The organism is Streptomyces sp. NPDC104307 (assembly GCF_055584045.1).
The window spans coordinates 67,225-249,842 of record NZ_JBVJMU010000011.1 but is presented as its reverse complement, the minus strand read 5'-3'; the positions used below and the strand labels follow the sequence as shown (position 1 = coordinate 249,842).

Annotated in this window: 182 protein-coding genes and 2 pseudogenes; 96 read left to right on the top strand and 88 right to left on the bottom strand. The window is 71.5% G+C overall.

Features of this window, described 5'->3' with window-relative positions; genetic code table 11:
- Positions 1-375 precede the first annotated feature (375 nt).
- The 11 genes from tgmC to ACZ601_RS26155 form a co-directional block, all read right to left on the bottom strand.
- A complete protein-coding gene (gene tgmC / locus ACZ601_RS26205; RefSeq protein WP_469542204.1) occupies positions 376-1,518 on the bottom strand; it encodes an ATP-grasp peptide maturase system methyltransferase in 1,143 nt (380 codons plus the stop codon).
- The gene (tgmB, locus tag ACZ601_RS26200; protein ID WP_469542201.1) at positions 1,515-2,477 is read right to left on the bottom strand and encodes an ATP-grasp ribosomal peptide maturase; all 963 of its coding nucleotides are present in this window, start codon (positions 2,475-2,477) and stop codon (positions 1,515-1,517) included. Before tgmB ends, tgmC begins: the two co-directional genes overlap by 4 nt.
- Complete coding sequence (locus ACZ601_RS26195; RefSeq protein ID WP_469542239.1) at positions 2,477-2,713, bottom strand: putative ATP-grasp-modified RiPP; 237 nt, start codon at positions 2,711-2,713, stop codon at positions 2,477-2,479. Before ACZ601_RS26195 ends, tgmB begins: the two co-directional genes overlap by 1 nt.
- A gap of 104 nt (positions 2,714-2,817) precedes the next feature.
- The gene (locus ACZ601_RS26190) at positions 2,818-3,660 is read right to left on the bottom strand and encodes a helix-turn-helix domain-containing protein (protein ID WP_469542199.1); all 843 of its coding nucleotides are present in this window, start codon (positions 3,658-3,660) and stop codon (positions 2,818-2,820) included.
- On the bottom strand, positions 3,650-4,174 hold the full coding sequence (locus ACZ601_RS26185) for a DUF6879 family protein (protein WP_469542197.1): 525 nt from the start codon (positions 4,172-4,174) through the stop codon (positions 3,650-3,652). Before ACZ601_RS26185 ends, ACZ601_RS26190 begins: the two co-directional genes overlap by 11 nt.
- The gene (locus tag ACZ601_RS26180) at positions 4,158-4,370 is read right to left on the bottom strand and encodes a hypothetical protein (RefSeq protein WP_469542194.1); all 213 of its coding nucleotides are present in this window, start codon (positions 4,368-4,370) and stop codon (positions 4,158-4,160) included. Before ACZ601_RS26180 ends, ACZ601_RS26185 begins: the two co-directional genes overlap by 17 nt.
- A gap of 200 nt (positions 4,371-4,570) precedes the next feature.
- Positions 4,571-4,972 (bottom strand): DUF3592 domain-containing protein, encoded by a 402-nt coding sequence (locus ACZ601_RS26175; RefSeq protein ID WP_469542191.1) that lies wholly within the window; start codon positions 4,970-4,972, stop codon positions 4,571-4,573.
- 272 nt (positions 4,973-5,244) lie between these two features.
- Positions 5,245-5,967 carry a dienelactone hydrolase family protein gene (locus ACZ601_RS26170; protein ID WP_469542188.1) on the bottom strand — a complete coding sequence of 241 codons (723 nt, stop codon included), beginning with the start codon at positions 5,965-5,967 and terminating at the stop codon, positions 5,245-5,247.
- Positions 5,968-6,195: 228 nt separating this feature from the next.
- Positions 6,196-6,891 carry a phosphotransferase gene (locus ACZ601_RS26165; protein ID WP_469542186.1) on the bottom strand — a complete coding sequence of 232 codons (696 nt, stop codon included), beginning with the start codon at positions 6,889-6,891 and terminating at the stop codon, positions 6,196-6,198.
- 68 nt (positions 6,892-6,959) lie between these two features.
- A complete protein-coding gene (locus ACZ601_RS26160) occupies positions 6,960-7,673 on the bottom strand; it encodes a TetR/AcrR family transcriptional regulator (protein ID WP_469542184.1) in 714 nt (237 codons plus the stop codon).
- A 99-nt stretch (positions 7,674-7,772) separates the two neighbouring features.
- Positions 7,773-8,135, bottom strand: coding sequence for a VOC family protein (locus ACZ601_RS26155; RefSeq protein WP_469542181.1), 363 nt, complete (start codon positions 8,133-8,135; stop codon positions 7,773-7,775).
- 86 nt (positions 8,136-8,221) lie between these two features.
- On the opposite strand from ACZ601_RS26155, the gene ACZ601_RS26150 reads away from it, so the two are divergent.
- A complete protein-coding gene (locus ACZ601_RS26150; protein WP_469542177.1) occupies positions 8,222-8,962 on the top strand; it encodes a hypothetical protein in 741 nt (246 codons plus the stop codon).
- 80 nt (positions 8,963-9,042) lie between these two features.
- Positions 9,043-9,432 (top strand): VOC family protein, encoded by a 390-nt coding sequence (locus tag ACZ601_RS26145; RefSeq protein WP_469542174.1) that lies wholly within the window; start codon positions 9,043-9,045, stop codon positions 9,430-9,432.
- Here the strand turns inward: ACZ601_RS26145 and ACZ601_RS26140 are convergent.
- Complete coding sequence (locus ACZ601_RS26140) at positions 9,429-10,208, bottom strand: NAD(P)H-dependent oxidoreductase (RefSeq protein WP_469542171.1); 780 nt, start codon at positions 10,206-10,208, stop codon at positions 9,429-9,431. The two genes, ACZ601_RS26145 and ACZ601_RS26140, sit on opposite strands and share 4 nt — an antisense overlap.
- 140 nt (positions 10,209-10,348) lie before the next feature.
- On the opposite strand from ACZ601_RS26140, the gene ACZ601_RS26135 reads away from it, so the two are divergent.
- Positions 10,349-11,206, top strand: a complete 858-nt coding sequence (locus ACZ601_RS26135; protein WP_469542170.1) for a helix-turn-helix transcriptional regulator — start codon at positions 10,349-10,351, stop codon at positions 11,204-11,206.
- Position 11,207: 1 nt separating this feature from the next.
- Here the strand turns inward: ACZ601_RS26135 and ACZ601_RS26130 are convergent.
- Positions 11,208-11,318: pseudogene (locus ACZ601_RS26130) on the bottom strand (DUF397 domain-containing protein); the annotation flags it as partial.
- Between the two features lie 132 nt (positions 11,319-11,450).
- On the opposite strand from ACZ601_RS26130, the gene ACZ601_RS26125 reads away from it, so the two are divergent.
- Entirely contained in the window at positions 11,451-12,953 is a 1,503-nt protein-coding gene (locus tag ACZ601_RS26125; RefSeq protein WP_469542167.1) for an alpha/beta hydrolase, read from the top strand.
- Here ACZ601_RS26125 and ACZ601_RS26120 read toward each other — a convergent pair.
- Positions 12,940-13,263: a DUF397 domain-containing protein gene (locus ACZ601_RS26120; protein WP_469542164.1), complete on the bottom strand. Its 324-nt coding sequence runs from the start codon at positions 13,261-13,263 to the stop codon at positions 12,940-12,942. The genes ACZ601_RS26125 and ACZ601_RS26120 overlap by 14 nt on opposite strands.
- Entirely contained in the window at positions 13,244-14,086 is an 843-nt protein-coding gene (locus ACZ601_RS26115) for a helix-turn-helix domain-containing protein (protein ID WP_469542161.1), read from the bottom strand. Before ACZ601_RS26115 ends, ACZ601_RS26120 begins: the two co-directional genes overlap by 20 nt.
- A gap of 113 nt (positions 14,087-14,199) precedes the next feature.
- Here ACZ601_RS26115 and ACZ601_RS26110 point away from each other — a divergent pair, with 113 nt between their 5' ends.
- Genes ACZ601_RS26110 through ACZ601_RS26100 form a run of 3 tightly spaced genes read left to right on the top strand, consistent with a single transcriptional unit; the run spans position 14,200 to position 15,548 of the window.
- Positions 14,200-14,442, top strand: coding sequence for a hypothetical protein (locus tag ACZ601_RS26110; protein WP_469542158.1), 243 nt, complete (start codon positions 14,200-14,202; stop codon positions 14,440-14,442).
- Complete coding sequence (locus ACZ601_RS26105) at positions 14,432-14,674, top strand: hypothetical protein (protein ID WP_469542156.1); 243 nt, start codon at positions 14,432-14,434, stop codon at positions 14,672-14,674. Before ACZ601_RS26110 ends, ACZ601_RS26105 begins: the two co-directional genes overlap by 11 nt.
- Before the next feature lie 55 nt (positions 14,675-14,729).
- Positions 14,730-15,548: an inositol monophosphatase family protein gene (locus ACZ601_RS26100; protein WP_469542153.1), complete on the top strand. Its 819-nt coding sequence runs from the start codon at positions 14,730-14,732 to the stop codon at positions 15,546-15,548.
- Positions 15,549-15,575: 27 nt separating this feature from the next.
- Here the strand turns inward: ACZ601_RS26100 and ACZ601_RS26095 are convergent, their stop codons facing one another.
- Positions 15,576-16,367 carry a helix-turn-helix domain-containing protein gene (locus ACZ601_RS26095; RefSeq protein ID WP_469542150.1) on the bottom strand — a complete coding sequence of 264 codons (792 nt, stop codon included), beginning with the start codon at positions 16,365-16,367 and terminating at the stop codon, positions 15,576-15,578.
- A 161-nt stretch (positions 16,368-16,528) separates the two neighbouring features.
- Between ACZ601_RS26095 and ACZ601_RS26090 the strand changes: the two genes are divergently transcribed.
- The gene (locus tag ACZ601_RS26090) at positions 16,529-17,983 is read left to right on the top strand and encodes an MFS transporter (RefSeq protein WP_469542147.1); all 1,455 of its coding nucleotides are present in this window, start codon (positions 16,529-16,531) and stop codon (positions 17,981-17,983) included.
- A gap of 69 nt (positions 17,984-18,052) precedes the next feature.
- Here ACZ601_RS26090 and ACZ601_RS26085 read toward each other — a convergent pair whose 3' ends face one another.
- On the bottom strand, positions 18,053-19,195 hold the full coding sequence (locus tag ACZ601_RS26085) for an ROK family transcriptional regulator (protein ID WP_469542144.1): 1,143 nt from the start codon (positions 19,193-19,195) through the stop codon (positions 18,053-18,055).
- 118 nt (positions 19,196-19,313) lie between these two features.
- On the opposite strand from ACZ601_RS26085, the gene ACZ601_RS26080 reads away from it, so the two are divergent.
- From ACZ601_RS26080 to ACZ601_RS26050, 7 genes are all read left to right on the top strand, one after another.
- Positions 19,314-20,612: an ABC transporter substrate-binding protein gene (locus tag ACZ601_RS26080; protein WP_469542141.1), complete on the top strand. Its 1,299-nt coding sequence runs from the start codon at positions 19,314-19,316 to the stop codon at positions 20,610-20,612.
- Positions 20,609-21,601 carry a carbohydrate ABC transporter permease gene (locus ACZ601_RS26075; RefSeq protein WP_469542138.1) on the top strand — a complete coding sequence of 331 codons (993 nt, stop codon included), beginning with the start codon at positions 20,609-20,611 and terminating at the stop codon, positions 21,599-21,601. Before ACZ601_RS26080 ends, ACZ601_RS26075 begins: the two co-directional genes overlap by 4 nt.
- Positions 21,601-22,434: a carbohydrate ABC transporter permease gene (locus tag ACZ601_RS26070; RefSeq protein ID WP_469542135.1), complete on the top strand. Its 834-nt coding sequence runs from the start codon at positions 21,601-21,603 to the stop codon at positions 22,432-22,434. Before ACZ601_RS26075 ends, ACZ601_RS26070 begins: the two co-directional genes overlap by 1 nt.
- Entirely contained in the window at positions 22,431-23,756 is a 1,326-nt protein-coding gene (locus tag ACZ601_RS26065) for a Gfo/Idh/MocA family protein (protein ID WP_469542132.1), read from the top strand. The genes ACZ601_RS26070 and ACZ601_RS26065 overlap by 4 nt, the downstream gene beginning before the upstream one ends.
- Before the next feature lie 79 nt (positions 23,757-23,835).
- Positions 23,836-26,238, top strand: a complete 2,403-nt coding sequence (locus ACZ601_RS26060; RefSeq protein ID WP_469542130.1) for an Ig domain-containing protein — start codon at positions 23,836-23,838, stop codon at positions 26,236-26,238.
- Between the two features lie 78 nt (positions 26,239-26,316).
- Positions 26,317-27,198, top strand: a complete 882-nt coding sequence (locus ACZ601_RS26055; RefSeq protein ID WP_469542127.1) for an EamA family transporter — start codon at positions 26,317-26,319, stop codon at positions 27,196-27,198.
- Between the two features lie 120 nt (positions 27,199-27,318).
- Positions 27,319-27,924: a Uma2 family endonuclease gene (locus ACZ601_RS26050; RefSeq protein WP_469542124.1), complete on the top strand. Its 606-nt coding sequence runs from the start codon at positions 27,319-27,321 to the stop codon at positions 27,922-27,924.
- 55 nt (positions 27,925-27,979) lie between these two features.
- Here the strand turns inward: ACZ601_RS26050 and ACZ601_RS26045 are convergent, their stop codons facing one another.
- From ACZ601_RS26045 to ACZ601_RS26035, 3 genes are all read right to left on the bottom strand, one after another.
- A complete protein-coding gene (locus ACZ601_RS26045) occupies positions 27,980-29,509 on the bottom strand; it encodes a PTS transporter subunit EIIC (protein WP_469542123.1) in 1,530 nt (509 codons plus the stop codon).
- A 47-nt stretch (positions 29,510-29,556) separates the two neighbouring features.
- Entirely contained in the window at positions 29,557-30,522 is a 966-nt protein-coding gene (gene murQ / locus ACZ601_RS26040; protein WP_469542120.1) for an N-acetylmuramic acid 6-phosphate etherase, read from the bottom strand.
- A 93-nt stretch (positions 30,523-30,615) separates the two neighbouring features.
- Positions 30,616-31,533: a MurR/RpiR family transcriptional regulator gene (locus tag ACZ601_RS26035; RefSeq protein ID WP_440577257.1), complete on the bottom strand. Its 918-nt coding sequence runs from the start codon at positions 31,531-31,533 to the stop codon at positions 30,616-30,618.
- Between the two features lie 102 nt (positions 31,534-31,635).
- Between ACZ601_RS26035 and ACZ601_RS26030 the strand changes: the two genes are divergently transcribed.
- The gene (locus ACZ601_RS26030) at positions 31,636-32,004 is read left to right on the top strand and encodes a hypothetical protein (protein WP_469542117.1); all 369 of its coding nucleotides are present in this window, start codon (positions 31,636-31,638) and stop codon (positions 32,002-32,004) included.
- On the top strand, positions 32,001-32,261 hold the full coding sequence (locus ACZ601_RS26025; RefSeq protein ID WP_440577255.1) for a DUF4031 domain-containing protein: 261 nt from the start codon (positions 32,001-32,003) through the stop codon (positions 32,259-32,261). The genes ACZ601_RS26030 and ACZ601_RS26025 overlap by 4 nt, the downstream gene beginning before the upstream one ends.
- 218 nt (positions 32,262-32,479) lie before the next feature.
- Here the strand turns inward: ACZ601_RS26025 and ACZ601_RS26020 are convergent, their stop codons facing one another.
- Positions 32,480-33,721 (bottom strand): Cmx/CmrA family chloramphenicol efflux MFS transporter, encoded by a 1,242-nt coding sequence (locus tag ACZ601_RS26020; protein WP_469542114.1) that lies wholly within the window; start codon positions 33,719-33,721, stop codon positions 32,480-32,482.
- A gap of 97 nt (positions 33,722-33,818) precedes the next feature.
- A complete protein-coding gene (locus ACZ601_RS26015; RefSeq protein ID WP_469542111.1) occupies positions 33,819-34,499 on the bottom strand; it encodes an HD domain-containing protein in 681 nt (226 codons plus the stop codon).
- 139 nt (positions 34,500-34,638) lie between these two features.
- Here ACZ601_RS26015 and ACZ601_RS26010 point away from each other — a divergent pair, with 139 nt between their 5' ends.
- From ACZ601_RS26010 to ACZ601_RS25995, 4 genes are all read left to right on the top strand, one after another.
- Positions 34,639-35,292, top strand: coding sequence for a maleylpyruvate isomerase family mycothiol-dependent enzyme (locus ACZ601_RS26010; protein WP_469542108.1), 654 nt, complete (start codon positions 34,639-34,641; stop codon positions 35,290-35,292).
- Between the two features lie 96 nt (positions 35,293-35,388).
- The gene (locus tag ACZ601_RS26005) at positions 35,389-36,138 is read left to right on the top strand and encodes a LamB/YcsF family protein (protein ID WP_469542237.1); all 750 of its coding nucleotides are present in this window, start codon (positions 35,389-35,391) and stop codon (positions 36,136-36,138) included.
- The gene (pxpB, locus tag ACZ601_RS26000) at positions 36,135-36,869 is read left to right on the top strand and encodes a 5-oxoprolinase subunit PxpB (RefSeq protein WP_469542105.1); all 735 of its coding nucleotides are present in this window, start codon (positions 36,135-36,137) and stop codon (positions 36,867-36,869) included. Before ACZ601_RS26005 ends, pxpB begins: the two co-directional genes overlap by 4 nt.
- Positions 36,866-37,732: a 5-oxoprolinase subunit C family protein gene (locus tag ACZ601_RS25995; RefSeq protein ID WP_469542102.1), complete on the top strand. Its 867-nt coding sequence runs from the start codon at positions 36,866-36,868 to the stop codon at positions 37,730-37,732. The genes pxpB and ACZ601_RS25995 overlap by 4 nt, the downstream gene beginning before the upstream one ends.
- A 15-nt stretch (positions 37,733-37,747) precedes the next feature.
- Here the strand turns inward: ACZ601_RS25995 and ACZ601_RS25990 are convergent, their stop codons facing one another.
- The 3 genes from ACZ601_RS25990 to ACZ601_RS25980 all read right to left on the bottom strand — a co-directional run bounded on the left by ACZ601_RS25990 (position 37,748) and on the right by ACZ601_RS25980 (position 41,366).
- Positions 37,748-38,290, bottom strand: coding sequence for a hypothetical protein (locus ACZ601_RS25990; RefSeq protein ID WP_469542100.1), 543 nt, complete (start codon positions 38,288-38,290; stop codon positions 37,748-37,750).
- Positions 38,287-38,835 carry a hypothetical protein gene (locus ACZ601_RS25985; protein ID WP_469542097.1) on the bottom strand — a complete coding sequence of 183 codons (549 nt, stop codon included), beginning with the start codon at positions 38,833-38,835 and terminating at the stop codon, positions 38,287-38,289. Before ACZ601_RS25985 ends, ACZ601_RS25990 begins: the two co-directional genes overlap by 4 nt.
- 254 nt (positions 38,836-39,089) lie before the next feature.
- Positions 39,090-41,366 (bottom strand): heavy metal translocating P-type ATPase, encoded by a 2,277-nt coding sequence (locus ACZ601_RS25980; protein WP_469542094.1) that lies wholly within the window; start codon positions 41,364-41,366, stop codon positions 39,090-39,092.
- A gap of 277 nt (positions 41,367-41,643) precedes the next feature.
- Here ACZ601_RS25980 and ACZ601_RS25975 point away from each other — a divergent pair, with 277 nt between their 5' ends.
- Both ACZ601_RS25975 and ACZ601_RS25970 read left to right on the top strand, forming a co-directional pair.
- Positions 41,644-42,333, top strand: coding sequence for a copper homeostasis protein CutC (locus ACZ601_RS25975; RefSeq protein WP_469542091.1), 690 nt, complete (start codon positions 41,644-41,646; stop codon positions 42,331-42,333).
- Positions 42,334-42,694: 361 nt separating this feature from the next.
- On the top strand, positions 42,695-45,343 hold the full coding sequence (locus tag ACZ601_RS25970) for a glycoside hydrolase family 9 protein (RefSeq protein ID WP_469542089.1): 2,649 nt from the start codon (positions 42,695-42,697) through the stop codon (positions 45,341-45,343).
- Between the two features lie 92 nt (positions 45,344-45,435).
- Here ACZ601_RS25970 and ACZ601_RS25965 read toward each other — a convergent pair whose 3' ends face one another.
- Entirely contained in the window at positions 45,436-47,523 is a 2,088-nt protein-coding gene (locus ACZ601_RS25965) for a HelD family protein (protein WP_469542085.1), read from the bottom strand.
- A 397-nt stretch (positions 47,524-47,920) separates the two neighbouring features.
- Here ACZ601_RS25965 and ACZ601_RS25960 point away from each other — a divergent pair, with 397 nt between their 5' ends.
- On the top strand, positions 47,921-48,109 hold the full coding sequence (locus ACZ601_RS25960) for a hypothetical protein (RefSeq protein WP_469542082.1): 189 nt from the start codon (positions 47,921-47,923) through the stop codon (positions 48,107-48,109).
- Between the two features lie 21 nt (positions 48,110-48,130).
- Here ACZ601_RS25960 and ACZ601_RS25955 read toward each other — a convergent pair whose 3' ends face one another.
- Positions 48,131-49,783 (bottom strand): DNA repair helicase XPB, encoded by a 1,653-nt coding sequence (locus ACZ601_RS25955; protein ID WP_469542079.1) that lies wholly within the window; start codon positions 49,781-49,783, stop codon positions 48,131-48,133.
- Positions 49,784-50,031: 248 nt separating this feature from the next.
- On the opposite strand from ACZ601_RS25955, the gene ACZ601_RS25950 reads away from it, so the two are divergent.
- Together ACZ601_RS25950 and ACZ601_RS25945 are read left to right on the top strand one after the other, a co-directional pair.
- A complete protein-coding gene (locus tag ACZ601_RS25950; RefSeq protein ID WP_469542076.1) occupies positions 50,032-50,457 on the top strand; it encodes a hypothetical protein in 426 nt (141 codons plus the stop codon).
- Between the two features lie 4 nt (positions 50,458-50,461).
- On the top strand, positions 50,462-51,403 hold the full coding sequence (locus tag ACZ601_RS25945; RefSeq protein ID WP_469542073.1) for a hypothetical protein: 942 nt from the start codon (positions 50,462-50,464) through the stop codon (positions 51,401-51,403).
- A gap of 15 nt (positions 51,404-51,418) precedes the next feature.
- On the opposite strand, the gene ACZ601_RS25940 is transcribed toward ACZ601_RS25945, so the two are convergent.
- Positions 51,419-53,872, bottom strand: a complete 2,454-nt coding sequence (locus tag ACZ601_RS25940) for a helicase-associated domain-containing protein (protein WP_469542070.1) — start codon at positions 53,870-53,872, stop codon at positions 51,419-51,421.
- Between the two features lie 76 nt (positions 53,873-53,948).
- Between ACZ601_RS25940 and ACZ601_RS25935 the strand changes: the two genes are divergently transcribed.
- Positions 53,949-55,058, top strand: a complete 1,110-nt coding sequence (locus ACZ601_RS25935; protein WP_469542067.1) for a hypothetical protein — start codon at positions 53,949-53,951, stop codon at positions 55,056-55,058.
- A gap of 421 nt (positions 55,059-55,479) precedes the next feature.
- Here ACZ601_RS25935 and ACZ601_RS25930 read toward each other — a convergent pair whose 3' ends face one another.
- Genes ACZ601_RS25930 through ACZ601_RS25915 form a run of 4 tightly spaced genes read right to left on the bottom strand, consistent with a single transcriptional unit; the run spans position 55,480 to position 59,426 of the window.
- The gene (locus ACZ601_RS25930; protein ID WP_469542064.1) at positions 55,480-56,469 is read right to left on the bottom strand and encodes an ABC transporter substrate-binding protein; all 990 of its coding nucleotides are present in this window, start codon (positions 56,467-56,469) and stop codon (positions 55,480-55,482) included.
- Between the two features lie 40 nt (positions 56,470-56,509).
- Positions 56,510-57,352, bottom strand: coding sequence for an ABC transporter ATP-binding protein (locus ACZ601_RS25925; protein WP_469542061.1), 843 nt, complete (start codon positions 57,350-57,352; stop codon positions 56,510-56,512).
- On the bottom strand, positions 57,349-58,419 hold the full coding sequence (locus tag ACZ601_RS25920) for a FecCD family ABC transporter permease (protein WP_469542058.1): 1,071 nt from the start codon (positions 58,417-58,419) through the stop codon (positions 57,349-57,351). Before ACZ601_RS25920 ends, ACZ601_RS25925 begins: the two co-directional genes overlap by 4 nt.
- Positions 58,416-59,426, bottom strand: coding sequence for a FecCD family ABC transporter permease (locus ACZ601_RS25915; RefSeq protein WP_440577677.1), 1,011 nt, complete (start codon positions 59,424-59,426; stop codon positions 58,416-58,418). Before ACZ601_RS25915 ends, ACZ601_RS25920 begins: the two co-directional genes overlap by 4 nt.
- Before the next feature lie 105 nt (positions 59,427-59,531).
- On the opposite strand from ACZ601_RS25915, the gene ACZ601_RS25910 reads away from it, so the two are divergent.
- The gene (locus ACZ601_RS25910) at positions 59,532-60,170 is read left to right on the top strand and encodes an HAD family hydrolase (protein ID WP_469542055.1); all 639 of its coding nucleotides are present in this window, start codon (positions 59,532-59,534) and stop codon (positions 60,168-60,170) included.
- Between the two features lie 6 nt (positions 60,171-60,176).
- Here the strand turns inward: ACZ601_RS25910 and ACZ601_RS25905 are convergent, their stop codons facing one another.
- Positions 60,177-60,401 (bottom strand): hypothetical protein, encoded by a 225-nt coding sequence (locus ACZ601_RS25905; RefSeq protein WP_469542053.1) that lies wholly within the window; start codon positions 60,399-60,401, stop codon positions 60,177-60,179.
- A 161-nt stretch (positions 60,402-60,562) separates the two neighbouring features.
- On the opposite strand from ACZ601_RS25905, the gene ACZ601_RS25900 reads away from it, so the two are divergent.
- Positions 60,563-60,946 (top strand): cold-shock protein, encoded by a 384-nt coding sequence (locus ACZ601_RS25900; protein ID WP_073732911.1) that lies wholly within the window; start codon positions 60,563-60,565, stop codon positions 60,944-60,946.
- Between the two features lie 16 nt (positions 60,947-60,962).
- On the opposite strand, the gene ACZ601_RS25895 is transcribed toward ACZ601_RS25900, so the two are convergent.
- Genes ACZ601_RS25895 through ACZ601_RS25880 form a run of 4 tightly spaced genes read right to left on the bottom strand, consistent with a single transcriptional unit; the run spans position 60,963 to position 64,489 of the window.
- Positions 60,963-61,820 (bottom strand): 1,4-dihydroxy-6-naphthoate synthase, encoded by an 858-nt coding sequence (locus ACZ601_RS25895; RefSeq protein ID WP_469542049.1) that lies wholly within the window; start codon positions 61,818-61,820, stop codon positions 60,963-60,965.
- Positions 61,801-62,508: a futalosine hydrolase gene (locus ACZ601_RS25890; protein WP_469542045.1), complete on the bottom strand. Its 708-nt coding sequence runs from the start codon at positions 62,506-62,508 to the stop codon at positions 61,801-61,803. The genes ACZ601_RS25895 and ACZ601_RS25890 overlap by 20 nt, the downstream gene beginning before the upstream one ends.
- A gap of 37 nt (positions 62,509-62,545) precedes the next feature.
- Entirely contained in the window at positions 62,546-63,028 is a 483-nt protein-coding gene (locus ACZ601_RS25885; protein WP_440577672.1) for a DUF2771 domain-containing protein, read from the bottom strand.
- 27 nt (positions 63,029-63,055) lie between these two features.
- Positions 63,056-64,489 (bottom strand): MFS transporter, encoded by a 1,434-nt coding sequence (locus tag ACZ601_RS25880; RefSeq protein WP_469542042.1) that lies wholly within the window; start codon positions 64,487-64,489, stop codon positions 63,056-63,058.
- A gap of 420 nt (positions 64,490-64,909) precedes the next feature.
- On the opposite strand from ACZ601_RS25880, the gene ACZ601_RS25875 reads away from it, so the two are divergent.
- The 3 genes from ACZ601_RS25875 (at position 64,910) to ACZ601_RS25865 (ending at position 70,527) form a co-directional block, all read left to right on the top strand.
- Positions 64,910-65,842 carry a DUF3027 domain-containing protein gene (locus tag ACZ601_RS25875; protein ID WP_469542040.1) on the top strand — a complete coding sequence of 311 codons (933 nt, stop codon included), beginning with the start codon at positions 64,910-64,912 and terminating at the stop codon, positions 65,840-65,842.
- A gap of 568 nt (positions 65,843-66,410) precedes the next feature.
- Positions 66,411-69,617 (top strand): sacsin N-terminal ATP-binding-like domain-containing protein, encoded by a 3,207-nt coding sequence (locus ACZ601_RS25870; protein WP_469542234.1) that lies wholly within the window; start codon positions 66,411-66,413, stop codon positions 69,615-69,617.
- A gap of 211 nt (positions 69,618-69,828) precedes the next feature.
- A complete protein-coding gene (locus tag ACZ601_RS25865) occupies positions 69,829-70,527 on the top strand; it encodes a calcium-binding protein (protein WP_469542231.1) in 699 nt (232 codons plus the stop codon).
- A gap of 25 nt (positions 70,528-70,552) precedes the next feature.
- Here the strand turns inward: ACZ601_RS25865 and ACZ601_RS25860 are convergent, their stop codons facing one another.
- The gene (locus tag ACZ601_RS25860) at positions 70,553-73,036 is read right to left on the bottom strand and encodes an HAD-IC family P-type ATPase (RefSeq protein ID WP_469542038.1); all 2,484 of its coding nucleotides are present in this window, start codon (positions 73,034-73,036) and stop codon (positions 70,553-70,555) included.
- Between the two features lie 95 nt (positions 73,037-73,131).
- Positions 73,132-73,410, bottom strand: a complete 279-nt coding sequence (locus ACZ601_RS25855) for a DUF2530 domain-containing protein (RefSeq protein ID WP_440578427.1) — start codon at positions 73,408-73,410, stop codon at positions 73,132-73,134.
- A gap of 185 nt (positions 73,411-73,595) precedes the next feature.
- Here ACZ601_RS25855 and ACZ601_RS25850 point away from each other — a divergent pair, with 185 nt between their 5' ends.
- Positions 73,596-75,050, top strand: a complete 1,455-nt coding sequence (locus tag ACZ601_RS25850) for an NCS2 family permease (RefSeq protein ID WP_469542034.1) — start codon at positions 73,596-73,598, stop codon at positions 75,048-75,050.
- Positions 75,051-75,077: 27 nt separating this feature from the next.
- On the opposite strand, the gene ACZ601_RS25845 is transcribed toward ACZ601_RS25850, so the two are convergent.
- Positions 75,078-75,284 carry a ribbon-helix-helix protein, CopG family gene (locus ACZ601_RS25845; protein ID WP_390085815.1) on the bottom strand — a complete coding sequence of 69 codons (207 nt, stop codon included), beginning with the start codon at positions 75,282-75,284 and terminating at the stop codon, positions 75,078-75,080.
- Between the two features lie 144 nt (positions 75,285-75,428).
- Here ACZ601_RS25845 and ACZ601_RS25840 point away from each other — a divergent pair, with 144 nt between their 5' ends.
- Both ACZ601_RS25840 and ACZ601_RS25835 read left to right on the top strand, forming a co-directional pair.
- A complete protein-coding gene (locus ACZ601_RS25840) occupies positions 75,429-75,869 on the top strand; it encodes a MarR family winged helix-turn-helix transcriptional regulator (protein WP_330827500.1) in 441 nt (146 codons plus the stop codon).
- 97 nt (positions 75,870-75,966) lie between these two features.
- Positions 75,967-77,301, top strand: a complete 1,335-nt coding sequence (locus tag ACZ601_RS25835; RefSeq protein WP_469542032.1) for an MFS transporter — start codon at positions 75,967-75,969, stop codon at positions 77,299-77,301.
- A gap of 101 nt (positions 77,302-77,402) precedes the next feature.
- On the opposite strand, the gene ACZ601_RS25830 is transcribed toward ACZ601_RS25835, so the two are convergent.
- From ACZ601_RS25830 to pip, 3 genes are all read right to left on the bottom strand, one after another.
- Positions 77,403-77,987 carry a Uma2 family endonuclease gene (locus tag ACZ601_RS25830; protein ID WP_469542030.1) on the bottom strand — a complete coding sequence of 195 codons (585 nt, stop codon included), beginning with the start codon at positions 77,985-77,987 and terminating at the stop codon, positions 77,403-77,405.
- Between the two features lie 268 nt (positions 77,988-78,255).
- Positions 78,256-79,251, bottom strand: coding sequence for an aldo/keto reductase (locus tag ACZ601_RS25825; protein ID WP_440574857.1), 996 nt, complete (start codon positions 79,249-79,251; stop codon positions 78,256-78,258).
- A gap of 83 nt (positions 79,252-79,334) precedes the next feature.
- Entirely contained in the window at positions 79,335-80,312 is a 978-nt protein-coding gene (gene pip / locus ACZ601_RS25820; RefSeq protein WP_469542027.1) for a prolyl aminopeptidase, read from the bottom strand.
- A gap of 343 nt (positions 80,313-80,655) precedes the next feature.
- Between pip and ACZ601_RS25815 the strand changes: the two genes are divergently transcribed.
- On the top strand, positions 80,656-80,991 hold the full coding sequence (locus ACZ601_RS25815; protein ID WP_469542024.1) for a hypothetical protein: 336 nt from the start codon (positions 80,656-80,658) through the stop codon (positions 80,989-80,991).
- A gap of 31 nt (positions 80,992-81,022) precedes the next feature.
- On the opposite strand, the gene ACZ601_RS25810 is transcribed toward ACZ601_RS25815, so the two are convergent.
- Entirely contained in the window at positions 81,023-82,012 is a 990-nt protein-coding gene (locus ACZ601_RS25810) for a helix-turn-helix transcriptional regulator (protein ID WP_469542021.1), read from the bottom strand.
- Positions 82,013-82,157: 145 nt separating this feature from the next.
- On the opposite strand from ACZ601_RS25810, the gene ACZ601_RS25805 reads away from it, so the two are divergent.
- Together ACZ601_RS25805 and ACZ601_RS25800 are read left to right on the top strand one after the other, a co-directional pair.
- The gene (locus ACZ601_RS25805; RefSeq protein WP_469542018.1) at positions 82,158-82,664 is read left to right on the top strand and encodes an SDR family NAD(P)-dependent oxidoreductase; all 507 of its coding nucleotides are present in this window, start codon (positions 82,158-82,160) and stop codon (positions 82,662-82,664) included.
- A 45-nt stretch (positions 82,665-82,709) separates the two neighbouring features.
- Positions 82,710-83,315 (top strand): response regulator transcription factor, encoded by a 606-nt coding sequence (locus tag ACZ601_RS25800; RefSeq protein ID WP_440574852.1) that lies wholly within the window; start codon positions 82,710-82,712, stop codon positions 83,313-83,315.
- A gap of 104 nt (positions 83,316-83,419) precedes the next feature.
- Here the strand turns inward: ACZ601_RS25800 and ACZ601_RS25795 are convergent, their stop codons facing one another.
- The 4 genes from ACZ601_RS25795 to ACZ601_RS25780 form a co-directional block, all read right to left on the bottom strand.
- Positions 83,420-84,535, bottom strand: a complete 1,116-nt coding sequence (locus ACZ601_RS25795) for a 3-dehydroquinate synthase II family protein (RefSeq protein ID WP_469542015.1) — start codon at positions 84,533-84,535, stop codon at positions 83,420-83,422.
- Positions 84,507-85,460: a 2-amino-3,7-dideoxy-D-threo-hept-6-ulosonate synthase gene (locus ACZ601_RS25790; protein WP_469542012.1), complete on the bottom strand. Its 954-nt coding sequence runs from the start codon at positions 85,458-85,460 to the stop codon at positions 84,507-84,509. The genes ACZ601_RS25795 and ACZ601_RS25790 overlap by 29 nt, the downstream gene beginning before the upstream one ends.
- Positions 85,457-87,139, bottom strand: coding sequence for a class I adenylate-forming enzyme family protein (locus ACZ601_RS25785; protein WP_469542009.1), 1,683 nt, complete (start codon positions 87,137-87,139; stop codon positions 85,457-85,459). Before ACZ601_RS25785 ends, ACZ601_RS25790 begins: the two co-directional genes overlap by 4 nt.
- Before the next feature lie 70 nt (positions 87,140-87,209).
- Positions 87,210-88,694, bottom strand: a complete 1,485-nt coding sequence (locus ACZ601_RS25780; RefSeq protein ID WP_440574848.1) for a multicopper oxidase family protein — start codon at positions 88,692-88,694, stop codon at positions 87,210-87,212.
- A gap of 338 nt (positions 88,695-89,032) precedes the next feature.
- Between ACZ601_RS25780 and ACZ601_RS25775 the strand changes: the two genes are divergently transcribed.
- The 3 genes from ACZ601_RS25775 (at position 89,033) to ACZ601_RS25765 (ending at position 91,150) form a co-directional block, all read left to right on the top strand.
- Complete coding sequence (locus ACZ601_RS25775; RefSeq protein WP_469542005.1) at positions 89,033-90,571, top strand: SagB/ThcOx family dehydrogenase; 1,539 nt, start codon at positions 89,033-89,035, stop codon at positions 90,569-90,571.
- Between the two features lie 193 nt (positions 90,572-90,764).
- Entirely contained in the window at positions 90,765-90,932 is a 168-nt protein-coding gene (locus tag ACZ601_RS25770) for a thiazolylpeptide-type bacteriocin (RefSeq protein WP_123460838.1), read from the top strand.
- A 50-nt stretch (positions 90,933-90,982) separates the two neighbouring features.
- Positions 90,983-91,150 carry a thiazolylpeptide-type bacteriocin gene (locus ACZ601_RS25765; protein ID WP_363027874.1) on the top strand — a complete coding sequence of 56 codons (168 nt, stop codon included), beginning with the start codon at positions 90,983-90,985 and terminating at the stop codon, positions 91,148-91,150.
- Between the two features lie 141 nt (positions 91,151-91,291).
- Here the strand turns inward: ACZ601_RS25765 and ACZ601_RS25760 are convergent, their stop codons facing one another.
- A complete protein-coding gene (locus ACZ601_RS25760) occupies positions 91,292-91,882 on the bottom strand; it encodes a hypothetical protein (protein ID WP_469542001.1) in 591 nt (196 codons plus the stop codon).
- 315 nt (positions 91,883-92,197) lie between these two features.
- Here ACZ601_RS25760 and ACZ601_RS25755 point away from each other — a divergent pair, with 315 nt between their 5' ends.
- From ACZ601_RS25755 to ACZ601_RS25730, 6 genes are read left to right on the top strand one after another with little or no spacing between them, the layout of a single operon-like run.
- Entirely contained in the window at positions 92,198-93,304 is a 1,107-nt protein-coding gene (locus ACZ601_RS25755) for a hypothetical protein (protein ID WP_469541998.1), read from the top strand.
- On the top strand, positions 93,301-95,910 hold the full coding sequence (locus tag ACZ601_RS25750; RefSeq protein ID WP_469541993.1) for a lantibiotic dehydratase: 2,610 nt from the start codon (positions 93,301-93,303) through the stop codon (positions 95,908-95,910). Before ACZ601_RS25755 ends, ACZ601_RS25750 begins: the two co-directional genes overlap by 4 nt.
- A complete protein-coding gene (locus tag ACZ601_RS25745; protein WP_469541990.1) occupies positions 95,907-97,826 on the top strand; it encodes a hypothetical protein in 1,920 nt (639 codons plus the stop codon). Before ACZ601_RS25750 ends, ACZ601_RS25745 begins: the two co-directional genes overlap by 4 nt.
- Positions 97,816-99,768, top strand: coding sequence for a TOMM precursor leader peptide-binding protein (locus ACZ601_RS25740; protein WP_469541987.1), 1,953 nt, complete (start codon positions 97,816-97,818; stop codon positions 99,766-99,768). The genes ACZ601_RS25745 and ACZ601_RS25740 overlap by 11 nt, the downstream gene beginning before the upstream one ends.
- Positions 99,765-101,438 carry a nitroreductase family protein gene (locus ACZ601_RS25735; protein ID WP_469541984.1) on the top strand — a complete coding sequence of 558 codons (1,674 nt, stop codon included), beginning with the start codon at positions 99,765-99,767 and terminating at the stop codon, positions 101,436-101,438. The genes ACZ601_RS25740 and ACZ601_RS25735 overlap by 4 nt, the downstream gene beginning before the upstream one ends.
- Positions 101,439-101,472: 34 nt before the next feature.
- Positions 101,473-102,492 carry a thiopeptide-type bacteriocin biosynthesis protein gene (locus tag ACZ601_RS25730; protein WP_469541981.1) on the top strand — a complete coding sequence of 340 codons (1,020 nt, stop codon included), beginning with the start codon at positions 101,473-101,475 and terminating at the stop codon, positions 102,490-102,492.
- Between the two features lie 95 nt (positions 102,493-102,587).
- Here the strand turns inward: ACZ601_RS25730 and ACZ601_RS25725 are convergent, their stop codons facing one another.
- The 3 genes from ACZ601_RS25725 to ACZ601_RS25715 form a co-directional block, all read right to left on the bottom strand.
- Positions 102,588-103,130 carry a YceI family protein gene (locus ACZ601_RS25725; protein ID WP_469541978.1) on the bottom strand — a complete coding sequence of 181 codons (543 nt, stop codon included), beginning with the start codon at positions 103,128-103,130 and terminating at the stop codon, positions 102,588-102,590.
- Between the two features lie 137 nt (positions 103,131-103,267).
- Entirely contained in the window at positions 103,268-104,098 is an 831-nt protein-coding gene (locus ACZ601_RS25720; protein ID WP_440577146.1) for an ABC transporter permease, read from the bottom strand.
- Positions 104,095-105,084: an ABC transporter ATP-binding protein gene (locus ACZ601_RS25715; protein WP_469541974.1), complete on the bottom strand. Its 990-nt coding sequence runs from the start codon at positions 105,082-105,084 to the stop codon at positions 104,095-104,097. The genes ACZ601_RS25720 and ACZ601_RS25715 overlap by 4 nt, the downstream gene beginning before the upstream one ends.
- A 254-nt stretch (positions 105,085-105,338) precedes the next feature.
- Between ACZ601_RS25715 and ACZ601_RS25710 the strand changes: the two genes are divergently transcribed.
- The 3 genes from ACZ601_RS25710 to ACZ601_RS25700 all read left to right on the top strand — a co-directional run bounded on the left by ACZ601_RS25710 (position 105,339) and on the right by ACZ601_RS25700 (position 107,813).
- Positions 105,339-106,610 (top strand): FAD-dependent monooxygenase, encoded by a 1,272-nt coding sequence (locus ACZ601_RS25710; protein ID WP_469541972.1) that lies wholly within the window; start codon positions 105,339-105,341, stop codon positions 106,608-106,610.
- Positions 106,611-106,653: 43 nt separating this feature from the next.
- Positions 106,654-107,145 (top strand): hypothetical protein, encoded by a 492-nt coding sequence (locus ACZ601_RS25705; RefSeq protein WP_469541969.1) that lies wholly within the window; start codon positions 106,654-106,656, stop codon positions 107,143-107,145.
- A gap of 134 nt (positions 107,146-107,279) precedes the next feature.
- On the top strand, positions 107,280-107,813 hold the full coding sequence (locus tag ACZ601_RS25700; protein ID WP_440577142.1) for a GNAT family N-acetyltransferase: 534 nt from the start codon (positions 107,280-107,282) through the stop codon (positions 107,811-107,813).
- Between the two features lie 74 nt (positions 107,814-107,887).
- Here the strand turns inward: ACZ601_RS25700 and ACZ601_RS25695 are convergent, their stop codons facing one another.
- Positions 107,888-108,844 carry an aldo/keto reductase gene (locus ACZ601_RS25695; RefSeq protein WP_469541966.1) on the bottom strand — a complete coding sequence of 319 codons (957 nt, stop codon included), beginning with the start codon at positions 108,842-108,844 and terminating at the stop codon, positions 107,888-107,890.
- 95 nt (positions 108,845-108,939) lie between these two features.
- Between ACZ601_RS25695 and ACZ601_RS25690 the strand changes: the two genes are divergently transcribed.
- Positions 108,940-109,632: a TetR/AcrR family transcriptional regulator gene (locus ACZ601_RS25690; protein ID WP_469541963.1), complete on the top strand. Its 693-nt coding sequence runs from the start codon at positions 108,940-108,942 to the stop codon at positions 109,630-109,632.
- A 16-nt stretch (positions 109,633-109,648) separates the two neighbouring features.
- On the opposite strand, the gene ACZ601_RS25685 is transcribed toward ACZ601_RS25690, so the two are convergent.
- On the bottom strand, positions 109,649-110,719 hold the full coding sequence (locus tag ACZ601_RS25685; protein WP_469541961.1) for an aldo/keto reductase: 1,071 nt from the start codon (positions 110,717-110,719) through the stop codon (positions 109,649-109,651).
- A 155-nt stretch (positions 110,720-110,874) separates the two neighbouring features.
- Here ACZ601_RS25685 and ACZ601_RS25680 point away from each other — a divergent pair, with 155 nt between their 5' ends.
- The 3 genes from ACZ601_RS25680 to ACZ601_RS25670 all read left to right on the top strand — a co-directional run bounded on the left by ACZ601_RS25680 (position 110,875) and on the right by ACZ601_RS25670 (position 114,193).
- A complete protein-coding gene (locus ACZ601_RS25680) occupies positions 110,875-111,534 on the top strand; it encodes an ABATE domain-containing protein (RefSeq protein WP_469541958.1) in 660 nt (219 codons plus the stop codon).
- A gap of 123 nt (positions 111,535-111,657) precedes the next feature.
- Positions 111,658-112,875 carry a hypothetical protein gene (locus ACZ601_RS25675; protein WP_469541956.1) on the top strand — a complete coding sequence of 406 codons (1,218 nt, stop codon included), beginning with the start codon at positions 111,658-111,660 and terminating at the stop codon, positions 112,873-112,875.
- Positions 112,876-113,047: 172 nt separating this feature from the next.
- Complete coding sequence (locus ACZ601_RS25670) at positions 113,048-114,193, top strand: alpha/beta hydrolase (protein WP_469541953.1); 1,146 nt, start codon at positions 113,048-113,050, stop codon at positions 114,191-114,193.
- 50 nt (positions 114,194-114,243) lie between these two features.
- On the opposite strand, the gene ACZ601_RS25665 is transcribed toward ACZ601_RS25670, so the two are convergent.
- The gene (locus ACZ601_RS25665) at positions 114,244-114,627 is read right to left on the bottom strand and encodes a HEAT repeat domain-containing protein (protein ID WP_469541951.1); all 384 of its coding nucleotides are present in this window, start codon (positions 114,625-114,627) and stop codon (positions 114,244-114,246) included.
- A gap of 79 nt (positions 114,628-114,706) precedes the next feature.
- On the opposite strand from ACZ601_RS25665, the gene ACZ601_RS25660 reads away from it, so the two are divergent.
- The 3 genes from ACZ601_RS25660 to ACZ601_RS25650 all read left to right on the top strand — a co-directional run bounded on the left by ACZ601_RS25660 (position 114,707) and on the right by ACZ601_RS25650 (position 117,205).
- Positions 114,707-115,705, top strand: a complete 999-nt coding sequence (locus ACZ601_RS25660) for an endonuclease/exonuclease/phosphatase family protein (RefSeq protein WP_469541950.1) — start codon at positions 114,707-114,709, stop codon at positions 115,703-115,705.
- 74 nt (positions 115,706-115,779) lie between these two features.
- Entirely contained in the window at positions 115,780-116,424 is a 645-nt protein-coding gene (locus tag ACZ601_RS25655; protein WP_469542229.1) for a LysE family translocator, read from the top strand.
- A gap of 109 nt (positions 116,425-116,533) precedes the next feature.
- Positions 116,534-117,205, top strand: a complete 672-nt coding sequence (locus ACZ601_RS25650; protein ID WP_469541948.1) for an alpha/beta hydrolase — start codon at positions 116,534-116,536, stop codon at positions 117,203-117,205.
- A gap of 141 nt (positions 117,206-117,346) precedes the next feature.
- On the opposite strand, the gene ACZ601_RS25645 is transcribed toward ACZ601_RS25650, so the two are convergent.
- From ACZ601_RS25645 to ACZ601_RS25635, 3 genes are read right to left on the bottom strand one after another with little or no spacing between them, the layout of a single operon-like run.
- Positions 117,347-117,964, bottom strand: a complete 618-nt coding sequence (locus ACZ601_RS25645; protein ID WP_469541946.1) for a hypothetical protein — start codon at positions 117,962-117,964, stop codon at positions 117,347-117,349.
- Between the two features lie 4 nt (positions 117,965-117,968).
- Entirely contained in the window at positions 117,969-118,148 is a 180-nt protein-coding gene (locus ACZ601_RS25640; RefSeq protein WP_469541944.1) for a DUF397 domain-containing protein, read from the bottom strand.
- Positions 118,145-118,957 carry a helix-turn-helix domain-containing protein gene (locus ACZ601_RS25635; RefSeq protein ID WP_469541941.1) on the bottom strand — a complete coding sequence of 271 codons (813 nt, stop codon included), beginning with the start codon at positions 118,955-118,957 and terminating at the stop codon, positions 118,145-118,147. Before ACZ601_RS25635 ends, ACZ601_RS25640 begins: the two co-directional genes overlap by 4 nt.
- Before the next feature lie 81 nt (positions 118,958-119,038).
- Here ACZ601_RS25635 and ACZ601_RS25630 point away from each other — a divergent pair, with 81 nt between their 5' ends.
- The 4 genes from ACZ601_RS25630 (at position 119,039) to ACZ601_RS25615 (ending at position 122,197) form a co-directional block, all read left to right on the top strand.
- On the top strand, positions 119,039-119,464 hold the full coding sequence (locus tag ACZ601_RS25630; protein WP_469541939.1) for a hypothetical protein: 426 nt from the start codon (positions 119,039-119,041) through the stop codon (positions 119,462-119,464).
- A 108-nt stretch (positions 119,465-119,572) separates the two neighbouring features.
- The gene (locus ACZ601_RS25625; RefSeq protein WP_469541936.1) at positions 119,573-120,667 is read left to right on the top strand and encodes a hypothetical protein; all 1,095 of its coding nucleotides are present in this window, start codon (positions 119,573-119,575) and stop codon (positions 120,665-120,667) included.
- A gap of 94 nt (positions 120,668-120,761) precedes the next feature.
- Positions 120,762-121,418, top strand: coding sequence for a TetR/AcrR family transcriptional regulator (locus tag ACZ601_RS25620; RefSeq protein ID WP_469541934.1), 657 nt, complete (start codon positions 120,762-120,764; stop codon positions 121,416-121,418).
- Positions 121,419-121,510: 92 nt separating this feature from the next.
- Complete coding sequence (locus ACZ601_RS25615) at positions 121,511-122,197, top strand: helix-turn-helix domain-containing protein (RefSeq protein ID WP_469541932.1); 687 nt, start codon at positions 121,511-121,513, stop codon at positions 122,195-122,197.
- A gap of 84 nt (positions 122,198-122,281) precedes the next feature.
- On the opposite strand, the gene ACZ601_RS25610 is transcribed toward ACZ601_RS25615, so the two are convergent.
- Positions 122,282-123,055 (bottom strand): hypothetical protein, encoded by a 774-nt coding sequence (locus ACZ601_RS25610; RefSeq protein ID WP_469541929.1) that lies wholly within the window; start codon positions 123,053-123,055, stop codon positions 122,282-122,284.
- Positions 123,056-123,352: 297 nt separating this feature from the next.
- On the opposite strand from ACZ601_RS25610, the gene ACZ601_RS25605 reads away from it, so the two are divergent.
- Positions 123,353-123,568: a type II toxin-antitoxin system HicB family antitoxin gene (locus ACZ601_RS25605; protein ID WP_440577858.1), complete on the top strand. Its 216-nt coding sequence runs from the start codon at positions 123,353-123,355 to the stop codon at positions 123,566-123,568.
- Positions 123,565-123,789 carry a type II toxin-antitoxin system HicA family toxin gene (locus tag ACZ601_RS25600; protein WP_469541926.1) on the top strand — a complete coding sequence of 75 codons (225 nt, stop codon included), beginning with the start codon at positions 123,565-123,567 and terminating at the stop codon, positions 123,787-123,789. Before ACZ601_RS25605 ends, ACZ601_RS25600 begins: the two co-directional genes overlap by 4 nt.
- Here the strand turns inward: ACZ601_RS25600 and ACZ601_RS25595 are convergent.
- Positions 123,782-124,495 (bottom strand): GDSL-type esterase/lipase family protein, encoded by a 714-nt coding sequence (locus tag ACZ601_RS25595; protein WP_469542226.1) that lies wholly within the window; start codon positions 124,493-124,495, stop codon positions 123,782-123,784. The genes ACZ601_RS25600 and ACZ601_RS25595 overlap by 8 nt on opposite strands.
- A gap of 58 nt (positions 124,496-124,553) precedes the next feature.
- Between ACZ601_RS25595 and ACZ601_RS25590 the strand changes: the two genes are divergently transcribed.
- Positions 124,554-125,546, top strand: coding sequence for a YncE family protein (locus ACZ601_RS25590; RefSeq protein WP_469541924.1), 993 nt, complete (start codon positions 124,554-124,556; stop codon positions 125,544-125,546).
- A 13-nt stretch (positions 125,547-125,559) separates the two neighbouring features.
- Here ACZ601_RS25590 and ACZ601_RS25585 read toward each other — a convergent pair whose 3' ends face one another.
- Positions 125,560-125,955: a PPOX class F420-dependent oxidoreductase gene (locus ACZ601_RS25585; RefSeq protein WP_469541922.1), complete on the bottom strand. Its 396-nt coding sequence runs from the start codon at positions 125,953-125,955 to the stop codon at positions 125,560-125,562.
- A gap of 101 nt (positions 125,956-126,056) precedes the next feature.
- Here ACZ601_RS25585 and ACZ601_RS25580 point away from each other — a divergent pair, with 101 nt between their 5' ends.
- Positions 126,057-126,572: a GNAT family N-acetyltransferase gene (locus ACZ601_RS25580; RefSeq protein WP_469541919.1), complete on the top strand. Its 516-nt coding sequence runs from the start codon at positions 126,057-126,059 to the stop codon at positions 126,570-126,572.
- Positions 126,573-126,630: 58 nt separating this feature from the next.
- On the opposite strand, the gene ACZ601_RS25575 is transcribed toward ACZ601_RS25580, so the two are convergent.
- The 3 genes from ACZ601_RS25575 to ACZ601_RS25565 form a co-directional block, all read right to left on the bottom strand.
- Positions 126,631-127,317 carry a Uma2 family endonuclease gene (locus tag ACZ601_RS25575; protein ID WP_469541916.1) on the bottom strand — a complete coding sequence of 229 codons (687 nt, stop codon included), beginning with the start codon at positions 127,315-127,317 and terminating at the stop codon, positions 126,631-126,633.
- Positions 127,318-127,472: 155 nt separating this feature from the next.
- Positions 127,473-128,591, bottom strand: a complete 1,119-nt coding sequence (serC, locus tag ACZ601_RS25570; RefSeq protein ID WP_440578298.1) for a phosphoserine transaminase — start codon at positions 128,589-128,591, stop codon at positions 127,473-127,475.
- A gap of 135 nt (positions 128,592-128,726) precedes the next feature.
- The gene (locus ACZ601_RS25565) at positions 128,727-129,173 is read right to left on the bottom strand and encodes an anthrone oxygenase family protein (RefSeq protein ID WP_469541914.1); all 447 of its coding nucleotides are present in this window, start codon (positions 129,171-129,173) and stop codon (positions 128,727-128,729) included.
- A gap of 92 nt (positions 129,174-129,265) precedes the next feature.
- Here ACZ601_RS25565 and ACZ601_RS25560 point away from each other — a divergent pair, with 92 nt between their 5' ends.
- Complete coding sequence (locus tag ACZ601_RS25560; protein WP_440578300.1) at positions 129,266-129,844, top strand: TetR/AcrR family transcriptional regulator; 579 nt, start codon at positions 129,266-129,268, stop codon at positions 129,842-129,844.
- Between the two features lie 79 nt (positions 129,845-129,923).
- On the opposite strand, the gene ACZ601_RS25555 is transcribed toward ACZ601_RS25560, so the two are convergent.
- The 8 genes from ACZ601_RS25555 to ACZ601_RS25520 are packed head-to-tail and all read right to left on the bottom strand — an operon-like array spanning position 129,924 to position 137,753.
- Positions 129,924-131,750 carry a caspase, EACC1-associated type gene (locus ACZ601_RS25555; RefSeq protein ID WP_469541911.1) on the bottom strand — a complete coding sequence of 609 codons (1,827 nt, stop codon included), beginning with the start codon at positions 131,748-131,750 and terminating at the stop codon, positions 129,924-129,926.
- Positions 131,747-132,103 carry an effector-associated constant component EACC1 gene (locus ACZ601_RS25550; RefSeq protein ID WP_469541908.1) on the bottom strand — a complete coding sequence of 119 codons (357 nt, stop codon included), beginning with the start codon at positions 132,101-132,103 and terminating at the stop codon, positions 131,747-131,749. Before ACZ601_RS25550 ends, ACZ601_RS25555 begins: the two co-directional genes overlap by 4 nt.
- Before the next feature lie 55 nt (positions 132,104-132,158).
- Positions 132,159-133,409: a cytochrome P450 family protein gene (locus ACZ601_RS25545; protein WP_469541906.1), complete on the bottom strand. Its 1,251-nt coding sequence runs from the start codon at positions 133,407-133,409 to the stop codon at positions 132,159-132,161.
- Positions 133,406-134,665, bottom strand: coding sequence for a cytochrome P450 (locus tag ACZ601_RS25540; RefSeq protein WP_469541903.1), 1,260 nt, complete (start codon positions 134,663-134,665; stop codon positions 133,406-133,408). Before ACZ601_RS25540 ends, ACZ601_RS25545 begins: the two co-directional genes overlap by 4 nt.
- On the bottom strand, positions 134,662-135,333 hold the full coding sequence (locus ACZ601_RS25535; protein ID WP_469541900.1) for a GTP-binding protein: 672 nt from the start codon (positions 135,331-135,333) through the stop codon (positions 134,662-134,664). Before ACZ601_RS25535 ends, ACZ601_RS25540 begins: the two co-directional genes overlap by 4 nt.
- Positions 135,314-135,679: a DUF742 domain-containing protein gene (locus ACZ601_RS25530; protein ID WP_073732868.1), complete on the bottom strand. Its 366-nt coding sequence runs from the start codon at positions 135,677-135,679 to the stop codon at positions 135,314-135,316. The genes ACZ601_RS25535 and ACZ601_RS25530 overlap by 20 nt, the downstream gene beginning before the upstream one ends.
- Positions 135,676-136,122 (bottom strand): roadblock/LC7 domain-containing protein, encoded by a 447-nt coding sequence (locus ACZ601_RS25525; RefSeq protein WP_440578793.1) that lies wholly within the window; start codon positions 136,120-136,122, stop codon positions 135,676-135,678. Before ACZ601_RS25525 ends, ACZ601_RS25530 begins: the two co-directional genes overlap by 4 nt.
- On the bottom strand, positions 136,119-137,753 hold the full coding sequence (locus ACZ601_RS25520) for a sensor histidine kinase (RefSeq protein WP_469541897.1): 1,635 nt from the start codon (positions 137,751-137,753) through the stop codon (positions 136,119-136,121). Before ACZ601_RS25520 ends, ACZ601_RS25525 begins: the two co-directional genes overlap by 4 nt.
- A gap of 283 nt (positions 137,754-138,036) precedes the next feature.
- Between ACZ601_RS25520 and ACZ601_RS25515 the strand changes: the two genes are divergently transcribed.
- Positions 138,037-140,922, top strand: a complete 2,886-nt coding sequence (locus ACZ601_RS25515) for an FAD-binding and (Fe-S)-binding domain-containing protein (protein WP_469541894.1) — start codon at positions 138,037-138,039, stop codon at positions 140,920-140,922.
- A 130-nt stretch (positions 140,923-141,052) separates the two neighbouring features.
- Here the strand turns inward: ACZ601_RS25515 and ACZ601_RS25510 are convergent, their stop codons facing one another.
- Positions 141,053-142,054, bottom strand: coding sequence for a LysR family transcriptional regulator (locus tag ACZ601_RS25510; protein WP_469541892.1), 1,002 nt, complete (start codon positions 142,052-142,054; stop codon positions 141,053-141,055).
- A gap of 163 nt (positions 142,055-142,217) precedes the next feature.
- On the opposite strand from ACZ601_RS25510, the gene ACZ601_RS25505 reads away from it, so the two are divergent.
- A complete protein-coding gene (locus tag ACZ601_RS25505; RefSeq protein ID WP_469541889.1) occupies positions 142,218-143,204 on the top strand; it encodes an EamA family transporter in 987 nt (328 codons plus the stop codon).
- A gap of 38 nt (positions 143,205-143,242) precedes the next feature.
- On the opposite strand, the gene ACZ601_RS25500 is transcribed toward ACZ601_RS25505, so the two are convergent.
- On the bottom strand, positions 143,243-143,581 hold the full coding sequence (locus tag ACZ601_RS25500) for a winged helix-turn-helix transcriptional regulator (RefSeq protein ID WP_469541887.1): 339 nt from the start codon (positions 143,579-143,581) through the stop codon (positions 143,243-143,245).
- A 128-nt stretch (positions 143,582-143,709) separates the two neighbouring features.
- Between ACZ601_RS25500 and ACZ601_RS25495 the strand changes: the two genes are divergently transcribed.
- The gene (locus ACZ601_RS25495) at positions 143,710-144,483 is read left to right on the top strand and encodes an SDR family oxidoreductase (RefSeq protein WP_440577179.1); all 774 of its coding nucleotides are present in this window, start codon (positions 143,710-143,712) and stop codon (positions 144,481-144,483) included.
- Between the two features lie 251 nt (positions 144,484-144,734).
- Entirely contained in the window at positions 144,735-145,694 is a 960-nt protein-coding gene (locus tag ACZ601_RS25490) for an alpha/beta fold hydrolase (RefSeq protein WP_469541884.1), read from the top strand.
- 80 nt (positions 145,695-145,774) lie between these two features.
- On the opposite strand, the gene ACZ601_RS25485 is transcribed toward ACZ601_RS25490, so the two are convergent.
- The 3 genes from ACZ601_RS25485 to ACZ601_RS25475 all read right to left on the bottom strand — a co-directional run bounded on the left by ACZ601_RS25485 (position 145,775) and on the right by ACZ601_RS25475 (position 148,286).
- On the bottom strand, positions 145,775-146,440 hold the full coding sequence (locus ACZ601_RS25485; protein ID WP_469541881.1) for a response regulator: 666 nt from the start codon (positions 146,438-146,440) through the stop codon (positions 145,775-145,777).
- Positions 146,437-147,630: a sensor histidine kinase gene (locus ACZ601_RS25480; RefSeq protein ID WP_469542224.1), complete on the bottom strand. Its 1,194-nt coding sequence runs from the start codon at positions 147,628-147,630 to the stop codon at positions 146,437-146,439. Before ACZ601_RS25480 ends, ACZ601_RS25485 begins: the two co-directional genes overlap by 4 nt.
- Before the next feature lie 110 nt (positions 147,631-147,740).
- Complete coding sequence (locus ACZ601_RS25475) at positions 147,741-148,286, bottom strand: hypothetical protein (protein ID WP_469541878.1); 546 nt, start codon at positions 148,284-148,286, stop codon at positions 147,741-147,743.
- Between the two features lie 182 nt (positions 148,287-148,468).
- Here ACZ601_RS25475 and ACZ601_RS25470 point away from each other — a divergent pair, with 182 nt between their 5' ends.
- The 14 genes from ACZ601_RS25470 to ACZ601_RS25405 all read left to right on the top strand — a co-directional run bounded on the left by ACZ601_RS25470 (position 148,469) and on the right by ACZ601_RS25405 (position 163,330).
- Positions 148,469-149,263, top strand: a complete 795-nt coding sequence (locus ACZ601_RS25470) for a TIGR03084 family metal-binding protein (RefSeq protein WP_469541877.1) — start codon at positions 148,469-148,471, stop codon at positions 149,261-149,263.
- Entirely contained in the window at positions 149,260-150,996 is a 1,737-nt protein-coding gene (locus tag ACZ601_RS25465; protein WP_469541874.1) for an acyclic terpene utilization AtuA family protein, read from the top strand. Before ACZ601_RS25470 ends, ACZ601_RS25465 begins: the two co-directional genes overlap by 4 nt.
- Positions 150,993-152,591, top strand: coding sequence for an acyl-CoA carboxylase subunit beta (locus tag ACZ601_RS25460; RefSeq protein WP_469541872.1), 1,599 nt, complete (start codon positions 150,993-150,995; stop codon positions 152,589-152,591). Before ACZ601_RS25465 ends, ACZ601_RS25460 begins: the two co-directional genes overlap by 4 nt.
- A gap of 8 nt (positions 152,592-152,599) precedes the next feature.
- The gene (locus tag ACZ601_RS25455; protein WP_469541870.1) at positions 152,600-154,633 is read left to right on the top strand and encodes an acetyl/propionyl/methylcrotonyl-CoA carboxylase subunit alpha; all 2,034 of its coding nucleotides are present in this window, start codon (positions 152,600-152,602) and stop codon (positions 154,631-154,633) included.
- Positions 154,630-155,790, top strand: a complete 1,161-nt coding sequence (locus ACZ601_RS25450; RefSeq protein WP_469541868.1) for an acyl-CoA dehydrogenase family protein — start codon at positions 154,630-154,632, stop codon at positions 155,788-155,790. The genes ACZ601_RS25455 and ACZ601_RS25450 overlap by 4 nt, the downstream gene beginning before the upstream one ends.
- Positions 155,791-155,947: 157 nt before the next feature.
- Positions 155,948-157,576 carry a 4-coumarate--CoA ligase family protein gene (locus ACZ601_RS25445; protein ID WP_469541865.1) on the top strand — a complete coding sequence of 543 codons (1,629 nt, stop codon included), beginning with the start codon at positions 155,948-155,950 and terminating at the stop codon, positions 157,574-157,576.
- Between the two features lie 36 nt (positions 157,577-157,612).
- Positions 157,613-158,350, top strand: a complete 738-nt coding sequence (locus tag ACZ601_RS25440) for an enoyl-CoA hydratase family protein (RefSeq protein WP_469541864.1) — start codon at positions 157,613-157,615, stop codon at positions 158,348-158,350.
- Positions 158,338-158,931, top strand: coding sequence for a TetR/AcrR family transcriptional regulator (locus ACZ601_RS25435; RefSeq protein ID WP_469541861.1), 594 nt, complete (start codon positions 158,338-158,340; stop codon positions 158,929-158,931). Before ACZ601_RS25440 ends, ACZ601_RS25435 begins: the two co-directional genes overlap by 13 nt.
- A gap of 152 nt (positions 158,932-159,083) precedes the next feature.
- On the top strand, positions 159,084-159,440 hold the full coding sequence (locus tag ACZ601_RS25430) for a DoxX family protein (protein ID WP_440576804.1): 357 nt from the start codon (positions 159,084-159,086) through the stop codon (positions 159,438-159,440).
- A 94-nt stretch (positions 159,441-159,534) separates the two neighbouring features.
- Positions 159,535-160,077, top strand: a complete 543-nt coding sequence (locus ACZ601_RS25425; RefSeq protein WP_469541856.1) for a GNAT family N-acetyltransferase — start codon at positions 159,535-159,537, stop codon at positions 160,075-160,077.
- A 53-nt stretch (positions 160,078-160,130) separates the two neighbouring features.
- Entirely contained in the window at positions 160,131-161,294 is a 1,164-nt protein-coding gene (locus ACZ601_RS25420; protein WP_469541853.1) for a pentapeptide repeat-containing protein, read from the top strand.
- Between the two features lie 93 nt (positions 161,295-161,387).
- The gene (locus tag ACZ601_RS25415; RefSeq protein ID WP_469541851.1) at positions 161,388-162,332 is read left to right on the top strand and encodes a hypothetical protein; all 945 of its coding nucleotides are present in this window, start codon (positions 161,388-161,390) and stop codon (positions 162,330-162,332) included.
- 41 nt (positions 162,333-162,373) lie between these two features.
- Complete coding sequence (locus tag ACZ601_RS25410; RefSeq protein ID WP_469542221.1) at positions 162,374-162,793, top strand: DUF3592 domain-containing protein; 420 nt, start codon at positions 162,374-162,376, stop codon at positions 162,791-162,793.
- A gap of 75 nt (positions 162,794-162,868) precedes the next feature.
- Positions 162,869-163,330, top strand: a complete 462-nt coding sequence (locus tag ACZ601_RS25405) for an IMP cyclohydrolase (RefSeq protein WP_469541849.1) — start codon at positions 162,869-162,871, stop codon at positions 163,328-163,330.
- 206 nt (positions 163,331-163,536) lie between these two features.
- Here the strand turns inward: ACZ601_RS25405 and ACZ601_RS25400 are convergent, their stop codons facing one another.
- Both ACZ601_RS25400 and ACZ601_RS25395 read right to left on the bottom strand, forming a co-directional pair.
- Positions 163,537-163,827 (bottom strand): DUF6087 family protein, encoded by a 291-nt coding sequence (locus ACZ601_RS25400; protein ID WP_440578669.1) that lies wholly within the window; start codon positions 163,825-163,827, stop codon positions 163,537-163,539.
- Positions 163,828-163,840: 13 nt separating this feature from the next.
- On the bottom strand, positions 163,841-164,293 hold the full coding sequence (locus ACZ601_RS25395) for a hypothetical protein (protein ID WP_469542242.1): 453 nt from the start codon (positions 164,291-164,293) through the stop codon (positions 163,841-163,843).
- Between ACZ601_RS25395 and ACZ601_RS25390 the strand changes: the two are divergent.
- A pseudogene (locus ACZ601_RS25390) lies at positions 164,261-165,181 on the top strand (methyltransferase domain-containing protein); the annotation flags it as partial. The gene ACZ601_RS25395 and the pseudogene ACZ601_RS25390 overlap by 33 nt on opposite strands.
- A gap of 47 nt (positions 165,182-165,228) precedes the next feature.
- Here the strand turns inward: ACZ601_RS25390 and ACZ601_RS25385 are convergent.
- The 3 genes from ACZ601_RS25385 to ACZ601_RS25375 all read right to left on the bottom strand — a co-directional run bounded on the left by ACZ601_RS25385 (position 165,229) and on the right by ACZ601_RS25375 (position 167,686).
- The gene (locus ACZ601_RS25385) at positions 165,229-166,191 is read right to left on the bottom strand and encodes a MarR family transcriptional regulator (RefSeq protein WP_469541847.1); all 963 of its coding nucleotides are present in this window, start codon (positions 166,189-166,191) and stop codon (positions 165,229-165,231) included.
- Positions 166,192-166,726: 535 nt separating this feature from the next.
- Positions 166,727-167,404, bottom strand: a complete 678-nt coding sequence (locus ACZ601_RS25380) for a class I SAM-dependent methyltransferase (RefSeq protein WP_469541844.1) — start codon at positions 167,402-167,404, stop codon at positions 166,727-166,729.
- 72 nt (positions 167,405-167,476) lie between these two features.
- Positions 167,477-167,686, bottom strand: coding sequence for a hypothetical protein (locus tag ACZ601_RS25375; protein WP_469541841.1), 210 nt, complete (start codon positions 167,684-167,686; stop codon positions 167,477-167,479).
- Positions 167,687-167,902: 216 nt separating this feature from the next.
- On the opposite strand from ACZ601_RS25375, the gene ACZ601_RS25370 reads away from it, so the two are divergent.
- Together ACZ601_RS25370 and ACZ601_RS25365 are read left to right on the top strand one after the other, a co-directional pair.
- Entirely contained in the window at positions 167,903-168,697 is a 795-nt protein-coding gene (locus tag ACZ601_RS25370) for a helix-turn-helix domain-containing protein (protein WP_469541839.1), read from the top strand.
- On the top strand, positions 168,694-168,993 hold the full coding sequence (locus tag ACZ601_RS25365; RefSeq protein WP_469541836.1) for a DUF397 domain-containing protein: 300 nt from the start codon (positions 168,694-168,696) through the stop codon (positions 168,991-168,993). The genes ACZ601_RS25370 and ACZ601_RS25365 overlap by 4 nt, the downstream gene beginning before the upstream one ends.
- Here the strand turns inward: ACZ601_RS25365 and ACZ601_RS25360 are convergent.
- Positions 168,971-170,263, bottom strand: a complete 1,293-nt coding sequence (locus ACZ601_RS25360) for an MFS transporter (RefSeq protein WP_469541834.1) — start codon at positions 170,261-170,263, stop codon at positions 168,971-168,973. The two genes, ACZ601_RS25365 and ACZ601_RS25360, sit on opposite strands and share 23 nt — an antisense overlap.
- Positions 170,264-170,318: 55 nt before the next feature.
- Here ACZ601_RS25360 and ACZ601_RS25355 point away from each other — a divergent pair, with 55 nt between their 5' ends.
- Positions 170,319-170,681, top strand: a complete 363-nt coding sequence (locus ACZ601_RS25355; RefSeq protein ID WP_469541831.1) for a winged helix-turn-helix transcriptional regulator — start codon at positions 170,319-170,321, stop codon at positions 170,679-170,681.
- Positions 170,682-170,748: 67 nt separating this feature from the next.
- Here the strand turns inward: ACZ601_RS25355 and ACZ601_RS25350 are convergent, their stop codons facing one another.
- Entirely contained in the window at positions 170,749-171,333 is a 585-nt protein-coding gene (locus ACZ601_RS25350) for an ArsR/SmtB family transcription factor (RefSeq protein ID WP_469541828.1), read from the bottom strand.
- A 57-nt stretch (positions 171,334-171,390) separates the two neighbouring features.
- On the opposite strand from ACZ601_RS25350, the gene ACZ601_RS25345 reads away from it, so the two are divergent.
- The 3 genes from ACZ601_RS25345 to ACZ601_RS25335 all read left to right on the top strand — a co-directional run bounded on the left by ACZ601_RS25345 (position 171,391) and on the right by ACZ601_RS25335 (position 174,307).
- Complete coding sequence (locus ACZ601_RS25345; RefSeq protein WP_469541827.1) at positions 171,391-172,296, top strand: S41 family peptidase; 906 nt, start codon at positions 171,391-171,393, stop codon at positions 172,294-172,296.
- Positions 172,297-172,516: 220 nt separating this feature from the next.
- Positions 172,517-173,593: a lytic polysaccharide monooxygenase auxiliary activity family 9 protein gene (locus ACZ601_RS25340; protein ID WP_469541825.1), complete on the top strand. Its 1,077-nt coding sequence runs from the start codon at positions 172,517-172,519 to the stop codon at positions 173,591-173,593.
- Between the two features lie 186 nt (positions 173,594-173,779).
- Positions 173,780-174,307 (top strand): cupin domain-containing protein, encoded by a 528-nt coding sequence (locus tag ACZ601_RS25335; RefSeq protein WP_469541822.1) that lies wholly within the window; start codon positions 173,780-173,782, stop codon positions 174,305-174,307.
- Positions 174,308-174,410: 103 nt separating this feature from the next.
- Here the strand turns inward: ACZ601_RS25335 and ACZ601_RS25330 are convergent, their stop codons facing one another.
- A complete protein-coding gene (locus ACZ601_RS25330; protein WP_469541820.1) occupies positions 174,411-174,839 on the bottom strand; it encodes a hypothetical protein in 429 nt (142 codons plus the stop codon).
- Between the two features lie 78 nt (positions 174,840-174,917).
- Here ACZ601_RS25330 and ACZ601_RS25325 point away from each other — a divergent pair, with 78 nt between their 5' ends.
- Together ACZ601_RS25325 and ACZ601_RS25320 are read left to right on the top strand one after the other, a co-directional pair.
- Complete coding sequence (locus ACZ601_RS25325; RefSeq protein WP_469541817.1) at positions 174,918-175,328, top strand: VOC family protein; 411 nt, start codon at positions 174,918-174,920, stop codon at positions 175,326-175,328.
- Positions 175,329-175,580: 252 nt separating this feature from the next.
- The gene (locus ACZ601_RS25320; protein WP_328695986.1) at positions 175,581-175,934 is read left to right on the top strand and encodes a beta/gamma crystallin domain-containing protein; all 354 of its coding nucleotides are present in this window, start codon (positions 175,581-175,583) and stop codon (positions 175,932-175,934) included.
- Positions 175,935-176,074: 140 nt separating this feature from the next.
- Here ACZ601_RS25320 and ACZ601_RS25315 read toward each other — a convergent pair whose 3' ends face one another.
- Together ACZ601_RS25315 and ACZ601_RS25310 are read right to left on the bottom strand one after the other, a co-directional pair.
- Positions 176,075-176,740 carry a hypothetical protein gene (locus ACZ601_RS25315; protein WP_440578994.1) on the bottom strand — a complete coding sequence of 222 codons (666 nt, stop codon included), beginning with the start codon at positions 176,738-176,740 and terminating at the stop codon, positions 176,075-176,077.
- 183 nt (positions 176,741-176,923) lie between these two features.
- Positions 176,924-178,033 (bottom strand): citrate synthase 2, encoded by a 1,110-nt coding sequence (locus ACZ601_RS25310; protein ID WP_469541814.1) that lies wholly within the window; start codon positions 178,031-178,033, stop codon positions 176,924-176,926.
- A 225-nt stretch (positions 178,034-178,258) separates the two neighbouring features.
- Between ACZ601_RS25310 and pdxH the strand changes: the two genes are divergently transcribed.
- Both pdxH and ACZ601_RS25300 read left to right on the top strand, forming a co-directional pair.
- A complete protein-coding gene (gene pdxH, locus ACZ601_RS25305; RefSeq protein WP_469542219.1) occupies positions 178,259-178,915 on the top strand; it encodes a pyridoxamine 5'-phosphate oxidase in 657 nt (218 codons plus the stop codon).
- Positions 178,916-179,274: 359 nt separating this feature from the next.
- The gene (locus ACZ601_RS25300) at positions 179,275-180,699 is read left to right on the top strand and encodes a PAS domain-containing protein (protein WP_469541811.1); all 1,425 of its coding nucleotides are present in this window, start codon (positions 179,275-179,277) and stop codon (positions 180,697-180,699) included.
- A gap of 124 nt (positions 180,700-180,823) precedes the next feature.
- Here ACZ601_RS25300 and ACZ601_RS25295 read toward each other — a convergent pair whose 3' ends face one another.
- A complete protein-coding gene (locus tag ACZ601_RS25295; RefSeq protein ID WP_469541809.1) occupies positions 180,824-181,579 on the bottom strand; it encodes an SIS domain-containing protein in 756 nt (251 codons plus the stop codon).
- 208 nt (positions 181,580-181,787) lie between these two features.
- Between ACZ601_RS25295 and ACZ601_RS25290 the strand changes: the two genes are divergently transcribed.
- Positions 181,788-182,480, top strand: coding sequence for a metal-dependent transcriptional regulator (locus ACZ601_RS25290; RefSeq protein WP_440579375.1), 693 nt, complete (start codon positions 181,788-181,790; stop codon positions 182,478-182,480).
- Positions 182,481-182,618: the final 138 nt, after the last annotated feature.

Genomic DNA, 182,618 nt, shown 5'->3' with positions numbered 1-182,618 from the left:
CCCCAGCTCACGCGCTGCCACGGTCACGTTCTCCACGACATCCAGCCGCGCAAGGAAACACTCCCGCAAACCCGCAAGATCACCACGCTCAACGCCCACGGTCCTCGCAACTCCCACAGATCATGGGTGTTGCGAGGACCGTTAGAACCCAAGGGTGTTTGCGCACCGGCGGGGGCCGACTTGGTTCCGCTGACGCTAGAGCGTCGCTACGGTCCGTCGCAAGTCGGTCACAAATGGTCAAGTTGCCGGTCAGGGTGGGTGGGTGGGTATGCAGACCCACCCACCATTCCGCTGAAAGAGCGCTCGGAGCTCGACGCTTGAGCTCCGGGGGATGGTGGGCCGAAGTGAACGGAGATTGCCCGGGGGCGCTGTGCCTCAGACCGGCAGGTCCCAGCCGGGTCCGTCCTCGGTGCCGAGCCACACCCGCTGACCGGCGGCCGAGACCGTGATGCCGAATTCCTGCTGGTGGGGCTCGCCGACGTCCTGCCAGTGCTGTACCGCTCGCTCGACCCGATCCCATAGGCGTACGGGCCCACGCTGCACGACGTCCCAACCTCCTTTGGCGTCGGGCACCGTCCGGGCCTGCGAACCGGTAGACACGTCCCAGAGGATCTGCTCCGCTCCTGCCCCCATGCGCTCGGCCGAGGGCGCGGCGAGCTGTGCGACCCAACCGCCGGTCCAGTCGTCGAGCTTCGCGGGGGCGATCCGGCTCGGGCGCTCCTCCCCGGGTAGCAGGGCCAGTGTCGGGCGGGGCGGTCGGTCGTGGGGTCGGGCGATCATGAAGCTGGTGTACCCGGGAAGGAACCGGCCCCTGGCCTGTCCGGGGCCGGTGACATCGAGCAGCGCGAGGGCGTTGGCATAGCTCCACCCGGACAGCGTGACCAGGATCTTTCCGCCCGGCCTGACCTGGTGCAGCCAGGGGAGCGGAATGTACCGGACCGAACAGGTGGCGATGATTCGGTCATAGTGTCCGCCGTCCGGGTCGCCGCGCAGCCCGTCACCGATGATCAGCCGGGGCGCGAAACCGGCCGCCTTGAGCGCCGAAGCCGCAGCCCTGCCCACTACTGGGTCGTACTCGATGCTGGTGAGGTTGGCGTCCCCGAGGCGATGCGCGCCGAGGGCGGTCGAGTAGCCCGTGCCCGTGCCGATCTCCAGCACCTGGTGTCCGGCCAGGGCGCCGAGCTGCTGCCACATGCGCAGCACGAGCGACGGCAGGGTGGACGACGACGAGGGGGACCCGGTCACGGTCCCATCGGCCATATCACCGGGCCTGGTTCGCCCGTCGAGTTGAGTGACCAGAGTCTTGTCGGAGTAGACCCCCTCCAGCCACTCGGTCCGTCCCTCGCGGACGGGGCGGTAGGCGGTCGGGACACTGCCGGCGACCGCCAGAAAGTAGGAACTCGTGAAGAACTCGCGGGGCACCGCCCTGACCGCGCTGCTCCACTCGGGCTCCGTGAGGGTGCCGTTCTCGGTGAGTCTGTCCGCGAGAGCGGCGCGGAGCTGAATCGCTGTGTTCACGTGCAGGGCCCCTTCTCCAGTTGGTCCGCGATGGCGACGGCGACAGCTGCGGTGGTTTCGGCCGGCTGCCATGCCCATTGGCCGTTCGGGTTGCACTCAAAGAAGTACCAGTCACCGGAGGCGGTTACGGCGAAATCGAACGCGCCGTAGATCAAACGGAGTTCAGCGAGATACGCCGCGACCGCACGCGCGACAGACTTCGGCACCTCGACCGGCGCGCACGTCATCAGATCTTGACGGTGACGCCAGTCGAGATCCGGGCTGTCGATCCGGACCCCGAACAGTCGGTCGGCCACGGCGGTCACCCGCACATCGAAAGCCTTGTCCACCTTGGTCTGGAACATGTGGGGGCACACGGACACGGCATCGGTGATCTCGGCCCCGTGCACCTCCCGGACCCAGATGCTGTGCGGCTGGTCGTCGACGCGGTACGGCGTGTTCCACAGCGGCTTGTAGACCACTCCGCCGTGGTACGAAGTGATGAACTCCCTTGCCTCTTTCGGGTCGTTGGTGATCACCGTGTCGGGAACCAGGAATCCGCAGCGTTGCGCGGTGGAAAGCTGCGACGGCTTGAACTCGGCAGCCCGGTTGTTCCAGGGGTGGTTGACGTAGCGCGCTCCGGACAGGGAAGCGAGGATGCCCCCCGCGCCCCAGAGTGCTTGATCTGCCGCGAACCGGTGGACTTGGTCGCTCAACCAGGGTGGCGGCCCATAGGGCGAGGGCCTGCGTACCCAGACCGACCGAACCCGGGTGGTATCGAGTTCGCGGCTTGCCGTGCGCAGGGTGCCACGCTGCTCACCCGTGCGGTACGTGGCGGTCAGCGCGGCACCCGCGTGCAGGTCGGCACCGGGGTCGAGGCGGACTACGGGGATCCGGCGTTCGCAGAGAATCCGCAGCACCACGTCCGCTGTGACGTCGTAGGGATTGGTCAGCACCAGTACGGACCGGCTGTCATCCATCAGCCGGAGCTCTGGTCCTGGTCATAGGACTCGGTGCTGTCCGCGTCGGTCGCGCCGCCTGGACCAGCCCCGTCACCAGGTGTGGTCGACGTGGGCGTCAGCCCGCTCGTGCTGGTGCCGTGGCTCCCCAGTTCGATCGTCCGGCCCTGCTCGTCCACGATCACCGCGATCTGTGTTTCGGGGTCGATCATGGGCGTGAACTGTGTGGCCGCGCTGGTGGCCGCATACGGGCCCATTCGCTGCGTGCCCCATGGTGCGGGTGTCTGCGTCATCTACTCTGCGCCTCCGTTGCCAGGTGGTGCTGACACATGATTCCTCCCCCTGGCACCGACTTGACCTTTTATTGCCGCTGTCGGTTAAAAATCATGGACCATTCGGTCAGCAAACGCCGACAGTCTTCACTCCAAACCGCGTATCCCTCGTACCTGTCGAAGTCATCTCGGTACGCGTTCACGTCGCGGCGGTCTCGCAGCATCAAAGCCCCCGTGCTGGTTTCCACGGTTGCCAGGCGCCGGTCGTAGACCGTGAACGTATTCAATGGCCTTTCGGGGATGTGGCCAGAGAGGGGAATGATTCCCAGACGGACGTTGGGCAGGCGGGAAACCGATACCAATCGGTCCAACTGCATGGCCATGGCCAGCGGCGGGAGGACAGGCCATCTGACAGCCTGCTCGGTCAGCACGAAGGTGAACGACTTCGCGACTTCAAGAAGAATGTTCTGTCGTTCGAGTTTCTTGGCGATAGTCTTTGACTGATCGCCGGGAACATCGGAAATGCTTGCCCGCACATAGTCGGGTGTGGCGAGCAGACCGGTAATCATGGAGAGTAGGAAGAAGCGAAATTCTTTTGTTGCGGCCTCCAGTCGGGCCAATTCGTTCTGCTTCTTGTCCAGCCCTCGGCGACGAGAAGCCCAATGGTCCTGCCACTCGGTGTTGGCGGAGCGGGCGAGCAAAAATATTTCATTAGCTAGCGGGACCTCTGCGCCCAAGGCTTCAAGGATCAGCTCGACATCGACCATGGCGGGTGTCAACTTCCCGCTTTCGATGTTGCTCACCTTGGTCTGACTCATGTTGCAGCGCTTGGCGAGCCGGGCTTGAGTCCATCCGGCCCGCTTGCGCTCCTGCTTCAATGCTGCCGCTAGGTCCGACCTGGAATGACCTAGGGTCCCAGGGTCAAAGGTCAAGGCCCTTCACGTACTCCTCGACGGAAACCGACTCGTCGACGGCGATCCTCTGATATTCGAGGAATGGTGTGATATCGCCGTCGAACACTTCCCGGCTGATCTGCCGGCCGTCGGTATGGTAGTTCATGAGGACCACTGAGGAACGATCGAACATCCAGAAGTCCTGTGCCCCTTCAAGAGGGTTGGGGCGGTCCGTCACATCGAGAATGCGGATCTGCTCACCGGCCAGGACGTGAGGCTTGTAGTAGTGATGGAACTCGAACCGCAGGTAGTCCGAGAGCGGGCGAGTCAACACATGGACCCTGCCTTGGAGTCGCCCTTCTGCGGCTTGCCGACGCAGTCGATCCGTGTACTCGTTCGACACGGATACCGGATCGATGCGCGCGCCGTTCCTGAATGACTCGAACTCTGCCGCCTCTTGGGGCATGAGGTACTGCGGCAAGGTCTCCAGACGCCAGGCTTCCCGCTGGAATCCCTCAAAGCGAGCAGCCCACTCCTCACCAGCCAAGAACACGAATGGCCTCCCTAAATGTCGCCTCCGGAATCTCCACAAGCCCCTCCCCGTCGGGCGCCTTGAAGGAATGGGAGACGTTGCCCTGAATCACGAAGGATCCCGATGGGGTCCGGTAGATGTTCGGGCAGTCGTCCTTACCGCACGTACCGTTCCCGTTTCCGTTGCCAGTTAGCCGGGTCAGTTCCTCACGAGCCATGACTGCGGACCCCCTCGGACGGCCCCCTGCGGGCCGGATGTCATGACGGTACGAGCGGGGCGCCCGAGTCGTCTATGCGGGAGCCCCAATATTCCCGTCATCGCATAAACCGGCTCGGTCGGTGAGGCTGGGGCAAGCGCTGGAGCGGTCAGATTCCCGCGCGCCCAGAGCTTCGCCTGGTGCGGGCGGGGAGGCCGAGCTCAACGGCCGGTGGCGAGCATCCAGATGCCGAGGGCCGTGAACAGGGTGCCGAGCGCGAGAGGAAACGCGACGTCCATGATCCGTTTCCCGATGAGATCGATCCGCGCGCTCTCAGGGGCATCGTGCAGGTACCTCACGGGGACCTCTCCGCCCACGGGAAGGCCCTTGACTCCGGAGGACCCGGCCTGGAGCGTGTGCTGGCTGCCGCGCGCGTCAACGAATTCGACCACCGCGGTGCGGGAGGGAGGGCCGCCGTCCTTTCCGGCGCCGCGCAAGTCGTGGCGGACCACCAGGCCTCTGGCACGGATCCCCTTGCGCCGGAGACGGTGCCGCAACACGGCCTCGCGGGTGCCGAACCAGAGGGTGATGAGACCTGCCAGCAGCACCATCGCAACCCACACGGCTGCCTCCCCTCCCCTGCCCGTCTCATGGGTGGACGCCGCATCGACCGGAGACGGTTCCTGGCGCGAACGCCGGGCTGCCCGACGAGATGCGCCAGTCCCGGCCGTCGCGGGGCCCGGGACCGCCTCCGAGCTCATGGGACCTCGCAGCCCGCTCGCGGCGCTCCGCTGAAGGAGGGCTCGGAGCGCGACGCTTGAGCCCCGGGGGATTTCTCGGTGGCCGGCGGCCGTGCCCGGCCGGGCACGGCCGCCGGCCTACCGCCCCCTGCCGGTCACTTCAGATGGCGGCCGAAGAACCGGGCGGCGTCCTCCGTCTCGAACCACGGGGTGCCGGTGTGGCCGCCCATGTTGGCGTGCAGGGTCTTCTGCTGGCTGCCGAAGGCGTCGAACAGGTCCAGGACCGGTTGCCGTTCCATGCCCGCGTCGTCCCACTGGAGCAGGAACTGAAGCGGCAGGGTGAGCTGCCGGGCCTCCTCGCGGACGATGCCGGGGACGAAGCCCATGCCGAAGAAGACGGCGGCCGCGATGCGCGGCTCGACGAGCGCCAGCCGGATGCCGATGGCGGTCAGCCCCTCGTACCCGACCGGTCCGCCGATCTCGGGCAGCGCGAGGAGGGCGTCCAGGGTGGTCCGCCATTCCGGGACCGCCCCTTCGACCAGCGGGAGGAGGAGCCGGTCGACGATCTCGTCGACCGGCTCGCCGGCCTGCAACGCCCGGCGCAGATCGGCCCGGGTCTGCTCGTCATCCGCGGAACGGGGCCGGTCGCCGTGGCCCGGAGCGTCGATGGCCGCCACCGCGAAGCCGTGCTCCGCCGCGTAGTAGCGGGCCCGCGCCACCAGCCGGGGCAGCCGCTTGTGCAGGCTGCCGGGGTGACCGATCAGGATCAGAGGTGCGGGGGCGGACCCGGAGGTCCACAGGAGACCGGGAATCTCGCCCAGGGTGAATTCGCGTTCGAGGACGCCGTCGTCGAGACGCTGCTCAGAAATGAATCGCATGGTCGTGCCTTTCGGGAGTGCTGCTGAACGGCGCTCCCGGACGACCTATCGCCCGACCGTGACCCCGGAGGAGAGCACCCATGTCGCGTTTGTGTTCACGGGTACCACCTCCTCGTTCTCTCGCACGGCCTCCGCGAGATTAGCCGTGGCCCGCTTCGGTCCGCAATCGGGTTTCTCCCGCAGAGCGCATCGCGGCCCGGCCGCGCCGCTCCCCGCTGTCCCACGCGCTCACCGCAGCGAGCGTTCCAGCGCGCCACGATGACCGGAGACCCACTCAAAGGCCGTCCGGACTTGCCTCACCGCCCCTGCGTCACGGAGCCGGGCCATGGCGGCGTCACCCGCGTCGGCCTGGGCGTCGATGCCCCGCCAGCACCGGTCCTGCCACCACAGAATCGTGGGCACGAGACGTTGCCGGTCCGCCAACGCGTAGCTGTCGGCGATCAGCCTCATGCGTCGCGCCACCTGCTCGACGTCGGTGACCGAAGGGCCCAGATCGAGGTACTCCCAGCAGACATGGGCGATGTCGTGGATGCGTGCGCCCGGTGCCGCCAGGTCCCAGTCGATGAAGGCCGTCGGTCGAAGCCGGCCACCGTGCAGCCGATAGACCGTGTTCTTGGGCGACAGGTCGTTGTGGCACACGACCTCGTGGCCTCCGGCCAGAGGAGTGCCGGCCGTCAGGTCGTGGAACTCACGCACGAGCCGGGCGACCGCCACCAGGCTCTCGTCCGATGACACGGCAGCGGGTTGGTTCGGCTCCCATGCCACATGGCCGTCGAGGTAACCGAGGATTTCACGGCCTTCGTCGTCCACACCGAGATATCGCGGAGCACCACTCCAGCCACCGGCTTCGAGTGTCTTCAGCAACTCGCCCACGAACGGTGCCGAGGCCGGACGGCGCACGGTGTCCCCGACGCGGACGACCACGTTGACGAAACCCCCGGGCAGGGACGGCTCAGGCACCCGTCCCGCTGCCTGATCGCTGTCTCCGACGCTCACACCTCGTCCCGACGGTCCGGGGCGTCCCCCGTAGGCAAGGGGGTGGCCCGGATGCCGTTGATCAGGGTGGTGATGCCCCATGACATGCGCTGCTCCGCCGTGCCGGAGACCAACTGCGTGGCGTGCGCCGCGATGTGCGGGTGGGTGCGCTCCGAGGTTTCGTGCAGGGCCCCCGTGAGGGAGTCCCACTCGGCCCGGGTGTCGGCGGACTGGTCCCGCGTCGACTGTTCCGCCGCCGTCGCGGTCGTGTACTGGAGCAGCAGGTCCACGCCCCAGGCCGCCTGGGCGGGCGGGATGCCGCCTTCGTCGAGCAGGGCGAGCAGGGTCTCGATCAGCCGGAGGTAGTGCACGCCGCTGGGCTGGATCAGGAGTGCGGCGCGGGCCAGCCCCGGGTGCGCGAAGAGGGTGGTCGTGTACGAGGTGAGCAGGCCTTCCAGCCGCTCGCGCCAGTCGCCGTCGTCCTCGGCCCGCAACGGCTCCAGCAGCTCGTCCAGGATCGCCGCGTGCAGCTCGGCGGTGTTGGCGACGTACACGTAGAGCGAGGCCGGGCCCGTGTCCAGCTCCTGCGCCAGACGGCGCATGGTCACCTTGGCCAGGCCCTCCGACCGCATGATCCCGACCGCCGCGGCCACGATCCCGTCCCGCGACAGCGCGGGCTTGGCCGGCCGTTCCCGGCGGCTGCGTCGTGGCTGGTCGGTGTCGGATCCCATACGGCACACCGTAACGAACGGTCACGGGGAACCCCGCACAGCGGCCTTCGGAATCAAGGCCACCTATCAGGGGGCGCCGGGCATACTCACGTCCCGGAATCAGCGGCCGTCGATGCCGATGATCGTGCCGAACGGGTCACGCAGTTGGGCGATGCGCCGGCCCGGCTCGATGTCCAAGGGGCCGCGATGGTGTTCGCAGCCGGCGGCGAGGAGCCGTTCGCGGGCCTGGTCGACGTCGTCAACGTGCCAGTACACGACGGGGCTGCCACCGCGCGGGTTGTGCTCGTCGTCAGCGGGGTGGAATCCCAGCTCGATCCCGGCGGCTTCGACCCACGCGTAGACGTCGCCCGTGGGGCTGATATCGGTCTTGACGGGAGCGTCGAGGAGCGCGCCCCACCAGGCCGCTGACGCTGACGGGTCATCAGCGAAGACCATGACGGTCCGCACATGGTGGAACAACATGTGGATACCTCCGATGGGGCATCCAATCCTAGGTCGTATCGTCGTTTCACTGGAGGGGAATCCGGCGGAACGGGGAGGGAAAGCGCATGGCGTTCGGGAGGAACCGGCGGGTCGAGCCCTTCGAGGCGGTGCACTGGGACGCGATCACGCAGTTCACGGTGGGCCGGATGATGCGGCACACGATGCGGAAGTCGACGCGGGGCGAGGGTGCGCACGCGGTCCGGTTCAGGGCGAGGCGCGGGGGTGACACGTACATGGTCCCCGGCGTCTACATCGTCCCCGTGGACCCGGCCCTGGCGCTCGCCAAGGGTGGGTTCCGGCTCTTCGAGGACGAGGCCGCCCGCCGCCTGCTGTGCACGGTGCTGCCGGACGGCTCCGACCGCTACCGGGTGACGGACGCCGCCGGTCAGGAGCTCGGCTCGGTCCGCCGCACCCCGGTCACCAAGCGGTTCAGCCAGCACGGCCTGTGGCTGGAACAGCCCGGACACCCGGACATAGTGGCCCCCCGTAAGTGGGCGAAGGGCGGCCCGATGGCGTCCCTGGGGCGCGGGGCGGGGCATGTCGCGGAACATGTCGTGGACGGCGTCCTCAGCGCGGTGTTCCTCGGAGCGAACGAGACGTCGGGCTCCGGGGGCAGCCTCAAACCCCTGGTCTGGGTGCTCGGAGTGACGGACGAGGAGTACGGGCAGGTGGTGCTGACCTTTCCGCACAGCACCCAGAGCGAGCGCTGGTACTTCATCAACCAGGACAGTCCGCTCGACAAGCGTCTCGCCTTCGCCCTGGCCGTGGTGCGTGAGAGTGAGATCTTCCGCGCCGACCAGCGCTGAGCGGGGGGTCTGTCAGAGGCGGGTGCCACGATTCAGGGGCGAGTTGCCGCGATCCGACCACCCCATGCACCGGGAGCACCATGAGGATTCACCTGACCAGTGTCTTCGTCGACGACCAGGAGAAGGCCCTGCGCTTCTACACGGACGTGCTGGGCTTCGTGAAGAAGCATGACGTGCCGGTCGGCGCGGACCGCTGGATCACCGTGGTCTCGCCCGACGCCCCCGACGGCACCGAGCTGCTGCTGGAGCCCAACGGCCATCCGGCGGTGAAGCCGTACACGACCGCCCTGTTCAAGGACGGCATCCCGGCCACCTCCTTCGCCGTGGACAACGTGCACGCGGAGTTCGCCCGGCTGCACGGCCTCGGCGTGCGCTTCACCCAGGAACCGGCGGAGATGGGCCCCGTCACCACCGCCGTCCTGGACGACACCTGCGGCAACCTGATCCAGATCATGCACACCGGCTCCTAGCCGCGCACGTGCAGCCCGAACCCCGTACGGTTCGCGGACTCCAGCCCCTCCTTGAGGTGCAGTGACGGGATCTCGTAGTCACCGAAGTTCTGCCGCCGGAACGGGATCGGCTCGGTCGACTCCAGGGTGAGCAGCCGCTGCTCCCAGGCCTTGGCGGCGACCGCGTACTCCTCGGCGCCCATCCGGTCCGTGCCGTGCAGCACGAACGGCGGCAGCACCTCGATGCCCGGGTAGAACAGGACACCGTGTTGGATCGGGAACAGCAGATCGTCGATCGGGCCGTTGATCCCGCGCGCCGCGTAGTGCCCCTCCGGGCCGCCGACGGTCACCGACAGCAGAGCCCTCCTGCCCGCGAGCGTTCCCTCGCCGTAGCGCTCCCCGTACTTGGTGGCGCTGTGCTCCCCGACGCCGTACGCGAACCGGTACGTGAACACCCGGTCCACCCAGCCCTTGAGGATCGCGGGCATCGAGTACCACCACAGCGGGAACTGGAAGATGATCGTCTCCGCCCACAGCAGCTTCTCCTGCTCGGCCAGCACGTCCGGGGTGAGCGTCCCGGTCTCGAAGGCCCGGCCCGAGTCCCGGGCGACCTGCAACGGGCTCGACGCGGCGGGCCCGTAGTCCGAGGCGTCCACGACCGCCTTCCAGCCCATCGCGTACAGATCGCTCACCCGCACCTCGTGCCCCGCCGCCTCCAGCGTGGACACCGCGAGGTCCTTGAGCGAACCGTTGAGCGAGTCCGGTTCCGGGTGGGCGTGGACGATCAGCGTCTTCATGGCAATTCCTCCGGTTCGGTTGCCTCCGATTCTGCGCACCCCGGCGCCCCTTGTTCAGGGGCGCCGCTTCCGTCGGACCGGACTTCCTGGTATCGGCAGGGCCACCTTCCCGGCGTACCCCTGTGCCCATACTGGAAGGCATGGACGATCTCGCAGGCTTCCTCCGGACCCGTCGCTCGCGCGTCGACCCGGCGTCCGTCGGCATCACCGTCGACAGCCGCCGCCGGGTCGAGGGGCTGCGCCGCGAAGAGGTCGCGCACCTGTCCGGGGTCAGCGTCGACTACTACGTACGCCTGGAGCAGGGCCGCGCCACCCAGCCCTCCGAACAGGTCCTGGACGCGCTCGCCCGCGTCCTGTCCCTCGACGAGACGGAACGCGACCACCTCGGCCGGCTCGCCGGTCAGCGCCGCCGCCCCGCGAAGGCCCCGGCCGCGCGGGTCCGGCCGGAGCTGCTGCAGGTCCTCGACCTGACCGCCGGCGCACCCGCGATGATCATGAACCACCGGATGGACGTGCTCGCCGGGAACCGCCTCGCCCAGTTGCTCTACGGGCGGCCGCTGCCCGGCCTGAACACGGCCCGGCACATCTTCCTGGAGGAGTCCGAACGCGGCCTCTACGCGGGCTGGGAGACGTGCACCCTCGACGCGGTCGGCCACCTGCGCCTCGCCGCCGGCAAATACCCCGACGACCCCCGGCTGGCCTCGCTCATCGGGGAGCTCTCGATGGGCAGCGAGCGCTTCCGCCGCCTCTGGGCCCGCGCGGACGTGCGCGCCCGCACGCACGGCTGCAAGGCGTACCGGCACCCGCTGGTCGGGCTGCTGGAACTGCACCAGGAGAACTTCGCGCTGCCGGACGAGTCGGGCATGGAGCTCGTGGTGCTCTCCGCGCCCCCCGGCAGCCCCGCAGAGGACGGGCTGCGGCTGCTCGCGAGCCTGGGCACGGGGAGTGGCGACGCGGCGGATGTGGTGGGCGCGGTGGAGGCCCAGGTCCGGGAGTAGCTCACCTCAGGTCGTCCACGAACGACTGCCACGCCGCCACGCGGAACATCCGCACCGGGCCGTCGGTCACCTTGGATTCGCGGACGGGGACGACCCTGACACAGCCCTGATCCTTCCCGGAACGGCCCCTGACAGCGCCGCCGGACGGCCCGTCCCGCGCCTAGCGTGACCGCAAGGACCGGTCGAGGACCGCATCTCTCCTTGGCCACGTCCGCCATGCCCGGTCTCGCCAGGAGGACGATTCATGCTGGGACGATCTACGCCCGTCAGGGGCCCGTCAGCGTTACGCCGCACCGCCACACGGACCACGGCCGTCGCCGTGGGGACCGCCGTCGCCGCCGTCATGGGATGCGTCGCCGGGCCCGCCGCGCACGCGGCCCCGGTGCCGGCCGCCCGGACGCTGCACTGGGCTCCGTGCGGCGCCCCGGACGAACCGGGAGCCGAGTGCGCCACACTCGACGTCCCCGTCGACTGGTCCGACCCGGAGGGACCGACACTGGGCCTGGCCGTGGCCCGCCGCAAAGCCACCGGGCCCGGCGCCCGCGTCGGCTCGATGGTGTTCGGCCCCGGAGGGCCCGGCGACTCCGGGGTGGAGCGGGTCGTGGGCGGCATCAGCCGGTTCAGCCCCGAGGTCCGCCGCAGGTTCGACATCGTCAGCTTCGACCCGCGCGGCGTCGGTGCCAGCAGCCCGGTGAACTGCTCGGCCGAGCTGCTGGCCCGCCGCCCGTCCGCAGATCTCGCGAGCCAGACGGACTTCGACGCCACTCTCGCGTACAACAAGCGGCTCCGCGCCGACTGCCGGGCCCGCACCGGCCCGGTGTTCGACCACCTCGACTCGGGCCAGACCGTCCAGGACCTGGACGCGCTGCGGGCGGCCCTCGGAGAGACCCGGCTGACGTTCCACGGCAGCTCGTACGGCACCCTGCTCGGGGCGCAGTACGCCGAGACGTACCCGCACCGGGTCCGCGCCATGGTGCTGGAGAGCGTGATGGACCACAGCGTCACCCGCACCCGTGACCTCCTGAGGTCCCAAGCGGTCGCGGCGCAGGACTCCTTCGACGAGTTCACCAAGTGGTGCGCCGACGACTCGGCCTGCGCGCTGCACGGCCGCGACGTGCACGCCGTCTGGCAGGGGCTGCTGGGCCGGGCCGAACGCGGCGAACTCGACAACCCCGACCGCCCGGGAACCGCCCTCTCACCGGCCGATCTGGTCAACCGGATCGCCTTCAAGAAGTTCTACGACGTGAAGTACGCCGAACTGGCCACCGCGATCGCCGGGATGGAGGCGAGCAGCCCGCTCCCCGCCTCACCCACCTCTGCCATGCCGCTCCCGCCCGCGACCCCGGTCTTCTGCGCCGACTGGCACCTGCCCGTACGCGACTACCCGGAATACGCCTCACTCGTCCGGACGATGAACAGTGCCGCGCCCGACCTGCCCCACCTGCTGCCGGTCCACATGACCGCGGCCTGCCTGGGCATGCCGACCGCCAACCCGCAGCACCGCCTCACCGCCCACGGCGCCCCGCCGGTCCTGGTGTCCAATGCACTCCACGATCCCGCCACCGGCTACCCGTGGGCGGTCTCGGTGGCCCGGCAGCTCGGCCGCAGCGGCGTGCTCCTGACGTACGAGGGGCAGGGCCACGGCAGCGTCACCAGCGGCCCGTGCATGGAGAACGCCGTCAACGGCTACCTGACCGATCTGACGGTGCCGGCCCGTGGCACCAGGTGTCCGGTCAGCCGCGCTTGAGATCGGTGACGAACGACTGCCAGGCGCCCATGCGGAACATCAGCACCTGGCCGTCGGCCACCTTGGAATCGCGTACGGGGACGGCCTCGGGAAGCCCGTCGAGGACTTCGAGGCAGTCCCCGCCGTCTCCGCCGCTGTGCTTGGACTTGCGCCAGGTGCCGAGCTCCAGGCAGTTGCCCCCACTGGCGTCGCTGAACGTCGACTTGTGCCAGGTCGCGATCTCCACGCAGTTTCCGCCCTCGCCCCCGCTGTATGAGGACTTGTGCCAGGTCGCCCTTGACAGGTCGTAGTCAGAGCTCTTGAGCTTCATGCGTGAATTCCTCCGCCACGGTCTCGATCAGGGCCAGGGACTCATCGGGGGACAGTGAGCTGGCCGCGACCAGATCGTATGACAGGTCGTAGCGAGCGACGGCGGCTGGATCGTCCTCCAGCCTCCCGACACCCAGGACTTCGAGATAGGCAAGTGGAGGTGCGTCGCAGAAGGACATCATCTTGAGAGCCCCGTTCAGTGCCGCATGGGCCCCCGCACTGAATGGCAGAACCTGCAAGATGATCCGGTGCCGCCTGGCAAGGCCTGCGATGTGACACAGGGATTCCGCCATCACCTCGGGCCCGCCCACCCGTCGGCGTAACACTGCCTCGTCCAGTGCCACCCACAACAACGGGGCTGTTGGATCGGCGAGGATCTGGGCGCGCTCCAGCCGGGTCGCCACCAACTCGTCGATGACGCTCTCTTCTGCTGTCGGCTGATACGCGCGGAACACCGCCCGCGCATACCCCTCCGTCTGCAACAGGCCCGGGATGAGCTGCGGCGCGTACTCGCGGATGGTTTCCGCGCGGGCCTCCGCCTCGGCCGCCTCCGCGAAGTGTTCCGGGTACTTCGACTTCTTCAGCGCCTCGCAGTTCCGTACGAAGAAGCCGTCCGCGCCGAGCATCTCGTCGAACTTCTCCGCCTGGTCCATCTGCATGCGCCGCACCCCGGACTCCAGCTGGCCGATGAACGAGCCGCTGAGGAAGAGCGGGGCGCCCAGGTCCGTCTGGGAGAGGCCCGCCGCCTCTCTTCTGTGGCGGAGTTCGGCGCCCAGGAGGGCGCGGGGCGAGGCGGAGGGATCGAGCTTTCTGGGACCCGGCATGACAACTCCCTGTGACGCACCAGCGGTTGTTGGAACCGCACCTCTTCCAGGCTAACGAGATATTGGCCACGCTGGGTATGCATTGACATTACTCAGCGTGGAAGGAATGGATCATGACGACAACGGAGCAGCGCAGGGTTACGGCAGGCAGAGTGCGGGAGGCGGAGGAGGCGGTCGAGCGGCTGCGGGAAGGGCTCGCGGGGGTCGGGATCACCTTGCCTTCGCTGGGGATCGACCCGGTCTCGTGTGCGGGGAGCGGGCCGGGCGTGCTCGTGGATCTCGGGCGCTGCAACCTCGACACGGTGCGGCGGCTGAGCGGGGTGCTGGACGGAAAGGCGGCAGGTCATGGCGGGTGAGGGCGGTGAGCCGGAGGCGTGTACGCCGGAGCCCGGATCGTTCGTCGTGGATGTGCGGGACGGACGGGTGGGCCGGGTGACGGCGCGCGTCGGGCCGTATGTGCGGCTGCGGCCGCCCGGCGGTGGCCCGGAGTGGGACTGCCCGCCGGAGTCCGTCCGGCCGGCGTCGCCGGGGCTCGTGCTGCGGGCGCGGGTGACGGAGGTCAACCGGGAGGGGCAGCTGCCTCGATGAGGATGCGAAGGGGTGTTCTGCCGCGACGGGAATGGGCGCTGATATCCCGGTGTTCATGCTCGGCATGAACACGGAAAGCGACGCACAACTGGCCGTCAGAGCGGTGCGGGCGGGCGCGGCGGTGGTCCGGGAGATGTACGGGACATCGCCGCAGCGGTTCGACAAGGGCGGCGGTGACTTCGCGACGGCCGCCGACCTCGCCGCGGAGAAGGCCATCCTGGACGTCCTGCGTACCGCCCGGCCCGATGACGCGGTGACGGGTGAGGAGAGCGGCCGCACGGGAGCGGACGGCGCCGAACGCAGGTGGCTGGTCGACCCGTTGTGCGGCACGCTGAACTACGCCGTGAACACGATGGTGGTCGCGGTGAACGTCGCCCTGCGCGAGGGGTCGTCCATCACGGCGGCGGCTTCGGCCGACCCGTTCGGCGGCGAGGTGTTCTGGACGGACGGCGAGCGCGCCCGCCTCCACAGGGGCGATACGGGTGGTACGGACGAGGAGTTGGCGCCCTCGTCCGGGTCGCGGCTGGTCGACGTCAACCTCGACCCGCCATTTCCCAACGCGCCCGGCTTCCGGGCGGTCGGCCTGCTGGCCGCACCGGAGTTCGCGGAGCACTTCCGGCCGCGCGTGGTCTCCAGCACGCTTGCCGTGGCCTGGGTCGCGGCGGGGCGCAGGGCCGCGTACGTCACGGACGGGCGCGGGCTGCGCGACAGCGTGCACTTCGCCGCGGGCATCGCCCTGTGCGAGGCCGCGGGCTGTGTGGTGACCGGCATCCACGGGCAGCCGCCGCACACCGGCGCGGAGGGACTGGTGGTCGCGGCCGACCGGGAGACGCACGGCCTGCTGCTGGAGATGATCAGGGGGCAGGAGAGATGATCAGGGGTCAGGAGAGATGACCAGGGGTCAGGAATCGGGTTCCGCTGCCTCGGGCGACGCGTCGCCGTTGAGGTAGCGCCCCGGCGAGGTGCCGACCGTCCGCCGGAACGCCGCGAGGAAGGCGCTCGGCGTCGCGTACCCGACGGTGCGCGCGACCCGGGAGACGGGCAGGCCCTCGGCGAGCAGGGGGAGCGCCGCGCGCAGCCGTACGTGGGTGCGCCAGCGGTCGAAGTTCATGCCGGTGTCCTGGACGAAGAGCCGGGTGAGGGTGCGTCGGCTGGTCCCCACCGCCCGTGCGTGCGCCTCCAGGCCCCGGGGGTCGTCGGGGCGGGCGAGCAGTGCGTCGGCCACGGCGCGGACGCGGGCGTCGGTGGGCTCCGGTACGTCGATGGGCGTGGCCGGCAAGGGGTGCAGCAGGTCCAGCACGACCGCCTCCGCCCGCAGCCGCTCGTCGTCGGGGAGGTTGTCGCGGCCGAGGTGGGCGATCAGGTGGGCCAGCAGCCCGTCCACCGCGACGGGTGTGGGCTCCGTCCAGCTCTTGTCGCACCGGTCCGGGTGGAAGTAGAGGCTGCACAGGACCGCGTCCCGGGTCGCGCCGGTCCGGTGCACGACGCCTGCGGGCACCCACAGCGCCGTTGTGCGCGGCAGGACCCAGTGCGCGTCCCCGACCGCGACGCCGAGCACCCCGCGCCGAGCCCAGGCCAGTTGGTGCTGCGGGTGGTGGTGCGGGACGAACCATTGCCCGGCCGCCAGCGGGAAGTTCCCCACGACGATGGCGCCGACCCCGGCCGGGATGTCCCCGAAGACGTCATTGGTCATGCCCCCGAGGCTATGTCCCCAACGCGATACGAGCTGACCTCGTAGCCCGTAGCGGCCAGAACGGCCCCTGCATAGCGTTGTTCTGTGCCGCTGAGCGCGTGGGCCGGTCCGCGTCCCCCCGTCCGGCGCCGCCAGCCGCTCACGACGACGGGACGCCCGGCATGACATCCGCATCGAAGACGACCACGACCGGCTCAGAGGCCGATGCCGCTTCCGCGCGCCGGGGACCCGCGCTGGTGGTGCTGTGCTTCGTACAGTTCATGCTCGTCCTGGACGACAACGTGGTGAGCGTCGCGCTGCCCAGCATCCGCGACGAACTGGGCTTCGGGGCCGCAGGTCTGTCCTGGGTCGTCAACGCCTACTTCCTGGCGTTCGGCGGCCTGTTGCTGCTGTTCGGCCGCATGGCGGATCTGCTCGGCCGCAGACGCGTGTTCCTGGCCGGGGTGGCGCTGTTCGGTGCGGCGAGCCTCGTCTGCGGGCTCGCGCAGGAGCCGTGGCAGCTCGTCACCGGGCGGTTCGTCCAGGGTGCGGGGGCGGCCATGTGCGCACCGGCTGCGCTGGCGATGATCACCCTGCTGTTCCCCGGCCCCGGGGAGCGGGCCAGGGCGTTCGGCGTCTGGGGCGGTATCGCCGGTCTCGGCGGGACGGCGGGCCTGGTGATCTCCGGTGCGCTGACCGGTCTCGCGTCCTGGCGCTGGATCTTCCTGATCAACCTGCCGGTGGCCCTCGTGACCCTGGTGCTGCTCCCGCGCCTGGTTCCGGAGAGCCGGGCCGGGCGGGTGGGGCGGCTCGACGTACCCGGTGCGGTCCTCGGTACCGGCGCCCTGGTGTCCCTGGTCTACGGGCTGCTCAGGGCCGGGGAGTCCGGGGAGTCGGGCTGGCGGGACCTCGGCGGGGTGGCGCCGCTGGTGCTGGCCGTGGTGCTCGCCGCCGCGTTCGTCGTGGTGGAGGCGCGGACCGCCGAGCCGCTGGTGCCACTGGCGTTCCTGGCCCACCGGATTCGCGCGGTGGCGAACGGGGCGACGCTGCTGTTCTCCGCCGCCATGTACGCGATGGCCTTCCTGCTGATGGTTCACCTGCAGACCGTGCTCGGCTACCGCCCCCTCACGGCCGGGGTCGCCTACCTGCCGTACTGCGCGGGCATCCTGGCGGGCATGTGGCTCTCCTCCCGGGCCGTGGCCGGGCTCGGGACGCGCCCGGCCCTCGTCCTCTCGTTCCTGGTCAGCGCGGCCGGAATCCTGCTGCTGTCCGGCGTGACACCGGACATCGGTTACGCCCGCGGAGTGCTGCCCGGCATGCTCCTCACGAGCCTCGGCTGTGGACTCACCCTGCCCGCCCTGACCGTCGCCGCGCTCACGGGAACCACGGAGGAGAACGCCGGGCTCGGCTCGGCCGTCCTCAGCTCCGTCCAACAGGTCGGCGGCGCCGTGGGGGTGGCGGTGCTCGTCGCGGTGGCCGCACGCCGCGCGGACGCCCTGGCCGCGCGGCAGGGCCCGCTGCCCGCCGCGACCGAGGGCTTCTCGCTCGCGCTCACCGTCACCGCCGCCCTCCTGGTGCTCGGCGCGGTGCTGGTCGCCGCGTTGCCGGGAGGGCGCGACCGCCCGCGCACCGGCTGACCTGCCGCGCCCGGCCCGCCCGTGGACGCGCTGCCCGGCAGGAGCGGCTCCGGAGACGCCCGCGACGGGTCAGCCCCTGGCGGACACCTCGAACAGCCGCTTCTCCACCGCGTCCAGAGCGAGCCGTACCGCCCCCGTGGCGACCGACTGGTCGCCGAGCCGGGAGGCGACCACGTCCACCGGGAACAGGCAGAGGGCGTCGAGGCGCTCGCGCAGCGGGTCGAGGAGGAGGTCGCCGGCGAGGGAGACCCCGCCGCCGATCACCACGAGTTCGGGGTCCATGGCCAGCACCATCGCCGCGATGCCCTGGACCAGGTCGTCGGCGTAGTGCTCCAGGGCCTCCAGGGCGCTCGGGTCGTTGGCGCGGACCGCCGCGAACAGGTCCTCGACGTCGTCCCGGCCCTGGTCCCGGCCCTCGTCCAGCCAGCGCAGGGGGTGCTCGGGGGCGCTGCGCCAGCGGGCGGCCGGAAGGTTGCCGATCTCGGCAGACGCACCGTTGCGGCCGGTGTGCAGGCGGCCGTCGATCAGCGAACCTGCGGAGATGTGTCGGCCCGCGTGGATGTAGAGGACGTCGCGGGCGTCGGTCGCCGCGCCGTTCCAGTGCTCACCCAGGGCGGCGATCTTGGTGTCGTTGGCCGCGACCACCTCGGCGCCGAACGGTTCGGTGAACGCGCCCGGCAGATCGGTGCCGGTCCAGTCGGGAAGCAGCGAGCTGAGCCGTACCCTGCCCGCCGCGTCGACGATACCGGTGGAGCCGATGCCGACCGCCTGGACATCGGCGGCGCGCAGGCCCGCGCCGCGCAGGGTGCGGTGGCCCAGGGTGCGCGCGGCGGCGATGCGGTCTGCGGCCGGGAGGCCGGGGGAGACCGCCGTCTGCCGGGTGGCGAGGACCTGTCCGCCGAGGTCGGTGACCATGGCGAGGACCTTGTGCATGCCGATGTCGAGGCCGAGGACGCAGCCCGCCTCCACGCGGAAGCGGTAGCTCTTGGCGGGGCGGCCGACCTGGCGGCGGCCGTCGGCGGGCGGTGCGACCTCCTCGACCCAGCCCTGCTCGACGAGGCCGGTGAGCGCGTTCTCGACGGTGGCGCGGGTGACGGTGGTGGACTGCACCAGCTCGGTCAGCGTGAGGCTGCGCGCCTCGTACAGCACGCGCAGTACGGCTGCCGCGTTGAGGCGGCGCAGCAGGGACGAGTCTCCCCCGGCAACGGTCATATGGTGTCGACCCCTTGACTCCGTACGGATGAGCGCTGCACTATCGGCGCATCATTATTTGAGAAGGTACCAAAAATAATCAGCGGCGCTGCTGACCTTCTGAATTGAGGACCACCAAGTGAACCGCATCACGCGCCTCGCTGCCGCCGTAACTCTGCTGGGTGCCACGGGAGTTGCCTGCTCCCCGGCCGGCTCCGACACGGCGGGCGGAGGCGGGGACGGCACCAGGACGATCACCTTCCTCACCTTCGAGACCCCCAACCTGGACGCGAAGTACTGGGACGACGCCATCGCGCGGGCCGAGAGCAAGGTTCCCGGGCTGAAGGTCAAGAAGCTGGTCGCGCCCAGTGCCGACCGCACCGGATACGCCAAGCAGCTGCTGGCCTCCGGTCAGTTCCCGGACGTGATGATCTCGGTGTCCCCGGTCGGCTTCGCGGAGGCGGGGGAGATGGCGCCGTGGACGGACAAGGAGCTCGCCTCCTACACGTTCCCGCAGTCCAACCCCATCGGCGGCAAGGTCTACCAACTGCCGTACAACACCCAGCCGACGCCGCTCGTCTACTACAGCAAGAAGCTCTTCGCCAAGGCGGGCGTCACGGCGCCGCCGAAGACGTACAAGGAACTCCTCGCCGCGTCCGCGAAGCTCAAGGACAAGGGCATCGACCCGTTCGTCGTCGGCGGTGGCGGCAAGGACGCCTTCGCCTCCTCCTACCTGTGGACCGCCCTCGTCGGCACGGACGTCTACAAGAAGACGCCGGACTGGATCGCCCAGCGCCGCGCGGGCAAGGTCACGTTCAACGACGCCGACTTCAAGGGCGCGACGGACAAGTTCGTCGGCCTGGTCAAGAAGGGGTACGTCGACAAGGCGGGGCTCTCGCGCGACTACGCCAACACCGAGAAGGCGTTCCTCGGCGGCAAGGGCGCGATGTACCCGATGGGCACCTGGTTCGCCACCGCCGCCGACAAGAGCCCGATGAAGGACGACATCGGTGTCTTCGCGTTCCCGACGGACGACGGCTCCCCCGCCCTGCCCTCGTACACCGGCGGCGGCATGTCGGTCTCCGCGAAGTCCAAGAACCTCAAGGAGGCGAAGGAGTTCGCGCTCGCCTTCCAGCAGGACAAGGTCAACCAGGACGCGGTGGTGAAGAGCGACGGCGCCATCATCGCGATGAAGGGCTACACCCCGCCCGCCGGTATGGGGCCCGTCTACAACGCCACCGTCAAGGTGTACGACGAGGCGGCGAAGAGCGACGGGGTCGTCAACGCCTTCCTGATCGAGACGGGTGACGACGCGCTGCTGCCCGGCATGGTCGACAAGACCTTCGCCCTGGCGCAGGACATCATCGCCGGGCGCAAGGACGCCGACCAGGCGACGAAGGCGCTCGACGACGACTGGGCGAAGGCCGATACCCAGTGACGACTCCCGCGACGTCGACTCCCGCGACCGGGACGGAGCGGCGCACCGCCGCGGACACCGTCCCCGCCTCCCGCCCCCCGGCCCCCAGCGGGCCCGGCGGCCCCGCCCGCCGCAGCCCCTGGCCCGCCGTCCGGCACTTCCTCGGCTTCGGCGCACCCGGCCTGCTCGTGTACGCCTGCTTCGTGCTCGCCCCGATCGTGCTCAGCGTCGGCTACAGCTTCACCAACGCCAACCAGTTCGCACCCGAGACCCACTTCACCGGCCTCGACAACTACACCCGGCTGCTCGGTGACGAGGAGTTCCTCACCGCGCTCAGGGTGACGACGATCCTCACCCTCATCGTGGTGATCGTCCCCAACGTGTGCGGCCTCGCCGTGGCCCTGCTGCTCGACCGGGACGGCTGGCTGTACAAGGCGCTGCGCAGCGTCTTCTTCGTCCCCGTCGTCCTCAGCGCCGTCGTCGTGTCCGTCGTCTGGCAGGCGATGCTCACCGACGACGGGCTCGTCAACACCGTGCTGCGTTCGCTGGGCGTCGACACCCCGCCGGGCTGGCTCTCCGACCCCGACATCGCGCTGTACTCGGTCGGCTTCATCATCAGCTGGCAGATGCTCGGCTTCTGCGCCGTGGTCTACCTCGCCGGACTCCAGGGCGTACCGCAGGAACTGCACGAGGCCGCCGCGATCGACGGCGCCGGGCCCTGGCTGCGGTTCCGCAAGGTCACCTGGCCGATGCTGGCCCCCGCCCTGACCATCAACACCGTGATGCTCCTGATCACCGGCTTCAAGGCGTACGACCACATCCAGGTCCTCACCAACGGGGGACCGGGCACCGGCACCACGGCGACCCTCGCCTTCTCCGTCGTCCAGACCGGCTTCACCGCCAACCGGACCGGTGAGGCCTCCGCGATGGCCCTGATCATGCTGGTGATCGTCGCCGTGGTCTCCAGCGTCGTGCTGCGCTTCCTCCAGCGCCGTGAGGTGGACTTCTGATGCAACAGCGTGAACGCGCGCCCTGGGTGAGGCCGGTCGTCGCACTCGTCGCGACCGCGGTGTTCTTCCTGCCGCTCTACCTCGTACTCGCCAACGTCTTCAAGCACGGCGAAGAGATCACCGACTCGCCGGCCTCGCTGCCCTGGCCGCCGACGCTCGACAACCTCTCCGCCGCGCTGTCCCGGCCCGATCAGCTGTTCTGGAACGGCCTGATCAACAGCGTCACGATCACCCTGACCTCGATCGTGCTGCTCACCGTGTTCTCCGCGATGCTGGGGCACTACCTGTGCCGCAGCCGCAGCCGGACCGCGCGGATCACGATGCTGGTGCTGCTGGCGGGGCTGATGATCCCGCCGCAGGTGATCCTCGTCCCCGTCACCGACATGCTCCAGCTGACCGGGATGATGGCCACCCTCCAGGGGATCGTCGCCTTCAACGTCGGCTACTACGTGCCCTTCGGCGTCTTCGTCTTCTCCGGGTTCATCCGCACCATCCCGATGGAGCTGGAGGAGTCCGCCGCGATCGACGGCGCCGGCCGCTGGCGCACGTTCTGGCAGGTCGTCTTTCCACTGCTCAGGCCCGCGACCGCCAGTGTGCTGATCTTCCTGGGGGTGTGGATCTGGAACGACTTCCTCAACCCGCTGATCATCCTCGGCCCGGCGGGCGGAACCACCGTCACCGTCGGGGTGTACCGGGCGATCGGGGAGCACCAGCAGGACTTCGGCCAGGTCTTCGGCCTGATGTTCCTGGCCGCGCTGCCGGTGCTGATCTTCTACATCGTCCTCCAGAAACACTTCGTCAAGGGCCTCACCGGAGGGGCCGTCAAGGGATGACCGTGACAGTTACGCACGTCGACGCGACCGAGCAGGTCTTCAGTAATCTCCTCTCCCACCGAGGCCGCCCACTCGACCGGCCGCTCACCCTCGTCCTCGCGGGCGCGGGTGCCAGAGGAACCGGATACGCGGACCTCGCGGCGGACGGCACGACCCCCGTCTCCTTCGTCGCCGTCGCGGACCCGAGGACCGGCCGGCGCGACGAACTCGCGGACCGGCACGCCATTGGGCAGGAGCGGCGGTACACCGACTGGCGCGAGCTCGCGGCCGTGCCGCGCCTGGCCGACGCCGTGATCATCGCGGTCCAGGACTCCATGCACCTGGAGGCCGCGGAGGCGTTCGCCGCCCTCGGCTACGACATCCTGCTGGAGAAGCCGATGGCCCTCAGCGCCGAGGACTGCGACCGCATCGCGGCGGCGGCCGAGGCGGCGGTCGTCTCCCTGACGGTATGCCACGTCATGCGCTACTCGCCGTACAGCGAGCGGCTCAAGACCCTGGTCGACCAGGGGCGCATCGGTGACATCGTCAGCGTCCAGCACCTGGAGCCCATCGGCTACTGGCACTTCGCGCACTCCTTCGTACGCGGCAACTGGAGCCGCGAGGAGCGGTCCAGCTTCGCCCTGCTCACCAAGTCCTGCCACGACATCGACTGGCTGGGTCACATCGTCGGCAGGCCCGTAGAGGCCGTCTCGTCGTTCGGCTCGCTCCGGCACTTCCGCGCCGAGAACGCACCGGAAGGCGCGGGGGAGCGGTGCGTGTCCTGCGCCGTCGAACCTTCCTGCCCGTACTCGGCGCGCAAGCTCTACCAGATCGGGCTGCGCGAGGGCGGCGTCAAGCGCTACTTCACCCGGATCGCCTCGGACGAACTGACCGAGGAGGCGGTCGAACAGGCCATGACCGAGGGGCCGTACGGGCGGTGCGTCTACCGCAGCGACAACGACGTGGTGGACCACCAGGTCGTCAGCCTCCAGTACGAGGGCGGCGTCACGGCCGCCTTCACGCTGACCGCCTTCACCCCGCAGGAGAACCGCCACACCAAGATCTTCGGCACCCTCGGCCAGCTCACGGGTGACGGACGCACCATCGAGATCTACGACTTCACCACCGACGAGCGCACCGTCATCGACACCGACAACGGCGGCTCCTCCGCCGCGGAGGGCCACGGCGGCGGCGACGCGGCCCTGCTCGACGCCTTCGTCCGGGCCCACCACGAAGGACGGCCCGAGCTGCTGCTCACCGGTGCGAGCGCGAGCCGGGACAGCCACCGGGTGGTGTTCGCGGCGGAGCGGGCGCGGCTGACCGGGCAGGTCGTCCGGCTCTGAGCCGCAGCCGCACTCCCTCCGGCTCCTCTGCTCCATCTACCCCTGTTATTGCTGTTACTTCTTGATGAAGGGTCATCACATGAGGCGTACACGCACATGGAGCACGGCGGTCGGGGCGAGTGCGGTGGCCCTGAGTATCGGTGTCGTCGCGGCCGTACCGGCCAACGGCGCGGAGGGCACCGGCACACCGTCCGCCCGGACCGCGCACCACGGGGCGCACGCCGCGCTGGAGATAGCGGCCGGCTACCTGGACATCGGACTGGACTCCACCGGGACCGTGACCGCCCTCAAGGACTCCCGCACCGGCAAGGACTACGCCGCCGCCGGGAAGGCGGCCTCCCTGGTCAGCCTGGTGGTCGACGGGCGTCAGGTGCGGCCGACCGAGGTCCGGCGCTCCGGGCGGGACGGCGGGCTGCTGACCTTCACCAACAGGAAGGCCGGACTCCGGATCGATGTGCGGGTGCGGGACGAGGACGGCTACGCCACCCTCGAAGCGGTCCGGGTCGACGTACCGGCCGGGGCCGACGCGCAGACGCTGCTCTGGGGCCCCCTCGCGACGTCCGTCACCCGGACCGTCGGCGAATCCGTCGGCGTGGTCCGGGACCAGGACTTCGCCATCGGCCTGAAACCGCTCACCGACCGCACCGAGGGCGCCTGGCCGCAGGAGTACCAGAAGTTCGGCTGGGAGGACGAGGTCGAGGACAACCCGTCCAAGCTCCAGGTGGCCCCGCACGAGGAGTGGAGCGCCGCGGGCAGGACGCCGTGGGGCTCCGTACTGCGGTCCTTCACGTACGACTACACGAAGGAGCGGGAGCGGCAGAACGTCGGCGGCTACCGGATTCCGGTCGGCCCGCTGCCCGCGGCCACCGCGAAGGTCACCGGCTCCAAGGTCGCGCTGTTCGGCGCCTCGCCCGAGATGACGCCGACGGTCCTGTCGGACATCGCACGCGGCGAGAGCCTGCCGTACCCGACGCAGAACGGGCAGTGGCAGAAGACGGCCCAGGCGAGCAGCCAGTCCTTCCTCGTACTGAGGGATCTCAAGACGGCCAACATCCCCGCGGGCGCCGGCTTCGCGAAGGCGGCCGGCATCGACTACATCTACTCCCTGCCCAACTCGGTCGGGCCCTGGCAGACGACGGGGCACTACCGGTTCGACGCGGGCCTGGGCGGCAGCGACGCCGGGGCCGAGGCAGCGGTCGACGTTGCCAGGGCCAACGGCGTACGGCTCGGTGTGCACACCATCTCCGACTTCATCAGCACCGACGACGCCTACGTGAAGTCGGCCGACGACCGCCTCGCGACGGGCGGCCGCGCCACCCTGACCCGCCCGCTGGCGGCAGGCGACACCACGGTGTACCTCGACTCCGGCACGCTGCTCGCGGACGGGCTGCACAGCAAGATCCTGCGCATCGGGGACGAGTTCGTCGAATACACCGGGGCCCGGCAGACTGGCGACGAGTGGGAGGTGACCGGACTCAAGCGTGCCCGGTGGAGCTCGGCCGCCGTTGACCACGCCACGGGTGACCGCACCGCCCGGGTGATCGTCAACAGCTACAACGGGGCGATCGGCGGAAACGGCATCATCGACGAGATCGCCACCCGGCTGTCCACCGCCTGGAACAACACCGGAATCATGTCCAACTCCTACGACGGAGTGGAATCGGCCTCCGAGTCCGGCTGGGGCTCCTACGGCCAGGCCCGCCTGATCAACGGCGCCTACAAGGGGAACGCCGAGAAGGACGGGTTCGTCACCGAGACCAGCCGGATGACGTCCAACACCTGGGACGCGCTCACCCGCGCGAGCTGGGGCGAGGTCGGCGTGACCAGCATGGACCAGGTCTTCATCAACAACGCGTACTACAAGGACAACTTCCTGCCGGGGATGCTGGGCTGGATCCAGCTGTCGGGCACAGAGAACCTGGCCGACTTCGAAAGTGTCCTGGCACGGGGCGCGGGCCTGAACGCGGGCTCCGGCTTCCAGGCCTCGGTCTCCGCACTCACCGCGAGCGGCGAGCACGGCAAGCAGTTGCTCGACGCGATCAAGCAGTGGGACACGGCACGCAACCTCGGCGCCTTCACCGAGGCCCAGAAGGCGAGCTTCCGGGACCGGTCCACCCGCTGGCACCTGACGGAGGTCACCCCCGGCAAGCGGTGGTCGCTCCAGGAACTCGACGCTGCCGGACAGCCGGTCGGCACCGCCCAGGACGTCTCGGCCCCGGCGCCCCGGCTGAGTCCTACGACGCTGCCGACGGCCAGGACGCACCAGCTCTACGAGGCGCGGCTGACCACGAACACCCCGGCGACGGTCCGCTACGAGGTGACAGGCGGTGCCCTCCCGAAGGGGCTCCGGCTGAACAAGGACACCGGCGGCATCACCGGGGAACCGCTCCGGGCCGCGAAGTCCACCTTCACGGTCACCGCCCACAGCACGGGCGGCCTGCCCGACGCGAAGGCCACCTACAAGATCACGGCCCGCCCCTGAGGTGACGCCGTGCCGCGGGCTGCCCTGTGCCGATGAGGGCAGCCCGCGGTCCCACCGTCGAAGTCGAAAGGACACCCCGTGCCGGCCGTTCTCGTCCTGCTGCTCTCCGGTACCTGGCTGCTGTCCGGCGCGCTGGTCACCGGTACCGATCCGCTGATCGTCGCGGTGGGCCGTACCGCCGTGTGCTGTCTGGTGCTCACCGCTGTCGCCGCGTCGAGCACGAGCGGCCGGGCGGACCTGCGGCGGGCCGCCGCCCGGCCGGGGACCGTCTGGCTGCTGGGGCTGCTCGGCTTCGCCGGGTACGCGGCCGGCACCCTGCTCGCCATCCCGCGCATCGGCACCTCCCTGACCAACCTGGTCGTCGCGCTGATGCCGTGCGCCTCCGTGGCCGTCGGCGCGCTGTTCTTCGGCGAACGGTCCGGGCCCCGCAAGGCGTTGGGCGCGGTCATCGCCTGCGCGGCGGCCGCCGGATACGCGGCGCTGGGCGCGGACGCCGGGGACCTGGACGCGGTGGGGCTGCTGCTGGTGGCCGCCGCGACGGTGGCGTTCGCGGTGTACGGGTTCCTGTACCGGGAACGCCTTTCCGGGCTGCCGCCGCTGGCCGTGCTGCCCGTACTGCTGGCGGCGGCCAGCTGTCTGCTGCTGCCGATGGCCCTGCCCGCGCTGATCGCCCACCCCCCGACGCTCGCCGCGACGGGCGGCATCGTGGTGCTCGGCGCGGTCGTCTACGCCCCCGCCTACCTCGTACAGCACCGCCTCATCCTGCTCCGCGGCCCGGTCTTCACGGCCGCCGTCCAACTGGCCGTCCCCTTCACCGTCCGGCTCGGCGACTGGGCCCTGGACAGCGCCCCCGCCCCGTCCCTCCCCGAGGTGCTGCTCCTGGCCGTGTGCTGTGCGGGGATCTCCCTCGTCACCGTCCAACGGGTCCGGCCGCCCGAGCCGGTCGCCTCCGAACGCTGAGCGGGGCGGGTTGCCCGGTGCGTCCGTCACACGATCGTGGGACGGGGAGGTAAGCGGCACCGCGTTGCGGAAACCGTCGATCTACGCTCGCCGGACAGGCCTCAGGGGGAAGGGACCCGAATGACCGTCGCGATGGTCGAGCGCGAGCAGGATTCCGAAGGCTGGCCATGGGACTACCTGCTGCGCACGTGGCAGGAACTGGACGTGCCCGAGGGATGGCGCGCCGAGATCGACGAAGGGCGGATCCGCTTGGTACCGCCGCCGTATGCGCAGCACAGCGGGATTGCCGACAAGGTGCAGCGCCGCCTCTACGCGAACCTCTCCGACGAACTGGGCGTCTATCAGACTCTGGGCGTGCATGTGGCGCCCCTCGACAAGCTGTACGTACCCGATCTCGTCGTCATGCCGACCGAGCTGATCGATGGAGCCGACCCCGAGGCCGGTGATCCCCAGGGCGCCTCCGAAGCGCTCCTCGTCGTCGAGATCACGTCGAAGGGGAACGCCCGGGAGGACCGGACCAAGAAGTACCGCGCCTACGCGCGTGCGGGTGTGCCGATGTATCTGCTGATCGACCGGTTCGACACGCGTGGGGCGATGAGCACGCTGTTCACCGAGCCGAACGAGGACGGCACGTACAAGTGCTCGGAGGCGGTGCCGTTCGGCAAGCCGCTCGGGTTGCCCGCGCCCTTCGGCGTCACGCTGGCCACGGACGCCTTCCCGGTCTGAGGCGCGCAGGAAAGCGGCGGCACCTTGTGGGTGCCGCCGCTTTCAGGTGTGTGCCTCAGACCGCCGCGGGTTCCTCCGCCGGGGTGCCCTTCGCGGTCACCGGTTCCGGAGTACCCGCCGGGGACGCCGACGGTTCCTGGGACACGTTGAACTCAGCCAGCAGGTCCTTGCTGAAGCCGAAGAAGTACGTGGCGACGAAGCCGGCCAGGTAGCCCACGACCAGGCCGCCCGCGTAGATCGCGATCGTCGCGCCCAGGCCGTGGTTGCCGTCCAGCAGCGGGAACAGGGCCCAGCCGGACGGGCCGATCGCGGTGGAGCCGACCGCGTCGCCGAGCTGGTTGAAGAAGCCGATGAACGCGCCGCCGAACGCACCGCCCACGCACGCCGTGATGAACGGACGGCCCAGCGGCAGCGAGACACCGTAGATCAGCGGCTCCCCGACGCCCAGGAACCCTGCGGGCAGGGCGGACTTGATGGTCTTGCGGATCGACTCGTTGCGGGGGAGGCGGAAGTAGACCGCGATGGCCGCACCGACCTGGCCCGCACCGGCCATGGCGAGGATCGGGAGCAGGACGGTGTAGCCCTGCTGCTCGATCAGCGTGGTGTGGATCGGGATCAGCGCCTGGTGCAGGCCCAGCATGACCAGCGGGAGGAAGAACCCGCCGAGGACCAGACCCGCGCCCGCGCCGCCGTTGGACAGCAGCCAGTCCGCGAACGTACCGATCGCGGTGGACACCTCACCGGCCACGTACATCAGGCCGAAGATCGTCACCAGTCCGGAGATCAGGACCGTCAGGGTCGGGGTGACCAGGACGTCCAGCGCCTCCGGGACCCAGCGACGGCACCACTTCTCCACGTACACCGCGAGCACCGCCGCGCCCAGGGCGCCGAGGACGCCGCCCTGTCCGGGGGAGAGCTTCTGGCCGAACGCCTCGATGTTCGCGACGCCCGGGAAGACGATGATGGCCGCGACCGCGCCGCCGAGGATCGGCGTACCGCCGAACTCCTTCGCCGTGTTGTATCCGACGAAGACCGCGATCAGCGCCATGAAGCCGGACGCCATCGCCGCCAGGGCCGGGGTGACCGAGGGCAGCCACTCCAGGTTGACCAGCAGGCCGTTCAGGCCCGCGATGATGCCGCAGCCGATCAGGGCCGGGATCAGGGGCACGAAGATGTTGGCGATCTTGCGCAGGAACAGCTTGAACGGGGTGGCGTTCTTCGCCTTCCTGGCCGCCTTCATCTCGGCGCCCTGCGCGGCCAGTTCCGCCGCGCTGAGCGGGGTTCCGGAGGCCGGGGCGGGGTCGGCCGCCGGGGCGGCGGCCTTCCCCTCCTCGACGAGCTTCTCGAACTCCGGCGTGACGCGGGCGACCGTACCGGGACCGAGAACGATCTGGTACGTGTCGTCGTCGACCACACCCATGACGGCGGGGACGGCCTTCAGCGCATCGTCCTGCACGAGCGAGCGGTCGTGCAGGCCCAGCCGGAGCCGGGTCATGCAGTGGGCGATGGAGCTGACGTTCGTGGCGCCACCGACGAGCGGAAGGATCGCGGCGGCAGTGGCGCGGTTCTTGTCTTCTGTAGCCATGGTGCGTGGTGCCTTGCTGTGCGGGGAGCGGGGTGGAGCCCGAAGGGTCAGGTGGTGCGGGGGGCGGCGGCGAGCGCGGCGCGCAGGTGGCCGTCGGAGGCGGACAGGAGCGTGGCGGCGGTGGGGCCGTCGACCTGGCCGAGGATGGTGAGGATCGCGTTCTTCACCTCGCCGTCGGTGGCGGCGAGCGCCGCCTCGATCTCGGAGTCCGACGCTCCGGTGGCCAGCGAGACGATCCGGCGCGAGCGGGCCCGCAGCTTCTCGTTGGAGGCGCGTACGTCGACCATGAGGTTTCCGTACGTCTTGCCGAGCCGGATCATCGTGATCGTCGAGAGCATGTTGAGGACGAGCTTCTGGGCCGTGCCCGCCTTGAGCCGGGTCGAGCCGGTGAGCAGCTCCGGGCCCACGACGACCTCGACGGGGTGCTCGGCGGCGGCGCCGAGCGCGGAGTCCGCGTTGCAGGACAGGCCGATGGTCAGCGCGCCCTTGGCACGGGCGTGCTCGACGGCCCCGATCGCGTACGGCGTGCGGCCGGAGGCGGAGATGCCGACGACGGTGTCCTCGGCGGTGAGCCCCAGCGCGTCCAGGTCGGCGGCGGCCAGCTCCTTGCTGTCCTCCGCGCCCTCGACGGCGGTGACCATCGCGGACGGGCCGCCCGCGATGAGGCCCACGACGTGCGCCGGGTCGGTGTTGAAGGTGGGCGGGCACTCGCTGGCGTCCAGCACACCGAGGCGGCCCGCGGTTCCGGCACCCGCGTAGATCAGCCGGCCGCCGCGCGCCATGCGCGCCGCGGTGGCGTCGATCGCGGCGGAGATCTCGGGCAGCCGGGCGGCGACGGCGACGGGGACGGTCTGGTCCTCGCCATTCATGATCCGGGCGATTTCCTCGGTGGCCAGCTGGTCGATCTCGGCGAGCTCGGGACGGAACGCCTCTGTGGTGAGGGTTTCGAGCTGGGCGCGCAGCTCGCCGTATCCGTCGGGAGCGGTGGCGTCGGCGTCGGTGATGGAGGTCATGGAGAGCGGCTCTGCTTTCTTGAACTCGTACGGTTCTGCGGGTGCGGGTGCGGGTGCGGGTGCGGGTGCGGTGCGTGGGCTTCCGGGGGTCGGTCAGCGGGTGCGGGGGTTGTGACGGTGGGCCAGCGCCTCGTAGGACGCGGCGAGGGCCGGAGCCGCCGTCTCGTACGTGCGCTGCGCGACCCCGATGAACAGGCAGTCGACGACGAGGAGCTGGCTCGTCCGGCTCGACATGGCGGCCGGGCGCAGCTCGCTCTCGCGGGCCGTGGACGTGGTCAGCACGTGGTCGGCGTACTGCGTGACCGGGCCGTCGGGGCGGCCGGTGATCGCGATCGTGGTCGCGCCCCGGTCGAAGGCGACCCGCAGCGGCTCGATGACGTCGCCCGTCGAACCGGAGTGGGTGATCGCGATGGCCACGTCACCGGAGCGCAGCTGCACGGCGTTGGTGACCGCGAGGTGCGGGTCCATGTTGGAGTGGGCGATCAGGCCGATCCTGGCCAGCTTCTGGGCCAGGTCCTGGCCGACGAGCGAGGAGGCGCCGACCCCGTAGATGTCGATCCGGCGGGCGGTCGCGGCGGCGGCCACGGCGGCACCGAGCTGCACGGTGTCGAGCCCGGCGGCGGTGTCCGCGAGGGTCTGCTGCTCGTCGTAGGCGAGCTTGGCGACCACGTCCGCGATCGGGTCGTCCACCGCTATGTCCGCGGTGACGGCGGGCGCCCGGCCGGACTGCTGGTGGGCGGCGAGACCGGCGAGCGCGAGGCGCAGATCGCGGTAGCCGGGGTAGCCCAGGAGGCGGGCGGTGCGGACCACCGTGGCCTCGCTGGTGCCGGTGAGCTCGGCGAGACCGGTGACCGTCAGGGCGGCGCAGCCCGCCGGGTCGCCCGCGACCGCCTCCGCGACCCGCTGCATGGAACGGGTCATGGACGGCGCGAGCGTGCGCACCTTCGCGGCGAGGGCTGCCGGGGCGGGCGGCGAATCAGCGCTGAAACTTTCCTTCAAGTCATTGGTCACCTTTGAAAGATATTTTCAACCCCGGGGTCCGTCAACCCCCCTTTGGTCCCGACCTCTGGCGGCAGCGGCGGGCGCCGCGGTGCGCAGGTGGACAATGGAGGCATGGAGCTGAATCCCCTGGAGCAGGCGCTGCACACCGCCCGCGCACGCGTCATGGCCGACCTCGCCGCCGGAGACGTCGCTCAGGCGCAGATCGTCTCGATGGTCGAGGACGCGGTGACGCACCGCCGCTGGTGGGTCGAGCAGTGGCCGCAGGGCGCGGAATTCGTCGTCGGCCTCGTCGCCCAGGACGTCCAGGACGCGCTCCTGGAGCAGTACGGCCGCTGGCCGCTGTGCCCGGTCTGCGACGCGGGCGACCCGCACGCGCTCGACGTCGAACCGGAGCTGGGCCCCGACCCGCACTGGGTCTGCACGAAGGCCACCGTCGCGGTCGCCCCGGTCGGCGCGCTCGGCGGAATACCGCGCCCGTGACCGTCTACATCGATCCGCCGGACTGGCCGGGCCACGGGCGGTTCTGGTCGCACCTGGTCAGCGACGACTCGTTCGACGAGCTGCACGCGTTCGCGGCGTCCATCGGCTGCCCGGCGCGGGCCTTCGAGCGGGACCACTACGACGTACCGGATACCCGGTACGAGGACGCCGTACGGGCCGGGGCCCGGCAGATCGGTTCCAAGGAACTGGTGCGCCGGATCACGGAGGCGGGCCTGCGCCGCCCGAAGGGGCGCTAGGGGCTGTCCGGCGGATCAGGGTCGGATAGGGCGCGGTGTCTGGTGCGGTGCATCGCAAGGCGCCGGAGCGTCTCGATAGCGGAGCTATTGGGGCGTTTCGGTAACGCGGCGAGGTGCCGTGCCAGGCACCGTGACCCCGGCCATGATCCGCCGGACAGGCCCTAACTGCCGGGCCGGTAGGCGGGGGCCTGGAGCTCAGCCGCCCGCCGCGTCCGCGCTCAGCCGTTCGTCGAGGGGGCGCATACCTCCACCGCGTCCCGCGACTGCGACGGCACCGCGGCCGGGGCGCTGGCCACCAGCCGGGACGACGAGCCCCGGGCGCGCTGCAACCGCAGCGAGACGACCACGGCCACCAGCGCCAGCACGGTCATCGCGGCACCGGCCCACGCGGTCGCCGCGAACCCGAAGTCCGCGTCGATCACCGCGCCGCCCAGCCAGGGGCCACCGGTGTTGCCGCTGTTGAACGCGGCGGTGGTCGTCGCACCGGCCAGCGTGGGGGCGGCGCCCGCGACGTTGAACATCCGGGCGTTCAGCGCCGGGGCCGTGTAGAACGCCGACAGGCCCAGCAGGAACGACAGCACGATCACGGCGACCTGGTTGGAGGCGAACAGCGCCAGCGCGGCCAGGAAGACCGTGGACGCCGTGATACCGCTCAGCAGCACCCCGAAGAGGTGCGCGTCCGCGACCCGGCCGCCGATCGTCGTACCGATCAGCGCGCCGACCCCGAACAGCGCGAGGACGGCCGGAACCCAGCCGGAGTCCAGGCCGGCGACGTCCGTGAGCACCGGCGCGAGATAACTGAACGCGCAGAACACCCCGCCCGCCGCGAGCGCGGTGATCGTGATGGACAGCCACACCTGCCGGTCGCGGTAGATGCCCACCTCCCGCTTGAGCTGCGGCTTCTCGTCCGGCACGGGGATGCGGGGAATCAGCGTCGCCACGCCGACGAGGGCGATCGCGGAGGCCACCCCGACCGCCCAGAACGCGGAGCGCCAGCCGAGGTTCTCCCCGAGGAAGGCGCCCAGCGGCACTCCGAGCACGTTGGCGATGGACAGCCCGCCGATCATCACGGCCATGGCGCGCGCCCGCTGGTTCACCCGGACCATCGCGATGGCGACGGCGGCGCCCACGGCCCAGAACCCGGCGCACGCGAAGGCGCTGAGCACCCGGGACGCGAAGAGGATCTCGTACGTCGGCGCGAGCGCGCCCGCGACCTGACCGAGCCCGAAGACCGAGATCAGCGCGATGAGCGTGGTGCGGCGCGGCAGCCGCAGCGTCGCGACGGCGAGCAGCGGGGCGCCCACCACCATGCCGATCGCGAACGCGGATATGAGGAGTCCGGCGCGCGGGATCGACACGTTCATGTCGTCCGCGATGGGCGGCAGCAGTCCGGAGAGCATGAACTCGCTGGTGCCGAGTGCGAAGACGGAGAGGCCGAGTATGTATACGGCCAGGGGCATACGCGAGCGGCTAGCGGCAGAGTCGGGCATGACACGTCTTAACAGCGCGCCTACCTGTCGCATTCCCGGCCGGTGGCGCGGAGGCCCGCTGCCGCGCCTACCTGTCGCGGGCGAGCAGCTCCAGCTCCGTGCGCAGGTTGTGCCGGGCCCTCGGCTCCCACTCGGCCGCCCCGTGCGGGGTACGGAACAGCCTCGGCAGCTCCAGCAGCTGCCGCAGCACGGCCGCCCGCCCCTCCCGGAACGCGTCCTCCGGCACGAAGCCGTACTCCTCGCGCACCTGGGCCGCGTACCGCGCGTACTCCCTCGGCGGCGACGCCAGGATCGCCAGGTCCGCGTCGCACAGCACCTCGCCGTTGCCGTCCCCGGCGGCCGGGTCGTGCGTGACCGTGAGCCGGACCAGCCGGGCGACCTCTGCGGTGGTCGCGGCCGGCACCCCGGCCTCCGGCAGCGCGCGCTCCGCGAGGACGGCGCTGCGCTCCTCGTTCTCGGTCCGGTCGGGGCGGTAGACCGCGTCGTGGAACCAGACGGCGAGCCGTACGGCGTCCGCGTCCCCGGCGTGACCGGCGAGCGTGTCCACATGGTCCAGGACCGTCGCCAGGTGGTCGGTGGTGTGGTACTTGCGCTGGGGTTCGGCCCAGCGCGCCAGGAGGTTGTCCGCGTACGGCAGCGGGTCGGGACCCTCCGCGCCGCGCCGGGCGGCGACGAGGGCTTCCTGCCACCGGCCGCGGAGCGCTTCGTCTGTGCCGCTTTCGTGCGCCCTGCCGGTGTCGTGGTCCATGCCACCGAGGTTACGACCTTCCTCCCGCCCGCGACCGGCCGCCGGGCGGACACCTCTCACCGGGCGGACACCTCTCACCGGGCCGCGCGTTCCCGAAATACCCAAGTCCGCCGGGGAGCGGGATGGTTGGCTTGGGGGCATGGCTGACGAACGTGATCCCGAACTGCCCGGTCTTCTCCTGCGCACCGAGCGGGACGCCTTCATCCCGCTGCTGCGGTCGGCGGAGGCAGGCGATTTCGCCCTGCGCACCGCCTGTCCCGGCTGGACGGTGCGCCATGTCCTCGCGCACTGCGGTTCCGTGCTGAACCGGGTGGTGGAGAGCCGCTTCGAACCGGACGTGTTCAGCCCCGAGTGCAACGACCGCGACATCGCCGAGCGGGCCGGATGGACGGACGCGGAGGTGGTGGACGAGCTGGAGCGGGGGATGGCCGAGGCCGGTGCCGCGATCGCCAAGGCGGGCGGGGTGCTGGACGGGGTGGCGCTGGGGGAGTGGATCCACGCCGGGGACGTACGCGAGGCGTGGGGGCTCGAAGGGGCGTACCAGGGTGACGGGCTGCCGCACGCGCTCAGGCTCCTGGCCCCCTTCGCGCGGCGCCGGAAGACACCTCTGCTGGTCGCGCGGCTGGAGGACGGCGGCGACGAGCTGACCATCGGCACCGAGCACGAGGGCCGGGCGCCCGGCCGCTACCGGGGGGACGGGGCGACGCTGATCCGGCTGTTCGCGGGCCGGCCGCTGGTGGGGACGCGGTACGAGCTGGAGGGCGTGAAGGAGAACGAGCTGAACGTGTTCTGAGCCCGCCCTCCCGCGCGCGCAGGCGCTAACGTGCGCTTCGTGACGAATCTGATGAATCCGGCGGACCGGGGTGACGCCTCGGCCGCACCGGCTGCCATGGACCTCAACGCGGACCTCGGTGAGGGGTTCGGGCGCTGGTCGCTCACCGACGACGAGGCGCTCCTCACCTGCGTGACCAGCGCCAACGTGGCGTGCGGCTTCCATGCGGGGGACCCCTCCGTGATGCGCCGGGTCTGCGACACGGCGGCCGCCCGGGGCGTGCGGATCGGCGCCCAGGTCTCCTACCGCGACCTGGCGGGGTTCGGGCGCCGCTCCATGGACGTACCGGCCGATGAGCTGGCCGCCGAAGTGGCGTACCAGATCGGCGCGTTGCGGGTGTTCGCGGAGGCGGCCGGGGCCACCGTCTCGTACGTCAAGCCGCACGGCGCCCTGTACAACCGCGCCGTCCACGACGACGAGCAGGCGGGCGCGGTGATCGAGGGCGTCCGGCTGGCGGGCGGCAGCCCGGCCGTCCTCGGGCTGCCCGGCTCCCGGCTGCTCGTACGGGCGGCGGAGGCGGGGCTGACGGCGGTCGAGGAGGCCTTCGCGGACCGCGCCTACACCGAGCGGGGCACGCTCGTCCCGCGCACCGAGCCGGACGCGGTCGTGCACGACGCGGACGCGGTGGTGCGCCGGAGCGTCGGGATCGCGGTGGACCGGAGCGTGCGGGCGGCCGACGGCAGCCGGATCGCGGTCGCGGCGCGGTCCCTGTGCGTCCACGGCGACACCCCGGGCGCGGCGGCGATCGCCCGGCGGGTCAGGGCCGCGCTGGAAGAGGCGGGCGTCGTGGTGCGGGCGTTCACGTGAGTACGCCGACGCCCGACGGGGAGAGCCGGGGGCCGGGGCCGGTCGTGCTGGCCGTCGGAACGGACGCGCTGCTGGTCGAGCTGGGCTCCGGCGAGGAGACGGAGGCCTTCCACGCGGAGGTGCTGCGCCGCCGCGCGGCCGGTGAACTGCCCGGCGTACGCGAGGTGGTGCCCGGTGCGCGCACGGTGCTGCTGGACGGGATCGCGCGGGAGACGGCCGGGCTCGCCCGCGAGCTGGCGTCCTGGCCACTGCCGCCGCCGCTGCGGTCCACCGGGCCCGCGGTGGAGATCCCGGTCGTGTACGACGGCCCGGATCTGGACGACGTGGCGCAGGCGTGGGGCGTCGCCGCCGCCGAGGTGGCCGCCCTGCACTCCGGGACGGAATTCCGGGTCGCCTTCTGCGGGTTCGCCCCGGGCTTCGGCTATCTGACGGGCCTGCCGGACCACCTCCACCTGCCGCGCAGGGCGACTCCGCGGACCAGGGTCCCGGCCGGTGCGGTGGCCCTGGCGGGCCCGTACACCGGGGTGTACCCGCGCCCGTCCCCCGGCGGCTGGCAGCTGATCGGCCGGACGCCGGACCCGGCCGCCCTGTGGGACCCGGACCGCGAACCCCCCGCACTGCTGGTGCCCGGGGCCCGGGTCCGCTTCGTCGAAGCCGGCACGCGTACGGGGCCGGGTGCGGGATCCCGTACGGGCTCTGGCTCGGCTTCTGGGGCGGGAGCGGAGGCATGAGCGCGGGCATCGAGGTCGTCCGCGCCGGGGCCCTGACCACCGTTCAGGACGAGGGGCGCTTCGGCCACGCGCACCTGGGGGTGGGCCGGGCGGGCGCCTTGGACGCACCGTCCGCCCGGCTCGCCAACCGGCTGGCCGGCAACCCCGTCGGCGCGGCGCTGCTGGAGACGACCGTCACCGGCTGCGCGGTCCGCCCGGACCGCGCGGTGCGGGCGGTCGTCGGCGGTGCGCCCTGCCGGGTGACGGTGGACGGGCGGCCGGTGGCGTGGGGTGCGGCGGTCCACGTACCGGCGGGCGCGGTGCTGGACGCCGGTCCCGCCGCGCACGGGGTGCGCTCCTACCTGGCGTTCGCGGGCGGCCTGGAACCGCAGCCGGTGCTCGGCAGCCGGTCCGCGGACCTGCTCTCCGGTCTCGGCCCGGACCCCCTGCGCGACGGCGACGTGCTGCCGCTGGGCCCGCCCCGGACGGGCGGCCCCCCGGCGACGGCGGCCGTTCCGTGGCCGGGGGTGCCCGCCGAACTCGTGCTCCCGCTGCTCCTCGGCCCCCGCCACACCTGGTTCACGGCCGACGCCCTGCGCACGCTCACCACCGCCGCGTACCGCGTCTCGGAGCAGAGCAACCGGATCGGCCTGCGCACCGAGGGCCCCGCGCTGGACCGTGCCCGGCAGGGCGAACTGCCCAGCGAGGGGATGGTGTTGGGCGCGGTCCAGATCCCGCCGGACGGCCGCCCGGTGGTGTTCCTGAACGACCATCCGACGACGGGCGGTTACCCCGTGGTCGGTGTCGTCCCGGAACCCGCGCTGGCCGGGGCGGCGCGGGTGACCCCGGGGACGGTGGTGCGGTTCGTGCGCACGGCGCACTGAGCCGCCGGGTGCTGCTCAGTGGGCTGCGGGCAGACCGAAGTGCTCGGTGATGATCCGCATCGTCACCGAGCCGTCCGCGTTGTACGCCGGATCGGCGTCGTACACGGGGGTCTCCCGGCCGACGATCCCGGCGGCGAGCAGCTCCCGGATCAGCAGGTCGCCGCTGCGGTGCGCCTCACGGCGCATCCCGATGTTGAAGTAGTCCAGCTCGAACCCGCCCCGGCTGTAGGAGTAGTGGACCGGGTGGTCCTCGCAGTGCGGGATCGAGTAGTTCTGCCCGTGCGGGCACTCGCACGCGGGCGTGGTGGCCAGGAAGACCGTATCCACCCGGTCGGGCCCGCCGAACCGCTCCTCGTAGCGGAAACCGGTGATATCGCGGGCCAGGGACGTGACCGTCTCAGCGCTGACGGTGGTCGCGTCGTGCGTCACCCACGCCCAGCCGTCCGACTCACCCGCCGTGCGGACGGGGAGCGCCGCCTCGGTGTGGATGGCGGTGAGGGTGGGGAGGTCGAGGCCTCTGGCGTAGGTGAGGTAGGTGTTCGGAGCGATCGGGCTCACTTCGCCGTCACCTCCAGCGCGAGCGGGGGAGAGGGCAGGGCGAAGGCCTCAGCGATCGTCTTCACCAGCCGCTCCTCCGCACCGCCCTCGTGCTCGTCGCAGTGGTGGCTCTCGTCGGTGCGCCACTTCTCGCACCCGGCATCCGGGCCGATGAGGTTCGCGGCGAGGAGCTCGGCCGAGATGTAGTCGGGGTTGTCCCCCAACCGCTCCCCGATGTCCTCGAAGCTGAAGTAGAGAGTCGTGGCACCGCCGCGCAGATAGTGGAACTGGGGCCCGTGCGCCTTCGCGCTGCACGGCTCGGTGACGAACACCACGAGCTCCGTGCCCTCGGGACACACGAGCCGGTAGTCGGCTCCCTCGTAGTCCTCGGAATCCTCTTCGATCATGTCGTGCACCGCCCAGGCCCAGCCGCCCGCCTCGCCCTGGGCGAGCGGCTCGCGGTTCAGCTCGCGCAGTCCGGAGACGAGGGCGTCGAGGGACTGGCCGCGGGCGAGAACGAGGTTCACCTCGTGGCCGGGAAAGGAATCGTGCATCCAGCTGGTCATGCCGGAAGACTAGACGCGGGCACTGACAACAACTGGAGGGGCCCGTCAAGGGTTTTCACCCTGGAGGGCCGGTGCTGGAGGGTGCGCGCTGCTGCGGCACTCCGCGATCTTCTCCATCACGGCCGATGAGTGGCCGGACGTCCGGGCGGGGCTCGAAGAGCGGCTCGCACGCGGACCCGGCGAAGGGCGGCCGGAGGCCCGTCTCCCCGAGAGGAGCTGAGTCCGGCCGCCCGAGGGCGGAACCGTGCCGCCCGCTACGCCCCGGCCCTGAACCCCCGCAGCCGCAGCGAGTTGCCGACCACGAACACCGAGGAGAACGCCATCGCCGCACCCGCGATCATCGGGTTCAGCAGACCCATCGCGGCCAGCGGCAGCGCCGCCACGTTGTAGGCGAAGGCCCAGAACAGGTTCGTCCGGATGGTGCCCAGCGTCCTGCGCGACAGCCGGATCGCGTCGGCGGCGGCCCGCAGGTCGCCCCGGACCAGGGTCAGGTCACCGGCCTCGATCGCCGCGTCCGTGCCGGTGCCCATCGCGAGGCCCAGATCGGCCTGGGCGAGGGCGGCCGCGTCGTTCACGCCGTCCCCGACCATCGCGACCGAACGGCCTTCCGCCTGGAGGCGCTTGACGACGTCGACCTTGTCCTCCGGCATGACCTCCGCGTACACCTTCTCGATGCCGACCTCGGCCGCGACCGATTCCGCCACCGCCTGGTTGTCACCGGTCAGCAGGATCGGCGTCAGTCCGAGCGCCCGGAGCCGCACGATGGCCTCCGCGCTGGTGTCCTTCACCGCGTCGGCGACCTCCAGGACCGCCCGCGCCTCGCCGTCCCAGGCGACCGTGATCGCCGTGCGGCCCGCCGCCTCCGCCTCGGCCTTGCGGTGCGCCAGCTCCACGGGGAGGTGGATCTCCCACTGGGCCAGCAACTGCTCGCGGCCGACGAGGACGGCATGTCCCTCGACGACGCCCTGGACGCCGAGGCCGGGGACGTTGACGAAGTCCTCTGGGGTGGGGAGCGGAGCGGCGGTGCGTTCGGCGGCTCCGGTGGCGACGGCCTGGGCGATGGGGTGTTCGGAGGCGTGCTCCAGTGCTCCGGCCAGGCGCAGGACGTCGGATTCCGCGGTGCCGGGGGCGGTGTGGACGTCCTGGAGGGTCATCTTGCCGGTGGTCACGGTGCCGGTCTTGTCGAGGACGATGGTGTCGACGCGGCGGGTGGTCTCCAGGACCTCCGGGCCCTTGATCAGGATGCCGAGCTGGGCGCCGCGTCCGGTGCCGACCATGAGGGCGGTGGGGGTCGCGAGGCCGAGGGCGCAGGGGCAGGCGATGATCAGTACGGCGACGGCGGCGGTGAACGCGGCCGTCAGTCCCGAGCCGGTGGCGAGCCAGAAGCCGAGCGTGCCGAGCGCGAGCAGGATCACGACGGGGACGAACACCGCCGAGATCCGGTCGGCCAGCCGCTGGGCGGCCGCCTTGCCGTTCTGCGCGTCCTCGACCAGCTTCGCCATCCGGGCCAGCTGGGTATCGGCGCCGATCCGGGTCGCCTCGACGACGAGCCGGCCGCCGGCGTTGAGCGTGGCACCGGTCACCGGGTCGCCCACACCGACCTCGACGGGGACCGACTCACCGGTGAGCATGGAGGCGTCGACCGCCGAGTTGCCCTCGACGACGGTGCCGTCGGTGGCGATCTTCTCGCCGGGCCGGACCAGGAAACGGTCCCCGGCCCGCAGGTCCGCCGTGTCCACGGTGACCTCGCGGCCGTCGCGCAGGACGGTGACCTCCTTGGCGCCCAGTTCGAGCAGGGCCTTCAGCGCCGCGCCCGCCTTCCGCTTGGAACGGGCCTCGAAATAGCGCCCGGCCAGGATGAACGCGGTGACCCCGGCGGCGGCTTCGAGATAGATGTTCCCGGCGCCGTCGCTGCGGCCGATGGTCAGCTCGAAGGGGTGCGTCATGCCGGTCATCCCGGCGGTGCCGAAGAACAGCGCCCACAGCGACCACAGGAACGCGGCGGAGGTGCCGACCGAGACCAGCGTGTCCATGGTGGCCGCGCCGTGCCGCGCGTTGGTCCACGCGGCGCGGTGGAAGGGCCAGCCCGCGTACGTGACGACGGGCGCGGCGAGGGTCAGCGAGAGCCACTGCCAGTTGTCGAACTGGAGCGCCGGGATCATCGACATCGCGATCACCGGCACCGCGAGCAGCACCGCCGTGATCAGCCGCTGCCGCAGCGGGCGGAGCTCGTCGGCCCCCTCCGCCGTCTCGTCCGTTTCGCCGGACGCGGCGGCGCCGCGCACCGGGGGAGCGGGCTCCTGCGCGCTGTAACCGGTCTTCTCGACGGTGGCGATCAGGTCCTGTACGGAGACGTCCTCGCCCCGGTAGCTGACCTTGGCCTTCTCCGTGGCGTAGTTGACGGTGGCCTCGACCCCGTCCATCCGGTTGAGCTTCTTCTCGATACGGGCCGCGCACGAGGCGCAGGTCATGCCGCCGATGGCGAGCTCGACCTCTGCGGCGCCGGTGGTGGCTGCGGTCTGCGCGGACACGGGGCCTCCTCGGTAGGTGATCACTTGGATCACGGTGATCTTGGGCTTCGTTTATACCCCTAGGGGGTATGTGGTGCTCATTCAGGTATACCCCCTACCCCTATGGGTATGCAAGGGCGGCCGCCGGCGGATCCGTGGATTCCGGCCGTCCGATCGCCGGGCGCGCCTCTGACCTCGCGTATCTTGCGTGCGCGGTGAGACTGTGTCCTCAGCCTCTCGGCCCGTAGGCTGGCCATTGGACTAGACCTATAGCTGCTTCCTGGAGGATTGGGTTCCCATGAGCAACCGTGCAGTCCTGGAGGTGATCGCTCTCGACGCGGAGGACGCGGTCGCTGCCCAGGCGGGTGGTGCGGACCGGCTTGAGCTGGTCACCGACATGGCGGCGGACGGCCTCACCCCGTCCTGTGCGACCTTCGCGGCGATCCGCGCCGCGGTGGACATCCCCCTGCGGGTGATGCTCAGAGTGGCGGACGGCTTCGCGGCCGGTGACATCGAGGTACTCGTGCGCAAGGCGCGCGAGCTGCGGGCCGAGGGCGCCGACGAGTTCGTGTTCGGCTTCCTGGACGCGGAGGGCCACCCGGACCTCGTCGCGGTCGAGCGGATCATCGCGGAACTCGACGGCTGCCACTGGACGTTCCACCGCGCGATCGACCGCGCCACCGACCGGGACGCCCTGCGCAAGGCCCTCGCGGACCTGCCGGGACTGGACACGTACCTCACCGCGGGATCGGCTGCCGGGGTGGACGACGGCATCCCCACGCTGCTGGTCGAGGCCGCGCGCAAGGGGGAGCCGGGGTACGAACCCCAGATCCTCGTCGGCGGCGGACTCCGCCTGGACCATCTGCCGGAACTGCTGGACGCGGGGATCGACGCAGTCCACATCGGCGGGGCGGCGCGGCCGGGCGGCTGGGCGGGTCCGGTGGACGCGGCGGCGGTACGGGAGTGGCGGGACGTGCTGGACGCGTAGGGCGGCGGGGCCACCGGGGGGCGTTTCCGTGGGTGGGGTCCCGGGGGTGGGGTCCTGCGGGCGCGTTTCCGTGGGTGGGGTCCCGTGGGTGGCGGGGCCGCCTCACCGCACTGCCCCGGCCCCCCGCCCCGTACCCCTCGGGGCGTGCTCTCGCGGCGAGTCTTGTCATGCCCCTGGCGCAACACCCATCTTCGGCTTCACAATGGCGCGACGCGAATGGGAGCGCTCCCACGTCTGTTCGCGTCCGTGCTCCTCCCTTCTCCCCGCTCCTGCCCCCGCCCCGTCTCCCCGCCTCATCTCCCCGCCCCATCTCCCTCCCCGACGGACCGACACCGCCCCACCCCCAACCGAAAGGTTCCCGGTGAACGCCTCATCGCCCCCGCCCCCCGCCGGCCGCGCCCGGCGCCGGAGCCGTGTGCTCGGGATACTGGCCGTCGCCGCGTTGACGGGCGGCGCCCTCGGCGCGCCCGGCGCGGCCGCCGCCGACGATCCGGCCCCCGCTCCCGAGCAGATCACCAACGGCGACTTCGCCGCCGGGACCGCCCCCTGGTGGTGGACGGCCAACGCCTCCGCCGCCGTCACCGACGGCAGGCTCTGCACCCAGGCGCCCGCCGGGACCGCCAACCCGTGGGACGTGATCGTCGGCCAGAACGACATCCCGCTCGTGGCGGGGGAGACGTACACCCTCACCTACACGGCCACCTCCACCGCCCCGCTGTCCATCCACACCAACGTGCAGCAGGCCACCGAGCCGTACGCCACCGACCTCTCCGCCACCGACACGGTCAGCGCGGAGGCCACCCCGGTCACCCACGTCTTCACCGCCGCCGCAGACCGTGACGACGCGCAGGTCGCCTTCCAGATCGGCGGCAACGACGCGGCGGCCACCTTCTGCCTCGACGACGTGTCCCTGCGCGGAGGGGCCGAGCCGCCCGTGTACGTGCCCGACACCGGCTCCCGCGTCCGCGTCAACCAGGTCGGCTACCTGCCGCGAGGGCCCAAGAACGGCACCCTGGTCACCGACGCGAAGACCCCGCTGCCGTGGACCCTCAAGACCGCCGCCGGAGCCACCGCCGCCGCCGGCACCACCGTGCCGGGCGGCGAGGACGCGACCTCGCGGCAGAACGTCCACACCTTCGACTTCAGCGACGTCACCACCACCGGCAACGGCTACACGATCGAGGCGGACGGGCAGGTCAGCGAGCCCTTCTCGATCCGCGCCGACCTGTACGACAGCCTGCGCGGCGACTCGCTGGCGTACTTCTACCAGAACCGCAGCGGCATCGCGATCGACGCGGACCTGGTCGGTGAGGAGTACGCGCGCCCCGCCGGACACCTCGGCGCCGCGCCCAACAAGGGCGACACGGACGTGCCGTGCCAGCCGGGCGTCTGCGACTACCGGCTCGACGTGCGCGGCGGCTGGTACGACGCCGGCGACCAGGGCAAGTACGTCGTCAACGGCGGCATCGCGGTGGCCGAGCTGATGGACACCTATGAGCGGACCCTGACCGCCGACGGAGCGGAGTCCGCCGAACTCGGCGACGGCGCGCTGCGGGTGCCCGAGCACGGCAACGCCGTCCCGGACATCCTCGACGAGGCGCGCTGGGAACTCGACTTCATGATGCGCATGCAGGTCCCGGCCGGTAACCCGCTGGCCGGCATGGTCCACCACAAGGTGCATGACGCCCAGTGGACCGGGCTGCCGATGATGCCCCATCTCGATCCTCAGCAGCGCGAACTGCACCCGCCGACCACCGCCGCCACCCTCAACCTGGCGGCCGCGGCCGCCCAGTGCGCCCGGCTGTTCGCCCCGTACGACGCGGAGTTCGCCGCCCGGTGCCGTACCGCAGCGACCACGGCGTGGACCGCGGCGAAGGCCCACCCGGACATCCTCGCGGACCCGGCCGACGGCGTCGGTGGCGGGACCTACGAGGACAACGACGTCACCGACGAGTTCTACTGGGCCGCGGCCGAACTGTTCACCACCACCGGCGACGAGACCTACCGGCAGGCCCTGCTGGCGTCCCCGCTGCACGGCGACGCCGACGCGGTCTTCCCCGCCGACGGCGGCATGTGGTGGGGCGAGACCGCCGGACTCGGCGTCCTGACCCTGGCCACCGTGCCCAACGACCTCACCCCCGCGCAGCTCACCCAGGTCCGCTCCGTGGTGACCACGGCCGCCGGCCACTACGCGGGACAGACCGAGGACCAGCTCTACGGCGTTCCGTACGCCCCGGCCGGCCAGAACTACGCCTGGGGCTCCAACAGCCAGGTACTCAACAACATGATCGTGCTGGCCACCGCCGCCGACCTCACCGGCGACTCCGAGTACCGCGACGCCGTACTGCGCGGCGCCGACTACCTGTTCGGGCGCAACCCGCTCAACCAGTCCTACGTCACCGGCTACGGCACGCGCGACTCCGAGAACCAGCACCACCGGGTCTGGGCCCACCAGAGCGACCCCGCCCTGCCGCACCCGCCCCCCGGCTCCCTCGCGGGCGGCCCCAACCTGACCGCCGCCACCTCGGGCGACCCGGAGGCAGCGGCCAAGCTCAAGGGCTGCGCGGCCGCGATGTGCTACCTCGACTCCAACGGCTCCTACGCCACCAACGAGGTCGCCATCAACTGGAACGCGCCGCTGGCCTTCGTCGCCTCCTACCTGGACGACGCCGGGGACGGCGCGGGCCCGGCGCCCGCCTGCCGGGTCACGTACTCCTCGCACCCCTGGAACACCGGCTCGACCACCACGGTGACGGTGCAGAACACCGGTACGGAGGCGGTCACCCCCTGGTCCCTGACCTGGCTGCTCCCCGGTGACCAGAAGATCGGCCACGCCTGGAGCGCCGAACTGGTCCAGCACGGACGCACGGTGACCGCCGTACCGTTGTCCTGGAACCGCACGCTCGCACCGGGCACCTCGGTCGACTTCGGGTTCAACAGCAGCATCGCGGGCCCGGCCGCAGACCCGGGCGCGGTGAAGCTGAACGGGAGGGCGTGTACGTCGGGCTGAGCGGGAACGGGGTGCGGGGGCCGCGGTGCGGCCGGGGTGCGGGGGTCCTGACGCCCCCGCACCCCGGGGCCCCGCCCCCGGGCCCCCGCTCCTCAGTCGCCGGAGGGGCTTGAAATGCGGTCCGGGAGCGGCGCCGCGTGGACCACGATCAGGCCCGAGACCGCTCGGGTCAGGGCCACGTACAGGCGGCGCAGGCCCGTCCGTTCGTCCGGTTCGCCGTCGACCACCGCCGCCGGCTCGTCCAGCACCACGTAGTCGTACTCAAGCCCCTTCGCCAGTGACGCCGGGACCAGGGTCAGCCGGGACTCGGCGGTCGTCTCCTCACCGGGGGAGAGGTAGCTGTGGCCCGCCGCCGTCAGGGCGGCCGCCAGTGACGGGATACGGGCGTCGGCGGCGATCAGACCGGTCGAACCCTCGTGCCCGAGGGACTCCTCGCAGGCCGCCACCACCGCCGCGTCCAGCGCGTCCGCATCCGCCGTCCGCCGCACCGACAGCGAACCCGGCGACTCACGCACCGACTCCACCGCCGCCAGGCCCGGCGAGATCACCGGCAGCAGCCGGGACGCGTACGCGATCACGTCGCGCGGCACGCGGAAACCGGCCGTCAGCTCCTCCACCACCGCGTCCGACTTGCCGAGGTGGTGCAGCGCCTGCTCCCAGCTCTGCGTCGACCACGGCGTCGTGCCCTGCGCCAGGTCCCCGAGGACGGTCGCCGAACCGGTCGAGCAGCGCCGGCCCACCGCCCGGTACTGCATGGGGGAGAGGTCCTGCGCCTCGTCGATCACCACATGGCCCAGCGAGTGCGTGCGCGCCACCAGGTCGCTCGCCTCGTCGATCAGCACCGCGTCCGCCGCCGACCACTTCGCGGACTTCACGCTGCGGGCCGGTTTGGTCCACAGGATCGTCTTCTGCTCGTCCTCCGTCAGCAGCCCGTCCGCCTGCGCGGCCAGGAACTCCGGGTCGGAGAGCAGCCGCAGCACCAGCTTCGCCGGTTCGACCGAGGGCCAGACCGCCTTCACCGCCGCCTTCACCGCGGGGTTGCGCGCCACCGCGTTCTGCACCCGGTCGTCGGGCGCCTCGCCCGCCTCCTCCATCCGCACCAGCACGGCGTGCGCGATGCGCTGCGGAAGGGCCTCGTGCGCGGCCCCGTACCGCATGTCGCGGGCCAGCAGCTCGTCGACCATCTCCTCGATCTCGTACGCGGGCACCCGCCAGCGCCGCGAACCGCGCACCACCATCACCGGTTCCGTCGGCGGCGTCACGTGCGAACGGATGGCCCGCCGCAGCACCTCCGCCATCCGGGCATCGCCCTTCACGACGGCGGCCCGCGCCTCGTCCGTACCCCGGACCTCGACGTTCGCCGTCACCAGGTCGTCGACCGTCGCCTGCTTGACCTCCAGCTCACCGAGGGCGGGCAGCACCTGCTCGATGTAGTGCAGGAAGGACCGGTTCGGCCCGATGACCAGCGTGCCGGTGCGGGCCAGCCGGTCCCGGTGCGCGTACAGCAGATACGCGACCCGGTGCAGGCCGACCGCGGTCTTCCCGGTGCCGGGCCCGCCCTGCACGCAGACGGAGCCGCCCAGCTCGCTGCGGACGATCTCGTCCTGCTCCGGCTGGATCGTCGCGACGATGTCGCGCATCGGGCCGACGCGCGGCCGCTCGATCTCCGCCTGGAGCAGCTTGCTGGTCTGCGCCGCCTCTGCCGGGTCGGTGAGGTGCTCGTCCTCGTACGCGGTCAGCTCGCCCCCGGTGTAGCCGAAGCGGCGCCGCTGGCCGACGTCGAGCGGGTCGTTGCGGGACGCCCGGTAGAACGGCTGGGAGACCGGCGCCCGCCAGTCGATCACCATCGGGTCGCCGTCGGCGTCGTGGACGTGGCGGCGCCCGATGTAGAACTGCTCGCCCGCCGCGCCCTCGGCCTTCTCCGCGCCGACCACGTGAAGGTAGTCGAGCCGTCCGAAGAAGAGCGGGGTGTGGGCGAGGTCGGCCAGTGACTTGATGCGGTCGGTGATCTGGGCCTGCAGTACCGCGGCGTTCACCCAGTTCGCCGTGACATCGCGGATGTTCAGGGCCTGGGCGTCCTCGCGCATGGCACGCAGCGCGGCGCGCGAGGCCGACAGATGGGCGCGTTCATGAGCCAGGGGGTCGGTGGTGGTGTCGCTTTCGTGTACGTGCGCGGGCACGGTGTTGCCTCCGGCATTCAACGCAGGACGGCGGACCGCTTCCCGTCCCCGGCCGTTCACCGGGGGCGATGCGGTCCGCTCGGGGATCGATCACGGGTACGCACGAGGGCGCGCGTACGGCTGTCGGCCGGTTTCCGTCCGGTCGGCGGCGCTCCCCCGGCTGCCGGCGCGAGCCCTTGCGGGCTGCCGGTACCACGGTGCGGGAGGCGGGCAGACCGGCGATTGTATCGACGGGCCGGTCCGGGCGCGAACGAATAACCGGAGTACGACCCGGGAGTACGAGCGAAGGGTCCATCCCGTAGGGGACGGCATGGGACCAGAGGGGTAGCCGCGGCCCCGGCACCTTCACCCTGCGGGCCGACGACGTCACCGGCCGGACCGGAGCACCATGGAACACATGAGCACCGTCACCCTGAACCCGCGAAGGACCGGCCCCGCGCACGGCGCGACCGCGGCCACCGGTCACCACCACACCCACCGGGCCGGGAACGCCCTGCGCGCCGCCGGGATCTTCGTACGGGCCGCCTTCGGCGTCGTCGTCCTCGGTGAGTACGCGGAGGAGGCGGGGGTCCGCCGCCCCCGCTGACCACCCGCCCCCGGCCGTCCCTCAGCCGTCCCGGTCGTCCGTCAGCAGCTCGTCCGCGTCGACGATCCGGTACGCGTAGCCCTGCTCGGCCAGGAAGCGCTGGCGGTGGGCCGCGAAGTCCTGGTCGATCGTGTCGCGGGCGACCACCGAGTAGAACCGCGCCTCGTGCCCGTCCGCCTTCGGGCGCAGCACCCGGCCGAGCCGCTGGGCCTCCTCCTGGCGCGAGCCGAACGTGCCGGACACCTGGATCGCGACGGTGGCCTCCGGCAGGTCGATGGAGAAGTTCGCCACCTTCGACACGACGAGCACGCTGATCTCGCCCTCCCGGAACGCGCCGAACAGCTTCTCCCGCTGGGCGTTGCTGGTCTCGCCCTTGATCACCGGGGCGTCCAGATGCTCACCCAGCTCGTCGAGCTGGTCGATGTACTGCCCGATGACCAGGGTCTGCTCGCCCTTGTGCCTGCGCACCAGCGCCTCCGTGACCTTCCGCTTGGTCGCGGTCGTGGCGCAGTACCGGTACTTCTCCTCGGCCTCCGCGGTCGCGTACGCGAGCCGCTCGCTGTCCGTCAGATTGACCCGTACCTCGACACAGTCGGCGGGGGCGATGTAGCCCTGTGCCTCGATCTCCTTCCACGGGGCGTCGAACCGCTTGGGCCCGATCAGCGAGAAGACGTCCGACTCGCGGCCGTCCTCCCGCACCAGCGTGGCCGTGAGCCCCAGCCGGCGCCGCGCCTGGAGATCGGCGGTGAACTTGAAGACCGGCGCGGGCAGCAGGTGCACCTCGTCATAGATCACCAGACCCCAGTCGCGGGAGTCGAACAGCTCCAGGTGTGCGTAGACGCCCTTGCGACGGGTCGTGAGCACCTGGTAGGTGGCGATGGTGACGGGCCGGATCTCCTTGCGGGTGCCGCTGTACTCGCCGATCTCCTCCTCGGTCAGCGACGTCCGCTTCACCAGCTCGTGCTTCCACTGCCGGGCGGAGACGGTGTTGGTGACCAGGATCAGCGTGGTCGCCTTCGCCTGCGCCATCGCGCCCGCGCCCACCAGCGTCTTCCCGGCCCCGCAGGGCAGCACGACCACACCGGAACCGCCGTGCCAGAACCCCTCGACCGCCTGCTGCTGGTACGGCCGCAGCGCCCAGCCGTTCTCGTCCAGCTCGATCGGGTGCGCCTCGCCGTCCACGTAACCGGCCAGGTCTTCGGCGGGCCAGCCCAGCTTCAGCAGCGTCTGCTTGACCTGCCCGCGCTCCGAGGGGTGCACGGCCACGGTGTCGGGGTCGATCCGGGCGCCGACCAGCGGCTGGACCTTCTTCGACCGGAGGATCTCCTCCAGGACGGGCCGGTCGGTGGAGGTCAGCACCAGTCCGTGGACCGGGTGCTTGGAGAGCGTGAGGCGGCCGTACCGGCCCATCGTCTCCGCGATGTCGACGAGCAGCGCGTGCGGCACGGGGTAGCGGGAGTACTTCACCAGCGCGTCGACGACCTGCTCGGCGTCGTGCCCCGCGGCCCGCGCGTTCCACAGCCCGAGCGGGGTCAGCCGGTAGGTGTGGATGTGCTCGGGCGCGCGCTCCAGCTCGGCGAAGGGGGCGATCACCCGGCGGCAGGCGTCGGCCTGCTCGTGGTCGACTTCCAGGAGCAGCGTCTTGTCGCTCTGGACGATGAGGGGTCCGGTCACGCGCTTCGGCCCTTTCTACTGCGGGGTGGCCGTGTACCGGCCAAACGTCCAGTGTGCCGTACGCGGTCGCGGGATGCGGCGGGTGCGGGCGCCCCGGTCCTGACCAGGCATGCTCACGGCCCGTCAGGAACCGGGCTCGGTGGACACCGTGCGCACATGCTCAGTAACTCCTCAAATCGCGGGACGCCTCACCGTCGCGGGCGATATACACGTTTCTCCGGTGGCACAGCGAAGGCAGGAGTGGGGCCATGGACTTGGAACTCGCGGCACTGGCCGGTCAGGCCGCTTCGACGGTGGTCAACGGAATGGCGACGACCGGATGGGAACAGGTTCAGCGGGCGGTGGGCGAGCTGTGGCGCCGGGCGCAGCCCGGTGGGGCGGACGCGGCGGTGCGGGATCTGGACCGGATGCGCGGCGAACTCCTCGCCGCCCGGCGGGACGCGGACGACGGCACCGAGGAGGAGCTCGTCTCCGAGTGGAAGCAGCGCCTGCGCCGGCTGATGGCCGACCACCCGGAGCTGGTGCCCGCGATGGAGCAGCTGATCAACGAGGTGCGGGCAGCCGGCCGGCCCGAGGACTTCCGGGCCCACCGCATCACCATGAAGGCGCGGGCGTCGGGGAAGGCCCGCATCACCATGGCGGGGCGTGACGTCAACATCACCGAGCGCGGGTGACGGTTTGAGCTACTCCCGAGGGAACCCGGGCGGATTCGACGACGACGACGATTACTACGGCGGCGACGACGATGACGACTACGGCGACGGCGGGACCGGCGGGACCCGGATCAACGCGCGGGCGTCCGGGCGGGGCCGGGTCACGGTCGCCGGCCGCGACATCACCAGCACGTACTTCATCAGCGTCTCGTCGGCGGTACTCGTCGGGCTGCTGGGCCTCGCCCTGCTCCTCGGCACGTGGAAGCCGTGGCAGGAGCCGGAGACGGTCGGGAACGGGAAGTCCTCTGACAGCGTGAGCTCTCCGGCGATACCCCCACCGCACCCGGATCCGTCGGCGGACGGCGGAGAGACCAAGGAGCCGGACGACGACCCCAGCACGCCCGCCCCCGACGACAGCCCGACCACGCCCGGCCCCTCGGCCACTACCCCGGACCCATCGCCACCCGCCCCGCCGGACCCGGTGGACGTGGCGTTCGCGTCCGTCCGCGTCGGGACCTGCCTCAACGTGTACGACGAGGGCTGGGGCAAGCTCAACCGGGACCGGCCGTCCGCGGTGGACTGCGGTGCCAGCATCGCGTTCTCGAAGGTGACGATGGTGACGACGGCAGCCTCCGGCTGCCCCGAGGGCGGCGGCCAGCACGGCTGGGGTCATGTGAACGACGACGGGTCCTCCATCGCGCTCTGCCTGGACCGCGTGTTCGTCACGGGCCAGTGCTTCCCCGCCGTCCTCACCAAACAGGCCGACGGCTCGGTCAAGGGCACCGCGCGGCTGTTCAGCGTCTGGGGCTGCGACCGGACACAGGTCCCGAAGGGGCAGAACGCGATCATGGGGATCACGGCGCTGGTGAGCGGCGGCAGCTGCCCCCAGCGGAGCGACCGCCGGACGCTCTCCTGGTCGGTCTTCAACGGAGCGGCCAAGGTCTGCGCCGTGCAGGTGCAGCACTGACCCGCCGGACAGGCCCTACGCCGTCTGGCCGTCCGCGAGTTCCGCGACGCCCGTGATGCGGTGCAGCGGGTACGTGCGGACCTCGTCGGCCGTGTGGTCGTACGCCGTGACGTAGCCGCCCTCGACGCGGACCGGGGCGATGACGCGCTGGCTGGCGGCGCCCTCCGCGTTGACGTAGCCGATCCAGATCGCGGAGCCCGTCATCGCGGCCGCCTGGACCGTCACCAGGGTCTCGGCCGACGTCGTACGCGGCAGTGTGTCCCCGGGCGCCGCGGGGCCGGTGTCCTTGTGGACGACGGTGGCGGCCGTGTCACCGGCCCGGATCGCCCGGACCGCCGCGCCCAGCAGGGCGGGCTCCGGAAGCGGCGGGCCCTCGGGGACCGGGGCGGGGGCCGAGCGGGGCGGGGTGCGGCGGGCGCCCGCGCGGGTGATCAGGACATCGCCGTCGGCGGACTCGGCGGCGGGCGCGTAGCCGAGTTCGCGCAGCCCGTCCAGGAGCGAGACCGGGTCGATCTGGGCGGCGAGGGCCGTCGGGGCGAGGCGGCGCAGCCGGAGGGTGGCCGAGCGCTTGTCGGCGAGGATCTCGTTGAGGACGGCCTCGTCGTCGCAGCGCACGTACGAGGACGCGGTGCCGATCCGCAGGTGGCCGTGGCGGCGGGCGACGTCGTCGATGAGGTAGCTCAGCGGCTGCGGCACCGGCGTACGGCTGTGCGCGGCGAGGAACGCGTGCAGGTCCGCGGCGGACTGCCCGGCGTCCAGGGCGCGCCGTACGGACCCGGGCGTGAACCGGTAGACCGTCGCGCCGCCCTTCGACTCGATGTCCGCGAGCGCGGCGAGCATGTCGGCGAGGGGGCGTTCCAGCGGCCCTGGGGCCACGGCGGTCAGGTCGGCCTGGAGCAGGACGTGGTCCAGGGGCTCCGGGATGAGCGGGGCGAGCTTGGCGGCGGCCGCCGCGGGCCCGGTCGTCAGCAGGGCGCGGGTCTGCGAGGCGAGGGCGCCGCGGCCGGTGATGCCGAGGAGCTCGCACTCGTTCAGCGTCCACAGGGCGATCCGGGACCGCAGGTCGGTGGTGTCCCCGGCGGAGCTGGAGGCGCCGCGCAGCGGGCGTTCCCAGCGGAGCCGGGCGAGCAGCGTCTCCGGTTCCGGGGCGGTGCCCGGCGGCAGCGCGTCGAGCAGAGCCAGCACCCGGTGGCGGACCTCGGGGGCGGCGGAGCGGTCCAGGCCGGGGCCGAGGGTGGACAGGGCGCGGCCCTTGGCGTCCTGGCCGCCCACCAGGCCCGGGGTGCGGGTGGCGGCGAGCCAGGCGGTGGCGAGCCGTACCCAGCGGTCCTCGGCCGGGAGCTCGGTCCAGTCGTCGTACGCGGGGGTCGGCGCGTACCGCTCGTCGGTCTCGCCGTCGGAGGCCAGCAGCCCGGCCGCGTAGGCCAGTTCGATCCAGAACGCGGCGACGGGCTCCGACACGTCCAGCACCGTCGCGGTCTTCTTCAGCTCGCGGACGCTGAGCCCGCCGGCCCGCAGTATGGCGGGGCCGCCGCCGTTCCAGCTCTTCAGGAGCTCCTCGACGGTGGACACCGACAGGAACGCCTGACCGGCCGCCGCGCTGTCCACAGCCTGTGGATCGCGTTCGGCCGCGGCCGCCACGACGGGCGGCAGCGGTTCCGGCACCCGGTGGGCGCGCCCGGCCCGCAGGTGCAGGGCGGCCTCGCGCGGCAGCACCACGGTGCGGGTCGACACCGGCAGCAGCAGCCCCCGGTCGCGCAGCCACTTCACGGGCGGCGTCGGATTCGGCGTCACCTCCCCGTACGGCGGGCCCCAGACCAGCCGGTCCAGTACCGACAGGGCCTCCACGGGGGCGGTGTCCAGCAGTTCGCCCATCCGGGCGCGGTCGGTGAAGAGCGCGGACAGCGAGGTCACCGCGGACACCGGGTCGTAGGTGGCGGGCAGCCCGGCCGAGGTCAGGATCTCCTGGAGCCGGCCCGGCGACATGCCGGCGGTGGCCTCGGAGACGGTCGGGCCGAGACCGGTGGGGGAGGGGTGCTGCGGAGAGGGCGCCAGGAGCTCCCGGGCCGTCCGCACCAGGTGCAGCCGCTCGTCCTCGCCCCAGACGAGAGCCTGTTCGCGCAGCGTGCCGAGGGCGCCGGGCAGCGCGTCCACGATGGCCGCGCCCGCGTCACCGCGAAGCTCGCCGTCGTCCCGGCCGTCGCCGGTGAGCAGCCCCAGCAGGGTGTCGTACGGAGCGGGATCGGGTGCTACCGCGAGTGCTTCCGCGGTCTGCAGGGCGAACCGGTCGAGGTGTTCCAGGGCGCGGACGACGGAGGCACGGGTGCCCGCCCGGGTCGCGAGCTGGGTGATGTCGTTCGGCACCGGGCTGAGGAGGTCGGGCCGGGCGCGCAGCAGCCCGGCCAAGGACTCGTCGTCCCGGGCGCGCAGAGCCTCGGCCAGCGTCCGCGGTGGTGTGGTCATCCCCATCCGTCCCACGGTAGTCGCTCCGGACGGGCCCGAGGGCGCTACCGTCGGTGCAGGGCGGTCAGAGGGGAACCATCGCGTGGGGATCGAGAGCGATCAGCTGGTCTACGACTACCTGAGCCGGGTCGGGGACATGGCACAGCAGCAACAGCTGTCCTCGGGCACCCGGATGAGGCTGGTCTCGGCGCTGCGGGGCGAGATCGACCGGCAGCGGGTGAAGCAGGCCGCGGACACTCCCGCGGCGGTGCGCCGCATCATCGGGAAGCTCGGCACACCGGACGAACTGGTCGCCGCGGCGGCCTCGTCCGCCGACGGATCGGTGCGGCTGCCGCAGTCGCCGGAGGCGGCGCCGGGGCCCGCGAAGACGCCCGGGGTGCCCCGGCCGCGCAGGCCGAAGCTCCGCAAGGACAGCCGCCAGGGCAGCCGGAAAGACAGTTCGCGCAAGGGCGCGTCGGAGCCGCGAGAGGCGCCGGAGGCGCCCGAGGCGGCACCGGCCGGGGGTGCGCCGTCCTCCCCGCACCGGGTCGGCACGGACGAGCTGGGCCCGTCCGGCAGTGAGGCGGACTGGTGGCGCGTCGAACCGGGGCCCTTCGGCGAGTCCGGAGAGTTCGGTGCGGGCACCGAAGTGGCGGGGTTCCGCGGCGGGGTGGAGATCCCGGCGGTGCTGCGTCCGCCGGTTGCGGACGACGAGGACGACGAAGGCGTCGAGGACGAGTACGAGGACGGCGACGGGGAGTTCGAGGAGGAGGACGAGGAGGCGCGGGCCGCGCCCCGGCGGCGGTGGCTGCCCAAGCGGCGCCGTGCCGTGGGCGGCGGGGCCGTGGTCGGAGCGCCCCGCCGCGGCTTCTCGCACCCCGTGCTGCTGCTCGCCGCCGTCCTGCTGGTGGCCGGCGCGGTGATGGACTCCCCGCAGGCGCTGCTGGCCCTGGCGGGCGGCTGGGCCCTCGCGTACAGCTCCCGCAAGCTGTCCCGCGCGGAGGCGAAGTGGGTGGCGATGGGGCTGCCCGGGGTGGTCGCGGCGGGCGCTCTCGTCTGGCTGTGGGGCCGGATGGACGGCCGGTGGGGTGCGCCCATCGGCGACGGGCAGATGGGCCCCGCGATCGGCCAGACCTGGCCGTGGGTGCTGCGGGGCGCGGCCGTGGCCTCTGCGCTCTACCTGGTGTGGCGGGCCCGGAGGCCTCGGGCCTGATGTGCGCGGGTGCGCCTTGCCCGGTGGGTGGGGGGCGGTGCCCCTCCGGGGCGTCTCCTCAAAAATGGCGTGTTCACCCGGGTACGTGAGGGACCCGGGTCGTACGCCATTTTCTGCGGGGACTCCCCTGCACGTCCCCACCCCTGCATCACTCGCGCCTGCAGACGCGAGACGGCCGGGTTCGGGGGCGTGCAGGGGAGTCCCCGCAGAACGACGAACACAGACCCGGGTCCGCTACGGACCCCCCGCACGTTCGTCGTTTGAGGAGACGCCCCGGAGGGACCCCGAACCCCCACCCACGCACGGTGCGAACCTCTCGGGGGACCCGCACAAACAAGCCCGTCCGGCGATTGAGGACGGAACCCCGCACCCCGGAAAGGGGCAAGGCCAAGGGCCCCGCTGCCGCCCGCCCAAGGGCCCGTCAGCCCATCTTCGTCTGGAACTCGTCGAGGATCTGGTCGGCCGCCGTGTAGCCGATGCCCGCGATCCACAGCCGGTCGTCGACCTTGAAGACCTTTCCGTCCTTGGAGGCCTTCAGGTTCTTCCAGAGCCCGCTCTTCATGGTCCGGGTCGTGCCCGCCTTGTCCGGGTCGCCGTAGGTCGAGGTGAAGACGGCGTCCGCGTCCGCGAGGTCGATCTTCTCGGGCGACACGTCGTACGAGAAGCCGTCCTTGGCCTTGTCCGTGATGGCGGGGCGGCCCATGCCGATGTCGGCGAGGATCGAGCCGATGTAGTTCTGCTTGCCGTAGATGCGGATGTCCGCGCCCTCGACGAACCGTACGAAGTTGACGTCGGTGGCCGCCGCCTTCTTCTTGCCGCCGACCGCCTCCGTCACCTTCGCGACGTGGGCGTCGTACGCGGCGATGACCTTCTTCGCCTCCGCCTGCTTGCCGAGCGCCTCCGCGTGGACCTTGAAGTTGTTCTTCCAGTCCGAGCCGGTGGATTCCGTCATCACGGTCGGGGCGATCGCGCTGAGCTGCTTGTAGCGGTCGCCGTCGCGGACCTTGCTGGTGAGGATCAGGTCCGGCTTGAGGGAGGCGACGGCCTCCATGTTGGGATTGGCGATCTCACCGACCTCCTTGATGCCCTTCGTGCTCGCCGCCGGCAGGTAGGCGGGGAAGCCGTCCTCGGTCGCCGAGTGCGTTCCGCCGACGGGCTCCACGCCGAGGGTGAGCGCGGAGTCCAGCTCACCGGTGTCCAGGACCACCACGCGCTTGGGGTGCGCCGGTACCTTCACGTCGCCCATCGCCGTCTTGACGGTGTGCGTGCCGCCGCCCGCCGAAGAGCCGCCGTCGCCCTTGGGGCCGGAGTCGGAGTCGGAGTCGGAGGAGCCGCAGGCGGAGAGTGCGAGTGCGCCGGTCAGGGCGAGTGCGCCGAGGGTGAGGCCACGGCGGCGGACGGAGGTGGCCATGGGGTGCCTTTCGTAGAGGTGGGGCGTGCGGAGTCCGGGTTCAGGACGCGTGCGCGGGCTGCCAGGGCGCCCCGGGCACGACCAGCGGTGAGCCGGTCACCGGGTCGGGGACGATCACCGCTTCGAGGCCGAAGACCTCGCGGACGAGCCCGGCGGTGACGACGTCCTCCGGGCGGCCCTCCGCGACGATCCGGCCCGCCTTCATGGCGACCAGGTGGTCGGCGTAGCGGGCGGCCTGGTTGAGGTCGTGGAGCACGGTCACCACGGTCCGGCCCCGGGTGCCGTCGGCCGCCGGGGCGGCGAGCCGGCGCACCAGGTCGAGGACCTCCACCTGGTGGGCGATGTCGAGGTACGTGGTCGGCTCGTCGAGCAGCAGCAGATCGGTCTCCTGGGCGAGCGCCATCGCGATCCACACCCGCTGGCGTTGCCCGCCGGACAGTTCGTCCACCGAGCGGGAGCCGAGCGCGGTGATGTCGGTGCGCTCCATGGCGTCCGTCACCGCCCGTTCGTCCTCCTGCGACCACTGCTGCCACCAGTGCTGGTGGGGCTGGCGGCCGCGGGCCACCAGGTCGGAGACGGTGATCGCCTCCGGGGCCACCGGGGTCTGCGGGAGCAGCCCGATGGACTGGGCGATCTTCTTCGTGGGGATCTTCGACAGCTCGGTGCCGTCCAGCAGCACCGCCCCGCCGCGCGGCTTGAGGAGCCGGCCGAGCGCGCGCAGTGTCGTCGACTTGCCGCAGGCGTTCGGCCCGACGATGACCGTCACCCGGCCGTCGGGGACGGCGAGGTCGAGCTCGTGGACGACGGTGCGGTCCTCGTACGCGAGGGTCAGCCCGGCCACCGTGAGCCGGCTGGTCACCGCGTCCTGCTGGGTCGTGGTCATGCGTTGCCTCCCCTGCGGCCACCGTGACCGCGGATGATCAGCCAGATCAGGTACGGGGCGCCGACCGCCGCCGTCAGGACGCCCACCGGCAGTTCGGTGGGGGAGAAGAGCCTGCGGGCCAGCAGATCCGCGAAGACGACGATGACCGCGCCGAGCAGCGCGGAGCAGAACAGCGGGATCTGCGCGGTCCGGGTCATCCGGCGGGCGATCTGCGGGGCGAGCAGCGCGACGAAGTCGACCGGCCCGGCCGTCCCCGTCGCCACCGACGCCAGGATCACGCCGAGTGCGACGAGCCCGAGCCGTACCCGGCCGAGGCGTACCCCGAGCGCGGTCGCCGTGTCGTCGTCCATGGTCACGGTGCGCTGTGCGCGGGCCGCCCACAGGACGGCGGGCAGCAGGATCAGGAGTGTCCAGCCGATGGGGGCGGCCTCGTCGTAGCCGCGGCCGTTGAGCGAGCCGGTCATCCAGATCTGGGCCTGCTGGGCGACGAGGTAGTCGCCCTTGGTCAGGAACAGGGTGGTGACGGACCGCAGCGCGATGGCGAAGCCGATGCCGATGAGCACGAACCGGGTGGCGTGCAGTCCGCCGCGCCAGGCGAAGGCGTAGACGAGCGCGGCGGCCGCGACCCCGCCGATCACCGACAGGTAGGGCAGGACGGTGTACGAGGTGATGCCGAACGTCATCGCGCCGACCGTGAGCGCGCTCGCGCCCTGGCTGATGCCGATGATGTCCGGGCTGGCGAGGGGGTTGCGGGCGACGGTCTGGATCAGTGCTCCGGCGATCCCGAAGGCGAGGCCGACGAGCAGCCCGACGACCATGCGGGGCAGCCGCAGCGTGCCGACGACGAGTTCGTCGGCGGAGGGCTTGCCCAGGATCACCTTCAGGACCTCGCCGGGCGCGACGAAGCTCTCGCCGACGCAGAGGTAGGCGACGCAGACGACGGCCAGCAGGACGACGAGCGAGACGGCGACGACGGCGGCCCGGCGGTGCAGCAGGAACCGTCCGCGCGTCCCGACCTTGAGGACGCTGTACCCGGCGGGCCGTACGACGGCCGTGGTGGCGCTCATGCGGGCACCGCCTTCCGGCGCACCAGCGTGACCAGGAACGGCACCCCGATGAGCGCCGTCATGACCCCGGCCGGGACCTCGCTCGGCGGGAAGACGATCCGGCCGATCACATCGGAGACGAGCAGCATCACGGGTCCGATCAGGGCGGCCATCGGGAGCACCCAGCGGTGGTCGCTGCCGACGATCGCTCGGGCGATGTGCGGGACGGCGAGGCCGATGAACGCGATCGGCCCGGCCGCCGCGACGCCGACCCCGGTGAGCACGGTGGCGCCGATGCCGCCGACGATCCGTACGGTCGCGATCTTCTGCCCGAGCCCCTTCGCCATGTCCTCGCCGAGCGCGAGCGCGTCGAGCCCTCGGGCGACGGAGAGCACGAGCACCGTGCCGACCAGCAGGAACGGCCAGATCTGCTGGGCCACCTGGGATTCGCGTCCGGCGATCGAGCCGACCTGCCAGAACCGGAACTCGTCCAGCGCGGACGCCTTCGTCGTCAGTACGGCCATGGTCACCGAGACCAGCAGCGCGTTGATCGCGGCGCCGCCGAGCGCGAGCTTGACCGGGGTGGCGCCGCCGCGTCCGCTGGAGGCGATGGCGTACACCGCGACGGAGGCGATCGCCGCCCCCGCGAAGGCGAACCAGACGTACCCGGTGAGCGTGTGGATGCCCGCGTACGCGATGGCCAGCACCACCCCGACGGAGGCGCCCTGGCTGATGCCGAGGATGCCGGGGTCGGCGATGGGGTTACGGGTGATGCCCTGGAGCACCGTGCCGGCGAGGGCGAGGGCGGCGCCGACCATCAGCCCGATCAGGGTGCGGGGCACCCGCATGTTCCGGATGACCTCTGCGGCGTCGGAGTGACCGCCGTGCAGCAGGGCGTCCAGTACGGCCGACGGGGCGATGGAGCGCGCTCCCACGGCGAGGCTGAGCAGTACGGCGAACAGCAGCGCCAGGACGGCCGCCGCCGTCATGAGAGCGCGTCTGGAGCGGCGTGGTGCGGCGGCTGGCATCGGACCCAATCGAAAAGCGAAGCAAAGTAAGGCTTGGCTAAGTCTAAGCACCGCCCCCGTGCGGTGGTCCGGGGGTGTACCGGGTCCCCGCGTCCGCTCGGCACAATGGAGGCCATGGCATCGCACGCGCTGATGGTCGGCTTCGACCTGGACATGACGCTCATCGACTCCCGGCCCGGAATCAAGGCCTGCTACCTGGCTCTTTCCGCCGAGACGGGTGCGGTGATCGACACCGATCTCGTGGTCAGCCGGCTGGGACCGCCGCTGGAGGACGAGCTGGCGAACTGGTTCCCGGCGGCTCAGGTGCCCGCGATGGTCGGCCGCTACCGTGAGATGTATCCCACATACGCGATCGCCTCTTCACCCGCCATGCCCGGCGCGTGCGAGTCGGTCGAGGCGATCCGCGAGCTGGGCGGCCGCGCGATGGTCGTCACCGCCAAGTACGAGCCGAGCGCGAAGCTGCACCTGACCCATGTGGGGATCGAGCCCGACGTACTCGCCGGCGGTCTGTGGGCCGAGGCGAAGGCGGAGGCCCTGCGCGAGCACCGGGCGGGCGTATACGTGGGCGACCACACGGGCGACGTACGCGGCGCACGGGCCGCGGGCGCCCTGTCGGTGGCCGTGACGACGGGCCCGTGCGACGCGGACGAGCTCCGCTCGGCGGGCGCGGACGTGGTCCTGTCGTCGCTGACGGAGTTCCCGGCCTGGCTGACCGCGTACGCGGCGAACGGGTACGCGGCGTAGGAGGCCCTACTGCTGCGGCGCTCCCGCCCGTGCCGAGCGGATGACGCCCGCCGCGGCGACCACGAAGCCGACGCCCATCAGCATGCACACCGCGTACGCGATGGACGGGAACGGCTCGGTGCCGAGGAACAGCGGGGCCATCGTGATCAGTGTGGCCAGTGCGCCGATGAAGAAGATGATCGCGCCGAGCCGGACCAGCAGGTCGCCCGCGCCAGAAGGGGAAGTACTCACCCCGTCAGAGTAGTTCTTTCAGGACACCAGTCCGGATGACCTGCCTTGACGAGGGGTACTTCCCCTGTGGAGGCTTCTGCCAGCAGGGGGAGCGCGCTCACTGGACGGCCTGACCTGCTGAGGCTTTGTTCCGGCATACGGGTTGAGATGGGGTGCGTGCTTTGCCGACTGGCAAGGTCAAGTGGTTCAACAGCGAGAAGGGCTTCGGCTTCCTCTCCCGCGACGACGGCAGTGACGTCTTCGTGCACTCGTCGGTGCTCCCCACCGGAGTCGACGCACTCAAGCCCGGTCAGCGCGTGGAATTCGGCGTGGTCGCCGGGCAGCGCGGTGACCAGGCGCTTTCCGTGGCCATCCTCGACCCCACCCCGTCCGTCGCGGCCGCCCAGCGCCGCAAGCCGGACGAGCTGGCGTCGATCGTGCAGGACCTGACGACCGTGCTGGAGAACATCACGCCGATGCTGGAGCGCGGCCGTTACCCCGACAAGGCGGCCGGAGCGAAGATCGCCGGCCTGCTGCGGGCGGTCGCGGACCAGCTCGACGTGTGACGTACGGCCCCCGGCCTCAGGGATATGACAGCGCGTCCGGTCCGAGGGGCGGTACCAGCCCCTCGGCCGCGGCGCGGGTCAGCAGTCCGCGGATCGCCGCGTAGCCGTCCTCGCCGAGGTCCGCGGTGAACTCGTTCACGTACAGGCCGATGTGCTGGTCGGCGACGCCCTGCTCCATCTCCTGGGCGTGCTCCTGGACGTACGGGCGCGAGGCCTGCGGGTCGTCCCACGCCATCCGCACCGACGCGCGCACCGACTCCGCGAGCAGCTTCAGCGTCTCCGCGCCCAGCGAGCGCTTCGCGATGATCGCCCCGAGCGGGATCGGCAGGCCGGTCGTGTCCTCCCAGTGGCGGCCCATGTCGGCCAGGTTGTGCAGACCGTAGTTCTGGTACGTGAAGCGCGCCTCGTGGATGACGAGACCGGCGTCGACCTTGCCGTCCCGTACCGCCGGCATGATCTCGTCGAACGGCATGACGACGATCTCGCCCACACCGCCCGGTACCGCCTCCGCGGCCCAGAGCCGGAACAGCAGGTAGGCGGTGGAGCGCTCGCTCGGTACCGCGACGGTCTTCCCCGTCAGATCCGTGCCCGGCTCCCGCGTCAGGACGAGCGGCCCGCAGCCCCGTCCCAGCGCGCCGCCGCACGGCAGCAGCGCGTACTCCTCCAGGACCCAGGGCAGCACCGCGTACGAGACCTTCAGGACGTCCAGCTCGCCGCGCTCCGCCATGCCGTTGGTGAGGTCGATGTCCGCGAAGGTGACATCGAGGGCGGGCGCGTCCGGGACCCGGCCGTGTGCCCAGGCGTCGAAGACGAACGTGTCGTTCGGGCACGGCGAGAAGGCGATGCGCAGCGGGTCAGGAGTGGTCGCGGTCATGGTGGGTCGTCCAGCCTTCCAGTACGGGTATGAGCTTGCCGAACGCGTCGGTGAGCGCGGCCAGCGCGTCCCCGATGCGCCAGGCGTCGCGGTCGCGAGGGCCGACGGCGTTCGAGACGGCTCTGATCTCCAGGACGGGCAGGCCGAGCCTGTCCGCCGCCTCCGCGACCCCGAAGCCCTCCATGGCCTCGGCGACGGCGCCTGGGTGCGCGGCGAGGAGGGCGGCGGCGCGCTCGGCGCTGCCGGTGACGGTGGAGACGGTGACGATGTCGCCCGTCGTCGCACCGGTCGCGGCGGTCACCGCGCGGACCAGGGAGCGGGGCGGGAAGTGCCAGACCCGGCCGAAGCCGAGATCGGTGACCGGCACGAAGCCCGCAGGGGTCTCGGCGCCCAGATCCGCCGCTCCGATGCGGCCGGCCACGACGAGCGAGCCGACCGGGGCGACGCCGGTGAAGCCGCCGCCGATGCCCGCCGAGATCACCAGGTCATAGCGGTCGGCAGCCAGGGCGAACGCGGCGGAGGCCGCCGCCGCGGCCGGTCCCGCGCCGCCCGCGAGGACGTCGAAGGGGCCCGCGCGGTGGATCTCCGCACCCGGCACCTGGCGCACCGACACCTCGGGGCCGTCCGCGAACGCACGCGTGACCGCGTCCCGTTCCACCGGGACTGCGGTCACGACGAGCACGCGCACGGGAGGGGCCTCCGAGGAAGCGACAGGGGAGTGTGGGTCAGCTGGTCTTCTTGAGCTCGAAGTGCCAGATGCCCAGCAGCTCCTTGCCCTTGGTCTCCACGATGCTGACCTGCGTCTTGTCCGCGGTGGTCTCGCCGGTCTGGCTGGCGAAGAAGGCGCTGCCCGGGATGGACCGGTAGGTCTTCTTGAACGGCTCCTGCTCGGCCTGCTGGCCGTTGATGAAGAGCGTCCAGCCGTGGTCCGAGACCGACGGGTCGACACCGAAGTGGACCTTGTCGTCCATGGCGACCTTGACGGTCTTGTCGGCCTTCTTGTTGAGGCAGCCCTTGATATCGGCTTCCTTGAGGGCCTTGCCGTCGTTGTAGCAGGACGCCTCGGTGTGCACCGAGTTGTCGCCGACCGTCACGGTGGCGAGTGGCGTCGGCTTGTCGCAGGCGGAGAGGACAAGGAGTCCCGCGGACACGGCACCAAGAGCGACGCCGATTCGACGGCCCTTACCGGAGAAGAACGCAACGGTCATGGGCCGAAGGCTATCGGTCGCTCCGGCTCACGCCACGCGGGGGTGCGGCGAGCCGCGCCGCGCGGCACCCAGCAGCCCCCGTACGGAGGCCGCCGCGCCGAGCCCGAGGATGCCCGCGGCGACCGCCATGCCCAGTACGCCGTTGAGGGGGAGCGAGATCCCGATCGCACCGCCCACCACCCACGCCATCTGGAGCAGCGTCTCGGAGCGGGCGAAGGCCGAGGTGCGCACCTCCTCCGGCACGTCGCGCTGGATCATCGCGTCCAGCGACAGCTTCGACAGGGCCTGGGTGAAGCCCGCCATGGCCGCGAGCGCGGCGACCATGACCGTGCTGAAGAAGGCCGCGGCCAGTACGGCGACGCCCAGCGCCAGGCCCAGCACGGAGGCGATGATGATCTCCGGGCCGCGGGCCCTGAGCCAGGAGCCGACCGCCGTGCCCAGCGCGTTGCCCGCCCCGGCCGCCACGCCGACGATGCCGAGCGAGATCGCGGCGCTCTGCCCGGAGAGCGGGTGCTCGCGCAGCAGGAACGCCAGGAAGAAGATCAGGAAGCCGGAGAGCGCGCGGTGTGCGGCGTTGGCCTGGAGCCCGTGCAGCACGGACGGGCCGACCGAACGCAGCCCCGGCCGCTTCTCGCCGTTCCTCGTCCCGAATCTGCTCTTTCTTCCGGTCCCGGGCGTGGCGTCCTTGCGGAGCGGCTCCGGCCGGACGGTGCGCTCGCCGTGCGGGTGCACCAGGCGCGCCTTGCGTTCGCCCTTCGCCGAGTCCACCTTGGGCGGCATGGTGAAGGCGAGGACCGCGCCGCCGACGAAGATCGCGGACGCGCCGTAGAGCGGCCACGGCGGGCCGATCGTCTGGAGCCCCGCGCCGATCGGAGCGGCCGCACCCGTGGCGAGGAGACCGGCGAGGGTCACCCGCGAGTTCGCCTTCACCAGCGAGAAGCGCGGTGGCAGCAGGCGCGGCACGACGGCGCTGCGCACGACTCCGTACGCCTTCGAGCAGACCAGGACGCCCAGGGCCGCCGGATACAGCTCCAGGCCGCCGGTGGCGACCGCGCCCGACATGGTGAGCGCCAGCAGCGCACGGGCCAGCATGGAGCCCGCCATCGCCGCGCGGCGGCCGTGCGGCAGACGGTCCAGGAGCGGGCCGATGACCGGGGCGAGGACGATGAACGGCGCCATGGTGACGGCGAGGTACAGCGCGACGCGGCCGCGGGCCTGGTCCGTCGGTACGGAGAAGAACACCGTGGACGCCAGTGCGACGGTGATCATCACGTCGCCCGCGCCGTTCACCGCGTGCAGCTCGATCAGCCTGCCGAGGCCGGATTCCCCCGCCCCGTGGGCGTGCGTCGCCTTCCGGATGGAGCGGGCGGTCCCGGTGAACGGGGAGCGCAGGGCACGACCGATCGTCCGGCCCGTCCTGCGGAGCGGGCCGGGTCCGTCGTGCGACCTGGCAGAAGCCATTTGGTCATAGTGCCCCAGGACCCGTCGTCACGAACCGGGACAGGCGCGGGACGCGGCGCGCGACGCCCCGTCGGGTCAGTGACCTGCCAGCTCGGAGGGGGTGCGGGGCCCGCGGATACGGATGGCCGGACAGTGCCCTTTACACGGGACACGGCACCGGATACGGCGTTGTTTGGGACGGGCAGGTGGGCGGGAAGCGGCGGAGAGGGTAGCGTGCGTAGCGCGCCACCGGCGGTTGTTCTTGGCCGCGCGCCTCTCGGCGATCCCGCAGAATGGATTGCAGAAGGTGCGCCCGAGGCAGGCACAACGGGTGTGGACGTCGACGCGGCCCCCAGGTCCGCTCCGCCCGCAACCGAATGGCTGAAATCGATGGATGTGCTGGCGCGCTCGTGAGACTGGCGTAGGAGAGAAGCGAGACCTGTGAGTGCTGCGACGACGAGAAGCCGTACGGCCCGTACCCCTGTTCCCGACCGTTTGTGCGCCGAGGCCGTAGACCTCGCCCGCGCGGCGGCCGAGGAGGCAGCCGCGCCAGGGGTCGTGGGTGAGCATGTGGCCGTGGTCCCCGAGGGGGACCGGGTCGTCACGCACTACTTCGAGTGCAAGGACCCGGCCTACCGGGGCTGGCGCTGGGCGGTGACGGTCGCCAGGGCCTCCCGGGCGAAGAACGTCACGCTGGACGAAACGGTGCTGCTGCCGGGCGGCGACGCGCTGCTCGCGCCGGAGTGGGTGCCGTGGAGCGAGCGGCTGCGGCCGGGCGACATGGGGCCGGGCGATCTGCTGCCCACCGAGGCGGACGATCTGCGGCTGGAGCCCGGATACACCGGTGACGACGAGCCGCCGCCCAACTCTCCGGTCTCCGGTGAGCTGGCCGAGCTCGTCGAGTCGGAGGACGCGGAGCTGACGACGCGCCCGGCGGCGGAGACCCCGCGACGGGGTTCGATCGCGTCCGTCGCGGACGAGCTCGGGATGCGGCGTGCGCGGGTGCTGTCGCGGTACGGGCTGTACGCGGCGGCCGACCGCTGGGACGAGGGGTTCGGCGCGAAGACGCCGATGGCCCAGGCGGCTCCGGCCACCTGTGTGTCCTGCGCCTTCCTGGTGCCGCTGGCGGGTTCGCTGAAGCAGGCCTTCGGAGTGTGCGCGAACGAGTTCGGTCCGGCGGACGGGCACGTGGTGTCGCTGTCGTACGGCTGCGGCGGGCATTCGGAGGCCGCGGTGATGCCGAAGCCGCCGAAGCCGGCGCCGCATGCGCTGGACACGATGCAGGTGGACGAGTACCCGCTTCGTCCGGCGCGGGATTCCGGCTCCGTGCCGGCGGAACCGGATGCGCCGTCGGAGGACCTCGGCCACTCCTGAGGCTTGCGCCGCGGGGTTCGGGGCGCGCTTGTGGGGTGCGGGGTGCTTCGGCGGGCCGGTTCCGTCCTCAATCGCCGGACGGGCTTGGGTGCGGGTGCTCCGCGTTGCGCGGGTGCGCCTGCCCGGTGGGTGGGGGTTCGGGGTCCCTCCGGGGCGTCTCCTCAAACGACGAACGTGCGGGGGGTCCGTATTGCGTACCCGGGTCTGTGTTCGTCGTTCTGCGGGGACTCCCCTGCACGCCCCCGAACCCGCCCGTCGCGCGTCTGCGACAGTCGTTTCGCCGGTGTGCAGACGCGACTGGGCCTGGGGTGGGGACGTGCAGGGGAGTCCCCACAGAAAATGGCGTACGACCCGGGTCCCTCACGTACCCGGGTGAACACGCCATTTTTGAGGAGACGCCCCGGAGGGGCACCGCCCCCCACCCGCCGGGGCAGGCGCACCCCGCGGGGTACCCGCACAAAAGCCCGTCCGGCGATTGAGGACGGAACCCCCCGCCCCGGACAGGGCGCACACTGGGCAGCGCGCGGTACGCGTACCGGACCACGGACGAGGGAGTCACAGCGTGAGCATGAATGCGACCGAGGGGGCCGACCCGTTCGGCACCGCACGGCTGCGGCGCCGCGTGCTCGACGCGTGGGGCGCCGGTCCCGCCCGCTTCCGGGAGGACGCCAACGCCGAGGAGGACCTCGCGCTCGGCGGCTACCGCGACCGCCTCGTCGTCGAGCTCGCCCAGAACGCCGCCGACGCCGCCGCCCGCGCCCAGGCCCCCGGGCGGCTCCGGCTCACCCTGCACCCGGGGACCGACGGCGCCCCCGCCGTCCTCGCCGCCGCGAACACGGGCGCGCCCCTGGACGCCACCGGGGTGGAGTCGCTGTCCACCCTGCGCGCGTCCGCCAAGCGCGAGGGCCACGAGGGGGCCGTCGGCAGGTTCGGCGTCGGGTTCGCCGCCGTGCTCGCGGTGAGCGACGAGCCCGCCGTCATCGGCCGGCACGGCGGCGTGCGCTGGTCCCTGGCCGAGGCCCGAGAGCTCGCCCGGGACGCCGCGGTCGGCAGCCCCGGGCTGGGCGACGAGCTGCGCCGCCGCGACGGACACGTACCGCTGCTCCGGCTCCCGCTGCCCGCGGAGGGCACCGCCCCGGACGGCTACGACACCGTCGTCGTCCTGCCGCTGCGCGACGGCGTCGCGGAGGACCTGGTCGGCCGGCTGCTCGCCGCCGTGGACGACGCGCTGCTGCTCACACTGAGCGGACTCGACGAGATCTTCATCGAAACCCCGGACGCCGTGAGGACGTTGAGCCGTTCGCAGCACGGCCCGTACGTCCACGTCGACGACTCGGCGCACGGTACGAACCGCTGGCGCACCGTCTCCCGGCACGGCCCCGTGGAGCCCGAGCTGCTCGTCGGCCGCCCGCTGGAGGAACGGCTGCGCCCGCACTGGTCGGTGACCTGGGCCGTCCCGGTGGACGCGGAGGGCGCCCCGGTGCGCCCCCGTACCGCACCCGTGGTGCACGCGCCGACGCCCACCGACGAACCGCTCGGCGTCCCCGCGCTGCTCATCGCGTCGCTGCCGCTGGACACCACCCGCCGCCACCCCGCGCCGGGTCCGCTCACCGATTTCCTGGTGCGGCGCGCGGCCGACGCGTACGCCGAACTGCTCGCCGACTGGCAGCCGGTCTCCACCGCCACCATCGCGCTCGTGCCCGGACCGCTCGGCAAGGGCGAGCTGGACGGCGCGCTGCGTGCCGCGATCCTGGAGCGGCTGCCGCGCGTCGCGTTCCTGGAGCCCGCCGCCCCGCGCGACCCCGCCGCCGAGCCCGACCGCTGGGACAGCTGGGACGCCGGGACCGAGGAGGGCCGCAAGGCCACCACCGCGCTGCGGCCGCTGGAGGCCGAGGTGCTGGAGGGCGTCGGCGCCGCGACCGTCGCGGTGCTGGCCGAGGTACTGCCCTGCCTGCTGCCCGCCGGACTTGAGCGCCGCGTCGAACTGCGCACGCTCGGCGTCGCCCGGGTGCCGCTGACCGAGGCGATCGACCGGCTCGCCGGTCTGGAGCGCGACCCGGGCTGGTGGCGGCGGCTGTACGACAGCCTGGCCGGCATCGACCCGGACCGGCTCTCCGGGCTGCCGGTGCCGCTCGCCGGTACGGACTCCCGGGGCGGGGACCCCGACGCCCCGGCCGTCCCCCGCACCACCATCGGCCCCCGGCAGATCCTGCTGCCGCTCCCGGACGCGCTGACCGGCCCTGTCCTGGACCGGCTCGCCCGGCTCGGGCTGAAGGTCGCCCACCCGGACGCCGCACATCCGCTCCTGGAGAAGCTGGGCGCCCTGCCCGCCACCCCGCGCGCCGTCCTGACGACTCCGCAGGTGCGGGCCGCCGTCGCCGGTTCGCTGGACGCGGGCGAGATCTGGGACGAGGACGCGCTGGACGGCGACGAGCTGGTGGACACCGTCCTCACGCTCGTCCGGGACGCGGAGCTGGCGCCCGGCGACGAGCCCTGGCTCGGCGCGCTGGCGCTGCCCGACGAGGACGGCGAGCCCGCCCCGGCCGGTGAACTCGTGCTGCCCGGAAGCCCGTTCGCCGCCGTCATGCGTGAGGGCGAACTCGCCCTGTGCGAAGAGGAGCTGGCAGAGCGCTGGGGTGAGCAGCCGCTCACCGCCTGCGGGGTGCTGGCCACGTTCGCGCTGGTGCGGGCCACCGATGTGGTGCTGGACCCGGACGAACTGGAGCCCCGTGACGGAGACTTCGCGGAGTCCGACGACGCCGGGCTGCTCGACGCCGTGGACGTCTGGTGCGAGGACATCCTGGACCAGCTCCCGGACACCGTGGTGCCGCCCGTCGCCACCGAACTCGTCGCCGTCCGCGATCTCGACCTGGTCGACGACGACGCCTGGCCGCAGGCGCTCGCGATGCTGGCCCGCCCCCCGCTGCGCGACGCCCTGACCCAGCCGGTGCGGGTGCTCCTCCCGGACGGCACCACGCAGTCCGTGCGCCCGTACACCGCCTGGTGGCTGCGCGACCATCCGGTGCTGGACGGCCGCCGCCCGGCGGGCCTGCGTGCCGACGGGGGCGATCCCCGGCTGGCGGGCCTGTACGACCCCGCCGACGCCACCGGCTTCGACGACGCCCAGGTGCTGCGCGCCCTCGGGGTGCGGACCTCGGTCGCCGCCCTGCTGGACGAGCCCGGCGGCGCCGCCGAACTCCTCGGCCGGCTCGCGGACGGGGACCGCCCGGTCGGCCCCGTCCAACTGCACTCCCTGTACACCGCCCTGGCCGAGCTGGACCCGGAGCAGGTCACGCTGCCGGACGAGCTGCGGGCCGTGGTGGACGGCGAGGTGCGGGTGGTCGACGCGGCGGACGCGGTGATCGCGGACGCCCCCGATCTGCTCCCGCTGACCGGGGGGCTGCCGCTGCTGCCGGTCGCCCCGGCGAACGCGGCGGAGCTGGCCGAGCTGTTCCAGGTGCGGCGGCTCGGCGAGAGCGTCGAGGCGGAGGTGACGTCGGAGGGCGAGGAGCACAGGGTCCCGGAGTCGGTGCGCGTCCTGCTCGGCCCCGGCACCCCGGACACGTACGTCGAGCACGGTGAACTGCGCGCGGGCGGCGTGGAGCTGGACTGGCGCCGCACCCCGGACGGCACCGTGCACGCCGCCACCCTGGAGGGCGTCGCGGCGGGTCTGGCCTGGGCGGCGGGCCAGTGGCCGCGCCGCTTCGAGGTCGCGGCGCTGCTGGAGGATCCGTCCCGCACCGGGGAACTGGCCCGGGACCGCTGGTTCGACTGACGGCCCGGCAGCCAGATTTCGGGGGCCCTTCGCAGAATCTTCATATTCGCAGGCAACCCTTCACATCCCTCGCCTGTCTGGTCTGTTGAGCCACTCCGGCTCAGCAGACCGATCGGCCCCGCCGGTGCGCTCGCGCGCCAGGGGCCCTTTCCCACAGGGAAAAAACATGCGTATGCGTACCTCTGCGACCGTTGCCGTCGGCGCTCTGGGCCTGCTGGCCCTCGCCGTACCGGCCGCCCAGGCCAACGGCCACTACGGCGACACCGCCATCACCAAGGTGACGGTCAACGGTGGCAAGAACGTGGTGGTCGGCACCAGCGCCGTCAAGAAGTTCACCGTCGTGGTGACCGGCAAGGACAACTCCGGCATCAAGGGGATCGACATAGAGCTGGTGGGCCCCGGGTTCGGCTACCTGACGCCGGACAGCACCAAGTGCTCCGGGAGCACCTGCACCGCCTCGTTCTCCGTCGCCCCCAAGGTCGACCTGCCGTACTCCAACGACGTGGCCGGTACCTGGTACGTCGACGCGTGGGTGGACGCCAAGGACGGCGACTACAACTGGAAGGAAAAGGCCGGCTCCTTCAAGTTCCAGCGGGCGGCCTCGCAGACCGTCAACGCCGCCCCCGAGCCGGTGAAGAAGGGGAAGACCATCACGGTCACCGGCAAGCTGGCGCGGGCCAACTGGGACGACTTCAAGTACCACGGCTACACCAGCCAGCCGGTCAAGCTGCAGTTCCTCAAGAAGGGCGGCAAGACCTGGGGCACGGTGAAGACCGTCAAGACGAACAGCACCGGCACCCTGAAGACCACGGTGAAGGCCTCGGTCGACGGTTACTGGCGCTACAGCTTCGCCGGTACGACCTCCACTCCGGCCGTCAACTCCACGGGTGACTTCGTCGACGTGAAGTAGCCGGTCCGGCGGGCCGCCGCTTCCCCTAGACCGGGAAGCGGCGGCTCACCAGGCGCCAGGCGTACTCCAGCGCCGCGGAGGCGATCACGGCGATGCCCACCGCCGTCCACGGCATCTGCGCACCGACCAGTTTCAGTGCGAAGAAGTCCTGGAGCCAGGGCACCACGAGCACGATCAGGAACGCCACGCCCATCGCCGCGACCAGGCAGATCCGCCACCAGGTGTAGGGGCGGGCGATGATCGCCAGGACCCACATCGAGACCAGGAACAGCGTGAGGGTGGCCGCGCTGGTCTCCGCGTCCAGCGAGCCGGGGCCGGTGTAGACGTGCCGGGCGATCAGATACGTGGCGAAGGTCGCGACGGCCGCGATGGTGCCGGACGGGATCGCGTACCGCATGACGCGTCGCACGAAGTGGGGGTGCGCGCGCTCCTTGTTGGGGGCCAGGGCGAGGAAGAACGCCGGGATGCCGATCGTCAGCGTCGACAGCAGGGTCAGGTGCCGGGGCAGGAACGGGTACTCGACCTGGAAGCAGACCACCAGGACGGCCAGCAGCACCGAGTAGACGGTCTTCGTCAGGAACAGGGTGGCGACCCGGGTGATGTTGCCGATGACCCGGCGGCCCTCGGCCACCACGGACGGCAGTGTCGCGAAGCTGTTGTTGAGCAGCACGATCTGGGCGACCGCGCGGGTGGCCTCGGAGCCGGAGCCCATCGAGACGCCGATGTCGGCGTCCTTGAGGGCGAGGACGTCGTTGACGCCGTCGCCCGTCATCGCGACGGTGTGGCCGCGGGACTGGAGGGCGGCGACCATCTCCCGCTTCTGCTGCGGGGTGACGCGGCCGAAGACGGTGTTCTCCTCCATGGCGGTGGCCATGGCGTCGGGGTCCGTGGGCAGCTTGCGCGCGTCCATGGTGTGCTCCGCGCCCGGCAGCCCGAGCTTCGCGGCGACGGCGCCGACCGAGACGGCGTTGTCGCCGGAGATCACCTTGGTGGCGACCCGCTGGTCCGCGAAGTAGGCGAGCGTCTCCCGGGCGTCGGGCCGCAGCCGCTGCTCCAGGACGATCAGCGCGGCCGGGCCCGCCCCGGTCGCGGTCGCCGGTTCGTCGAGCGGCCCGTCCACCCGGGCCAGCAGCAGGACGCGCAGTCCCTGCTGGTTGAGCTGTCCGATCTCGGTGAGCGCCGGGTCGTCCTCGGGGAGCAGCACGTCGGGGGCGCCGAGGAGCCAGCCGGAGGGCTGCCCCTCGGCCTCCTCAAAGGAGGCGCCGCTGTACTTGCGGGCCGAGGAGAACGGCAGCGCCTGGGTGACGCGCCAGCCCTCGCCGTCCGGGGCCGGGTAGGCGTCGATGATCGCCTGGAGGCTGGCGTTGGGCCGCGGGTCAGAGGCGCCGAAGGCGGCCAGTACGCGGCGCAGATACGGCTCGTCGGTGCCGTTCAGCGGGCGGACCTCGGTGACGTCCATGCCGCCCTCCGTGAGGGTGCCGGTCTTGTCCAGGCAGACGACGTCGACCCGGGCCAGCCCCTCGATGGCGGGGAGTTCCTGGACCAGGCACTGCTTGCGGCCCAGCCGGACGACGCCGATCGCGAAGGCGACCGAGGTGAGCAGGACCAGGCCCTCCGGGATCATCGGGACGATGCCGCCGACGGTCCTGGCGACGGAGTCCTTGAAGTTGTTGTCCTTGACGACGAGCTGGCTGATGATCAGCCCGATCGCGGTCGGGATCATCATCCAGGTGACGTACTTGAGGATGGTGGAGATGCCGCTGCGCAGCTCGGACTGGACGAGCGTGAAGCGGGAGGCCTCCTCGGCGAGCTGGGCGGCGTAGGCCTCGCGGCCGACCTTGGTGGCGGCGAAGGCGCCGCCGCCGGCGACGACGAAGCTGCCGGACATCACGGGGTCGCCGGCGCGCTTGAGGACGGGGTCGGCCTCGCCGGTGAGCAGGGATTCGTCGATCTCCAGGCTGTCGGCCTCCGCGACCGTGCCGTCCACCACGACCTTGTCGCCGGGGCCGAGCTCGACGAGGTCGCCCAGGACGATTTCGGAGGTGGAGATCTCGGCGGCGACCCCGTCCCGTCGCACGGTGGGTTTGGCCTCACCGATGACCGCGAGGCTGTCCAGGGTCTTCTTGGCCCGCCACTCCTGCACGATGCCGATGCCGGTGTTGGCGATGATCACGAAGCCGAAGAGGCTGTCCTGGATCGGCGCGACGAACAGCATGATCACCCAGAGCACGCCGATGATCAGGTTGAACCGGGTGAAGACGTTGGCGCGGACGATCTCGCGCACGGACCGGGACGAGCGGACCGGGACGTCGTTGACCTCGCCCCGGGCGATCCGCTCCGCGACCTCGGCCGCCGTCAGCCCGCGCCCGCCGCCGGGTGCCGGGAGCCCGACCGGGTGCACCGGGTCGAGCTCGCTGCCGGCGTCGATCATCACCGGCCGGTCGGTGCCGGAAGGCACGGAGGATCTGTTCGGCTCGTCCCCGGAGGGGCCGACTGCCCGCTGAGTCATGGTTCAGACGGTACGGGTGGAACGTCCGGTTCACCCATCGGGTGGTCCGAAGATCAGACCGGGGGAGGACGGAAATCGTCCCGTGGTGGTACGGGTCAGCCGGTGGCCGGGCCCTGACCAGCCGTCTTGGCCGCCGCCGCCCGCTTGAGCGCGGCGTCGCGTCCCCGTACGTACCAGATGCCGATCAGGCCGAGGGCGCCGCCGGCCAGGCACGTCCACACCCACCACAGGTGTCCGTGGTCGTCGAACCAGCCGTAGAACGGGAGCTGGACGAGGAAGAGGACGAACCAGAGGATCGTGCCGCCGGTGATGGTGGCGACGACGGGCCCCTCCAGGGGCTCGGGTGCCTCGTGCTTCGGTGTCCACTTCGCCATGCAGTCAGTGTATGCGGCGCATACGTAAGAGCTGCCGGGCCAGTCGGCCCAAGGGTCTACGCGCGGAGATAGCGATCTTCGCCTTATGTATTCATACTGAATCTGCTTACGGCTGTCTCGATTTGTTCGTGTGAACATCCAAAGCTGACCATATTGAGCCCCTCTAGGTACGACTGAGGTCATACATGTCCCCCTCGGCCCCCGCCCCGGTCGACGCCGTGCCGCCCCCGGCTCCCCAGCCCTCAGGCGGCCTGGACCGTTTCTTCAAGATCTCCGAGCGGGGCTCTTCGGTCGCGCGTGAGATCCGTGGCGGATTCGCCACCTTCTTTGCGATGGCGTACATCATCGTGCTGAACCCGATCATCCTGGGCAGTGCGAAGGACATGTACGGGCATCAGCTCGACGGTGGCCAGCTGGTCACCGCGACGGTGCTGGTCGCCGCGTTCTCCACGCTGCTCATGGGCGTCATCGGCAACGTGCCGATCGCGCTGGCGGCGGGCCTCGGCGTCAACACCGTCGTCGCCCTCCAGCTCGCCCCCCGGATGAGCTGGCCCGACGCGATGGGCATGGTCGTCCTCGCGGGCATCGTGGTCATGCTGCTGGTCGCGACCGGGCTGCGGGAACGCGTGATGAACGCCGTACCGACCTCGCTGCGCAAGGGCATCGCGATCGGCATCGGCCTCTTCATCCTGCTGATCGGCCTGGTCGACTCCGGCTTCGTCTCCCGCATCCCGGACGTCGCCCACACCACCGTCCCGCTCCAGCTCGGCGGCGACGGACACCTCAACGGCTGGCCGGTCCTGGTCTTCGTGCTGGGCGCGCTGCTCACCCTCGCGCTGATCGTCCGCAAGGTGCCGGGCGCGATCCTGATCTCCATCGTCGCGATGACGGTGGTCGCGCTGATCATCGACGCGGTCGCGGACCTGCCGGGCGAGGCCTGGGGGCTGACCGTTCCGGAGTGGCCGGGCAATCCGGTCTCCACGCCGGACTTCGGGCTGATCGGCAAGGTCAGCCTGTTCGGTGGCTTCGACAAGGTCGGTGTGCTCACCGGCATCCTGTTCGTCTTCACCGTGCTGCTGTCCTGCTTCTTCGACGCTATGGGCACCATCCTCGGCGTCGGCGACGAGGCCAAGCTGATGGACAAGGACGGCAACTTCCCCGGCATCAACAAGGTGCTGCTCGTCGACGGCATCGCGGTCGCCGCGGGCGGTGCGAGCTCCGCCTCCGCGGGCACCTGCTTCGTGGAGTCCACGGCGGGCGTAGGTGAGGGGGCCCGCACCGGCTTCGCGAGCATCGTGACGGGTCTGCTGTTCACGGCGGCGCTGTTCCTGACACCACTGGCGACGATGGTCCCCTCGCAGGCGGCTACTCCGGCTCTGCTGGCGGTGGGCTTCCTGATCATCGCGGGCTCGGTGCGGGACATCGACTGGAGCGACTACACGCTCTCGATGCCGGCCTTCCTCGCCATGGTGATGATGCCGTTCACGTACTCGATCACCAACGGCATCGGCATCGGCTTCATCGCGTTCTGCGTGCTGCGGCTGGCCGCCGGGCGCGGTCGCTCGGTGCCGGTGGCCATGTACGCGGTCTCCGCGGTCTTCGTCTTCTACTACGCGATGCCGGCGCTCGGCCTCACGTGATCCAGCGTGGACGGGCGGCCGAGGAGGTCAGGTGACCTCCTCGGCCGCCCGTCCTTCCGCTCCGTAGAACTTCTCCGTCTCGTCGACGGCCGCCTGGAAGCGTTCGTCGAAGTCATCGCGAATGAGCGTCCGGACCACATAGTCCTGGACGCTCATTCCGCGTCTGGCGGCGTGCTGCTTGAGCCGGTCGAGCAGCTCACCGTCTATCCGCAGGCTGAGCACTGTCGATCCCATGCCAAGCAGGGTTACGTTTCCCGGGCCCGACACGCGTGACTTTCCGGAACTGACTCACTCGTTTGGGTGATCGATTGGTGATTCGGGTCTCGCGCGTGTACCACGAGTGGTCTTTAGGGTAGGTAATGAGTTACGCTAACAAACATGCCTGACCTGATCCACGACAGCGACAGTGCCGCCGCCGTGAGCTCCCTTCGTTCCGCCGTCATGCTGCTCGGCCGGCGCCTCAAGCACCAGCGCGTCGACGAGTCGCTGAGCCCCACCGAGATGTCGGTGCTCGGCACGCTCGCCCGCTGCGGTTCGGCCACCCCCGGTGAGCTGGCCCGCAAGGAGCATGTGCAGCCGCCTTCGATGACCCGCATCGTCGCGCTGCTGGAAGCGAAGGGTCTTGTCAGACTGGAACCGCACCCCGATGACCGTCGGCAGAAGATGGTCAGCCAGACCGAGCAGGCAGAGGCCATGCTCGCCGAGAGCCGCAACAAGCGGAACGCTTGGCTGACCACCCTCGCCGAAGGCCTGGACGAGGACGAGTGGGAGACGCTTCGCCACGCGGCCCCCGTGCTGGAGAAGCTCGCCCACCTGTAGCGGAGCGGGCCGCGCCGGACCATCACCGGCGCACCGCCCCCCACCGCCGCATCCCCGTCAGTCAGCACGATGTCCACGCCCGAGGAGGCGAACCCTTTTGAGTACGGGATCCGGAGCAGACTCCGCCCCCGCACCGACTTCCACCCACGAGAGCAAGCCCGGCGGGACCTTCTCGTCGCTGAAGATCCGTAACTACCGCCTGTTCGCAACCGGCGCCGTGATCTCCAACACCGGTACCTGGATGTCCCGCATCACGCAGGACTGGCTCGTCCTGAGCCTCACCGGGTCCGCCACCGCCGTCGGTATCACCACGGCACTCCAGTTCCTCCCCATGCTGCTCTTCGGCCTCTACGGCGGCGTCATCGCCGACCGCATGCCCAAGCGCAAGCTCCTTCTCTTCAGCCAGGCCGCGCTCGGCCTGTGCGGTGTCGCGCTCGCGGTGCTCACGCTCTCCGGCGTGGTCCAGGTGTGGCACGTCTACCTGATCGCGTTCCTGCTCGGCATGGTCACGGTCGTGGACAACCCGGCCCGCCAGTCGTTCGTCTCCGAGATGGTCGGCCCCGCCCAGCTGCGGAACGCGGTCAGCCTGAACTCGGCGAACTTCCAGTCCGCCCGGCTCATCGGTCCCGCCGTCGCGGGTGTGCTGATCACCTCGGTCGGCAGCGGCTGGGCGTTCATGTTCAACGGCCTGTCGTTCCTCGCCCCGCTCGTCGGCCTGATGATGATGCGCCCGGGTGAGCTGCACAAGGCCGTCGTCGTCCGGCGTGCCAAGGGTCAGTTGCGCGAAGGGCTGCGGTACGTCTCCGGCCGCCCGGAGCTGATCTGGCCGATCGTCCTCGTCGGCTTCGTCGGCACGTTCGGGTTCAACTTCCCGATCTTCCTGACCGCCTTCGCGGACGAGGTCTTCCACGGCGGCGCCGGGATGTACTCGTTCTTCAACATCCTGATGGCCGCGGGCTCCCTCGCCGGGGCCCTGCTCGCCGCCCGCCGCGGCTCCTCGCGGCTGCGGATGCTGGTCGGCGCGGGCACGCTGTTCGGGCTGCTGGAGGTCATCGCCTCCATGTCGCCGTCCGTCTGGCTGTTCTCGCTCCTGCTCCTGCCGATCGGCATGATCGGTCTGACGACCAACATCAGCGCGAACACCAGCGTCCAGATGGCGGCCGACCCGGCCATGCGCGGCCGGGTGATGAGCCTGTACATGATGGTCTTCGCCGGCGGTACGCCGGTGGGCGCCCCGATCGTCGGCTGGATCAGCGACGCGTACGGCGTCCGGACCGGAATGGCGGTCGGCGGCGCGTTCTCGCTGGTGGCCGCGCTCGGCGTCGGCTTCATGCTGGCCCGCGTCGGCGGCCTGCGCCTCAAGGTCGACCTGCGACCGGGCCGCCCGCACGTACGGTTCGTCCCGCGCGAGCAGCTGGCCACGGCGGCCTGAGACCCGCCGCAGCCGGCCACGGCGGCCTGAGACCCGCCAGGCACCACGCGCCACGGCCCCGACCGGAGTACCCGGTACGGGGCCGTGGCGCGTACCGGGCGTCAGTCGCGGGGGAAGCCGCCGGTCTCCAGGGTCAGGCCGACGAGGGTGTCGGTGAGGTCGATCGGGTTGCCGAAATCGAAGCTCAACGTGGACCGGTACTCGTCGTCCTTCGGGAGCGTGTGGAGGTGCCATTTGGCGGTGTACGGGTCGACGATGAGGTACACCGGGACGCCTGCGGCGGCGTAGGTGGCCAGCTTCGATCCGTAGTCGTTGGCCGCGGTCTGCTTGGAGATGACCTCGGCCACGAACTCGATGTCCTGGTAGCGGAAGTGGCCCTTCGCGTCCTTCTCCGTGCCCTCCGCCAGCGCGACGACGTCCGAGGCGAAGCCGTTGAGCCGTCCGGGGAAGTCGATGCGCACGTCGGACTTCAGCTGCTTCCGGGCGTACCTGGAGCGCAACTGCTCGACGAGGTCGAGGATGATCTCCCAGTGGGTGTCCCGTTGCGGCGACATGTAGATGTTCCCCTCGACGATCTCTACCTTGAATCCCTCGGGGGTGGGCTCAAGCCACTCGAACATCATGTCCAGAGTGCGCTCGTCGCTGGTGTCGGCCATCTCGATCCTGTCGGTGTCTACGACGGTCATCGTGCCGCTCCTCCCCGCTGCCGCACGGGCGCGGGCAGCCGCGCAGTACAACGATACGCACGGAGACCAGGACACGCCGGTGACTGGATGCGGCGGTGCGGGCCTGGACGTCGGGGCGCCGGGCGGGGCGGTTACGCTCGTCGGGTGGACCCCAAGACCCGAAACCGCATCATGGCGGCCGTGCTCGTGCTCATGTTCGCCGTCGTCGCGGTGGCGGCCGCCCTCGGCTGATGAGCCCGGTGAGGACGGCCGCGACGCACGCCGGTTGCTACCAGGCGAAGTTCTCCGGCGACGGGCCCGGACCCGGGAAGATCTCGTCCAGGGCCGTCAGCACCTCGTCCGACAGCTCCAGCTCCACCGCGCGCAGCGCGGAGTCGAGCTGCTCGCGGGTGCGCGGACCCGAGATCGGGCCTGTGACGCCGGGCCGGGTCAGCAGCCAGGCCAGACCGGCCTCGCCGGGCTCCAGGCCGTGCTTCTCCAGCAGGTCCTCGTACGCCTGGATCTGCGCCCGCACCTTCGGGTCCGCGAGCGCCTCGCCGGAGCGGCCGGAGGTGGACCGGGCGCCGCCGCCCTCGCGCTCCTTGCGGATGGCGCCGCCGAGCAGGCCGCCGTGCAGCGGCGACCACGGGATGACGCCGAGGCCGTACTCCTGGGCGGCCGGGATGACCTCCATCTCGGCCCCCCGCTCCATCAGGTTGTAGATGCACTGCTCGCTGACCAGCCCGTAGCTGCCGCGCTGCCTGGCGACCTCGTTGGCCTGCGCGATCTTGTAACCGGCGAAGTTGGACGAGCCCGCGTAGAGGATCTTGCCCTGCTGGATCAGTACGTCGATGGCCTGCCAGATCTCCTCGATGGGGGTGGACCGGTCGACGTGGTGGAACTGGTACAGGTCGATGTGGTCGGTCTGGAGCCGCTTCAGGCTGGCGTCGACGGCCCGGCGGATGTTGAGCGCCGAGAGCTTGTCGTGGTTGGGCCAGGCCTCGCCGTCGGCGGCCATGTTGCCGTAGACCTTGGTGGCGAGGACGACCTTGTCGCGGCGGGCGCCGCCCTGGGCGAACCAGGTGCCGAGGATCTCCTCGGTGCGGCCCTTGTTCTCGCCCCAGCCGTAGACGTTCGCGGTGTCGAAGAAATTGACACCCGCGTCCAGGGCGGCGTCCATGAGTGCGTGGCTGTCGCTCTCGTTGGTCTGGGGGCCGAAGTTCATCGTCCCCAGGACGAGGCGGCTGACTTTGAGTCCGGTGCGTCCGAGCTGCGTGTACTTCATGGAGCCAAGCCAACGCCTTGGAGTCCGCTCGAAGCAAGGGCGGAGCTCCCCGGGGCCGGCCGCTGTGCCCGGACAGCCGCCCGTCAGCTGCCCGCGAACCGGTCCAGTGCCGCGAGTACCGCCCGGCTGGTCGCCGCCCCGCCGAGATGCCCCGCGTCCTCGATCACGGTCAGTTCCGCGTCCGGCCACGCCTTCGTCAGCTCCCACGCGGTGATCAGCGGGCCGCCCAGGTCGAACCGGCCGTGCACCAGCACGCCCGGGATTCCCGCCAGCCGTCCGGCGTCCCGGATCAGCTGTCCCTCCTCCAGCCAGGCGCCGTGCGAGAAGTAGTGCGCGCAGATCCGGACGAGCGCCTGCTGCGCGCGGGCGGGCCGGCCGCTGTACGGCGGCGGTCCGGTGTACGCCTCCTGGGAGAGCACCGCGTCCTCCCAGGCGCACCAGTCGGCGGTCGCGCGCGCCCGTACCTCCGGGTCCGGGCTCTCCGTGCGCCGGGCGTACGCGGCGAGCACGTCGGGGGTCGCGTCGCTCGCGGCCTCCGGGACCCCCGCCCGGAAGGCATCCAGGGCCTCGGGGAAGATGTTCCCCGCGCCCCGGTAGAGCCAGTCGATCTCGGAGCGGCGGGTCGTGGTGACGGCCGGGATCACGATCTCGCTGACCCGCTCCGGGTGCTGCTCCGCGTACGCGAGGATCAGTGTCGAGCCCCAGGAACCCCCGTACAGCAGCCAGGTGTCGATGCCCAGCCGGACGCGCAGCCGTTCCATGTCCGCGATCAGCCGGTCCGTCGTGTTGAACCGCAGGTCTGTGGCCGGGTCGCTCGCGTGCGGGGTGGAGCGGCCGCAGTTCCGCTGGTCGAAGAGGATCACCCGGTAGCGGTCCGGGTCGAAGTACTGCCGGGGCCGCTCCGTGCACCCCGAGCCCGGTCCGCCGTGCACGACGACGGCGGGCTTGCCCGCCGGGTTGCCGCACGCCTCCCAGTAGACGAGGTTGCCGTCCCCGACGTCGAGCATGCCCTGCTCGTACGGCTCGATCGGCGGGTACTTCTCGTCCGGGCGGCGGTGCATGGCGGTGTCTCCCTCGGTTCGGCGGCGTGCGAGGCGGGACAGCCTATGCGGCGTGCGAGGCGGGACAGCCTGTAGAGGGTGCGAGGGGGACAGCCTGTGGAGGCTGTCCCGTGCCCCCGACGGGTGCGGCCGGGCGGCGACCAGGTGCCGCGTTCGGGCAGCTCCCTGCCAGGCAGCTTCCTGGCCTGGCGGGATGCGGACAGCCGGCCCGCGCCGGTGGTTATCTCATCTCAGCGGCCGGAACGCGGAAATCGCGAACCGGCCCGGGGGAGCTACCGAGCACCACTGGCTCCAGAAGCACCGCAGATCCGGTAACCAGTCACACCTGGAATGGAGACCAGCCATGAACCGAGCTGCCCGCGCCACTCGTTGTACCGCCGTTGTCACCACCCTTGCCGCCGGTGTTCTCGGCGCCCTCGCCTGGGCGGCTCCCGCTCAGGCCGCAGGCGTGGAGACGGCGCACCACACCACCTTCGACTTCGTGTGGACGTCGGCTCCGGGCGGCGACCCGCGTACCCCGGACGACTTCGTCTGGCCGGTCGCGCCGGGGCATGGCGGAGCGGGCGACCAGTGGACGCCGGGTGACTTCGTGTGGTCGGTCGCTCCGGGACACGGGGCCGGCGGCGGTTCGCACACGCCGGACGACTTCGTCTGGCCCGCTCCGCCGGCCGCGTCGTGAAGCGCCCCGGCAGCGCGGCGGGCGCCGCGCGTCAGATCCACTGCCGACGCGTCGCCTGCACCCCGGCCTCGAAGCGGCTGGACGCGCTGAGCCGTTCCATCAGCTCGGCCATGAGGCGCCGCTCGGTACGGACCCCGATGCCCAGTGCCCGTGCCACCGCGTCGTCGGTGAGACCGGTGGCCAGGAGCTGGAGGAGTTTGCGCTCCTGCGGAGTGAGCCCGCAGGCCAGGGCCTCGCCCGGGTGACCGGGGCCGTTCAGCGGGCTGGCGTGCTCCCAGTACGCCTCGAACAGGGCGCGCATGGCGAGCACCACCGGCTGGCTGCTGAACAGCAGCGCGGAGGGCCCCGTCTGACCGGGCAGTCCCGCTACGACGGCGGCGGTCGTGTCGACGATGAGCAGGCGCATCGGCAGGGTGGGCGAGGTGCGGATCTCGCTGTCCCGTTCCGCCATCCACTGCGCGTGTGCCTTGGTCACCCGGTCGTTGGCGACGCTGTCGAGGTAGATCGAGCGGAACCGGACCCCGCGGGCGAGCGCCCGTTCGTTCAGCGGCCGGCCCGCCACGATCGAGTCCTCGGTCAGCCCGCCCGCGGGGTGGAAGGCCAGGGACTCGCGCTGACAGGACTCGGCGAGGGACTCCAGCCTGATCCGTATGTCGTCGACGTTGTCGAGCTGTTCGGTCTGGTCGGACGAGGAGTGGCCGGACGCCGTGTACTCGGCGGCCAGCGCGGCCAGCGCGGCCCGGTTCTGTTCGATGCGCTGCTGACGCGCGGCCAGTTCGTCCTGTTCCCGCTGGAGCAGGACCTTCAGGCCGAGTGACGGGTTGACGGCCCGCAGGGTTCCGGGAGAGTCCCGGGACGGCGCGAGCAGGGACAGCTGCGAGAGCCGTAACAGGGCGGATTCCACTTCGGCGAAGCTCATGTCGAGCAGCTGGGCGAGCTTCAGCGGATCGTGTTCCTTGTGGAACAGGATCGCCCGGTACACCGCCAGAGTGTCCTGGTCGAGCGATGAGACCTCGTCCACGTGTGTCTCCCCCGGATCGTGGCCGAAATTGTGCGCACGTGCTGGGTCAGGCGCGCTGTATCCGACACAGGGGAGCGTCACACACCCCACAACTCCCCTTGCTCATCAGTTCACACGGTTAACACATTACTGCTCAGGAGTCTCGGTGTCCCATGCAGCGAGTTATGCGCCCCGGTCTCTTGAGGGCCGGGTCGTTCTCGTCGTCGATGCCACGACCGGAATTGGCCGGATCGTCACCATCCGGCTGTGTGCCGCCGGTGCGAGGGTCGCCGTCGTCGGGACGGCGCACCGGGGACGTGGGGACGACGCGGCCACCAACGCGGCCTTCCTCTGCAAGGAGCTGGCCGAGATCGGGATGAGCGCCCTGCCCTACCGGGCGGACATCGAACGGGCCGACACCTTCCGCACCCTGCCCGGCCAGATCGCCGCGGACCTGGGCCCGGTCGCCGTCTGTGTCGTGGTGATTCCCGCCGAGCCCGGCGCCGAGGAGATCACGGCTGCCTTCCGCTCCATGCCGGAGGTGATCGGCGCCGCGTTGCCGCCCGGTGCGCGGCTCATCGAGATCGACATGGCCGACTGCGCCGGCGGCCACGAGGAAGCGGCCCACGGGCTCGTGGACCAGTTGCTGCACCGCAGACCGCACACCTGCTGAGGATGCGCCACCCAGCGGATCCGTCAACCAACGGGGGTTGAGCACATGTCCGTACGTATCGTCGTCGCCGGCGACCACCAACTCGTCCTGGAAGCCTTCGCAGAGACCCTGAACAGTGCCGACGGGCTCCAGGTCGTGGGTCTCGCCACGTCCTACGAGTCGGTGCTGCCGGCCGTCGAACGACACCGTCCGACCGTGCTGTTGCTCGGTGAGTCCACGATGGGGGGCAAGGCGCTGCGGGCCGCCGCAGATGTGCGCACCCACCACCTGAGGTGCGGGGTCGTGCTGATGGTGGGCGCGGCGACGCAGTCGGTGGTGGACCGGGCGGTCGCGGCCGGGGCCTTGGGCGTCGTACCGAAGAACGCCCGGCTGCCGCAGCTGATCACGACGCTGATGGGGGTGGCGGGTGGTTGTCTGACGGTCGACCCCTCGCTGCTGCGGACGGTGGCCGTGGGTGATGCCTCGCTGAGTGTCCGCGAGGTGGACGTGCTGCGGCTCACCGCCGGCGGGGCGACCGTCAAGGAGATCGCGGGGGAGCTGTTCCTGGCGGGCGGGACCGTACGCAATCTGACCTCGGCCGCGATCAAGAAGCTGGGCGGCCGCAACCGGTTCGACGCGGCCCGCATCGCGATCGAGCACGGCTTGCTGTGAACGCCGGACGGAGACACGCGTCGGCCCCGGCACGTGAGGTGCCGGGGCGTGGCGAGGTGATGCGGATGGTGCGTGCGGTGCGACGCGGCTGGGCCCGCGCGGTCCTACTTCTCCAGGCAGAACTCGTCGATCGGGTAGCCGACATGGCGGTCGGCCGTCGGCAGGTGGCCGAGGATCGTGTCGCCCGGCTTCAGCTCCGTGGAGTTGAGGACCGAGGCACCGGGGCCCAGTACCCGCACGTGCCAGTCGTCCTGGAGGATCAGGTTGACCGGCTGGCCGCCCGGGGCCACCGCGTCGATGGAGATGAGCGGCCGGGTCTCTATCTTCACCCGGCCGACGCTGACCGGACGGGTCCGGCCCTTCACGTCGACTGCCAGGACGGTGCTGCCGGAGTGCAGTTCGCTCAGGTAGTTGGTCCGGCCGTTCTCCGAGACGGTGTACGAGTGCAGGGCGCCGGCGTTGACCCGGAAGGGGCGGGTGGGCATGTACGGCAGCGGGTGGGTCTCGCTGACGCACAGGACCATGCCCTTGGAGTGGCTGCCGACGAGGATGCCCTCGTCCTTGCGGAAGTGCGTCGTCGTGTCGACGCAGGCTCGTTCGCCCATGCCGATGTGGGTGGCCTTGACGACGGTCAGTTCCACCAGCGGGATCTCACCGTTGCGGGAGGTGGCCGCGGTACGCAGGGCCGTGGCGTCGCCGACGGTGTTGGCCCGCATCAGGACGCCGTCCGAGCCCAGTTCGAGCACGCCGTAGATGATCTCGGCCTCCTCGGTGTTGGACGCGGTCGTGATGATCGAGCCGGGCGCGCCGCTCGCCGCCGCGATCACGATCTCCAGCGGGATCTTGGTCGGGTCGCGGAAGTCGAGGATGCTCCACGGTTCGAGCCGGGCCGCCAGGCAGGCGTCCTCCAGGGTGTCCGCGTCCACGATCTCGACGTACCGGCCGAACTCCACGTCCGGGTGCGCGGCCATCAGTGCGGCGCGGGCGTCCCGGCCGCCGGGGACGATCACCACATCGGTGGCGCCGAGGTCGGCGGGGACGGCGTCGGGGCCGTCCGGGAAGAGCAGGATCTTGCGCACGGTGGGCGGCAGGCCGGCGAAGACGGCCGGGTCGGCGGCGACGACGCCGTCGATCCGTTGGTGCATCGCCTCCTCCAGCACCGCGGTCGTGGCGTTGCCGGTTCCGCGAACGTCAAGCCAGCACAGTTTTGCGTCCGTCATGATGCGGACCTCCTGTCAGTTCGGAGAGGTGGGTGGCGCTTTCGGCGTAGGGCGCCGTCGTTCCGGGGTGATCCGGGGCGTGGTCGGGCGTCAGCCGCTCGTCCGTCCGGTCGGCGGCCGGGAACGGGTCCGGGCCGAAGTGCTGTTCGGGGAAGTGGTGGACCAGCCGGGCGACCTTGGCCGCGAGCCGCCGCGGGTCCTCCGCCTGGAAGATGTTGCGGCCCATCGCCACCCCGCCCGCGCCGCCGGCCAGGGCGTCGCGCACATAGCCGAGCACGTCCTCCTCTGTGGGCAGCACCGGCCCGCCCGCCACCAGGACCGGCACCGGGCAGGCCGCCGTCAGGTCGAGCATCTCCGCGGTGGATCCGAGGAAGACGGTCTTGACCAGGTCCGCGCCCAGATCGGCCGCCACGGTGACGGCGTGCGCCACCATCTCCGGGTCGCGCGGGTTGGTGATGCGCGGGCCGCGCGGGTACACCATGGCGAGCAGCGGCAGGTTCCAGCGGTCGCAGGCGTCGGCGATCCGCCCGAGGTCGCCGATCTGCTGCCGTTCGTCGTCCGAGCCGAGGTTGACGTGGACGCTGACCGCGTCCGCGCCGAGCCGCAGCGCCTCCTCGACCTCCGTCACCAGGTACTTGGCGTTCGGGTCGAGGGCCTGGTTGGTGGAGGCGTTGAGATGGATGACCAGCGACATCGCGGCGAACCGTTCCGGGCTGATGTGGCGCACGCTGCCCTTGTGCACGACGACCGCGTCGCTGCCGCCGGCGGCCAGCCGGCCGGCGAGCTGGTCGAGGGTCGTGCCCTTGGGCACCACGGGTCCGTCACTGATCGAGTGGTCGAGGGGAGTGATCATCAGGCCGGCCGTGCTGTGGCGGTAGAGCCGCCGCAGTCGCAGTGACCTGGCGAAGTGGCCGTATGCGGTCATGGAGCGCCCTTTCTGTTGCGCGTACCGGTACGCCGGCAGTCGGCGTCGTCGGGCCCCGGCGGGCCCGTACCGCGCGCTTCCGTGTCCTCGCCGGGTGACGGGAGGGGAGCGGCGCGCGCGGGTCCTGGTGGGGCGGCCCGTACCGGTGCGGTCACGCCGCGCAGATGGGCGCGGTCCGGTTTCCCGGCGGGCGTGAGCGGCAGTTCGGGCCAGACGGAGACGCTGACCGGGGTGTGTTCCGGAGTGAGCGTCGCCGCCACGTAGTCACGTAGGTCGCAGGAGGTGTGCCCGGCGCCCGAGTGGAGTTCGACGGCCGCGTGCACCTGCTCGACGAAGTCGGCGTCGCGGACTCCGAAGACGGCGGCCTGCCGTACCTGGGGGTGCGAGGTCAGCGCGTCCTCGATCGCGGCGGGGTCCAGCTTGAGGCCGCCGTGCTTGATGACGTCGCCGATCCGGCCGTCCAGGTGCAGATAGCCGTAGGTGTCCCAGTGGCCGAGGTCCCCGGTGCGTAGCCAGCCGTCCCTGAGTGTGCGGGCGGTGAGCTCCGGGTCGTCCAGGTAGCCGGCCGAGACCGTGGCCGAGCTGACCCAGATCTCGCCGCTCTGCCCGCGCCCCAGCGCCGTGGTGGTTCCCGGGGTCCTGATCTCGACGCGTACCCAGGGGAAGGGCCGGCCGACGGAGCCGAGGAGTTCCGGTTCGCGGTGGTCCAGCGGGTTGAGGCTGGAGATGCCGCCGGCCTCCGTCGTGCCGTACACCTGGATCAGTACGTCACCGAAGAGCCGGACGGCCTGCCGCACCCGCTCGGGTGCGGCGGGGGTGCCGCTGTAGGTGATGCGGCGCAGGGACGACAGTTCGCAGGAGGCCGCCAGCGGGTGGTCGAGCAGCCGGTAGAGGTGCGGCACGGCGAGGTACACGTCGGTCACCCGCAGCCGTTCGAAGGCGTGCAAGGTGGCGTCGGGGTCGAACTCGTCGTGCAGCACCACCGTTCCGCCGCACGAGAGCACCGCGTCGGCCATCGGCGCCGTCGTGTGGCTGATCGGCGTGACGGAGAGCAGCGTCGCCGGTCCCCGGGGATCGAGGCCGTCCGCGAGCCGCGCGACGAGCTGTTCGCGGGTGCCGTAGTGCTGCGCGACCATCTTGGGCCGGCCGGTGGAGCCGCTGGTGAAGTCGACGACCGCGACGTCGTCCGGTCTGGGCGACGGCAGGTCCGGCAGCTCGGCCCTCGGCCCGGCCCGGCGGGCGATCGGCAGCACGGTCAGACCGGGCAGCCGGCGCGACAGCCACCGGCCGCGGGCAACGCTCTCCTCGTCCTGGTCGTCCACCAGCAGTACGGAGACGTCGAGTTGGCGCAGCAGCTGGGTCTGGGTGGCCAGCGAGAACGTCTGGGTGTCGGTCCGGGGATTCATCGAGCGTACGTAGACGGAGGTGGCGCCCAGCAGGTTGACCGCGTACCGGGCGCTGAGCATCAGCGGGTGGTTCGGTCCCGTCAGGGTGGCGACGGTGGTGCCGGGGCCGATGCCGCCGGATCTCAGCAGGGCGGTGGTCCCCAGCACGGATTCATGGAGCTCACCCGCTGCGACCGTCGCGTCGCGCCGGTGCAGGACCGCACGGTCGGGATCCCGTGCCAGCGCGGCGAGTATCCGGCGCGGGTAAGGGGGCCAATCGGTTCGGGTGGTCATGATCCTCCTTTCTGTACAAGGGTGTTGGTGAAAGGGAAAGCGAAGAGGGGAAAGGGGTGGGGAGGTCTGATCAGACGATCTTCATCTGGCCCATCATTCCCATGGCGCTGTGGTCGATCATGTGGCAGTGATAGGGATAGACGCCCTTGTGTGAATTGAAGGTGAGCTGGAGTTTCGCGACCTGTCCGGGGAAGAGCAGGACGGTGTCCTTGAGGCCGGCCTCCGCCGGATAGGGAGCCGCTCCGTCGCGTTCGAGAATGCGGAACTGCACCAGGTGGGTATGGAAGTTGTGCGGGATGGTCGCGCTCTTGTTGGTGACCGTCCACACTTCCGTGGCGCCCCACTGGACCGTGGTGTCGATCCGGTTCGCGTCGAAGGTCTTTCCGTTGATGTAGGCCTGGTGGTTTCCGGTGCCCGGCTCGTCCATGTTCAGTTCGAAGGCGCGTTCCACCGTCGGCTTCGGCAGCGCCGGCAGGGTGGCGAGGGTGGCGGGCACCCGGCTGGTGTCGGCGGTCTTCTCGCCCACGTCGAACCGCATGACCTGGCCGACGAGTTCGGTCGGGCCGGGGCCGAGCATGTTGGACAGGGTGAGCTGGGTGCCGGGGGCGTACTGCGAGAAGTCGACGACGAAGTCGATGCGCTCGCCGGGTGACAGCACCATGACGGCTGTCTCGGCGGGTGCGGAGAGCAGCCCGCCGTCCGAGCCGATCTGCTGTACCGGGTGCTGGTCGGTCGTGCCGTCGGTCAGCGCCAGGATGAAGATGCGCAGGTTGCACGAGTTGACCAGCCGGAAGCGGTACTTGCGGCCCTCGACCTTCAGATACGGCCACGGCTTGCCGTTGACCAGGATCGTCGTGCGGTTGTCCGCGTCGTCCATCGTGTAGACCATGGCCGCGTTCTCGTCGAACTGCGCGTCGCGCAGGACGAGCGGGATGTCGTAGGCGCCGGACGGGAGTCCGAGTCCGTCCTCGTTCCGGTCGCCGATCAGATACGCCCCGGACAGGCCCCGGTAGACGTGCTCGGACTCCAGGTGGTGCGCGTGGTCGTGCGTCCACAGGGTGGCGCCGGGCTGCTCGTTCTCGTAGACGTAGGTCCGGGAGCGCCCGGGAGCGATGGTGTCCATCATTCCGCCGTCGTTCGCCACCGGGTTGTTGCCGCCGTGCAGGTGCACGGAGGTGGGCGTGTCCAGGGCGTTGACCTGCTGGACGACCGCGGTGCGGCCGGAGCGGGCGCGGATGGTGGGCCCGGGGAACGAACCGTTGTACGTGAGGACGTCGGTGCGGGTGCCCGGCAGGATCTCCGTGCTCGCCCGGCGCATCGTCACCCGGTAGTAGTCGGCCGTCCTGGTGGTGCGGTACGGGGCCAGCACCGGGGGCACGGTCAGCGGCACCGTGAACTGCTCGACGGCGCCCGCCGCCGCGGCACTGCCGGTGGCCTCCGCGGCCTGGGCCGACTGCCCGCCGGCCAGGAGCTGGAACGTTCCGCCCGCAGCGCCGACCGCGCCGACGGCACCGGCGCTCAGACCGAGACGTATTGCATGACGACGAGTGAGCACGAGATTTCCCTACCTGTTGTGAGTGCACCGGATGAGGTGCGGTGAGCCCGAGTGCACCGGATGAGGTGCGGTGAGCCCGGATGCGTTTTCCGAGCATGCGCCGGGGGCGGCGGATGTCCGAGCGAAAGCCGGGCGCCACTGTCATCTGTCATGCGAACCGTGACTCCGGTCACCGGTGGCCATGGAGAGTGTCATGTGGTGGGCCACACAGGGGAGTTGAGGGTGTACGCGGCCGCAGAGTGGATTTCGACGCTGCGCGGTGGCGCGCATGAGCGGGGCTGCGCGCCTGAGCGGTAGCGGCGCGCAGCCCCGCGAAGTTCCGTAGACCGGAGGCCCGGATGATCCCCGTATCCACGAAGAGTCCCCCCAGGACGGCTGCCCGCGTCCTGCGGGCCGATGTGCGTGTCGCCCTGGACGGCTCCACCGACACCGTGACCCTGCACGGCCCCACCAGCGATCTGGTGCTGCGGCCGGTGCGCGGGGCGCTGCGCACCGTGCTGGACCGGCTGGGCGGGGAACCGCTGCCGGAGGAGGAGCTGTACGAGGGGTTCACGCCGGTCGAGCGGCGCCGCGCCTCGGTCCTCGTGGCGCGCGCCTCGCAGCTCCTCGCGTACAGCGTGCTGAGCCGCGAAGAGCCGCCGCTGCGTCGGGAGTTGATGCGCCTTGAGCAGACGGCCAGGGACGCCGGGTACGAGCCGGCCGTCGTCGACGCCGCCACCCGGGTGCGGCTGTCCCGGTTCGCGCTCTGCCGCTCGCGCGGGGGCGTGCTCGTGCTGGAGTCGCCGTTGGTGAAGTTCCGTGTGCTGCTCACCGACCGAGGTGTGCGCGAGCTCACGACCGCGCTGGGGCAGCCGGTGGCGGCCGGCCCGGCCGGAGACGGCACCGGTCTCGGTCCGCAGGAGCGGCTGGATGTGCTCGCCCATCTCGTCGGGGCCGGCTTCGTCGAGGCCGAGGCGCCCGACGGGACGTTCGCCTCGGACACCGAGCCGAAGCTGCGGCAGTGGGACTTCCACGACCTGCTGTTCCACTCCCGGGTGCGCTCGGGCCGCTACGACGGGATCTTCGGCGCGGTCTACCCCTACCAGGGGGAGATCGAGCCTCGGCCGGCCGTGAAGCCCGTCCCGGTCGGGGAGGCGGTCGATCTGTACCGGCCGCTGCGCCGCGACATCGACGCCAGGGACCCCTCGCTGACCGCCGCGATCGAGACCAGGCGCTCACACCGGACGTACGGGGAGCGGGAGTTGACCGCCGAGGAGCTCGGCGAGTTCCTGTACCGGGTGCAGCGCGTCCGGGTCCACCACACCCCGGGGGCGGACAGCCCCGGCATCGACGAGGTGATCTCCCGCCCCTATCCGAGCGGCGGTTCGCTCTACGAGCTGGAGCTGTACGTCACCGTGCTGCGCTGCCAGGGGCTCGCGCCGGGCATCTACCACTACGACTCCTACGGACACCGCCTCGTCCTCGTCAACGACGCGGAGGTGGACCGCGGATCGCTGCTGAACGTGGCCTCCCGCTCGGTCGGCTTCGACGTGCGCCCCGACGTCCTCATCACGGTGACCTCGCGCTTCCAGCGGATGGCGTGGAAGTACCGGGCCATGGCGTACGCGACGACGCTGCGGCACACAGGTGTGCTCTACCAGACGATGTACCTGGTGGCGACGGCGATGGGACTGGCCCCCTGCGGCCTGGGCAACGGGGACGCCGACATGTCCGCCCGGGTCCTCGGCCTGGACTACCTGGAGGAGTCCTCTGTGGGGGATTTCCTGCTCGGCACGCCAGGAGCGGACGCCCCCGCCGCCGGCGACCCCGGTCCGGAATGGCACATGGTGAACAGCCCCGAATGGTCGCTGCCGGGCGATGCGTCATTCGCCCCGTGATAAATGTCAGCGCGGCGTCGGAAAGTCTGGTGCGGGGGTGGCGGCCCGAGCAATATGGATATCGAAGCCGGACGGGGAAACGAAATGCACGGAACGCCGAATGGCTTCACATTCGCAGGACTCTTGTTCCGGGGCTGAATTCAGAGAATGCTGGATTCAGGTAGATCCCGGAACCAATCGAAGGGAACCCAACATGGCTGCCAACGACATCAAGAACGACGACGCGGCGTTCGACGGCTTCGACGCGGACGAGCTGGAGACCCTTGAGGTCGCCCAGGGCGTGGCGCTGCCGGAGATGGGTGCCTCCAGCGGTTCGATCGGCACCTCCTCCTCCTCGTCCAGCACCTGCTCCGCCTGCTGACCCACCCCAACCGATATCCGGACCGTCAGGTCCTCGAAAGGAACTCACACATGAGCATCAACGACGTCAAGAACGACGACGCCGCGTTCGACGGCTTCGACGCGGACGAGCTGGAGACCCTTGAGGTCGCCCAGGGCGTGGCGCTGCCGGAGATGGGCGCTTCCAGCGGTTCGATCGGGACCTCGTCGTCCTCGTCGAGCACCTGCTCCGCCTGCTGAATGCCGCTCAGCCGTAAAGGCTGAACCGCACACAGAAGGATGCGCCCGCGTCCGGCCCACGGGCCGGCCGGGCACATCCTTGTGTGCGGGCGGAGAGACTTGTGTGCGGGCGGAGGGAACAAGGCGTAGCGGCCGGCGACTTCAGCCCCTGACGGCCACGTGGTACGCCGACACCCACAGCACCACGGCGGAGCCCAGGCCCACGACGGCTCGTACGCTCTCGCTCGACAGGTCGGCCGCGATCAGCACGAAGCCGACGACCGCGACGGCGCTCAGCAGCACGGCCGTTCCCTTGTACTGCCACTGGTCGTAGAAGCGCGCGAGCGGGAAGAAGTGCAGGCCCACGACCAGCGCGATGGCGGCCGGGATGAACTCGGGGTGGTCGGAGGCGTTGGACGCCGCGATCACGGCGAAGACGGCGGCCACCTCCACGACGTTCACGATGCCGACGGCGCGCGCCCAGTTCTCCGGCAGGTTCACCATGCGGGGGGAGGGTGCCGCGCCCTTGCGGTAGGCGAGCACGATCGCCACCGCGGTGAGCGGCACGGCGATGATCTCGACGGCCAGGGCCGCGCCGGAAGAGGCGAGTCCGGAAGCGCCGGCGAAGGCCCAGACCACGGCGAACACCGACAGGACGAGAGTGCCTCTGCGGCGCAGGTTCCGGGTGAGCGCGGCGCACTCGGCATCGGTGGCCGAAGGTGTGGAGGGCGTCGAGGGCGTGGTGGGGGTCATTTCCGGAGAGTACAACGGTCATCGCCTCGGTTCGGCTGTTTTCGGTCAGTCCGGCCGGTTCGGGCCGATGGAGCCCGAAGGCCATGACATCTGTCACGGCAGGGCGAAGCGAAATCTCGCATTCCGTGATTTTCGGAGCGGTGTCACGACAACGGTGACGTATGTAAGCGCCGGGCCTCCCGCTCTTCCCCAGGAAATTCACCTGGCCAATAGTGAATTCACGTTCTCGATTTCATCTCGGAAGGTGCGAAAGACATGGGGTTTGACGCTCCGGAGCGAACTGCCGTGAGGCCGGACTCCGCCGGCCTGACGGGAGTGCGACTCCACACACGGATGCCGGTGACACCGGCCTGGATCGCCCGGCACGTCGTTCCGGCGGCCCGAGCGCTCGGCGAACAGGGCGCCCCCGGTGTCCAGTTGCGACGCGGCTGGCTGCACGGATCGCACTTCGACGTCCTCGCCCTGAACGCCCCGGGGCCGGGCGGCGCCATCGACTGGCGGTCGGTCGCGGCCGGGCTGGACGCGGGACCGCTCGACGGGGCCCGTGCCCTGACCGACGAGGTGTATCTGGACCAGGCCCGGGAGTTCGGCCGGCTTGAGGCGGTGCAGCCGCCCTACCTGCCGCTGCGCGCCCACGGAGCCGTGCAGGTCATCGCCCCGGACGACCCGGCCCTGGCCTCCCGCGAACCACGGCTGGACGCCCTGCGGCACGTCGTCGGCGGCGCGCTGGCCAGGCCCGTGCTCCGGATGATCGAGGGCATGGCCGCAGAACCGGGCAGCGGCACCCGGCGGCTCGCGGAGGCGTTCGCCGCTCTCGTGGACACGCACTTCCTCGGCCCGGCGTACGGGGTCTTCTCGCCCCGCTCCCACGTCGAGGCCTTCCTCGCCTGGGCCGCGCCGACCAAGGACATGCGCCCCGTGTTCAAGGAACGCCTCGCCAAGGACGCGGCCATGCTGCGCACGGTCGTGGCGGAGCGGCTCAGCGGTGAGGCGTCCCCGGCGGCCGCCGAATGGCGCACCGCGTTCGCCTACTCGTCCGGGGCGCTGGAGAGCGCGGTGGCGGCCGGCACCCTCACCCTGGAACTCCTCGACTCGGTGACCGACGGGGTGGACCGCAGCGAGATGGGCCCGCCCGGAGCCACCACCGTGGTCCCGAAGGGCGAACAGCCCGACACCGACTTCCACCGCGCCGTGCACGGCTCCGGAGCCATCAGCTCCCCGTCACCGTTCTTCGCGGCCTACCGCCTGCTGACCAACCTCTTCTACCAGCAGCTGCCGCTGCTGACCGTGTCACCGATGCAGCGCTACTACATGTGCTTCGCGCTCGCCGAGACGGTGGACGAGGTGCTGGGCGTCAGCTGGCAGGACCGGCTGAGCGCCACCGCCGCCGCCACCCCCGAACCGACGGGAGCCCCGAGATGACCAGCCCCGAACCCCAGTGGTTCCTCCGCGTCAACCCGCTGCGCCGGGCCCGCCTCGCCGATCCCGCACAGCGCCGGCTCCTCGGTGAACTCGCCCTGGCCGAGACGGAGCTCGCCACGGCGGCGGAGGCCTGCTCGCAGGAGCTGTACGAGAGCATCGGCACGGCCGCCTCCGACGAGGAGCGCCGCGCCCTGATCGCCCTGCGCCGCTCCATCCACAACGGCCGCGCCCCCAAGAACGCTCCAGACGCCCCGACACCCGCGGTGGCCAACTGGCTCGTCGCCTACCGAGAGCGGGAGCGGCTGCGCACCGCCGTGGCCGACGGCTACCCGGACGCCGCGGAGCGCGAACGCGCACTGCTGGCAGAGCTGTTGGGCAATGACGACCTGCTGCGGTCGCTGGCGCTGCTGGCCCCGGAGGTGCATCAGGAGGCCGAGCGCTACCGGGCCGCCGTCGCGGGACCCGGCAAGCTGTCCGCCCGGACCCGCAAGTCCGAACGCGGCCTCATCCAGTACGTCACCCGGGCCATGGTCCGCACGAGCCCGCTCTCCCGCTTCACCGCGGTGGGCATCGCCGAACCCGCCCCCGCCACCGACCTGGACGCCGTGCACCCCGGCGACGTGCCCTTCACCGGCGCGCGGGCCGTGCCGGGCCTGGACCGGGTGATGCTCGGCTACGTACTCGGCGGACTGCCCACCGCACCGGAGAAGGACCTCACGGAGCTGTGGGTCGGGGTGCCGCCGACCTCCGCACCGGACCCCGCGGCCGGGAAGCTCTTCTTCCTCAAGCTCACCGAGCGGGGCATGCAGCGCTTCGCCGTACCGCTGGACGGCCCCGCCGGGGACCTGCTCGACGCGCTCTCCATGGGACCGCGCCGCTTCCCCGCCGTCGTCGCCCATGTCGCCGCGCGGGCCGGCGTACCCGTGGACGAGGCCGAGCGCCGGGTGCGCCGCGCCCTCCACCAGGGCGTCCTGTGCACCTTCAACGAGGCGGAGGACGGCGCGGCCGACTACGAGGACCTCCTCACCCCCGAACTGCCCGATACCGAGAGCACCCCCGGGCTGCTGGAGCTGGCCGAGGCGATCCGCAGGGGCATGCCCCGGGTGGTCGGGGCCCCGGCCGCCGAGCGGGGCGCCGCCCTGACCGGACTGCGCACCACACTCGGCCGGTTCAGCCAGGCCGCAGGCCGCCCGGCACAGATCACGGTCGAGGAGGACTACGTCATGCCGCCGCTGAAGGTGGCGGCCTCCCACTGGCACACCCCACTCGCCGACCTCGGCCCCGCCGTGGAACTCCTCTCCGTCTTCGACTGGCTGCACGACGTCCGGGTCCTGATGACCGCCGCGTTCACCGAACGGTTCGGCGCCGGGGCCAACGTCCCGCTGGCGGAGCACGCCGCGTTCGTCGTCGGCGAGGTCTCCCGGCGGGCCGCCGCGATGGACGCGGTCTACGGCCCCCGGGGCACCGGCGACGCCTCCGCACTGGCCGGGATCGGTCCGGCGGACGGCTGCCTGGAGCGCATGTACCAGCTGCGCCGGGAGCTCTCCGAGGAGGTGCACACCCGTCTCACCAAGACGGCCGACGCGGGCGGGGACACCCTGAACCTGACCGCAGCCGACGTCACCGAGCTGACCGCCTCGCTGCCCGGCCGCTTCCGCCAGGACCCGCTGATCTACGGGGTGCTGCTCCAGCAGGCCGGCGACCGGCTGGTCCTCAACGACGGGCTGCCGGGCCACGGCATGCTGTACGCCCGCTTCCTGGACACCGACCGCCGCCTCGGCGGCCAGGCACTGCCCCGGCTGGCCGCCCACCTCCAGCGCTTCTACGGACACGACGGCGCCCGCGTCACCGAGGACCTCGGCCTGCACCGGCTCAACGTCAACGCGCACGCGCCGATCCTGCCCGGCGGCCTCACACCGGAGGACTGGTTCGGACTCCGGCTGGCGCACGACCCGGACACCGACACCCTGCGGGTCGAGGACGCCGACGGCGCCCCGCTGCGGGTGCTGCCCCTGGGCACCGGACACCCCGGCCTCTTCCCGCCGCCGCTCTCGGTCGCCTCCGGACTGGCGATCAGCGGCCGGCTCTTCAACAGCCTCCCCAACTCCTGGCACGCGTCGCTCCCGTGGGACGGCAAGGAGACGCGCGTCGCACCACGGATGAGCGTCGGCAACATCCTCATCGGCCGCCGCCGCTGGTACGGGGGCGCCGAGCTGGAGACGGCGGTCGCCACCGGCCAGGACGGGCCCGAGCGGCTGCTCGCGCTCACGGCCTGGCGGGCCAGGCACGGGGTCCCGGAGGAGGTCGTCATCAAGTCGGCCCCCGAGGACGAGGGCCCGCTCTCGGTGGGCGCACCCGACGTCCAGTCCAAGCGCCTCCAGCAGAAGCCCCAGTACGTGGACCTGTCCAGCTCGCTGGCGGTCCGGGTGCTGCCCCGGATGCTGGAACGCCGCGGCGACGGACCGACCGGCGGCTACCTGGAGGAGGCGCTGCCCGGCGTCACCGACGGCACCCACGCCACGGAGTGGGTCGTCGAGGTCGGACGTACGGCCGGCGGCACCTTCACCTACGACCCGGTGAACCACGCGGAAGGAGCGCGGTCGTGACCCTCACCACCCATGCCCCGGCGGCTGTCGAGGAGACGGCCCCCGACGTAATCAGGTCGCGGCCCGGACTGCACTGCGCGCCGGTCCCCGGAGGCGTCTACTTCAGCGGCACGCGCGGGCAGTTCGTGCTGCGCGGCTCCGACGTCCTGTACGCCGTCGCCCAGGGCTGCCTGCCGCTCCTGGAAGCGGGTACGACGCTGGACGCACTGGTCGCAGCGATCGGCACCGAGCGCGCCCGCCCCGCGGTGGTCCACGTGATGGACCGTCTCCGGGCGGGCGGGCTGCTCCTGGACGGCGCCGCGTTCACCGCCCCGGAGCCGCCCGCCCCGGTCCGCGCCCGGTACGCCGACTCGCTGGCCCGGCTGGAGTCCCGCCTCGACGACCCGTACGCGGCGTTCGCCCGGCTGCGCGGGGCCACGGTCGGGCTGCGCGGCCCGGACACGGCGACCGCCCCGGCGCGACGCGGACTGCTCCGGGCCGGGGCGGGGCACGTGACGGCCACCGCGGCACCGGACGGCACGGCCGCCTCCCACACTTCCGTCGGCGACCCGGCGGCGCACGAAACGCACCACCCGATCCCCGCCGGCGACCCGGCGGTGCGCACCACGGATGAACCGATCCCCGCCGGCGTCCCGGCGGTCCATGCCATGGGTGACCTGATTCCCGCCGGCGTCCCGGCGGTGCGTGAGGCGTACGACCTGATCCCCGCCGGCGACCCGGCGGCACGGACGTACCCCTCCACCCCGGCCGTCATCCGCTTCCTCAAGGGGGACGAGACCTGGTCTGAGCCGGGCGGCGCGTTCGACGTGCCCGTGCTGCTCGGCCCCGGTCCCACCCTCGTCGGTCCCGTCGGGGCGACGCCCGCCACCTGGGCGGCGTTCCGGGACCGGGCCCGCTCCTGGGCGGCGGCCGAAGGCGATGGACCCGCCCCCGGACCCGTCGCGCACGCCCTCGCGGGGGCCCTCGCCGCCCAGCTCCTGGCCGACACCCTCACGGGCGTCGCGGAGCCCGGCGAAGCCCACGTGGTGCACGGCGACGATCTGACGGCCGACCGCGTCACCGTCACGGGCGCCCCCGTGGCCGAAGCGGCGGCGGTCACGCTCGACGAGGCCCCAGTCCGGCCGTTCCCCGAACCGGAGGAGGCACTCGCCTCGGCCGGTGTCCTCGCCACCCGCTGGACCGGGCTGTTCGCCTCTGCGGAGGGCGAAGACCTGCCCCAGATGCCGCTCGCCCTGCGCGCGGCCGAACACCGTATGGCGCCGCTCACCGGCGTGTCCGTCACCGCCTGGGCGGACCACCAGGAGACGGTCACCCTGGCCGCCGCACTGGCCGCCCTGCGCGACCTCGGCGCCGGCTCCCGGGGAATCGCGGCCGCCGGCCTCACCGAGGAGCACTGGCTCCTCGATGGCGCCCTGCGCCAACTCGCCTCAGCAGAACAGAAGTTCACCGAGCAGGCTGCCGACGTGTCCCCGCTCGACGCCGAGAGCCAGCGCGTCCTCACCGAACTGGGCACCGGGCCAGCCCCGATCAGCCCCCGGATCGCCGTGGCGCCGAACGCGGAGAGCGGCTGGTACCTCTCCCACGTCACCAACGACGGCGACCGGCTCGGCGCGGGCTGGGGCCCGACAGCCGCAGAGGCGGCCCACGCGGCCCTCTGCACGGCACTCGCCACCGTCCAGGCACGCGCCACCGACAGCGGCACCGTCGTCGACCCGCTCTCCACCGACGCCCTCTTCACCGCCGACGACGCCACCCGCGACGCACTCCGTGCCCGGCTCACCGCAACGGGCCGCACCGCCTACCGGGGCCACGCCTCGCGCACGGATCAGGTGCTCGGCGACATCCCCTTCCGGTACGGCCCCGTGGAGGCCGTCGCCCGTGCCGCGCAGGAGCAGGAGAACCACGATGCCGACTGACACCACCGCGCCCGTGACCGTGGCTGCGCCCGTGGCCGTGACGGCCGGCCCGTTCCTCGCCCCGGCGGCGTACGACGACTGGCTGCCCGCGCTCGGCCGGCTGGCCGGGGCCACCGGCGCCACCGTCTCGGCCAACACCGGCTGGGACCTCGACTGGGAGCGGGCCGGGATCACCTCCGCCGCGGCGGACCCGCACCGCACCCCGCACCTCTCCGTCCGGATCCACGAGGACGAGGTCATGATCGGCCCGCTCTGGGCCCCCGGCACCGACGCGGGCTGCGCCGCCTGCGCGGAGGTCCGCGAGCGGACGGTCCTGGACCACCCGCTCGTCGGTGACCTCACCCGGTCCGCCGCCGCCCCGGCCGCTCCCGCCGCCGTCCTCCCTGACCTCCTGGCCATCGCCGTCGAGCACCTGGCGGCCCGGCCGCTCGCTCCCGGTGAGGCGTACTCGGTGACCGTCCACGGCACCCGCCGCCACCGCATCGCCCGCAGCTTCCACTGCCCGGTCTGCGGCCCGTCGGAGCGGGAGCTGACCGCCGCCGCCGAACCGCCCGCCCACCGCACGCTCGACCCCCGTCCCGCCGTGCCCGGCGACTCCACCCGCACGGCCGCCAGCCGCCTCGTCGAGCGTGGAGTGCTCCGCGAGCGGCTGCTCGACGACCGCTTCGGTCCGGTCCGGGGCATCCTGCGCGAGTCCCACACCCCGTTCGCGATGAGCATGGCCGTCGTCGCGGACGCCCCCGCGATGGGCCACGGCCGGGCCCGCACCTTCGCGGAGACCGAACCGGTCGCCGTCCTGGAGGCGTACGAACGCCTCGGCGGCTACCCGTACGACATCCCGCTGCTCACCGAGCGCTCCTACCGGGACGTCGCGGAGCACGCCGTCGACCCTGGCACACTCGGCCGCTACACCGCCGAGCAGCTGGCCCACCCCACCAGCCGGGCCACGCCGTTCACCGCCGACACCCCGATGGACTGGGCCTGGGGCCACGACCTCGCCGACGGACGGCCGCTGCTCGTACCGGCCGACCACGCCTTCTACCAGTACGAGTACGCCTACCGCAGGGACCGCCGTGCGGCCCGGGTGGCGGGCGCGGCCCGGCGACGGCACTACTTCTTCGACTGCTCCAGCGGCTGCGCCGTCGGCGCCAACCACGAAGAGGCGGCGCTGCACTCGCTGTTCGAGCTGGCCGAGCGGGACGCGTTCCTCACCTCGTGGTTCCGCGCCGCCCCGCTCCCGCACATCCCGGTCGCCACGCTCACCGACCCGACCAGCCGGGCCATGACCGAGCTGATCCGCTCGCGCGGCTTCGACGTCCATGTCCTGGTCGCCACCCGGGACATCGCGCTGCCGGTGTTCTGGGTGATCGCCGTCAACGAGAAGAACCCCTTCCCGGCGACGTTCTCCTCCGCCGGCTCCGGCGCCGACCCGGCCGCCGCGATCCGCGGCGCCCTGCGCGAGGTCGCCCAGCTGGTCACCAACCCGGTCGACTGGACCCGCGAGGACGTCGAGCCGATGGTCGACAACCCCTGGCTGGTGGAGGAGTTGGAGGACCACGTGCGGTTCTCCTCACTGCCGGAGACCCGAGGGCGCGCCCTGTCCGGCCTCGGCGGACCGGCGCTCACCCTGGCGGAGGCCTTCCCCGACTGGCCGGGGAAGCTCGACCGGGCGGCGGCCGGCGATGTGCGCGGCACGCTGGAGTACGTCTCCGGGCTGTTCGCCGACGCGGGGCTCGATCGGATCGTGATCGTCGACCAGACCAGCCGCGAGCACGCCGACGCGGGCATCTCCGTCGCCCGTGCCGTCGTCCCCGGCATCCTCCCGATGTGCTTCGGCCACGCCCAGCAGCGCCTCGACGGGCTGCCCCGGTTGCGGGCCGCCCTGCGCGGCACGGACCAGGAACACCGGGCGATCCCCTACGACCCCCACCCGTTCCCGTGAGGGCCCCCGTCCGGCCCCGGGTGGCCGAGGACACGCCCGCCGGTGACGCGCCCGGCACGGCCGCCGGTGAAGCGCCCCGTCCGCCCGCCGGTGAAGCGCCCCGCTCGCCCGCCGGTGAAGCGCCCCGTCCGCCCGACGGTGAGGAGTCCCGTTCGCCTGTGCGGCTCCCCGGCGACGCGGGTGACAACAGCATCGCCCGCGAACCGCTCTGGCACGCCTACGGGGCGGGCGCGGACCACCCCGAGCCGCCCCCGTGGACCTGGGCCGAGACCCCGCCGCCCGACAGCCATGTGCCGCCCCCGCCGCCACGCGGCGCCGGACACCGCAGGGCTCTGCCCCCGGGCACCACGGCGTACCTGGCCTCGTATCCGTATCCGTATCCGTATCCGTACCCGGGCACCCGGCACCCCCGACCGGCCGACGAGACCACGGCCCTCGCCCACGCCCTGACCACCGCCTTCGCGCCGCTGCGCCGCGAACCGGAGAACCCCTACAACGAGCACCGCCCCTACGCCTCGCCCCGCTGCCTCTTCCCCGTCCACGCCTTCGTGGACGGCGGGGCGGCGGAGGCGCCCTGGCGGCTCCTGGAACCCACCCGGCACGCCCTCACCGGCACCACGGACCGCACACCGCCCACCCGGATCGCCCTCACCGGCCGCTACTCGGCCGTCCCCGCCGCCTACCAGTGGTTCCGGGGCTCCCTGGTGGCGATCGAACTCGGCATGGTGCTCCGTGCGTTGACCCTCGGCCTCGAACTCTTCGACGTGCCGGCGGCCCTGACCCTGCCCGGCGACGGCTCCCTCGCCCTGCTGCGCGAGCTGGACCCCGGCAACACCTGGGAGTGGTCGCTGCCCTGGCGGCTGGACCTGCGCGACCGGGCCGCCGCCACGGCCGGGACCGAGGCGGACGCCGCACCGGAGGACCCCGTCCCCGCCGGCGACCCGGCCCTGACGGACGTCGTACGCGTCAACAGGGAGCAGCGGTACCCGGACACGGCCGCCCGGCTCACGACGGCGGTGCCCGCCGGACTGCCCGCGTCCGCGACGGCACCCGACTGGGCCGAGCTCCTCTGGCAGCGCCACTCCGGCCGGATGCCGCGCGGACTGCACGGCATGGACTCGGCGGCCCGCCACCCGCTCCTCCCGGCGGACGTGCTCCGCACCGCACTGGCCTGGCTCGCCGTGCCGCCGCCGCACCCGGCGCTCGCCGCCGCGTTCGACGCGGTACGGGTGAGCGCCGTCGTGCAGCACGTGGAGGGGTACGAGGACGGTGTGTACCGGGCCCGTGGCCCGGAAGCCGAGCTGGTCCGCGCCGACCGGTCCGCTCCCGCCGCGCTGGAGGAGCACTACGGCTACGGCGTCTCACCGGTCAACGGCTGCGGGGTGGCGAACGCCCCCCTCACCGTCTTCTTCTCCGTCCGCCCCCGCGAGCTGTTCGCCCGCTTCGGCCCCGGTGGCTGGGGTGCGGCGCAGCACGCCTGCGGCTGGGCCGTCCACGGGCTGTGCCTGTCGGCCGCCGCCTCGGGCCTCTTCGCCCGCCCCGTAAGGGCGTTCAAGGAGATCCCCACCCAGCGGGTCATCGGCCTCGACGACGACGAGACGATCGTGCTGTCGGCGGTGGTGGGGGTTCCGCGCACCACGGGAGGCGCCCTGCTCGACCTGCGTACGTGACCGTGCCCCGCCCGCCCATCACCCGGAGCCCCGCATGACCGCACCCACAGAGACCGCGGCAGTCACAGAGACCGCGGCAGCCGCAGAGACCGCGGCAGTCGCAGCAGCCGCGACGCCCACCGCCACACCCGCAGCCACGCGCTGGCACGCCTGGCATCTGCACCTGCCCACCACCGCACGCGAGGCGCACGACCGGGTCCTGACCGACGTCATCGGCCCCACGGTCCGCGAACTCCCGCCCGGCACACCGTGGTTCTTCATCCGCTACTGGCAGTCGGGCCCGCATCTGCGGCTGCGCGTGGGGGACCTGACCCCGGACGGGTACGCCGCTACGGAGGCCGCGCTGCGCACCCGTCACGCCGAGGCCTGCGTCCTCGGCCCGGGTGAGGAGCCGCTGGCCGAGGAGGACTACCTGGACGGCGCGGCCCGGCTGGCGGCGGCGGGGGAGACCGGGCCGAACACCGACGTTCGCGCCCTGCTCCCGCCCGGCGTCCACCGTGCCGCGTACGAGCCGGAGTTCGAGCGCTACGGAGGAGCCGCGCACATGCCGGCCGCCGAGGAGCTGTTCCGGCTCTCCAGCGAACTCGTCCTGCGCCTGACGCCCGCCCTGACCACCGGCGCCAGGCGCGCGCAACTCGCCCTGCGCGGCACGCTGTCCGCGGCCGTCGCCCTCGGTGACCCGGCCGAACGCGCCTACTACTACGCCCACGGACTGGGCGCCTGGCGCTCCTGGGCGAAGGACGCCGGACACCCGGACGCGCTCCTGGACCGCATCACGCGGGTGGACCAGGACCCGGCGGCCGTCCGCATCGACCCCGGGGCGCACGGCCCGTTCACCGCCTGGCAGGAGGCGCTGGCCGGCCATGCGGCCGACATCCGCCGCACCTCACCCGTGCACCCCGGAATGATCCTCTTCTCGCACGCCCACATGCTCCACAACCGGCTCGGCCTGAGCCTCCTGGAGGAGCTGCGCACCTACGCGTGGCTGTCCCACGTCTTTCCCCTCCCCGCGGACGCCCCGGCTCCGCCGAAGAGCGCGGTATCCGCGAGCTGACGTCTCCGCTCGCGGGTACCGGACAACGAAGGTCCGGCCGGACTCCCCTCCCGGCCGGACCTTTGCGCGTACAGCGCCGTGCGCCGCGGGGCCACCTACGGCGTACGGAGGAACACCGCCCGCACCCGCAGGGCGAGCCGGGGCCCGACCATCCCGCGCATGGCGCCGACGCCGCACGCGTGCCGGTCGACCTCGGCGGTGGCCCGCACCACGACCCGGTCCCCGGCCGCCGCCACCTCGGCCACGGCGAAGTCCACGGGGACCTCCCGCTCTTTCACGGTGAGCAGCCCGGAGAGCGTCAACGCAGCTCCCCGCGCCACGCGTTCACCGGCGTACCGCAGGACGGGGAAGCGCTCGGCGTCCAGGAAGCCCGGTCCGCGCACCTTCCCGTCGCGCTGCGGGTTGCCGGTGTCGAAGCCGTCCACGCCGACGGTGGCGTCGAGGCGGGTGAGCGAGCCGTCCGCGTCGAGTGCGGCATGACCGGACCGGACCGGGACCGAGCCGGTGACCGGGAGGAAGAGGAAGTGCCGGCCGGTGAACTCCACGGTGGATTCGGCCGGATCGAGCGTCCAGCGGCCTGCCAGGGCAGCGAGATCGGCGGCGGAGGCGGAGGCGGTCACGTCGTTGCTGGAGGACATGAGGGGGTTCCCTTCGGTCGCGGTGGGGGTGGTTCGTGGACTGTTCCGGATACGCCGAGGGGGCCTCACCTGGAGGTGGAGGCCCCTCACGACGGAAGGCGCGGCAGTGGATCACGCCGGGCCGTTGAGCTTCCGGGTCACTCCGGCCGGGGGTCCCAGCGGAAGAAGCGCACGGAGATCAGCGCGCCGATGACACCCCAGGCGGCGAGCACCGCCAGTTCCTTCCACTGGAAGCTCGCGTTCTGCGCGAAGGGCGCCAGCATGGCGTCGTTGAACGGCTTCACCGGGAGCAGCCCGGCGATCGTGTTCAGCACGTCGGAGTGGATCGGGAAGTAGCTGCCGGAGATGAACACCAGCGGGAACTGGATGAACTGCACCACGGCGGGCGCGGCCTCGGAGTTGCGGATCAGCGAGGCGACTCCGACACCCAGCGCGCAGAAGCTCGCGGCGCCGAGCACCAGGGTCACACCGACGGCAGCCCAGTGGGTGGGCAGCGACACGTCGTACAGCGTGCCGATTCCGATGACGAGCGCGACGTCGATGACGCTCACCACGATGCAGTGGACGAGCAGCCCGGCGAAGTACACCCAGGCGGGCAGCGGGGTGGCGTGCAGCCGCTTGAGGACGCCGGTCTGCCTGCGCATGGCGAGGACGATCGCCAACTGGCCGTAGCAGGCGCCCAGTACGGACACCGCCGCGATGGTCGGCGTGTAGTACTGCATGCCGCTCATGCCGAAGAAGAAGTCCTCGCCGGAGCCGCCGCTGAACACCGCGCCGAAGATCGCGATGATGACGATGGGCAGCACGAACGTGAACACCATCGACTGCGGGTTGCGCCAGAACGACAGCTGCTCGTACCGGATCTGGTGGACGAGCATCGAGACCGAGCCGCGCTGGTCGGGGCGCTGCCGGGCGGCGCGCGGCTCACGGGCGGGGGACTCGGTGGTGGGGGGAAGGGTGCTGGTCATCGACGGCTCCGTCCGGGTCGGCGTCCCCGGCGTTCCGGAGACGTTGTGCGGCCCCGGTCTGCGGACGGCGACGAGGCATCCTGCTGCGCGTACGAGCTGGTCAGACCGAGGTAGATGTCCTCCAGCGTGGGCTGTTCGACGGTCAGCCGGTCCAGTGGCGTGCCCCGGTCCAGCGCCCACGAGGTCAGCCGGTGCAGGGCGGCCGTGGGCTCCTCGGCCTGCGCGGTGACGAGGCCGTCCTCGGCATCGGTGACGGCGATCGGCACGTCCGCGATGGCGGCGCCTGGTGGCAGCGCGAACCGGATGCGGGCCAGCGCGCTGTCCCGCCCGCCGAGCGTCTCCGGGGTGCCGGTGGCGACGATCTTCCCGCCGGCGATGACGGCGACGGAGTCCGCGAGCTCCTGCGCCTCGTCCATGTAGTGGGTGGTGAGCATGATGGTCGTACCGGCGTCCCGCAGATTCCGTACGACATCCCAGGCGCCGCGCCGGGCGTTGGGGTCGAACCCGGTGGTGGGCTCGTCCAGGAAGAGCAGCTGGGGGTCGCCGACGACGCCGAGGGCGAGGTCGAGCCGCCGCTTCTGCCCGCCGGACAGGTCCTTGACCTTCTCGTCGCGCTTCTCGCCGAGCCCCACCAGCTCGATGACCTCGTCGGTGCCACGCGGCGCCGGGTAGTAGCCGGCGTTGCGTGCGACGGACTCGCGCACCGTCAGATACGGCTCGATGGCGATGTCCTGGAGCACGAGCCCGATCTGCCCGCGCAGCCAGCGGCCGTCCGCCTTCCGGCCCGGGTCCCGGCCGAGCACCTGGACGCTGCCGCCGTCGCGTTCCCGGAATCCCTCCAGGATCTCCATCGTGGTGGTCTTGCCGGCCCCGTTCGGTCCGAGGAGCGCGAAGATCTCGCCCTCCGCGACACTGAAGCCGACGCCGCTCACGGCCTCGCGGTCGCCGTATTTCTTGAGCAGGCCCTCAACGGCCACGGCGGTCACCGTCGCCGCTCCGTCCGTCGTTCTCGCGTCATGGGTGCCTCCTGGATCGAATGCCTGACCGGCCTCTGTATCCCTGGAAGCTAGGGCCGCCCACCGGGCCCGCGGCAGCCGTGCGGCGCTCTCGATGACGTCCGTCACCCAACCGGCGACAGTTGTCAGGGCACGGAGTGACAGGCGTTGCCGGGCAGCCGGACGGTGCACATCCTCATGGTGCGACCGATGGCATTGCTCAGACGTGGAAGGTGGTCCCAGACGTGCGGTTCGGGAAAGACAAGGAAGCGCGGACGAAGGAAGCGCAGACGCCTCGAACGACCGTCGTCGGGGCGGGAATCGGCGGGCTGGCCCTGGCGGGCGCGCTCGCCGCGAACGACCTGCCGTACGTGATCCACGAGCAGACCCGGCAGCTCGCCGAGGTCGGCGCGGGCGTCCAGCTCTCGCCCAACGCGATCCGCCCGCTGCTCCGCCTCGGCCTCGGTCCCGCGCTGCGCGAGCACGCGGTCCGTATCGAGGCGATGGAGGTACGCGGCTGGAGCGGCCGGCCCATCGCCCGTACCCCGCTCGGCGACGCGTGCGAGCGGATGTTCGCCGCCCCGTACCTGACCATCCACCGGGCGCATCTGCACGACGCCCTGCTGTCGCTCGTCGACCGGGACCGGCTGGGGCTGGGACAACGGCTGGTCTCGGCCACGCGGTCCGGCGACGGCGACGGCGACGGCCTGGACGACTCCGTGCGGCTGACCTTCGCGGACGGCACCGAGACGGCGGCGGACGTCGTGGTCGGCGCGGACGGCATCCACTCCACGGTCCGCGAGACGTTCCTGCGCGACGAGCCGGTCTTCTCCGGGCTGGGCATCTACCGGGGTCTGGTGCCGGTCGACGCGCTGCCGGCCGGTGCGGAGAAGCCGCTGGTCCGCCTCTGGCTGGGGCCCGGCGGGCACTTCGTCTGCTATCCGGTCGCCTCCGGCGAGTACCTGAGCTACGCGGCGACCGTCCCGGTCAGCACGGGCGCCCCGGAGCGTGAGTCCTGGTCCCGGCCGGGCGACCCGGAGGCGCTGCGCGCGGCGTTCGGCCACTGGACGGGGCTCGTCTCCCACGTCGTCGACGCCGTGGACAGCACCCACCAGTGGGCTCTGCACGACCGGCCGCCGCTGCCCACCTGGTCCAGCGGCCGCATCACGCTGCTCGGGGACGCCGCGCACCCCATGCTTCCCTTCATGGCCCAGGGCGCGAACCAGGCGATCGAGGACGCGATGGACCTGGCGTCCTGCCTCACCGGTCCCGCACCGCACGGCATCCCCGGCCGGCTGGCACGTTACGAGTCCCTGCGGGTACCCCGCACCGCCGAGATCCAGCGCGGCTCCCGGGGCAACGCGGGCGTACTGCACCTCCCGGACGGCCCGGCCCAGCGCCGCCGCGACGCGCACATGGCGGTGCACGCCGCGCTCAAGGACCGCACCCTGCTCTACGCCCACGAGACGGGCCGCAGCGTGCTCCCGGCCCGGGAACCGCAGGCCCAGCCGGCCTGACGCGCCATGGGGCCGCCGCGCTCCGCGGCGTAGCGTGGGAGCCGTGAACGCGACTCCCGAGGTACTGGCCGTACTCGATGACCTGCTCGCCGGCGCCGCCCCGGAGGACCGCGGATCGCTCTGGCAACTGGCGCAGCCAGGGCGCGAGTTGGACGCCAACCTGGTGCGCCTCCCGCCCGGTGCCGAGGTCGGCGAGCACCAGGAGGACGTGCTCGACGTCCTCCTGGTGGTCCTCGCGGGCAGCGGCCGCCTCACTCCGGGCGGGGGCGGCACCCCGCTGGAGCTGACCCCGACGACGGTCACCTGGCTCCCGCGCACCTCGCGGCGCGCGCTGGCCGCGGGCCCGGACGGTCTCGCCTACCTCACGGTCCACCGTCGCCGCCCCGGACTGGCCATCAAGCCGACGGCGCCCGCGCACGAGGGCGGCGAGGCGCCGTGCTCCCTGGACCGGGTGTGCCCGGAGTGCGGCCGGATGTCGCAGGAGCGTGCGCCGAAGTACTGCAGCGAGTGCGGGGAGCGGTTCCCGGAGCGCTGAACGGACCGCCGGGGCCCGGTCCACGCCCCGTGCTCGCGTGAGCGGACCGCCGGGGCCCGGTCCGCCTTGCCTCCGCACTCGTCCATGGCGGCCGCCCGCCGTGGACCCCGACCCGCCCGTGCGACGATCGGGCGATGGACCGTCTGAACCTCCGCCTCGCCACCGACGCCGACCTCGCCGCCGTCGCCCGCCTCCGTGACGACGCCGCCCGCTGGATGCTCGGGCAGGGCATCACCGGTCAGTGGCAGCCGGGGGAGCTGACCGAGGAGCACTTCCGGCTGACCGTGAAGCGCGGCGGCGAGGTGTGGACGGCCGAGAGCGGTGGACGGATGCTCGGGGCCTGGGAGGTGTGGTGGGAGGACGAGGCCGCCTGGGGGCCGCAGCCGCCGGTGGCCGGCTACGTGCACCGGCTGATGGTCGACCGCGAGACGGCCCCGCCCGGGACCGGCCGCCGGTTGCTGCGCGCTGCGGAACGCCGGATCGCCGCCGTGGGGCGGGAGTTCGTCCGCCTGGACTGCCTGGCCGACAACGCGCGCCTGAACTCCTACTACCTGGACGAGGGCTACCGGGCCGTCGGGCGGATAGCGGGCAAGCCGCAGCCGGGCGGTCCGCCCAAGTCGTTCACGCTGCTGGAGAAGGCGGTACGTGAGGCCGTCCGGAGCCGCTGAAGACTGACCGGCGTCACCGGATCGCGTCCACACGCACTGGACCTCAACCGCACCAGCGCCGGGTGAGTGACCGGTCAGCGGTACGAGATATCGGCGAGGGACCGTGACTCGACGGCGTCCAGCGAGGCCATCGCGGCGTCGTCGAGTTCGACCGTTCCGGTCGCGATGTTCGCCTCCAGGTGACCGGTGTCCGCCGTGCCCGGGATGAGCAGCGTGTTCGGCGCGTGGTGGAGCAGCCAGGCGAGACCGACCTGTGCGGGGGTGCGGCCGAGGGTCTCCGCGAGGGCGGTGACGGCAGGCTCTTCCGTCACCTTCGGGAACTGGGGGAAGGCGCCGCCGAGCGGGAAGAACGGCACCCAGGCGATCCCCTCCTCTGTGCAGAGGCGCAGCATCTCCTCGTCGTCGCGCGTCACCAGGCTGTACAGGTTCTGGACGCAGACGATCCCGGCGGGCAGGGCCCGGCGCACCCCGTCCAGCGTGACGGCGCTCAGGCCGATCGCGCCGATCTTGCCCTCGTCCCGGAGCGCGGTCATCTCGGCGAGCTGGTCGTCGAGATCGACCACCTGGTCGCCCTCGGCATGCAGCCCCGGTTGGGTGTCCAGGCGGCGCAGGTTCACCACCGGGATGCGGTCGAGGCCGAGGGACGTGAGGTTGTCCTCGACGCTCGCCCGCAGCTCCTCGGGCCGCTGGGCGGCACGCATCGGGAAGGGGCCGTCCGGGTCGGGGTCCGCGCCGACCTTGCTGACGATGACGACGCCGTCCTCGGGGCGGAGCGCGTCGCGGATGATCCCGTTGACGAATCCGTTGCCGTAGAACTGGGCCGTGTCGACGTGGTCGACGCCCAGCTCGACCACGCGGCGCAGGAGAGCGATCGCCGCGTCACGGTCGTCACGCAGCCGCTCCAGCTGCATCGCGCCGTATCCGATGCGGGAGACGGTGAGGTCCCCGATCGTCCCGGCGCCTCCGGCGCGCGGGGCGCCGGTGGCCGTGAGCTGCGGAGAGGGGGAGGAGGGGGAGTTGTTCTCAGTCATGGGAGATTCCGTCCTCATGAGACGATGGAGAAGCGGAGAACCGGAGGACCCTCCGCCTAATCGACTGTAGCACTCTTATCGGAGGTGCCTCCGTTTTGACGTCCACCGACTCGGCATCCCCAGGCCCGACACCTCCCGGCTCCGGCTCCGGCTCCGGCTCCGGGAAGAAGCCACGCACCCCCCGCGCCGACGCGCTGCGCAACCGGGACAAGCTCGTCCGGGTCGCCGGGGCGGCCTTCGCTTCGGCCGACGGCACGGTCTCGCTCGAAGGCATCGCCCGCGATGCCGGTGTCGGCATCGGCACGCTGTACCGGCACTTCCCGACCCGTGAGGCCCTGGTCGAGGCCGTGTACGCGGCCGAACTCGACGATGTCGCCGCCAGCGCCCCCGCCCTGCTCCGGGAGCTCCCGCCGGACGCGGCGCTTCGGGCCTGGATCGAGCGGTACGCCGCGTTCATCGCGACGAAGCGCGGCATGGCGGACACCCTCCGCGCGGGCTGGGCCTCCGGCCGGATCGCCACGCCCGCCACCCGGGAGCGCATCACCGCCGCCATCGCCACGATCCTCGCCGCCGGGGCCGAGGCGGGGGCCGGTGCGGGGGCCGGGGCGGAGGGTGGCGCGGGGGTCGGTGCGGAGGGCGGCGCGCTCCGTGCCGACGTCGAGCCGGACGACGTGACCGTGATGCTGCTGGGGATCTTCCTCGCGGGCGCCGCCGCGCACACCTCCGAGCAGACCGGGCGGCTGATCGACCTCGTCATGGACGCCCTGCGGCCGCCGCCGCCGCGCTGACCGGCGAGGACCCCTTTCAGCCCGCGTAATACCCGGCGCGCTTGTTCCGCACCTCGGCGTTCAGCCGGGACTGGAGCGAGTCCATGAAGGCGTACGGCACGGCGCGCGGCGGGGCGCTGACCTCGTCCAGCCGGGCGCGGAGCTCCTCGGGCAGGGTGAAGCCGAGCGCGTCCAGGTTGGACCGGATCTGCCCGGTCTTGCTGGCCCCGAGGATCACCGAGCCCACGGCGGACCGGCCGGCCACCCAGTTCAGCGCCACCTGGGCGGGGGTCCGGCCGATCTCCTGCGCCACCTTGCCCAGTTCGGTGACGATGCGCCAGTTCCGCTCGCTGCGGTTGTCCGCCATGGTTCCGGTGGTGGCGGCGACCTTGATACGTCCCTCCGGCAGCTCTGCGGCCGTCGCGGCGTCGGCGGAGTACTTGCCGGACAGCAGACCCTTGGCGAGCGGCCCCCAGGTCATCAGTCCCATACCCAACTCCTGCGCCAGGGAGGGGAACTCGTACTCAAGGCCGCGCTCGGCGAGTGAGTACTCCAACTGGAGCGCGACCAGCGGTTCGTAGCCGCGCCACTCGGCCAGGGTCTGCGCGCGTGCCGCGTACCAGGCCGGTACGTCGGAGAGCGCGACGTACCGCACCTTCCCGGACGAGACCAGGTCGTCCAGACCCCGCATGACCTCCTCCGCCGGGGTCAGCGCGTCCCACGCGTGCACGATGTACAGGTCCACGTACTCGGTACCGAGCCTGCGCAGCGAGCCCTCCAGTGAACGCAGCATCGCCTTACGCCCGTTGCCGCCCGCGTTGGGGTCGCCCGCGCGTGCCCCGAGGGTGAACTTGGTGGACAGCACGGTCCGTTCGCGGGCGCCGCGCTCCGCCAGGAGCCTGCCGACGAGCTCCTCGCTGGCGCCCTGGCCGTAGATGTCGGCGGTGTCGACGAAGTTGCCGCCCGCGTCGAAGTAGGCGTCCAGGATCTCCCCCGAGGTCCGGGCGTCGGAACCCCACTCGGGCTGGCCGAAGGTCATGGTGCCGAGTGCGAGCGGGCTGACCCGCAGTCCGGACCGGCCGAGCGTGTAGTAGGCGTCGAGCGTCATGTGTCCCCGTCTCTGAAGCAGCCGCACGAGTGATGGCTGTAACGGGAGAGAACATAACGGTATGCAGGCAAGGCTGGTCAAGAGTTATCGGCAAAGCGAGTTAACAAATATGGCCCGCTGTGGCGCACCCCGTCGCCGTGAGATAGGTTCCCGACATGGACACGAGTACGGGCAGGGGCACGAGTACGAGCACGGGCAGGGGTACGAGCACGAGCGCCGGGAGCGGCGCGGGCGCGGGCCCGGCCCCGTCCGAGCCCTGCGAGAGCTCGGCCGTGCTCCTCGGCTTCGTGAACACGACGCCCCACGGCAGCGCCCCGGTGGAACTGCTGGGCGACAGCGCGAGCCTCACCGCCTGGCTGGTCGAAGCGGGGCTGATGGCGGCCGACGCGGCGGTGACCCAGGCCGACGTCGTGGCCGCGCACGAGCTGCGGGCCGCGCTCTGCACGGTCTTCCTCTCCCGCTCCGGCTGCGAGGGCAGCGCGGACCGGCTGCCGGAGGCGGAGCAGTACCTGGCGCGGGTCGCGGAGCGCTATCCGCTCACCCTCAGGGTCACCGCGGCCGGCTGCCGCCCGGTGCCCGTCCAGGCCGGGGTGCTCGGCGCGTTCGCCGGACTCCTCGCCGCCGCTTCGGAACTGGCCGCACGCGGGGCCTGGCTGCGGATGAAGATCTGCAAGAACCCGACCTGCTACTCGGGCTTCTTCGACCGGACCCGCAACACCTCCGGTCTGTACTGCGGCACGGCGTGCGGTTCGCAGGCGGCGCAGCGCGCGTACCGCAACCGGATCAAGGACGCGTCCTGCGCCCAGGCGTCCTGACGACGCGGCGGGCGGACCCGTTCGGACGGGCATCCCCTAGGGAACCCTGAGACGGACAGCCCCCACCGCGTCCGGGTGCCCGCGTCATGTCGCCGCCAGGGGGTCAACGGCGAGTATCCAGACATGACTTCACCACGCATCAAGACACGCATGCTGGCCGCCGCCGCCCTGCTGGGCAGCGTGGCCGCTCTCGTCGCTCCCGCCTCGGCGGCCGACGCCCACAGCCGGCGGTCGCAGGGCGGGGACATCGTCTCCGCGGAGCAGGTGGCCGAACTGACGGCGGCCGAGGTGTCCGGGCTGCTCCGGGGACAGATCGACTCCTCGCAGGTCCGCTACGGAGTGACGGCCTACCGGGTCGTGTACCGCACCACCAACAGCTCAGGAGCCCCCACGACCGCGAGCCAGCTCGTCGCCCTGCCCCGAAGCGCAGCGCACCGCCTCACGACGGTCTCCTGGCTGCACGGCACCACCGTCTACCGCAAGGACGTCGCCTCGGAGGACCCGGCGTCGGACGACCGGCTCGCCGCACTCCTCTTCGCGTCGACCGGGCGGGCGGTCTCGGCCCCCGACTATGTGGGCCTCGGCGAGGGTGAGGGATTCCACCCCTACGGCGACCCCCGGGCCACCGTGGCGGCCTCCGTCGACGGACTGCGCGCGACCAGGACGTTAACCCACCGCAAGGGCCGGGAACTGGAGCGAAAGGTGCAGGTCAGCGGCTTCTCGCAGGGCGGACCCGCAACCATGCTGGTGGGCCGGGCGCTACAGGACGAGGGCGCCGACCGCTACTTCCGGCCGGGCGCACTCGCCCCGGTCAGCGGCCCCTTCGACCTCTCCGCCTTCGAGACCGCCGCGGCCGACGACAGGATCGAGAAGTCCGGCCTCTACCTCGCGTACTTCGCCACCGCCTGGAACAAGACCTACGGGCTGTACCGCTCGCCCAGCGACGTATTCCTCAGTCCCTACGACGAGACGGTGGAAGGCCTGTTCGACGGCTATCACACCACCGACGAACTCGTCGGCAAACTGCCCTCAAAGGCGAGCGACTTGTTCACCAAGGACTTCCTCGACAAGATCCGCCACCCCAGCGGTGTCCTCAAGGCGAAGCTGCGCCCGATGAACCACACCTGCGACTGGCGGCCGGACGTCCCGGTGAACATCTTCCACGGCCGGGGCGACAAGGACGTCGACTTCTCCCATGCCGGTTACTGCTCGGCCCAGTTGACGAGAAACGGTGCCGTTAACCGGCTGACCGATGTCGGTGACTACGAGCACAACGAATCGATGCGGCAGGCCCTGCCGAGGATCATCAGGTTCTTCGACGCACCCGCGAGGAATCGCTGAGGGACCGCTGACGTGCCGCCCCTGCGGGTCGGCCTCTCCACAGCCGACCCGCAGGAGCAGCACGTCAGCCCAAGTGGCCAGCCAGAGCCAGCACTTAGACCCACGCCGGCACGCCCGATCCGTGGTACCACTGGACGGCTTTGTCGGGTCGGGCGTCGAACGGGGTGTTCTGGTGGCTGTGGGCTATCTGGTGACCGTGGTGTTGGCCTTGCTGATCGTGGTGTTCTGCCTGGTTCGCATACGCGGGCCGCGGCCGCTCTTCTACTTCAGCTACCGGCTCGGCCTGGTCTTCAACGAGATCCCGCACGTCGCTCTCTACGCGTTGGCGGCATCGACGGCGCTGGCCTTCTCGGAGGGCGACATCGCCACGACCGCCGACCGGGTGAACGTCGCGCTGGCTGCGGTCGCGGCAGCCGGGCTCGTGGTGGTCACCCTGCGCGGAATGCGGACGGGAGCCGTGGTGCGGGACGCCCTGGACGACGCGCTCGGCGCCGGCGCGGGGACGCGCCACCGGCTGCCGCTGGCCCGCATCCTGCTCAGGCCCGTCTTCCGCCGCCGCCGTGACGTCAAGCGGGTGGGCAACCTCAGCTACGGGGACGGGGGCCGCCGCAACCTCCTCGACGTCTACCACCACCGCTCGCGCCCCGAGGGCGGCTCCATAATGATCCACTTCCATGGCGGCCACTACGACCAGGGCCGGAAGAACACGCAGTCGCTGCCCCTGCTCTACCGACTCGCCGGCCAGGGCTGGGTCTGCATCAGCGCCAACTACCGCCTGCGGCCCGACTTCCCGCACCCGGCCCACCTGATCGACGCGAAGAAGGTCATCGCCTGGGCGCGCGCACACGCGACGGAGTACGGCGCGGCGTCCGGGGCCGCCGTGTTCGTGGCGGGGAGCTCCGCGGGTGGGCACATGGCCGCTCAGGCCGCACTCACCCCCAACGAGCCGGCCTACCAGCCCGGGTTCGAGGAGGCGGACACCTCTGTGACCGGCGCCATCGCACTCAACGGCTTCCTCGCGGAGTACTTCGACGGGGATCCTGCGACATCGCCGGTGAACCTCGTCCGCGTGGATGCGCCTCCGTTCCTCGTCGCGCACGGCGACCTGGACGAGCTGGTGGACACCGAGAATCCCAGGGCCCTTGTCACCGCTCTGCGCTCCGTCTCCACCTCACCGGTCGTCTACGCCGAAATGCCGGGCGCACACCATGCCTTCGACCTCTTCCACTCCTTCCGGTTCGAGGCACTCATCGACGGCATCGAGGACTTCGCCGCATGGGTGACGGCCCGGAGGAAGTCGGCCGAAGAGGGCGTTTAGCGTCCCGGTCCAGAGCACCAATACGATCGAGCGGCATTGAATCGGGGCGGTCAGCGCCCAGGCCCGAGGAGCCCGCGCGCTTCCTCCCTGACCCCGGCATCCGGGTCCGAGACCAGAGTCGCGGCCAGCTCCGCGAGGTGCTCGATGTCCTCCCGCGACTGCTCACACACGTTGACGATCGCGGACTGGATCTGGTCGCCGGTCTGAGCGTCCGCCCTGGCGAGCGCGGCCAGGACCAGCCGCAGACCGGTCGCGTCCCCGCGCAGGAGCAGCGCTTCCGCCGTCTCCTGGGTGACGAACGTGTTGTGCACGTCCAGCAGCAACCGGCCGAGCACCACGGCCACTTCGGGCACCTCCGCGTCGGCCGCCAGCCGCCGCCCGGCGGCCGCCCGGACGGACCAGGACTCCGCTCCCGTCCCCGCGTCGCTCGTCATGCCCGCACTTTACGGCCGCGCTGAAACTGATGAGGCATCCCGCTCGTCCTGAAAGACAGGACCGAGCGGACGGAAACACATGGTGGAACGGGTGGACAGCGGTAGGACGGCGACGGCGACGGGGGAGGAGGAGGCGGCATCCCCGCTGCCGCCTCTCCCGGCGCGGGGGCGGGTCCTCGCGGTCCTCGCGGTGCTGACGGGCGGCCTGCTGGCATTCCACGGGGCGGTGCCCAACTCCCCCGGACACCTGGGGAGTCTGCTGGAGGCGTTCCTGCCCTGGCTCGGCGTGGTCGTCGTCCTCCTGCTCGTACTGGCGTTGCTGCGCCGCTCCGCCACCGCCCTGCTGGCCCTGCTCCTGCCGGTCGCCGTCTGGACGTACCTCTTCGGCGGGCTGCTCGGGCCCGGGGCCGACGCCGGTCCGCGGGACCTGGTGGTGGTGCAGCACAACGTCAGCGACGTGAACGCAGAGCCGGCGGGCACGGCCCGCACCCTGGCCGGTGCCGACCCCGATCTCATCGCACTGGAGGAGCTCGTACCGGCCGCGCTCCCGCTGTACGAGAAGACCCTCGCCCCGGACTTTCCGTACCACCAGGTTCGGGGCACGGTCGGGCTCTGGTCCAAGTACCCGCTCTCCGGCACCCGGCTGGTGGACATCAGGCCCGACGGCATCGAGGCGGGCTGGAGCCGAGGGCTGCGCACGGTGGCCCACACCCCGCACGGTGACGTCGCGGCGTACGTCGCGCACCTGCCCTCGGTCCGCGTCCGGACGAGCGGACTCGCCTCCTCCTTGCGGGACGAGAGCGCCGCCCTGCTGGGCCGTGCCCTGGCCGCCGAGAAGACCGAGAAGGTGGTCCTGATGGGCGACCTCAACGGCACGGTCGAGGACCGGGGACTGTCCCCGCTCACCTCGCGGCTGAACGTGGCCGAGCGGGGGTTCGCCTTCAGCTTCCCGGCGTCCCTGCCGATGGCCCGGATCGATCAGGTCATGGCCCGCTCGGCAACGGTCGACGCGATCCGCACTCTGTCCTCCACCGGCAGCGACCACCTGCCGGTGACCGCCCGGATCAGCCTGGGCTGACTGGCACTGGCCCCAGCCGGATGCCGGATGCGGGATGCGTCTGCCGCATTGGGTCTGGCATGGTGGCCGTTGTGATGATCTCAGCGGCGGCAGCCGGCGGAATGGCCCTGGTCGAACTGGGAATGGCGCTGACGCCGGGCCCGAACATGGTGTACCTGGTGTCCCGGAGCATCAGCCAGGGCCGCACGGCCGGTCTTGTCTCCCTGGTCGGGACCGCGTTGGGTTTCCTGGTGTACATGACCTTGGCCAACCTGGGCCTGGCGGTGGTCTTCGTCGCCGTCCCGTGGCTGTACATCGGCTTCAAGGCCGCCGGTGCGGCCTACCTCGCCTACCTCGCCTGGCAGACGCTCAAGCCGGGCGGGCGGGGCCTGTTCGAGCCGCGCGGCCTCCAGCGCGACTCGCACGGGAAGCTGCTGCGGATGGGCCTGGTCACCAACCTGCTCAACCCGAAGGTCGCCATCCTGTACCTCGCGCTCATCCCGCAGTTCATCGACCCCGAACGCGGCCACACCACGGCCCAGGGGTTCACTCTGGGCGCGATACAGATCGCGGTGGGGGTCACCGTGAACGGGCTGATCGTGCTCGCGGCCGGATCGGTCGCCGCACTGCTCAAGAGCCGACCGCAATGGGCCACTTGGCAACGCCGGATCACCGGCACCCTCCTCGGCGCCGTGGCGGTCGTCCTCGCCCGGGAGGTACCGGCACGCGCGCGGGCCTGAACCCGCGACCTCCGAGGCGGACGTTTCGGCGGCTGCAGACGCTGCCACCGGCGAAGTCCGGAGTCTGAGATCGTTGTCCTCGGCAAGTCGACCCGGGGAGGCGGCCCACGTGCCCAGCGCAGTTCTCGTCCACGGCCTTTACCACCAGCCCGACCACTTCATCCGGGTTACCGAGGGTCTGCGAGCGGCAGGCGTGTGCGTCATTGCTCCCGCACTGCACAGGGGCTCTCTGGAGGCGGACACGGCGGCGGTGCAGGCCGCCGTCGACCGGCTGGAGGAGCCTCCCTTGGTTCTGGGCCACTCCTACGGAGGGTCGGTCATCACTGGCCTGCGCGGGGTAGGGCAGCTGGTGTATCTGGCGGCGTTCGTGCCGGACGCGGGTGAGAGCGCGGCGGGCTTAGGCGGCGCATCCGACCGGCTGAGGTCCGCCATCGAGCCGCAGCCCGACGGTTCTACGAGCCTCGATCCACGTCGGGCCGTGGACGCGCTCTACGCAGACTGCCCCGAGCGGCTGGCCGCTTGGGCAGTGGGACTACTCCGGCCCCAGGCGGCCGGCTGCGGGCGTGGAATCCCGGAACGCCAGAGCTGGAAGCATGCTCCTTCCTCCTACGTCGTCTGTACGGAGGATCGAGCCATCGACCCGGACCTCCAACGCGTCATGGCCGCGCGCTGCGATTCCGTCCGCGCGTGGCAGTCGGGACACTCCCCGTTCGTGAGCCGACCGGAACGGGTCATCGACCTGGCCCTGGAACTGCTCGACGCCCCGGCCGCCGCTCGGTGACCGTGTCACCGGTCCGTGACAGCGGTGTTGTGGAACGACCCCCGGCGCCGCCTCGCTGCCCATCTCGGAGAACGGTGCCACCCCGGTGAAGATCGGGCCCTCTCGGCAGTGCAGGCCAGGGCGGGGCCCAGTGACAGCCGTCTACTTCCGGGCGGGGAACGCCTCGTCGAGCGTGGGGACCGTGAGGTGGTCGGTCGTCAGGGCGTCCAGGACGTCGTCCAGCCGCAGGTAACGGCCCTGCTGGATCGCGGGCGTGACCTTGCCGATCGTGCCGGCTTCCTTGAGCCGGAAGACGGTCCACGGCCGGGGGAAGGGGGTGCCGTCCAGGGGCTCGCCGTCGCGCGTGATCCGGCGCGTCTGCGCGGACGCGGGCCGCGTGCCGTCGATCTCCTGGTTGACGGTCTCCACCGCGTCGACCCCGAAGACCAGCCCCGTGCCGCCCGGCCGGTACATCACGAGCATCTTGGGGCGCGCCAGCCCGACGTGCTTGCTGTCCAGCGGGCATACGTAAGCGCCGTGCGCGGCGAGATCGTCCATGGCCTGCTTGTTCGCGGGTACGACCACTGCGTGCTCCTGGAGGGAACGGAACCAGCCGAGCGCGGTCTCCTCCGCCCAGATGAACTTGTTGCGATTGCGGGCCACCGGGTCAGCGGCCAGCCCCCTGGACGCCATGAGCTCGATATTGCGCGGCGGCCGCCCCACCAGGGCGCCGAAGTCGGCTCGGCCGATGACCTCGGGCAGTTCTTCGAACCAGGACATTGCGCTAGACCACCGTGTGCTGGATGAAGGCCGACCAGGCGGCGGGGGAGAGGGCGAGGGCGGGGACGGAGATGTCTTTGGAGTCACGGACGTGGATGGTGTGGGGGCAGGTGGCGACCTCGACGCAGTTGCCGCCGTTCTGGCCGCTGTAGCTGCTCTTGAACCACTTCAGGTCAGTGCTCATAGTCCTTCTGCTATCTGCTTGATCAACCCGCGCGACTCTTCCAGCCCGTGAGCCTGGGTCCGGAGCATGCCATACGTCGCAAACAAGTCTCCCAGCTGAGGTTGTTCACTGACAACGAAGTTCCGGCCCTGCACCTCCAGGTACGCCAGTCGCCGTCGGTCGTCGGTCTCCAGCAGGATGAAGGACCCGCTCAGCCCGGCGTGTGTCTCCCGGTTGGGTGACATCACCTGGATGTGCACGTTCCGCAACTCGCTCATTTCAAGGAGGTGCCGAAGCTGCGCCCGGTGCACGTCCCGTCCCCCGATGGGGCGAGTGATCGCGCTGATTTCCAGAATGAAGCTGATGTCCGTGGGTGGCTTGCGGGTCAGCAGGGTCTGCCGCGCAAGACGGCCCGCTACCAGTCTCTCGATCTCGTCGTCGTCGAGCGGCGGGCAGGCTGCCTGGTACAGGGCGTAGGCGTGCGCCTCTGTCTGGAGCAGTCCGGGCATGATGCTCTGCTCGTACTCGTACCGCGCCACCGCCTTGGCTTCCTCCTCGGCGAACGGCTCGAACCAGGACGCCAGGTGACCGAACGACAACTTCACTGCCACGGCGATCAACGCGCCATTGGCACCCACCGCCGCGTCAGCCTCCGGGACGAAATCTCCCTTCGGCGGTCGCTGCCCCCGTTCCACCATCGCCACCTGCGACTTGGAGAAGCCGATCCTGATCCCTAACCCCTCCTGCGAGAGCCCGGCCAGTTCGCGGTAGTACCGCAACAACGCCCCGAACATCTCGGCGGTACCGCCACCGGTACTACTGGGGTGCACAGCCCCACCTCCAAGTACACAACAGTGCACAGACGCCTTGTGTCCCTGGTGACAGTACGTGCGGGCGCCGACGCTTTCCGTATGGAACCGAAAACTTCACCTGACCTGATGCCCGCCTGGATTCCCGCGAGCGGGCACGCCCTCCGCCATGCCGGGATCTACTTCGACGCCGTACGGATCGTCGGCTATCTGGGCGAGCAAGTGGCGTACGAGATCATGCAGTTCACCGACTTCCAGGCGGGGCCCATCGTCAGGTCCCGGATCGGGGAGCGGAGCATGTTCTTCCTGCTGCCGCCCGGCACGGCTCGCGCGCACCGGTGGCCCGTCGGATCCGAGGCGTTGGTGCGGGAGGGGGCGGCGTTCGTCGGGGTGCCCGCTCTTGACGGGCTGACGTATCCGCTGGACTGGCGTTCGCTGCCCACCGCCGAAGTCCCGTTCGTGGATACGGAACTGCTGTTCGAGCTGCTCAACGGTGTGGTGGAGGCGGAGAATTGTGAGGTAACGTGACCGCGTCATTACGCTCCGTGCGCATCCGCGCATGGGGCGGCCCCCGGTGGTGCTACCAACACCGCTCCGAGGGCCTTCACCCCGCGATGGATCAGAGGTCCACCGAGAATGCTTTTTCATGTTATCCCGCCGTCCTACGGCTACGTGAAGGCGTCCCACGACGTCATCCGGCATCCGCGCCTCGGCAGCGACGCGAAGGTCTTGATCGCCTACGTGCAGGGTCTGCCTCCGGAGCGGGCCGAGCGGGCGTTGAGCGATCACGCCAAGTGGATCGGCATCAAGGGGCGTGCGTACCAGAAGGCCAAGGCGCAGCTCAAGGAAGACGGGTTCGTGCACGAGTGGCGGCGGCAGGACGACGGAGGGCTGTGGGTGACCGATCAACTCGTCAGCAACGTGTCGCTCTCCGACGAGGAGGCCCGCAGGTTCCGGGACGCGAGAGCGGAATCACCGCAGGTGGGACCGAGTAGTCACTATCCGACGGTCGGTTATCCGGGTACTCGGTCGGCCGGTGGTTACCTACCGGTGGATGAAGAACATGAGAAGAACGTAACCCACCCACCCTCCAAGGCGGTTCCGGATTCGATCGAATCCGTGGAGAGCGAACCTGCGAGCGAGCCGGTGCGTGAACCGGTGCGTGAAGCGGTGAGCGAACCCGATGCCGAAGCAGCCGTCCCCGCGCGCGACGCGGAGGTCGTCGAGGCCGAACGCGTACTGCTCTCCCTGCGGCATGCCAACCCGCAGCTCCACCTCGGGGTCCGTGAGGCCCGGGGGCTGGCCGAGGCCGCTGCCGACTGGTTGCGGCGCGGGGTGAAGGCGGCGGAGCTGCGGCTGGCGCTGGTCTCCGAGTTGCCTGCGGGCGGGGTGCGGTCGGCCGTGGGGTTCCTGCGGTACCGGCTGCTGCAGAAGCTTCCGGAGCCGGTGTGCGCGCAGGCGTCACAGGCCGCCGCGTCCGTCTCCGTACCGTCCCCGGCCCGGCCGCCCGTCCCCTGCGAGGGGGCGAGGGTCGAGCACATGTTCCGGCCCAAGGGCGACGAGACGGTCTGCCCGCCGTGCGCCCAGGACGCTGCCTGGCGGGCGCATGCGGCCAAGTGGCCTGCCTACGAGCCCGTGCAGGACGAGGACTTCGAGGCGCCCGAACCGTTGCCCTGGCGGGAGCGGGTCGCGGCCGTCCTCGCGCAGGACGCGTCCGGTGGTGCCGGCTGAGGCGTACGGCCGTTTGCTGGTGTGGCGGTTCCACCGCTGGCGCGGTGGAGCGAGGAGAGTGGGCCCAGGGGCCTGGACGGACTGAGGAGGACCGGTGGTGGATGCCATGGTTGACCGATGGGACGGAGTTCGGGCGACGAGGGACCCGGTGCGGTGCCGTGAGCAACTGATGGCGGCCGGACGGACCTTGTTCGCCGTGTACGGGTACGCCCGTACCTCCGTCGAGGATGTATGCGTCGCGGCGCACGCACAACTGCGTGATTTTTACCGCGAGTTCGAATCACGTGAGGCGCTGCTCTTCGACCTGTACGACGAGGTGGCGATCGGCGGGATGCGTGCGACCGAGCTGGAACTCTCGTCCGATGGCATTGATACCTGCTCGACGGAAGAACGGTTCCGCAGGCTCTTCGACGCCTATGTGCGGGTCGTCACCCGGGACCCGCAGGCGGCGAGGGTGGCGTTCGTCGAGGTGCTCGGGGTGAGCCGGGCGATGGACGAACACCTCGCGATGTGGCGGGCGGTCTGGGTCGAGTTCCTGACCCGTGAGGCCGAGCGGGCGGCGGAGCGAGGTCATGGGACGGACGGTGATCTCACGGTCGTCGTGCAGGTGCTGACGCACTCCGTCGACGAGCTGCTCGCCCACCACGGACGCCGCCCGCGTCAGGTGCCCCGGGACTGGCTGACCAGTGAGCTGACCCGGATGTCGCTGGCCATGATCGGCCCCGAAGTCGCCCCCGGCGCCTCTGCCTGACCGCACCAACTGCCGCAGCACCTGCCGCACCACCTGCCGCGCCGCCTGACAAAGCCGGTTGCCGGATCGGCAAGCGGAGGCATCATGGAGAAATGGCAGCACAACAGCACCAGCACCACGGCGTGGAAGACGGCGGTCCGGCGGACGGCACGGCGGACGGCTCGGCGGGCGACGAGTTCTCGTCCGTCCTGACGGGCGTCGGCCCCCGGCTGCGCGCCCTGCGGACGGAGCGCGGCACGACGCTGGCCCAGCTGAGCGAGACCACCGGGATCTCGCTCAGCACGCTGTCCCGGCTGGAGTCCGGCGGCCGCAAGCCGACCCTGGAACTGCTGCTCCCGCTGGCGAAGGCGTACGGGGTGCAGCTGGACGAGCTCGTCGGCGCGCCGGACACCGGCGATCCGAGGGTCACGTTCCGTCCGTTCAACCGGCACGGCATGACGTTCGTGCCGCTGACCCGGCACATCGGCGGGGTGAACGCGTACAAGCAGGTCATGCCCGGACTGACGGGCCCGCCGGGGCCGGTCGAGCAGCGGGTGCACGAGGGGTACGAGTGGCTGTACGTGCTCTCGGGGCGGCTGAGGCTGGTGCTGGGCGAGCACGACCTGGTGCTGAAAGCGGGCGAGGTGGCGGAGTTCGACACACGTACCCCGCACTGGTGGGGCAACGTCGGGCCGGAACCGGTGGAGTTCCTCAGCCTGTTCGGACCGCAGGGGGAGCGGATGCACGTACGGGCGAAGCCCAGGGGGAGCGACCGGTCTGCCGACGGCGAGGGCGGGTGAGCGCGCGAGGCCGGGGGCGACGGCTCTCGGCAGACGGCTGCGCCACCTCTACGACTTCGCGGTCTTCTACGACTTCGCGGTCTTCTACGACTTCGAGATCTTGGGGTCGACCGTCTGGTCGGCGGGCGGCGCCTTGGCGTCGACCTTCTTTCCGAAATCGGTGAGAGAGACCTCTCCAGCCTGCTTGCCGCCCTCGGTGACCGACTTCAAGATGTACGGCTTTCCCTCGGCGGCGACGTACGTGGTGATCTTCTCGCCCCCCGGCTGCTTCTTCAGCAACGCCAGAGCCTTCTTGCCGTCGACTTCGCTGGTGCTGCCCTTGGTCATGCCTTTGCGTTCTGACTTGTCACTGTCCATCGACGCGAGGAATGCCTGCTTGTCGCACATTCCCTCGATTCCGGCCTGTCCCGGCTCGGACTTCACCCACTTGTCCCGGACCTTGGGGATCACCTTCGCCGCCCCGGACTGCCCCTTAAGCGCGTTCTGCCAGAATTTCTCGTCGCCCCGCACATACGCGCTCTGGTCCACCTGGATCACGTCGGCCTTGGCGCCCTGGCCGGTCATCTTGCCCGTGCAGCGGTCCTGATCGTCCACCTGGAAGTCGACGCGGATCACGTTGCCGCCCGGCTGCCGGACATTGCCCTTGACCCGGACCGACGGCGCGTCGCGCGTGGCCTTCACCGCGTCCGCCGCGATCTCGTCCGCACTCTTCCCGTCGAACGCGTCGCCCGAATCCTTTCCCGCACTCTTATCCGAGTCCTTGTCCGTTCCCTTGTCCGTGTCATTCCCGCACCCCGCGAGGACGGTGACGCCCAGGCATACGGAGACCGCTGCGACTAAAGCCTTCTTCGTCTTCATCGAATGACCCTTTCCCTAAGGAATCCGTGAGGATTTCAAAGAGCCACCTGCCCCGAAAAATCAGAGAAAACCTGAGGCGGACGGAGATGAAACGGATGGGCGGATTCCGTGCGCTTGGGCCGCTGGGGCTGCTGGGGCTGCGGCGGTTGCTGCCCGGTAGGGGCCGCCCAGCCCCCACGCCTGGTGCATCGCGTCGGCGTAGGCGGCCGCGAGCCGGTGTTCGCCGGACGGGCCGCCGGACCCCGGGGCTTCCGTGACCCGGAGGACGGTGGCGGGTGGGCGTGCCAGACTTTGTCCATGACATCGCACGCACTGCATCTCACCGCCGCAGTCACGCACGAAGCCGATTGGTATGTGGCTCGCTGCCTACAGGTCGAGGTCACCAGCCAGGGCGAGACCATCGAGGAGGCGCTGAGCAACCTCCGCGAGGCACTGGAGCTCTATTTCGAGGACGCGCCGGCTCCAGAGGTCACTGACGTGATCACCGCGCCCGTCGAGGTTCGTGTCGCATGAGTCCTGCTGTGCCGACCGGGCTGTCGGGAGCCGAGGTCGCCAAGGCCCTGGATCGCGCGGGATTCGCTCACGTATCGACGCGCGGCAGTCACGCCAAATATCGCAGAGACGACCGCACCGTGATCGTTCCGCTGCACCGCTCTCTCGCTCCGGGAACGTTGCGCTCCATCCTGCGGCAGGCTGACTGGACTGCGGACGACCTCGCAGGCTTCCTCAAGTAGCCGCGCAGGCCGGGGGCCGGTCCACCGTCGGCGCGTAAGCCCCGCCCAGCCCCCACGCCTGGTGCATCGCGTCGGCGTAGGCGCCCGCGAGCCGGTGTTCGCCGGACGGGCCGGGATGGGTGCCGTCGTAGGTGTCCGTGTGGATGTCGTACCCCGGCGGCCGGGAGGCCAGCAGGAGCGGGGATGACGGTTCGTCGAGGTCGGCCACCGTCTTGGCGAGGAGTTCGTTGAAGCGGGCGCACTCGGCGGCGAAGGGGGCGTCGGACTCGGCCCGGATGTTCGGTATGACGGGGAGCAGCACGCACCTGATGTGCGGGTTCGCGGTGCGGGCCGCGGTGAGGAAGGCGCGGGCGTTGCGGGCGGTCTGCGTGCTGTCCGTGTAGAAGCCGAGGTCTATCAGGCCGAGCGAGACGAGCAGGATGTCCGCGCGGTGTGCGGTGACCGTGTCCGCGATCACCGGGGCCATGTGCAGCCAGCCCTCGCCCCAGCCGGCCAGGTGCGCGCGGGCCCCGGCGGGGAAGGCGGGGGCGCCGTACGTGTGGGAGACCGGGGTGCCCGTGCCGGGGTCGTACAGCGCGGTGCGGGGGCCGACGATCGTGTACGGGGCGTCGAGGGACGCTTCGAGGTGCTGCCACATGCGGTAGCGCCAGGTGAAGTCGCCGGCGCGCCCGATGGTCATGGAATCGCCGACGAACATGAAACGCATGGCGTCATCATGGCCGATCATGGCTTCGGCCTGCGACGTGACGATGGACACTTGTGCCATGCGCTCGTATCGAATGACTGCCTTCGGCGCCGCCGCGCTCCTCTCCCTCGCGGCGGCGGTGCCCGCCGTGGCCGACGACGGCGGGGCCGACCGCAGCTTCACGATCAAGGACCCGAGGATCACCGAGTCCAGCGGACTGGCCGCCAGCCGGGCCCATCCGGGGATCTACTGGACGCACAACGACAGCGACGACGGGCCGTACGTCTACGCCGTCGACTCCCGGACCGGGAAGACCGTCGCGACGATCACCATGAAGGGCGTCGGTGAGCCGCGCGACGTGGAGGCGATCTCGCTGGGCCCGGACGGGAACCTGTACGTCGGTGACATCGGGGACAACCTCAACGGCAGCTGGGACCACGTCTGGATCTACCGCTTCCCCGAGCCGAAGGTGCTGCGGGACGCGACGGTCCGGGCGACGCAGTTCGACGTGAAGTACGCGGACGGGCCGCGCAACGCGGAGGCGCTGATGGTCCACCCGAAGACCGGGCGGGTGTACATCGCCTCGAAGAAGGAGGGCGGCGGCGGGCTCTACGAGGGCCCGGCGAAGCTCACGGCGGGCTCGGACAACATCTTCCGGCGGGTCGGTGAGGTGCCGTGGGTGACGGACGGGGCGTTCTCGCCGGACGGGAAGGAGCTGGTGCTGCGCTCGTATTTCAGCGCGCGCGGCTACGTGTTCGCGAACGGCAGGCTCGGCAAGGACTATTCGGTCGAGTCACCGCTGCTGGGGCAGGCGGAGTCGGTCACGTACACGGCCGACGGTTCGGCACTGATGTACGGCTCCGAGGGTGAGCAGAGCGATGTGGTGCGGGTGGACCTGAAGAACGGCGGCGAGTCGGGCCGTACCGGGGTCAAGTCGCCCTCTTCGGCCGGTGCGGGCGGTGACGGGGGCGGCGACGGCGTGCCGGTGAAGGGGACGACGGCGACCGGGCTCGGCGTGCTGGTGGTGATCGGGCTGGTGCTCTTCCTGGGCAGGCGCCGCCGGAAGAGCTGAGCGGCCCGCGGACCTACGTCTCCATCGGGCGGAGCTCGTAGTGCAGGGTCCGGTCGCGCTTGATCCGGTGCGCGAGCGGGACGAGCACGCCCTGCACGATCGGGTGCTTGCGCGACAGCATCCGGGCGGCGTGCGTGTTCTCCTTCGAGCCCGCCTGGAGGAGCCGCGCGTGGGCGGTGATCTGCGGACCGGTCGGGCTGCCGCGTACCGTGCACGGGCCGACGAGCACGGTGGGGTGGTTGCGCATCCGGTCCACCTTCCAGGCGGAGGAGAACGTACGGATGTACGCGTGATCGCCCTCGACGGCGATGTTGACCGGGGTGTCGACGTGCGTACCGTCCTGCCGACGGGTGCTGAGCAGGACGGCGTACTGCTTCACGAACGGCTTGAGCTCGGCAATCGTGTCCATACCTCCATGGTCCGCAGGCCCGGCGCCGTGTCATCCCCGGGCGGACCGGCGAACGGGCGTTTCACGGCCGCCACCGGGCCCGGTAGTAAGATCATCCGCCCATGACGACGAACCCCGGGCCGACGCCCTTCTCCACGCCCCGCCTGGACGCCCTGCCGCTGCGGGTGGACCACGCGGACGAGATGGCGGCCGTGCTCGCCGATCCCGCCCTGCACACCTTCACGGGCGGCGCCCCGCAGGACGCGGAGGCGCTGCGGTCCCGCTACGCCCGGCAGACCGCAGGCTCCCCGGACCCGGCCGAGCGGTGGTGGAACTGGGTGCTCCGCGTGCGCGGTGACGGCCACCTCGCGGGCTACGTCCAGGCGACGGTGGACGTGACCGGTGCCCGCGCGGAGATCGCCTGGGTGATCGGGACCGGGTGGCAGGGCCGGGGCTACGCCAAGGAGGCGGCGGCCGGCCTGGTGGCGCACCTGCTGGCCGGGGGAGCGGTACGCACGCTCGTCGCCCACATCCACCCGGACCACACGGCGTCCGAGGCGGTGGCCGCGTCTGCGGGGCTGGCGCGGACGGAGGAGTGGGAGGACGGCGAGGCGCGGTGGCGGCGCGACGAGCGCTGACCGCCGTGTCCTCAATCGCCGGACGGGCTTGATCAGGGGTGGTTGCCCGTCGAGCCGTTCAGCTTTCGGACGGCTCGGGCGCCTGCTCGGTCTCCGGCTCGGGCTTCGGCTTCGGGCTCGGGCGGCCCGCCGTCACCAGCGCGGTGACGTCGAGGGTGACCTTGGCACCGATCGAGTCGGGGAGCGTGACGCTGTGGCCGGGGGCGTGCACCTGGTGGGTCTCGTACCCACCAGTGGAGGGTTCCGTGAGGACGTGGACGCGGCCGTGCTTGCGGTCGAGGATGACGTAGACCGGGATGCCGGCGGCGGCGTAGGCGATGACCTTGTGCCGCAGGTCGTTCTGGTAGTTGCCGGAGGTGACCTCAAGGACGAGCCGGAACGCGCTCGGGGCGTAGCAGTTGTTCTCGACCACATGCGCGTCGAAATCGGCGTCCACGACGGCCAGGTCCGGGATGGCGTAGTCGGAGGGGCCGCTGGGCAGCCAGACGCTCACAGCCTGCAGAACCTTGGACTCCTCGCCGTGGAGGCCTGCCGCCAGGAAGGGGACCATGAGCGAGGTCAGCGCGTTCGCGTGCGCGCCGTCCGGCGATGGGGCCACGGTGATGACGCCTCCGATGATCTCGACGCGGTGACCCGGGAGCTGCTCCGAGAGCCGGTTGGCGCTTTCGAGGAGCGATTCGGGCTCCTGCGGCATGGGCCGTTCCGGCTCACCGTCACAGGGGTGCTCGACTGCTGCTGCAGACATTGAGGGCCTCCTGAAAGGGCTGGTATCGAGGACATCATCGTAGGACTGTGGGCCCCTTCGCGGCGGGTACGCCCCGCATCACCCCGGCGAGTGAAGCAGAAACGGCCCTGCGCACGTGGTCACGTGTGCAGGGCCGTTTCCCGGAAGCGCAGGCGTTACAGCTTTTCGATGACGTAGTCGATGCACGCCGTCAGTGCCTGGACGTCCGACGGGTCGATCGCCGGGAACATCGCCACGCGCAGCTGGTTGCGGCCCAGCTTGCGGTACGGCTCCGTGTCGACGATGCCGTTGGCGCGCAGGGCCTTGGCGACGGCGGTGGCGTCGATCTCGTCCGCGAAGTCGATCGTGCCGATGACCTGCGAGCGCTTGGCCGGGTCCGTGACGAACGGGGTGGCGTACTTGGACTCCTCGGCCCAGCCGTACAGGTGGCCGGAGGAGGCGGCCGTGCGGCCGGTCGTGAAGTCCAGGCCGCCCTGGGTGTTCATCCAGGTCAGCTGCTCGTTCAGGAGGAACAGCGTGGCCAGGGCCGGGGTGTTGTACGTCTGGTTCTTCAGGGAGTTGTCGATCGCGGTCGGCAGCGAGAAGAACTCCGGTACGTGCCGGCCAGAGGCGTGGATACGGGCCGCGCGCTCCAGGGCCGCCGGGGAGAAGATCCCGATCCAGAGGCCGCCGTCGGAGGCGAAGGACTTCTGCGGGGCGAAGTAGTAGACGTCGGTCTCGGTCACGTCGACCGGCAGGCCGCCCGCGCCGGAGGTGGCGTCCACCAGGACCAGGGAGCCCGGGTCGGCGCCCGTGACGCGCTTGATGGGCGCGGCGACGCCGGTCGAGGTCTCGTTGTGGGTGAGGGCGTACACGTCGACGCCCGCCTCGGCCTCCGGGTCCGGGTGGGTGCCCGGGTCGGAGGCGATCACGGTCGGGTCGGCCAGCCACGGGGCGAGGAGCGACGCCTTGGCGAACTTGGAGGAGAACTCGCCGAAGTTGAGGTGCTGGGACTTCGCCTCGATCAGACCGTGCGTCGCGATGTCCCAGAAGGCGGTGGAGCCGCCGTTTCCGAGGATCACCTCGTACCCCTCGGGGAGGGAGAAGAGGTCGCGCACTCCGTCCCGTACCGCACCGACCAGGTTCTTCACCGGGGCCTGGCGGTGGGACGTGCCGAGGAGCGATGTTCCGGTGGCGGCCAGCGCGTCGAGCGCCTCCGTCCGCACCTTGGAGGGACCGGCGCCGAAGCGTCCGTCTACGGGCTTGATGTCAGCGGGAATCTCGATATCGGCCACGACTCGGAGGGTAGCGGCTCCGCACGGCAGCTACCGAATGCGTCCGTCCGGTGAGACACCGGATCCGGCCAGTGGACGGTATCGCCAGGTGGGGCGGGGGTAGGGGGCTCCCCGCCCCCTGGCCTGTCCGGCGGCTCAGACCAGGGAGGTCACGAGCAGGGTGAGGGCGGCGATGAGGATGGCGACGCGGACGTAGTGGTAGCGGTCCCAGCGGTCGCTCTGCTCCTTCCAGTCGGCGGGCCGGTTCTCGGGGGTCCACGTCTTGCCCCGGTTGTTGATCGGGACGAGCAGCAGGATCGACATGATCACGCTCACGATCAGCAGCGCGCCGGCGGTGACGGCGAGGCCGGTGCCGGGGTGGTGCCATCCGGCGACGGCCCGGATCGCGACGAGGACGACCGAGCTGATGTACCAGTACGGCATCACGGCGCCGAGCATCCGGCCCCCGTGGGCGCGGGCGAGCTGGTCGCTGTCCTCGGGCAGTGCGTTGAAGATCCGGTTCATGACGAAGGCGACGGAGAACTCCACCCCCACCATCAGCCCGACGGACACGGTGGTGACGACCTCAAGTGCGTTGAGCATGACGGCCCTTCTTGTTTTCTAGCAGCGCTAGGCGATGGGCTCAACGCTAGCGCTACTGCCGCTTGATTGTCTAGCGGTGATAGGATCGGGTCATGTCGGTAAAGGAACGCAAGCAGCGCGAACGGGCGGAACGCGAGCGCCTCATCGTGGCGACGGCCCGTGAACTCGCCGAGAAGCAGGGTTGGGACGCGGTCACCACCCGTCGGCTCTCCGAGCGCATCGAATACAGCCAGCCCGTTCTCTACAGCCACTTCCGCGGCAAACGGGAGATCATCGGCGCCGTCGCCCTGGAGGGCGCCGCCGAGATGGCCGCGGCGGTGCGCGCCGCGACCGCCGCCGCGGACGGACCGCGCGAGCGGGTGTACGCCCTCGCCCGCGCCTACCTCGACTTCGCCGCCCGCAACCCGGCGGTCTACGACGCCATCTTCCAGCTCGACGGCGGACTCCCGTACGCGCGGGAGGACACCCCGGAGCCGCTCAAGGACGCCTTCGCCGCGCTGCTGGAGTGCCTCGGCTCCGTCGCCGGGGACGGCGTCCATCCGGCTCTGTTCACCGAGGTGTTCTGGGCGTCCCTGCACGGGGTGGCGACCCTGACCCGGTCGGGGCGGCTGCTGCCGGAGGAGACCGAGCAGCGGGTGGAGCTGCTGGTGGAGCGGCTCGCCGTGGTGTGACGCGGCGTGGTGTGGCACGGCGTCCTGTCGTTCAGGTACCGCTCTCGGCGTCACCCGTGCCCGCGCACGCCTCCGTCAGTCAGCTCGTCCCGGTGCGTGCGCGGGCGTCCGCCGCCCGCTTCTCCGTAGCCTCCGCCTCCCGGTCGCGTCCCAGGGCGCTGTAGAAGTCGGCCAGCAGGTCGAGGGCTTCGAGGGTGTCGGGGTCCTCCGGCCCCAGCAGACGGGTGCGCGCCTCGACCACCCGCTCGCCCAGGGCCACCGCGTCCTGATGACGGCCCACACGGCTGTAGAAGTCGGCCAGATCGTGCAGGGCTTCGAGGGTGTCGGGGTCCTCCGGCCCCAGGACACGGGTGCGCGCCGCCGCCACCCACTCCTCCAGGTCGACCGCCTTCCGGTCTCGTCCCAAGGAGCTGTAGGAAGCGGCGAGGTCGTGGAAGCTCGCGAGGGTGTCGGGATCCTCGGGTCCCAGGACGCGGGTACGTGCCTGGGACACCCGCTCCCGCATGGCGGCCGCCTCCTTGTGCAGTCCCAGGAGGCCGTAGGTGATGGCGTGGTTGTGGACGCTTGCGAGGGTGTCGGGGTGCTCGGGTCCCAGGACGCGGGTACGTGCCTGGATCCCCCGCTCCTCCAGCTCCGCCGCATCGAACAGACGCCCCATCGCACCGTAGGAGGCGGCGATGCTGTCGAGAATGCCGAGGGTGTCGGGATGGTCGGGCCCCAGGACGCGGGTACGCGCCTCGGCCACCCACTCCCGGAGGCGCAGCGCCTCCTCGGTACGTCCCACGTCATCGTAGGAGGCGGCGAGGTTGTCGAGGGTGTTGAGGGTGTACGGATGCTCGGGTCCCAGGACGCGGGTGCGTGCCTCGGCCACCCGCTCCCCCAGGCGTAGCGCCTCCTGGGCACGCCCCATGTCACCGTGGGCGGCGGCGAGGTCGTCGAGGGCGACGAGGGTGTCGGGGTGATCGGGCCCCAGCACACGGGCGCGCCCTTCGGCCACCTCTTTGTACAGGGCGGTCGCTTCGTCGCCCCGGCCGTCCATGTGGAGCTCGGCGGCCTGTTCGTGCCGGCGGGCCAGGGATTCGGCGCTGGGGTCCGGTGGGTGAGGGGGGAGGGGCGGGAGCGGCGGGAGGTCCCGGCCGGTGGGGGGCTTGCCGGTGGCCGCCGCGCGGTTGAGGACGAGTCCGAGCTGGTCGGCGTTCTCGGTGCCCCGCTGCTGCGGCAGCGGCAGCCGTTCCGCCGTGAACCGGCTCCACAGGGTCCGGTAGATGTCCTGCATGGTGATCAACGGGCCGGTGTGCGGGGCGCCTTCACGCAGGAGGGTCAGGAGCCGCCCGGTGAACGCGGTGTGCGCCTCGTCGGGGAGGACCAGCGCCGTGCTGTTGGGCGGGGCCGAGGTGAGGGTGTAGGTCCCCTGGATGTCGAGCTGCCCGAGAACCTCCTGCTGACCGGCGCTCAGGGTGGTGCCGATCGCGCGCCCGCTGAAGCAGCTGTCGAGGATGATCACGCGGTTCCTGGCTCTGCTGCCGAGGAACGTCCCGCGCACGGTGTCGAACCGCAGCGCGCTGTACTCCACGGCGTCCATGGCGGTGTCGTGCAGGGCGAGATAGAGCTCGTGGGAGCGGCCGAGCGGAATTCCGTGCCCGGCGAAGTAGAACAGCAGCAGGTCCTCGGCCTCATCGGCCGCCCGGTGCAGCACCTGGCCGATCGCCCGGCCGGTCGCCCCGGGCGGGATGGTGACGCAGACCTCGGCGGGAAACCCGCCGAGGCCCGGATCGGTGAGGACGGCTGCCAGGTCGCGCAGATTGGCCGCGATCTGCGGCACGTCCGCCAGCTGCTCGTCCTCGTACGCGGCAGAGCCGAGAAGGACGATGCGGGAGCGCGCCGGATCGATACCGCGAACGCTCACCGACGCTCCTCCGCCTGCCCCAGGGCGATCCTCAGGAGGCGCTCGGCGTCGTCGGCGGACTGCGCGTCCAGCTCCACTTCCTGGCCCTGCGGCCCCTTCACCTTGATGCGTACGGCCCGGCGCCTCGGCTGCGACAGGTACGCGCCCAGGGAGGTGGCCAGCGCGCTCGCCACCCCGCCCGCGCCCAGCGTCGCGATGAGGACTTCGGGGAGCCCGCCGAGCTCACCCGCCGCCGGGATCGCCGGAGCCGGTTTGACCCGTCCCCGGAGACCGGATTCCTGGCTCAGCCAGTCGTCCAGATCCTCCAGTTCCTCGACCGGATCGGCTCCCTCGACCCACAGACGCAGCTCCACTGCTGTGCTCCCCCCACACGTGATCGGTGTTGACCGCTCTACCTCAACTCCCGGTTCACCGCAGGGTGACCGGGAGCGAGACAAGGTCATTCTGGGTGACGATCGGCTTGTTGCGCAGCTCGTCCGCCGGGACGGCGAGGGCCAGTTCCGGGAACCGCTCGTACAGTGCGGGCAGGGCGACGGCCGCTTCCAGGCGGGAGAGCGCGGCGCCGGGGCAGACGTGCGGGCCGTGGCCGAAGGAGATGTGGCGGTTGGGGGAGCGGGTGACGTCGAACTCCGTCGCCGTCGGCCCCCACTGCTTCTCGTCGCGGCTGAGGGCGGCGAACGAGATCATGATGCCCTCGCCCTTCGGCAGGACCCGGTCACCGACCTCGATGTCCTCGGTGGCGAACCGGATCAGTACGTGTGAGGTGGGCGCCGACCAGCGCAGCGTCTCCTCGATCACCCCGTCCCAGCTCACTTCGCCCGCGAGCACCGCGCGGCGCTGCTCGGGGTGGCTCTGGAGGGCGACGACGGCGTTCACGATGAGGCTGATCGTCGTCTCGTGCCCGGCGGCGATGATCACCTTGAGGGTGTTGAGGATCTCCTCGTCGGTGAGGTGGTCGCCGTTCTCCGAGGCGACGAGCAGCGCGCCGGTCAGGTCGTCGGCCGGGGACGCCTTCTTCTCGTCGAGGATCCGGGAGAACAGGGTGTGGATGTCCGCCATCATCTGCGGCACCTCTTCGCGCGGTGTCATGTTGGAGAAGAACTTGTCGAACAGTTCCTTCATCCGGGGCAGATCGGCGGAGTCGACGCCCATCAGCTCGCTGATGACGTTCATCGGCAGCGGGTAGGCGAACTCGGCCTTCAGGTCGACGCTCTCGCCCGGGGGGCGCTCGTCCAGCCGGTCCAGCAGCACCTTCGTGCGCGCCTCGATGCCGTCCCGCAGCCGCTCCACCCGTCGTACGGTGAGCGCCTGGGCGACCAGTCCGCGCAGCCTGCGGTGCTCGGCGCCGTCCGCCGTCAGCATGGTGCGGCCGGGGTTGACCAGGCCGATCAGCGGCCAGTCCAGCGGGATCTCGCCGCGCTGCCAGGCCCCCCAGATGTTGATGTCCTTGACCAGGCGGCTGTCGGTGAGCAGCGATTTGGCCTCCGCGTGGTGGGTGACCGCGTAGACGCGGACCCCGCCGGGCAGCTCCACCCGGGCGAGCGGGCCCGCCGCGTGCAGCCGTGCGCTCTCGCCGTCGAGGTCGGTGACGAACGGGTCCAGGACGATGGGCTCCCGCTCGTCGTTGCTGCCCGGCGCTTCGGTCGTCGTCGCGGTCATCTCTGGCCTCCAAGGGCGGGGGTGGGCGTGAAGCGTGCCGGCAGGTCCGTCAGTCCGCGCAGCCACGGGGAGGGGCGCCTGGTCAGCTGCTCTTCGGGGACCGCGAGGTCGACGTCGGGCAGCCGGTCGAGGATGACCTCGATCGCCGTACGGGCGATGACCTCCGCGGTCTCCTGGGCGGGGAACGGGCAGCGGTGGTCGCCGTGGCTGAACGAGAAGAAGGCGTTGTTGCCGCCGGTGAGCGTGGATCCGTCGGTGCGGACCTGGGGGTCGGCGTTGGCGCCGGCCAGGCTGAGGACCAGCAGGTCGCCGGCCTTGATGTGGCGGCCGCCGAGGTGGGTGTCGCGGCTGGCCCAGCGGCCGGCGATGTTCTGGCTGGGGGTGTCCTCCCAGAGCACCTCGTTCATCGCCTCGCCCACGCTGTGCCGGCCGCCGGAGAGCGAGGCGGCGAAGCGGTCGTCGGTGAGCATGAGGCGCAGCGAGTTGCCGATCCAGTCGGCGGTGGGCTGGTGGCCGGCCGCCATCATGACCATGAGGTCGCGGGAGACGTCCTCGTCGGTGAAGCCGCGGGTGTTGGCGAGCATCCGGGAGACGACGTCGTCGCCGGGGGTGGCCTTCCGCTCTGCCACCAGCTCGTACACCGACGTGGCGATGTGCCGCTGGCCCGCCAGCGCGGTCGGCCCGCCGTTGATCATGTCGTTCATCGCGGTGACGAGGGCGGGGCCCTTCTCGTCGGAGAAGCCGAAGAGCTTCGCCAGCACCCGTACGGGCATCAGCATCGCGTAGTCCGCGATGAGGTCGGCGGTGCCGGCCGAGCAGAAGGCGTCGATCAGCTCGTCCGCGAACTCCGCCGTGCCCTCCTTGAGTTCGAACGGGTTCACCGCCTCCAGCGCGTCACTGATGACGGCGGAGCGGCGGCTGTGGCGTTCACCGACCGTGTAGAGGATGGACGGCTGGGTCCGGCTGATCATCGGCATCAGGGGCCAGTCGTCGGGGATGGCCGGCCACTGGTTCCACAGCTGCGAGTCGCGGCTGAACAGCACGGGGTCTCCGGTGAGCTGGTGCAGCTCGCGATAGCCGAGGACGAGCCAGGCGGGAATGTCGCCGGGCAGCACGATCGGGGCGACCGGCCCGTGGTCGCGCCGCATCTCCCGGTAGAGCCGGGCGGGTTCGTCCTGGAACCGGCCGCCGTACAGGTGCACGGCCTCGGTGCCGGCTCCGGTTCCGGTGCCGGCCGCGTGGGGGCACTGGGTCACGGGGCGGACTCCGGGGTCAGGGCGGCGAGGGTCTGGCCGCCGTCCGCGTCGGTGGTCGCGGTGGACGGCGCGCTGCCCGCGGCGTGGGCGGCGGACAGCGCGTGCAGGTGCTCCACCAGCGTGATCAGTACGTACTTGCTGGAGGACCGGTCCCGCGCGTCGCACTCCACGAGCGGTACGTCGTCCGAGAGGGCCAGTGCCTCGCGGATCTGCTGCTCGGTGTGGAGCGGGCCGCCGAAGTCGTTGCACGCCACGATGAACGGTGTGCCGTGGTGCTCCAGCCGGTCGATGGCGTACCAGGAGTCGGCGAGGCGACGGGTGTCGACGAGTACGACGGCGCCGAGCGTCCCGGAGAACAGCCGGTCCCAAAGGAACCAGAAGCGCTCCTGGCCGGGCGCGCCGAACAGGTAGAGCACCGAGCGTTCGTCGAGCGTGATCCGGCCGAAGTCGAAGGCGACGGTGGTGGACGTCTTGGAGTGAACGCCGTCGAGGTGGTCGACGGCCTCGCCCGCGCGGGTCATCGTCTCCTCCGTGTTGAGCGGACGGATCTCGCTCACGGATCGGACCATGGTGGTCTTGCCGACGCCGAAGCCGCCGACGACGACTATTTTCAGTCCGTTGTCGGCCGTGGCCCGAAGGGCGGCACGGTCAGAGGTTGCGGAGTCCAACGAGCACCTGTTCCAGGATGTCGGGGTCGGGGAGCCGGTCCGCGACGCGTGCGGTACGAGGGTGGCGGGCGCTGATCCGGCCGGTGTCGAGCAGATCGCACAGCAGGATGCGCACGATGCTGACAGGCAGGTCGAGGCTCGCGGCGATCTCGACGACCGCGGTGGGCCGTTCGCACATGCGCAGGATCGCGACGTGCTCCGACTGCATACCGGGGGCCGGTTCGCATTCCGAGACGACGAGTGTCACCAGGTCGAAGACGTCCGAGTCGGAGCGGCTGCGGCCACCGGTGAGGGTGTACAGCCGGTCCGGGTCGTCGTCCCGGCCCGGACGCGGGCGGGGCGTCATACGGCCGCGTTCTCTTGGGCCCCGGAGGTCCCGGGGGGCCCGGAGGGTTCGCGCGGCGGGGCGACGAGGTGCTCGCCGAGCTGCTCGACGAGCTCGCTCATGTTGTGCCCGACGAGGCCGACGTCGGCGTTCTCGGAGGCGACGACGGCGAGGTGGGCGCCCGCGCCCGCCTCCACGATGAACAGCACACCGCCGTAGAACTCGGCCATGGCGGACCGTACGCCGCCGGTGCCGTCACCGAACTCGATGGACGCGCCGTGCGACAGGCTCTGGATGCCGGCCGAGATCGCGGCCAGCTGGTCGGCCTGGTCGACGGAGAGCTCGGGGGTGCGGCACAGCTTGAGGCCGTCCCTGGACAGCACGAGGGCGTGGCGGGTGCCGGGGGTGCGCTCAAGGAGCCCCTCCAGCAGCCAGTTGAGCTTCTCGTCCGTGGTCGCGGTCATCGGGTGTTGCCTTCCGGGTGCGGGGAGTTGGGCCGTACGGCCTGGCGGAAGCTGCTGAAGCGGGCTGCCTGGGCCTTGGGGTCGGACGTACGGGGCCGGGGGGCCGACCCTTCGGATGCGTCGGAGTCCGCTTCGGCGTCCGCGTTCGCCGAGGCCCTGGCACGGGACTCGGCGGCGGCCAGGGTGCGGCCCCGGGAGCGCTTGGGCAGTCCGCTCTCCCCGAACCGGGGGAGGCCGCCGGTGGTGTCCGACATGGTGTCCGACGTGGTGTCGGAGGCGGAGTTCGGCAGGGAGTCGGAGCGCAGGAACTCCATGGTGCGGGAGTTGTCCGGGGCGCCGGACTGCTTGGCCTCTGCTGCCTCTGCGGCCTCTGCCGTCTCTGTGGCCTCTGTGCCCTCTGCAGTGCGGCCGGTTCCGGCGGGCCCGTCGGTACGGCCCGCTTCCGTCGGCTCGTCGGCCACCGGGGTGTGGACGGGCTCGGGCTCGCTCGGGGAGGCGGCTTCCGGGGCGGGCGCGGGGGTGGGTGCGACGGCCGGTGCCGGGGTCCTGGTGATGACCTCCTGCGGGAGCATCATCAGCGCGCCCGTGCCACCGCGCGCCGACGGCCGGAAGGAGATCGTCAGCCCGTGCTTGCGGGCCAGCCGCCCGACGACGGCGAGGCCGAGTCGGGTGCCGGAGAGGCCGGTCAGGTCCTGGCTCTCCGCGGAGACGGCGCGCTCGGCGCGGCGCAGCTGCACCTCGCTCATGACCAGGCCGCTGTCCTCGACGGTCAGCACGATGCCGGCCGGTACCTCCTCCACGTACACATGGACCTCGGCCGTGGGGGGCGAGAAGTTCGCCGCGTTGTCGAGGAGTTCGGCCAGCGCGTGCATGATGCCCTCCGCCGCGTGCCCGGCCACGGCGACATCGCTGGTGGAGTGCAGGCGTATCCGCTGGTAGCCGCTGATCCGCCCCATCGCCCCGCGCAGGATCGACTCCATGACGATGGGCTTGGCCCAGCGGCGCCCGGAGCGCGCACCGGTCAGCACGGCGATGGAGTCGGCCAGCCGGCCCGCCTGGGCGGTGCGGTGGTCCAGGTGCAGCAGGTCGCCCAGTACGTCTTCCGAGGCGTGCCGGTGCTCCATCTCGCGCAGGTCGGCGAGCATGCTCGTGGCGAGTGCCTGCATCCGGCCCGCGGCGTTGGCGCAGGCGGCGACCGCTGCGGCGCGCTCGGTCTCGCTGCGGGAGGCGCGGGCCTTGAGCGCGGCGTTCTGCGCGGTGAGGCGCTCGACGTCGGCCGCGGCCTGTTCGGTGATCCGGGCGGCCTCCGCGGCGGCGGCCGATTTCACCTTCGCCGTCTCGGCGGTGAACCGCTGGGCCTCCTGGGCGGAGGCGGAGACCATCCGGGAGGTCTCGGCGGTGAACCGGCCGGCCTCGGCCGCGTTCGCCTCCCGCAGCCGCCGCACCGTGGCACGGGCGTGGACGGCGGTGGCGACGGCGGCGGACAGCAGCACGGCCGCGGCACCGGCCCCCCACGCCACAGCGGTCCTGGCCGAGTCGGGGGCGGCGAGGGCGGCCCAGAGACACAGGGACCCGGTGATGACGACCGTGGCCAGCAGGGCAATGGCGGTCGGCCTGGTTGAGGGGCGCAAGCGGAGTCCTTGGGGGCGGACGGTGACGGACGGGACGGACAGGACGGACGGGGCGGTTCGGGCAAGTCGGCTAGGCGATAGATAAGTGAGACAACTGGAACAGAAAATTCCCAGACAAGTCTCAGTCACTATATGAGAATTGACGATCTGTTTGGGAAGAACTTGTGGTGCTCTCTGTTGCGTATGTGTTCGCTTAGCCGTCAAATTCCTAGGTATTGACGCATTCGGCGGAAACGCGAGCAGTCGGGCGCGCACCGGCCCGGACCGGCGGCATCCTGGCCGGATGGCACCTCGTGAGGCAACAACCGCCCCCGACCGCAACGGACCCGACAGCGCCGCCCCCGACCGCACCGCACTCGCCGAAGCACTGCGCTCTGCGGTGCGCGGCGAGATCGAGTTCGACGCCACCGCGCGGGCCCTGACGACGATGGACGCGTCCAACTACCGCCGGGTGCCGCTCGGTGTCGTCGCCCCGCGCGACGCGGAGGACATCGCCGCCGCGCTCGCCGTCTGCCGCGCGCACGGTGTGCCCGTCGTGCCGCGCGGCGGCGGCACGTCCATCGCCGGGCAGGCGACCGGAACCGGCGTCGTCCTGGATCTCACCCGCCACCTGCGCTCGGTCGTCGAGCTGGACCCCGGCTCCCGCACGGCGGTGGTCCAGCCGGGCGTCGTCCTGGACGAGCTGCGGGCCGCCGCCGCCCCGCACGGGCTCACCTTCGGCCCCGACCCCTCCACGCACAGCCGCTGCACCATCGGCGGCATGATCGGCAACAACTCCTGCGGCGCGCACTCGGTCGCCTGGGGCACCACGGCCGACAACGTCCACGCGCTGACCGTCGCCCGCTACGGCGGCGACACCCTGCGCCTGGAGCCCGGCGCGCCCGGACCCGCCGGAGTCCAGGAGCTGGTCGCCGCCCATCTCGCCCTGCTGCGCACCGGGTTCCCCGAGCTCCCGCGCCGCATCTCCGGATACGCCCTGGACGCGCTGCTGCCCGAGCGCGGACCGGACCCCGCCCGCGCGTTCTGCGGCAGCGAGGGCACGCTCGGCGTGGTGACGGAGGCGGTGGTGCGGCTCGTCGAGGCCCCGGCGGTCCGCGCGCTCGCCGTACTCGGCTACGCCGACGAGTCCGCCGCCGCGGAGGCCGCCCCCGGCCTCCTCCCGTACCACCCGCTCACCGTCGAGGGCATGGCCGCCGACCTCGTACGCGAACCGGCCGGGCTGCCGCGCGGTGCGGCCTGGCTCTTCGTCGAGACGGGCGGCGCCACGCTCGCGGAGGCGCGGGCGCACGCCGAACGGATCGCGCGCGCCGCGTCCCCGGACGCCGTCGACACCGCCGTCGTCACGGACCCGGCCGGGCAGCGGGCGCTGTGGCGGATCAGGGAGGACGCGTCCGGCACCGCGACCCGGATGCCGGGCGGCGGCGAGGCCTGGCCGGGGTGGGAGGACTGCGCGGTGCCGCCCGCCCGGCTCGGCCCCTATCTGCGCGACTTCCGCGCACTGCTCGCCGAGCACGGGCTGCGCGGCACCCCGTACGGACACTTCGGCGACGGCTGCATCCACGTACGGATCGATTTCGACCTGCTGAGCGCCGACGGCGTGGCCCGCTTCCGCCGCTTCTCGGAGGCGCAGGCCTCACTCGTCGTCGCGCACGGCGGATCGCTCTCCGGTGAACACGGCGACGGCCAGGCCCGCGCCGAACTCCTGCCGAAGATGTACGGGGACGAACTCGTGGGCCTCTTCGGCCGGTTCAAGGACCTCTGGGACCCGAACGGCGGCATGAACCCGGGCATCCTCGCCCGCCCGGCCCGCCTCGACGAGAACCTCCGCTTCGACGTGCTGCCGCGCGGGCCGGTCGACGTCGCCTTCGGCTATCCGCACGACGGCGGCGACTTCTCGGCAGCGGTGCGCAGGTGCGTCGGCGTCGCCAAGTGCCGTACGACGGAGGCCGCCGGCCCGGCCGTGATGTGCCCGTCCTTCCGCGCGACCGGCGAGGAGGCCCACTCGACCCGGGGCCGGGCCCGGCTGCTGCACGAGATGCTGGCCGGCCCGGCGGGCGGCGTGATCACGGACGGCTGGCGCTCGACGGAGGTACGGGACGCGCTCGACCTGTGCCTGTCCTGCAAGGGCTGCCGCAGCGACTGCCCGGTGGGCGTGGACATGGCCACGTACAAGGCGGAGTTCCTGCACCACCACTACCGGCACCGGCTGCGCCCCGCCTCCCACTACGCGCTGGGACGGCTCCCGCGGTGGCTGCGCCTGGCGGCCCCGTTCGCGGGCGTGCTGAACGCGCTGGCGCGGGTGGCACCCCTGGCCCGGCTCGCCAAGCGGCTGGCGGGCATCGCGCCGGAGCGCTCCATCCCGGTGCTGGCGCGTGAGACGTTCACCGGGTGGCTGGGCGGGCGCTGGGGCAAGGGCACGTATCTCATGTCCAACAGTGAGGTGGCCACCGTCTGGCCCGACACCTTCACCGAGTACCTCTCGCCCGAGGTGGGCCGGGCGGCGGTGAAGGTCGTGGAGGCGGCGACCGGCCGCCGGGTGGTCCCGCCCGCCCGCGGACTGTGCTGCGGCCTCACCTACGTCTCGACCGGCCAGCTGGACAAGGCTCGTTCGGTGATGCGCCGCACCCTGGACCGGCTGGCCGGCACCCATGGCTCCCCTGACTCCCCCGACTCCCCGGTGATCGTCCTCGAACCGAGCTGCGCGGCCACCCTGCGCACGGACCTCCCCGAGCTGCTGCCGGACGACCCGCGCGCCGCCCGACTGGCCGCCTCCGTCCACACCCTGGCCGAGTACCTGGAGAAGTACGCCCCCGACTGGCGGCCCCCGCACCTGGACCGCCCGGTCACCGGCCAGACCCACTGCCACCAGCACGCGGTCCTGGGCGACGGCCCGGACCGCCGCCTGCGCGAACGGGCTGGCCTCACCGGCGAACTGACCGGCGGCTGCTGTGGACTGGCCGGCAACTTCGGCTTCGAACGCGGCCACTGGGACGTGTCGGTCGCCTGCGCGGAGGACGCGCTGCTGCCTGCGGTACGGGCGGCGGCGCCCGGCACGGAGTTCCTGGCGGACGGCTTCTCCTGCCGGACCCAGCTGGACCAGGTGGGGGGCGTGCGGGCGCGGCATCTGGCGGAGGTACTGGCGGAGGGGTTGCCCCCGGGCTCCCGCTGAGCGGGCGCATGCACCGGGAGGCGGAAGCCGGCTGCGGCCTCGGCCGGTTCACTGTCGTATGCCAGGCTCGCAGAGCCTGGGAATCGGGTTCGGGCTTGATGAACTTCAGAGGCGCAGGAGTCGAGGTATATCAACGCCGACGCTCCTCATCGCGCTCCGACAGCAGGAGATCGGAGAGGCTCGGCAGATCCGGTGCCAGTTCGGGCACCAGGTCCGGCATGCCCTCACTGGCCGGTGTCCCGCCCCGCGCCACGATCTCCCGGGCCAGCGCCGCGAGATCGCCCAGCGCCGGGTGGCCCGGCGCATCGCGGCGGGCGAGCAGCACCGGGACGGGCGGCGCGTCGGTGAGCGGGCGGTAGGCGACCCCGGCGTGCGGGTGCATCGCGGCGGTCGAGGCGGTGGAGACCCCGGCGCCCCGGCCGGCCGCGATGGCGGTCAGCCAGTCGTCGGTGTTGGCGACCGTGAGGGTGGCGGCGGGGCGCGCGCCCGGCGGCCACAGGTCGGGGGTGGTGGTGCCGGAGACGGTGTTCAGGACGACGGTGCCGGTCGCCAGGTCTGCGAGCCGGAGCGCGGGGCGGGCGGCCAGTGGGCCGTCGGCCGCCACGGCGGCGACCCGTTCCTCGTCGAACAGCACCTCGGTGAGGAGGCCGGGCGCCTCGACCGGGCCGCGCAGCAGTGCGGCATCGACCTCGCCGCGGGTCAGCCCGGCGGTGCGGTCGTCGATCCGCAGGAGTTCGAGCGGGGTCTGCGGATACCGCTCCTGCCAGCTGCGGAGCAACGGTGTGGTGTACCGGCCGAACGCGGACCAGGCGTGCCCGAGCCGCAGCGGCCACCTCCGCAGCCCGCCGGGGTCGATGGCCTCGTCGAACGCGGCCACGGCGGCGGCGGCCTTGTCGCGGAAGACGACACCTTCGGGGGTGAGGGCCAGGTGGTGGGTGGAGCGGTCGACGAGCCGGATGCCGAGGTGGCGTTCCAGGGCGGCCAGGGTGCGGGAGACGGCGGGCTGGGTGAGCCGGAGCCGGGCGGCGGCGCGGGTGACGCTGGACTCGTCGGCCACCGCGAGGAACGCCCGCAGATGACGGAGCTCGACCCCGCGTCCGGCGCTCCGGCCCACACCCTGTCCTGTACTCATGCGCCGGGAGCATAACGGGAGCCCAGTCGGCATTTCACGCGCCACGCTGAGGTGCCTACGGTAAGGGGATGTGCTGCGCGGAGCGAGTGCAGTATCTTCAATTGGATGGTGCAGCATATTGCACTTTTCGATGTACTCGTGAACTAGGGAAGTCAGGCCACAGGTGAACGACCAGGGCACCGCCGCAGAACCGGCCACCGCCGCAGTCGCCGTACCGGAGGCGGTCGCCGCCCTCGGTGAGCCGGGCGCTCCGGCCCCCGCCGGAGGGCGCGGAGCCGCGCTCGCCCCGGTCGCGCTGGTGGTCGCGGGCGGCCTCTCCGTGCAGTTCGGCGCGGCGGTCGCGGTCCTGCTGATGCCGAAGGCCGGCGCCCTCGGAGTCGTCACACTGCGCCTCGCGGCCGCCGCGCTCGTCCTGCTCGTCGTGTGCCGCCCCAAGCTGCGCGGCCACTCGCGCGCCGACTGGGGCACGGTGCTCGCCTTCGGCGTCGCGATGGGCGCCATGAACACGCTCTTCTACCAGGCCGCCGACCGCATCCCGCTCGGCGCGGCCGTCACCCTGGAGGTGCTGGGCCCGCTCGCCCTCTCGGTCATCGCCTCGCGCCGCCTGGTCAACGTGGTCTGGGCGGCCCTCGCCCTGGGCGGGGTCCTGCTGCTCAGCGGCGGCGGCTTCGACCGGCTCGATCCGGTGGGCGCCGCGTACGCACTCGGCGCGGGGGCGATGTGGGCGACGTACATCATCTTCAGCGCCCGCACCGGCCGCCGCTTCCCGCAGGCCGACGGACTGGCCATGGCCATGGTGGTGGCCGCCCTGCTCTCGCTCCCGCTCGGCATCATGGAGTCCGGCTCGAAGCTCCTGGTACCCAGCACGCTGGGGCTGGGCGCGGCCGTCGCGGTGCTCAGCTCCGTCCTCCCGTACACCCTCGAACTCATGGCGCTGCGCAGACTGCCCGCCCCCACCTTCGCGATCCTGATGAGCCTGGAACCCGCCATCGCGGCCACGGCCGGCTTCCTCATCCTCGACCAGGCGCTCTCCACCACGGACGCCCTGGCCATCGCCCTGGTCATCGGCGCGAGCATGGGCGCGGTGCGCAGCCAGGTGGGGGGCCGGCGGAAGCCGGGCGGCGGGCGGCCTCCCGCCCGGGAGTCCTGAGCGCTCGCTCCGCCAGGGCGTGAACGGGAGGCCCTAGGTCACGGCTCGCGGCGGGCCGTGATGTCCGCCGCGTTGGCACGGATCCAGCGCAGCAGCGGCTCCAGCGCCGCCGCCGCGCCACGGCCCAGCTCTGTGACCGAATACGTCACGGACGGCGGCTGTCCCGTGCCGACGCGGCGGTGCACCAGCCCGTCCTGCTGGAGTGAGCGGAGCCTGGCCGCGAGGCTCTTGTCGCTGATGCCCGAGACCACCGTGCGGAGTTCGTGATAGCGGAGCGGCTCGGCCAGCAGTGCCGTGAGGATCAGCATCGTCCATCGGCCGGCGAGGTGCCCCAACACCTCGCGCGCCGGGCAGTCCTTGTGGAACACGTCACCCATCACGTCTCTCCCGGGCTCCTGGACTGCGCGCTCACCGTCGGGTGAGCACCGCACCACATGGTGAGCGCCTTCCGCCGCATCCGCGCTCTCCCTAGGTTAGCGACCTGCTCACGCCCTGAGGAGGAAGCATGAAACCGACCACGCTCGTCATCGGCGCCACCCGTGGCCTGGGGGCGGCCATCGCCCGGCAACTCGCGACGCGCGGCCACCACGTGATCGTCAACTACCGCACCGGTGAGGCCGAAGCGGCCGAGCTCGTGCGTGCCATCGAGTCCACCGGCGGCAGCGCGTCGAGCGCCTGTGCCGACGTCACCGACCCGGCCGCCGTCGACGAACTCGTGACCGGGATTCTCGCCACCCACGGGCGGATCGACACCGTCGTCGCGGCCGCCAACACCGCTCCGCCGCCCTTCGCCGCGCTGACGGACCTGTCCTGGGCGGACTTCGCGGCCAAGGTCACCGGCGAGCTGGCCGGTGCCTTCCACATCACCAAGCGCGTCCTCGTGCCGATGAGGGCGCAGGGCGCGGGCCGGATCATCTACATCGGCAGCACTGCCGCGGACTACGTCGGCGAAGGACGGCTCGCGCACGGCACCGCGAAATCCGCGCTGGCCACCTTCGCCCGCCACGTCGCCGCGGAGAGCGCACGCGACGGCGTCAGCGTGCTCGTCGTTGCCCCCGGGGCAGTCAGGACGCCCGCCGTCGCCGAAGTCCTGACCGGCGAGCGCGTCGCCCTCCTCGCCCGCGAGTCCGTGCTGGGCCGGATGCTGGAGCCGGACGACGTCGCCGCCGCGGTGGCACTGGCCGCCGACCCCGTACTCGCCGTGGCCACCGGTACGACGCTGCGGGTCGATGGCGGCTGGTCCGTCCTCGTCGGCGGCCCGGTCGGCAGACCTGCCTGAACCACCCGACTGACCAGCGGTGCCACGATATTCGGCGCCGCCTCACGGTCCGTGTCCCGTGCGGCCCGCACGGGGCACGGGGAGCTGCCGGACGGCGCCTCCCGTGATCGTCCTCGGGGGATAACCCCCGCCCGCTCACTGGCTTCAGTGCCACCGCCGACAGGCGTGCCAGACGGATTCTTCGGGCGGCCGCATTTCCGAATTATTGGGCCCACAAGCAGCCCGCACCTCAAGTCCCCGAAGGACCAGCCATGTCGCGCCTTTCCCCGAAGCACCGGTCCACGTACCGCGCTCTGTCGGCTCTCGCCCTGCTGACCCTGACCGCCGGGGCCGTCACGGCCTGTGGGGACAGCGACCCCGCCCCCAAGACCTCCGCCTCGCACCCGGCCGCCGCCTCCCGGCCCGGCGCTTCGCACCCGGCTGCCTCTCCGGCAGCCGCGGCGGGCGCGTCGAAGCTGCGCATGATCACCAACGACGGTCACCGCGTGGCCTTCCACGTCACACAGGGCAACGGCCGCACGATCGTCCTGGACTCGGGCGGCGGCGAGGACTCCTCCTACTGGAACGACCTCGTCCCCAGGCTCCACGCGGACACCGGCGCCACCGTCATCACGTACGACCGGCCCGGTCTCGGCAAGAGCGAGGTGGTGCCCGGACCGTGGAAGGCCGAGAGCGCGGTCAGTGACCTCAAGTCGGGGCTCCAGCAGCTGGGCATCACCCGGAACGTGACCCTCGTGTCCCACTCCCAGGCCGGGGAGATCGCGCACTACTTCGCGAAGGAGAACCCGAAGATGCTCTCCGGCGCCGTACTGGTCGACGCCAATCTGCCCCAGCTCTTCACCGACGAGGAGATCGCCCGTCTCGCGGCGGCGAGCGCGCCCCAGGTCGCCGCCGCGAAGAAGGACCCCGACGACCCGAAGAACCGCCAGCTCCTGTCCACTGCGGAGAGCTACGTCCCGGTGCACCGGGCCTTCCACAAGGTCGTCTGGCCGGACGCGGTGCCGGCCGCGTACATCGTCTCGGAGAAGACCCCGCTCGAAGCGTCCCCGGTGGACGCCCAGCGCTGGCGCGACGCCGCCACCCTCTTCGCCAAGAGCGGGCCCGGCCGGACGCTCGTCACCGCCGAGGGCAGCTCCCACGACGTCCCGAAGGACCGTCCCGACCTCGTGCTCAAGGAGATCGAGGGCATGGCCGCCACACCGGCGAGCTGAACACCCGGCTTCACCAGGTCAGGTCAGGCCGGGACGGAACGGGACGGACCGGGACGGGTGAGACCGTCACGCCAGCCCCGTCAGGCCAGGCCCGCTCCGATCGCGCGGCGTACCGCGTCGGCGCGGTCCTTGATGTCCGCCTTGGCGAAGAGGTTGTTGATGTGCGTCTTCACCGTGGCCTCGCTGATGAAGAGCTTCTCCGCGATGGCCCGGTTCGGCAGGCCCTGGCCGATGAGAGTGAGGACCTCGCGTTCGCGGGGCGTGATGTCGGCGGGCAGCGTCCGCCCCGGCGCCGGGGGTTTGGTGCGGACGGTGGCGAGGAGGCGGTCCTGGACCTCGCGGTCGAGCACGGACTGCCCCGCCGCGGCCGCGCGGATCGCGCGGGTGATGTCCTGGCGACCCGCGTTCTTGGTGAGGTAGCCGCGGGCCCCCGCGCTCAGCGCGGCCAGGATGGAGTCGTCGTCGGCGAAGGTGGTCAGGACGACGACGGCCACGTCCGGGTACTCCTCCGTGAGCCGCCGGGTCGTCTCGGTGCCGTCCATGACGGGCATCCGCAGGTCCATGAGGACCACGTCCACCGGTCCTGCGGCGACCGCGGCGAGCACCTCGGTACCGTCGGCGGCGGCCGCGACGACGTCGATGTCATCGGCCAGGCCGAGAACGGCGGCCAATGGCTCGCGCACGGCGGCCTGGTCGTCGGCGACGACCACCCGCAACCGCTGGGTGTTCCGTGTCGATTCGCTCATTCCGGGATCACTGCCTCCACCTGCCAGCCGCCCTCGGCCGGTCCCTCGGTGACCGGGCCCGCGGTGATCGTCCCGCCCAGCAGGGCGACCCTCTCCCGCATGCCGATCAGTCCCATCCCGCTGCCGACGCCCGCGCGCACCGCACGGGTCGCCCGGCTGTTGCGGACCATCAGTCTCGTCGACGCAGCGTCGAACGTCAGCTCCACACGGACCTCGCCGCCGGGTGCGTGCCGCGCGGCGTTGGTCAGCGACTCCTGGGCGATCCGCAGCAGGTTCTGGGTCACCCGGGACGGCACCTCACGGACGGTCCCGTTGACGGTGAGGGCGTCGCGGTGGCCGGAGGAGTCGATCAGCGCGGTCAGGCTCCCGACCAGCGGCAGGGCGTCCTCGCGGAGTGCGTGCACGGTCCACTGGGCCTGTTCCAGGCTCTTCTTGACCAGGCTGTGCGCCTTCTGGTTGGCCGCACGGACCTTCTCCAGGTCGCCGGTCTCGATCAGCGCGTCCGCCAGTTCCAGCTGCATGTTGATGCCGGCCAGCGAGTGGGCGAGGACGTCGTGCACGTCGCGGGCGATCCGGCCGCGCTCGGTCAGCACGGCCGCCTTGGCCTCGGCACGGGCGGCCCGCTCGGCGGACTCGGCGGCATCGATCGCCGCCCGGATGGCACGCCGGCGGCCGCGGTTCACGATGCCCATCACGACCGGGGTGCCGGTGGTCAGGCCGAGGACCCAGGGCAGCAGGTGGTGGCCGGGGCCGAGGTGGAAGTACAGGACGCCACCGCACAGCACGCCGGAGAGCGCCGCGAGGGTGACGGCCTGCCTGGCCGGCAGCCGGAATCCGGCATGGCCCACGAGGAAGTACGCGAAGAGATAGCTCGAACCGCTGCGGCTGACGCCGATCAGGGCGGCCGCCGCGACGATGCCGAGGGTCAGCCAGACCAGGGCCGCGCGGCGCGGAACCTTCGCCTCGGGCAGGAGACGTGCCGCCAGCGCGAGGGAGTTGACCACGAGGAGCGCGGCGACCGCGAGGCCCCGGCCGTCGAGGCCGAGCGGGCGGACCGTCGCGAAGGCGGCGCCGATGACGGACAGCGTCAGGACCCACTGGACACGGGGGTCCTGACCCGGAAGGGGGCGGGGGCCGGGCTCCCGGCGCGAGGACGCCCCCGTTGCGGGGGCGTCCTGCGCTGTGGGCACGTGTCGCTCTTCGGGGGCGTTCTGTGCGTCGGGGGTGCTCTGTGCGTCGGGGGCGTTCTGTGCGTCGGGGGTGCTCTGTGCTTCGGGCACGGCGTGACCATAGCTCACGGTCAGGCCGTACGGTCGAGAGCGGGCGCGGGCCGCGTCGCCGCAGCGCGGTCCTCGGGCCGGGCGACGAGCCGGCTCCGGATGTAGATCGTCGCGAGCCGGGTGACGACCTCGGTGAGCGCCATCAGGACGAAGGCGGCGACCCAGGCCTGATCCGTGGTGATGTGGTGGGCGATGCTGAACCGCGCCACGTTGTCCGCGCCCCCGCCGTGCGAGACCCAGATCTGGAAGCCCATGCGGGCGCCCATGCCCAGCACCCACAGGACCGCGGAGGCCACGCCGGCCTTGATCAGCAGGTGTCCGCCCGCGGCCCGGATGCGGGTGTAGACGCCGCCCGCGATGCCGAGCGCCGCGCCGATGGCCATCAGCGCGCCGATCAGCACCAGGTCGTTGCCCCCGGTGGGCACGCTGTGGAGGTACGAGTGCGCCACGAAGGCCACGATCCCCAGCGGGATCAGGAAGGTCTTCAGGTCCAGTCGGCCTTCCCGCAGCTGCCGGAAGACGACCAGTACGAGGGCGATGTCGGTGATCCAGTCGGTGGTTGTCATGCCCTCAAGACTGCTGTCGCACGGTCTCTCGCACCTGGACCCATGGGTGGAACGAGAGGTGGAGATCGGAGCGGAACAGTGCCGGAGAAACAATGCCGGAAAAACAATGCAAGCACGCTTGATTGTTTTCCGTCCCGCTGGCAGGCTCCGGGGCACACCGCCACGCCCCGAGGGAGTGCACCGTGTCCGATGCCTCAGCCGTGCTCGACGATCTGCGCAGCGAGAGCGAGGAACTCGACCTGCTGGTAGCCGGGTTGAGCGCCCCGCAGTGGGCGGGCGCGACGCCCGCCGCCGGGTGGACCGTCGCCCACCAGGTGGCCCATCTGAGCTGGACCGACGAGGTGGCGCTGCTCTCCGTCACCGAACCGGAGCAGTTCGGGGAGGAGGTCGCGAAGGCGATGCGGGATCCGGCGGGCTTCGTCGACGAGGCCGCTGCCGAGGTGGTGGCGGCGTACGCACCGCCCGCCCTGCTCACCCACTGGCGTGACGGGCGGCAGCGGCTCCAGGAGGCCCTGCGCTCGGCCCCCGCCGGGACCCGTTTCCCCTGGTACGGGCCGCCGATGAGCGTCGCCTCCATGGCGACCGGCCGCCTCATGGAGACCTGGGCGCACGGCCAGGACGTGGCCGACGCGCTCGGAGTCACCCGCACCCCCACCGCCCGGCTGCGGCACGTCGCGCGGATCGGGGTACGGGCGCGGGACTACGCCTTCCTGGTACGGGAGATCCCGGCGCCCGGCGAGGAGTTCCGGGTGGAACTGGAGGGGCCGGACGGTGAGTTGATCGCGTACGGGCCCGAGGGCGCCGACCAGCGGGTCACCGGGCCGCTGCACGACTTCTGCCTGCTCGTCACCCAGCGCGCCCACCGCGACGACCTCGCCGTACGGGCCGAGGGGCCCGACGCCGACACCTGGCTGAACATCGCGCAGGCCTTCGCCGGTCCCGCCGGCCCCGGGCGCCCCCGGAAGACGGACCGATGACACCGCCCCCGACGTCTTCGCCTCCGACGCCCGCGCCCCTCCGGATAGGCAACGCCTCCGGGTTCTACGGCGACCGCTTCGACGCCGTGCGCGAGATGCTCACCGGCGGCCCTCTCTCCATCCTGACCGGCGACTACCTGGCCGAGCTGACCATGCTCATCCTCGGCCGCAGCCGCCTCAAGGATCCTTCGCGCGGCTACGCCACCACCTTCCTGCGCCAGTTGGAGGAGGGTCTCGGGCTCGCCCACGAGCGCGGGGTGAAGATCGTCGCCAACGCGGGCGGCCTCAACCCGGCCGGACTGGCGGACGTCATCCGCGAGTTGGCCGACAAGGTGGGCGTGCCGGTGCGCGTCGCCCATGTCGAGGGCGACAGCCTGCCGGTGCCGGACGGGTATCTCACGGCCAACGCCTACCTGGGCGGCGCGGGCATCGCCGCCTGTCTGCGGGCCGGTGCCGATGTCGTCGTCACCGGGCGGGTCACCGACGCGGCCCTCGTCACCGGCCCCGCCGCCGCCCACTTCGGCTGGGGGCCCGAGGACCACGACGCGCTCGCCGGAGCCGTCGTCGCCGGGCACGTGCTGGAGTGCGGTACGCAGGCGACCGGCGGGAACTACTCCTTCTTCCGCGACCACGACATCCGCCGCCCCGGTTTCCCCGTCGCGGAGATCCACCCGGACGGCACGTCCGTCATCACCAAGCACGACGGCACCGGCGGCGTCGTCGACCTCGGGACCGTCACCGCCCAACTCCTGTACGAGACCGGCGGCGCCCGGTACGCGGGACCCGACGTCACCGCCCGGCTCGACACCGTACGGCTGGCCCCCGACGGCCCCGACCGGGTAAGGATCTCCGGTGTGCGGGGGGAGGCCCCGCCGTCCACGCTCAAGGCCGGGCTCACCCGGCTCGGCGGCTGGCGCAACGAGGTCGTCTTCGTCCTCACCGGTCTCGACATCGAGGCCAAGGAGCGCCTAGTGAGGGACCAGATCGCGGACGCGTTCGCGCGCGCCGGACGGCAGCCGGCCGAGGTGCGGTGGGAGCCGGCCCGTACCGACCGGGCCGACGCCGCGACCGAGGAGACGGCGAGCGCCCTGCTCCGGCTCGTCGTCCGCGACCAGGACCCGGACGCGGTCGGGCGGGCCCTGTCCGGCGCCGCGATCGAGCTGGCCCTCGGCAGCTACCCCGGCTTCCACGTCACCGCCCCGCCCGGAAAGGGCGCGCCCTACGGGGTGTTCGAGGCCCGGTACGTACCGGCGCGGGACGTCACCCACCTCGCCGTGCTGCCGGACGGAAGGCGAGAGGCGCAGGAGCCGGCTGCCCTGACCCGGGAGCTTGCGGATGTCGAACGGCCGCCGCTGCCAACGCCGTTGGACGTGAGCCCCACCCGCAGCGCACCCCTCGGCCGCGTCGCGGGCGCCCGCAGCGGGGACAAGGGCGGGGACGCGAACGTGGGGGTGTGGGTACGGAGCGACGCGGCATGGCGGTGGCTGGCCCACGAGCTGACCGTCGAGCGCTTCCGGGAACTCCTCCCGGAGACCGCACCGCTCACCGTCGTACGCCATGTCCTGCCGAACCTGCGCGCCCTGAACTTCACCGTCCACGGGCTGCTCGGTGAGGGCGTCGCCGCCCAGCACCGCTTCGACCCGCAGGCCAAAGCGCTGGGGGAGTGGCTCCGCTCCCGCCACCTGGAGATACCCGCAGCTCTGCTGGACAGCGCACCGGAGGTGCACGCATGACCGTCCTGCCCACCGGGCTCGACACCGCGAGCCCCGAATACGCCGCGAACCGGGCGGCGATGCTCGACAAGCTCACCGACCTCGACGCCGCGCACGCCAAGGCGCTGGAGGGCGGCGGCGAGAAGTACGTCGAGCGGCACCGCTCGCGCGGCAAGCTGCTGGCCCGCGAGCGCATCGAACTGCTCGTGGACCAGGACACCCCGTTCCTGGAGCTGTCGCCGCTGGCCGCCTGGGGCAGCGATTACGTGGTCGGCGCCTCGCTCGTCACCGGGATCGGGGTCGTCGAGGGCGTCGAGTGCCTGATCACCGCCAACGACCCGACCGTACGCGGCGGCGCCTCCAACCCCTGGACGCTGAAGAAGGCCCTGCGCGCCAACGAGATCGCCTTCGCCAACCGGCTGCCCGTCATCAGCCTGGTGGAGTCGGGCGGGGCCGACCTCCCCTCCCAGAAGGAGATCTTCATCCCCGGCGGGGCGCTCTTCCGCGACCTCACCCGCCTCTCCGCCGCCGGTATCCCGACCGTGGCGGTCGTCTTCGGGAACTCCACGGCGGGCGGGGCGTACGTCCCCGGGATGTCCGACCACGCCGTGATGATCAAGGAGCGGTCCAAGGTCTTCCTCGGCGGCCCGCCGCTGGTCAAGATGGCGACCGGTGAGGAGAGCGACGACGAATCGCTCGGCGGCGCCGAGATGCACGCCCGCACCTCCGGCCTCGCCGACCACTTCGCCGCCGACGAGCAGGACGCCCTGCGTCAGGCCCGCCGGATCGTCGCCCGCCTCAACTGGCGCAAGGCGCACGCTGATCCGGGTCCGGCCGAGCCGCCCAAGTACGACCAGGACGAGCTGATCGGCATCGTCCCCGGCGACCTGAAGGTGCCCTTCGACCCGCGCGAGGTCATCGCCCGGCTGGTCGACGGCTCGGACTTCGACGCGTTCAAACCGCTCTACGGGACCAGCCTGGTCACCGGCTGGGCCCGGCTGCACGGCTACCCCGTCGGCATCCTCGCCAACGCGCAGGGCGTGCTGTTCAGCGAGGAGTCGCAGAAGGCGGCGCAGTTCATCCAGCTCGCCAACCAGCGTGACATTCCGCTCCTCTTCCTGCACAACACCACCGGCTACATGGTCGGCAAGGAGTACGAGCAGGGCGGCATCATCAAGCACGGCGCGATGATGATCAACGCGGTGTCCAACTCGAAGGTCCCGCACCTGTCCGTCCTGATGGGCGCCTCCTACGGCGCCGGGCACTACGGCATGTGCGGCAGGGCCTACGACCCGCGCTTCCTGTTCGCCTGGCCGAGCAGCAAGTCCGCCGTCATGGGCCCGCAGCAGCTGGCCGGGGTGCTCTCCATCGTCGCCCGCGCGTCGGCCGCCGCAAAGGGGCGCCCGTACGACGACGAGGCGGACGCCGGACTGCGGGCCATGGTCGAGCAGCAGATCGAGTCCGAGTCGCTGCCGATGTTCCTGTCCGGGCGGCTGTACGACGACGGGGTCATCGACCCGCGCGACACCAGGACCGTCCTCGGGATGTGTCTGTCCGCCATCCACACCGCACCGGTCGAGGGCGCCCGCGGCGGCTTCGGCATCTTCCGGATGTGAGGGTACGCATGATCAGCACACTCCTCGTCGCCAACCGGGGCGAGATCGCCTGCCGGATCTTCCGCACCTGCCGTGCGCTCGGCATCGCCACCGTCGCGGTGTACTCCGACGCGGACGCCGGCGCGATGCACGTGCGGGAGGCCGACACCGCCGTACGGCTGCCGGGGTCCGCCCCCTCCGATACGTATCTGCGCGGCGATCTCGTCGTGGCCGCCGCCCTCGCGGCGGGCGCGGACGCCGTCCACCCCGGGTACGGCTTCCTCTCCGAGAGCGCCGGGTTCGCCGCCGCCGTGCTGGACGCCGGGCTGGTCTGGGTCGGCCCGCCGGTCAGGGCCATCGAGCTGATGGCGTCCAAGACCCGCGCCAAGGAGCTGATGGCCGCCGCCGGGGTGCCGCTCCTCGCCCCCGTAGACCCGGCGGCCGCCCACGCGGAGGACCTGCCGCTGCTGCTCAAGGCGGCCTCCGGCGGCGGCGGCCGGGGCATGCGGATCGTGCGCGAACTGGCCGACCTGGAAGGCGAGCTGACCGCCGCCGCCGCGGAGGCGTTGTCCGCCTTCGGGGACGGGGAGGTCTTCGCGGAGCCGTACGTGGAGCGCGGCCGGCACGTCGAGGTCCAGATCATGGCCGACGAGCACGACGGCGTCTGGGCGCTCGGCACCCGGGACTGCTCGCTCCAGCGCCGCCACCAGAAGGTCATCGAGGAGGCCCCCGCACCCGGTCTGGACGAGGCGCTGCGCGAGCGGCTGCACGACGCCGCCGTGGCCGCCGCACGCGCCGTCGGCTACCGGGGCGCGGGCACCGTCGAATTCCTGGTCACCGAGGACGGGCGGCCGTACTTCCTGGAGATGAACACCCGCCTCCAGGTCGAACACCCGGTGACGGAGGCCGTGTTCGGCCTCGATCTGGTCGCCCTCCAGCTGCGGACGGCGGACGGCGAACCGCTGCCCTCCGCCGAGCCCCCGCAGCCCGCCGGGCACGCCGTCGAGGCCCGGCTGTACGCGGAGGACCCGGCGCGCGACTGGCAGCCACAGACCGGAGCACTGCTCTCGTTCGAGGTGCCGGACGAGCCCGGTGTGCGCCTGGACACCGGGTACACCAACGGCGACACCATCGGCGTGCACTACGACCCGATGATCGCCAAGGTCATCGCGCACGCCCCCACCCGGACCGGAGCCGTCCGCCTCCTCGCCCGCACCCTGGAACGCGCCCGCGTGCACGGCCCGGTCACCAACCGCGAACTGCTCGTACGCTCCCTGCGCCACCCGGACTTCGTGGCGGCCCGCCTCGACACCGGCTTCTACGAACGCCACCTGGCCGCCCTGACGCCCGCGCTCGACGAGACGTCCGTACGGCAGGCCGCGACCGCCGCCGCCGTCGTCGAGGCGGCCCGCAACGCCACGCTCAATGTCAGGGGGTTCATGCGCTTCGGCGCCTGGCGCAACCTCCCCTCGCAGCCCCAGATCCGGCGCTACCGCAGCGAACCGGACGGTCGTGAGTACGAGATCACCTACCGCCCCACCCGCGACGGCCTGGCCGTCGGCACGGAGGGCGTCCTCGTCGTCGAGGGCGGACGCGTCCGCGCCACCCTCGACATCGACGGCGTCACCCGGCACTTCGGCGTCCACGTCGAGGGCGACCGGGTGTACGTGGACACCGCGTCCGGCGGGTTCACCTTCACCGCCCTGCCCCGCTTCACCGACCCCGCAGAACGCACCGAACCCGGCTCCCTGCTCGCCCCGATGCCCGGCACCGTCGTCCGCCTGGCCGAGGGGCTGACGGCCGGGGCCGCCGTGGAGGCCGGGCAGCCGCTGATCTGGCTGGAGGCGATGAAGATGGAGCACCGCATCCTCGCCCCCGCCACCGGCACCCTCACCGCGCTCCACGCCACCCCCGGCCTCCAGGTGGAGGTCGGCGCCCTGCTCGCCGTCGTCACGGAAGACGCGTCCGCACCCGGAACGGAGGACGCGTCCGCACCCGTCCCGGAAGACGCGTCCGCACCCGTCCCGGAAGACGCAACCGCACCCGCTGAGGAGACCGCATGAGCACCGTCCTCGAAACCGAAGAGCACCAGGCCCTGCGCGCAGCCGTCGCCGCCCTCGGGAAGCGCTACGGGCGCGACTACATGACCTCCGTCGTCCGCGACGGCGCCCACCCCCGCGAGCTGTGGGCGGAGGCCGCCAAGCTCGGCTACCTCGGGGTGAACCTCCCCGAGGAGTACGGCGGCGGAGGCAGCGGAATGGCCGAACTCTCCATCGTGCTGGAGGAGTTGGGGGCGGCGGGTTCGCCGCTACTGATGATGGTCGTCTCACCGGCCATCTGCGGCACCGTCATCGCCCGCTTCGGCACAGAGGCGCAGAAGCGCCAGTGGCTGCCCGGCCTCGCGGACGGCAGCCTCACCATGGCCTTCGGCATCACGGAGCCGGACGCCGGTTCCAACTCGCACCGGATCACCACCACCGCCCGCCGCGACGGCGAGGAGTGGGTGCTCACCGGCCGCAAGGTCTTCGTCTCCGGCGTCGACATAGCCGACGCCACACTCATCGTCGGCCGCACGGAGGATGCCAGGTCCGGCAGGCTCAAGCCCTGCCTGTTCATCGTCCCGCGCGAGGCCCCCGGCTTCCAGCGCTCGCAGATCGACATGGAACTCCAGGCCCCGGAGAAGCAGTTCGAACTCGTCCTCGACGATGTACGGCTGCCGGCCGACGCACTGGTGGGGGACGAGGACGCGGGCCTCCTCCAGCTGTTCGCCGGACTCAACCCCGAACGCATCATGACCGCCGCCTTCGGCATCGGAATGGGCCGCTACGCGCTCGGCCGCGCCGTCGAGTACGCGAAGACCCGCCAGGTGTGGAAGGAGCCCATCGGCGCCCACCAGGCCATCGCGCACCCCCTCGCCCAGGCCCACATCGAACTCGAACTGGCCCGGCTGATGATGCAGAAGGCCGCCCGGCTCTACGACGACGGCGACGACATCGGCGCGGGCGAGGCCGCGAACATGGCGAAGTACGCGGCGGGCGAGGCGTGCGTCAAGGCGGTCGACCAGGCGGTGCACACCCTCGGTGGCAACGGGCTCACCCGCGAGTACGGTCTCGGCTCGCTGATCACCGCGTCCCGGGTGGCCCGGATCGCGCCGGTCAGCCGGGAAATGATCCTGAACTACGTATCCCATCAGTCCCTGGGTCTCCCCAAGTCGTACTGACAGCCGCCATTCTGTCCCTCCACGCCGTACGGGACCCGCCGCACCCCCTCCCCGGGGGCGGGCCCGGCCCCGGCGTCGCACGTCACCTCGTCACGCGTCGTACGGGGCGGCTCACCTCAGCGGCCGCCCCGCCATCCGCACCGAAGGGACTCCCGTCATGGCGCACGTGTTCCGGAGCGACTACCCCGACGTCCAGCCACTCGACACGGCCATCCACGACGCGGTGCTGGGCCAGGCCGCCGCGGAGTTCGGGGACAGGGTCGCCCTGATCGACGGCACGGACGACAGCCGCCGGATCACCTACCGGCAGCTCGACTCCTTCCACCGGAAGATCGCCGCCGGGCTGGCCGCCGCCGGACTCGTCAAGGGCGACGTACTCGCCCTGCACAGCCCGAACACCATCGCCTACCCGGCCGTCTTCTTCGGCGCCACCCGGGCCGGGGCCACCGTCACCACCGTCCACCCGCTCGCCACGGCCGAGGAGTTCGCCGGGCAGCTCCGCGACTCCTCCGCGCGCTGGATCGTCACCGTCTCCCCGCTCCTGAGCACCGCCCGCCGCGCGGCCGAACTCGTCGGCGGCATTGAGGAGATCTTCGTCTGCGACCGGGCCGAAGGGCACACCTCCGTCCTCGACATGCTCACCACCACCGCCCCCGAACCGATGGTCACCATCGACCCGGCGGAGGACGTCGCCGCGCTGCCGTACTCCTCCGGCACCACCGGCGTCCCCAAGGGCGTCATGCTCACCCACCGCTCCATGGCCACCAACCTGGAACAGCTGAGCCCCTTCGTCCCCATGGGCACCGACGCCCGCATCCTGGCCGTGCTCCCCTTCTTCCACATCTACGGGCTCACCGCCCTGATGAACGCACCGCTGCGGACCGGCGCCACCGTCGTCGTCCTGCCCCGCTTCGACCTCGCCCAGTTCCTGACCACGATCGAGACACACCGCGTCACCGGCCTCTACGTGGCCCCGCCGATCGTGCTGGCCCTCGCGAAGCACCCGGTCGTCGACCGGTACGACCTGTCCTCCATCGAGTACATCGTCAGCGCCGCCGCCCCGCTCGACGCCGAACTCGCCGCCGCCTGCTCGCAGCGGCTCGGCCTGCCGCCCCTGCGCCAGGCCTACGGGATGACGGAGCTGTCGCCCGGCACCCACGTCGTCCCGCTGGCCGCCGAGAACCCGCCGCCCGGGGCCGTCGGCACCCTGCTGCCGAACACCGAGATGCGCATCGTCTCCCTCGACGCCCCCGGCGAGGACGCCGCAACCGGCACCGACGGCGAGATCCTGATCCGCGGCCCGCAGGTGATGAAGGGCTACCTCGGCCGCCCCGACGCCACCGCCGCGATGATCGACACCGACGGCTGGCTGCACACCGGGGACATCGGCCGGGTGGACGGGGACGGCTGGCTGTTCGTCGTCGACCGGGTCAAGGAACTCATCAAGTACAAGGGCTACCAGGTCGCCCCCGCAGAACTCGAAGCGCTGCTGCTCGGCCACCCCTCCATAGCCGACGCCGCCGTCATCGGCGTGTACGACGCCGACGGCAACGAGGTCCCCAAGGCCTTCCTGGTCCGCCGGCAGACCGTCGCCCCCGTCGACCTCACGGCGGACGACCTCACGGCGGACGACGTCATGGGGTACGTCACCGAGCGCGTCGCCCCGTACAAGAAGATCCGGCAGGTCGAGTTCATCGACGCCGTACCGCGCGCCGTGTCCGGCAAGATCCTCCGCCGCGAACTGCGCGACCGCGAGAAGTCCCGCACAGCACCCGACACCCCGTGACTCCGAAAAAGACCTCATGACCCCGGAGAAGACCTCATGACGCTGGCCGCCCCCACGCACGAGCGCGGCATCACCACCCTCACCCTGGACTCCCCGGCCAACCGCAACGCTCTGAGCGCGGGGCTGGTCGGGGAGTTGACGCGGGCGCTGGGAGACTGTGCGGCCGACGGCACCGTCCGGGCCGTCGTCCTCACCCACACCGGGAACACCTTCTGCGCGGGCGCCGACCTGACCGCCCCCGCGGACCCGGCGGCCTTCGTCGCGCTGATGCGGCAGATCGTCGCGCTGCCCAAACCGGTGGTGGCCCGGGTCACCGGCCACGTCCGGGCGGGCGGGCTGGGGCTCCTCGGCGCCTGCGACATCTCGGCGGCCGGACCCGGCGCCTCCTTCGCGCTCACCGAGTCCCGTCTCGGCCTCGCCCCGGCCGTGATCTCGATGCCCCTGCTGCCGCGCATCGACCCGCGCGCCGCCGCCCGCTACTACCTCACCGGCGAACGCTTCGACGCCACGGAGGCCGCCCGGATCTCCCTCATCACGCTGGCCGCGGCCGACGACGTGGACGAGACACTGGCCCCCGTACTCGACGGACTGCGCAGGGCCTCCCCGCAGGGGCTGCGGGCATCGAAGGAGCTGGTCACGGCTAGTGTGCTGGAGAGTTTCGACCAGCACGCGGAAGACCTCATCGCCCGATCGGCGGCCCTCTTCGCCTCCGAGGAGGCCCGGGAGGGGATGACGGCCTTCCTCGAACGACGGGATCCCGCATGGGTGTGGTGACACCGGGCAGAAGCCCAGGCCCCAAGCAGGACCGCAGCCGGGCCACCCGTATGCGGCTCCTGGAAGCCGCGGTCTCCTGCCTGGCCGAACACGGCTGGGCGGGCTCCACCGTCTCCGTCGTCGCGGAACGCGCCGGGGTCTCGCGCGGCGCCGCCCAGCACCACTTCCCCACCCGCGAGGACCTGTTCACCGCGGCAGTCGAGTACGTCGCGGAGGAACGCTCCGCCGCCCTGCGGGCCCTGCCCGACCAGGACCGCGCGGCGGTCGTCGCCGCCCTCGTCGACCTCTACACGGGCCCGCTCTTCCGCGCCGCCCTCCAGCTCTGGGTCGCCGCCTCCAACGAGGAGCAGCTCCGCCCCCGCGTCACCGAGCTGGAGGCCCGCGTCGGCCGCGAGACCCACCGCATCGCGGTCGGCCTCCTGCACGCCGACGAGAACCGCCCCGGCGTACGCGAAACGGTCCAGGGCCTCCTGGACATGGCACGCGGTCTGGGCCTGGCCAACGTCCTCACCGACGACACGGTCCGCCGCCGCCGAGTGGTGGCGCAGTGGGCGGCGATGATCGAGGACGCGCTGGGCTGACGCCGGCCGGGGCGCGGCACCAACCGTCCGGCACCGACGGCGGGGCGATGCGGGGCGATGTCACAACGGGCGCCACCCGTTTCGTCGTTCAGGGAAACGGCCTCCCGCAGGGGAGCGCCGGGCCGTGCCACTCCCTTCGAATCGGAGAAACCGTGTCCGCTGCATACCTCACCCTCACCATCCTCGGCGTGGTCTTCAACGGCGCCGCCGCCGTCACCTATCTGATCGGCCACGACTACCCGAAGACCCAGGCCGACATGAAGGGCATCGACCGCAAGTGGGTCCCGGTGCTGGGGTCGTTGCTCGCGGCGGGCACGGTGGGGCTGCTGGCGGGACTCGCCGTCCCGGTCCTGGGCACCCTCGCCGCCGTCGGCCTCATCCTCTACTTCATCGGCGCGATCATCGCGCACCTGCGGGTGGGCTCCCGCGACATCGTGGGCGGCATCGTGTTCCTCGCCACGGCGGTGGCCGTCCTGGTGCTGGGGATGCTCGATCACGGCGCCTGGTAGCGACGGCGGGAATGTCTGGCGGGCGCGACCCGATGTGTGGCAGCGACGCCCCGGATATCCTGCTCGGTCCCGACAGGCCAGGGAGGCCCCGCACATGACCAGCAACACGTCACCCTTCCCCGCCCGGATCGAGCTGACGGGGGAGGGCCTCGTCCTGCGCGACTGGACGGAGGCCGACCTGACCGCGATGCCGGATCTGTTCGACCACGCCGACATCGCGCACTGGACCCCGATCGTCTCGCCCTTCGACGAGAAGGCCGCCCAGACCCGCCTGGACAGGGCCCGCCGCCTGCGGGAGGAGGGCTCGACCATCCTGCTCGCGATCACCGTGGACGGCGGCGCCCCGCTCGGCGAGGTGATGCTGCGCCGCGCCCCCGAGGGCACCGAGCTGGGCTACGCCGTCGGCCCCGCCCACCGCGGCCACGGGCTGGCCGCGCGGGCGGTACGGCTAATGGCGGGTTACGCCTTCGACGAGCTGGGCGCGGACCAGGTGATCCTGGAGCTGGAGGCCGACAACGCCGCCAGCGTCGGGGTCGCCACCCGGGCGGGCTTCAACCTGCTCGACATCCCCCTGATCGAGGGTGAGGAGAAGGGGCGCCCCTACACGCTCCAGACGTGGGGCCTGGACCGGCCCTGACGGGTGCGGGTGGTGTTGATCGTCTACTGAGTGGTCTCTAAGCTCCTGTGCCCATGGGGATGGGGGAACCGGACCACGGGCGGCGGGCACGGCGCGAGGGGCCGGTCAGGCGTCGTACGGCCGTGGCCCTGCTGGCCGGGGCGGCCGGGCTGGCCGTTCTGGGCGCGGTGTTCGTCCTGCTGCCGGGGGTGGTGGTCGACCACGATCTCGCCGGGGCGAGCGTCGCCGCCCCGGATCGGTTGAAGGCCGTGAACGATGTCCGTACGACGCTGCTACAGGTGGTCGGCGGCCTGATCGTGCTCTTCGGCGCGTATGCCACCTGGCGGCAACTGCGGGTGAGTCAGGAAGGTTTGCGCGCCACCCAGGAGGGCTACGTCACCGACCGGTTCAGCCGGGCCGTCGACCAGCTCGGCAGCGACAAGCTGGATGTGCGCATCGGCGGGTTGCACGCGCTGTGGCGGATCGCGGAGCAGTCCACCCGCGACCGGGAGGCCATCATCTCCATCCAGGCCGCGTATCTGCGTACGCACCTGCCCTGGCCACCCACCGGACCGGAATCACCGGCGGCGGACGTGCCCATCAACGACATCGCGCCTCTGGAGACCCGCGCCGCCGACGCCCAGGTGGCGCTGACCGCGCTCGGCGTGCTGTGTCAGCACCGGGAGCAGTCCTGGGTCAATCTCAGCATCACCGACCTGCGCCGGGCCGACTGCGACGGACTCTGGTTCCCCGAGGTCAACTTCGACCGCGCTTGCCTGGAGGCCGCAGGCCTGTACCGCGCCAATCTGACCCTGGCCTCCCTGGTCTCGGTCAACCTGCGGCACGCCGACCTCACGACTGCGATCCTCCGTCGGGCTCGCTGCATCCTGGCCGACCTACGGGGTGCGAAGCTGGTCGAAACCGACCTGCGTGAAGCCGACTTCACCGAGACCGACCTGCGCGAGACGAACCTGCGCAAGGCCGTCGCTCACGGCACGGTCTTCCGAGGCGCCGATCTCCGCATGGCCGACTTGCGCGGCACCGACTTGAGCACCGCCAACCTTGTCGAAGCACGCCTGACCGGCGCCGTGGCCAGCGAGCACACCCGCTGGCCCGCCGGCTTCGACCACACGGCCGCCGGAGTCGTCGACACCGATGACCCCGGCCCCGAGCCCTCGCCCCTGCTCCAGCCCCCGGCGATGATGTGGCAGGCGCCGCCGCTGCGGTCCACTCCCTGACCAGGACGCGCCGGAACCGGAAGCGGGCAGGCCGCGTCTTTTGCCCCACACGGTGAAAGGGACTTTTCCCCCCACGCAGTGAAAGGGACTGAGATGGCCCCTGCTCCTCCCTACCCTCCCCAGCCGCCCCGCCCCCCAGGAGTTCCGGACCCCACACCGCAGCCGTACTCGCCGTTGTGGCGTCGGCTGCGTGAGGACGACTGGCCGGCCCTGCGTGAGCTGGTCGGGGGGCGGCAGCCCGGCAGCGTGCGCCCGGTCGTGTTGGTGCTGATGATCCCGTGCATGTGGTGGCTGACCTTGCCGCTGGTGATCTCCTACGAGGTCGCCCGGTTCGCCCGCCGTACCGCCCGCCGCGTCTTCCCCTCCCGCCCCGAAGGACGCGTCGAGGACCGCACGGTCCTGAAGGTGCAACGCGTGCGGGCGTGGGTCGCCATAGCCATGTCGGGCGCGCTACTGGCTCTTTACGGCGGTGTCTCCGACGCCTGGAATCAGTTCGCACAACGGCTCTACCTGGCCCCCTGGTTGGCGCTCGCGAGTGCGGTGCTGGTAGCGGCGGTGCTGTACGGGGCGGCCCGCCGGGAGACGCGACCGCTCATGCGGGCGCAGTTCAGGGGCGCCGGCCTGTCCATCCTGGGCTATATCGGTGCCTGGGTGCTCGTACCGGTGCTGTTCGTGGCGACGCTCATGGCCACGGGTGGCCTGCTGTCACACCACGTCACGGATGTGATCGGGTTCCTCGTGTACGTGCCCGCACTGGCCCTCTGGGCGCCGTTCTGGTGGATCGTCTACTTCGTGTGCTTCGCCTCCGGACCGGCGATCCGCAACGGCTTCAGCCTCTCCGCCGCCCATCCGGCGCTCCCGGCGCTGACCACGTGCGCCGCGGTCTGGGTGTTCGCCCTCGTCAGCCGGTCCTCGGGCGGCCCACCGCCGGGCCCGGAGCCGCTGGTGGTCTTCTGCGGCCCGGCATCGGTGACGGCACTGGCGTGGTGGGAGATCCATCGTCTGCGGCATCAGTACGGCATGCGCTGGCGGGGCTGACCCCAGCCCACCCCAGCCCCGCACCAGGAGAGGTGGCAGTGATGGTTGTGATGTCGCTGGTAGCAGGATTCCTCGTGTTCTGCTTGGGCATACGCCAGGCTTTCGTCCAGCACCGTCTCAAACGCGAGGGGGCACGTGTCAGGGGCCGGGTGGTCCGCCACAACACGTCAACCGGCCCGGGTGGCGGGGGCCGGTTCCCGGTAGTCGAATTCGTCGACGCGCAGGGTGTGCCGCACACCTTCCAGTCCAGGACATCGGGAGTCGGGAGGTTTCCCGTGGGCGGTGAAGTCCCGGTGCGCTACGCCCCCGACGACCCGGGCGTCGCGCAAATCGACCTCCTCGGGCGAAAGTTCTTCGAGGTCGCGTTTCCTCTCCTCATCGGGGCCATGTTCCTGACTGTCGGAATACTGGAGATTCTCGGAGTCCTGTCCGGCTCCGGGGGCGGCCCGCAAGGCCGTTGACCTGGCTCCCCGCACCGGTTGGATGGCGTCGACAGCTTCGCGCAATGCGGGGAACGTCATGACATCGGAGGGGTGTTGAGCTCGGCGCACGAGTTGAACAACACACTGGCAGACAACCACTACCCCGGACGCGGGGTGCTGTGGTGCCGGACCGGCGACGGCGACACACTTGGCGGGTACTTCCTCACGGGACGAAGTCCTGCGTCCCAGGCCCGCACTCTGCACCGCACTCCGGAGGGAGCGCTGATCGTCGCACCGTCGGAATCGCGCGAACACGACCACCTGCGTCACTGCGTTGCCGCCCGCCAGAGCGGTCAGTGGCTGGTCTTCGGCAACGGCGAACAGGTCGCCACGGTCGCCGACCGGCTCGGCTCCGGAGAGTCTCCCGCCCCGGCCCTGGACGGACTGGATTACGAACCGGACCCGCCGATCTTCACTCCCCGGCTGACCGTCGTCGCTTACGGACAGGACGGCGGCCGGGCCTGGCTCGGCGCCGCACGGCGCAGCAGTGGGGAAGCACAGCTACAAACCGATTGACGTTGCAGGTCAGCGACCTGGAGCCCGGAGAGGGGGTCTTACAGGGCACTTCGGCCCGCGTGAGTCCTTCCTCCGGGCAGATCGGCGAGCCGGGTTTCCCGGACGTTGCCCACCGGAAATTCACGGGAGAGTACGCAGCCGGCGAGGTCACCGTCCGGCAGGCCGTCGCACCGGCCGCGGACCGGGCTGGCTTTCGCTACGGGGCATCACACTGCGGGGTCGTCGCCGATCTGAAGTTCGTTGACCCATTGCTGGGCTGCTGCGAGGCCGGGAGCGGTGCCGACCGCCTCGTATGCGAACCCGCTCCACTCCTCCAAGACGCGCGGCTCATCGGGCCTGAGGTGACCGGCGCCGCCCTGCACCGGCCGGTGGCGTCGGTAGACGTCCATCGGGGGGCGGCGCCGCTTGTTGTAGGCGGCGAGCGGGTCGTCGGCGTCCACGCGTGGCACGGCGCGGGACGACTGGTTCGACGGGCCGGGTCGGCGGTGCTTACCCATGAGGTCGATGTTCTCAGGCCGCGATAGTGGTCGGCCGGGCGGCGGCGAGCTCCTTCGCCCGGGTTCGCACCTCGTCGACCACGGCGGTCTCGAACGGGCGGGCGGCGTCGAGCAGGGTGTTGAGCCGGGAGGCGACGAGGGTGGAGTCGATGTGGGCCGCGTCGTCGAGCGCCTGGTGAGCCTCGGCGGCTCCCCGTTCGGCATCGCCTTCGCCGAACAGTGCGGCGGCCAGACCGACGCGGTCCATGACGCGGACGCGGTCGAAGCCAGGCTTCCTGAGCTTGAGTGCGTCCTCGAAGTGGATGCTCGCGGGCCGTCGGCCACGGTCGAGGCCGGCGAGGTCGCGGGCGGAGACCGCGCGGGCGCCGGCGTGCTCGGCCGCGTCGAAGTACGCGACCCATTCGGGGACGTCGTCGCCGAGCCCGTCCGCCAGGAGCCCGACTGGAAGGCCCCCGTCGTACGCCACGGCGGGGCCCCGACGTCGTCCTCCACGCTGCCCTCGCTCGTCGTGCGCATGTGGGCGGACGCCGAGGTCGCCGAGGGACACACGGTGCTGGAGATCGGCACTGGGACCGGCTACTCGACCGCGCTCGTGTGCGAACGTCTCGGCTCCGCCGACGTCACGTCGATCGAGGTCGACGGCCGCCGGCTGGAACAGGCAGCAAGCGCGCTGTACGGCCTGGGCTACGCCCCGACCCTGGCGGTGGCGGACGGCCTGTACGGGTACTGGCCCGAGACGAAGTTCGACCGGATCGTGGCCGCCTGCTCCTTCCGCGCGGTGCCGCCCACTCTGCTCGCGCAAGTACGGCCGGGCGGGAAGATCCTGCTCACCCTGTCGGGCTGGCTCTACGGATACGCCCGCGTCCTGCTGACGGTGGCCGAGGACGGCACCGCCGAGGGCCAGTTGCTCGGCGGCACCGTGTCGTTCATGTCAGCGCGTACGCACGCGCCGCCGGTGTTCGGCAACCCCGCCCACTGGGCCGCGAGCCTGCCCGACAGGCCCCGGCTCACCCCGCACAGCCCGGAGCGCATCGCGGCCGCCACCGAGGAAGCGTTCCACCTGCGGTTCCTCGCCCAGAGCGCGGTGCCCGACGCGCAGATGACGACACTGGGAGAGGTGGTGCATCTGGTCGACGTTGTCACCGGTTCCGCGGCCACTCTCACCCCCACAGGCGACGGATGGGCCGTGCGCGAGGGCGGTCCGGTGAAACTGTGGGAGCGCATCGAGCGCGTCCTGGACGCCTACGACACGGCCGGCCGGCCGGGACCGGAGATGTTCACCCTGCACGTCTACGGCGGCGGGCAGCACCTGCGGCACCCGCTGATGCCCGGCCTGTCGCTGCCGAGGCCGTAACGCGGGCGGCCGTGAACCACCCTCGTCCGGTTCACGCCCGGCAGGCCTCACGGTGCCTTGAGGAGGTCGCGGAGTCCGGCGACGAGTTGGGTGACGTCGCGTTCGGCGGGCGGGGTGGCTGCCGGGACGGTGGTGGGTGGCGCGGGCTGTCGGCAGGGTTGGCAGAGGCCGTCGGGGAGGGCTTCGGGGCGGCCGGGGGTGCCGCACTCGGTGCACTCCATCATCACGCGCCGGACCGGGGTTCCGGCGGGCGGCGGGGTGGGGGCGGTCGGGAGCGCGGGCGGGATCTTGCCGGTGAGGCGGTGGCGGACGAGTCCGACCGGTGAGTCGACGTGGGCAGGGAGTCCGGCGGTGAGCGCGCCGGTCAGGTAGTCGGCGTCCACGCCGCGTGCGAACCACCGCTCGGCCAGGGCTTCCAGGGCCGTGCAGTCGGCGGCGGAGAGCGCGAGGCGTGCGTCGACCCGCCCGAGCCCGGCCAGCGCGAGGTAGGCGGGGGAGGGGGCGGGGAATGTGACGGGGGCCGGGGCGGGGCGCTCGGGCTGCGGTTCTGGTACCGGCGCGGGCGCGGGCGGCGCCTCCCGCACCGGATCGGGTACGGGCTCCCGCACCGGCGCGGGAGCAAGGTGGTTCGCCCACCACTCGTTGTCGTGGGCGGTCCGCGACCAGTAGGTCCTGAACACCCAGCGCACCTCGTCGCCGTCACCGACCGCGCACCGCACCCTCCGCAGGTGCCCGGCGACCGACAGTGCGGTCAGCGCGGAGCTGATGGCCTGCTGGCCGTAGAGCGGGAGCTGCTTGGCGAGGCACTTCACGCTCATCGCGGCGCCCTCGGGCAGCCGCTCGATGAACCCGGCGACATACCGCTCCCGGAAGGGCAGCAGTGCGAAGTCATCCACGCAGGGCGGGCGTTGATCCGGCGCGGTTCGCTTGCCGTAACCGGGATGGGCCATCGGGTACGGGGGCGACACTGCGGGCGCGGACAGGGCGGGGCTAGAGTTCTGAACAGCCACGAGATCGGTTCCTTTTGCTTGCGATCTTGGGGTGAGACCCCGGCCGGTGCTGATTACACCGCGTCGGGGTCGCTTCGTTCTCGCACCGTAGACAGTCGCGACGCAGCGTCGCAAGCGGTCACCATTAGTCATACTTGCTGTCCGTGACGGGTCAGGGAGGTCGGGGAGGTTTTCTCAACCACCCTTCTTTCCCCACCGGTTAAAAGAAGGCGCTCGAACCTCGTGGCTCGTGGCTCGGAGCTCGAATCCCAAGCCTCAAGCTCCGGGACCGCCCCGCCCCTTCGTACGCTCGAACGAGTGAACCGCCTTTCTCGAAGCCCGGGGCTCGATGAAGAGGGGTTGGAAGGTCGGTGCGCATCCGTTCTGGCCGCTCTTCGTGGAGCTGTTGCGTGCTGAGGCGCGCAGCGATCCCGACCCGGCCGCCCTGGGAATCGTCTGCGGTTGCCCGGAACACTTCTGACCACAGCCCCCGGCGGCTTCCCTGACCGAGTGGCCGCCGGGGGCTTTCTCGGTTTCCGGCTGATGCAACCGGCTCCTAGTCTCCTCGGGCACCCCGCACGAGCAGCGTGCCCGTGCGTCGGGTTCCCGGGGGTGGAGCGATGACGGAGGCCGACACGTCCACGTATCCGTACTCCTTGAGGATCAGCACCCAGAGATCCGGTTCGTAGTCCCACCGTTTGACGACAGCGGGGTCTTCGTCGGGCCCGCGAGGGATGTACGACGCCTGGCAGCCGTAGCACCCCTCGATCGGGGGGCGCTGGGACATGGCGAACACGCCGCCGGGCTTGAGGTTCGCATGGATGATCGGCAGCAGTAGGCCAGGATCCGAGAACCAGCCCGCGCCGAAGACGCTGTAGATCGCATCGAAGACCGTAGAGGTCTCTCCCAGATAAGTGAGAGCGTCGCCCTGGTGCAGCTCCATCCCGTCCACATCCGACCATCGGTCCCGAGCCTTCGCGAGCTGCATGGAGGAGAGGTCGATTCCCACCGCCCGCATGCCGAGGCCGGCGAGGTGCGCCGCGTTCCCACCTGCGCCACAGCCGAGGTCAAGCGCGGTCTCACCCGGCTCCAGGGCAAGTACCTCGGCCCCGGGGCCGTGGTCGGCGTACTGAGTCCAGTTGAACCACGTGGACTCGCCACGGGCGTTGGTGGGGCGCCTCTGGGGCTTGGTCCGCGCGTACTCGTCCCAGGCAGCGCTACGGGTGTCAGACACTTCGCTTCCGTTCTCGTTCACGGGCACAGCCGCCCGGTGTGGGGAACCGGGCGGCTGGCCGACTGGGTGGAGCTACTTCCCGCCGACGGGGCTGTCGGTGCAACCAGCGTGGCACTGCGAGCAGTCCGCCGCGCCCTCGTTCGGCCAGAACTCGGAGTCGATGGTGAACCCGGCCGCACGGATGGCAGCCGTGGTCAGGGCCATCGCGGAGCGGCCGGCCTTGGGGTCCGAGCCGCCCTCGTCCTCGCCGGGGACGAGGGCGGCTCGAATCCCAAGCCTCAAGCTCCGGGCCCACCCCGCCCCTTCGTACGCTCGAACGAGTGAACCGCCCTTCTCGAAGCCCGGGGCTCGGCCCCCGAGCTGCGAGTTTCGAGCCAGAAGCCTTGTCGTACCCGTACAGATTCTTTGTACGGGTGCGGCGAGGAGTGGATCACGGACATGGGTGGGATTGAGGACCGTATGCACCCCAGGAATCGACAGCGCAAGAACGCGTCGGCCATGAAGCTCGTAGGCAAACTGCTCGCACGTTTCCGCATCGCGGCCGGACTGACACAGGCCCAACTCGCGGATTTAGCACGGGTGCAGGTGGAGACGATCGCCTCCATCGAGCAGGGCCGCCGCTCGCTGCTCCCGGACCTGGCGGAGCGGCTGGACGAGCTGCTGGAGACGAAGGGCGCGCTGGCCACGGCGGTGGAGTACATGCCGGAGGTCGATCTCGTACCCGCCTGGGCCGAGCAGTACATGGACCTGGAACGGACGGCGCTGACCCTCTCCTGGTACGACAACCAGGTCCTGCCCGGACTCCTCCAGACCGAGGCCTACGCACGGGCGGTCTTCCGCAACAGGGTGCCCGCGTTCAGCGAGGAGAAGATCGCGATCCAGACCGCCTCGCGACTGGAACGGCAGGAGATCCTGCACCGCGCCGAGCCACCGACCATCAGCTTCGTCATCTGGGAGCCGGTGGTGAGGCTTCAACTCGTCAGCGACGAGGAGTACGTGGAGCAGCTCCGCCACCTGCGCGCGTGCGCGATGCTGCCGGGCGTGAGCCTTCAGATTCTCCCGCTCAGCCATCGCGCCCATGCCGGGCTGAACGGCCCCTTCATCTTGCTGGAGACACCGGACTATCAACAGGTCGCCTACTCCGAGACCCAGCGCGGCAGCCTGCTCGTCGCCGACCCCGATGAGATCAGCATCCTGTCCCAGAAATATGCGATGCTGCGAGCTCAGGCCCTCAGTCCCGAAGAGACCCTGGGCCTGTTGGACCGTCTGCTGGGAGAGCTGGGAGTTCAATGAGCACTGCACGCGCGTGGTTCAAGTCCAGCTACAGCGGTGATGAGGGCGGCGCATGCCTCGAAGTCGCCTACGAGTGGCGGAAGTCGAGCTACAGCGGCGACGAGGGTGGGCAGTGCCTCGAAGTCGGCTATGCCTGGCAGAAGTCCAGCCACAGCAGTGACGAAGGCGGCCAGTGCGTCGAAGTCGCCGCGCACACCGCCGCCGTACACGTCCGCGACTCCAAGAACCCGGACGGCCCGGAACTGGCGCTCCCGCCGACCGCCTGGGCCGCGTTCACCGCACACGTGGGCCGCTGAGGCGCTGCCTCAGCCGCCGGGGTCCTGTTGACGGCTTCCCGCCCTGGACACCCCCGATGCGGCTCCGTGCCGCCGGTACTGTCCTTCCGATTGCGGCGGCGAGCGCGGCTCCGAGGGCGCTGACGCCGACCAGGGTCAGCCAGATCGCGGATGCACCGGTGGACAGCAAACCGGAGAGCGCGACCGGGGCGACCGCTCCTGCGGCGGATACGGCGAGTTGGTTGAGGGCCAAGTACCGGCCGCGCAGGGCGTCGGGGGCGCTCTCCGCGGCAACAGTCGCCGTGACGGGGCCGCCGAGGAGCTCCCCGAAGGTGTAGCTGCCGGTGCCGAGCAACACGACAGCGATCGCGAGGGCCAGGAAAGCCATCCGGTCTGCCGCGAGGAACAGGAGGTAACCGGCCGCAAAGCAGGCGTGACCGGCGACGAGGACGCGGCTGCGGATCCGCCCGTGGAGTCCCCTGACCACGAAGCCCTGGCCGAAGCCGACCATCAGGGTGTTGAGCGTGAAGACCGCTCCGGCGGTCCAGCCCGGCAGTCCCAGTACGTTCACGGCGTAGACCGGTATCGCGATGTTGAGGGCGAACAACGAGGTGGCGAAGCAGAGCTGATGTGCGACGAGTGACAGGTATTTCCGGTCCCGGAGCACGCGCGGCCAACCTCCAGCCGCATCGCGGCCGGGCTCGGGGCGGGCGTTCGGCACCGCCCGCAACAGGGCGAACGCGGCAACGTAGGACAGGGCGTTGACGATCACGACCACGGTATATCCGCTGTGAGTGCCGATCGTGACGGCCACGGCGGAGACGAGCCCGCCGAGCGCATAGCCGAGGTTGCGTACCGACCCCAGCAGGCCGAACCAGTGCTCGCGCCGGCCGGGCGTGGCCAGGGTCGTGACGGTCACTCCGTAGCAGCCGAAGAACACCGCCCGCCCGGCGCTGGTGAACCAGGCGAAGAGGACGATCTGCCATGGCCGGCCGGAGACGAGGTACCCCGCGAAGCCGAGAGCCTGGGCCAGGTTCGCCGCCAGCAGTACCGGCTTCGCGCCGTACCGGTCGACCAGCCCACCGACCAGCGGTCCGGCAGGAAGCGCCAGTAGCCCGGCCGTCGTCAGCGCCGCACCCACCTGCACCGGCGTCAGAGACGTCGTGGCCAGGAAATACAGCATCGAAACGGGGACGAAGGCGCCGGTGCCGATCGAGTCGATCACGATCGCCGCAAGGAAGCGGCGGTGTGGAGCGGTCACGGGAGGGGGCGCGAGATCGGAAGCGTTCACAGCGTGGACGGTATAGATTTTATACCGGTATACACAACGCTACCGGGAGGCACGCATGAGCAAGGCCTACAACGTCATGGCCGCGACCTGCCCCAGTCGCACCGTCCTGAACCGGATCGGGGCGCGCTGGACGGTGTTCGTCGTCAACGCGCTGGACGCCGGTCCGATGCGATTCACTCAACTCAAGTCGCATGTAAGGGGGATTACGCCGAAGGCGCTCATCGAGACGCTTCGCGCGATGGAGTACGACGGTCTGGTCTCCCGTACGGAAATCCCCGCGAACCCCTCGCATGTCGAGTACGCCCTCACTGACCTCGGCCGGTCACTCCTGATGCCGCTCCGCGCCGTCCGGGAATGGGCCGAGCGCCACGTCCCCGACATCGAACGCGCCCGCGCGCAGGCCGACGCGCTGCGATGACGCGCCTGAGGTGGTAACGCCAGGGACGCCCGAAGCTGCCACGAGTACCGTTTTCCGGCCCACGCTCCTAGCCGGGTGTGGTGGTGCCGGTCGACGGAGCCTGCTGGTAGAGCACCACCAGCGCACCGTGCACGGGCTGTTCCTCCCCGCCTTCCTCCCCGCCTTCCGCCCCGTCTCCGTCCCCCTCGCCGTCCTCCTCGGCTTCGTCGACCAGTCCGGTGAGGGCCTCCCCGAGTTGCCTCGCCTTCGCGGGGCTGAGGCGCAAGTGGCGCAGGGTCAGGTGGGGTTCGACGGGGGAGCGGTCCAGCTCCTGGGCGACCGCGGCGAGCATCGCGGCGGTGCCGGCCGCCTGCGGTTCGGCGACGACCATGTGGCGGGCCGTGCGCTGGTAGTACTGCTCGGTGCCGCCGCGGACCTGGCGGGTCTCCGCGATGTGGATCAGCCCGGCTTCGCGGAGCACCTTGAGGTGGTGGGCGACGTTGCCCTTCTTCGCGTCGAGCTGCGCCGCGAGCCGGCTGACGGTGGCGGGCCGGTGGCCCAGGGCGAAGAGCAGCCGTTGCCGCAACGGGTGTGCGAGGGCGGCGAACTGCTCGGGCGCGCCGATCTCCAGGACGTCCTCGGGGGGCGGTGAGTGGGAAGGCTGATCTCGCATACCGAAAGTGTCTAAAACCTTTGACGCTTTCGCAAGTGGGGTGCTGTACTCCCTCCCATGACGACACCGACGAAGCTTCAGCCCGCCCCCGTGATCGACGAGACGGTCCGGCTCCTGACCGAGCGATACGTCTTCCCCGAGGCGGCCGAACAGATAGCGGATCTGCTCCAACGACGCCTGGCCGAGGGCGCGTACGACGTCGAGGACGCGGAGGAGCTGTCCCGTCTGGTCACCGCGGACCTCCAGTCCGTCAACAGCGACCGGCACCTGAGGCTGAAGCACCATGCGGAGCCGGTGCCCCCGAAGGAGGGGGCGGCCACCCTGGACGCGATGCGCCGAGACTTCGACTCCTCGCTGGGCGGCGCGCCCCGGGTGGAGCTGCTCGATGGTGGGGTCGCCGTGGTGGAGCTGGCGCCGATGCTGTTCCCGCTGGAGTGGGCGGCGGAGCCGCTGAGTGCCGCCCTCACCCTGGTCTCCCGCGCGGAGGCCCTGATCGTGGACCTGCGGGGCAACCGGGGCGGCGACCCGGACACGGTCGCCTTCGTCTGCGGGTACCTGCTGGACGAGCGCACCCACCTCAACACCATGTACTGGCGCGGCGGCGAGCGTACCGAGCAGTCCTGGAGCCAGCCGCACGTCCCCGGCGCGCGCTTCGGCGGTACGAAGCCGCTGTACGTGCTGACGAGCGACAGCACCTTCTCCGCCGCCGAGGAGCTGGCGTACGACCTCCAGCAGCTCGGCCGCGCCGTGGTCGTCGGCGAGAGCACCCGGGGCGGTGCGCACCCGTGCCAGGGCTGGACCGTGCACCCGCACCTCGAAGCCACCGTCCCCTTCGGCCGCGCCATCAACCCCGTGTCCGGCACGAACTGGGAGGGCGTCGGTGTGCGGCCGGACGTCCCTTGCGCCGCCGCCGACTCCCTCGGCCGGGCGCACACGCTGGCCCTCGGCCAACTGGCGGGCTGAACCGGTCCGGTGGCCCCGTCGGGGGGACGCTTCGGCACTTCGAAAGAGGCCGGAAAACGTCCATCCGACGGGGTTGCCAGAGGGTGGGAGCGCTCCTACAGTCCCGTCCCAACACCTCGTTTGGGAGCGCTCCCACGCAATGTGGGGTGCTCCTTGACCCTCCGTGTGCGAGTCCAATGAACCCCTCACAAGAAGGCACAGGAGAATCATGGTTCAAAGCATGATCGGAAGCAGAAGACGACTGGTTTCCTTAGTGGCCGTGCTGGCGACGCTGCTGGGCGGTCTCGGCCTGGCCCTGGCCGGACAGGGCAAAGCGGAAGCGCACGGCGTGGCGATGATGCCCGGTTCGCGCACCTACCTCTGCTACGTGAACGGCCACACCAGCACGGGCGGGATGGACCCCTCGAACCCGGCGTGCCGGGCCGCGCTCGCCGAGAGCGGCGCTTCGGCGCTGTACAACTGGTTCGCGGTGCTCGACTCGAACGCGGGCGGACGCGGCAAGGGTTATGTGCCGGACGGCACGCTGTGCAGCGCCGGTGACCGTTCTCCGTACAACTTCACCGGCTACAACGCCGCCCGGGACGACTGGCCGCGCACGCACCTCACCTCCGGCTCGACCATGCAGGTCCGGTACAGCAACTGGGCGGCCCACCCCGGGGACTTCAGGGTGTATCTGTCCAAGCCGGGCTACTCGCCCACCACCGCGCTGGGCTGGGACGACCTGGATCTGATCCAGACGGTCACCAACCCGTCGCAGACGGGTTCTCCGGGCACTGAAGGCGGCTCGTACAACTGGGACCTGCAACTGCCTGCGGGCCGCTCGGGCAACGCGCTGCTGTTCATCCAGTGGGTGCGCTCGGACAGCCAGGAGAACTTCTTCTCCTGCTCCGACATCGCCTTCGACGGTGGCAACGGCGAAGTGACCGGGATGGGAGGCTCCGGCAGCACGCCGACTCCGACCCCCACGCCCACTCCGACGGACCCGCACACCGGGGACTGCATGGCGGTCTACACCGTGACCTCCGCCTGGAACGGCGGATTCCAGGGCAACGTGGAGGTCATGAACCACGGCACCGCTCCGCTCAGCGGCTGGGCGGCGACGTGGAAACCAGGCGTGGGTGCAGCGCTGAGCAATGTCTGGAACGGTGCGCTGAGCACCGCCTCCGACGGCACGGTCACGGTCAGGAACGTCGATCACAACCGGACCATCGCCGCCGACGACAGCGTCAGCTTCGGCTTCACCGCCACCTCGACCGGGAACAACTTCCCGGCCGGGACGATCAGCTGCGTCGGCTGACCTCTGCCGCCGTACGGCGCCGCCCGGAGTGCGCGGCGGACCCCGCGAGCCCGGCATGATCCAAACGAGAGGCCCTAGTCCGCCGGACCTCGGTCCCCGGGCCCGCGAGGATCGTTCGCGGGCCCGATGCGGCACCCCGGAGCGGGCGGACATCCTTGCGGTGAACCTGCCAAGAGGGAGTGTCTGATGTCGTACATCGAGAACATGCGGTACCCGGAGCCCCGCTATCACGGCACCGAGGGCGAGGTGAACGCGTCCTTCCGGCCGGCCGACACCCCGCCGGAGGTCTCGTCACCGGGCGGATCGACCAGCTACCTCGCCACGCAGGAATCGACGGGCGGCGAATTCGGTCTGTACAAAGGGGTGTTGGGGCCGAATTCGGCAGGTGCGAAGACGCACTTCCACCGGGCGATGTCGGAGTCCTTCTACATTCTCTCCGGCGAACTGGAGCTCTTCAACGGCGAGAAGTGGGTCACCGGCCGCGAGGGCGACTTCCTGTACGTGCCGGTCGGCGGTCTGCACGCCTTCAAGAACGTGACCGACGCGCCCATGTCCATGCTGATGCTCTTCTCCCCGGGATCCCCGCGCGAGGAGTATTTCGAGCAGGTCGCGGAGATGTCGCGGCGCGGACCGGAGGAGCTGAAGGAGTTCCGTATCCGGCACGACAGCTACTTCGTGGAGGACTTCGACTTCGGGAACGGGCGGGCGGAATAGCCTGACGCGGCAAGCTCCTTCACGTCCGTGCATCCCTCACGGCATGTCGAGTTCGGGCAGCGAGAAGAAGCCCGCGACGGCCGCCATGATCCGCTCCTCGACATCATCTCCGTCGAGCTCCGCGTGCGGGCCGGTCAGCCTCGCCTCTGTGAGGGCGGGCGTCAGCAGGCCGGGCTCCTTGCCCCCCCGGCTGGGACGGGCTCTCGAAGCTGAAGTGGGTGATCAGGTCCCCGTCGCGGTAGTACGCGAACGAGGGGCCGTGCGCCTTGGCGATGCAGGGCTCCGTCACGATGACGACGAGCTCCGCGCCGGGAGGGCACAACGTCCCGTAATCGACGAGGCCGTACTCCCCGCTCTCCCAGCTGAGCATGTCGTGCATCACCGCTCCCCAGCCGGGGCCGGTGCTGTACGCGAGCGGCATGCGGTCCGCGCCGAGGAGTCCTCGCACGAGCGCTTCCAGCGACATCCCCCGGAAGAAGACGACGTTGGTCTCCTCGTGGTGCGGGAGCGGGCGGCGTATCCAATCCATCATGCAGAGCACGTTAGTCGGGCCCTCTGACAGTCGACCCGGGTCGAGCGGCCGACACGAAAGGGCCCAGGAGGCTGTCCCATGCCGGTCAACGCCACGGCGCACATACGTATCGCCCGCCCCTCCCGCGACCTCCGGGCGGCGGAACGCTTCTGGGTCTCCGGGCTCGGGCTCGGCATCCTCTACCGGCACGAGTCCGACGGCACACCGGGCCTGCACTCGCTGCTGATGGTCGGGTGGCCCGACGCGGCCTGGCACCTCGAACTCGTCCACGACCCTGACGCCCCCACGGACCCGCGCCCCACCCCGGAGGACCTGCTGGTCGTCTACCTCGGCGAACCGGTGCCGGACTCCCTCGTGGAGCGGCTCGAACAGCACGGCGGCGAGCGGGTGCCCGCGCACAATCCGTACTGGGACGCCTGGGGCGTGACGGTCCGGGACCCGGACGGATATCTCCTGGTGCTCTCCACCAGGAACTGGTCCAACTCCTAGAAAGACGGCAAAGCACCCTCACGTCTCGATCTGGACATTTAAGGGTCCATTTCCGGACCGGGGGGTCGTGGGTGATTGCTATATGCAGCCGCCCTGGGTGATCTTCGTAAAGCGAGAAAGGGGGGCGGGAGCGGCGGCAATTCAGGTCAGGCGAATGGGTTTTCGACGCGCATTCGTTCGCCCGATCCGGTGCGGCTCCCCCGTTCACGTGCCGAGTATCGAATGTCGAACGCCCGATGAAAAGGAGATCTTATGATTTCGAAGACGAAGAGGGCCGCCCGTTCCCTGGGCGTGGCAATCGCCGCCACCGCGGCGGTCACGATGGTCATGCCCACGAGCAACGCCTTCGCCATCGACCACGTCGAGTGCCGAGGCGGGGAGAACTTCCTGAAGGTCTGGTCCCACCTGGACGGCCGTACCAGCGTGGACTGCTACGCCAACAAGGGCCGTACCGGCTTCGGCAGTTGGTGGGTCGACCGCATCTCGACGGGCAACAACGACCTCATCTACTACGACGCGAACGGCGACTCGGTGCGCATCAACCGGTGGACCGACATCACGTTCCCGAACAACCCGCCGCGGGTCAAGGACATCGAAATCCTCTGACCCCTGCACAGCTGCCCGTTCGCGCCGCGTGCCGGCGCCCGGAGCGGGCGGCAGCCGTCGGCCGGGCATGTCGTCGGGGACGAGATGCCCGGCGCGCGGACGTGGGAACGGGGACGGGGGAACGCGGACGTGGGAACGGGTCAGCTGGTCCAGAGGACCGGGCTGTCGCTGTACGCGTCGCCCTCGTCGAACGAGGCGGCCGCGATGGGCGTGGTCTTCGTGGCGCTGAGCGAGCAGGTCTCGTACGAAGCGCCCTTGGTCTTGAAGTCGCGCGGCGCCGTGTCGTTATCGCACTTGCCCGGGAGGTCACCGATCAGGACGATGCCTGTGGGGCCGCCGTCGGCGAGTTCGCCGCGCAGTTTCAGCGAGGCGTACGAGAGGTCGGTGCCGCCGACGTTCTCCACCTTCATACGGATGTAGTAGGGCGTCATGCCCTTCGCCTTCGCGCCGAATCCGGCCATGTCGGCCTCCGCGCCCTTCTCGATCGCCGTGACGGTCACGGCGATGGTGCCCTTCTTGTCGGTCCCGTACTTGAACGGCAGCACCGCCTTCGCGCCCACCTTGAGCTTCGTGCCCGGCGCGGTGACGTCACCGGCCGGGGCGGCACCGTCGTCGCCGGGGTCCGCGGACGGGCTGCTCGGGTCCGCAGCCGCCGAGTCGGACGCCGCCGGGTCGGCCGAGGCCGGGGCGGACGCCGACGGCGAGTCCTGTGCCGACGCCGAGTCGTCGCCGTCACTGCATGCGGTGAGCCCGAGCCCCATGGTGGCGAGAGTGGCTGCGAAGAAGATGCGTCCCTTGTGTGTCATTTCGACCTAACTGGCGTTGAGAGCTGCCCCGTGCGACAGCTGGTGCGTTCAGCAGACGCATCTCAGCATGGGTCGGGAATGACACAGGCATGCCACAGGAATGCGACGGGTGCGGCACGGCTCGGCGCGGCGACGGGCGGCCCGGCCGTCACCGAACCGCCCAGGTCCGCCCCCGGCCGCTTCTCAGTTCCCCAGGTCCGCCAGCTGGCCGAAGCCCGGGATCTCCTGCGGGCTGCGCGTCCCCGGGCCGGTGTACGTGGCCGAGGGGCGCACCAGGCGGCCCGTCCGCTTCTGCTCCAGGATGTGCGCCGACCAGCCCGCCGTACGGGCACACGTGAACATCGACGTGAACATGTGCGCCGGCACCTCAGCGAAGTCCAGCATGATGGCCGCCCAGAACTCCACGTTCGTCGCCAGCACCCGGTCCGGGCGCCGGGCGTGCAGCTCCTCCAGCGCGGCCTTCTCCAGCGCCTGCGCCACCTCGAAGCGCGGCGCGCCCAACTCCTCCGCCGTGCGCCGCAGCACGCGGGCGCGGGGGTCCTCCGCGCGGTAGACGCGGTGCCCGAAGCCCATCAGGCGTTCGCCCTTGTCCAGGGCCTTCTTCACGTACGCGGTGGCGTCCCCGGTCCGCTCGATCTCCTCGATCATGCCGAGGACACGGGACGGCGCGCCGCCGTGCAGCGGACCCGACATGGCCCCCACCGCGCCGGACAGCGCGGCGGCCACGTCGGCGCCGGTGGAGGCGATGACGCGGGCGGTGAACGTGGAGGCGTTCATGCCGTGCTCGGCGGCGGACGTCCAGTAGGCGTCCACGGCCTTCACATGGCGGGGGTCGGGCTCGCCGCGCCAGCGGATCATGAACCGTTCGACGACGGAACCGGCCTTGTCGATCTCGCTCTGCGGGACCATCGGCACCCCCTGCCCGCGCGCCGACTGGGCGACGTACGAGAGCGCCATGACGGCGGCCCGCGCAAGGTTGTTGCGCGCGGTCTCCTCGTCGATGTCCAGGAGGGGTTTCAGGCCCCACACGGGGGCGAGCATGGCCAGCGCGGACTGCACGTCCACCCGGATGTCACCGGAGTGGACCGGGATCGGGAACGGCTCCGCAGGCGGCAGGCCGGGGTTGAACGCCCCGTCGACCAGCAGCCCCCAGACGTTGCCGAACGACACGTGGCCGACGAGATCCTCGATGTCGACCCCTCGGTAGCGGAGCGAACCGCCTTCCTTGTCGGGTTCGGCGATCTCCGTTTCGAACGCGACGACTCCTTCGAGTCCGGGTACGAAGTCGGACATCAGGCGGCTCCCTCGGATCGGCGGCTGCGGGCGGGCCGCGAACGGTCCGCCCCACGATATTGGCGGGTTCCGACGTGACCGGGAAGCGTGACATCCGGCACAGCTCCCCGTTCCCTCCCGGAACGGTTGACGACCCTCCTCGCCGGGCAGACTCGGCCGCTGCGGCAGGATGAGCGTGTGTCCACCGCAGATTCCTCCTTCGATTCCACCACCGATCCGGCCGCGATGCGCGAGCAGTACCGTTCCGAGAGCTTCTCCGAGGACGATCTGGCCGCGGACCCCATGGAGCAGTTCGCCCGCTGGTTCCGGCAGATCGCCGCCGGCGGGATGCTGCACGAGCCGAACGCCATGGTGGTGTCCACGGCGACGCCCGACGGCGTGCCGTCCTCCCGGACCGTGCTGCTGAAGATGTACGACGAGCGCGGATTCGTCTTCTTCACCAACTACGAGTCCCGCAAGGGCCGCGAGCTGGCCGCCAACCCGCGCGTGTCGCTGCTCTTCCCCTGGCACCCGCTGGCCCGCCAGGTCATCGTCACCGGCAGCGCGGCCCGCGTCGGCCGCGAGGAGACGGCCGCCTACTTCCGTACCCGCCCGCACGGCTCCCAGCTCGGCGCCTGGGCGAGCGACCAGTCCTCGGTGATCGGCTCCCGCGAGGAGCTGGTGCGGCGCTACGAGGAGCTGTCGGCCCGCTACCCGGAGGGCGAACGGATCCCGGCGCCCCCGCACTGGGGCGGCTTCCGGGTCGTCCCGGCCACGATCGAGTTCTGGCAGGGCCACGAGAACCGGCTGCACGACCGGCTGCGCTACGTACGCGAGGAAGCTGACGTGGACGGGGTGGCCCTGGACGGGGCCGCGTGGCGCGTCGAGCGGCTGTGTCCGTAGACGCTGCCCCCGGACACGCAGAAACCCGCAGGCTCTGGTCCCTCCTTGCGGAGGGGCCGGCCGGACTAACCGGCGAGCCTGCGGGTCGGTGACTGCTTGGGATTGGCCGGCGACCGGCCTTGCACTGCAAAGAGTGCGACGACGGGCGTCAGCCCGCAGTCACCTCACGAGTCCGAAAAGAAATCACTTCCGGAGCACCTCCCTTCATGTGTACCCACAGCCTAGGAACCGCCCCTGGGGCCGCACAACCGAATTATCCGGGTCATTGATTTCGGTGAAGTCGCTGTGTGCTGGGTCACGTTCGAGTTCAATGGTCTGACGTGCAGTAATGCCGGACACGTCCTGCAGGGGGTACGGGGATGAGTGCTTCCAGGAGCAGCGGAACCACCGACGCTCTCGGGCCCGAGGAAGGCCCGGAGGGACGGCCGGAGACCCCCGAGCCCCCGGAGGCGCAGCCGGACGGCCCTGCGGCGATTCCCGGCTCCGAGCTGCTGGCGGCCCTGCTCGACGGAATGGACGCCGCGCTCTGCGCCTTCGACGCGGGCGGCACCGTCACCCACTGGAACCGCGAGGCCGAGCGGATTCTCGGCTGGTCCGCGGCGGAGGCCGTCGGGAGGCCCGGGTTCGCCGGATGGGCCGTGCGGCGGGCGGACGCGGACGAGGTCCAGGGGCGGCTGATGGCCGTCATGGACGCGCCGGGGCGGCAGGTGCACGAGTTCGCGCTGCTGCGCAAGGACGGCGGCCGGGTGCTGGTGCGGACCCAGTCGGCCGGGGTGCGCGGTGCGGACGGGAAGCCGGCCGGGGTGTACTGCGCGTTCAGCGAGGTCCACACGCAGATCGATCTGGAGCGGGCCATCGCGCTGAGCGAGGCGCTGTTCGAGGACGCGTCGTGGGGGGTCGTCCTCGTCGATGTGGACCTGCGGCCGACCGTCGTCAACGCCCACGCCGCCCGCGCGCTGGGCGGCGGCCGCACGGCCCTGCTGGGGCGGCCGCTGGGCGAGCTGATCGTGCAGGGCGTCGAGGACCTGGAGGGCGCGCTCCAGCACGTGCTGGCCGCCGGGGACCCGCCCGCCCCGGTCGAGCTGTGGGTGACGCTGCGGACGGCGGAGGGCAGCAGGCGGCGCTGCTGGCGCAGCGGCTTCGTGCGGCTGGCCTCGCCGCTCGCGCAGGAGCCGGTGCCGCTGGGTGTCGGCTGGCTGTTCCAGGACATCACGGAGGCGAAGCTGGCCGCCCAGGACGCGGACCGGGCGCGCTTCCGGTCGAACCAGCTGCACCGCGCCTCGCGCTCCGCGGCCGAGTGCGAGGACCCGATGGAGGCGGCGACCACCTCGCTCGACTACGCGCTCGCGGGCTTCGCGGACCACGCGCTGATCGACCTGGTGGCGGGGGAGCGGCTGGTCCGCGCCGCCGCGACACCGTCGGACACGCCGGGGCCGTGCCTGCCGGTGGCCGGTGGCGGCATCCCGCTGCGGTACGCACCCGGCCACCCGGCCCTCCAGGCGGTGGACCGCACCGGCTCGGTACGGGCCACGGCGGGGGCCGGGGAGGCGGGGGAGTGGGCGACGGGGCGGCAGTGGCCGGCCGACTCGGTGCACGCCCTGTGCGCGGTGCTGCGGAGCCGGGGCCGGACGCTGGGCGTGGTGACGTTCCTGCGCTCGGCCCACCGTGCCGCCTTCGAACGCCCGGACGCGGTGTACGCGGAAAGCGTCGCGGACCGCGTCGCGGCGTCGGTGGACCTGTACGAGGTCCTGAGGGCCGGCAAATCCAGCCCGTCCGGCGTTTGAGGACGGCTCCGGCAATCCCAGCCCGTCCGGCGTTTGAGGACGGAACCGCCCACCGGGGTGGGCGCTCACCTCGCGGGCTGCGTTCACCTCGCGGGCCCCGCTCACCCGCCGCCGGGCGGTCGGTTCAGTGCCGGTAGAAGATCCGGTCCGCGTACTGCGCCATCACGCGCCCGTTCCACTCGTGCCCGCCGTCGACGTTCCCGGACCGCAGCAACGGCGGCTCCACGCCACGCTCAACCAGCCGCTCCGCCGCCGCCGCCATCATCGCCTGCATCACCGCGCTGGTGACCACCGTGGAGGCGGGCGCGAACGGCGCCTCGATGCCGTCCACGTTCAGCTCCGCGTCACCGATCGCGATCTTGCTGTCCAGCACGATGTCGCAGTGGTCGCGCAGGAAGCCACCCGAGCTGTGCCTGGACCGGGTGCCGTCCGCGTAAGCGACCGAGGTGACGCCGATGACCTTCAGGCCCAGCGCACGCGCGTTCATCGCCATCTCCACCGGCAGCGCGTTGCGCCCGGACAACGAGATGATCACCAGTACGTCGCCCGGCTTCGCGGGGCTGGAGTCGAGGACCGCGCCCGCGAGGCCGTCGACCCGCTCCAGCGCGGAGCCCAGGGTCGCCGGCCTGACGTCGACCCCGAGGGCGCCGGGGACGGCCATGAGGTTCATCAGGGCGAACCCGCCCGCGCGGTAGACGACGTCCTGGGCGGCGAGCGAGGAGTGCCCGGCGCCGAAGGCGAAGAGCCGGCCCCCGGCCTCCACGGTGTCCGCGATGGCCGCACCGGCTGCCGCGATGTTGCCGGACTCCTCGTCGCGCACCCGCTCCAGCAGGCCGATCGCTGCGTCGAAGAACTGACCGGCCAGCTTGCTTTCGCTCATCTGAGGAGGGCCTTTCCGGCGGGGTGGAGGTGACCAGGGGCGTCCGTACCGCCGATCACGTTGCGGTCTGGACCAGTGACATGTCAATACCGCACGGGGCCCGCGCGGCCAGGTCCGATGGGCCGCATCGGACCGACGAGGCACGGTTGTCAGCGGTATGCGTCAGAATTGGGTGAGGGCCAGCGCACGATTGCATCGAGGGGCACGAATGTCCGGACTGATCGACACAACGGAGATGTATCTCCGCACCATCCTCGAACTTGAAGAGGAAGGCGTGGTCCCCATGCGCGCCCGGATTGCGGAACGGCTGGACCAGAGCGGTCCAACGGTCAGCCAGACGGTGGCCCGCATGGAGCGCGACGGCCTGGTTCAGGTCGCGGGCGACCGCCATCTGGAGCTGACGGACGAAGGGCGCCGGCTGGCGACGCGGGTGATGCGCAAGCACCGGCTCGCGGAGTGCCTGCTGGTCGACGTGATCGGCCTGGAGTGGGAGCAGGTCCACGCCGAGGCCTGTCGCTGGGAACACGTGATGAGCGAGGCCGTGGAGCGGCGGGTGCTGGAGCTGCTGCGCCACCCGACGGAGTCCCCGTACGGGAATCCGATCCCCGGTCTGGAGGAGCTGGGCGAGAAGGCCGAGGCCGATCCGTTCCTCGACGAGGGCATGGTGAGCCTCTCGGATCTCGACCCGGGCGCCGAGGGCAAGACCGTGGTGGTCCGCCGGATCGGTGAGCCGATCCAGACGGACGCCCAGCTCATGTACACGCTGCGGCGGGCGGGCGTGCAGCCCGGTTCCGTGGTCAGCGTGACGGAGTCGGCCGGCGGGGTGCTGGTCGGCAGCAGCGGGGAGGCGGCGGAGCTGGACTCAGAGGTGGCGTCGCACGTCTTCGTCGCCAAGCGCTGACTCGTCGACTTCGCGCGCCGACGGGCGGAGTGCCGGGGGGCCGGCCAGGCCGGGCCCCCCGCCCGCCCCCGCCGCAGTTGACCGGTTACGGTCCGCACAGCCGCGCCCCGGGGGGTCGCGTGGCACGCGGGTCCCGGG

What these genes read in the sequence shown, in the direction of transcription:
- tgmB (WP_469542201.1), bottom strand. Translation starts at nt 2,477, where the DNA reads ATGGATGACAGCCGGTCCGTACTGGTGCTGACCAATCCCTACGACGTC.
- ACZ601_RS26195 (WP_469542239.1), bottom strand. Translation starts at nt 2,713, where the DNA reads ATGGGCCCGTATGCGGCCACCAGCGCGGCCACACAGTTCACGCCCATG.
- ACZ601_RS26180 (WP_469542194.1), bottom strand. Translation starts at nt 4,370, where the DNA reads ATGGCTCGTGAGGAACTGACCCGGCTAACTGGCAACGGAAACGGGAAC.
- ACZ601_RS26170 (WP_469542188.1), bottom strand. Translation starts at nt 5,967, where the DNA reads ATGCGATTCATTTCTGAGCAGCGTCTCGACGACGGCGTCCTCGAACGC.
- ACZ601_RS26160 (WP_469542184.1), bottom strand. Translation starts at nt 7,673, where the DNA reads ATGGGATCCGACACCGACCAGCCACGACGCAGCCGCCGGGAACGGCCG.
- ACZ601_RS26155 (WP_469542181.1), bottom strand. Translation starts at nt 8,135, where the DNA reads ATGTTGTTCCACCATGTGCGGACCGTCATGGTCTTCGCTGATGACCCG.
- ACZ601_RS26150 (WP_469542177.1), top strand. Translation starts at nt 8,222, where the DNA reads ATGGCGTTCGGGAGGAACCGGCGGGTCGAGCCCTTCGAGGCGGTGCAC.
- ACZ601_RS26145 (WP_469542174.1), top strand. Translation starts at nt 9,043, where the DNA reads ATGAGGATTCACCTGACCAGTGTCTTCGTCGACGACCAGGAGAAGGCC.
- ACZ601_RS26140 (WP_469542171.1), bottom strand. Translation starts at nt 10,208, where the DNA reads ATGAAGACGCTGATCGTCCACGCCCACCCGGAACCGGACTCGCTCAAC.
- ACZ601_RS26135 (WP_469542170.1), top strand. Translation starts at nt 10,349, where the DNA reads ATGGACGATCTCGCAGGCTTCCTCCGGACCCGTCGCTCGCGCGTCGAC.
- ACZ601_RS26125 (WP_469542167.1), top strand. Translation starts at nt 11,451, where the DNA reads ATGCTGGGACGATCTACGCCCGTCAGGGGCCCGTCAGCGTTACGCCGC.
- ACZ601_RS26120 (WP_469542164.1), bottom strand. Translation starts at nt 13,263, where the DNA reads ATGAAGCTCAAGAGCTCTGACTACGACCTGTCAAGGGCGACCTGGCAC.
- ACZ601_RS26115 (WP_469542161.1), bottom strand. Translation starts at nt 14,086, where the DNA reads ATGCCGGGTCCCAGAAAGCTCGATCCCTCCGCCTCGCCCCGCGCCCTC.
- ACZ601_RS26110 (WP_469542158.1), top strand. Translation starts at nt 14,200, where the DNA reads ATGACGACAACGGAGCAGCGCAGGGTTACGGCAGGCAGAGTGCGGGAG.
- ACZ601_RS26105 (WP_469542156.1), top strand. Translation starts at nt 14,432, where the DNA reads ATGGCGGGTGAGGGCGGTGAGCCGGAGGCGTGTACGCCGGAGCCCGGA.
- ACZ601_RS26100 (WP_469542153.1), top strand. Translation starts at nt 14,730, where the DNA reads ATGCTCGGCATGAACACGGAAAGCGACGCACAACTGGCCGTCAGAGCG.
- ACZ601_RS26095 (WP_469542150.1), bottom strand. Translation starts at nt 16,367, where the DNA reads ATGACCAATGACGTCTTCGGGGACATCCCGGCCGGGGTCGGCGCCATC.
- ACZ601_RS26090 (WP_469542147.1), top strand. Translation starts at nt 16,529, where the DNA reads ATGACATCCGCATCGAAGACGACCACGACCGGCTCAGAGGCCGATGCC.
- ACZ601_RS26085 (WP_469542144.1), bottom strand. Translation starts at nt 19,195, where the DNA reads ATGACCGTTGCCGGGGGAGACTCGTCCCTGCTGCGCCGCCTCAACGCG.
- ACZ601_RS26070 (WP_469542135.1), top strand. Translation starts at nt 21,601, where the DNA reads ATGCAACAGCGTGAACGCGCGCCCTGGGTGAGGCCGGTCGTCGCACTC.
- ACZ601_RS26065 (WP_469542132.1), top strand. Translation starts at nt 22,431, where the DNA reads ATGACCGTGACAGTTACGCACGTCGACGCGACCGAGCAGGTCTTCAGT.
- ACZ601_RS26060 (WP_469542130.1), top strand. Translation starts at nt 23,836, where the DNA reads ATGAGGCGTACACGCACATGGAGCACGGCGGTCGGGGCGAGTGCGGTG.
- ACZ601_RS26050 (WP_469542124.1), top strand. Translation starts at nt 27,319, where the DNA reads ATGACCGTCGCGATGGTCGAGCGCGAGCAGGATTCCGAAGGCTGGCCA.
- ACZ601_RS26045 (WP_469542123.1), bottom strand. Translation starts at nt 29,509, where the DNA reads ATGGCTACAGAAGACAAGAACCGCGCCACTGCCGCCGCGATCCTTCCG.
- murQ (WP_469542120.1), bottom strand. Translation starts at nt 30,522, where the DNA reads ATGACCTCCATCACCGACGCCGACGCCACCGCTCCCGACGGATACGGC.
- ACZ601_RS26030 (WP_469542117.1), top strand. Translation starts at nt 31,636, where the DNA reads ATGGAGCTGAATCCCCTGGAGCAGGCGCTGCACACCGCCCGCGCACGC.
- ACZ601_RS26020 (WP_469542114.1), bottom strand. Translation starts at nt 33,721, where the DNA reads ATGCCCCTGGCCGTATACATACTCGGCCTCTCCGTCTTCGCACTCGGC.
- ACZ601_RS26015 (WP_469542111.1), bottom strand. Translation starts at nt 34,499, where the DNA reads ATGGACCACGACACCGGCAGGGCGCACGAAAGCGGCACAGACGAAGCG.
- ACZ601_RS26010 (WP_469542108.1), top strand. Translation starts at nt 34,639, where the DNA reads ATGGCTGACGAACGTGATCCCGAACTGCCCGGTCTTCTCCTGCGCACC.
- ACZ601_RS26005 (WP_469542237.1), top strand. Translation starts at nt 35,389, where the DNA reads ATGGACCTCAACGCGGACCTCGGTGAGGGGTTCGGGCGCTGGTCGCTC.
- ACZ601_RS25995 (WP_469542102.1), top strand. Translation starts at nt 36,866, where the DNA reads ATGAGCGCGGGCATCGAGGTCGTCCGCGCCGGGGCCCTGACCACCGTT.
- ACZ601_RS25985 (WP_469542097.1), bottom strand. Translation starts at nt 38,835, where the DNA reads ATGACCAGCTGGATGCACGATTCCTTTCCCGGCCACGAGGTGAACCTC.
- ACZ601_RS25975 (WP_469542091.1), top strand. Translation starts at nt 41,644, where the DNA reads ATGAGCAACCGTGCAGTCCTGGAGGTGATCGCTCTCGACGCGGAGGAC.
- ACZ601_RS25960 (WP_469542082.1), top strand. Translation starts at nt 47,921, where the DNA reads ATGAGCACCGTCACCCTGAACCCGCGAAGGACCGGCCCCGCGCACGGC.
- ACZ601_RS25950 (WP_469542076.1), top strand. Translation starts at nt 50,032, where the DNA reads ATGGACTTGGAACTCGCGGCACTGGCCGGTCAGGCCGCTTCGACGGTG.
- ACZ601_RS25940 (WP_469542070.1), bottom strand. Translation starts at nt 53,872, where the DNA reads ATGGGGATGACCACACCACCGCGGACGCTGGCCGAGGCTCTGCGCGCC.
- ACZ601_RS25930 (WP_469542064.1), bottom strand. Translation starts at nt 56,469, where the DNA reads ATGGCCACCTCCGTCCGCCGCCGTGGCCTCACCCTCGGCGCACTCGCC.
- ACZ601_RS25925 (WP_469542061.1), bottom strand. Translation starts at nt 57,352, where the DNA reads ATGACCACGACCCAGCAGGACGCGGTGACCAGCCGGCTCACGGTGGCC.
- ACZ601_RS25920 (WP_469542058.1), bottom strand. Translation starts at nt 58,419, where the DNA reads ATGAGCGCCACCACGGCCGTCGTACGGCCCGCCGGGTACAGCGTCCTC.
- ACZ601_RS25915 (WP_440577677.1), bottom strand. Translation starts at nt 59,426, where the DNA reads ATGCCAGCCGCCGCACCACGCCGCTCCAGACGCGCTCTCATGACGGCG.
- ACZ601_RS25910 (WP_469542055.1), top strand. Translation starts at nt 59,532, where the DNA reads ATGGAGGCCATGGCATCGCACGCGCTGATGGTCGGCTTCGACCTGGAC.
- ACZ601_RS25895 (WP_469542049.1), bottom strand. Translation starts at nt 61,820, where the DNA reads ATGACCGCGACCACTCCTGACCCGCTGCGCATCGCCTTCTCGCCGTGC.
- ACZ601_RS25885 (WP_440577672.1), bottom strand. Translation starts at nt 63,028, where the DNA reads ATGACCGTTGCGTTCTTCTCCGGTAAGGGCCGTCGAATCGGCGTCGCT.
- ACZ601_RS25880 (WP_469542042.1), bottom strand. Translation starts at nt 64,489, where the DNA reads ATGGCTTCTGCCAGGTCGCACGACGGACCCGGCCCGCTCCGCAGGACG.
- ACZ601_RS25870 (WP_469542234.1), top strand. Translation starts at nt 66,411, where the DNA reads ATGAATGCGACCGAGGGGGCCGACCCGTTCGGCACCGCACGGCTGCGG.
- ACZ601_RS25860 (WP_469542038.1), bottom strand. Translation starts at nt 73,036, where the DNA reads ATGACTCAGCGGGCAGTCGGCCCCTCCGGGGACGAGCCGAACAGATCC.
- ACZ601_RS25855 (WP_440578427.1), bottom strand. Translation starts at nt 73,410, where the DNA reads ATGGCGAAGTGGACACCGAAGCACGAGGCACCCGAGCCCCTGGAGGGG.
- ACZ601_RS25850 (WP_469542034.1), top strand. Translation starts at nt 73,596, where the DNA reads ATGTCCCCCTCGGCCCCCGCCCCGGTCGACGCCGTGCCGCCCCCGGCT.
- ACZ601_RS25845 (WP_390085815.1), bottom strand. Translation starts at nt 75,284, where the DNA reads ATGGGATCGACAGTGCTCAGCCTGCGGATAGACGGTGAGCTGCTCGAC.
- ACZ601_RS25840 (WP_330827500.1), top strand. Translation starts at nt 75,429, where the DNA reads ATGCCTGACCTGATCCACGACAGCGACAGTGCCGCCGCCGTGAGCTCC.
- ACZ601_RS25830 (WP_469542030.1), bottom strand. Translation starts at nt 77,987, where the DNA reads ATGACCGTCGTAGACACCGACAGGATCGAGATGGCCGACACCAGCGAC.
- ACZ601_RS25825 (WP_440574857.1), bottom strand. Translation starts at nt 79,251, where the DNA reads ATGAAGTACACGCAGCTCGGACGCACCGGACTCAAAGTCAGCCGCCTC.
- pip (WP_469542027.1), bottom strand. Translation starts at nt 80,312, where the DNA reads ATGCACCGCCGCCCGGACGAGAAGTACCCGCCGATCGAGCCGTACGAG.
- ACZ601_RS25815 (WP_469542024.1), top strand. Translation starts at nt 80,656, where the DNA reads ATGAACCGAGCTGCCCGCGCCACTCGTTGTACCGCCGTTGTCACCACC.
- ACZ601_RS25800 (WP_440574852.1), top strand. Translation starts at nt 82,710, where the DNA reads ATGTCCGTACGTATCGTCGTCGCCGGCGACCACCAACTCGTCCTGGAA.
- ACZ601_RS25795 (WP_469542015.1), bottom strand. Translation starts at nt 84,535, where the DNA reads ATGACGGACGCAAAACTGTGCTGGCTTGACGTTCGCGGAACCGGCAAC.
- ACZ601_RS25790 (WP_469542012.1), bottom strand. Translation starts at nt 85,460, where the DNA reads ATGACCGCATACGGCCACTTCGCCAGGTCACTGCGACTGCGGCGGCTC.
- ACZ601_RS25785 (WP_469542009.1), bottom strand. Translation starts at nt 87,139, where the DNA reads ATGACCACCCGAACCGATTGGCCCCCTTACCCGCGCCGGATACTCGCC.
- ACZ601_RS25775 (WP_469542005.1), top strand. Translation starts at nt 89,033, where the DNA reads ATGATCCCCGTATCCACGAAGAGTCCCCCCAGGACGGCTGCCCGCGTC.
- ACZ601_RS25770 (WP_123460838.1), top strand. Translation starts at nt 90,765, where the DNA reads ATGGCTGCCAACGACATCAAGAACGACGACGCGGCGTTCGACGGCTTC.
- ACZ601_RS25765 (WP_363027874.1), top strand. Translation starts at nt 90,983, where the DNA reads ATGAGCATCAACGACGTCAAGAACGACGACGCCGCGTTCGACGGCTTC.
- ACZ601_RS25760 (WP_469542001.1), bottom strand. Translation starts at nt 91,882, where the DNA reads ATGACCCCCACCACGCCCTCGACGCCCTCCACACCTTCGGCCACCGAT.
- ACZ601_RS25750 (WP_469541993.1), top strand. Translation starts at nt 93,301, where the DNA reads ATGACCAGCCCCGAACCCCAGTGGTTCCTCCGCGTCAACCCGCTGCGC.
- ACZ601_RS25740 (WP_469541987.1), top strand. Translation starts at nt 97,816, where the DNA reads ATGCCGACTGACACCACCGCGCCCGTGACCGTGGCTGCGCCCGTGGCC.
- ACZ601_RS25730 (WP_469541981.1), top strand. Translation starts at nt 101,473, where the DNA reads ATGACCGCACCCACAGAGACCGCGGCAGTCACAGAGACCGCGGCAGCC.
- ACZ601_RS25725 (WP_469541978.1), bottom strand. Translation starts at nt 103,130, where the DNA reads ATGTCCTCCAGCAACGACGTGACCGCCTCCGCCTCCGCCGCCGATCTC.
- ACZ601_RS25720 (WP_440577146.1), bottom strand. Translation starts at nt 104,098, where the DNA reads ATGACCAGCACCCTTCCCCCCACCACCGAGTCCCCCGCCCGTGAGCCG.
- ACZ601_RS25700 (WP_440577142.1), top strand. Translation starts at nt 107,280, where the DNA reads ATGGACCGTCTGAACCTCCGCCTCGCCACCGACGCCGACCTCGCCGCC.
- ACZ601_RS25695 (WP_469541966.1), bottom strand. Translation starts at nt 108,844, where the DNA reads ATGACTGAGAACAACTCCCCCTCCTCCCCCTCTCCGCAGCTCACGGCC.
- ACZ601_RS25685 (WP_469541961.1), bottom strand. Translation starts at nt 110,719, where the DNA reads ATGACGCTCGACGCCTACTACACGCTCGGCCGGTCCGGACTGCGGGTC.
- ACZ601_RS25680 (WP_469541958.1), top strand. Translation starts at nt 110,875, where the DNA reads ATGGACACGAGTACGGGCAGGGGCACGAGTACGAGCACGGGCAGGGGT.
- ACZ601_RS25675 (WP_469541956.1), top strand. Translation starts at nt 111,658, where the DNA reads ATGACTTCACCACGCATCAAGACACGCATGCTGGCCGCCGCCGCCCTG.
- ACZ601_RS25665 (WP_469541951.1), bottom strand. Translation starts at nt 114,627, where the DNA reads ATGACGAGCGACGCGGGGACGGGAGCGGAGTCCTGGTCCGTCCGGGCG.
- ACZ601_RS25660 (WP_469541950.1), top strand. Translation starts at nt 114,707, where the DNA reads ATGGTGGAACGGGTGGACAGCGGTAGGACGGCGACGGCGACGGGGGAG.
- ACZ601_RS25655 (WP_469542229.1), top strand. Translation starts at nt 115,780, where the DNA reads ATGATCTCAGCGGCGGCAGCCGGCGGAATGGCCCTGGTCGAACTGGGA.
- ACZ601_RS25645 (WP_469541946.1), bottom strand. Translation starts at nt 117,964, where the DNA reads ATGTCCTGGTTCGAAGAACTGCCCGAGGTCATCGGCCGAGCCGACTTC.
- ACZ601_RS25640 (WP_469541944.1), bottom strand. Translation starts at nt 118,148, where the DNA reads ATGAGCACTGACCTGAAGTGGTTCAAGAGCAGCTACAGCGGCCAGAAC.
- ACZ601_RS25630 (WP_469541939.1), top strand. Translation starts at nt 119,039, where the DNA reads ATGGAACCGAAAACTTCACCTGACCTGATGCCCGCCTGGATTCCCGCG.
- ACZ601_RS25625 (WP_469541936.1), top strand. Translation starts at nt 119,573, where the DNA reads ATGCTTTTTCATGTTATCCCGCCGTCCTACGGCTACGTGAAGGCGTCC.
- ACZ601_RS25615 (WP_469541932.1), top strand. Translation starts at nt 121,511, where the DNA reads ATGGCAGCACAACAGCACCAGCACCACGGCGTGGAAGACGGCGGTCCG.
- ACZ601_RS25610 (WP_469541929.1), bottom strand. Translation starts at nt 123,055, where the DNA reads ATGAAGACGAAGAAGGCTTTAGTCGCAGCGGTCTCCGTATGCCTGGGC.
- ACZ601_RS25605 (WP_440577858.1), top strand. Translation starts at nt 123,353, where the DNA reads ATGACATCGCACGCACTGCATCTCACCGCCGCAGTCACGCACGAAGCC.
- ACZ601_RS25600 (WP_469541926.1), top strand. Translation starts at nt 123,565, where the DNA reads ATGAGTCCTGCTGTGCCGACCGGGCTGTCGGGAGCCGAGGTCGCCAAG.
- ACZ601_RS25595 (WP_469542226.1), bottom strand. Translation starts at nt 124,495, where the DNA reads ATGCGTTTCATGTTCGTCGGCGATTCCATGACCATCGGGCGCGCCGGC.
- ACZ601_RS25590 (WP_469541924.1), top strand. Translation starts at nt 124,554, where the DNA reads ATGCGCTCGTATCGAATGACTGCCTTCGGCGCCGCCGCGCTCCTCTCC.
- ACZ601_RS25585 (WP_469541922.1), bottom strand. Translation starts at nt 125,955, where the DNA reads ATGGACACGATTGCCGAGCTCAAGCCGTTCGTGAAGCAGTACGCCGTC.
- ACZ601_RS25580 (WP_469541919.1), top strand. Translation starts at nt 126,057, where the DNA reads ATGACGACGAACCCCGGGCCGACGCCCTTCTCCACGCCCCGCCTGGAC.
- ACZ601_RS25575 (WP_469541916.1), bottom strand. Translation starts at nt 127,317, where the DNA reads ATGTCTGCAGCAGCAGTCGAGCACCCCTGTGACGGTGAGCCGGAACGG.
- ACZ601_RS25565 (WP_469541914.1), bottom strand. Translation starts at nt 129,173, where the DNA reads ATGCTCAACGCACTTGAGGTCGTCACCACCGTGTCCGTCGGGCTGATG.
- ACZ601_RS25560 (WP_440578300.1), top strand. Translation starts at nt 129,266, where the DNA reads ATGTCGGTAAAGGAACGCAAGCAGCGCGAACGGGCGGAACGCGAGCGC.
- ACZ601_RS25545 (WP_469541906.1), bottom strand. Translation starts at nt 133,409, where the DNA reads ATGACCGCGACGACGACCGAAGCGCCGGGCAGCAACGACGAGCGGGAG.
- ACZ601_RS25530 (WP_073732868.1), bottom strand. Translation starts at nt 135,679, where the DNA reads ATGACGCCCCGCCCGCGTCCGGGCCGGGACGACGACCCGGACCGGCTG.
- ACZ601_RS25525 (WP_440578793.1), bottom strand. Translation starts at nt 136,122, where the DNA reads ATGACCGCGACCACGGACGAGAAGCTCAACTGGCTGCTGGAGGGGCTC.
- ACZ601_RS25515 (WP_469541894.1), top strand. Translation starts at nt 138,037, where the DNA reads ATGGCACCTCGTGAGGCAACAACCGCCCCCGACCGCAACGGACCCGAC.
- ACZ601_RS25510 (WP_469541892.1), bottom strand. Translation starts at nt 142,054, where the DNA reads ATGAGTACAGGACAGGGTGTGGGCCGGAGCGCCGGACGCGGGGTCGAG.
- ACZ601_RS25500 (WP_469541887.1), bottom strand. Translation starts at nt 143,581, where the DNA reads ATGGGTGACGTGTTCCACAAGGACTGCCCGGCGCGCGAGGTGTTGGGG.
- ACZ601_RS25495 (WP_440577179.1), top strand. Translation starts at nt 143,710, where the DNA reads ATGAAACCGACCACGCTCGTCATCGGCGCCACCCGTGGCCTGGGGGCG.
- ACZ601_RS25490 (WP_469541884.1), top strand. Translation starts at nt 144,735, where the DNA reads ATGTCGCGCCTTTCCCCGAAGCACCGGTCCACGTACCGCGCTCTGTCG.
- ACZ601_RS25485 (WP_469541881.1), bottom strand. Translation starts at nt 146,440, where the DNA reads ATGAGCGAATCGACACGGAACACCCAGCGGTTGCGGGTGGTCGTCGCC.
- ACZ601_RS25475 (WP_469541878.1), bottom strand. Translation starts at nt 148,286, where the DNA reads ATGACAACCACCGACTGGATCACCGACATCGCCCTCGTACTGGTCGTC.
- ACZ601_RS25465 (WP_469541874.1), top strand. Translation starts at nt 149,260, where the DNA reads ATGACACCGCCCCCGACGTCTTCGCCTCCGACGCCCGCGCCCCTCCGG.
- ACZ601_RS25460 (WP_469541872.1), top strand. Translation starts at nt 150,993, where the DNA reads ATGACCGTCCTGCCCACCGGGCTCGACACCGCGAGCCCCGAATACGCC.
- ACZ601_RS25455 (WP_469541870.1), top strand. Translation starts at nt 152,600, where the DNA reads ATGATCAGCACACTCCTCGTCGCCAACCGGGGCGAGATCGCCTGCCGG.
- ACZ601_RS25450 (WP_469541868.1), top strand. Translation starts at nt 154,630, where the DNA reads ATGAGCACCGTCCTCGAAACCGAAGAGCACCAGGCCCTGCGCGCAGCC.
- ACZ601_RS25445 (WP_469541865.1), top strand. Translation starts at nt 155,948, where the DNA reads ATGGCGCACGTGTTCCGGAGCGACTACCCCGACGTCCAGCCACTCGAC.
- ACZ601_RS25440 (WP_469541864.1), top strand. Translation starts at nt 157,613, where the DNA reads ATGACGCTGGCCGCCCCCACGCACGAGCGCGGCATCACCACCCTCACC.
- ACZ601_RS25435 (WP_469541861.1), top strand. Translation starts at nt 158,338, where the DNA reads ATGGGTGTGGTGACACCGGGCAGAAGCCCAGGCCCCAAGCAGGACCGC.
- ACZ601_RS25425 (WP_469541856.1), top strand. Translation starts at nt 159,535, where the DNA reads ATGACCAGCAACACGTCACCCTTCCCCGCCCGGATCGAGCTGACGGGG.
- ACZ601_RS25420 (WP_469541853.1), top strand. Translation starts at nt 160,131, where the DNA reads ATGGGGATGGGGGAACCGGACCACGGGCGGCGGGCACGGCGCGAGGGG.
- ACZ601_RS25415 (WP_469541851.1), top strand. Translation starts at nt 161,388, where the DNA reads ATGGCCCCTGCTCCTCCCTACCCTCCCCAGCCGCCCCGCCCCCCAGGA.
- ACZ601_RS25410 (WP_469542221.1), top strand. Translation starts at nt 162,374, where the DNA reads ATGGTTGTGATGTCGCTGGTAGCAGGATTCCTCGTGTTCTGCTTGGGC.
- ACZ601_RS25400 (WP_440578669.1), bottom strand. Translation starts at nt 163,827, where the DNA reads ATGGGTAAGCACCGCCGACCCGGCCCGTCGAACCAGTCGTCCCGCGCC.
- ACZ601_RS25370 (WP_469541839.1), top strand. Translation starts at nt 167,903, where the DNA reads ATGAAGCTCGTAGGCAAACTGCTCGCACGTTTCCGCATCGCGGCCGGA.
- ACZ601_RS25365 (WP_469541836.1), top strand. Translation starts at nt 168,694, where the DNA reads ATGAGCACTGCACGCGCGTGGTTCAAGTCCAGCTACAGCGGTGATGAG.
- ACZ601_RS25355 (WP_469541831.1), top strand. Translation starts at nt 170,319, where the DNA reads ATGAGCAAGGCCTACAACGTCATGGCCGCGACCTGCCCCAGTCGCACC.
- ACZ601_RS25350 (WP_469541828.1), bottom strand. Translation starts at nt 171,333, where the DNA reads ATGCGAGATCAGCCTTCCCACTCACCGCCCCCCGAGGACGTCCTGGAG.
- ACZ601_RS25345 (WP_469541827.1), top strand. Translation starts at nt 171,391, where the DNA reads ATGACGACACCGACGAAGCTTCAGCCCGCCCCCGTGATCGACGAGACG.
- ACZ601_RS25340 (WP_469541825.1), top strand. Translation starts at nt 172,517, where the DNA reads ATGATCGGAAGCAGAAGACGACTGGTTTCCTTAGTGGCCGTGCTGGCG.
- ACZ601_RS25335 (WP_469541822.1), top strand. Translation starts at nt 173,780, where the DNA reads ATGTCGTACATCGAGAACATGCGGTACCCGGAGCCCCGCTATCACGGC.
- ACZ601_RS25330 (WP_469541820.1), bottom strand. Translation starts at nt 174,839, where the DNA reads ATGATGGATTGGATACGCCGCCCGCTCCCGCACCACGAGGAGACCAAC.
- ACZ601_RS25325 (WP_469541817.1), top strand. Translation starts at nt 174,918, where the DNA reads ATGCCGGTCAACGCCACGGCGCACATACGTATCGCCCGCCCCTCCCGC.
- ACZ601_RS25320 (WP_328695986.1), top strand. Translation starts at nt 175,581, where the DNA reads ATGATTTCGAAGACGAAGAGGGCCGCCCGTTCCCTGGGCGTGGCAATC.
- ACZ601_RS25315 (WP_440578994.1), bottom strand. Translation starts at nt 176,740, where the DNA reads ATGACACACAAGGGACGCATCTTCTTCGCAGCCACTCTCGCCACCATG.
- ACZ601_RS25310 (WP_469541814.1), bottom strand. Translation starts at nt 178,033, where the DNA reads ATGTCCGACTTCGTACCCGGACTCGAAGGAGTCGTCGCGTTCGAAACG.
- pdxH (WP_469542219.1), top strand. Translation starts at nt 178,259, where the DNA reads ATGCGCGAGCAGTACCGTTCCGAGAGCTTCTCCGAGGACGATCTGGCC.
- ACZ601_RS25300 (WP_469541811.1), top strand. Translation starts at nt 179,275, where the DNA reads ATGAGTGCTTCCAGGAGCAGCGGAACCACCGACGCTCTCGGGCCCGAG.
- ACZ601_RS25295 (WP_469541809.1), bottom strand. Translation starts at nt 181,579, where the DNA reads ATGAGCGAAAGCAAGCTGGCCGGTCAGTTCTTCGACGCAGCGATCGGC.
- ACZ601_RS25290 (WP_440579375.1), top strand. Translation starts at nt 181,788, where the DNA reads ATGTCCGGACTGATCGACACAACGGAGATGTATCTCCGCACCATCCTC.